This is a genomic window from Flavobacterium sp. 1 (genome assembly GCF_002797935.1).
Lineage (GTDB): Bacteria > Bacteroidota > Bacteroidia > Flavobacteriales > Flavobacteriaceae > Flavobacterium.
On record NZ_PGER01000001.1, the window covers coordinates 1326441 to 1557126 of the forward strand.

Here is a 230686-nt window from a genome sequence, read left to right on the forward strand (position 1 = left end):
AATCCACGGGTTTTGGGGAAATACGATAGTACTCGGAGTCTTCGGACAAAGAGATAGTGCGCCTAAGGGCTTCCAAGAAAAACCTCTAAACTTCAGGTAATTAGTACCCGTACCGCAAACCGACACAGGTAGTCGAGGAGAGAATCCTAAGGTGCTCGAGAGATTCATGGCTAAGGAATTAGGCAAAATAGACCCGTAACTTCGGGAGAAGGGTCGCCCCCAGTAATGGGGGCCGCAGTGAAGAGGTCCAGGCGACTGTTTATCAAAAACACAGGGCTCTGCAAAATCGTAAGATGAAGTATAGGGCCTGACACCTGCCCGGTGCTGGAAGGTTAAGAGGAGATGTTATCTTCGGAGAAGCATTGAATTGAAGCCCCAGTAAACGGCGGCCGTAACTATAACGGTCCTAAGGTAGCGAAATTCCTTGTCGGGTAAGTTCCGACCTGCACGAATGGTGTAACGATCTGGACACTGTCTCAGCCATGAGCTCGGTGAAATTGTAGTAACGGTGAAGATGCCGTTTACCCGCAGTGGGACGAAAAGACCCTGTGCACCTTTACTATAGCTTAGTATTGACCTTGGATAAATGATGTGTAGGATAGGTTGGAGACTTTGAAGCGGCGTCGCCAGGCGTTGTGGAGTCATTGTTGAAATACAACCCTTTGTTTATCTGAGGCCTAACCCCGCTTAAGCGGGGGACATTGCTTGGTGGGTAGTTTGACTGGGGTGGTCGCCTCCAAAAGAGTAACGGAGGCTTCTAAAGGTTCCCTCAGTACGCTTGGTAACCGTGCGTAGAGTGCAATGGCATAAGGGAGCTTGACTGAGAGACATACAGGTCGATCAGGTACGAAAGTAGAGCATAGTGATCCGGTGGTTCCGCATGGAAGGGCCATCGCTCAAAGGATAAAAGGTACGCCGGGGATAACAGGCTGATCTCCCCCAAGAGCTCATATCGACGGGGGGGTTTGGCACCTCGATGTCGGCTCGTCACATCCTGGGGCTGGAGAAGGTCCCAAGGGTTGGGCTGTTCGCCCATTAAAGTGGCACGCGAGCTGGGTTCAGAACGTCGTGAGACAGTTCGGTCTCTATCTACTGTGGGCGCAAGAAATTTGAGTGGATCTGATTCTAGTACGAGAGGACCGAATTGGACTAACCTCTAGTGTATCTGTTGTCCCGCCAGGGGCACCGCAGAGTAGCTACGTTGGGAAGGGATAAGCGCTGAAAGCATATAAGCGCGAAACCCACCACAAGATGAGATTTCTTTTAAGGATCGTGGGAGATGACCACGTTGATAGGCTATAGATGTAAAGGCAGTAATGTCATAGTCGAGTAGTACTAATAATCCGTAAGCTTATGTACGCCACCTCCCCCTTCCCCTCCAAAGGAGGGGGGACGGAACTTTCTAATACACTTTTTATATTCTTTATCTCAGTATGTTAAGATATTATTTTAATTATTAATGGTTAATGATCACACGAGGCGAAAGCCGAACTGAGCGTAGCTAATTATTAATTAAAAAGTTGTCCAAAGCAACTAACGGCCTTAAGGTGGTTATTGCGGCGGGGCTCACCTCTTCCCATCCCGAACAGAGTAGTTAAGCCCGCCTGCGCAGATGGTACTGCAGTTATGTGGGAGAGTATGTCGCTGCCTTTCTTTATTAAAACCCTGTTTCATACCGAAACAGGGTTTTTTGGTTTATACCATTGTTTTGTTTCTGATCTAAAAATGTATCTTTCTCGCTTCTCTAAACTAAAAAACTGGATCAAGAACAAAACCTGGGGAGGAAATGTTAAAATAAAATAAGAACTTTGTAATCTTATAATTTGAGATGACTCCTATTGACCTTTTAAAATTGATGCTGCCTGATTTTTTAGTAGACCACTTTGAAGTGGTTTCTACTACTAATACAGAAGAAATATTACACTTGTATTTTGAGGAAAAAATTAAGCCTCCACAAGAGTTTAATACATTTGAACTGGTATCAAAGGGCTTTTTGGATGAGATCACTATTCAGGATTTTCCTCTAAGAGGTAAGTTTGTGTATTTGCATATCAAAAGACGTCGCTGGACTAATAAAACCACAGGAGAAATTATTAAAAGAGATTGGAATTTAGTTGCCAAAGGAACCCGCATGACTCAAGAGTTTGCGGCTTTTTTAAAAGAAATTAATAGATAACAGCGCTACCGATTGTCATACCATTGGAGGTTTTTTCGGAGTAAACGGAAAGAAGCTCCAAAGACAATACAAAAAGCACTTGAGTTCCTTTAATACTTGGGATCCACGAGAACATGCACATCAATGGATTGTTTATCCTGAAAATATAGGTACTCATTTATCAATTGACGAAGTAGCTTTATCTCAGGGTGAACTTTATACTATTGTAACCAACAAGAAATTCAAAGGCAAAAAAGGTTCATTAGTTGCTATTGTTGCTGGAACCAAGGCTGATCAGGTTATAGAACACATCAGTAAGATTGATTATAAGAAGAGGAGCTGTGTCAAAGAGATAACACTTGACATGGCTAATTCCATGAAACTAATCTCTAAGAGATGCTTTCCAAAAGCAATACAAGTGACCGATAGGTTTCATGTTCAAAAATTAGCATTGGAAGCTTTACAAGAGATTAGAATCAAGCATCGATGGGAAGCTATGGATTTTGAGAATCAATTGATATTGCAGGCAAAAAGAGAGAATAAAACATATATCCCAGAGCTCTTGCCTAATGGAGATTCTCTAAAACAACTTTTGGCCAGAAGCAGGTATCTACTCTATAAATCTCGCGAAAAATGGACTGAAAATCAAAAAGAAAGGGCTCAAATGTTATTTGAATTATACCCCGATATAAAGACAGCATATAATCTAAATCAACAACTTCGAGGGATTTACAATAACAACAATGACAAACACATTGCCATGACCAAACTGGCGCATTGGTATAGAAATGTAGAGGAATCAGGCTTTAAAAACTTTAATATTCTGCTCAATACTATAACTTTTAACTACCAGTCAATTTTAAACTATTTTGACAATAGAAGCACAAATGCTTCTGCCGAATCTTTCAATGCAAAAATAAAAGCTTTTAGAAGTCAGTTTAGAGGAGTGAGAAATATAGATTTCTTCTTATTCAGATTATCCAATCTTTTAACATTTCCTCCCCAACTTTTGCTCCTGATCCAAAAAAATGCCTTATTTTTACACTAAAATAATTTAATAGCAAATAGAATGGATTGGATTACTGCCAAAGAATTTGAAGATATAACATATAAAAAATGTAATGGCGTTGCCAGAATAGCATTTAACAGACCAGATGTGCGAAATGCTTTCAGACCTAAGACCACTTCTGAATTATATCAGGCTTTTTATGATGCGCAGGAAGATACTTCAATAGGAGTTGTTTTGCTTTCTGCTGAAGGACCTTCATCTAAGGATGGCGTTTATTCTTTTTGTAGTGGTGGAGATCAAAATGCCCGTGGTCATCAAGGGTATGTTGGAGATGATGGACAACATCGTTTGAATATTCTTGAAGTGCAACGTTTGATTCGTTTTATGCCCAAAGTAGTTATTGCAGTAGTTCCAGGTTGGGCTGTTGGTGGTGGTCATAGTCTGCATGTAGTGTGCGATATGACTTTGGCGAGTAAAGAACATGCGATTTTTAAACAAACGGATGCGGATGTTACTAGTTTTGACGGTGGCTACGGTTCTGCATATCTTGCCAAAATGGTTGGACAGAAAAAAGCTCGTGAAATTTTCTTTTTAGGCCGTAATTATTCTGCACAAGATGCTTTTGAAATGGGCATGGTCAATGCGGTTATTCCTCATGCTGAGTTAGAGGATACTGCTTATCAATGGGCTCAAGAAGTTTTGGGCAAATCTCCTATGGCAATTAAAATGCTTAAATTTGCGATGAATCTTACCGATGATGGCATGGTTGGACAGCAGGTATTTGCTGGGGAAGCAACAAGGTTGGCTTACATGACAGAAGAAGCTAAAGAAGGGAGAAATGCTTTTCTTGAAAAGCGCAAACCAAATTTTGAAAAAAAATGGTTGCCATAAAAGAGTTTGAAGCTTTAAGAATTTGAATTGTTTAAAAGTTAAGGTTTTAAGTTTTAGAAATTATAACTGAAACAAAATTTATAAATGGAAGAATTTACAAACGAAACTATCGATACTACGCAACTTCCGAAATTTGAAGAAGTACAATTTTCTGTACTACATCCGGATTATTGGAAGGTAATATTGATAGGGTTGGCTATATTTTTTTTATTGATAGGTATTGGATTAGGTTTTGCTTTATATTTTAATGAAGATCTTTCTCCATTTATTACAGAACTAAGTATTGCTTATGTAGTTTTGTTGCTGTTAGTATTACTTTTTTCAAGAATAAGTTTTAGAAAAAAAGGGTTTGCATTTCGTACTCATGATGTTTTGTTCAGGCACGGAATAATCGCTACAAATACACTTGTAATTCCTTATAATAGAGTGCAGCATGTTGCGCTACATGAAGGATTAGTGTCAAGGTTTTTTGGTTTGGCCAAAATTGAAATTTTTACCGCTGGAGGCAGTTCCAGCGATATTCAGATTCCTGGAATAGCCAAAGAACAGGCCGAGAATATCAAGCAGCTTTTGATGGGGAAAATTCAAAAACAGTTATAATGGAAGCCGATTTTAATCAGCCTCAGAGACAATCCATTATTGGGATTCTTGTTGTGTTTTTGTATTCTCTTCAAGGATATGCCAAAGCATTATGGCCAATTTTAGTGATATGGATTTTTAAATTTAATGAAATCAATAAAGTTTATTTATTGGCAGGAATAATTGTAATTTTTGCTGTAGTTGGAATTATTTCCTATCTGAAATATTTGAATTTTACTTTTTATATAGACCAAGAGAATGATGAGTTTATTATAACTGAGGGTGTTTTTAATAAAACAAAAACAGCCATACAGCTTAATAAAATTCAACAAGTTAATATCAATCAATCATTAATTCAGAGATTGGCAGGTGTTTATGAATTAGCTGTTGATACAGCAGGCTCCAACAAAAAAGAAGGAAATATCAAAGCGATTTCCCATGATTTGGCATTGGATCTGAAATCGCGTTTATTGGTAAATGAAAACAAAATTCTAATAGAAGGTCTTGAAATTGATTCTTCAGCTGCTATTTTAAATGAAATAAGCACTGATGCAGAAATTCCGTTTATAAAAATCAGTTTTTTGAGCTTATTAAAAATTGGAATCACTTCAAATTATATAAAAAGCTTTTTCATAATACTGGCGTTTTTTATTACTCTTTTTGACCAAATCAAACAACTTACCGGTAGAGATGTTTTACATGATGAAAAAATTGAAGATTATGTAGATAAAAGCAATGTTCTAAAAACTTCTTTAATACTATTCATTATTTTCTTTTCAGTTGTAATCATTGTAAATTTAGTTAAAACAATTTTTAAGTATTTTGACTATAAAATTGCCAGACATAATAATTCTTTGTTGCTTTCTTATGGATTATTAAATACTAAAAGCACAATTTTAAAACCCGAAAAAGTTCAAATTACAAGTGTAACTCAGAATTTCTTTCAGAAGAAAATGAATGTTTTGGGGCTTAAAATTACACAAGCATCGGGAGGAGAAAAAGAAGATCATAAGTTAGCTATAGAAATTCCAGGTTGTAATGACTTTGAGAAAGAGGCAATTTTGAATCTGCTATTTCAAAAGATTCCTGAAAAAGGAGTAATGTTAAAACCTAATTTCAGAAAGCTTGGTTTTTCCGTTTTTCTAACAATCGGATTGCCTTTGTTGGGTTTTTATTTTGTGAGAGATTTAATAATAGAGCAATTACCTTTGGTTGATTACTTAGTATTGTTCTTTGTGGTATTTGTCGGGGTAATTCAGTTTTTTATATTTAAGAACAATAGGCTTTATATAAATGATGATTTTATCATTTTGCAAAATGGCGCTTGGGATATTACAAATAAAATTATCATACCCAGTAAAATTCAGGCCATTACAACTTCACAGCTTTTTTGGCACAAAAATATCAATATTGGTTCCTTAACTTTACATACCGCTGGGGGTAATATTAGTTTTCAATTAGGTAATTTTACAGCCATAAAACAATATGCCAATCTTTGGCTGTACGAAATGGAAACTTCGGATAGTAATTGGATGTAAAGGGAATAAGTTAGAAAATAGATATTAGAGAATTTAAGATGGAATAGATAAATTGTTTAAACATTTTTAAACATTTTTAAATCCTTAAAACAATTAAACAAGAAAAATGAAACACTGGATTGAAGCAGCAAGATTAAGAACATTACCATTGTCAGTTTCTGGAATTATTGTCGGCAGTATGTATGCTCAGGTAAATCCTACAGATAATGTACTCACGCCATCTGAGGTTTTCAATTGGGAAATATTTGCTTTTGCGATATTGACTACTTTGGGATTGCAGGTGCTTTCAAATTTTGCAAATGATTACGGAGACGGCATTAAAGGAACCGATAATGAAGATAGAGTAGGGCCAAAACGTGCCATTCAAAGCGGTGTGATAACGCCACAAGCAATGAAAAAAGCTTTGGTGATTACATCAGTGCTTACATTGTTTTCGGCAATATTTTTGATTTATGTTGCTTTTGGAGAAAGTAATCTTGTTTATTCTTTATTTTATTTAGTGTTAGGGATTTTGGCTATTGCTTCTGCAATTCGCTATACTGTTGGGAGTTCCGCCTATGGGTATCGCGGTTATGGAGATATTTTTGTTTTTGTTTTCTTCGGTTTGGTGAGTACTTTAGGAGTGAATTTTTTATACTCCAAACAATTGGATTTGGTGCTTATTTTGCCAGCTATCGCAATTGGATTATTGAGTGTTGGCGTTCTGAATCTGAACAATATGCGTGATCAAGCTTCGGATGCTAAATCCGGAAAGAATACTGTCGTGGTGAAAATGGGTGCTGAAGCGGCCAAAAAATACCATTATTTCCTAATTGTAACAGCAATGATTTCTGTTTTAGTTTTTGCAATATTAAGCGGTTTTCATTTCGATCAATACTTATTTTTATTGGCATACATTCCGCTAACGAAGCATTTAATAACAGTTTCCAAAAATCAAGATCCAAAATTACTTGATCCAGAATTGAAAAAAGTAGCATTGAGCACCTTTTTGCTTTCTGTTTTGTTATCAATTTGCATGATTTCATTGATTTCAGATATTATCGTGAATGTTTTCTTAGGGGGAAGATAAGGTAATTTCAAAAATCAATGGCAATAATTGGCAATGCTTTTTTAAATTTTAAATCTAAAATAAAATGAAAATAACATTCTACGGCCACAGCTCTTTGGGGATAGAAGTAAGCGGCAATCACATACTGGTGGATCCTTATATTTCGGCCAATCCAAATGCGTCACATATTGACATCAATACACTGAAAGCCGATTTTATACTGTTGACACACGCTCATGGAGACCATATTCTTGATGTGGAAGCCATTGCCAAACGAACCAATGCTGTAATTATTTCCAATTATGAGATAGCAACTTATTACGCTCAAAAAGGGTTTCAATCACATCCTATGAATCACGGAGGAAGCTGGGATTTTGATTTCGGAAAATTAAAATACGTAAACGCCATTCACTCGAGTTCTTTTCCTGACGGAAGCTATGGTGGGAATCCAGGAGGTTTTGTAATTGAGGGTGAACATAAAAACATATACATTGCGGGCGATACAGCACTAACAATGGATATGAAACTCATTCCGATGCGAACTAAGCTTGATTTGGCAATTTTACCTATCGGCGATAATTTCACAATGGACGTTGACGATGCGATTATTGCATCTGATTTTGTAGACTGTGATAAGATTCTAGGTTGTCATTACGATACCTTTGGATACATCGAGATTAATCACGAGGAAGCTATCAAGAAATTCTTCGACAAAGGAAAAGATTTGATGTTGCTTGAAATAGGAAGTTTTATCGAATTATAATTAGGAGCTATTTCCTGCTATCCGCTTGTATCTTTATTAAAGCGAAGAAAAATCGCTTTAATAAAGGATACCGCTTCTATCAGGGCTAGGGCATTCCGTTACTTAATATCTTTTATTTTAAAGAAAGACCAATATTTTCATAATGAAAAAAAAATATTTTCTATTATTTATTGCACTTCAATTTACCATCAACACTTTTTCGCAGCAAGACGGCTATTGGGACAAAGAGAGATCTACCACCAAAGAGATAAAGGTTTTTGCTAGAGACCGCATTGTCATCAAAATTGAAGATTTGCCTCTTGGAACCACCGAAATCGTTTATAGAATTACTCTTTTGGACGAAAATCAGCAATTGGCAAGCAGTTTGGTTTCTGTTTTAAAATCAATTCCCGATCCTACAGGAATTAGTCAAGGTTCTGCAGGCGCTGTTTTTGTTTTGTCAAAAATATCAGGGGATGATAAATGCACGTATGCCATTTTCCCCAAAGAAGATTTAGCGGAACAATATAAAGATTCAGGTAAAACTCTTGAATCCTGCCTGATTCAAGATGAGCCTGTCAGCAAGGATGCAAAACGACTTTCGGTCGATAAATCGAGTTGTTTGAGCAATGATGTAACGTCTTTATGGTTTGGTTTTGAAAGCAAAAACTGGATAATGAACCAAAAAATCATATTGGAAGTCGTGCCTTGGGTGGATAAAAAATTAAGCCGAGGATGGAGTATAGATAACAGAAAATCCATTATTGACCAATGCAAAACGTCTAATCTTGCTCAAAAAATGAGTAATTCGGATAATTTTTGTGTTTGCGTATCGGATAGAATCCAAGCCAAATACAAATTTCAGGAATTTCAAAAGCTTTTGCCAATGGAGCGTTCCAAAGTTTTTAAAGATGCTGGTGATATTTGTTTAAGCGAAACAAATGCATCTCCTGCCATTTCTGCTGATTTGCGTAAAGAAGCATCGCTTTTGATAAAAAACGGCAAATATGGGCTTGCAATTGAGAAATTAGCTATAATAATCAACAGTAGCAAAGCTACAATTCTAGATTATAACGCGATCGGGAGCTGTTATCTTTTAACAAAGCAATATGGAAAAGGCTTAAAGTACCTGCAGGAAGGAGAAAAACTCGATAATACCGAGCTTTTGATACAATTAAATTTGGCTCACGCGTATTTACTGAACGATAATTACAAAGAAGCCAAAAAAATCTACAAGAAGTATCAAAATCAAAACGTAACCGACAGTCTAAGCTGGGTTCAAAAAGCCGAACAGGATTTTAAGGATTTCCAAAAAGCCGGAATTCAGAATGAGGATTTTGAAAGAGTGTTGAAATTGATGAAAGAGTGGTGAAAAGTCTTGAAACCTCATAATTCAAAAGTCCAATAATCGATAAATCTAAATCATGTTCGCATCTTACCACAAATACATTCTAAATTTCAAACGTCCATCTGGAACTTCTCGAGGTGTAATGACCGAAAAAGAAACCTGGTTTATCGTTCTGGAACAAGACGGTAAAAAAGGAATAGGCGAGTGCGGGATTTTGAGAAGTTTGAGTATTGACGACCGCCCCGATTATGAGGAAAAATTAAAATGGACTTGCGATAATATCCATCTAGGTAAAGAGCAGCTTTGGGATGCATTATTAGAGTTTCCTTCGATACAGTTTGGAGTTGAAATGGCATTCCTGTCTTTGGCAAGTGAAACTCCTTTTTTGCTCTTTCCATCTAGTTTTACGAATGGTACAAAATCGATTGCAATTAATGGGTTGGTTTGGATGGGCGAAGAGGCTTTTATGAAGCAGCAAATCGAGGAGAAATTAGCCGATGGATTCCGATGCATAAAACTCAAAATTGGAGCCATAGATTTTGATGAAGAACTGCAGTTATTGCGTTTTATCAGGCAAAATTTTACTCTGGAACAAGTAGAAATAAGAGTCGATGCAAACGGTGCTTTTGATTCAAATGAAGCTTTATATAAATTAATTCAATTATCTGAATTTAAACTTCATAGCATTGAACAACCTATTCAAAAAAACAATACTGACAGTATGGCAGGGTTGTGTAAAGCTACTCCTTTTCCTATTGCTTTGGACGAAGAGCTGATCGGTGTTTTTACAGTTGCTGAAAAAGAAAAATTATTGCTTAAAATCAAGCCACAATACATCATTTTGAAGCCTAGTTTTGTTGGTGGATTTCGTGGAACTCAGGAGTGGATTTCCTTGGCTGAAAAGCATAATATTGGGTGGTGGATCACTTCTGCTTTAGAAAGTAATATTGGACTGAATGCAATCGCACAATGGACATTCACATTTAACAATCCGATGCCGCAGGGATTGGGAACCGGAGCATTATACACTAATAATTTTGATTGTCCTTTACAGGTTTCGCAAGGGCAATTATGGTATAGCAATGAGCTGGATTGGGCTTTGGATATTAATGATTTTAATTAAAAACGAAAATTGTTATATGCAGTTTTTTGCGAGAGTGATGGAAGTGGAGCTCTTTTTTTGAGAGTTTTTTTTGCCTATCAAAAAAAAGCGGGAATGGACAGCACGACCCGTAGTCTCGTCTTTTGGGACGAGACGGAGGGACTTACCCAGATTAAAATGTATCAGTTATTAGGCTAATCGAATTTTATCTAAAATAAAAAGGCTCAAAACAATTATAGTTTTGAGCCTTTTGCATGTTATAAAATAGAAAATTGTCTAATAAGGCAATACTCTTTCATTTTTTACTTCTTCTAAAAGTTCGGCTACAGCTAGATAAAAAGCACTGCTTCCGCAAACTACACCAATTGCTCCCGCAACTGGGGCTAAAGATTCGATGCCAGTGAATTTTTCGACAGCCAGAACAAAAAACAAAATAGTTAAGGACAAAAATACAAATTGCTGCACTTTGCTGCCTCCCCAAGTTCCCCACCACATAAAAGCGGTGAAAATCCCCCAAAGGATTAAATAACATCCGAAAAAGGGTGCTGGAGTCTTTCCTGCCATTTCAAATCCAGTATTTGGAAAAAGCCAAATGCCAACCAAAGTAAGCCAAAAGAAACCGTAAGATGTGAAAGCAGTTCCTGCAAATGTTTTTCCGTTTTTGAAAGATAGTATTCCTGCGATTATTTGGGCTAGACCGCCATAAAAAATTCCCATCGAAATAATTACGGCACTTACTGGGAAAAATCCCAAGTTGTGAATGTTTAGTAAAATTGTGGTCATTCCGAAACCCAAAAGGCCTAAAGGCGCAGGATTAGCTAATTTGTTTTCCATTTTTTTTTTTAGTTTTTTAATAGTTAGAAAAGTCTAATATAACGTTATAGTTCGTTATCAGTCGCTACAAAAATAGCATTTTATGGTATTAAATTTTCATTTGTGTAAAAAATACAAATATTTTTTTAGGCATCTAAATCCAAACCAAAAGTTGTTCGTAATAATTCAATATTTGGATTTATTTCCAAAAGGCGATTGTAGCGGTCTTGGTCAGTAAAGCTTCTTCTGATATCTATGCTTTCATTTACATTTACTTCGATAGTTATGTCGTGATTGTGTAAATGACCGCGCAAGTGTCCTAAAAGACCAATCATTTCTTTTTCAAAATCTAACTTGGAGCCTTCATTAGGCAGTTCAAAAGTAATTTTGGTATCGTTTAGTTTCGGGTCGTTAATCAACAATAAGGATTCCATTATTTTGTATCCCTTACTTCCAAGACGCTCTGCATATTTTGTCCATTGCAGAAGCATTTCTGTCTCTGAAAATGATTCAGTAGGAAGTATGGTATTGTCTTCTTTTACAAATCCCTTTAGGTTTTCTTCTAAAGCTTTTTTTGCTCGAATACTGGAAAGCGATAAAGCTGAAAATTTCGCTTCGTTACTTGGTGTTGCTGAAGTTACAGGGGGTTGAATTTGCGGTTTTTCGGCAATGATTTCAACTTGATTTGCAATTTCAGTATTTGAAACTATTTTTGCACCTTCTGGAGCAACTGGAATTTGATTTTTATCCTTTGAAATTTCTGCTATTGAATAATCTGCAGTTTTTTTAAAGTAAGTGGGCGGAATTATAAATTGCTCAACTTTTTTTTTTCTCCATCATAAGTGATAGAGGCTAGCTGCATCAAGCAAAGTTCGACAAGCAATCGCTGATTTTGACTGGCTTTGTATTTCAAATCGCAATCATTAGCAATGTCAATTCCTTTCAGCAGAAAGTCCTGACTGCATTTTTGAGCTTGAATTCCGTATAATTTTTGAGCTTGCTCGCCAACTTCCAACAAAACAAGGGTAGAAGGTGTTTTGCTTACCAATAAATCTCTAAAGTGACTGGCTAATCCAGAAACAAAATGATGAGCATCAAAACCTTTGGCTAGAATGTCATTGAAAGCAATTAATAAGTCCGGAATTTTATTTTCAAGAATTAAATCAGTAACATTTATATAGGTTTCGTAATCTAAAACGTTTAAATTTTCGGTAACAGCTTGACGTGTTAAGTTGTTTCCACAAAAAGAAACCACTCTGTCAAAAATTGACAGAGCATCACGCATGGCACCATCAGCTTTTTGAGCAATAATGTGAAGCGCATCGTCTTCAAAAGCAACGCCTTGGCTAGTAGCTACATCAGCAAGATGTTCTTTGGCGTCTTTTACGGTAATTCTTTTGAAATCAAATATTTGGCAACGCGATAATATAGTTGGTATAATTTTGTGTTTTTCTGTTGTTGCCAATATGAAAATGGCATGTTTTGGCGGTTCTTCCAATGTTTTCAAAAAAGCATTAAAAGCCGCAGAAGACAGCATGTGTACCTCGTCAATGATATATACTTTGTATTGTCCGGTTTGTGGAGGAATACGAACTTGATCAATTAAATTCCGAATATCATCAACTGAATTGTTCGAAGCTGCATCGAGTTCGAATACATTAAAAGCAAAATCTTCATTGGGATCATCATAGCCTGGCTGATTTATTTTTCGAGCCAAAATACGGGCACATGTTGTTTTTCCAACACCACGAGGTCCCGTGAATAAAAGCGCCGAAGCTAAGTGATTGCTTTCTATGGCATTAAGTAAAGTATTGGTAATCGCCTTTTGCCCCACAACATCTTTAAATGTCTGCGGACGATATTTACGGGCCGATACTACAAATTGTTCCATGATTTTCTTTATTCGAAAGCAAATATAGGACTTGAAAAATCAAAAAGCAAGTTCCAAAATTTTAATTTTTTCAGTTATTGATTTTTAATAAAAGATAAGGTAATTCGTTTTTTTTGTGATAACATTTGTGTATTTTCACACATCTTTTATTTCCAGACTTTATAAATCGGTTTTTATATGAATGTTTCCAAAAGAATTGCAATTGTTGGAGGTGGGCTGGCTGGACTTACAGCTGCAATACATTTGTCTAAAATAGGATTAAAAGTTATTTTATTTGAAAAGAACGAATATCCAAAGCATAAAGTCTGCGGAGAGTATATTTCCAACGAAATTTTGCCTTACTTAAATTGGCTTTCTGTAAATATATCCGAATTAAATCCCACTCAAATTTCAAAACTGGATTTCTCAACTGCTGATGGTAGAATAATTCATTGTGATTTGCCACTTGGCGGATTTGGCGTCAGCCGTTATGCTTTGGATGTTTTTCTTTATAAAAAAGCAATTCAAAATGGCTGTGAAATCATCCAGGATAGTGTAGATGATATTGTATATGAAAATGAGATTCATACAATTTCGACTTTAAAAAATGGGGTTTTCACTTCAGAAATTGTCATTGGGGCTTTTGGAAAACGATCCAATATCGATCAAAAACTAAAAAGAGAATTTATTCAAAAAAAATCACATTGGCTGGCTGTTAAAGCCCATTATTCTGGTGAATTTCCAAATGATACAGTGGGTCTACATAATTTTGGTGGAGGATACTGCGGGGTTTCAAAAGTGGAAAACAATGTAATAAATATATGTTATCTGGCCGGTTATGATTCTTTCAAAAAATATAAAAATACAGAAGAGTATCAAAATGAGATTGTAAGCAGAAATCCCCATTTAAAATTGATTTTTGATTCTAGTAAAATGCTTTTTGAAGCCCCGTTAACGATTAGTCAAGTGTCATTTTATAAAAAAACGCTTCTAGAAAATCATATTCTGATGATTGGAGATACTGCTGGCTTAATTCATCCTTTGTGCGGAAATGGTATGGCTATGGCGATTCATAGCGCCAAAATTGTTTCAGAATTGATAGCGAAATTTTATAACAATGAAATAAAATCCAGAGAGCAATTGGAAAAGAGATATTTATGGGAATGGAACCTTAACTTTAAAAAAAGGTTAAGAATGGGGCGTTTTTTAGCGTTTATATTACAAAAACAGAAGACTAGTGCTTTTTTGATGAAAATAATGATTAAATTCCCAAAGTTATTGCCAATTATAATAAAGAGCACTCACGGTCAGTTAATAGATGTTTGTTAATGATTAATAAAAGCTACTAGATGTTTATAAAAACCAGATATAGAACTGATGATCCAGAGATAATGGATGATTTTGATTTAAAAGGAGATGTTTTGAAAACATCGCTGGATAAGATTGCACAAATAAATCAGTTTTTAGGAGGGAATAAATTGACTTTAAAAGGTGTGGAGAAGCTGCTTAAAAAAGTTCCTAATTCAAATCTGATTAAAATAGTAGATGTTGGTTGCGGTAATGGAGATATGTTACGGAAATTAGCTGATTTTGGTTTTCGAAATAATTTAAATCTAGAATTGATCGGAGTTGATGCTAATGGTTTTACTGTAGATTATGCAATTGATTTATCAAGAAAATATTCTAATATCACTTATAGATACCAAGATATTTTCGATGAATCTTTTGATGAGATAAAATGTGACATACTGTTATGTACCTTAACATTACATCATTTTAAGAATGATGAAATTAATAAGTTGCTAACTTTTTTTTATGCGAATTCAAAACTTGGTTTTGTTATCAATGATTTACATCGAAGTTCTATAGCATATCATTTGTTTCAAGTAATTTGTTTTGTGTTTCGTCTAAATGAAATATCTCGGAAAGATGGATTGACATCTATTTTAAGAGGGTTTAAAAAATATGAATTGGTTGCGTTTTCAAAAAATTTAAAGTTTGAAAAATATAATATTCAGTGGAAATGGGCATTCCGGTATCAATGGATAATTGAGAAATAAAATAGATTCAGATTTTTAAATTTTAACCTAGTTATCAAAACAAAAATAAATGAGCGTAAAAATAAAATGTGTTACCAAGCAATTGCCGAAGTTTTCAAGAACTACGGAGGAGATTCTTCCTTTTTTGGATATTTGGTTAGGAGGTCAGGAAGAGCGTTTTATTCGGAAAGTTAAGAAGATTTTTGAGGGAGCCGGAGTCGATAAACGGTATTCGATAATGGATCCGATTTCGGTTTTTGAAAATACTTCGTTTGAAGAGAAAAATGATATTTATATCAGGGAAGTAATTGATTTGGGAGAAAAAGTCTTGGATAAAGCTTTGAAAAAAGCACAGTGGCTGCCAGAAGATTTGGATTATATTATCACTGTGAGCTGTACTGGGATTATGATTCCTTCTTTGGATGCTTATTTGATTAACAGTTTGAAACTGCGACAGGATATAGTACGGCTTCCTGTTACTGAAATGGGTTGTGCAGCAGGGATTTCGGGCATTATATATGCCAAGAATTTTCTCAAGGCGAATCCGGGTAAAAAAGCGGCGGTTATTGCAGTAGAAAGCCCGACGGCTACATTTCAATTGGATGATTTTTCAATGGCGAATATAGTGAGTGCGGCAATTTTTGGAGATGGAGCGTCTTGTGTTTTGCTTTCGTCGGTAGAGGAGGAGGATGGGCCGGAGATTTTGGCGGAAGAAATGTATCATTTTTATGATAAAATTCAGATGATGGGATTTAAGCTCACCAATTCGGGACTGCAGATGATTCTGGATATTGAGGTTCCTGAGACGATAAGTTCTCATTTTGGAGATATCATTCATCCTTTTTTAAAAAAGAATAATTTGGAGATAGCAGCGATTGATTATTTAATTTTTCATCCCGGAGGGAAAAAAATTGTGCAGATTGTAGAAGAGCTTTTTACAGGTTATGAAAAAAATATTGATGACACCAAAGAGGTTTTAAAACTTTACGGCAATATGTCGAGCGCGACCGTATTGTATGTTTTGGAGCGGTTTATGGATAAAAAACCTGAAAAAGGAACGATTGGCTTGATGCTGAGTTTTGGACCTGGATTTTCGGCTCAAAGAGTTTTGCTGCGGTTTTAGAATAATTTTAATCGAAAGATGGAAAAAACGGATATAATTTCAAAACTGCCTTATTCTAAACCATTCTTGTTTGTTGATAAAATCATCAGGATTGATGAAGACGGAGTGGAAGGTGAGTTTACTTTTGATGAGAATCTGGATTTTTACAAAGGTCATTTTAAAGAAAATCCAGTTACACCCGGAGTGATTCTGACGGAGGTTATGGCTCAGATTGGGTTAGTGTGTCTTGGAATTTTTTTATTAAATGAAAAAATAAGTTCAATATCGGTAATCGTCTTAACATCAGTTAGTATTGAATTTTTAAAACCTGTTTTTCCAAACGAAAAAGTAATCGTAATTTCAGAAAAAATCTATTTTAGATTTGGAAAATTAAAATGTAAAGTCAGTATGCAAAATGATAAAGGGGAAATAGTTTGCAGTGGAGTAATTGCTGGTATGATAGGTTGAAAATATAATTAAAATGAAAAATCGTGTTGTTATAACCGGCTTAGGTGTAGTTGCTCCAAATGGGGTGGGACTTGACGCGTTTCAGCATGCGGTAAAGAACGGAATTTCCGGAATAAGACATTTTGAGGAATTGGAAAGATTGAAATTTTCTTGTCAGATTGCCGGAATGCCAGATGTTTCGACTGAATTGGCATTGCAGTATTTTACAGAGCTGGAACTTAAGAATTTTAATTCTTCGGGTATTCTATATGGTGTTATTGCCGGAATTGATGCTTGGAAAGATGCCGGATTATCAATGGAGCGGTTTGATGAACCTGATTGGGACAGTGGCACTATTTTTGGTTCTGGAACTTCCGGAATCGATAAATTTCGGGAGAGCATTTATAAAATTGATGATTTTAAAGTTAGAAATTTAGGAAGCTCTTCTGTGATTCAAACAATGAATAGCGGCGTTAGTGCTTATTTAGGAGGGAAATTAGGATTGGGGAATTTGGTGACTTCAAATTCTTCGGCTTGTACGACTGGAACTGAAAGTATTATTACTGCTTATGACCGCATACAGTCGGGACAGGCTAAACGTATTTTGGCTGGAAGCACAAGTGATTCAGGACCTTATATTTGGGGAGGATTTGATGCGATGCGGGTGTGCACTTATAAACACAACAATTCTCCAGAAACAGGGTCTAGACCTATGTCAGCGAGTGCATCGGGATTTGTTCCAGCCAGTGGCGCCGGAGCTTTGGTTTTGGAAGACTTGGATACGGCTTTAGCACGTGGAGCGAGAATATATGCAGAAGTCTTAGGTGGAGCCTTAAATTCTGGAGGACAAAGAGGATTAGGAACATTAACAGCTCCAAACCCTACAGCTGTCCAAAGATGTATTCAAAATGCAATGTCAAATGCAGGAATTATGGGTCAGGATGTTGATGCGGTTAATGGTCATCTTACGGCAACTACGAAGGATGGTTTGGAAATTTTAAATTGGAGCATAGCTTTAAATCGAGAGGGAATTGATTTTCCTTATATAAATTCGTTGAAATCGACTGTAGGACACTGTTTATCAGGGGCTGGAAGTATTGAAAGCGTTGCTGCTGTTTTACAACTGTATCAAGGATTTGTTTTTCCAAATCGGAATTGTGAAGATCTGCATCCCGAAATTGAAACAATTATTGATTCTTCAAGAATTCCTTTAAAATTGATTGAAACCGATTTAAATATTATTTTAAAGGCCAGTTTTGGTTTTGGAGATGTAAATGGATGTGTTGTTTTTAAAAAAATAATATCTTAGTAGTTTAATATTAAATAGTTAACGTGATAAAAAGGATAACTTTATGGATAGAGAAGAAACATTAGAACAGTTAAAACATATTGTAAAACCGTATGTTCAAGATCAGGAAGCTTTAGATTCTCTGTCTGAAGAAACGGATTTTATAAATGATCTGAAAATAAATTCGGCTAATTTGGTTGATGTTATATTGGATATAGAGGAGAAATTTGATATCATGATTGATAACGAATCGATGAAACAAATGGTTAATGTAAAAGAAGCCATTGGTATTATTGAGGCAGAATTAATGAAAAGCTGAGTTTGATTTCAAAATTTCAAGCTGAATATGACGTAAGGTGTGTTCAAAATTGTTCTCGCAATTACCTTTGCTTTTTTTAAGAGCAAAAATAAAGTGGGGAGCAGGATTTTATGCTATTAAAAAAACTTGATGTTAATGTTCCTAAAAAATAAGCAAAGTATGATTGGGAATGATATAATTGACCTAGACTTGGCTCGAAAAGAGAGTAATTGGAAAAGAAAGGGTTTTCTGGAAAAAATATTTTCTTTGGAAGAGCAAGCAATGATTCATGGTGATCCCAATCCTGAGCTGGTGGTTTGGAATTTATGGAGCAGAAAAGAAGCGGCTTATAAAATTTATAATCGTCATACGGGAATTAGAGGTTATTTTCCGTGGTTATTACAGTGTTCTTACGATAATCAGAATTTGGGTAAGGTTGTTATTGAAGATTTTGTTTTTTATACCCAAACAGAAATAACACATGATTATATTTATTCTGTTGCAGTTTCTGATACGGATTTTTTTGATAAAATAAAACCTCTGGAAACAGCAGAAGATATAAAAAAGGATAATGGAATACCCTATATTCTGGATGCTTTCACTAATTCAATTCAACCAGTATCAAAAACCCATCATGGGCGTTTCCAAAAGATAATTTCGCTATAGAAATTAAGTAATTTCTAATCTTTTTTTTAGTTTTAAAAATAATAAGGCAATCGTATAAGCGTCTTCAGAAGGAGAATTACGGTGGTTTTTAGGCAGTTTGAAAATGTCGGACAGTTCGTTGAGTGAAAACTGCTTATCATTGATATCTACTAATTTTCTATACATGACATCAATGTCTAAGGCTTCATTTTTTAATCGGCCACAGCCGGATCTTGCTAAAGCGCTATTAATCATGTCAACATCAAAATCGACATGATGACCTATTAAAACAGCATTTCCAATATAGTCTATAAATGCCTGTATTGCTTCTGGCTCACTTAATTTTTTCATTTTGCTTTCCAGAATAAATTCATTTGAAAGCCCATTGTCATGAAAATATTTGTACTGCAGAAGAACAGCTTCAAAATTATCACCAATATAAATTCTATTGTTAACTATGGCAAATGAACCAATGGATAAGACAACATCTTTTTCAGGATTCAAACCAGAAGTTTCTGTTGTAAATACAACATACCGCTTGGGTTTTTGATCAAACTTAGAAAGATAAGTTTTCCAAAATTCTGGGTATTCTTTATTTATATTTTTTAGCCAATCGAGCATCATTATGAAAATTGCGTTAGTTTGAAATTACTTTTAATTAATTCTTCGAGTTCTTTCATTGGGGCTAAGGCATTCTTTAATTTTTCTTTGTCCAGTTTAGTTAATTCACTTAGATTGATATATTGTCCAGAGTTTTCATTTTTTAAGCCTTCATTTACTCTAAATTTTGATAAGGTTAAAAATGCTTCGGCACAATTTAGGTAAATATCTGAATTTTTGGAATCAATAATTGCTAACTGTTTAAAACGTAAGTAGGTGTTGTTTAATCCTTTTATTTTAAAATGCAGTGCAAACAATCTTGCTCCATCAATAAGCGGCATTAAAGCTCTGGTTTTTATGTCAAATTTATCTTTATTTGGTTCATCTTCTTCTACTGCAAATTTCTTAAAAAATGTAAGAGGTGAATTTTTCCTCAAAGCATCATTTCCGAGGAAATCAAAAAATAAAGTATTGTGTTCTAAATCTTTTAGAATGACATTTTCTATCGCTTCGAATATTTTTTTCTCGCCAAATACAAGTTCCTGATCAAAGAAAATACTGCTAAGATCATTACTGTTTTCACCTGGAGTATTCATCCAGCTGTCATATTGTTTAGTCCAGTCTGTTAGTGATTTACACCAAAGCATATTGCTTGCCATGTGGCCGTTTGGACATAATTCATAACCAACTTTTTCGAGTGTTGCAGTGGTCTTTTTACCTAATTTCAAAAAGTAATCTCTTATGTCCCTGTATTTGTCCGGAGCAACATCTTCAAAGATCAAAATGCTGTCTTGATCAGTAAGCAGTAACTGTTCTTTTCTTCCTTGACTCCCTATGCTTAACCACACAAAACGGGCAGGAGGAGAACCTAATTCTAAAATCGACAATTCGACTGCCCGCTTTAAAATAGCAAGATTTATCTCGCTTGTAATATTGTTTATGTTGGAAAGCGGAATATTTTTATGAATTGAATTCTGAATCAATTCAGTTAATCGCTCTCTAAGATTTTTTAGATCTTTACCATTCGAAGCTCTTTTGATTTCTTTAATTAAAACACCAGGATTATTGGCTTGTGCTATAATCAGATCGTGTTCTGAAATCATTCCTTTAACAACTGATTTGTCTGTTCCGTCTACAGTAACGCATAAATGGGTCACATTATTTTTTAGCATAACAAGCTGTGCTTCAGCTAGTGAGATATTCTCAACTACAGTTACTACAGGAGAAGACATGATAGCTTTCACGGTAACAGTTAATGGAAATATTCCTGTAGCAATTTTGGAACACATATCGGTATGGGTTACAATTCCAATAGGCAATTTGTTATCACAAATGACAGCACAAGTTGATAAATTTTCGGTCATTAAGAGCGCAACATCCTTAACCGCATCATTAATGGTAACTGTAAGCGGTGATCTGTTATAGGTTAAAGATTGGAAATACTGCATTTCCGACTTTTGATCTATATAGAATACATCATTAGCCAGTTTTTCTCTTAAGTTTTCTTTTTCTTTTGGGTGCCAGGTATTTGTGGCAAAACTTTCCAAAAGAAAGTTCAGCACATCTGGATTATTGGCAACAAATGGTCTGAATGCCGCAATAGGAATAGCATATACGATTGATTCTTCACGAGATTTAGCTGTCATCATGTAGTTATTTTTGGCAAAAAATGGTCTGAGGCCAAAAACATCACCAGCATGACATTTATTTAAAAGTGTTTCTTCAGCATCTGCGATTACTGATAAATTTATCGTTCCAGAAGCAACAACATAGAAACAATCGTGAAGTTTATCGTTTACTTGAAATAAAGTTTCGTTTTTTTCTAAATTTAAAACTCTAATATTTGTAGCAATAGCTGACAATTCCTGAAAAGTCAAGTTGTCAAAAGGCGGATATTCCTTTAAAAAATCAGCAATATTCTCTGCAATTGTATTCATAGTTTTTTTTGTAAAGTAATATCTGTAAAAATAGTAAAAAATAGAAGTAAAAGAAAGGTATGAATTTTAAATTTGATTTATCGATGCTATAGTTAATTTTTTCATAAATAGCAGTTTAATTGTTATATGTTAGATGTAAATATTTAATTTTAGTATTAAATAATTAAAAAAACGATGAAAAATTTTAAAAACACATTACTAGTTTTATTTTCTTTTTTTGCAGTATCATTTGCAAATGCGCAAGAGAAACCGAAAAGTCCGGCAGAAACAGTTACCGGTAAAATAAAGGGCGCTACAATAACCATTAATTATGGAAGTCCGTCTGTAAGAGGCAGAAAAATATGGGGGGAATTAGTTCCGTTCGATGCTGTTTGGCGTGCTGGAGCAAATGAAGCAACAACATTTGAAACCGACAAAGATCTGACTATTGAAGGATCAAAACTGCCAGCTGGAAAGTATTCTTTTTTTATAATTCCAAATGAAAAAGAAAGCACAATTATTTTTAACAAGGAAGCAAAACAATGGGGAGCTTACAAATATGATGAAAAAAAGGATCAGCTTCGTGTAAAAGTTAAACCTAAAACTGGTAGTTCCAGTGTAGAAAAATTAGTTTATACAATTAATTCAGATGATGTTGTTTTAAGCTGGGATAATTGGAATGTTGGTTTCAAAGTGAATTAATTTTAAAGAATTTAGAAAACAAACAATTTTTAAAATCATCGTCAATCATTGGCGATGATTTTTTTTGGATTATTTAGAAGTATTAAAGAGAGGTTAGTGCAGTTTTTTTATGTTTGATTTTATAAAATTGAATTTAAATGATTTAATATCTATTAATTGATTAAGGTTTATTAAAAATTCTATTTTACATAATATAAATTATAGTTCATATTATATACGCTTTAAAATCATTAAGTTCTTAGTTTTCAATTCTTTGTTATTCCTTTCTGTCATAGAACTTTCGTTTTGTAATGATATACACTTTATTCTAATACCTAATGTTTTGTCTAAATTAATGCTGGTTGTTGGGCTTTCGCCAATGCTGGCACCAACAATTGGCGGCTATGTGACGAGTTATTGGGGATGGCATATTGTGTTTTTGATATTAATGTGCATGGGGCTTTTTGTGCTGATTATTGCTCAATTTGGTCTGCCAAAAACTCATGAGCCGGATTTGTCAATTTCTCTGAGGCCCAAGCCAATTATCAATAATTTTGTATCGATTATCAAAGTGCCGCAATTTTACACCTATGCTTTTACAGGTTCAATCGCATTCTCAGGATTGTTTACTTATGTTGCTGCTTCTCCCATTTTATTCATGGACATTTTAAAAGTGGATGCCACAGTTTACGGATGGATTTTTGCTTTTATGTCTATGAGTTTTATTGGTTCGAGCCAATTGAATTCGCTTTTATTGAGAAGAAATACAGGAAGCGCATCAGCTTTAATGGGGGCTTTCCAGTTGGGAATGGGAGCTTTGGCTTCATTTGCCGTTGGTGTTTTTGTTAAAAATTCAATGGTTCCAATGGTTGCTATTATGACTTGCACCACGATTATTACTTTTATTATTTTAAATATTGGTAAAAGAAAAATAAAGGAAACTGTTGTGAATGATTATGGAGATGATGAAATTATGATGGGGCATTAAAATTTTATCAATATTTTTTCAGAACGAGCATAGTATTGATTCGCTTTACGGGGATGGATTACTTCGTCAGTTCGCTTTCGCTCGTGTGCAAATTCACGCTGTCGTTTTTTTTATTTTTTAATTACCTGCCTGTCAAACCCTTGTGTATTATCGGCAGACTTTTTTCAACGAAGTCCAGAAAATGAGTATCGAATTTTATAAAAATAAGAGCAATCATTGTACATTAGCAATCAGTTTATATCGAAGAATTTTAAGAAACACACATTATGAAACACTTTAAAAGCATCTTTTTATTTTTATGCATGACCCACTTTTTCTGTGTCAATGCCCAAGACAACGCACCTATTAAAGAATTTAATTTTGGTGCAAATGCTGATAAAAAATCTGGTACAGTCATAAATAAAGCTGTTGCGTATACTAAAGCTATTGGATACGGATTTGATTTACAATCCGATAAAAATGTAACATTTGATGAAAAATCAATATCAGCTAAGAGTCCGTTCTATTTTTCGATAAAGCTTCCAGAAGGGAATTATAGTGTGGAGGTCGTTTTGGGCGGCAGCAACAGCGGAATTACAACTGTAAAGACCGAGTCCAGAAGATTGATGCTGCGAGAAATTAAAACTGCTGCAAAAGAAACTAAAACAGCACGTTTTGTGGTGAATGTCAGAACCGCGAAATTTGATGTGAACAATACCATTAATCTTAAACCTGCTGAACTTAAGGGGTTGAATTGGGATGAGAAATTAACTTTGGAGTTTTTGGGAACATCAATTGTTCAAAGCATCAAAATTTATCCTATTTCAAAAATTAAAACGATTTATGTGGCTGGAGATTCTACCGTTATGGAACATGATTCGGAGCCCTGGGCATCTTGGCCACAGTTTTTTTCAAATTATTTGACGACAGATGTAGTGATGGCCAATTATGCTTGTTCAGGTTTGACGCTCCGTTCTTTTACATCTGGATATCGATTAGATAAAATTTTATACTTGATGGAACCAGGTGATTATCTTTTTATTGAGTTTGGCCACAATGACGAAAAAGCAACAGGAGAAGGAAAAGCAGCTTCGGGAGTATATACCGCATTACTGAAGGATTTGATTACCAAAACCAGAAATAAAGGAGGTTCTCCAATATTGATAACTCCAACACAAAGACGTTATTTTAATCCTAATGGGACTTTAAAGCCTACTCACGGCGAGTTTCCAGATGCAATGCGAAAAGTGGCTCAAGAGATGCAGGTTCCTTTGATAGATCTTACTAAAATGACAACTTCTTTGTATCAAAGCTGGGGTAATGAACTTTCAAAAAAAGCATTCGTTTATTATCCAGACAACACCTTCCCCGGACAAATAGGCGCTTTGGCTGATAATACCCACTTTAATAATTTTGGCGCCAATGAAGTGGCCAGATGCATAGTACAGAATGTTAAAAATACAGGTTTGGATCTTTTTAAAAATATAAAACCTGGAGTTCCTTATTATATTTTTAAAAGCCCAAGCAAACCAAGTGATTGGACTATGCCGATGAGCGCCCGAATTGAAGCGGCCAAACCCGACGGGGAATAAAAACTTAGATTTCTAAGCATATTGCAATGCCTCAAAATTATCTTATATTTTAAAAAAAAAAGCTACTATTACAAGTAGCTTTTTTTTTGTGGCATTAATAACTTTTATGAGATACAAAACGTTCGTCTTATGATTGCGGGCATGGATTACTTCGTCAGTTCGCTTTCGCTCGTGTGCAAATTCGCGCTATCGGGTGGTTGTTCCTCAAAATTATTTTGAAATAACTTTGAAAGCTATGTAAGGCGCTATTGCCAACCAAATCGGTATAAGAATCCAAATTTGGCCTTCAGTAAAATTATAAGCATGTAACAATTGTTTCCAAGAAATTCCACGCATAATTCCAAAACTAAACTCAAAAGCTAAAGTTAAGACTGACCAAACAATTCCTATTATTAATGCTAGCTTTGCCGTATTTGGAGGAAACCATTTTACGACTAAACAACTATAAATTCCAATGAGAATAATTAAGGAAAATGTTGAAATTTGGTGCGCAGCTAATTCACTTATGTATTTTTTATACCACAAATCTCTAGTAGCTCCATTTAAAATTGCAAGCAGAAGCATAGGAAACCAGCATAGTAAGTATTTTATCATTGTGAATTATGGTTTTAATTATATCTAATTTTCTGTTGCTACAGCGGATGTATGAGCGGGACGCTCGCAGTAGTCTTACAATCGCTTTGTTAATTCTGCTATTGTAGTATATAATCCAATTAACAGAATGAATAAAATGCCATACAATCTATAGTCTGTAAATAAATTGATGTTTTATTTATTTTTCAATTCTTCTTATAGTAACCAGCGTTGCAAACGCGACGAGCACCAGTTGAATCATAATTCCAAAGCTATTTTGATAAAATCTCCTGTTGATTTTCCAATAATTGCCATTCCAGCATCATGTGGATTTTCTAATTTATATCTTCCTTTAGCCGATCCGTTAAGAGCATAATCAAATCCTTCTATTGTAACAATGCACCAATGTTTTTCTCTACATTCAACAATTACTTCATCAACGTAAAATGGCCATTCTCCAGTAAAATCTGATTTGTGAATTTTTAACGATTTAAATTTAGAATTATATTTTCTATTGAAATCATCTATAAATGTTCTCTTATGAATTTTTTTCGGAGTTTGTTTAAATCTAGTTGTAATTTGTCTATAATCTTTATTGCCAAAATCCTTCTCATATAGTCTTCCAAAATCATAGAACGAAGAAACTGCCATTCCTTTTGCTTTATCTCCTAAGCAGTCAAAAATAAATTGTCTTGACAAGGCTGAAATGAATTTTTCAAAAGCAATAATTATAATTGAATTCAATTTGTCAAACACTTCATGATTTTGTTCTAAATCCATCAATTTATTCAACAATTTTTCGTCCTCAAATAAATATTTGTTTTCAAAATTTTCCCATAACTCTTTTGTGTTTAATGGAATATTTTTATTGTCAGTAATTAAATCAAAGTTATAGTATCGTGACTTTTTTCCAAATTCGGAGATTATAAAAAGTAGCTCTTTTAAATCATCATTCTCTTTAAGAAATTTAATGTCAGCTTTGTATTGCGATCTTTGAAAATCCACATAATAATTTTCTAAGATTTCTTTTAGCAAGGATTCTAAATTATGACCGAGATTTTTTATGTAATTATGGTTGGGATATTTGTCATGAATATTCTTGTAAGCAATACAAATATAAGATTTCATGAATCTTTCGAAACCTTGAGATAAAAGTTGAAATGGTAAAAAGTAGAAATCATTTACGGCATTTAAATTTTGTAATTCGCCTAAACCTAAAATTATTAGTTTACTCGATGTTTCAAGTTCCTCCAATAACGCAAAGTATTTTATAATTTCGGTATTGTCTTCCATTTAAGCTGTTTCTGTGACTTGTTGCCAATTAGTTAATATTTAAATAAAACAAACCTTCGTAAAGAAAATCTAATTGGATATTATAAGAAGGTTTGTTTTGCTTTGTATTTCTCAAATATATAGTTTTTTATCAGCAATTATAGCCTGAATGAAAAACTATTATGCATCGGCTTTCGTTCTCTTCTCTGGCCTGATAATCATCCTCAAAGATTGGTCTTTGGAGAAATAAGCAATCATCCAATGGTAAAAAGTATTGATTCTATTGCGGTAGGTTATCAAGGACATTAAGTGTACGAATAACCAAATCATCCAAGCAAAAAAGCCGTTGAAATGCATTTTTGGTTTTGGTAAATCGACTACGGCTTTGTTTTTTCCAATGATTGCCATTGAACCTCGGTCATTGTATTTAAAGGGTTTTAATGGTTTGTCTTGAACCATTAGTTTGAAGTTTTCTGCCAGATTCACTCCTTGCTGGATGGCCACTTGCGCCACTTGGGGATGACCTCCGGGGAAATCTACATCGTTGAGCTGGATGCTGGTATCGCCAATGGCGTAGATATTTTCGGTTCCGTTTACTTTGTTGAAAGCATCGGTAGCCATTCGCTTGCCGCGACCGTAACTTTCTGCAGGAATTCCTTCAAATTCTCTGGCTGAAACTCCCGCCGCCCAAATTAAGTTTTTGGTTTGGATGGTTTTGCCGTCGCCTAGAAAAACGGTGTCGTCTTTATAATCCACCACTCGGGAATTTAGTTTTACAACAACTCCAAGCTGTGTCACAGCTTGGAGGGTATCAGCTTGTGACTCCAAGCTCATAGGCGACAATAAGGCATCTCCTCCATCTACCAAATAAATATTGCTGGCGGAAGTTTGTAATTCGGGATATTCTTTGAGCAAAATATTTTTTCGCATTTCGGCAAACATTCCGGAAACTTCCACTCCTGTTGGACCTCCTCCAACAACCACAATAGTTAAATGCTTCCTGCGTTCATGAATGTCTTTGCAGATAGATGCTTTTTCCAGATTTTTCAATAAGGCATTGCGCATTTCGATGGCATCATTAAGTGTTTTCATCGGAATGGCATTTTCCTTGACATTTTCCATCCCAAAATAACTGGTTTCGGCTCCCGTTGCAAAAACCAAGCGGTCGTAATGCAATTCGCCGTTATTGAGTACGATTTTGTTTTCGGCAGGAATTACTTTTTGCAGTTCGCCCAAACGAAACTGCAGATTCTTTTTGCCTGCAAAAAATTTTCGAAAAGGATAACTGATGCTTGAAGGTTCTAAAAAGCCTGTGGCTACCTGATAAATGAGCGGCGGAAAGAAATTATAATTGTTTTTGTCTACAAGGGTTACTTCAATTCCTTTTTGATTCGTTAGTTCTTTGGCTAAATTAATTCCAGCGAAACCTCCGCCTATTATTACTATTTGCATATTGACTTTTTTATAGTTATTAGTGACTAGTAATTAGTGACTAGTTATTAGCCAGCATGAAATAAAGCTTTAAAAGCTAATCACTAATTACTACTCACTAATAACTTACTATTTATAAAAGTACAATATATATAAGGAGCAAAGTTTAGTTTTTGAATTTTTTAACAGGCTTTTCTGCTATTTCAGTTTTGTTTTGCAGCAAATAATTAGCCAGCAATTTTTCAATCAATTCATCTTTGGTCAGATGATGAAAAATGGTTTTTATTTTTGTCTTTAATTCGGCATCTACGTCGTGATTGGGTTTGGTTTTGAAGATTTGCTTCGCCCATAAAAGTGTGTTATTTTCTTCAATACTCGCCACAGACGGCTTTTTGTATTTGGAAAACTGAATCCCCAATTCTCTTTCGAAATCAGCGATTTCAGTTTCTTCTTCGGGTTGTAAAACAGTTAAAGATAATCCTTTGGCTCCTGCCCTAGCGGTTCTTCCGCTACGGTGAACATAAACTTCATACACATCTGGCAAATGATAATTGACTACATAAGAGATTTCTTTTACGTCAATTCCCCTTGCAGCCAAATCGGTTGCCACCAAAATATTGATGTGTCCTTCACGAAACTGCTCCATGATTCGGTCACGGATTCCTTGTGATAAACTTCCGTGCAAAGCTCCAGATGAAAATCTGTTGATTGCCAGGTTTTTGGCTAGTTTATTGACAGCGGCTTTGGTTTTACAAAATATAATACCGCGCTCACCATCTTTAGAATTCAGGAAATGCATTAAAACATCTAGTTTTTCTATAGGATCTACCACAATATAGTTGTGATCAATCCCTTGATTGCCGACAGTTTCCATGCTGGCGCTTACCGTCACTACATTTTTGTTTAGGTAATTCTGGATTAACTGCTTAATGGTTCCGGGCATGGTTGCCGAAAATAAAAAGGTTCTGTAAGTTTTGGGTAATTCGGTTATGATTTCGTCCAAAGCTTCTTTAAGGATAGAAACCATTTCGTCGGCTTCATCGAGAACTAGAAATTTAGTTTCTTTTAGGTTTATGGCTTTACGCTGCAGTAAATCGATTAAACGGCCTGGTGTTGCCACGACAATATGCGTTGGTGTTTTTAATTGTTCAATCTGCGGTTTTATTGGAATTCCTCCGCAAACGCTTGCAATTGAAACTTCAGGAAGATATTTAGCGAAGCTTTCCAAATTATTGAAAATCTGCTGCCCCAGTTCTCTTGTAGGTACTAGAATCACTGCTTGCACAGCTGAAATATTAGTATCAATTAATTGCAGTAACGGCAACCCAAAAGCAGCGGTTTTTCCCGTTCCTGTTTTGGCAAGTCCAACAATATCGGTACTGCTTGATAACAATAGCGGAATTGTTTTTTGCTGAATCTCGGTTGGGGTTACAATTCCCATTTCGGTAACCGCTTTTAGTATTCCTTTTGAAACTCCTAAATCTGAGAATTGTGTTGACATGCTTTTTTGTTTTTAATTGTAAAATGCTTTTGAATAGCAGAATGTTGTCATAGCTCCGATAGCAGTGGAAATCCTTTGTGGGCTGGGGTTCAGCCCACAAAGATTGTAACGGATAGCGGGAAATAGCTCCAAAAATATTGTTTTATTGGTCATGAAAAAGACGCATTGTAATGGTAGAGACGCATTGCAATGCGTCTCTACAGATGTGCGTTATGCAAAATTATTAATCGGCTTCGTTCATGATTTTCTCACGATATTTTTTCCCAATTAATAAGGTCATTTTTAGTTTATAATCGTCCATTAACCATTCTCTGTAGTTTTTACTGCATTGGCTAAGGCATTTTGAAAAACGTTTTACACGGTATTCAATATCTGCTTCCAATTCTTTTGAAAGCGCTTTGGCTTCCTGCAGTTCTTCGGTATTATCCACACACATAGCAGCGTGCTGGTCAATTGATTTATCTAAAACTACTTTGGATCTTAAGTTCTGAGCTATAGCAAGTTTGTGCTCTTCATCTACATCAAAAGTTACATCGGCAGTTTTGCTGAATCTTGCACGCAATTCCGGAGGCATTGTGTATTTGAAATGCAATTCGATTTCGCTGTCGTCTCTTAGATTTTCTAAGTAAAACTCAGGAGATTTAAAGATATGCTGCCAGTTTACGGGATCGCTCCAAAGACCGAAACGAGCGGCGTTATTACCTAAATCAATTACGGTAAATTCGTCTTTTTTAGGCAATTTTCTAGAACCACGGCCTATCATTTGGAAATAAAGCGTCAACGATTTTGTTGCTCTGTTCAAAATAATGGTTTCAACAGTTGGCTCATCAAAACCGGTTGTAAGGATTCCTACCGAAGTAAGAATAGCATCGGGTGTATGTTTAAACCAATGTAGAATCTCTTTTCGTTCTTCGGTACTGCTGGTGTTATCAAGGTGACGAATACCGTAACCTGCTTCTCTAAACGTTTCATAAACATATAAAGAAGTGTTGATGCCGTTGTTGAAAATCAAGGTTTTTTTGCCTAAAGATTTTTCGGTATAGGCATGCAGTAATTTTTCCTGCATGGCCATGTTAGTGTATAAATCATCAGAAGATTTTACGGTGTAATCGCCATTGATACCTACTTTTAACGATGTTAAACCAACATCATAACTATAAGTAATTGCTTTTGCCAAGAAACCATTTTCTATTAAGGAGTTGATGGTGTCTCCCACAATCAATTCATCATAGCTTTGGTGCATTGGCAGTTTTATATTCGAACTCAAAGGAGTAGCTGTAACTCCAAGGATGAATGCATTTTTGAACGATTTTAATAATTTTCTAAAGGAATTGTAATGCGCCTCATCGATAATTACCAGACCTATATTATCTAAATGTAATTTTTCGTCATTGATACGATTTTTCAAAGTTTCGACCATTGCAACAAAACAAGAATAATCATTTTGGTCCGGAAGTTCTTTTACTTTACTGTTGATGATTTTGTTTTTTACGTCAAAACCTTTTAACATTTTTGAAGTTTGTTTACACAACTCGATACGGTGTGTAAGCACCACCACTTTTTTGTTGTGCTGGGACAAATAACGGCGTACGATTTCAGAAAAAATAACAGTTTTTCCTCCACCAGTAGGCAATTGGTATAATAAATGATGTTGTGCCGGAGCATTATCTATACGCTCAAAAATGGCGTCAATGTCTCCTTGCTGGTAAGCGTAAAGTTCTTTTTTGGCTTCGATTTCAATTTCTAAACTTTCTTGATGCATTGTATGTTTTTCGATTTTTGCAAAAATACACCTAAAAAACAGTTATTAAGCCATATTTTTTTAAAAATTATCTTTGGAATTAAATTAAAATGATTTTTCAAACGGCCTTTTAATCTTCTAAAAGTGCGATACTTGTTTTGAAATCAGATAGATTCTGCCATTTTTGTTGTGAAATTTCTTCGCAAATTCCGATTAAACGAGTTTTAAATTCGCTCATAATTCCATTTGAAATGATGAAGTTTAGGGCTTGATCAAATGAATTAAACATGCTTTTGTAAAATAATTCTTGTTTTATAATATTCTCTGAAGCAAAAGTCTGAGCAATTTCGATGTTATAAAGCATTACATCGGCAATAACGAATGGGTCAACTCCTAATACTATAAAGTGTTTGATGTATTTTTGGGCAACAGAGCGTCTCATTTTTGGTTTTTTTCTTTTTCCTTTTGTCTGCATCGGGAAATATTCTTGTGAGATTTTGAGCTTACATTCCTGCAGTAAGTTTTCTTCTTTTGGATTAAAAACAAAATTGTAATACACTTTTACCGGAGGGAACTTTTCATACAATTCAAGAATCTGCTCTTCCAGCTGTTCTTTGGTAAGTTCATTTAGATATTTTTTTAAATCGCGCTTGCTCATTTTCAAAGTTTAATAATACAAAAGTAATTTACTTTTTAAACGAATACACCAATAATGATTGATATTGACTAATTTTGGGCTTTTAAATTAAAAAACAACTTCGAATGCTTAGAATTTTCAAAATTACCGCTATTTTAGAAGGTATCTCTTTTTTGGTTTTAATTATTAATATGGTGATTATCAAAACCAATAATCCTGAACTTTATCATACAATAGTACGTCCGTTTGGAATAGGACATGGTGTATTATTTATAGGTTATGTTTTATTGGCTATTTTGCTGAAGAATGCGCAAAAATGGAATTTCAAGGTTTTTGGAATTATTTTGGCAGCTTCGTTGATTCCGTTTGGTACTTTTTATGTGGAGAAAAAATATTTGTAAAATTTCTAGCAGTTAGTATTAGTGAACAGTGATTGGTTTTTTGATACTAACAGCTAATCACTTAAAAAATAAAACATGGATAAACTCATTCATATCATTTTTAGTTTTCTCTATCCTGTTTTCAGGGATTGGGGAATGAGCAGATCAGTATCGACGTACTTGAGTTTGTTTTTCAACACTATTTTGCTTTGTGTTTTGGCTTATTGGCTGTATGTGGTTTTTCGATTTGTATTGGTAACTATTTTGGCTATCGTTGCCCAAAGAACTAAAACTAAATTTGATGATTTATTAGTGAGTAACAAAACGGCCAAGTATATTGCTTATTTGGTGCCGCTGTTTTTTGTTTTTAGGTCGGTTCCGGTAATTTTGGATAAATTTGAATATTGGGAGAATGTTTTTGGAAAAACTGTTGCCACTTACATTGTTTTACTTATTTTATGGATTATTCGAACCATTTTTAATTCGGTAAGAGATTATTTAAAACTGATTCCGCGTTACAGCGACAAACCTATTGACAGCTTCATACAGGTTATTATGATTGTGCTGTGGATGCTTGGGATTACGTTTATAATTTCGAAGTTATTTGATATTGATCAAAAAGAGCTGCTGACAATACTTGGAGCGGTTTCGGCCGTAATTATATTAATTTTCAGAGATACGATTCTAGGTTTTGTAGCAAGCGTCCAAGTGGCGATAAACGACATGGTTCGTATTGGAGATTGGATTACAATGGATCGTTACGGTGCTGATGGCGATGTGATCGAAATTAATTTAGCCACAGTGAAAGTTCGAAATTTTGACAATACAACAACTACGATTCCAACGTATAGTTTGAGCTCCGACTCTTTTCAAAACTGGAGAGGAATGCTCAATTCTGACGGAAGACGCATCAAGAGACATATTATTATCAAAGCCAATAGCATTCGTTTTCTTGAAGATGAAGAGCTTAATAACTTGAAAAAAATAAATCTTATAAGCGCTTATATTGACTCCCGAAAGCTCGAAATTGACAACTATAATCGAGGAAATAAAATTGATAAAAGCTTGGCTATAAATGGTCGCAACCTCACTAACTTGGGATTGTTCAGAAAATATATTATCCAATACCTGCAGCAATATCCAGGTTTGAATAAAGATATGCTGATGCTTTGCCGGCAGCTGCAACCTACGCCTTATGGTGTTCCGCTGGAAGTTTATGCTTTTTCTAAAGACAAACGTTTTGAGAATTACGAATATATTATGGCCGATATATTTGACCATATTATTGCATCTGTTCCTTACTTTGACTTGGAATTTTTTGTAATGCCTTCAGAAAATGTTATTAAGCCTTATTAGCAGAATTAAAAATAAAAAATCACTAAATCCAAACGTATAGATTTAATGATTTTTTATTTTTTTAGATCTAAACATTCTTAGCAACTTAGAATCTCAGAAACTTAACATCTTTCTCCTAACCTATCCTATCTTTTACAAATTCAATCTCTGTTTTTCCGTGTGCTTTTGGTTTACCATCTTCGCCTAAATTTACCATTACGGTGCTGTCTATAGTGATGATAGTTTCTCTGGTCATCATGTTTCTGGCTTCGCATTTTAGTTCCAATGAAGTATGTCCAAATTTAACCACATCAATCCCAATTTCGATGATATCACCTTGTCTTGCCGAACTTCTGAAATTGATTTCCGACATGTGTTTGGTAACAATTCGTGGGTTTTCCAATTGTATAATCGAATACAAGGCTAATTCTTCGTCTAACCAAGCTAATAATTTACCTCCAAATAAGGAGCCGTTAGGGTTTAAATCTTCTGGTTTTACCCATTTTCTAGTGTGAAATCTCATGTTTTTTCATTTATTAATGCTAAAATAATACATTGCTAACAGTAATTTTTATATTTTTAAAGAAAAAAAGATGGATCAGAGAGATAAATTGATAAAAGAAATTCGTGGTGAATCATTGGGAAATATTAATATTCAATCCTCTTCAGAAGAGTTGTTTCAGAATGAGGTACTTAGACCTATTTTGAAATTGCAGAACGATTTGTTTATTGCCTCTTTTTTAAATTACATCAGCAAATACAAAAGAGATTTTTACACCAAAACGGTTGAAAATAAGCTGGCTATTATTGAAAATGCGATCCAAAAAGATATTAAATTCCGAAATGCTTTAAAAGGAATGATTATCGCACTGTTCACAACTGACGAATATGCACTTTACATTAAAAATTCATCTAGTTTAAATAAAAGGATGATGAATTTATTGATTGAAAGATTGAAAAGCCAAGTACAGCTCTTTGAAATAGAATAAAATTCAAAAGAAATATAAAAAAAACAGCCTCTCAACTATTAATTTGAGAGGCTGTCTTTTTTTAAATGTTTTTTGTTAGTCAATTTTATTGTTTAAAACGTAGAAGTTCTTATCCACCTCTACTTTTTCAATTTTAAAAGGACTGTTTAATTCAGTCCATTCTGATTTTGGGTTTAAGCTGACTTCAGTTTCGTTTACTAAAACTTTCAAAGGCATTTCAAAACCAGCAACAGTATTTGTCCATCGGTATTTTAAAGTGTTTTCCTGAAAAGAGTATTCTAATGTAGGAATTCGGGTATCTCTTAAATATTGATTAAAGAATGGGTTTAAATCCAAACCAGTCTGTTGGCTCAAGTAATCCTCAATCTGTTTAGTTGTTACTGTTTGGTGATAAAAAGTACTGTTCAAACCTCTCAATATAGTTCTCCATTTTGCATCGTCATTTACTAACTGGCGCAAAGTATGCAGCATATTGGAACCTTTGTAATACATGTCGCCAGAACCCTCGTTGTTTACATCATAATTGCCAATGATTGGTCTGTCATTTTGAATGTTTTTTCGAATTCCCCGCACATATTCGGCTCCAGCGTCTTTTCCATAGTAATACTCAAGAAAAAGACTTTCTGAATAACAGGTAAAACTTTCGTGAATCCACATGTCGGCAATATCTTTGTAGGTAATATTATTGGCAAACCATTCATGTCCTGATTCATGGATGATGATAAAATCGAATTTCAGTCCCCAGCCAGTTCCGCTTAAATCACGTCCTAAATAACCATTTTGATATCCATTTCCGTAAGTCACACAGCTTTGGTGTTCCATTCCCAAATAAGGAGTTTCCACTAGTTTATAGCTGTCCTCATAAAAGGGATATGGTCCAAACCAGTGTTCAAAAGCTTTCAGCATTTTGGGTACATCTTTGAATTGCGCTTTGGCTTTGGCCAAATTATCTTTCAGTACATAATAAGTGCAGTCCAAATCACCTTTTTCTCCTTTGTATTTCTCAGAAAAAGTGACATAATCTCCAATATTGATATTTACGCCATAATTATTGATTGGATTTTTTACAACCCAAGTATAGGTTTTGGTACCGTCTTTTAGTGTTTTTACATTTTCTAAACGTCCATTAGAGACATCGGTTAATTTTCCGGGAACATTCACGCTAATCTTCATTCCTTCCACTTCATCATACATGTGATCTTTGTTTGGCCACCAAACACTGGCGCCCAGTCCTTGGCAGGATGAAGCTATAAAATCATTCCCTTTTTTGTCTTTTTTCCAAGTCAATCCTCCATCCCATGGCGGTCTGACAGCAATTTTTGGCTTACCATGATAAAATATTTTTATCTCTTTTGTCGCTCCCGTATTTTGAGCAGAAGCCAATGTTATGAAAAAAACATTGCCATCTCTTTTGTATTTTAACTCCGTTCCATCTTGAGTAATTTTGGTAATTTCCATCGGTTGCTGCAAATCAATCTGCATTACAGTATAAGGTTTTAATACTTTATATTGAATAGTATTAGATCCAGTAATTGTGCTGTCTGCAGGATTTACTTTTACATCTAAAATATAGTATTTTAGATCCCACCAAGCTCTTTCTTTGGTAATGCTTCCGCGTAGAGTATCCTGATGTGTAAAAGCAGTTTCAGACTTATTCAGAAGTCCTTGTGCTTGAATTGCATTGGAAATTAAGAATGCAATCAATAACGATTTTAGGTATTTTTTCATCGATTTGAAAATTTTCAACCAAAACTACATACTTTTTTAAATATTTCACAGCATGAGTTTGTTAATAGTAACAATTTTATTTTGGCGTGTCCCCTGCGTAAAAACTTCGGGGTCGGGTTTTGCGTTCCCGCTTTTTTTTATTTGGTCTCTGTTTAAAAAAAACGAGACCAAATAAAAAAAGAGCTCCACTGCACCCCCTCACGCGAGACAATGGGAATCATTAGCCATGAATTTTGCATAATTTAGATTTTTAATTTGGATACTGTTTTAAATAAAATTACTTCGCTTCTTGTAAAGACTTGCTAAAAGTCCTTACAAGAAGCGAAGCAATAACAATTGTTATATCAAAATATAAAATTAGAGATGCTTTTTAGTCTATTTAATGTAATTGCAACAGAAAAAAGAATGCAAATTTTATTTCTGACGACTTTTTAAAACGTTGATTACATTATCCAATTTAAATCCTTTCGCTTGCAATAAAATTAGATAATGAAAAAGTAAATCGGCACTTTCGCTCAAGAATAAATCATCATTGTCATCTTTAGCTTCAATTACCACTTCTATTGCTTCCTCACCTACTTTTTGAGCAATTTTATTGATTCCTAATTTGAATAAAGAAGCTACATAACTCTTCTCTGAATCGGCATTTTCTCTACGAGTTGTAATCGTTTTTTCTAAATGCGAAATAAATCCATATTCTTGATTATTAGGTTCTTGCCAGCATGTATCTGAACCAGTGTGGCAAGTAGGCCCAACTGGCTTTGCCTGAATTAAAAGAGTATCGCCGTCACAATCATTTTTGACATCTATCAGATTTAAAAAGTTGCCGCTTTCTTCGCCTTTCGTCCAAAGTCTTTGTTTCGATCGGCTAAAAAAAGTTACTTTTTGCGTGTCTATAGTTTTCTGATAGGCTTCGGCATTCATGTAACCTAACATCAAAACATTTTTGGTTTCGCTATCTTGAATTATCGCAGGAATCAATCCGTGTGCGCTTTTTGAAAAATCTATGTTCATTTTTATAATTTAATGATTGAAAATTAAAAGATTGAAAGATTATCAAATTAGATTTTCTTTTCTCTTTTTTCTATGCTCTAAATTCTCACTTCTATATTGTTGTTTTTTAATTCTTTTTTCAATGTCTTGATTTCAATTTCTTTGAAATGAAATACGCTTGCTGCTAATGCTGCATCAGACTTTCCTTCTACAAATGTATCAACAAAATGCTGGATATTTCCAGCTCCGCCTGAAGCAATAATTGGAATATTCACTAATTCTGAAAGTTTAGCCAAAGCTTCATTCGCAAATCCGTTTTTGGTTCCGTCGTGATTCATCGAGGTAAAAAGGATTTCTCCAGCTCCTCTTTCTTCTACTTCTTGTGCCCAATCGAATAATCGAATCTCAGTAGGTACTTTTCCTCCAACCAAATGCACGATCCATTCTCCGTCAATTTGCTTAGCATCAATGGCGACAACAACACATTGACTTCCGAATTTTTGAGCCAAATCATTAATCAACTGCGGATTTTTTACTGCCGATGAATTGATAGAAACCTTATCAGCGCCATTTTGAAGTAAAACTTCTACATCTTCAACTGCCGAAATTCCGCCACCTACAGTAAATGGAATATTGATGGTTGCAGCCACTTTTCGAACCAAATCAACCAAAGTTCTTCTTCGCTCTTCGGTTGCTGAAATATCAAGGAAAACCAATTCATCAGCACCTTCATCCGAATAGATTTTGGCTAATTCCACAGGATCGCCGGCATCACGCAAATCTACGAAATTAACGCCTTTTACGGTTCTTCCGTTTTTAATGTCCAGACAGGGTATTATTCTTTTTGTTAACATTTTTTTGTTTTTATAAACCGTATTTATTGTAGAGAGGCACTGCAGTGCCTCTCTACAACGTTTTAATACGAAATGATATAATTTTCTAACTGTTTCAATGAAATTCGACCTTCATAAATAGCCTTCCCGATAATTGTTCCTTCACAACCCAGTTCAGCAAGTTTAGGCAATTCATCAAAGGTTGAAATCCCACCAGAGGCGATTAATTTGATTCCTTTGGCTTCTGATAAAATTTTGGCATACAAATCAAAACTTGGTCCTTCCAGCATTCCGTCTTTGGCAATATCAGTGCAAATTACGTATTTGATTCCTTTGTTTTGATAGTCTTGAATAAACGGAACCAAATCTTCATCAGAATCTTCCAACCATCCTGAAACAGCTACTTTTTCATTGTTAGCATCAGCACCAAGAATAATTTTATCCGAACCGTATTCAGCAATCCATTTCTCGAAAATCGTTCTGTTTTTTACGGCAATACTTCCGCCAGTAATTTGGTTTGCACCGCTTTCGAAAGCAATTTTCAAATCAGAGTCAGCTTTTAAACCGCCACCAAAATCAATTTTCAATTTAGTTTGCGAGGCAATTTGTTCCAATATTTTATAATTGACAATCTTGCTAGATTTTGCTCCATCCAAATCCACTAAATGCAAGTATTCGATTCCGTGGGCTTCGAATGATTTTGCTACTTCAATCGGATTTTCATTGTATATAATTTTGGTATTGTAATCGCCTTTGGATAAGCGGACACATTTTCCTTCTATGATGTCTATTGCAGGTATTATTCTCATTTATTTAAGTCTTAAAGTTTGAAAGTCTAAAGTTGTAATGCCTTGGAAGTTCAAGTTATATTTTTAAAAAATTTTCTAAAATTTTCTCTCCCACATCACCGCTTTTTTCTGGATGAAATTGAGTACCGTAGAAATTCTCATTTTCCAACGCCGATGAATACTCTAACTCATAATTTGTTGTAGCAATGGTTTCTTTGCAGATAGGTGCATAATAACTGTGAACCAAATACATATACTCATTCTCGGAAATTCCTTTAAATAAATCTGATTTTAGGTTGTAGACGTTATTCCATCCCATTTGTGGTACTTTTACTTTTGAAGTAAATTTTACAACATCCACATCAAAAATACCCAATCCCTTTGTATTTCCTTCCTCAGATGAATTACACATCAACTGCATACCCAAACAAATTCCGAATACGGGTTGCTTCAGTGTTGGAATCAAAGTGTCCAAACCGCTTTCTTTAAGCATTTTCATTGCATAACTAGCCTCTCCTACTCCTGGGAAAACAACTTTGTCAGCAGACTTTATTTCTTCCGGATCATTGCTCAAAACAGCTTTGAATCCCAATCTTTCGATGGCAAACATAATGCTTTGAATGTTTCCTGCTCCGTAATTTATGATTACTATTTTCATTTTCTTAATTAGTATAATGCGCTATCATTTTATTCACCAATCCTTTATCATCGAAAAACATAACTTCGATAGCCATTTTATCCATAATCGATTTATAATATAAAGCCACCGAATTAACACTGGATGTAACTTCTATAAGCTCAAAATGTAATTCTGGAAACTTAGTTAAAGCTTTATTCCAATACTCTTTAACCGATTCCTTTCCAACAAGTGAACCACTTTCAATTCCACCTGCCAATTTTATCATTGGTGTAGTAATTTCGATATCTTCGGAATAATGTTCCATTATGTTTTCCAAATCATGAGAATTCCATGATTCTATCCATTCTTTAGCAAATTTTTGAGCATCCATAATTAGTAATCTTAAAGCATTCCTTTTGTCGATGGCAAAATCATTTTTTCTGTATCGCGTTTTACTGCTACTTTTATTGCTTTCGCAAAAGCTTTAAAGATGGCTTCGATTTTGTGGTGTTCATTATCGCCTTCGGCTTTGATGTTGATATTTGCTTTTGCTCCATCCGAGAATGATTTGAAAAAGTGGAAAAACATCTCAGTAGGCATTTTGCCCACCATTTCACGCTTGAATTCGGTTTCCCAAATCAACCAGTTTCTTCCGCCAAAATCAATAGCTACTTGCGCTAAACAATCGTCCATCGGCAAACAAAAACCATAGCGCTCAATACCTAATTTATTTCCTAATGCTTTTGCATAAACTTCTCCAAGAGCAATAGCGGTATCTTCAATTGTGTGATGTTCATCTACTTCCAAATCACCTTTTACTTTAATTTCCAAGTCCATTTGTCCATGACGAGAAATTTGATCCAGCATGTGGTCAAAAAACGCTATTCCAGTATCAATTTTACTTTGTCCCGTTCCGTCTAGATTCAAATTGATGTAAATATCTGTTTCGTGAGTTTTTCTCGTAATTGAAGCCGTGCGTGCTTCTAATTTCAAGAACTCGTATATCTTTTTCCAATCGGTAGATTGTAACGCAATTGTAGCGTCTAGTTCTTCTCTTTTGGCACTGATTTCTTCACTTCCTGCACCATCAGTAATATTCATAAAAATGGCTTTAGCACCAAGGTTTTTAGCCAATTCTACATCGGTAAGTCTATCACCAAGAACAAAAGAGTTTGCCAAATCATAATTTGGATTGTCAATATACTTGGTCAGCATTCCCGTGCGGGGCTTGCGTGTTGGCGCATTGTCCTCAGGAAAAGAACGATCTACAAAAATATCGTCAAATAACACTCCTTCGTTTTCAAAAGCTCTTAAGATAAAGTTTTGTGTTGGCCAAAAAGTATCTTCGGGAAAGCTATCCGTTCCCAAACCATCTTGATTGGTTACCATCGCTAATTCGTAATCCAATTCGTTGGCGATTTTAGCCAAATATTGAAATGCTTTTGGGTAAAATTCTAATTTATCTAAACTGTCTAATTGGTATCCCTCTGGTTCTAAAACAATCGTTCCGTCACGATCTATAAAAAGTATTTTCTTCATTTTCTTAAGCTATTAATGCCTCAATTAATTTTTTATTTTCTTCTTCTGTTCCAATAGTCAAACGCAAAGTATTTTTGCAAAGTGCTTGAGTTGTTCTGTTACGAATCACAATTCCTTTAGCGATTAATTCATCATAACGTTTATTAGCATCATCTACTTTTATTAAAATAAAATTTGCTTCTGTTGGATAAATTTTTTCCACAAAAGATACTTTATTTAAAACTGAAAGTAGTTCGGTTCTTTGTGCTATAATTGAGGTAATTTCGTTAGCAATTTTCACGGTATCACTCAAACGTTCTAAAGCACGGAGCTGAGTTAATTCGTTTACATTATAAGGCGGTTTGATTTTGTTCAATACCGTAATTATTTCGGCAGATGCATAGCAAATACCTAAACGAATTCCTGCTAAACCATAGGCTTTGGATAATGTTTGCGTGATAATTAAATTTGGATATTGATCCAATTTTTGTAACCAGCCCTCTTTATCCGAAAAATCAATATAGGCTTCATCAATAACTACAAAGCCATTGAATTTTTCTAATAATGTTTGTACGCTTTCCTCTGAAAAAGAATTCCCGGTAGGGTTATTTGGTGAACACAAAAAGATGATTTTAGTATTGGCATCAACAGCTTCAAAAATTTTGTCTATTTGTGGCTGAAAATCATTTGAAAGCAATACTTCTCTGTTTTCAACGGCATTGATATTTGCCAAAACATTATACATTCCATAAGTTGGAGGTAATGAGATAATGTTATCAATCTTTGGCTCGCAAAAAGCTCTGAATAATAAATCTAAAACTTCATCACTTCCGTTTCCTAACAGAATTTGTTTTGGGTTTACATTTTTCATTTTCCCTAAAACCACTTTTACATTCCCTTGTTGCGGGTCTGGATAGCGGTTTACACCGTTTTGATATGGATTTTCATTGGCATCCAAAAAAATCATATCGGCTGTATCAAAATCTTCAAACTCGTCACGAGCCGAAGAATAAGGTTTTAATTTTTTGACGTTTTCACGTACTAGAGTATTTATATCGAATTTCATTTTTTTCATTTTTAGAGAAAAGAAACAAGATGCAAGAGGAAAGAATTCCTATCAAATCTTTATTTTTTACTTCTAGCCTCTTTTCTCTTGTTTCTTAGCTCTTTTCTCTATTCTAAACTATTCAATCTCAAAGTAACAGCATTTTTGTGGGCTTGCAATCCCTCGGCTTCAGCCATAAGCTCAATTGCTGGACCAATATTTTGAATACCTTTTGGGCTTATTTTTTGGAAAGTCATTGATTTAGAAAAACTATCCAAATTCACACCGCTGTAATTCTTAGCATATCCGTTTGTTGGCAATGTATGATTGGTTCCAGAAGCATAATCTCCAGCACTTTCGGGAGTATAATTGCCAATGAAAACCGAACCTGCATTTCCTATATTTCGAACATAAAAATCTTCGTCTTTGGTGCAAATAATAAAATGTTCCGGACCATATTCATCGATTAATTCTAGGGCAATGGCATCATTTTCTACAAAAATTAATTTTGAATTAGCAATAGCTTTCTCAGCAATGGCTTTTCGAGGTAAAACGTCCATTTGCGATTGGATTTCTTTCTCAACCTCATCAATTAATTCTTTTGAAGTCGAAACCAAAATCACCTGACTGTCAGTACCATGTTCTGCTTGAGATAATAAATCGGAGGCTACAAATGAAGGAACGGCTGTGTCATCAGCGACAATCAGCAATTCCGATGGACCAGCAGGCATATCGATGGCAACTCCAAATTGAGTAGCCAATTGTTTAGCAACGGTTACAAACTGATTTCCTGGACCGAATATCTTGTACACTTTTGGGATTAATTCTGTGCCAAATGTCATTCCGGCAATCGCTTGAATACCTCCTGCTTTCAATATCTTTGTTACACCACATAAATAAGCGGCATATAAAATTGCTGGATTTATATTTCCTTGTTTGTCTGGTGGCGAACACAATACAATTTCGTTACAGCCAGCCAGTTTTGCAGGTACGGCCAGCATTAACACCGTTGAAAATAAAGGAGCTGTTCCTCCTGGAATGTATAGACCTATTTTTTGGATTGGTCTTTTTTCCTGCCAGCAGTTAACGCCTTCGGTTGTTTCTACAGTGATTGGAGCTGTTTTTTGTGCAGCGTGGAATTTCTCAATATTTGATTTTGCCAGCTGAATGGCGTCTTTTAATTCTTTTGGAATTGTTGCGATGGCAGTCGCTATCTCAGTTTGGGAAACTTCTAATTCAGGAACTGAAACGCCATCAAAAAGAGAAGTATATTTTGCAACAGCAAAATCACCTTTAGACTGTACTTCTTTAAAAATTCCTTTTACAGTTGCTTCAATATCGTCAACTGTTTTGGTTGGTCTTTCTAAAATATCTGACCAAGTTTCTGGTTTTGGGTTGTATATTTTATTCATTTTAGCCCCCTAGCCCCCAAAGGGGGAATTGTTACAGGAGAGGTTGCCTGTATTTTATAAATTTTTCTATTCTTTATTTTTTAGACATCGAGAGAATCCCCCCTTCGGGGGTTAGGGGGCTTATAATACCATTTTTTCGATAGGACAAACTAATATTCCTTCGGCACCGGCATCTTTCAGTTTATCAATTACTTCCCAAAAAGTGTCTTTGTCAATTACGGAGTGCACGCTGCTCCATCCTTCTTGTGCCAATGGCAAAACGGTTAAGCTGCGCAATACAGGAAGAATCTTGCCAACAGCTTCGATTTTATCATTGGGAATGTTCATCAAAATATATTTCGATTTTCTGGCTCTTAGTACCGATTCGATTCTGAATTTTAAGGTATCAATTATTTTTTGGGATTCAGGGCTTACTTTTGGAGAAACCGCCAATACCGCTTCACTTTTAAAAATAACTTCAACTTCCTTCAAATTATTTTTGAATAAAGTACTTCCGCTGGATACGATATCTACAATTGCATCTGCCAAACCTATATTTGGCGCAATTTCTACCGAACCGGATATTTGGTGAATATCGACCGTTACTCCTTTAGAACTAAAAAAATCAATAACTGTATTGGGATAAGAAGTTGCAATTCGCATTCCTTCCAAATCCTGAACAGATTTGTAATCAAAAGTTTTTGGCACCGCTACTGACACTTTACATTTTGAAAACCCTAATTTTTGAATTACTTCAATTTTTTTTCCTTTTTCAACCAATAAATTATCTCCGACAATAGCAATGTCAACTACTCCGTCAATTAGGTACTGAGGAATATCCGAATTTCGTAAATACAAAACCTCTAAAGGGAAATTTGAAGCTTCTGCTTTTAATTGATCTATTCCATTATCGATTGAGATGCCAGCATCTTTTAGAATTTGGATGCTTTCTTCGTTTAAACGGCCAGATTTTTGAATTGCAATTTTAAGTGTACTCATTTTTAGTTTTTTAGTTTATTGTTTTGAATTAATGTTTGAGTACAAAGAATAGGTAATAAAAAACCCGCTTGATGTACTCAAACGGGTTTAGATTATTGTGATTTACACGCATAACATTAACACATCGCTTGAGAGCAATTATGAGAATGATGATGATGTAATTGAATTGATAACATAACTTTATAAAATTAGATAACTCTTTGTTTCTTTTGCAAAGATAGAGCATAAATTAATAATAATCCAATTTTTATTTTAACGTTTGAATAAGTATTTGTTAAATTAAAAATTTGAACTATTCATTGAATAAAAATTAAAACACCCAATTGATATTGCTTTTTACACAGTACCAAAGAGGTGTTTTAAACCAACTTTAAAATAATTACTACTAAACTGCGACTAACTTAAAACTGGTTCTAAAGAAGGTCCGGCTGCGACTAAGCGTTTTCCTTCTTCAGTATCAGTGTATTGTTCAAAATTTTTGATATAACGTGCAGATAAGTCTTTTGCTTTGCTTTCCCATTCTTCAACATCTTTATAAGTGTTTCTTGGGTCTAAAATTCCTTCGCTAACATTTGTTAATGCTGTTGGGATAGTTAGGTTTAAGAAAGGAACAGTTATTGTTTCTGCGGTATCGATCTCACTGTTGATAATTGCATCAATGATTGCTCTTGTGTTTTTAAGAGAAATTCTTTTCCCTGTTCCATTCCAACCTGTATTTACTAAGTATGCTTTTGCACCATGCTCTTTCATTTTTCCAATTAATGTTTTAGAATACATTGTTGGGTGTAATGTTAAGAAAGCTTCACCAAATGCTGGAGAGAATGATGGAAGAGGTTCAGTAATTCCTCTTTCAGTCCCAGCTAATTTAGAAGTATATCCGCATAAAAAGTGATATTGTGCTTGATCTTCATCTAAGATAGATACTGGAGGCAATACTCCAAATGCATCAGCAGAAAGATAAATGATTTTTTTAGCATGTCCAGCTTTAGATGGCAATACGATTTTGTTTATATGATAAATCGGATATGATACTCTTGAGTTTTCAGTGATTGAATGATCAGCGTAATCAATTTCTCCATATTCATCAACGATAACATTTTCTAATAATGCATCTCTTTTGATGGCTCTCCAAATGTCTGGTTCATTTTCTTCAGATAAATCAATTACTTTTGCATAACAGCCTCCTTCATAGTTGAATACTCCATTGTTGTCCCATCCGTGTTCGTCATCTCCAATTAAGTATCTTTTTGGATCTGCAGAAAGTGTAGTTTTTCCAGTTCCTGAAAGTCCGAAGAATACAGCAACATCTCCTTTTTCTCCAACGTTAGCAGAACAGTGCATAGAAGCCATTCCTTTTAGCGGCAAATAATAGTTCATCATAGAGAACATACCTTTTTTCATTTCGCCTCCGTACCAAGTTCCTCCAATAATCTGAATTTTTTCGGTAAGGTTAAACACTACAAAGTTTTCAGAGTTTAATCCTTGCTCTCTCCAATTTGGATTTACAGTTTTTGAACCGTTCATTACAATGAAATCTGGCTGTCCAAAGTTTTCCAACTCGTAATTTGAAGGTCTGATGAACATATTAGTCACAAAGTGTGCCTGCCAAGCTACTTCCATAACAAAACGTACTTTCAATCTTGTGTCAGCATTTGTTCCGCAAAAGGCATCAACTACATATAATTTTGGAGATGTAGAAAGCTGTTTTAGAACTAATCCTTTCAATTCATCGTAAATTCCTTGAGTTGTTGGAAAATTTACTTTATCATCCCAATAGATAGTATCTTTTGAAACTGAGTCTTTAACAATATATCTGTCTTTTGGAGAACGACCTGTAAAAACTCCTGTTTTTACGGCAACAGCACCAGTATCTGTTAAAGCACCTTTTTCGTATCCTTTTCTTTTATTAGAAACTTCAGCTTTGAACAATTCCTCATAAGAAGGGTTGTATACTACTTCATGGTATCCTGTGATTCCTAAATTGTGTAGTTCCTGAATAATTTTAATGTTTTTCATAATGTAAGTATTTTATTATAATTTGATGTGTTATTTTCTATACCAAAATTACTTCAGTTACTAACTAAAAAACCTGATTTTTATCATGTTTTGAAGAAAAATATGCGCAAACGTTTTCGGTTTTTTGGGTTGTTTTACAAAGAGATACGATTATCTTTATATAAATTTTTTGACGATAAATACGTTTTGGTTTTTTTGGAAAGAAAATAAATTTAAACCTGATTTTTGTCATATAAAATTACCAAAAAAAACAATTCATTTACGTTATATTTTCATTAAAAAAAGCAACAGTTATGTTTGAATGGTTTAACGTTTTGTTTACTCCGACGGATACGCCGGAAATGACACAGTCATTGATAGTATTGTTTATGGCTATTAGCATTGGTTTTTTTGCAGGTAAAATAAAAATTGGCAATGTTTCTCTGGGAGTTTCCGCTGTAATGTTTGTGGGGCTTTTTTTAGGACATTTGGGATTTACTATGGAAGCTGAATTGATCCAATTCGTGAGAGAGTTTGGTTTAATTCTGTTTGTTTATGGTATTGGTATTCAGGTTGGTCCAACTTTCTTTTCTTCTTTTAAAAAGGAAGGTCTCATTTTTAATGCTTTAGGGGTAGGAACCGTCTTTTTGGGTGGTATTATTACTTGGCTGCTTTATTTAGTTGCTAATGTAAAAGTCGAAAATGCCGTTGGGCTAATGTCTGGATCGGTTACAAATACTCCGGGGTTAGGTGCGGCAAAGTCAACTCTTATTGAAATTCAAAAGCATTTAAATCTTCCCGCTGATCATTTTTCAGATCCTGCTGTTGCTTATGCTATTACATATCCGATTGGCGTTTTTGGAATAATTATGATTATAATTTTGGCTAAAAACGTATTGAAAATTGATTTATCAAATGAAGTTGTACTTCTTAATAATAAGAATAAAGATTCGGAAAATAAAATTGTCCGTCAAAAATGCAGAGTTACTCATCCCGAAGTCATAGGAAAAACTATCCGTCAGGTATTTAGAGAGTTTGCTATCGATGGTGTTATTATTTCCAGACAAAAACAAAGCGGGACAAAAGTGGTATTTTCTCCTTCATTAGATTCTGTCCTAAAAGACAAAGATGTCTTGATGGTTGTAGCTAAACAAAAAAACATTAATAAATTTATTGATATTGTAGGGAAAGTATCGACTGATTTATTCATTGAGTCGGAAAATGATGTTACGGCTAGAGTGCTTAGCGTTACTAAAAAAACGGCTACGCATAAAACACTGGCGCAATTGGATTTATATAACCAATTTGGATTGAAAGTTACCCGTGTAGTCCGTTCGGGGTTAGAAATTTTGGCACAGCCCACATTAGAACTTTATTATGGTGACACTTTGATGATTGTCGGCAATAAAGAAGCTATTGAAGAAGCTGAAAAAATCATTGGGAATTCTAAGAAAATACTTTTAGAACCCGATTTTCTTTCTCTTTTCGGGGGATTGATTTTTGGAGTTGTTATTGGTTCTATTCCAATTATGATACCTTCATTGCCAGTTCCTTTAAAATTAGGACTAGCTGCAGGTCCGCTTTTGGCAGCCTTATTTATTAGCCGTTATGGAGGTGTTGGAGTAATTCATTCCTATATTAATAATGGAGCGATTCATTTCATGAAGGATTTTGGTATTTGTTTATTTTTTGCAGCTGTTGGGATTAAAGCTGGACATGGTTTCTATGAAAATTTTGTAGCAAATGATGGCTGGATGTGGATTTATTATGGTTGCTATATTACGTTTATACCTCTGACAATCTTAGTTTTAGTGAGCAGATTTGTATTTAAGCTTAATTTTTATCAAATGGTGGGAATCATGAGCGGTTCCTATACAGATCCTGCAGCTTTAGCTTTCAGTACAAAATATTTAGATTCGGATATTCCTAATCAATCTTATGCTACGGTTTATCCTTTAGTAACTATAAGTAGAATTTTAGTCGCACAATTACTGATATTGCTCTTGGCAAGCTGATGTGTTATAGGTTTGCTTTAATTGAAAAGAGGTTGTCTATTGAATTTAGACAGCCTCTTTTCTTATGAAAACGGGATCTCGCCCGAATGTTTTTTATTGTTTTTAGTTAATATTCTAAAAGAGCTTTTAATTCTTTTTCGAATCGGCCTTTCGGCAAATATTGATCTTCGAGAGCTTTTGTAAACGGAATCGGAGAATCCAGACTGGCTACACGTTTTACAGGAGCATCCAAATATTCGAAACAATTTTCCATAATCAATGCCGAAATATCGCTTGCAATACCGCCAAACATAGAATCTTCCTGATAAATAATCACTTTTCCCGTCTTTTTAACGGAGGCAAATATAGTTTCAGTATCCAATGGTTGTAAGGTTCTTAAATCCAGTATATCGGCTTTTATATCAGTGTTTTTATCTAATGTTTCCAAAGCCCAATGTATTGCTGCGCCAAAAGATATAATGGTAACATCATTGCCTTCTCTGAGCAAAGCGGCTTTACCTAATGGAATGGTATAATATTGGGTTGGGACGTCCTGCGACAAACTTCGGTACAATTGTTTGTGTTCAAAGAAAAGCACGGGATTTGGATCATTGATGGAAGCATTCAGCAAACCTTTCGCATCGAATGGAAATGCAGGATAAACAACTTTTAAACCTGGAGTTTTGGTGAACCATGCTTCATTGGTTTGGGAATGAAAAGGTCCGGCTTGAGTGCCGCCACCGCAAGGCATTCTAACTACTACATCGGCTTTTTCTAACCAGCGGTAATGTGATTTGGCTAATAAATTCACTATTGGATTAAATCCTGTAGAAACAAAATCGGCAAACTGCATTTCTACAATAGCTTTGTATCCGTTAATAGACAATCCCATCGCGGTAGAAACGACAGCACTTTCGCAAATGGGTGTATTCCGAACGCGTTCTTTGCCAAATTGAGCGACAAAGCCATCCGTTATCTTGAAAGCGCCTCCATATTCGGCAATATCCTGCCCCATTATAACTGACTTTTCATGCCGTTCCATCGATTGGCGCAGACTGCTTGAAATAGCATCTATAAAGCGGATATTCTCAACTTCTGCATTCGGATGAAACTCTTCATGAACATAGGGTTTGTAAACATCATTTAGTTCTTCTTCATAAGTAGGCTCTACTTCTGGTTCAGCATTTGCTAAAGCCCAGCTTTCATCAATGTCTTTTTTTATTTCTTGCTGGACTTCCGTATCATATTCTGCAGTTAAAATGCCGTTTTGGTATAAATAGCTTCTATAATTGTCTACGGGGTCTTTGGAGGCCCATAAATTCATTAATTCCTGCGGAACATATTTAGTACCGCTCGCCTCTTCATGACCTCGCATTCGGAATGTTTTGAATTCTAATAAAATTGGACGGGGGTTTTCAATCATTGATGCTTTTAATTCGGTTAGCAGATTAAAAATTTCTAAAATATTATTCCCGTCAACAATATGACTTTCGATGCCGTAACCAATTCCTTTGTCAGCCAGATTTTCGCAGCGGTACTGCTCGTTTGTTGGTGTGGATAATCCGTATCCGTTATTTTCAATGATAAACAGAACAGGCAGATCCCAAACCGACGCAATGTTCAAAGCTTCGTGAAAATCACCTTCACTTGTTGCTCCTTCACCGGTAAAAACCGCGGTTACTTTTCCGTTTTTCTGTAATTTATTGGCCAATGCTATTCCATCGGCAACACCGAGCTGAGGTCCCAGATGTGAAATCATTCCAATAATTTTATACTCTTGTGTCCCAAAGTGAAAACTTCGGTCTCTTCCTTTGGTGAAACCATTGGCTTTGCCCTGCCATTGTGAAAAAAGACGCTGCAATGGTATGTCTCTTCCGGTAAACACACCTAGGTTGCGATGCATTGGCAGGATATATTCATCAGTATCCAAAATGGCGGTTACTCCTACAGCGATAGCTTCCTGTCCAATTCCAGAAAACCATTTGGACACTTTTCCCTGTCGGATTAGAATTAGCATTTTTTCTTCGACCAATCGGGGTTTCAGAATTTTTTTATAGAGATTTAATAAGGTATCGTTCGAGAGATTTTTTCGGTCAAAGTTCATTTTTTTGGGGTATTTATAGTGTATTTCAAATATAGATAAATATAACAGTATGACGGCTAAATGTTGTATTTATTATAAATTTGAATAAATTTTAAAAAGAGTTAATTATTTTATTCTATATATTTGTGGTTACGAAGTTTTAGGCTTCTAAAGTATTAAATACAGACATAATATGCAAAACATTCCTAGTGTTGACTTGCGTGATTTCCTTTCGGGCGACCCGAAACGTAAACAAAAATTTGTAAATGAAATCGGAAGTGCATTCGAAGATATAGGCTTCGTAGCACTCAAAGGGCATTTTTTAAATGATCAATTAGTTGATGAATTGTATGGCGAAATCAGGAATTTTTTTTCGTTGCCATTAGAAACAAAACACAGCTATGAAATTCCTGGAATTGGCGGACAGAGAGGTTATGTTTCTTTTGGAAAAGAGCATGCCAAAGGACGAAAAGAAGGTGATTTAAAAGAGTTTTGGCATTTTGGACAATATGTAGACAAAGATTCCAAATATGCTTCTGAATACCCTGAAAATGTTGCCGTAAAAGAATTGCCCCGTTTTAATGCTGTAGGTAAAGAAACCTACCAAATGCTTGAAAAAACTGGAGTTTATGTATTAAGAGCTTTGGCATTGCACCTTGGATTGGATGAATTCTATTTTGACGAATATGCCAAAGACGGAAATTCAATTCTAAGACCTATTCACTACCCTCCTATTACATCCGAACCTGAAAATGCTATCCGTGCAGCAGCACATGGCGACATCAACCTTATTACTCTATTGATGGGTGCTCAAGGCAAAGGATTACAGGTGCAAAACCATAATGGTGATTGGATTGATGCTGTTGCAGAGCCAGATGAATTGGTAATAAATGTTGGCGATATGTTATCGCGTCATACCAATAACAAACTAAAATCCACGATTCATCAAGTGGTAAATCCACCGAGAGAATTATGGGGAACGTCACGTTATTCTATTCCGTTTTTTATGCATCCGGTAAGTGATATGAAATTGGATTGTTTAGAGAACTGCATTGATGCCGAAAATCCTAAGAAATTCGAGGATATTACTGCTGGAGACTATTTATATGAGCGCCTAGTTGATTTAGGTTTAATAAAAAAATAAGTTCCAAATTTTAAAATCCAAATTCCAAAGCTTTGCGTTTGGGATTTGGATTTTGTTTTTTATATAATTTGAAAAAAAATGGATTTACAAGACCAATTAAAGAATCTTTTCCCAGATCACGAAATGTCTCCCGAAGAGACAGTTGAAAACGAACCGCATGAACTGTATGTTCAAAAAGAACCTATGATCTGCAAATTCGAAAAAAGAAAAGGAAAAGCCACCACTATAATCGAAGGTTACGAAGGAACTGATGAGGATTTTAAAATCTTAGCCAAAGAAATCAAAACCAAATTAAGCGTTGGCGGTACTTTCAAAGATGATTCGATTATTATTCAAGGTGATTATCGCGATAAAATAATGGCTATTTTGAAAGAAAAAGGATTTAAGGTAAAACGCGTTGGAGGATAGGAAAAGTTTGTAGTTTAAAAAGGTTTAAAAGTTTAAATCAGTTTTAAGCCTAAACTTTCTAAAACGTTTAATCCCTCAAATTTTTAAATTCTTAAAAACTTTTTTAAAATGGCTATACAACAATCTGAATTAATACTCAATCTTGACGGGAGCGTGTATCATCTAAACTTGAAACCCGAACACATTGCTCACGATATTATTTTTGTGGGGGATCAAGATCGGGTGTCAAAAATTACCAAACATTTTGATTCCATCGAGTTTACTACTCAAAAAAGAGAGTTCAAAACTCAAACGGGAACTTTTAAAGGCAAACGCTTAACCGTGATGTCCACTGGAATTGGTCCAGATAATATTGATATTGTCATCAATGAATTGGACGCGCTTGTCAATATCGATTTGGAAACCAGAAAACCAAAAGAAAAGCTAACTTCATTAAACATCATCCGAATTGGAACTTCGGGTTCTTTGCATGCTGATATTCCTGTAGACAGTTTTGTGATGTCGCAATTTGGCTTAGGGCTCGACAATATGCTCCGCTCCTATTTGGTTGATGCTGTTTCGAATGTTGAAATGGAAAACGCATTTATTGAACACACCAATTGGGATTTGAAAAAAGGGACGCCTGTTGTTGTTCCGTGTTCTCCTATTTTAGAAAAAAGAATAGAAAGTGACAAAATGCACAAAGGAATTACCGCAACTGCAGGTGGTTTTTACGGGCCGCAAGGACGTGTTTTGCGTTTGAACATTCAAGATCCAGCATTAAATTCAAAAATGGATAATTTTGTTTTTGAAGGAAACCGAATTACCAACCTCGAAATGGAAACTTCAGCGATTTATGGACTTTCGGCTCTTTTAGGACATCAAGCTTTGTCGCTGAATGCTATTATTGCCAATCGTGCTAACGGAACTTTCAGCAGTGATCCTTACAAAGCGGTGGATGAGTTGATTGAATATACGTTGGAGAAATTAGCAGAGAAATAAACATTAATTAGCTCTTTAGCAGATATAGCTTGGAAACGAAACCTATGAAGCAACTCATACCAAAAGATAAATTTGATATTGAAACAGCTGAGAAGTTGAATGAATATTCGATTAATGAAATACGGCTAATAGTTCCTGTTTTATTAGAATGGATGCAAGATGGAAACTGGCCGGTTTTCTATCCTATTAGATTATATTTTGAAAAACACGTTAAAGATATTCAGAATGAAATTTTAGATATTTTTAAAACTAATGATAATCTTTGGAAATATTGGATACTATTAAATCTTGGACAAGGGATTGATGACAATCGTTTAATATCCGAAATCAAAAGAATTGGATTAAATCCTACCAATTTAGAAAAAGTTGAAGAATTAGATGAAATTGCAAAAGAATTGATAGAGAAAAAAGGCTGGTAAACTGCTATAATTGATTTTAGGAAATCGACTTAATTTTGATTATTGATTTTTTTTTAAAATAATGATGAAAAACAAAACCTCTTCCCTTAGCCCCGATTGCAGTGAAAATCCTTATAAGCTGGGGTTCGGCTTATAAGATTGTAACGGAAAGCGGGACGATATTCACAAAAAAACCTAATCTTTCTGCTCCAAAAAATAATCGGAATTAGATTAATGTTTTGCAACAAAATTAGATTCTAAGATGTTTTTAAATAGTAAAATTCTTTTTTTTTAAAGCTATATTTGCATTTTGAAAAACACAACAATGAAAATAATTCTTACCGGCGCAACTGGAGTTTTGGGATCGCATATTATGTATGACATTCTGGAACTTTTTATCAAGCAAAACAATGGCGGAAAACTTTTTGTAATTGCCAGAAACAAAGGAAAAGTTGGTGCATTAGACCGTATCAACGAGCTTTTGACCAGTGATTATACGCCACAGATTTTGAGAAAAAGCGGTTTAGAAAAACTACATCAATATATCGAAATCATAGATTCAGATTTAGCGAATCTTCAGGACACTTTTTCCGAAAAAATAAAAGGAGCTTACTTTATCCATTCTGCGGGTTACGTTAATTTATCTACTGATGTGAACCTAAAAGAAAGAATTTTTGACGAAAATGCCAAGATAACTAAATCGCTTTTCAAGATTTTTCATCCTTTTATCAAGAAATTCATTTACATAGGAACTGCATTTTCGTCAGGAATCAGAAGAGGATTGATTGATAATGATTTCCATAATTTGGATTTTGCTCCAGAACATCGCAATGCGTATGAGGATGCCAAATTCCATTCTGAGAATTTCATTGCTCAGGAATGTAAAGCTTTGGGCTTGCCTTTTCAAATCTTGAGACCAAGCGTAATTGGTGGCAAAATGCTGGGAACCGAAAGCCCTTATTTTATTCCAAAATATATGGTTTTTTATCTTTTGGCTAAGTTTTTTCACTTTACCTCACAGCGAAAAGGAGAACAGGAAAACGTTCGCTTTATCATTAACGAGGAAACAGGTTTGAATATTATTCCGGTAGATTATGTGGCTAGAGTAATTGTAAACACTTTCGAGCGTGATGATATCGAACAATTGAACATTGTAAACAATAAAAGCTTCAATATTGTAAAAGGCCTGCAGCTGATTATGAAAGAAGTGGGTTATACCAATTTTACTTTAATCAAAAATCCGCTGGATTTCAAATATAAAAACACCATCGAAAAGTTATATTATGAGAGCATCGGTAAGCATTTAAAACCTTATTTTATTACCAATCCAAACGAATACGACACCACTTTGCTGAATTCGATTCTTGAAATTCCAAAATTGGACAGTGAAGCGTTTACCAATATGATTCGCTATGCTATTTTGAATGATTTTAAGGATATCAATGTGTAAATAAGTTGCTGAGATACTAAGTTTCTGAGTTGCTAAGACTAAAAAAACTTAGAAACTTAGCTGTTAAGAGTCTTAGAAACTCTTAAAAAAAAAGTACTTTTACAAAAAGCAATTCAAGCCCCAGCTTTAGGGTATTATGATACAACTTAACAAAGAGAATTTTTATCTGGTGAGGTCCAAGTTTCAGTTGAAAAAACCTTGGGATAGATTTGTTATCTTTTTTTTAAGTATCTTAATTACTATTCCTTCATTTATAGTATTTCACCAAAACTTGATTGACCCAGGGTGGTATTTTAATCTGGATAGAATTCTGCTTTTTATCTTCGTTTTTGCTGTAGTTTTTTGCTTTTTGTACGCATTGAGGACTATAATGATAATTTGCCTGTCACTCTATATTTTGGTACTCATTTATGGAAGCTTATTTGGCAGTTTTACCTTTAATTCTGTTTTTGAGGATTACAATTCGATGCTGTATTCAATGAACAACAATCCATTTCCGCAGGATATTATTGTTGCCAAATTACTGCCATTCCCAAATAAGGATGAGATTTTAAGAGCAATAGAATTCAAGAATTCGAAGGTTCGCAACTTTGCCATAATGACTACGACCAAGAATTTTAAAGGTGTTAGAGGTTATCCCGATTATCGAAATTTAATTCAGTGTTTTGCTGTTTTCAAGGAAATCAATAGTCGTTGGCATTATGTAAACGACCCAAAAAACGGAGATTATATCGCCTCAGCCCATGAATCTTTACTCTATTTTTCGGGAGATTGCGATGACCATTCCATTTTGATGGCGGCCAGCATAAAATCCATTGGAGGTACTCCCAGACTGATTCATACCAAAGGCCATATCTATCCCGAAATTTTAATAGGAAATAAAAGTGATCTTGAAAAAGTGAACTATCTCATCAAAAATGTATTATTTGCAGAAGAAAGCCATAAAAAACAGCTCAACTATCACATTGATGAACACGGTCAAGTCTGGTTAAATCTAGATTATACAGCCAAATATCCGGGAGGCCCTTTTATGTCTGAAGAAATATTGGGAGCCTTGACTTTGGAATAGATAAATTTACAACCAATTGATCTTATCTAAATTATTTTTGATCAAATACAAATTCGCCTGGCTAAAATGTTTATTACCAAACCATTTTCCTTGGTTCGCACTCATAGGCGAAGGATGCCCCGATTCTAAAACCAAATGTTTTTCTCTTTCAATTTTTGCACCTTTTTTTTGCGCAAAACTTCCCCATAACATAAAAACCACATTTTCTTTTTCATCCGAAATTTTTTGAATAACAGCGTCGGTAAAAGTTCCCCATTTTAAATGTTTATGACTATTTGGTGTGTCAATTTTAACAGAAAGTGAAGCATTCAAAAGCAACACCCCTTGCTTTGCCCAACGCTCTAAATTTCCTGTTGTGGGCATAAAAATCGAATCTAAATCATCATTCAATTCTCTAAAAATATTACGTAGCGAAGGAGGAATTTTCACTGAATCATTTACCGAAAAAGACAAACCATTAGCTTCTCCAGCGCCATGATAAGGATCTTGACCAATAATTACCACTTTTGTATTCTCAAAAGAGCAATTATTGAAAGCCGAAAAAATCAATTCTTTTGGAGGAAAACAAATATGATTTTTATATTCTTCGTCAACAGCTTTCATCAATTCATCAAAATATGGTTTCTGAATTTCATCAGATAAAACTGATTGCCAGGAAGGAATTAAGTTGAGGTTCATATTCAAAAGTTATTTCACAAAGATAAACGAAGATTTTAAAGAGATTCGCAAAATGATTAAAACAAAATAACTATTAATGAAATCAAATTTACTTGATTTTACTCTCATAATCTCTGCAAAATAAGGTTATGTTTCTTTCTTAAATAACCTTATTTTTGTAGCGTAAAATCAATTTAATAAATGATCTCCATTACCGAAAAAACATTACAAGACCTGCAATTTCCTACAGTTCTCGAAACGATTTCCGAAATTTGCAATACCGACATAGGAAAACAAAAAGCTTTAGAAATAACTCCTTTTAGAGACAAAGAGACTTTGATGAGCGCATTATTGCAAACGTCTGAGTATGTTTCGTCTTTTCAAAATAATAATGCAATTCCCAATCACGGTTTTGATGCCATAACATACGAAATAAAATTTCTGGCTATCGAAGACAGTTTTTTGGAAGTCGGCAGTTTTAGAAAAATTGCGACGATTTCAGAAACGACAAATGTACTGTTAGCGTTTTTAAATAAATTCAATGATTATTATCCAAACCTTTGTGCCAAAAGCTCCGGTATTCAGCTTACCAAAGAAATTATTACGCTTGTAGATGCTGTAGCCGATAAATATGGAGAAATAAAGGATAATGCTTCTCCCCGATTGCAGGAAATACGCCGTGAAATGAATTTGGTTCGCGGTAAAGTAAATCAAAGTTTTGCTTCAGCTTTAACACAATATAATAGTTTGGGCTATTTGGATGATATCAAAGAGAGTTTTGTTCAAAACCGTCGTGTTTTGGCCGTATTGGCTATGTACCGCCGTAAAGTGAAAGGTTCGATTCTCGGAAGTTCCAAGACAGGAAGTATTGCTTATATAGAACCCGAAAATACTCTCAAATATTCTCGTGAACTCAGTAATTTGGAATATGAGGAAAAAGAAGAAATCACTAAAATTCTAAAACAATTATCTAATGCTGTTCGACCGTTTTTGCCATTGCTGATTCAGTATCAGGATTTCTTGAGCGATATTGATGTGATTGCGAGTAAAGCAAAATATGCCAATAAAATAAACGGAATCTTGCCAACGATTACTGAGGAGCGCCGTCTTTATTTCAGAGATGCCTATCACCCGATTTTGTATTTGAATAACAAACAAAAAAAGGAAATTACGCATCCGCAAACTATAGAATTAAGTCAGGAAAATAGGATAATTGTTATTTCTGGACCTAATGCCGGAGGTAAAACCATTTCGATGAAAACTGTTGGTTTACTGCAATTGATGTTACAATCGGGTATGCTGATTCCTGTACACGAACGCAGTGAAACGTTTCTGTTTGATAGAATATTGACAGATATTGGAGACAATCAATCTATTGAAAATCATCTAAGTACTTATAGTTACCGCTTAAAGAACATGAATTACTTTTTGAAGAAGTGCAATAAAAAAACGATGTTCTTAATTGATGAATTTGGTACAGGTTCCGATCCTGAATTGGGTGGCGCTTTGGCAGAAATATTCTTGGAAGAGTTTTATCATAGAGAAGCTTTTGGGTTGATTACAACTCATTATTCAAACCTTAAGATTTTAGCGAACGAACTACCTTATGCAACCAACGCAAACATGATGTTTGATGAAAAATCATTAGAACCAATGTATAAACTGGCTTTGGGGCAAGCGGGAAGTTCTTTCACATTTGAAGTTGCCTTAAAAAATGGAATTCCATTTAGTTTAATCAATCGTGCTAAAAAGAAAATTGAGGTAGGAAAAGTACGTTTTGATAAAACCATTGCCACACTTCAAAAAGAGCGTTCTAAGCTTGAGAAAACTTCATTAAATCTAAAAGAAGAAGAAACTCGAGCACGTGAGGAAGGCAAGAAAATGGAAAACATCAATGTCAAAATCAAACAAAAACTCGAAAGCTATCAAGAATTATACGACAGCAACCAGAAGACAATTTACATTGGCCAAAAAATTGAAGACATTGCCGAGAAATATTTCAATAATAAAAACAAAAAAGACCTGATTGGCGAATTTTTGAAAATCATCGAAATAGAAAATTCGAAACGCAAAAAAGCAACTCCGAAAGAGGCTAAAGCAATAGTAGAAAAGAAAAAAGAAATTATCAAAGAAGTTGAAATTAAAGTCGAGGAAATCCGAATTGAAAAGAAAGAAAAGAAACTAAAACCTGTTGTTGAAAAACCAAAAGTTACCTTGAAAGTTGGTGACCGAGTGAGAATGCTGGACGGAAAATCTGTTGGAAGCATTGATAAGATTGAGAAAAACAAAGCTGTGGTCAATTATGGACTATTTACTTCGAAGGTAAGTTTGGATGAATTAGAATTTGTAGAAGCTGGAAAAAAATGATTTTGAATAAATAACAATGATTTAAAAATTAACTGTAAGATATTTAGTAATTTAGCATTGAAGTTATTTAAATATCGTTCAAATGAGAAATTTAAAAATAATTACTTTTCTGCTTATAGCAATCAGCACTACGCAGATTAAAGCTCAAACTGAAGATTTAGAAGCAACAGCTATTCAGGCAAAGCATTTATATACTCAATTATGTGCAAAGGAGAAAAATCCGCTGTATGTTGTAAACGGAATTGTTTTCAATAATTCGGTGAGTTCACTTGCTGACATCAAACCAGAAGATATTGAAAAGATTGATGTTCTGAAAGATGTTGCTGCAAAAGAAAAATATGGAGACAAAGGAACAGATGGTGTAATAGTTATTACGCTTAGAAAGTCTGCAAAAAACAGATATAAGAAACTTTTAAAAGACATTGCTAAAGATAGTGCTGAAGATATAAATCATTATGACTTAATAATTTCAGGGGTTATTTCAGACATTGAAAATAAACACATTTCAAATGTAATAATTTCAAATCTTACCAAAAGAGAAGCTTACTACTCTGATTCATTGGGTAGTTACAAAATAAATGTTGGTAAAAATGATTTTATAAATTTCTCAAAAAAAGGATTTAGATCTTTAACAGTTAAAGCAACGCATCAGACTATTCCAAATATAGTTTTAAAAAAACGGACTCTTAACGAAATTATCATTGAAAAACCAGTTATTTACCTATATCCAACTAAAAAAACAGATATAACTTTTTCTCTTGATTTTAATGGTAAATTATTAACTACGTTCCCTAAATATGAATCAAATTGGGAGGTTACTGCTTATCCTGATGGCCGTATTTTTGAAAAAAAAACAAAACGATTTTATAATTCTCTATTTTGGGATGGAAATCAAAAATTCTCAGACAATCATTATCAATATAAATCAGGTTTCGTAGTTTCCAAAAATGATTTGACTGTTTTTTTGATTGAAAAACTTGAAATTATGGGTTTAAATAATTTGGAAATCAATGAATTTGTTCAATATTGGCTTCCTGTTCTGGAGAAAAATGAAACAAATTTCATTCATTTTTATGTGAATTCGGATTATGATGTTATTTCAAAAAATATTGTTTTTCCAAAACCAGATACTTCAATTCGAATTTTTATGGATTTTTACGGTCTGGATGAAAAAATTAAAATTCAGGAACAAAAATTAGTAAAACAGGAACGAAAAGGATTTACTCTTGTAGAATGGGGAGGCTCAGATGTTACTGCGCCAGTAAATGAATTAAAAAGTTTAAAACTGTAATTTAAAGATTCTCGAGAAACCAAAAAAATGCAAAACCTCCCATACAATAAAAAAATAATTCTCTTTGACGGAGTTTGCAATCTCTGTAATTCGGCGGTGCAGTTTGTGATTCAGCATGACGGGAAAGATGTGTTCCGATTCGTGGCCTTACAATCTGAACTGGGACAGCAAATCCTTAAGCATATTGGTGTAAATCCAGCAAATATTGACAGTATTGTTTTGTATGAACCAGGAGTCGCTTATTATTACAAATCTTCTGCAGTTATTCAAATCGCACGAAGTCTTGGCAGTTTTTGGTATTTTGGAACTGTTTTTAGGATTATTCCAACAGGTATCCGCAACTTACTTTATGATTATATTGCTAAAAACAGATATAAATGGTATGGCAAAAAAGAAAGCTGTATGATACCTACTCCCGAGTTGAAAATAAAATTTTTGGAATAATTCGATTTCATGATAAATGTCATTTCTTTAGCAGGATTGCTGTTGTAAATTTGACTAATCTTAAAAGTTAATTTTTATTAGGAGTTGTTTATAAAAACCGCCCTTTCATAGTTGTTTTCGAGTTGGTAATTATTGGTTTAAACGAGAACTGGTTTTGTATGAATTCTGATAAAAAGAGATGATTAGTTTTTTTTGTCTAAAAAGAAAAAGGATGTCTTTCTGTGAGCATCCTTTTTTTGTTTTATATTTAAACCAAAATTTTGTAATGAAACCAAATGCCTAGCCCTGATAGCAGTGAAAATCCTTTTTGTTTTTTCTTTAAAAACAAAAAGATTACTTCACATAAATTATATTTTTAGTGGAGTTCAGTGAACTTCGTTTGCAACGGATAGCAGGAAAAAGCTCCTGAATAATCGCAAAAAAAAGCCTCAAATTACAATAGAATTTGAGGCTTTCCTGTTAAAAAAATTAATTATTATCTAATCAATTTTCTGTATTTCAAACGTTTTGGAGTTAAATCACCGCCTAAACGTTTCTTCTTGTTTTCTTCGTATTCAGTAAAACCTCCTTCGAAATAATATACTTCAGAATCCCCTTCGAAAGCTAGAATGTGTGTACAAATTCTGTCAAGGAACCATCTGTCGTGCGAAATCACAACGGCACAACCAGCGAAATTCTCTAAACCTTCCTCTAATGCTCGAAGCGTGTTCACGTCCAAATCATTGGTTGGCTCATCCAGCAATAATACATTTCCTTCTTCTTTCAACGTCATTGCCAAGTGCAAACGGTTACGCTCTCCACCAGAAAGCATTGAGACTTTCTTGTTTTGCTCACCGCCACCAAAATTAAAACGTGATAAGTAAGCTCTTGAATTTACTTGTTTTCCGCCCATCATGATTAGCTCCTGACCATCGGCAAAGTTTTCCCAGATTGATTTATTAGGGTCGATATTGGAATGTGCTTGATCTACATAAGCGATTTTTACGGTTTCACCAACTGAAAATTCACCACTGTCAGTTTTTTGTTCACCCATTATCATTTTGAAAATAGTTGATTTACCAGCACCGTTAGGTCCAATAATTCCAACAATTCCAGCCTGTGGCAAAGTAAAATTCAAATTGTCATACAATAATTTGTCTCCAAAAGCTTTGGCTACATTTTTGGCTTCAATAACATTTGTTCCTAATCTTGGACCATTTGGAATATAGATTTCCAAGTTTTCGTCCAATTGTTTTTGATCTTCGTTTAATAATTTGTCGTAATTCTGCAAACGTGCTTTTTGTTTGGTTTGACGGCCTTTCGCACCTTGACGAACCCAGTCCAGCTCGCGTTCTAAGTTTTTACGACGTTTAGAAGCTACTTTTTCTTCCAATGCCATTCTGCTTGATTTTTGCTCTAACCAAGAAGAGTAATTTCCTTTCCATGGAATACCTTCTCCTCTATCCAATTCCAAAATCCAGCCTGCAACATTATCCAAGAAATACCTGTCGTGCGTTACAGCGATAACTGTTCCTGCGTATTGCGCTAAGTGCTGCTCTAACCAAAGTACCGATTCGGCATCTAAATGGTTGGTAGGCTCATCCAAAAGCAATATATCTGGCTGTTGCAATAACAAACGACATAAAGCTACACGACGGCGCTCCCCTCCTGAAAGGTTTTTGATTGGCGTATCTGCATCCGGCGTACGCAAAGCATCCATAGCGATTTCTAGTTTGGTATCGATTTCCCATGCACCAAGAGCATCAATTTTATCCTGCAAAGCAGCCTGACGATCCATTAGCTTATCCATTTTATCTGCATCTTCGTAGTTTTCCGGAAGACCAAATAAATCGTTGATTTTATTGTATTCTTCAAGAACTGCCATCGTTTCGGCAGCACCTTCACGAACAATTTCGATAACGGTTTTAGAATCATCAAGAATTGGTTCTTGTTCTAAATAACCAACTGTGTAGCCTGGCTGAAAAACAACATCGCCTTGATAGTTTTTGTCAACTCCTGCAATAATCTTCAAAAGTGATGATTTTCCTGAACCATTTAGACCTAAAATACCAATTTTAGCTCCGTAAAAGAAACTTAAATAAATGTTCTTAAGCACTGGTTTATCTGCTCCTTGATAGGTTTTACTCAATTTTTGCATTGAGAAAATTACCTTTTTATCGTCTGACATGTTTAAATGTTTTAATTTATATGTGATTAATTATTGGTTTTGAATGCAAATTACAATCTGCCCTTTAGAGAACTAAATACCCAAGCGATGGCAAAAAATCCAATTCCAACTGCGGCAAATCCCCAGCCCGCTACGTCGTCGTATCGAAAAGCACCTAATCCTATCAATAATAATCCCATTAGAACCATTATTAAAGTTGCCCACCCTAAAATAGTATTTTTATTCATTCCCATAATTGCAGTATTTGTTTTTGAGAGGTGCAAATATCGGTATTTTTTAGGATACTTTTTAATTAAAATAGTTATTCCTGATACAAAATAACGCCACTTCTGGCAGGAATTGTTATAGATTGATTTTTAATGGTTTCAATTCCTTTTTGGTTTATAATTTCTCCATTGCAAACCATTTTCCATGTTCCGTCAAGGGGCTTGCTTTATTTCTTTTTGATCTCCGTTAAAATAGACCTGTATGTTTTTATTTTTGTATTTTGTGTCATGGCAAAATTTGCTGTGTGGAGAAAACCAATTATGAAATGTTTTTTTTAGTATAGCCAAACATCTTGTAATTCTTTAATTGAATATCTTATAAAGCATTTCTCTTAACAAGTCGGCTTGTGACAAACTATTTGCTCCCACACCTTTACTTTTCACATCGGTATCTCGTAATGAAGCAACAATCTGGCTGACTTTTTTCATTGGATAATTTTTGATTGCCACGTCATAATCCTTTAGGAAAAATGGATTTACGCCTAAAACAGAAGCCACATTTTTAGGATTTTTATCTTTCAATCCGTGGTATTTCAATAATTGGATAAAAAAACCAAAAACCAAACCAGTTGTCATTACTATTGGATTGTCTTTGGGGTTTTGGGCAAAATTCTCGGCAATTTTGTAAGCTTTCAATTGGTTGCGCTCACCAATCGCTTTTCGCAATTCGAAGACGTTGTAATCTTTACTGAACCCGATATTTTCTTCAATATCTTTAGCAGAAATCATACTTCTTGCAGGCAATATGATTTGCAGTTTTTCGAGTTCATTATTGATTTTACTCAAATCTGTTCCTAAAAACTCGACCAGCATAGCCGAAGCTTTAGGTTCAATAGTATATTTTTTCCCGGCTAACACACGCTTAATCCAATCACCTACCTGATTTTCATACAGTTTTTTGCTTTCATAAACGATACCGTTTTTGGCAAGGAGTTTGGTAACTTTCTTTCTTTTATCTAGAGTTTTGTATTTATAACAAAAAACCAAAACGGTTGAAGGCATCGGGTTCTCGGCATAACTTTCAATTTTGTCAATTGTTCTGGATAATTCCTGAGCTTCTTTGATAATAACCACTTGACGGTCGGCCATCATAGGGTAGCGTTTGGCGGTCGAAACAACATCTTCTATGCTGACATCTCTTCCGTATAAAACCGTCTGATTAAAACCTTTCTCCTCTTCGGATAAAACATTTGTTTCTATATATTCGGATAATTTGTCAATATAATATGGTTCTTCTCCCATCAAAAAATAAATGGGTTTGATGTTTCCAGCCTTTATATCATTAACAATCTTTATAACTTCGTCCATTTTTTATTTAAAGTTTCTGGTTTAAAGTTTCAGGTTTCAGGTTTTCATTTCAATAACTTGAAACTTTAAACTTGAAACCTAAAACTATTTTATATTTTTGCCTCATGCAAAAACTCAACTTTCCTAATTATAGTTTTCGTTTCAAAAATAGCGAAAATAAAGTGTCTATTTTCGACGAAATTAGGAAAAAATTCATCATTCTCACGCCCGAAGAATGGGTTCGTCAACACGTGGTTCGGTTTTTATTGGAGGAAAAAAAATATCCAAAATCATTAATCAACGTCGAAAAAGTTTTAATGGTCAACGGATTGCGTAAACGCTATGATGTTGTAGTTTTTAATCCCAATGGCACTATTTTCATATTAATTGAATGCAAAGCGTCCGAAGTTAAGATAGCTCAAGCTACTTTTGATCAAATAGCGCGATACAATATGACTCTCGAAGCTGAATTTTTGATGGTCACCAATGGACTAAATCATTATTTTTGTCTAATGGATTTCGAAAACGAGAAATATGAGTTTTTGAAAGAACTTCCCAATTATGTTGAGACAAAAAAGAATATAGAGAATAGAATATAGAAAAAGATTTTTGAGTATTAATTTCGAATTCATAAAACATAAATAAACTTCCTTGGAAAAAATAGCTGTAGTCATATTGAATTGGAATGGAGTAAAACTTTTAGAACAGTTTTTACCTTCTGTAATTCAATATTCTCCCGAAGCAACCGTCTATGTTGCCGATAATGCCTCAACAGATGAATCAATAGCATTCGTTAGAAAAAATTTCTCCTCTGTAAAAATTGTACAAAACAAAATCAATCAAGGGTTTGCGGGAGGTTATAACGATGCTTTGCAATATATAGATGCAGAAATCTATGCTCTTGTAAATTCGGATATTGAAGTGACCCAAAATTGGTTGAAGCCCATATTAGAAACTTTTGAGGCCGAATTCAAAACAGTAATTATACAGCCTAAAATACTAGACTTCAAACGAAAAGACTACTTCGAGTATGCTGGCGCAGGTGGTGGATTTATTGATAAATTCGGGTATCCTTTTTGCCGTGGGCGCATTTTTGATACTTTGGAAAAAGACAATAACCAGTACAATGATAATGCGGAAATATTTTGGGCCTCTGGCGCTTGTTTTTTTATTAGGTCTGTTGTTTATAAAGAACTGAATGGTTTTGATGAAGATTTTTTTGCTCATCAGGAAGAAATTGATTTATGCTGGAGAGCTATCAACAAAGGGTATGCTATTAAATACAACTCAGAATCAATAGTTTATCATGTTGGAGGAGCTACTTTGCAACAAGCTAACCCTCAAAAAACGTATCTTAATTTTCGCAATTCCTTATTGATGTTAACAAAAAATTTGCCACAAAAAAAACTCTTTCAGGTGCTTTTCATTCGAATGATCTTGGATGGCGTTGCAGGTGTTAAATTTATATTTACAAGTCAATTTGCTCATTGTTGGGCAATTATACGCGCACATTTTTCTTTTTATAAGCTGTTTTTTAAAAATTATAAAAAGAGAGAAAAAAATCAGACCGAAATATACTTTAAAACCAAAAGCATCGTTTATGGATATTATGTTAAGGGTGGCACAGTTTTTGCTGACTTTATTTAACAATAATTTACATTTAAAATTAACATTTAAAAACTAACTTTGTAAAACACGTTTAATTAAACTTGAGATCTATGAAAAAAATAATGATTACACTATCTGCTTTAGCACTCCTTACTTCTTGTGTGTCTAAAAAAGAATATGCAGCTTTGGAAGCTAAAAACAAGGAAACACAAGATTTGTTAAATACCTGTACTGTAAAATTAAATTCTTGCCTAGAAGAAAAAGCGGGTCTTAAAGCAACAGTGGATGGTTTAAAAGAAACAAATCAGCATTTGATTTCTACTTCAAAAGACATGACAATTTTGTCAACTAAAGGTGCTGAAAATATTGAAAAAGCTTTAGAGTCTATCAAAGAAAAAGATTTAAAAATAAGCAGAATGCAAGATGCTTTAACTAAAAAGGACAGCGTTACTCTTGCAGTTGTTACCAGTTTGAAATCTGTAGTAGGATTGGATGATAAGGATATCGAAATTAATGTTGATAAAGGGGTAGTTTTTATCTCTATTTCTGATAAAATGTTATTCAAAAGCGGCAGTTATGAAGTTAGCGACAAGGCAAAAGGAGTTTTGGCTAAAGTTGCTAAAGTCGTAAATGACAAACCTGATTTTGAATGTATGGTTGAAGGTCACACCGATACTGATGTTTTAAAAGGAAATTCATGTTTAATTGATAACTGGGATTTGAGCGTAAAACGTTCTACGGCTATTATCCGTATTTTATCTAATGATTTAGCAGTTAATCCAGCACAATTGATTGCTGCAGGTAGAAGTTCTTACGTTCCTTTGGTTCCAAATGATTCTCCAGAAAATAAATCTAAAAACAGAAGAACTCGTATCTATGTAATGCCAAAAATTGATCAGTTTTATGATATGGTTGAAAAAGAAATGAAAAAACAACCAGGAGCAGCAACGACTGCACCAGTTCAAAAATAAGGCATAATTATAATTCATAAAAAACGCTTCGAGATTTTCGAAGCGTTTTTTTTTATGGAATAAACTTTTTTAAAATTATAATGCAACAATATCTTTTACCTAATTCTGAGTTTTTTTATTTATACCACTCTAGAAAATATTTTAATTTTAACCGGCTAATTTTAAAATCTAAATTTTCAATTGAAAATTCGGTTTCAATTGTTCCTTTTTTTACACCCAAGATATACTTTTTATTAATAATCAATTTTCTGCTTATTCTAAAAAACTGTTTTGGATCTAATTCTTTTTGCAATTTCTCTAAAGAAGAATCAATTGGAAATTGTCTATTTTGATTACTCATCATAAAGGTGGCATTGTTTTCGCTAAAAAAACATATAAGCTCCTCAGTTTGAATTTTTCTGATAGTTGTTCCAATACTTACCAAAAACGAATTCCTATAATCAGGTCGAGTATGTAATTTTATATTTTTTAAATGATTATTGTTATGAAAAACAGATTGAAACATGCTTAATTTTGAAATTAACTTTTCCAGTTTTTTTTCATCAATGGGTTTTAACAAATAGTCTAAGCTATTATATTCAAAAGCCTTTAATGCAAATTCATCAAAAGCCGTTGTGAAAATTATTTTGGATGTTATTTCAACTTCTTCAAAAATTTTAAAACATAAATTATCTCTCAATTTAATGTCCATAAAAATTAAATCAGGATGATTGTTTAATTTAAGCCATTCCACAGCATTTTTAACAGAATGTAAAATAGTAAAAACAGTAAAGCCATTCTTATTCAATAATTGCTCTAAACGCCTTGAAGCAGGAATTTCGTCTTCTATAATTAAAGTAGTCATTATGATTCGAGTTCTAAAATTGGAATTGTAACTTTAAAATGCGCTTTGGTTTCAGTAATTTGAATATAATTATTTGTCAATAACAAATACCTTTTTTTAATATTATTCAGTCCAAAATTAGAAGAACTTTCGACCTCTTTTTTATTGACTGTGTTTTGAATAACTAAAGAATTCAGTTCGATAAAAATTTCAATAGCAAGCGGGTTTTCATCCTCTAAATTATTGTGTTTAAAAATATTATCGATCAATTCTTGTAAACAACTCGACAAGATATATTGATTTTCTAAAATTGCTGTGGGCAAAGTAAAAGCAAAACCGTTTTCGAATTTAGCTTTATAAATAGCCAAATATTCGGCTATAAAATCCAATTCTCCTTGTAAAGAAACAAAATCTTCCGTTTGATTTTTTAGATAATGACGATATACATTGGATAAATGAATACCAAAATCGACTGCTTTTTTTGGGTCTAATTCGATAAATGAAACTAAAACATTTAAGTTATTAAATAAAAAATGAGGGTTAATTTGGTTTTTCAATTGTAAATATTCAGCTTCTTTTTTAGAAAAATCCGAGGTTAATTTCTTAATTTTTAAAGTTCTTTTTGATCTTCCAATTGGAATTAATACAATCATTAAACAAGGGAAGAAAGTAATATATTCAAGTACATATTCAGTAATAAAAACTCTAAAATAGTCTTTAGGATAACCTAAAAGCTTAATTGCCCAAAATGTTACTATTGTTGTAATTAGCATTGGAAAAAGAATGCTTTTTCTAAAAAATAAAATTTTATTAAGTCCAAACGAGATGAAAAAGGCTAGGCTCACGGCTAAAATTGCATATAAAACACAATCAATAATAAATTGCTTTGCAGTAACTTCTAATTTTTTATGAAATTGCAATGTCGCAAGAGCAAATATCACTAATAGAAACACACAAACACCTATAATTGAAAAGAAGAATAATTTTAAATAATAAATTGGTTTTTCATTCAATCTAATAATTGGAATTGAGTCAAATTTATTATGGATGTTTAAAGCAATTGCTATAAACAAAAAATTATTCATAGCAGTAGCAGTAACAAACGATATTTCATATTCTATTTTCCCAGTTACAAAGTATAACAATAAAAAACTAAAGGAATAAGAGATTACAAAAACCAATCCATAGCTTAAAAAAAATGTTTTTTCAATTCCTGCTTTCTTTATGTCAAATTTTTTATATGCTACTATTTTTTCATAAACATGAACATAGGCCAGCGCTGGAAAAATAAATTGCATAATAGCTAAAAATCCAAATACATCCAAAGTAAACCGATTAAAAAAAGGTTTCCCAGTCAATAAAACGAAAACTCCAACGACTAGAAATGAGGAAATAGATAGAAAAATAAATTTTTGAAATGCTTTCATAAGATGTTTTTATAAATTCATTTCAAAGATGCAATGGTTTTTAAATGTATGAAAAAGTAAAATAGTGAATGGTTTAAATTAAATGGTGAACGGTAAATATTATAAAATATCCAAATCTCCTTTACCTTCTCTCACTACAATTGGTTCATCTCCCGATAAATCGATAATAGTTGATCCAATATTATCGCCATAACCTCCATCAATAACCATATCAACCAAATTTTGCCATTTTTCGAAAATGAGTTCAGGGTCAGTGGTGTATTCTATTACTTCGTCTTCATCATGAATTGAGGTTGAAACAATAGGATTTCCTAATTGGCGTACAATTTCTAGGGCAATTGAATTGTCCGGAATACGAATACCAACAGTTGTTTTCTTTTTAAATTCTTTTGGCAGATTATTATTTCCCGGAAGAATAAAAGTATAAGGACCTGGTAAGGCTCTTTTAAGTATTTTGAAGGTCGTAGTATCGATTTGCTTTACATAATCGGATAAGTTGCTTAAATCGTGGCAGATAAACGAAAAATTAGCTTTTTCCAGCTTTACACCTTTTATTTTGGCAATTTTTTCAAGAGCTCGGGAATTGGTAATATCACAGCCCAATCCATAAACAGTATCGGTTGGATAAATCACCAAACCTCCGTCTTTTAAAACTTTGACGACTTTAGCAATTGCGGCTTCGTTGGGTTTGTCTTCGTATATTTTTATGAATTGTGCCATTTTTTTTTAAGTTTTAAAAAGTTTAAAGTTATATCGAGAGAAAACTTTAAACCTGAAACATTTTCTTACCCTATAATATCCAATTTTGCAAAACGTAATAATAATTTTTTTAAACCGCCAACTTCAAACTTGATTTCTGCTTTTTTATCTGGGCCAACACCTTCAAGATTGATGACTTGCCCTTTTCCAAAGCGTTCGTGCATAACTACATTTCCAGCGACTAATGTATTATCAAATAAATTAGCATTTCCAGCAGAAGGATTACTTCCTGAGACTGGCTTCAGCTTCCTCACATTGACATCGGATTTCGGTTGGTTATCTGTAACATGTTTTGGAGGCGTACTTCCTATCGGTTTTGCCAGTCGTAATTTGGATTTATCTACATCACCAAAAATATCGCCATCAATCATTGGCTTGAAACGGTAATTGCTTTCGGCTGGCGTAAGGTATTCCAAATATTGTCCGTCGATTTCTTCAATAAAACGGGAAGGTTCACTATCTGTCAGTTTTCCCCAGCGGTAACGTGATTGCGCATACGTCAAATACGCTTGATGCTCTGCACGTGTCAAAGCTACGTAAAATAAACGGCGTTCTTCTTCCAGTTCGCTTCGCGTACTCATACTCATTGCGCTAGGAAACAAATCTTCTTCCATTCCTACCACAAATACGTGTGGAAATTCAAGACCTTTGGCTAAATGTATCGTCATCAAAGCCACACGATCTTCATCACTGGTGTCTTTGTCTAGATCGGTTGCTAGAGCAACATCTTCCATAAATTCAGATAAAGCGCCACGAGCGCCATCTACTTCTTTTTGGCCTTCGATGAAATCTTTGACTCCATTCAATAATTGCTCTATATTTTCTATTCGTGCCATTCCCTCGGGAGTCGCATCTTTTTTTAATTCTTGAATCAGCCCCGTTTTTTTTGCTACATGTTCTACAACATAAAAAGCATCCTGATTCTCATTAATCACTTGGAAACTCTGAATCATAGTAACAAAATCCAATAGTTTTTGTTTGGTTCCCGAATTCAGCTTCAAGTCAATTCGCTCAATATTTTGCATTACTTCAAAAATCGAGCGTTTGTAATGATTGGCAGCAATAGTAAGCTTCTCGATAGTTGTATTTCCAATTCCTCGCGCCGGATAATTGATAACACGGACCAAAGCTTCCTCATCTTTAGGGTTTATAACCAACCGTAAATAACACAGCGCATCTTTCACCTCTTTTCTTTGGTAAAAAGACAAACCACCATAAATACGGTATGGAATATCTCTTTTTCGCAACGCATCTTCCATGGCTTTGGATTGTGCATTAGTACGGTACAAAATGGCAAAGGCACCATTGTGCAGCTGATTATTCATTTTTTGTTCCCAAATGGTAGCGGCTACAAAACGTCCTTCTTCATTATCGGTAATACTGCGGTTTACTTTTATTTTAGGTCCAAATTCATTGGCTGTCCAAACGACCTTGTCCAGTTTCACCTTGTTTTTATCAATAATGGTATTAGCTGCTTCTACAATATTTTTTGTCGAGCGGTAATTTTGTTCCAGTCTAAAGGTTTTTACACCTTCATAATCTTTCTGAAAATTCAAAATGTTATTGATATTTGCACCGCGAAAAGCATAAATACTCTGTGCATCATCCCCTACCACACAAATATTCTGAAATTTATCCGACAAGGCTCTAACGATCAAATACTGCGAATGGTTGGTATCCTGGTACTCATCCACCAAAAGATAGCGAAAACGGTTTTGGTATTTCGCCAAAACCTCAGGGAAACGAGTCAACAACTCATTAGTTTTCAATAATAAATCATCAAAATCCATCGCACCCGACTTGAAACAGCGGTCTACATAATTCTGATAAATCTCGCCCATTCTCGGCTTTTTGCTCATTGCATCGGCCTCCTGCAAATCGGGATCGTTAAAATAGGCTTTTACGGTAATCAAGCTGTTCTTAAAATTCGAAATTCTGCTCAAAACCTGCTTCGGTTTGTATATATCTCGATCCAATTGCATTTCTTTGATAATTCCCGAAATAGCACGCAAAGAATCCTGTGAATCATAAATCGTAAAGTTTGAAGGATAGCCCAAATGCTCCGCTTCCGAACGCAAAATTCGCGCAAATACAGAGTGAAAAGTTCCCATCCACAAATTCTTGGCTTCGCTGGCGCCAACAATATCCGAGATACGTTTCTTCATCTCACGTGCCGCTTTATTGGTAAAAGTAAGCGACAAAATATTGAATGGATCAACACCTTGGTGCATCAAATAAGCAATCCTGATAGTAAGCACACGAGTTTTTCCGGAGCCTGCACCCGCAATAATAATCATGGGGCCATCCTTTTGTAATACAGGTTCGCGTTGTGCCTCGTTAAGCTGTTCGATATATTTTTGCATAGAAAAATGTACTGTTTGTCGCAAAATTAAGAATTTAAGAATGAATAAACGAGTCTTAATACAATTCTGCTAACTAAAATCAGCAATCAGCAGTTTAAAATGATTTGGGCGTGACCACAATAGTAAAAGGGGCTGGATTAGCAGTATCTTCATTCGTCCCTTTTACTATTGCGGTCGGGTCATCCGTGCTACTTTGGTAGCTTACTTCTGAGTTGTAAATCTATTTTAGGATTAAGTGTAAATATGTAAACTTTTTTCAGGACGAGACAGTACCCCTCACGCAAGCCCAATGAGCGGAGCATTTTCTTCGTACCCGCGCTCTCGTATTTGTAATTATAAATACCAAAACCAACAATCCCGGTTCCCCACATTTTGGGTTCAAATCCGGACAGTTCATTCAACAGATCGATTATCGACGCATAGTCTTCGCTTCTTTTTGAATCTTCTACGGCAGACAAGAAATCGGCAACACTATTATCGGTTTCTTTACTTTTATTTTTTGCCATACCGTTTTTTAAGTACTAATAGCTGTATTTTATTAGGACAATTGACTGTTAAAATAAGAAATTAATTGGTATTGATCAGGCAATTTATTCGTATATTAGCAAAGGCTATTTCCATAATTATTAACTAAAATATGTATTACTATGAAAAATCTTGGTCTGTTTTGTTTACTGTTGGCTTGTATTGGACTCGAAAGCTGTAAAAAAGAGCAAAGTTCAGATAAAGCCAAAGCTGAAAAACTGATTAGCACAGCATGTTATAAAGCACTATATGAAAGTGATACAATTGATTTGAAAATCAATATTTTAAAGAGTGGAAAAACAACTGGAGATATGGTGATGAAAATTGCCGATATGCCTGTAAAAAAAGGAAAAATAATAGGAAAATTTCACGGAGACACTTTATTTGTTGACTACACTTTTATTCAGGGAACGTATGAAAAGAAAGTGTTTAAAAACCCAATGGCTATGCTAAAGAAAGGGAACGAACTCATCCTAGGCAGCGGAAAAATAGAAACCTATTTGGGACGTTCTTATTTTGCTAAAGACACACCCATAGATTTTGAAAAAGTGAAATATAAATTTACAACTGTTGACTGCGAAGGAAAATAACGAATTAATAAAGGTTATAATTTAAACACGAATTTCACTAATTGTTTGCGGAATTATTACATGGCAACAATTAGTGAAATTCGTGTTTGCTTTTTTAGATTTTTTCAAAAGGGCTAAAATACATATACCAATTCCATTCCCAGTTTTTACCCTCATCGTCAGAAAATGCCTGACTCCAAATGGGATTCTCGTTATCTCTAGCGTCCCAACGAAATACAACAACTATATCCTTTCCTTTAAAAGTGTCTTTTGTGAAAAAATGCGCAATGTTATTTTCAAATGAACCCACAACACCCGGTTGTAATATTACTTCGTTTGAGTCAGCCCAATAAATAGTCCAAAGGTTTGTTTTTGGATTAAAAAGTCTTAAAGTCATTCCCTCAAATGGCTCGCTATCAAATGTGGCAAGATAATTGTCAATATTTCCAATACCATTCAGTATGTAATACATTTCCTGGGTAGATTCAAACTCAATCCATTCCTTACAATTGTCCAATCTGGATTTTAGTTTACGGTTTTTTAGTTTCCATTTTCCTTGAAAAAAATCAAAATCATTTTTGGATGAAGTTGGAGAAGCTACAATTACTAAATTCCCACTTTCATCAAAATTTACTTTTGGGACTTCGATTGAGTCGTTGTTTGGTGTCATTTAGTTTTTGTTTTTCGAATTTCTGTATAAATCTAGTATGTTTAATAAACAATTATGATGCTAATCTTTTTGTTGGGAACGAATCAATCACGTTTAATATATTTGCTCCAATTCGATACTTGTGCGAGTTCCCTCTCTTGCAAGCAACGCATTTAAGCAAGCGATGATAAGCTTTCATATTTTATTGTTAGTTGTTCAAATAAATAATCTGTAAAATCTTTTGATTTTGCAATATTGATTAAATTGCTATTTTGATTTATATATAAATATTGATCAATGTGTAAACAGAGAAGTTCTATCGATTGATTGAATAAATCAATATTTACATTATCTAAATTAATATTTGAAATTTCTTCAAAATTTATGTTTCTTTTATTATATAATTCTTTGACAATTAGACAACTTAAATGTAATTTGAAATTAGAAGTTTTAGTTCTGATTACAGGATTTTCATATTTCAACCAAAAATTATGAGCTTTTTGATTTATTAAGCAACAGTTTAAGTAACCTCTAAAATTTTTATTAGAATCAAAAATTTTATTATATGTATTTTCTGTTTTCAATAAAGATGTCGGTCTTGATCTTGCAGTATGTGGATCATCAAAAACGATTGCCCCAATAGCTTGTGCAGTAAGTTGAATACTAAATATTTTTGTAGACGGTTTTCCTAAATTTTTATAATAATTTTTTCTTCTATCATAATAATATCCTTCATTTAAAAAGAACAATTCCAAGTTTCTTTGAATTGGTTCTGTTGCTCTTAAAAGAGTTGGAGAAACAGGATTTTGGCTATTTGTTGAAGCAATAATATTATCTGTAGTTTCCTTATTGCTATTAATTATAACTTTGACTAAAACAGAGCGATTATCATTTTGATCTTCATTATGATTATTAAAAATCGAATATGATGTTTGAAGTCCATTAACAATTTGAATATTCTCAATTGATAATTTTTTACCAACTTCTTTCGGTTCTTCTGCAATAATTGTAATACCGTTGTTTAACCACCAAAAATCTTCCTCAGTTTTATTTTCAATAGTGTTTTTTATTTTTCTGTTAACATCAACTAAGCCTTGAAAATGCCTAATATTACTCTCAAAGAGATCATCTCTAATATCACCATTTTCAGCTTTTAAAAACTGCTTGTAGTTTGCAAGTTTAACTGTACCTATATATCCAATACCGTAATTATCAAATTCAGTTGTAAGTGGTCTGTCTTTGAATTCTATAGATAATCTGTTGGATTTTTGTTTTTGATATAATTCTAAAAGTTCTTTGCTACTATATTTAAAAAATCTAATATCAGAAGTAGATAAACATCCACTTGATAAATCTAAAAGTTGATCAACTTTTTGATTAAAAATATCATTTACAATTATTTCAGAAGCATTAGTTGTGTAAATATAATCTAAACATATTGAACCTCCACTTATTGCAGTTTTTTTCCAAACTTCTATAAGTAAAAGTGTTTGTTCAACTAAATCTGAATTAAATCTACTTAATAATGCTGTTTCAGTCTTTTCAAGATCTAATAGAATTGGAATAGTTGTTATTAATTTATCAATAGGCCCTTCTTTAAAAGAATTTTCTTTTTTACACTGAGTGATTATAAAACGTGAATTAGTTTTATTTGAGAAATTGAAGTTTTCAAGATCGTCAATGTTTTCTACAAATTCTTCATCAATAAAGACCATCATAGAATCTATTCCACCATCATTTCCCCTATCTACAATTGAACTTATAATATTTTCATACGTTATGTTTCTGTCTTTATGAATTTGTGTTAGAGAGAAAATTTCAAAAATCTCACTATCTGTAAATTCAAGTTCATTTGTTTCTTTAAATGTTTTTATACAACCTTCTAAAATAATTTTGTTATTGCTCATAGTTTTTATTTAGTAGATAATTTGATTTTTAATTGTAGAGATCTAAATGCTCTAAAGTTATATAAATGGTTGATCTTTTTATTTAAATATTGCTAAAAATATGAAAAAATACTTATATAAAAGTTCGATTTTATCATTACTAATTTTAAAACATCAAAATTTCTTCCATTTCTCTAAACTCGTTATGTCCGCGTAAAGGATAGAAGCAATCCGCCATAGCGGAGCGGATAGCCTGACCGCCACTAGGGAAAAGGGCGTATGAGCGGCACTATTGGTTAGCCCTTTTTTCTAGTGGGGGTTACGCCTAAATAATCTTTAGAAAAGTGTGGAAGTAAATGATTTGGCTGTATTATTTGAAAAATACATCGTAGGCAAAACGCATCAATGTACCGATAACGACTACCAAAAAGAAGATTCGGATGAATTTGTTTCCTCGATTGATGGCAAGTTTGGCGCCTATCCATCCTCCTATTGCGTTGCTGGCGGCCATGGGTAAGGCGATAGCCCAAATGATTTTACCTTTGAGCATGAATAGACAAATGGAACCAAAATTGGTAGCAAGATTAACCATTTTGGCATTGGCAGAGGCATGCAAAAAGTCAAATCCCATTAAGGCGATGAAAGCAACAACCAAGAAGCTTCCCGTGCCTGGACCTATGAATCCGTCGTAAAAACCTACTACAAAACTGATAATTAAAGCATTAAGAATTTGGGTTCTTGGTGATATGATTTTTTCTTGATGCTGTCCGAAATTTTTCTTGGCATAAGTGTAAATGGCTAATAATGATAGTACTACAAGTAATAAAGGTTTCATGAAATCATTACTCACATAGGTTAATAATGTTGATCCCAAAAATGCGGAAGGAAAGGCCAATAGCATCATGATACTCAATATCTTCCAATTAATATTAACTTTTTTCATGTATTGATAGGCCGCAAAAGATGTACCGCTAAAGGCAGGTATTTTTAAGGAACCAATCACCGTGGATACTGGGAGATTTGGCAGTAATATGAGTCCTGCAGGTGTTTGTATGAGTCCGCCGCCACCAACTATGGCATCGATAAATCCTGCAACAAAGGCGGCTAAACAAAGTAATACTATGATATAGGTTTCCATAAAGCAAAAATACCATTCCACTTTTTATTATTGCTAAAAATTTGCCATTGATTTAGTTTCAAAAACATTATTTTTGCTTTTTTTAAAACGAAAACAAAATGGATTTATCAAAAATGATTGAATTACTGAGCTATACCCTACCTGCCATTATCACTGGGATGGTTGCTTATTACTTTTTTAATTTACACACTAAAAACGAGGAAGGAAGACGTCGTTATTTATTGAGCAAAGAGGCTCAAAAAAATGCTCTTCCCCTGCGTTTACAGGCATACGAGCGTATGACGTTATTTTTGGAACGCATTGGTCTTGCTAATTTATTGACTAGAATTTCTCCTATTTCGACAAATAAAAATGATTATGCAAATTTTGTTATTGCACAAATCGACCAAGAATTTGAGCATAATTTGGCACAACAAATTTATATGACCGATGAATGCTGGACAATCATAACGACTGCGAAAAATGCAACTATCCAAATGATTCGTAAAGGGGCTATGAGTGAAGCTGTTGGTAATGCAGATCAATTAAGAGAAGCGCTGCTAAATGATTTGCTTGATAGACAAACTCCTAGTAATGCCGCTTTGGGTTATATTAAAAAAGAAGTAAGCCAGATGTGGTAATTTTTTTTGGTTGAGTTTCTAAGATTTTGAGAGGCTAAGTTTCTGCGTTTTCTATGGTTCTTTGGTAAAAATCTGAGAGTCTTAGAAACTTAGAATCTTAGCCTCTTACTCTTTGAGTAATCTATCCAACTGGAATTGTTCTTTTTCGTTCAAAGAAGGCAGGAAATTTTGAAAAGTACTTCTGATTTCAGGGTTTTTTAATAATAACCGAATATTTTCTCTTCCAAATTTAGAAAATTGCCACATATGGTGCGTGGTTGCATTAACCAAATTTTTTAAAATGGCTTCGTTGATGATGTTGAAATTCAATAAGTATTCTAAGGCGTTTTGTCTTGTTGTGGCTTCAAATTTAGGAGAGGAATAGTCTATTAATTCTTGAATGTAGGTTTCTTTATTACCAGCATAGTCTGGAGTGGAAACGGCCAATGACAGCCATAAAATCCGTAAATTGAAATCGTTGAATCCTATCCAGTCTTTTGTTTTTGTTAAATAATCATTTCTTTTATTTGGAAAATTATTCCATAAATTATACAGTGCCAGCTCTTGCGTTTGATAGGATTTGTCATCAAGCAAGGTTTCATATTCGTTCCTGAATTCTTCGGGTATTTTTTGAAGTGTGCTTGCTACTGCTTGGCGAACCTGAATATTTTTTGTTTTCATCGCCAAGTAGAGTAATTGCTTTTTATCTTCAAATTTCTCTTTAAAAAGTTGGCCAACTATAGTTTCTTTCACGCTGTGGTACACATCAGACTGTAATGTTTTTTCGAAAAAATCATACTTTTCGGTTAACGGTTTATTTCTAAGTTTAGCTATTTCTAGCTGCACTTTCATAGCGTTATTTTTAGCCAGCAACTCATTTGCAATGTTACTGCTAAAGTCAGGTGATTCAAGCCATGTTTTACTGAAATTTACCAAATCATAATTGGATATTTTTTTGATTTCATCAAAGAAATTTTGAGTAGTGACGTTTTGATAAGAATATTTCAAGAGGTAATTCTTAACGGCTTTTTTAAAGGCTTCCTCTCCTATTCCTTCTCGTAAAACATGTAATGCCCAAGCTCCTTTTTGGTAAAATGACAACGAACTTGCTTTTGCATTAAGCACTGGAATAGTATCAGTTTTTGAAGCTTGCCTGAGCTGTAATGACGATTCGTATAATTTGGAATAAAAATAATCATCACCATAAATTGACCTTTCTGCCAACAAAGCATAATAGGTTGCAAATCCTTCTTGGAGCCAATGATCTTTTCCGCTTTGAGCTGTGACTAAATCGCCAAACCATTGGTGTGCCAGTTCATGAGCATTGACATTGGTATAACTTCTATCTTCAAAACCAATGCTATCAACAACATAACGGTTGGCAAATAATGTTGAACTCGTATTTTCCATACCAGCATATAAAAATTCAGAAACTGGAATTTGACGATAGATTTTCCAAGGATACTTCACTCCTATTTCTTTTTCCAAATAATCAAATATTTCTTTGGAATAACTGTAGGTTGGTTTTCGTTTGCTGATATCTTTTGGATCTAAATACAATTCTAATGGAATTCTTGATTTTGCTTTTAGGGTACTTTTTTCAAATTTACCAATAGCTATCATCAATAAATAAGAACTCATTGGTTTTTCCATTTGATATTTCCAATGCGTACTGCTCTTAGTTTCTTCTTTGCTTTTTAATACTCCGTTTGATATGACTTTATAGTTAGAATCAAAAGCAATTTCTATATTGAAAATTACTTTTTCATTAACATCGTCAAAACTCGGAAACCAATGACTGGTGTATTTTCCCTGGCCTTGTGTCCAAATCTGTAAATTATTTGTGGCTTCTGAGCCTACAAAATACAGAGTTTGTTTGGGTTTTGCTTCGTATGAAAATTGAATCGAATTTTTTCCTTTTTGGAACGGATAAATCAAGAGCAATTCCTTTCCATTGGTGGTAAATGGAATCTTTTTGCCTTTCAATTCCACACCGCTAAATGTCATATTTTGCGCATCAATCTTGACAGTGTCTATGGGTTTTAATACTTCAAAAGTATATGTAACATCGCCACTAACATTTTTATTACTTGGATCAATGGTAATATGACTATTAACAGTTTTAAAATCAACTGATTGGGTTTGTTGTGCGAATGTAAATGCGGATAGAAATAGGAAAAGGTATTTCATTCTAGTATGAATTTATGGAATCAGTATCCCAATTTTTTGGATTGTTTTTGATGTAATAATATATTTTGTCGAAAGAATTGTAATTCTGAACAATATGGTCGTGATAATTGGATTGCCAAATAGAATCAGATTCATTGTTTTCTAATAACGGATTTATTTGTTTGGTGGTTATCGATTTGAATACGGCAACAAATGATGAAATGGAATTTGGTTTTCTGGATAATATGTTTGGTTTTATTGCATCCTGTAGAGACGCACTGCAGTGCGTCTCTACGTTATCGTCGTTGATTGATGATATTTCGTTCGATTTAATATGCGAAAGATATGCATCATGTGATATAAACAAATTCTTTAATTCAATATCGGTATCATCTGGAAGAATCGTTTTGGTCGAATAATTCGATTTTGGAAATTGGTGTAGAGATGCACTGCAGTGCGTCTCTACACTGTGCTTCTCTACGTTGTTTGTTGATGAATTATCGTTTGACAGTTCCAATATTTCAATCAGTAAATGAATATGATTGGGCATAATGACCCAATTGTGAAAAAACCATCTATCCCGTATTTGAATTGATTTTAATAGTTCGGTTTCAATAATTTTGCCTTTATCGTTTAAATGCATCTTTTTGTTTTCAATATCGCCAAAAATGCATTTTCTGTTTTGTGTGGCTAACGTAATAAAATAAATGGCTTTGCTGGAATAATCCCAATTTTTTAATCTGTTAGATTCCGTTCGGTATTTATTTTTGAATAAAGCCATAGATAATTGTTATATATTCAAAGTTACAAAGGATTTACCAACAAATCGTACTAAATTTGTTTGACAATGTAGAGACGCATCCCGTAGAGACGCACTGCAGTGCGTCTCTACGGTTAACAAAATAAATAAAAAAAAACCATTGAAAAAGAAAGCCCTATTTAATTGGAGCAGCGGAAAAGATTCTGCTTTAGCATTATACAAAACACTGCAAAATGACGAATTTGAAATTTGCTGTTTGTTAACCAGTGTAAACCAACAGTTTAAACGTATTTCAATGCATGGAGTTCGGGTAGAATTATTGGAACAACAAGCCAAGAGCATTGGTTTGCCACTCGAAATCATGCAGATTCCCGAAATGCCAACGATGGAAGTGTATGAAGCAGTTATGCAGACAACGCTTTCTGAATTAAAAGAGCAGGGCGTTACACATTCTATTTTTGGAGATATTTTTCTGGAAGATTTGCGAAAATACAGGGAAGATAAATTGGCAGAAATAGGTTTTGAAGGGGTTTTTCCGCTTTGGAAAGTGCCTACTCCCGATTTGATTCAGGAGTTTATTGCACTAGGATTCAAGACTATTGTGGTTTGTGTTAATGAACGTTTTTTGGACAAAAGTTTTGTCGGTCGTGTGATTGATCAGGCCTTCATCAATGATTTACCCGAAAATGTAGATGTCTGTGGCGAAAACGGGGAATTCCACACTTTTACTTTTGACGGGCCTATTTTCAGCAAACCTATTTCATTCGAAATTGGTGAAATTGTTTATCGAAAATATGAAAAACCAAAAGAGCAAAATTCATCAGATACCGCTTGTGACACATCAGCATCGGATGCTTTTGACTACGGATTTTGGTATTGTGATTTAGTTTCAACATCGTTTTAAAGCATCTCAACTTATGGTGAAACAATATTTGGGATGATTTAAATAATATGACTGTCCGCAAAGAGTACCATGTATTTTTTTTTTGCCACAGATTAAAAAGATTCTCACAGATTTCATTACACTTTTTTAAAAAATCTGTGTAAATCTTTTTAATCTGTGGCTAATTCTATCTGTTTGGTATTAGTTACGGATAGTCTATTAAATAAAAAGAGAACAATAAAACAATAACGTTCTAGAGTTCTAGAGTTCTCTTTTCGGATTGTTTCATAATTGAAAATTAACCAAATATTCAAATTATAAACAAAATACTGAGATAGTCATTATGGATTAGTATATCTCAATTTTTTGATAGTCTAATCCTGGACCATCACAGTTTTGCCATGTACTGGACAAAGTATTTTTAGCAGAAAAATAAAGCTCTTCTTTTTGATTACCATAACAGCTTCCAATAATCTCACTATTCTTTGGATATGTCAATTCTAAAACCATTCCGTCTTGATTATTTTTAGCAATGTATGTACCAGAAGCAGTTGTCTGAATAGTATTTCGAGTTCTGAACTTTGTAAATGTTCCTTTATCACCGAATACATAGAATTCTTGCCATTCCATTGCAGTTCCAGTGGTTTGTGAATTGAATATGCTTCCAGACATTTTGACTAATGTCCATTTTCCATGATAATCGGCTGTTGTTGTATTTTCTTTATTGTCTTTAGTACAAGAAGAAAAAACAGAAAGAAAAATAACAATTATAGCAAGATTTTTCATCTTTAAGTTTTATAGTTACTTAGATAAGATGGTATAAATTGCGGAAGGTTGCGTCAGGTTGTAATTGTTTTTTGAAAAAGAAATTTATCTTTCTCCATACATTTTTAGCAACTGTGTTACTGTATTCCAATTTCGAATGGTTGCTGTTACATTTAGCTTTTTCTCGATGTATTTCTGGTCAAATCGTGTTTTACCAGCCCCAACGGCATATTTAATATAGATTCTGCTTTCGTCGATATGAGCCTCATCGGGTTTTACCTGACTCATTTTTAAATCATTGATACTGTCACTTTTCAAGGTTGTAGAAACAAAAGCCACATACAGTTTTTTGATATCAAAATCCTTCTCTTTCAAAAAAGCATTGTTTTTGAAACAATTTTCCAAATCGGTTTTGCCAATGACAACAATAGGAACTTCATGTCCAAAAGCCTTGAATATTTCCTGTTTTATTTTGAAACCAACTGCTGGCGCATTTTCCTCATCGGTATCTACAAAGACATTTCCAGATTGTATATAAGTCACGACATTTTGAAAACCAATATTTTCTAAAGCGGTTTTCAAGGCTTCCATTTTTATCATATTGTGGCCAGAAACATTGATGCCACGAAGAAGTGCGAGATGAGTTGTCATTTGTTTTTTAATTTAAAATGAGAAAAAAATGTATAATAATTATTCACCTAAAAGTTCTCGAAAATTTATCTTTATTCTCCTCTGGATAGGATGAATCAATTTGGGAATTTGCTTGTAAGCAATTTTAGCTTTATCCAATTGCTCTTGTTCTGGTATTTCACCCTTATCAATTAGTGAAAAGCTTTCATCATAAGACTTAAATGTTTTTGCTGAAGCAATAAAAAAGCTAGTCATAAGTTTTTCTATATCATCAGAAAAATATATAGCATTAGATTTAAAATAATGACTTAGTTTGTTATGTGATTCACGGAATGCATTGCGTAATTCTTTTTCGAAGACAATTGAATTTATTCCTTGAGGTATCTCTTTAGAAGGGTTAATGTATTTTTTTAACAACCCTAAATTTAAATTTATATGTTCATAAGTTTGAGCTAATACTTCAAGTCTTTTTTCGTGTAACTTTGTAAACTTAAAATTTTCTTTTGTCTTTAATGAATTAAGTTCAGTTTGAAAATTAGCAATTTCAATAGAATGTTCTTTTTTCACTTCTTCAAGTTTTTTGTCAAAGGAATTTTTAACACTACCTTTTACTTTTTCATTGAGCCAAAGCGTAATTAATGTAGGTATTAAACTACAAACAAGAGCTATGATAATATTGACAAGAATATCCATGAGTTGTCATTTTTTATAAAATTTTGTTTTGCTAAGATAAAGTGAATTATAAGAATTTCCTAAATAAACCCATTTTCAAATTTCCAAACAAAAAACTATCTTCGCTTTCTTAAAAAGAGAGAAAAGAAAATAGAACAAAGAGCATAGACTCCAAAAATCTAAATTCTGCAACCTAAATTCTGCACACGAGCCCATGGGGCGAACTGGCGAAGCAATCTAAAATCGAAATGTCCAATAATCTCCTAGAAACTCCCATTGAATATCTTAAAGGCGTTGGTCCCGCTCGGGGCGCGTTGCTACGTAAGGAATTGGGGATTTTTAAATACGGGGATTTGGTTAATTTTTTTCCGAATCGATACATTGACCGCACTCGTTATTATAAAATTAATGAATTGCAAAACAATATTGCCGAAGTACAGATTATCGGTAAAATCATCAATATCAAAACGGTAGAATTTGGTCGTAACCAAAAGCGATTAGTAGCAACATTTGTTGACGATACGGGACAAATGGATCTCAACTGGTTTCAAGGACACAAATGGATTAAAGAAAGTTTAAAGATCAATGAAGTTTGTGTTATTTTTGGAAAATGTGCACAATACGGCAGCCAATACAGTATGGCACATCCCGAAATTGAGTTATTGAGTGAACACGAAAAAAGCCTGCGTTCGGCGATGCAGCCTGTTTATCCTTCGACAGAAACCTTAGCCAATCGTGGCATAACGAATCGCGTGGTGAACAAAATGATGCAACAGCTTTTTCTGGAAACGCAGGCATTGTTCAGTGAAACTTTGCCTTCTTATTTGACCACCGAGCTCAAGCTAATTCCTAAAAACGCTACTTTATTCAATATTCATTTTCCTAAAAGTGCCGAGATTTTGGCGAAAGCCCAATTCCGATTAAAATTTGAGGAATTGTTCTTTATTCAGTTGCAATTGATAACGAAGAATTTGATTCAGAAACATAAAATTAAAGGACATCCTTTTTCTAAAGTGGGAGAGTTTTTTAATGAATTTTATCAAAATCATCTTCCTTTTGAATTAACAAATGCTCAGAAAAGAGTGATCAAGGAAATTCGAACCGATATGGGAAGCAATGCTCAAATGAACCGATTGCTTCAAGGTGATGTGGGTTCTGGAAAAACCATAGTCGCTTTTATGAGCATGCTGTTGGCAATGGATAATGGTTTTCAGGCCTGTTTAATGGCTCCGACAGAGATTTTGGCTAATCAGCATTTTATAGGATTGTCGGAATTGGCAAAATTTTTAAACATAAATATAAAAATACTCACAGGTTCTACTAAAATTGCTACCCGTAGAATCATACACGAAGAATTGGAAAACGGAACTTTGCAGATACTCATTGGTACACATGCCTTATTAGAAGACAAAGTAAAATTCCAAAATTTAGGATTGGCAGTTATTGATGAACAGCATCGTTTTGGAGTCGAGCAACGTTCTAAATTGTGGAAAAAAAATACGATTCCTCCTCATATTTTAGTGATGACGGCCACTCCTATTCCCAGAACTTTGGCGATGAGTTTGTATGGAGACCTTGATATTTCCGTAATTGACGAATTGCCTCCTGGGAGAAAGCCCATCCAAACTGTACATCGTTTTGACAGCAATCGTCTAAAAGTATGGAAATTCATTCGGGACGAAATTGCGCTGGGACGCCAAATCTATATTGTTTATCCGCTGATTCAAGAATCGGAAAAAATGGATTACAAGGATTTAATGGATGGTTACGAAAGTATTTCTCGGGATTTTCCACTGCCGCAATATTCGGTTTCAATACTTCACGGAAAAATGAAACCCACCGAAAAAGATTCTGAAATGAAACGTTTCTCCGAAGGCAAAACCAATATTATGGTCGCTACAACCGTTATTGAAGTCGGCGTGAATGTGCCCAATGCCAGTGTTATGATTATTGAAAGTGCCGAACGTTTTGGATTGTCACAATTGCATCAGTTGCGGGGTCGCGTAGGCCGTGGCGCCGACCAAAGCTATTGCATTTTAATGACCTCCTTTAAATTATCAAGCGACAGCAAAACCCGTATGGAAACGATGGTAAGCACCAATGATGGTTTCGAAATTGCCGAAGTCGATTTGAAACTTCGTGGTCCTGGCGATTTGATGGGAACACAGCAAAGTGGTGTTTTGAATCTTCAGATTGCCGATATTGTACGCGATAGGGATATCTTGCTTTTGGCACGAAACTATGCCATAAAAATTCTCAAAGATGACGCTCCTATGCAGAAACCTGAAAATGCTATACTGAAAGCAGTCTTTATCGAATTGACCAAAAAGAAAAATATTTGGAATTATATCAGCTGATTTTGAAATAATAATTGACCTTTATTTTTCTCTGGACAAACGCATGAGTTAAAAAACAACCGCAGATTCGCAGATTAATTAGTTGTAAAGTTAAATTTCCTAATTTCACTGAATTTAATTTGCATTAATTCTACGAAAAGTGATTAATTTATGTTATAAAATAAAAAAAATCTGCGAATCTGCGGTAAAAATAAAATTGCTTTTAAACCTTTTTATAAAGTTCAAGTCAAACTATTTAGTCATTATCAATTTTCAATTCTTGTATATACAAGTGTTAAATAAAGAGTAATGCCTTTTGTATTCGTACTAAAAGCTTAATTTTGTTTCTCACTAAAAAAAATGCACTAAAAATACATTCCAAAGACCTATTTATCCACAGTTTTATGAAAATAAAAAACCTTATTTACGCTTTACTAATTATCCTGTTTGGTAGTTTTATAGCTTATCGAATTATCTCAAATAAAAATAAAAATGCCGAATCTAAAGATAAAGGCGGTAAAGATTCTCCAACAATTGTAATTGGACAAGTAGTAAAAACAGCCACTTTTGATAATAATTTATCTTTATCGGGTTCTATTGAAGCCAATGAGCAAGTTGAAATTCATAGTGAAGTTTCAGGAATTGTAGAAGGCATTTATTTTAATGAGGGTTCTATGGTAAAAAAAGGACAGATCTTATTCAAAGTAAATGATATTGAACTGAAAGCACAATTGCAGCAAACTGCAACCAAAGAAGGTTTAGCTGCAGAAAATGCCAGAAGAGCCAAATTATTGCTGGAAAAAGAAGCAATCAGCCAAGAAGAATATGATATTTCAAGAGCCGATTATAAATCAGCTCAGGCACAAACGCAATTAATAAGAGCCCAAATTTCAAAAACGGCTGTCAAAGCTCCTTTTTCAGGAAAAATTGGATTGCGTTCTATTTCTCCGGGAACTTATATTACACCTACAATCTTAGTAGCAAAATTGGTAAATACAGGAAAATTAAAAATTACATTTTCTATACCAGAAAAATATGCTTCTCAAGTAACGTCTGGCTCGACTATAGATTTTAGCGTTTCGGGATCTACTAAATCCTACACTGCAAAAATATATGCAATTGAACCAGAAGTCGAAGTAGCGACTCGTACCTTACAAGTTCGTGCGATTGCAGATAATATAGATGGTAATCTTTTTCCGGGAACTTTTGCCGATATAAAATTGCCTTTAGCCATTATTAAAGACGCTATTGTTGTTCCTTCGGAAGCAATTGTTCCTGTTCAAAATGGCAAAAAAGTTTTTATTTCTGATATGGGCAAAGCCAAAGAAGTAATGGTAGAAGCCACTACTAGAACAGATGCTTCTATTTTGATTCTTTCAGGTTTGAAGGCTGGAGATACTTTGATAACAAGTGGAGTTATGTCTTTAAAAAATGATGCCCCAGTAAAAGTTAAAGTAAAGTTATAAGTTAAGAATTATAAATTATAAGTTTTAAATCCATACTCATTCTGAACTTATAATCAGTAACTCATAATTCATAACTCATAATTTATAATTAAAATACAAATGAGTTTATCAACAACAAGCATAAGAAGACCTGTTTTAACAATAGTACTAAATCTTCTAATCATATTATTCGGTTTTATCGGGTACAGTTTTTTGGGCGTTAGAGAATTTCCCTCAATTGATCCAGCACAGGTTTCTATTAGAACGAATTATACAGGAGCCAATTCTGATATTATAGAATCACAAATCACGGAGCCTCTTGAAAAAGCAGTAAATGCTATCGATGGAATTCGAAATATTACCTCTTCCAGCAATCAGGGAAGCAGTAATATTACAATCGAATTTAATCTGGATAAAGATCTTGAAAGCGCAGCAAATGATGTTCGTGACAAAGTTTCACAAGCTATCCGCAGTTTACCTCAAGACATCGATGCACCGCCGGTAGTCTCTAAGGCTGATGCCGATAGTGAATCTATTATTTCGATGACTGTTCAAAGTGATACTAGAAGCTCATTAGAACTAAGCGATTATGCAGAAAATGTCATTTCACAGCGTTTAGAAACCATTCCTGGTGTGAGTGGCGTTCAAATTTGGGGACAAAAGAGATACGCAATGCGTTTATGGATTGATCCTTCAAAACTGTCCGCTTATGGCTGTACAGTTGCCGAAGTCCGCGCGGCTTTAAATGCACAAAATGTTGAATTGCCTTCTGGAAAATTGACAGGTAATAACACTGAACTTACCGTAAAAACGATTGGAAATTTATCAAAACCCGAAGAATTCAACAATATTATTATTCGTACTGATGGTGATAAAATTGTTCGTTTTAGCGATGTGGGTAATGCAAGTTTGGGACCTGAGAATATAGAAACGCAGCTGTCACAATCTGGATTGCCAATGATTGGTTTGGCTATTGTTCCAATGCCTGGTGCTAATTATTTGGATATTTCAAAAGAATTTTACAAAAAATATGCCGCTTTAAAAAAGGATTTACCAAAGGATATCAAACTTAATATTGCTTTAGACAATACTATTTTTGTAAAAAAATCAGTACTTGAAGTGGCTGAAACTTTAGGGATTTCTATTCTTTTAGTAATCATTATTATTTATTTATTTTTTAGAGACTGGGCAATTGCGTTCAGACCTTTAATTGATATTCCTGTTTCCTTAATTGCTACTTTTTTCATCATGTGGCTTTTTGGATTTTCGATTAATGTATTAACGCTTTTAGCAATTGTTCTGGCAACCGGTTTGGTTGTTGATGATGGTATTGTTGTTACCGAAAACATCTTCAAAAAAGTTGAAGAAGGAATGTCGCCAATTGAAGCTGCAATCAAAGGATCAAACGAAATTTTTTATGCTGTGATCTCGATTTCGGTTACTTTGGCCGCAGTATTTTTACCAGTAATATTTTTAGAAGGTTTTGTAGGTCGCCTCTTTCGGGAGTTTGGTGTGGTAATTGGAGCCGCAGTATTAATTTCGGCTTTCGTGTCCTTGACTTTAACACCGATGCTGAATGCCTATTTAATGAAAGGCGGCGAACAGAAAAAATCAAAATTTTATATTAAAACTGAACCATTTTTTGAAAAGCTAAATAGTGGCTACGCTGATTCTTTAAAACGTTTCATGGACAAAAAATGGATTAGTTTTCCAATTCTAATCATATGTTTTGCCTTGATTTATTTATTCTTTACCATTCTTCCAAAAGAAACAGCTCCTTATGACGACCGGAGTGCTGTAACAATGCGTATGACAACCCCTGAAGGTTCATCCTATGAATATACGGATCGTTTTATGCAGGAAATTTCAAAATTAGTTGATGATTCTATTCCGGAGAAAAAAGTGAGTTTGGTTATTACAGCACCGGGTTTTGGTTCTTCGGCAACTAATACTGGTTTTATTAGGCTTTCATTAAAAGGACCTGACGAAAGAAAAAAATCTCAAAAAGACATTGCTGATCAACTCTCCAAATGGATAAAAAAATATCCTGATGCTAAAACAGCAGTGCTCCAACAAGCTACAATTGCGGTAAACAGACGTGGCGGCTTGCCTATTCAGTATATTATTCAAGCCCCAAATTTTGAAAAGCTTCGTGAAAAAATTCCGTTGTTTATGGATGAAGTTGGCAAAAGCGATGTGTTTTCAACCACGGATGTGAATTTAAAATTTAATAAACCGGAAATAAACGTAAGCATTGATCGTGCAAAAGCCGAAAGTCTTGGAATTTCTATTATGGATATTGCTCAAACCCTTCAGCTTTCGTTGAGTGGCCAGCGTTTTGGTTATTTTATTAAAAACGGAAAACAATACCAAGTTATAGGGCAATTTGATCAAAAAGACCGTTCAAAACCATTGGATTTAACTTCAATGTTTGTAAAAAATAATAAAGGTGAATTAATTCAAATGGACAATGTTGTCAATGTAGAAGAACAGAGTAATCCGCCACAATTATTTCATAATAATCGATATATGTCGGCAACGGTTTCAGCAGGTTTGGCACCAGGCAAAAGCATCAGCGATGGTATTGATGTGATGAACGAAATTAAAGCCAAAGTGCTTGATGATTCATTTACCACCGATTTAGGAGGAGAATCACGAGATTTTGTAGAAAGCAGCTCGAATACTTCTTTCGCTTTTGGACTCGCTTTATTATTAATTTTCTTGATTCTTGCGGGACAATTTGAAAGCTTTATAGATCCATTTATTATCATTTTGACTGTACCAATGGCGGTTGCAGGGGCTTTATTCTCCCTTTGGCTATTCAATCAGACTTGGAATATTTTTAGCCAAATTGGAACCGTAATGCTTATTGGTTTGGTAACCAAAAATGGAATTTTGATAGTCGAATTTGCTAATCAATTGCGAGAACAGGGAAAACCAAAATTAGAAGCTATTTTAGAAGCTTCGGAAGCGAGATTGCGTCCAATTTTAATGACTAGTTTAGCTATTGCTCTAGGGGCGTTGCCAATCGCAATGTCGCTGGGCGCCGCTTCTACAAGCAGAATTGGAATGGGAGTTGTAATCGTAGGAGGAACAATTTTCTCATTGGCATTGACCCTTTTTGTAATTCCAGCTATTTATTTAATGTGGTCTAAGGCTAGAAAACATTATCCTGAATTTGATCATATTGAAGAATATGAAAGAGACAGCAAATCGTAGATTCTTATTTTTGAAACAAATAGTTAAAGTTGTGAATGTTTTTAAAAATTAATTTACAGCCAATAATTTATCACATGAAAACTAAAAACATATTAAAAAGTCTAGTTTTATTTTTGTTATGCATCGCAAAAACGAGTGCACAAGAAGTGCTAACTCTTGAGGACGCGATAAAAATAGCTTTAGAAAACAATTTTGAAATTAAAATTGCCAAAAACAATTTAAAAATAAATGAAACCAACGTAGCCATTGGAAACGCTGGAATGCTGCCTAGTGCAACAGCTTCTGTTGTGGATGATAACAGTATTAAAAATTCTTCTCAAACCCGCCAAGACGGCACTACGACCTCGTTGGATAATGCCAAAAATAATAGTTTAAATTATGGTGTCTCTTTGAATTGGACGATTTTTGACGGAATGAGAATGTTCGCCAAATATGATCAATTAAAGGAATTGCAAAATATGGGCGATGCGCAACTAAAATGGACTATCATTAATAAAGTCAGCAGCGTAAATTCGGTTTATTATGATTTGATACAAGAACAGCAAAAATTATCTGATTTGGATTCCACCATTGTTATTTCCCAAAAAAGGCTTGAGTTTACCAAAAACCGCTATACGATTGGAAAAAATTCTAAGCTCGATGTTTTAAATGCGCAAGTAGATTTAAATACCGATCTTGGAAATTTGGTTAAAGAAAAACAAGCTTATTCTAATGCAAAAACGCTTTTGAACCAAATTTTGGCTCGGGATCTGAAAACAGATTTTGTAGTTTCGGATAAAATTAATGTAGACCGAAAATTGCAGCTGGACGCTTTAATGGCATTAGCAGAAAAACAAAATCCTGAATTGGAAATGCAGATAATCAATAAAAAAGTAGCCGAATTAGAATTGAAACAAATCAAAGGAGACCGCTACCCTACTATTAAGCTTAATACGGGTTACAATTTCAGTGATTCGCATTCGAGTCTTGGTTTTACTTCTGAATCTTCTGCACATGGTTTAAATTATGGTTTTTCTGCCTCTTTGAATTTGTTTGATGGAGATGCACAAAACAGAAATGAAAAAATTGCCAAAATGCAGATTGACAACTCAAAATTAGCAATAGATCAGCAGTTGATTCAATTGAGAAGTAATTTGATAGTCGCTTATCAGGTGTATTTGACTAATTTAGATTTGATTGATCTGGAAGTAAACAATACGGCTATTTCAAAGCAAAATCTTGAGATTACTGGCGAAAAATTCAAAATTGGAACTATTACTTCTGTAGAATTTAGAGCTGCACAATTAAATTATATCAATTCTAGAATCCGCTTAAGCGACGCACAATTTCAAGCCAAATTATCCGAAATAACATTGAGAGAATTAGCTGGTAATCTTAATTTTTAATTATTTTTGGAACTAAAAAAACAGAATGATATCATATAATCCCAAAATTTGGTTCGCGTACATTTTTCGTTTTCATAAATCAGATTCTTTTAAAGAGCTATTCCCTATCCTGTTTATAATTGCTGCTTATTCTGGAATTATTGCTTATTTGGAAATGGAATATTTCAAATTAGACGAAAACAGTCATGTCAGAAATCTTTCTGTTATTCATACCACATTAGGTTTTGTAATCTCTTTATTATTGGCATATCGAATCAATTCTGCTTATGATCGTTGGTGGGAAGGACGCAAATTATGGGGCGCTTTAGTAAATAATAGCCGTAATCTTGCCATCAAACTTTCGGTTATATTGAAAGATGAAAAGGATTTGGCTTATTTCCGAAAATTAATTCCTAGTTACGCTTCAATGTTAAACAAGCATTTGAAAGACGAAGAAACGAGCATGCAATTGTTTGAGGATGTCGATTTAGCCTTAGATCACCACAAACACAGACCCAATCAAATTGCTAAAATGCTGTTCCAAAAAATTAATGATTTGTATATTTCTCATAAAATAACCGGAGATCAATTAATTATTTTAAATAATGAAATACAATCATTTACTGATATTTGCGGTGCTTGCGAGCGTATCAAAAACACGCCAATCCCCTATTCATACAGTACTTTTATTAAAAAATTCATTTTTATCTTTGTCTTGACCTTGCCGTATGCATATTCTTTCACTTTGGGATATTATGTAATTCCTGTGGTGTCTTTTATTTTTTATGTATTGGCAAGTATCGAAATAATTTCTGAAGAAATTGAAGAACCATTTGGTTACGATGACAACGACTTACCAATAACAAAAATCACTCAAAACATAAAAAGGCATATAGAGGAAATTTTATAATAGAAAACCTAAGTCCAATTAATTTTTAGGAGCAGAAACATTAGGCGTTATTAGCTGGCATTAGTCCCGCTATTCGTTGCAATCTTGTGAGCCGAACCCCGACTCACAAGGATTTTCACTGCTACCGGGGCTTAAGGGAATTATATTGCTACTTTGCTATCATTCACATTATAATCAAGCTCAGATTTTAAAATAAAATTTCTTAGCATAGTTTTAAATTTTGCAACAAACTAACTTTGACCCTCAAGAAACATTGATTATATTTGCATTCTTGAAAAAAACGTAAAATGAAATCGCCATGATTCAAAAATGTAAATTGTAATTTAGATGGCGATACCATGTTCCAATAAAAAACAAATAAAAGCTTAGCATGAAAATATCTTATAACTGGTTAAAACAGTTCATTAAAATAGATTGGAAATCAGAGGAAACATCAGCACTACTTACCGATTTAGGACTTGAAGTGGAAATCGTTGAAAAATACCAATCCATAAAAGGAGGATTAGAAGGTATTGTTGTGGGACATGTATTAACTTGTGTACAGCATCCTGATGCCGATCGTTTAAAAATTACTACTGTCGATCTTGGAGACGGTACTCCAATACAAATTGTTTGCGGTGCCAGTAATGTTGACGCAGGACAAAAAGTGCCAGTAGCAACCATTGGAACTGTTTTATATGATAAAGAAGGAAATTCATTTACCATAAAAAAAGGAAAGATTCGCGGACAGGAAAGCCACGGAATGATTTGCGCCGAAGATGAATTAGGTTTAGGTGAAGGTCATGACGGAATTATGGTTTTAGACGAATCAATTCCAGCGGGAACATTAGGCGCTACTGTTTTTAAAATAGAAAATGACGAAGTTTTTGAGATTGGCTTAACGCCAAATCGTGCCGATGCAATGAGTCATTTAGGTACTGCACGTGATTTAAGAGCTGGTTTGATTCAAACTGGAATTAATGTTGAATTGATTACTCCATCAGTTAGTAATTTTAGAGTTGATAAAAGAACTTTAAAAATAGATGTTGACGTAAAAGATATTCAGCTTGCTCCGAGATATTGCGGTGTTACTATTTCAGGTCTTACCGTAAAGGAATCACCAGAATGGCTAAAAAACAGATTAAAAGCCATTGGAATCAATCCAAAAAATAATATTGTAGACGTTACCAATTATGTATTGCATGATTTAGGTCAGCCACTACACGCTTTTGACGCAACTAAAATTAATGGAAAGATTCTTGTGCAGACACTTCCTGCTGGAACTAAGTTTACCACTTTAGATGATATCGAAAGAACTTTGCACGAAGAAGATTTAATGATTTGTGACGAAAAAGGGCCCTTATGTATTGCGGGAGTTTTTGGAGGAAAAAAATCAGGAGTAACAGAGACTACCACTTCAATTTTCTTAGAAAGCGCTTATTTTAATCCGGTAAGCATTCGTAAATCTGCCAAAAGACATCAATTGAATACCGATGCTTCTTTTAGATTTGAAAGAGGAATTGACCCAACAATTACTGAATATGCTCTAAAAAGAGCTGCTTTATTGATACAAGAAGTAGCAGGTGGTGAAATCACATCCGATATTGTAGATATTTATCAAAAGAAAATTGAAGATTTTGCTGTGTTTTTGAATTTTAATAATGTTTCCAGAATTATTGGTCAGGAATTGCCAAAAGATACTATCAAGCAAATTTTAGCTTCTTTGGAAATTAAAGTTAATAGTGTTTCTGATGCTGGTTTGGGATTAACAATTCCTGCTTATCGTGTCGATGTACAAAGAGAAATTGATGTTATCGAGGAAATTTTGAGAGTATATGGATATAATAATATTCTATTCTCCAAAAAACTGAATGCGACAGTGTCTAATTCGCCAAGAAACGAAGATTATAAAGTACAAAATACCATTGCAAGCCAATTGAATTCTCAAGGATTTAATGAAATGATGGCCAATTCATTGACTACTGTTTCCTATGTACAGCTTTCGGAAACCTTAAAAGAAGATTATAATGTAACGATGTTAAATCCGCTGAGCAGTGATTTAGCGACAATGCGCCAGTCATTATTATTCTCTGGATTGGAAGCAATATCATATAATATTAATCGCAAGAATGCGGATTTAAAATTATTTGAATTCGGGAAATCGTATCATAAATTTCTTTCCGGATACGAGGAAATTAAGCATTTAACATTATTCCAAACAGGAAATAGAAACCAAGAAAGCTGGACAAATGCTCAAAAACCTTCTGATTTCTTTTTGTTTAAAGGATATGTTGAGGCTATACTTTCGAGATTGGGAATTTCTAATGCTAAAAGTGTAGCAGTTTCTTCAGATGTATTCTCTGAAGGGATTGCATTTGGATTAGGAAGTGATACTTTAGTTGAATTTGGTGTTGTTAAGAAATCAATTCTTAAGCATTTCGGAATTAAACAGGAAGTTTTATATGCTGATTTTAATTGGGCGACAGTTTTAAAACTAATGTCAAGCAAAATTAAATATACTGAAATACCTAAATATCCTGAAGTTCGTAGAGATTTGGCTTTATTAGTTGATCAAGATGTAACTTATGACACTATTTATACGATTGCGAGAGAAACTGAAAAATCTTTACTAAAAAATGTAAATTTATTTGATGTGTATGAAGGTCAAAATTTATCAGAAGGCAAAAAATCGTATGCATTGAGTTTTATAATTCAAGATACTACCAAAACACTCGAAGATGCTCAGATAGATAAAATCATGAATAAGCTTCAAAAGAATTTTGAAACCGAACTTGGAGCAAGTTTGAGATAAATTAGCTGAAACATATAAGTTTTTTAAAATATATTAAAAAGTCAAACTCCCAATTCTTAAATTTAAGAATTGGGAGTTTTTTTATTCTCTTATTTTATTGTGTGTATTAATTAATAAAAAAAGTATTAAATTTATATGAATTAAAAGAAATTTAAATTATTTTCTCATCCTTATAAACATTAAATTATGGAAATAAATAGGAGAATAAAAAGTAAAAAATTAAATACAAGAGTTGATTTAACCGCTATGGTCAGCGTTTCTTTTTTGCTGATTATATTTTTTATGCTTGTTGGCGAATTATCAAAACCAAAAATAATGGCTTTAAGCATGCCTGATAATGGAGATATATCATGTGGGCCAATTATTTGCTTTAGAGAAAATCGTATCTATACGATTTTGCTAGATGATAATAATAAAATTATAACCTATTTCGGTTTATTGGATTTTCCTCTTCAAAAGCCAAAGGAATTTAAATATGGTAAAGAAGGAATACGCAAAGAATTATTTTACATTAATAAAAAAGTACATCAATATTATGCCAATATAGGAAAACCTAAGGTTGGTGTAACAGTAATTATTAAGCCTAGTAAGCAATCTAATTATGGTAATTTGGTTGATATTCTTGATGAAATGGAAATAGCAAATATTGATTCTTATTCAATTGTTGATTATCGTACTCCAAAAGAAACAACGTTACTTGCTGAGAAATAATGATTAATTTTTTATGCATTTCTATTTCAGGACTAGACAATTGCTTGATAAAAAAATCCTAATTCATACGAATTAGGATTTTTTTGTTTTTAATCAATGTTTTTATAAATTTTTAATCACAAACTCACTTCTTCTGTTTAATTCGTGCTGTTCTTCGTCACACGAATTATCAGGAATGCATTTTACAATTGGAACTGATTCTCCATATCCTTTGGCTTGTATTCTATTTTTAGAAATTCCTTGTTCCAAAATATAGTCTCTTGTTGCATCGGCTCTATTTTGAGAAAGAGTAGTATTGAATTTTACAGTACCGCGATTATCAGTGTGTGAACCGATTTCTACAACCATTTCTGGATATTTTTTCATTAATTCAACAACACGATTTAGAATTTTTTTAGATTCTTTTCGGATGTACCACATGTTGTAATCAAAATAAATTGGATCCGTTTTAATGATTAATCGGTCCTTATCTTTAACAACATCTTTTTCGGCAACGACTATAGCTGCGGTTCTTTCTTTTTTCTTTGCTTCAGCTAATTCTTTTTGTTTTTTATCTGCTTCTAGTTTGTCTTTTTTCAATTGTTGGATTGCAGCTAAATCTGCCAATCTTTTTGCTTCAAGAGTGTTAGCATCAGCTATTTTTTGTTTTTCTAAAACAATTGCATCAGCTTCTCTTTTTTGCTCCAGTGCGACTAATTCAGCAACTTTTAATTGTTGTGCAGCTAATTCTTCTTCCTTTTTAATTGTTTCTTGAGATCTAATTTCCATTGAGCCATCATTGGTTTTGTTTCTCTCTTTGGAAATAGTTAGTGATTTTGAATTTTCAGTATAATTTTCTTTGGTTACAAATAAAGAATACTTGGATTCACATGCGATAGAAAAATTAAATTTTCCATCGGTAGCAGTTATAGCTTTATCAATGTCTTGATTGTCACTATTTCTTAATATGATTTTAGCATTTTCTAAGACAAGATGCGAATCTACATCAGTTATTATACCAGCAATATATTGTTTGCAGTCTTCAATAAGCAATTCTTTGGTTTCTTTAAAAGAATAAATATCATCTTTCCCTTTTCCTCCTGGTCTATCCGAAGAAAAATAGCCTTCTTTGGAATCTGAGTCAATATAATAAGCAAAATCGTCATAACCAGAATTTACAGGAAGTCCAACATTCGACGCTTTAGAATAGGAATTATTGTGAATATCGGATACAAAAATATCCAAAGCTCCATATCCTTCTAGCCCATTCGAAGAAAAATACAATTGATTGTCTTTCGAAACAAATGGAAACTGCTCTCTTTTGGCTGTATTTATATTTTCTCCTAAATTAGTTGGAACGCCATAAGTTAAACCGTCGACAGAAACACTAAAAATGTCAAAAGATCCCATTGTTCCTGGCATATCAGAAGCAAAATATAATGTTTTTTCGTCTGGACTTAAAGCAGGATGTTCTACTGAATATCCAGGACTATTGAATGGCAATGACACAACATTTGTCCATTTATCATTGATTAATTCTGCTCTGAAAATCTGAATGTTTGATATTTTGTTTGCATCCTTTCCTCTTTTACCATTATTATAATTGTTTCGAGTAAAATACATCGTTTTGCCGTCTTTTGTAAAAACAGCATTAGATTCATGCATAGGCGATTTCAATTCTTTTGAAAAATAGTTCACAATAGAATCCTTTGAATTTATATTTTTCAATGGAATGTTAACTAAATTCAAATAGCCTTCATTGTTCCATTTATAGGTTTTATCAAATAGATTGGGTTTCTTTTTTACAGCTGCAAATACTAAATTATCACCAAAAATTACTCCCCCAAATTCGGAATTTGGTGTATTCAAAGCTAAATTTACAATTTCAAATCTTTCTCCAATTGCAGTAACATTGCTTAAAATTTTGATATCCTTGTCTAATTTTTCGATGGCAGCATTATTATTTGTAGCTTGATAATAATTTCTCAAAACAGTATTAGCTTCAGTATATTTTCCTCTGGATTTTAATGTTTGTGCATATCTAAAATGAAAATCTTCATTAAGCTCTGTACTTTCACTTCGGTATAAAATAGAATATTGCGCTTGAGCTTTGTCGTATTGATTGGTATAGTAATAACAATCTCCCAAATTTTGAATTACAGCTTTACTTTGGTCTTTGATGCTGATTTTTTCATACAAGGGAATAGCTTCACTATAATACGTTTTGTCAAACAAACGATTTGCTCTTTGCAAATCCTGTTGTTGGGCTTGTACAAATTGGATAGTAAATACAATTAGAATTATATATATTCTTTTCATCTTTTTGCTTTTAGAAAAACCTAGGCGATTTATTATATCCTTTACCTAATAAATTCAAATTATACAATAGTACTATTTCATGTGAGCCCGAATTAAACTGACTAAGATTTGAAATAGTATAATCATAAGAATAACCAATTCTAAAATTAGGAGTTACATTTATATTCATTAATACACTTACTGCATCGCCAATTCGATAAGCTGCTCCAAGTTCGAACTTTTCATTATACAATACATTCGCAGTTAAATCTATAGAGACAGGCGCTCCTTCTAAAAATATTGCCATTGCTGCTGGTTTTAATTTAAATGTGTCATTGATATCAAAAACATAGCCCCCTGTTAAATAGCCATGAACTCTATGAGTTCCAAAAGAATTAATTTGATTGTTAGACGATCCAACATGTTCAGCAGTAAGAATATTTGGAACAGATAGTCCTACATAATAATTATCTGTAAAGTAATAAACTCCTGCTCCAATATTAGGCATGGTTTGATTTGTGTTTTCTGCAAATGCTAAATCTGTAGAAACATCCCCGCTATTTAATTGAAAACCATTAAAATTTGTACTTATTGACGAGAATCCTGCTTTAACTCCAAAGGAAAGTTTTTGTGTTTCATTCAACTGAAGAATATAGGCAAGATCAGCAAATAAATTGATTTCTTTTTTGGCACCATCTCCGATATCATCTGAAATTAAAGATAAACCTGTTTCAATTTTATCATTGATAGGTGTATGTGCAAATAAGGTCATCGTTTTTGGAGTTCCTTTAATTCCAGCCCATTGATAACGATACAAACTCCCTAAATTTAGGATTGCTGGTGTGTCTGTTGCATAAGCAGGATTTATTACACTCATATTGTACATGTACTGTGTGAAATGAGGGTCTTGCTGAGCGCTTGCCTTTAGTATGGAAAGGAAAAAAAACACAAAAAGTATTAATTTCTTCATTAGAATAAATTTAATAGTAAAAAAAGAATTATCGGTTTAAATAAAGTTGACCTTGTCTTGGAGAAAAGTTGTCTTTATTGTAATTGATAATATAAAAATACACTCCAGTAGCAGCATCACCATTTATAAAGCTTGTATTTGAATTTTTTCCATCCCAATCGGGTTTATTGATATTTCCTTTGAACATGATATTTCCATATCTATTAAATATTTCTAAGCTGAAATTTGGAAACAGATATTCGATATCCAATATTTTAAATGTATCGTTAACGCCATCTCCATTTGGTGAAAAACCATCAGGAATCGTTAAGCCGTCTGGTGGTACGTTACAGGAGATTAATGTAACAGTAGTCTGCAATGGTTCTGAAACGCATTTAGTAATTGGATTATAATCGATTCCATAGTAAGTAGTTCCTTCAGTAAGCAATTCAGTATTAGCATGGGCAGTTCCATTTACAGGTGCATTATACCAAGTTAAATCTCCGGTATAAATGGTATTGCTGGATAAATTTTTAATGGTTGGTTTATCTGCTCCGCAAAAATTTTCTCCATCAGTTTTTAGCGTTGGTACTGGCACACTGTTTATTGTGATACTTACTATTGTCGCATTTGATTCACATCCTGTGGTGAGATTTACCTCTCTCAAATAGTAATTTCCAGTTACCAAAAGCGTGTTAGACAGCAATGGTGTTGTACTGCCGGCAGAATCATACCATCTATATTGTGTTCCGTTTGGTTTCAAATTGGCTGCTGTTGGTGCATTTTCTTTACAAAATCCTTGATTACTAGCAACTGGATTATTTGGAATTGGTAAAATAGCAAAATTTTGGGGACTAGGAACTATTACAGCCGAACAAGAAGTAACCAGATTGACTATCCCGTTTATGATTAATGAATTAGCTCCCGTAGTAGTAAGACCTGATCCGGGTATTGTAAAACTGGTGATACCTCCAATTACAGTTAATGGATCGGTTTGTGAATTAATGGTATTAGCTCCTGATACTACATAACTTAATGTGATACTAGACAAAGTTCCTAATCCAGAAACAGTAACATTAAGTGGCTGATTGGGACAGCCATCTTTAACAATCACAACCATATTAGAGGTATTTGGCGGACCGTTTACTGTGAAATTAGTTTTTTGATCCATGAATATTGGGCAGCCATTTACAGTATTAGTAATGTTTGTCAAGTTAAAAGTGGTTGATCCAACTTTGGGTATATCAGTTGCCGGAATTACAAAACTGACTTTTCCGTTTACAACAGTTAATGGAAGAGTTTTTAAGTTAACTATATTAGCTCCCAATAACTGATAATTAATATTGATTGTAGTTAAAGACCCTAAACCTGATAACTCTACGTTTGTCTCCTGTCCTTGACAAATATCTTTAATAGTTGTCACCATGTTAGTAATATCAGGTAAAGGTTTTGTTATAAAGGATTGACTTATATTTGCGGTGTTTGTACAACCAGTAGCAGGATTGGTAATATTTGTTATTAAGACTGTCGTTGATCCTGCATTTGTAGTCAAGGTTGCTGGAATAACAAATGTAAAAATGCCACCACCAATTAGGGTAAGTACAGCTGATTTTCCAGTACTATTATTAGCTCCATTTAAATTGTAAAGAATATTATAATTACCATTAATAAGGTTTGAACTGCCTCCTAATAAAACTCTTACAGTATAGGATTGACAAGTTTGTCCAATGGATAATCTGGCACTGTCAATTAGAGGAGTAGTGTTAATAGTTATCGGAATCATTTTTAAGGCTGATTCACAAAGAGTTGTTGGATTTACTTCTTTAACATAATAATTTCCGGTATGTAAAAGAGCTGTGCTTGCCAATGGAACAGTGCTTGTTGCAGAATCAAACCATTGATATTGATTTCCTTGTGGGGTTAAATTTGCAACAGTTGCATTATCTGCGCTACAGAAAGGTCCACCCGAAGCCACCGGTGCATTTGGAAGTGGATTAACTGTAAAAATAATTGGTTTATTTATTGCAAATGTACAGCCTGTTATAGTATTGGTTACATTCGTTATGTTCAAAGTGGTTAATCCTATATTTGGAATATCACTGGCTGGAAGTGAAAATTTAACTTGGCCGGAGGTAACGCTCAAGGGAACAACTTTGGAACCAACATTATTGCTTCCTGTAAGGTTATAAGTTACGTTAATGGAAGTTAATACTCCTAAATTAGTTAAAGTTACTTCAGTTGGTTGAGCTACACAGGCATCTTTAACAGTAATCCCTAAATTAGCTAGATCAAGAGAGGGATTCACAATAAAATCTTTTCTAAGGGTTGATGTATTAGAACAGCCAGTAACAGAATTAGTGATTTTAGTAATTGCAATTGTTGTGGTTCCAGCTTTTGGAATATAAGCTGATTGAACAATAAATTTAGCCGACCCGCCAATTATATTCATTGTTGCAGGTATTCCGTTTAGAACATTACTCCCGCTTAAATTGTAAATAATGTCATAGCTTCCATCAGAAAGATTTGAAGTACCAGAAAACCAGATTATAGCATCCGAACCTTGGCAAACAGGAACAATAGTAAGAGTGGCACTATTAATCTTTGGGCTTGGATAAATGTGCAATATATCTTGAATTGTTCCAATAATGCTTGAACAAAAAACTGGACTCGAGATCAAAGTAACATTGGTTACATTTATTGTATAATCTTTAACTTGTGAAAAATAGGACGTAGGAATTGGGAATGTTAAAACACCATTAGAAAAAATTTGAGTGGTAGTAAAGATACCGACACCTGATATTGAATAGTCAACTCTATATGTCCCATTTGCAATTGCTTTTGTCCCTTGTGTTAAAATTCCTGTATAAATTGTAGTTGTTAAATCATTTTCACAAACAGGATCAGGATTTACCGTTAGTGTTGCTCCAGTAAAATCTAACTGTTCACCAATTGCAATAATTACATTGGCAGACTGATCGCTGCAAACCCGATCATCTTTTGGGGGTTTTACAGTATACGTAAAACTGTAATATCCAGGACCTTTTGTGTTGAATATATTTTGGATGTCAATTGTAGAGTCAGTACTGTTGCTTAGCTCAGATGTTCCCGATTCTGACCAAGTTCCTCCAATATCTTCTCCGCTCAATTGATTATATAAATTTATATTTGTATACGCACTAAGCTGGTTGGAACACAGTTGTAAATTACTGGGTGTGCCTGGCTCTGGAGTACGATAAATGGATACTGCAATTTGAGACGATACTTTAGGGCAGCTGCCAATAGCATTTATAGTGTATTTGTATGAATATGTGTTGTAAGGAAGCGGAACAGAAGCATTCAAATCACCAGTTACAGTATTTAACCCTCCAGTATAATCAAGCCCTTCCCAAGTTCCTCCGCTTTGTGGAGCTAAAACAGGTGCACCTTTAAAAACTTGAAATAAACTATACGAATGGTCTGAACTGCAGATAGAATTATTTGGTCCCGGAATTCCAGCATATCCGCCAATAGTAACTTCTATCATAGCCGTATTAGTAATACAGCCAACAACTCCATTTACGGTATAGGTATAATGATAGACGCCGCTTTCAAATACTTTTTGGGCATTTAAAATACCTGTTGCTAAATTTAGCCCGCCAGAATTATCATCATCACTCCAGGTACCTCCTGCTGTATGTGACCCTAATAGTACATTCAAATCAATTGTTTGACTGCTAATATTAGTTATGTCACTGCTGCATAAGGTGAGGCTGTTGTTATTCCCGGCACATTGAGCATACATGTCCGTTGAAAAGACAGAAAAAAACAAAACAATTAAACAAGCAGGTAATGCAAATTTGGAGGAGAAAGATAATTTTCGAACCATAAATTGTATTTAGTTTTATCAAAAATAAACATTTTTCGAATTGAAAATACAGTTTTATTCTTTTTAATTTATTAAAAATGCGCTAGATATGAAAAAATGATATTTTAACAAAAAAAGTCCCGATTAAATCGGGACTTCTATATTCAGAAAATCGAAGAATTATTTTTTCTCTGATTTTTCCATTTTAGCTTTCAATGCGGCTAATACATCATTGTTATCTCCCAAAGTTGCAGCTGGTGCATTTGTAGTAGATGCAGATGAAGTATTTTCGGTTGCAGCTTTCACGTTTTTCTCTTCTTCTTCACGGAAGATAGCAGTGTGAGAAGCAACTACTCTTTTGAATTCTTTGTTGAATTCAATTACTTTGAAATCAGCAGAATCTCCTTTTTTCAATTTCTTACCATCTTCTTTTTCAAGGTGACGAGTAGGAATGAAGGCAACGATATCTTCACCGAATTCTACAGTAGCTCCTTTGTCAACGATTTCAGAAATTTCACCATTGTGGATAGTTCCTACAGCGAAAGAATCTTCGTATTGATCCCAAGGATTAGCAGTAGTTTGTTTGTGACCTAAAGATAATTTACGTCCATCAACATCTAATTCTAATACAACTACGTCTAATTTCTCACCAACATTTACAAATTCAGATGGGTGTTTGATTTTCTTAGTCCAAGAAAGGTCTGAGATATAAATCAATCCATCAATTCCTTCTTCCAATTCTACGAAAATTCCAAAGTTTGTAAAGTTTCTAACGATACCAGAATGTTTAGAACCTACTGGGTATTTAGCAGTGATATCAGTCCAAGGATCTTGAGTCAATTGTTTGATGCCTAATGACATTTTACGGTCATCTCTATCTAATGTTAAGATAACTGCCTCAACAACATCTCCAACTTTTACGAAATCTTGAGCAGAACGTAAATGAGTTGACCATGACATTTCAGAAACGTGGATTAAACCTTCAACACCTTCAGCAACTTCGATAAATGCACCGTAATCAGCGATTACAACTACTTTACCGTTTACTTTATCACCAATTTTCAAATCAGCATTTAAAGCATCCCATGGGTGAGCGTTTAATTGTTTCAATCCTAATTGAATTCTTGTTTTCTCATCATCGAAATCAAGGATTACAACGTTTAATTTTTGGTCTAATTCAAGAACTTCACTTGGGTGGTTGATTCTGCTCCAAGAAAGGTCAGTAATATGAATTAATCCGTCAACACCACCTAAGTCAATGAACACACCATAAGAAGTAATGTTTTTAACAACACCTTCTAATACTTGTCCTTTTTGTAATTGACCGATGATTTCTTTTTTCTGTACTTCAATATCCGCTTCAATAAGCGCTTTATGAGAAACAACAACGTTTTTGAATTCGTGGTTGATTTTTACCACTTTGAATTCCATCATTTTGTTTACATATACATCGTAGTCTCTAATTGGCTTAACGTCAATTTGAGATCCTGGTAAGAAAGCTTCAATTCCGAAAACGTCAACAATCATACCACCTTTAGTTCTGCATTTAACAAAACCATTAACGATTTCTCCTGTTTCGTTAGCCGAAATAACTCTATCCCAAGATTTGATAGTACGTGCTTTTCTGTGAGATAATACCAATTGACCAGTTTTGTCCTCACGGATGTCAATTAATACTTCTACTTTGTCACCTACTTTTAATGCTGGGTTGTAACGGAATTCGTTCAATGAAATAACACCTTCCGATTTTGCGTTGATATCAACGATAACGTCTCTATCTGTGATTCTTACAACTACTCCTTCAACTACTTCTTCTTGGTCAGTTGCAATAAAAGTTTTTGATACTAGTTCTTCGAATTCCAATAAGTTTTTCTCATCTACTGCATCGATACCTTCTTCGAAGTTATGCCAGTTAAAATTTGCTAAAAACTCTTCTTGTGATTTTAATTGTTCAGACATGCTGATAAAAAATTTGTATTCTGTTTTTCTTGAGTTTCTCCATGCGAAAGAAAAATACAGAAGTTGTTTTACTTAAATTGTTGATACCTAAAGGAAACTCTTATCCGTCAAAAGGTGTGCAAAATTAATTCTTTTATTTAATATGACAAAATATTTATGACACGATATTGACATAAAACGTTAAACGGGCAAAAAAATGGTTAAGGAGCGAATGATTAGGCGTATTTGTTGATATTGTTCCCGCTATCCGTTGCAATCTTTTATGTTTTTAAAGGAAAAACATAAAAGGATTTTCACTTCTATCCGGGCTAGCTAGGTTTTATAGTTACTGTTTGGAAACAACAGAAAAAAACTCTAAAAATCAAAATGTTAAACTGGGTATTATTCTAAAATTACTTTTTTAATTACACTTTTATTCTCATTAGCAATTTTCACAAAATAAACACCAGCAGCTTTATCTTTTAAATCGACTACAGTGTTTCCAGAAGCAGTTTTTTGTTCTAAAATGACGCCTCCTAGTGGAGAAATTACTGAAATAATCGATGCTTCTGGCGAGAAAATAGTAAAACTGCCCTTACTGGGATTTGGATATACCAAAACTGCATCCGAATTAATAGTAAAGTCAGAATTCGCCAAAGTTACAGTTGGAGGCAAATAAAAGTTACCTGTCAAAGCCAATAAATATAACGTTTTCAGGGTATGATTAAAATAACTATTAGGCTCGTTCAAGTTTTTTAAATCGATATAAGAAGCATCTAAATGCGCTTGATTATCACCTCCCATTGCGGCGCAGGCAAATGCCCCCACAAAAGTAGCATTATGCCACTGCCCCTTTAAGCTCCCATCTTGATTGTAGCCATCTTTAATATTAGCAGAACCTCCCAAATTTACCCTAACAAAATCTGATGATTTTTTTGCATAGATTTTGGCATCTGCTGTTCCATACCATAAATAATCAACAGCAATACGCCATGGTGTTCTCGCGGCATCATAAGTATATGCTTTTCCCTGATTGGCATAACCATTGGCTTCATTCGAATAATCGCCCGAAGCCACGCACCAATCAGATACTAATCCGTAAACCGCATTGTTTTTGCTCAAATTATTATTGATGACGGTATAAGCTTTTGTGGCAACTGAATTCCAAAAAGCAGCATCATTAGTAAGACTTCCAAAAGCTCTATAATAAGCAGGTGCAAAATAAGACGGATTAGTTATCGAACTTCCTCCGAAGGCATCACCGGGTTTTAGTACAAAAGTATTAACTTCAACTTCATGAGTCTTGATTGCAGCAATTAATGTCCCGGCATCTTTTCTATAGTTTATTGTACCAGTGCTTCCCCATTGATAATCGGCTACAATTAATGCAAAAGCTACATCCAATTCGGCATCGGTAGCGCCATTTTGTCCAATAGCCTCAAAACAGCCATTAATTTTCCAATTCATAACACCGTTACCATTTACATTACCTTTATAATATAGCCAAAATCCATCAAAAAGGGTCTTTTCTCCCATGTAAGCCGAAAGCAACATTCCGTAACCAATTCCTTCTGAAACAGTTTGAGAACGATCATCAAATTTTACACGATAACGGCCATTAGTACATTGTTCTACAAAATTATTTTTCCAGGTAGCATAGCTGTCTAAAACGTCTTGACTATTCTTTGTGGTAGCCATTAATCCATTTACGTATGTTTTATTAGCAGGAAATGGTTGGATTTGAGAAAATGCTAATGTACTGGATGCTAAAAAAATGAATAAGAATATTTTTTTCATTATATATATGATTTGGGTTTTTCAAAAGTAAGATTTTTTTTAAATATAAAAATCATAAATTGCAATAATATACTACATAAAGTTATTTTTACTCTTGAGACATAACTTTCCTGCCGTATTTATATTTGACCATTTTTTATCAATATTAAAAAGTGAAAACATAAAATTCGATACCAAATTTTTTAGGGAATGACTCTACCAAACCAATATGCCTAGTAACTATTACTAGCTTTAAAACATTTGATAAAAAAAATCCCAGCAAAAACTGCTAGGATTGATTTGCTTTTTTAAGGCAATATTTTTTATTGAAGAATATTTTCTTAATGACTCAAATTCTCCACTTCATTTGGATTATGTTCATGTTTGAACAAAATTGCAAACGCTACAGCTACAATCAAAGAATATATTGCAAAAGCCAGCCAAATCATATGCCAGTCTTTCATCATGATTACGTTTTGCAACAAACCATCGGCTGAAATTGAATTTCCTTGATCTTTTATAAATTCCAACATCTTTGGATTTGCAACGTCTGTCTGCAGAAAAGAAGATAATTCGGCTGTGTTGGTAAATGACCTCGTAAAAAAACGGTCAATCGCCCATCCCGAAGTAAAACTCCCTAATATCGCTCCTACTCCATTAGTCATCATCATAAACATTCCTTGAGCCGAAGAACGGTTTTTGGCATCTGTATGCGTTTCTACAAACAAAGATCCAGAAATATTAAAGAAATCAAAAGCCATTCCGTACACAATACAGGACAAAATAATCATCCATAGCCCTTGAACAGGATCCCCAAATGCAAAAAGACCAAAACGCAATACCCAAGCCAGCATACTAATCAGCATCACCTGTTTAATTCCAAAACGCTTCAAGAAAAATGGAATAGCAAGTATAAATAAAGTCTCTGAAATTTGAGAAATTGACATAATAATAGTAGAATATTTCACCACAAAAGAATCGGCATATTTTGGAAAATGTTTAAATTCATCCAAAAATACGTCACCATAGGCATTTGTTAATTGCAAAGCACCTCCCAAAAACATGGAAAAAATAAAGAATAAAGCCATTTTATAATTGGCAAATAATTTGAAAGAACCTAATCCTAATGTTTCCATCAAAGAAGCGTCTTCTTTAATTAATCGTTGTGGTTTACATTTAGGCAATGTAAAGGAGTATATTCCCAATACAATAGCTGCAATTCCAGCAATATAAAATTGATAAGCGGTGGCTTTGTTTCCAGTTAAATTGGTAATCCACATCGCAGCAATGAAACCTATTGTACCAAATACACGAATTGGAGGAAAACTTTTCACTACGTCCAAACCGTTTGTTTTTAAGGCATTATATGAAATCGAATTACTCAAAGCTATCGTTGGCATATAAAAACACATTGCCAAAAGCATAATGTATATAAAGGTATCAGGTGTAGTAACTTCAGGAATATAAAATAAAACTGCTCCGTATGAAATTTGTAGAATACCGTATAGTTTTTCAGCGTTAATCCATCTGTCGGCAATAATACCGGCAATAGTTGGCATAAAAAGTGAAGCAATTCCCATGGTTCCAAAAACCAAACCAAATTGAGTTCCTTCCCAGTTTTTGGTGCCAAACCAATAATTCGCAATTGTAATTAACCATGCTCCCCAAACAAAAAATTGAAGAAAACTCATTATTATCAATCTGTTTTTAACTCCCATAAGATGATTTGTGTTTTTTATTTGTAGATTTTTGAGACGCGTAAATCTACCATTAAAATTGATATTACCAAAAAAATTATATAGTATTAATAACCTCATTTACTAACTCTAAAACAGCATCAAATTGCTCCTTACGATCCAAATAAGAGTTGTCTATTTCTATAGCATCAGCTGCCATTACCAATGGTGAATCATCTCTGTGAGTGTCAACATAATCACGTTCAACAACATTTTTCAAAACCTCTTCATAGGAAACCGAATCTCCTTTTGCCTGCAGTTCGTCAAAACGTCTTTGTGCACGGGTATCGGCTCCTGCGGTCATAAATATTTTAAGTTCAGCATTAGGAAAAACAACAGTTCCAATGTCTCTGCCGTCCATGACGATTCCTTTTTCTTTACCCATTTCCTGTTGCTGTTCAACTAATTTGGAACGCACTTCTGAAATCGCTGCTATCGCGCTGACAAAACTGGAAACTTCCAAAGTTCGAATTTCGGTCTCTACATTGACATCGTTCAAATACATTTCTGCAAAACCCAATTCGGAATTGAATTTAAAACTTAATTTTATAGTAGGTAAGCTGTTTACCAATTTGTCTTTATCCAAAAATTCGATTCCAATGCAATTATTTTGCATGGCAAATAAAGTTACTGCACGGTACATAGCGCCAGTATCTACATATACATATCCCAAATGTTTAGCAAGCTGTTTGGCTAATGTGCTTTTTCCCGTGGATGAAAATCCGTCTATTGCTATGGTTATTTTTTTCATTTTAAATAAGTTGTAATTCTATATTCTTTACTCAATTATTTTTCTTCTTTTTCTAAAATTATTCTCCAAAATTAATTATCAACCCAAACAAGCTGGTATTTCCAGGCAAAGTATATTTGGAATACGAATAATTAAATTTCAGTTTGTTTAGTTTTAGCCCAAAACCAAATGACAATCCAGAGAAATTGCGCTGATCTTGAATCTGCAGTTCAGAAGATCTTCTAAAGTTATATCCCAATCTAATATTAAAGGCTTTCTTTGGGAAAAGTTCTGCACCAAAAATCATGTGCCGTAACGCATTGTTAAAAAAGGATACTTTTTCTTCTGTTAAAGTGCCATCAATTGAAGTTTCAGAATTTACAGGATTAGAAAAAGCTAAATTCCATTGCTGCAAATTTTCAATAGTTAAGTGCCAGCGTAACGGGACATGCTCTAGTTCTTGAGAAACTCCTGCGATAATTTCAAAAGGTAGATTTTCTCTTGTGCCGTCATATGTTGTAAATTGTGTTCCAATATTCATTAAGGTTAAAGCCCAATTGACATCATTCTTTTCATCAATATACACCATTCCTAAATCTACTGCGGCTCCAAAAGAATTGTAGCTCTCTAATGTGGACTGAATAAGTTTTGCATTAGCGCCTAAGTGAATATCGGTATAGGGAATATTATAGGCATAGCCCAACGAAAGGGCTATTTCGCTGCCAGTAAATGAACTTGTAGGCAAGCCATTTTCATCATAACCATCAAATTTTCCGTAATTGATATAATTGATTCCTGCCTGAAATGTTTGTAAATGCTGATCGTAAGTATAAGCATAAGAAGCAGTTCCGTATGTTACTTCTTGGTAGTAATTTCCGTAATTTAATGACAAACGATTATCCATTTCATCATTGATTGATGCAGGATTGAAAAGTGCCTGATTGACATCTTCATCATAAATAGTAATCGTTTTTCCTCCTAATGCAGCCTGTCTTGGCGAAGTAATCAAATTTAAAAACTCATAAGTGTGCTTCCCTCCTATTTGTCCGTAAGATACAGAACAAATTAAAAGAGAATAGTAAAATATAAGTTTTTGGGACATATAATAATCAAAAGCAGGTTTGAAATTCCAAGCTTCAAACTTACAAAAATAACAGCTAATAAATGGATATAAAACAAAATCTGAAACATAAATTAATGAGGCTAAATTCTAAAAAAATAAATTCCAAATTTCAATGACTCCGATTTAATTCGGTATTGAAATTTGGAATTTGAAGAATCGAATGATTTAGGCTTATTTCAAATCTTTTGCGTTTTTAACTTTGTCTTTTGTTATGGCCAATTCTAAAACTTCGCTCATTTCTTTTACATAATGAAACGTAAGTCCTTCTAAATATTCGGCTTTGATTTCATCAATATCGCTTTTGTTTTCATGACATAAGATGATTTCTTTGATATTTGCTCTTTTTGCAGCTAATATTTTTTCTTTTATACCGCCAACAGGCAATACTTTTCCTCTCAAAGTAATTTCTCCTGTCATGGCTAAATTTTTCTTTACTCTTTTTTGTGAAAGCAAAGAAACTAACGATGTCAGCATAGCAATACCTGCACTTGGTCCATCTTTTGGAGTTGCTCCTTCTGGTACGTGAAGATGAATATTGTATTTAGTTAATATTTCAGGGTTTAATCCCAATAATTCGGCATTGGCTTTAATATATTCTAAAGCAATAGTTGCCGATTCTTTCATTACCGTTCCTAAATTTCCGGTAATAGTCATTGAGCCTTTACCTGGAGAAAGCAGTGATTCAATGAAAAGAATATCTCCACCAACACTAGTCCAAGCAAGTCCGGTTACAACACCAGCTACTTCATTGTTTTCGTATTTATCTCTTTCTAGTCTTGGAACACCTAAAACCTTAATAATATCTTCGTCAGTAACTTTTTTATTGTAATCCTCCTCCATCGCTACCGATTTGGCAGCATTACGAACGATTTGAGCAATTTTGTTTTCCAATCCGCGCACTCCAGATTCGCGAGTGTAGCCTTCCACAATTTTTTCTAATTGTTTTTTGCCAATAGTCAAATCTTTAGCTTTCAGTCCATGGGCAGTCAATTGTTTAGAGAACAAATGTTTTCTTGCAATTTCAACTTTTTCTTCAATAGTGTACCCAGACATTTTTATAACTTCCATACGGTCAATCAATGCAGGTTGAATCGCTGCCATATTATTAGAAGTTGCTATGAACATTACTTTGGATAAATCATAACCCATTTCGAGGAAATTATCATAAAAAGCGCTGTTTTGCTCTGGATCTAAAACTTCCAATAAGGCAGAAGAAGGATCTCCGCTATTACTGGAAGATAATTTATCAATTTCATCCAAAACAAATACAGGATTTGATGTTCCAGCTTTCTTTAAACTCTGAATGATGCGTCCCGGCATGGCGCCAATATATGTTTTTCTGTGTCCGCGAATTTCCGCTTCATCTCGCAAACCGCCTAATGAAATGCGCACATATTCTCTTCCCAATGCTTCTGCTACAGATCTTCCGATGGATGTTTTCCCAACACCTGGAGGTCCTGTTAAACAAATAATTGGTGACTTCATGTCATTTCTTAATTTAAGTACGGCTAAGTGTTCAATCATTCTTTTTTTGACGTCCTCTAAACCAAAATGATCTTTGTCTAATATTTTTTGAGCATGTTTTAAGTCAAAATTATCTTTAGAATAATCACCCCAAGGCAAATCTAAAAATAGCTCTAAATAATTTCTTTGAATTCCAAAATCAGGAGCTTGCGGATTCATTCTACGCATTTTAGACAATTCTTTTTCGAAATGTGTCTGCGTTTTTTCATCCCATTTTTTGGATTTGGCTTTCAGGCTCATTTCGTCCATTTCTTCCTCCTGTGAAACACCTCCCAATTCTTCCTGAATGGTTTTCATCTGCTGATGCAGGAAATATTCTCTTTGCTGCTGGTCTAAATCAAAACGGACTTTTGACTGAATGTCGTTTTTCAATTCTAATTTTTGCAGCTCTACATTCATATAGCGAAGTGTTTCCAGAGCACGTTCCTTTAATCCGTTAACAGATAACAGTTCCTGTTTCTCTTTGACAGATAAATTCATGTTGGAAGAAACAAAATTGATCAGGAATGAAGGGCTTCCAATATTTTTGATAGCAAAAGTTGCTTCTGAAGGAATATTTGGGCTTTCGCTGATAATTTTAACAGCCAATTCTTTTACTGAATCAATAATGGCACTGAATTCAGAATCTTTCTTTGTTGGTCTTTTTTCAGGAACTTCTTTTATTTTTGCTTTCAAATATGGCTGTTCCGATACGACTTCGCTAATTTCAAAACGCTTTTTCCCTTGAAGAATAACCGTTACATTTCCGTCGGGCATTTTTAAAACACGAAGAATACGCGCTACAGTACCAATTTTATTGATATCATCAAACGTAGGATCTTCATCATCTTCATTGATTTGAGCCACTACCCCGATTACTTTTCCAGCGGCATTGGCATCATTAATCAATTTTATCGATTTATCTCTCCCTGCCGAAATTGGAATTACAACTCCTGGAAATAAAACAGTATTGCGTAAAGGTAAAATTGGCAATGAATCCGGCAGTTCTTCATTATTCATTTCTTCCTCATCTTCAGGAGTCAATAATGGAATCAATTCGGCTTCTGAATCAAATTCTTGAAGTGACAGATTGTCAATAGTAAGTATTTTATGATTTGACATAGTAGTATTTAAGTCTTTTTGTCATTAATTTTTTAGATAGGAACGCAAATATAAGGTATCATAACAATATTTTAAGCTAATATCGATACATAAATACATTAAAATATTCGAGCCTTAATAAGGCAATCATTGTGCCAAAATGAAACTGGATCCTATTTTATTTAAATAATTTCCATTTAAAACAAAACAAAAAAATCCGCACTATGGCGGATTTTAAAATTAAAATTTAATCCAATTAATAGGATATACTGAAAGCTCCTTCAGTTGCATTATGCGTATCTTTAACCAAAAGAGAAGTGTATTTTGAAGTAAAGGTACCTTTAATTATTTTCTTTGATGTATCATGACTAGTTATAGTTACAGATCCTGCACCTGTGAAAGTACCATTTGCTGTCATATCTTTATTGTATAGAAATGAATAATCCAAGCCATAAGCTTCAACGGCATAAGTTCCAGCTTTAACGGTGCTTGGCAAAAATAACCCAATAGTTTCTACACTTCCTTTTCTTGCAGAAATTGCTATTTTATTATTTTGTAAAATCGCAAATATATTAGTCGGAACAAAAGCCACTCCATCTAGTTTAGCCGAAAATGTATTTGAACTTGGTGTTGGTGTAGGATTTGGAGTAGGATTTGGGTTTACATCAGATGTAAAAGAGATGTTTGTAAATACTCCTTTGGTGAATATTTTCGCTTCTCCTTTGCCTTTATTAGCCATAAAATCAACTCCGGTAAATTGAAAAGTTCCTGATATTTTTTTTGTAGTATTATCTATTGATGAAATTGTCAAACTTCCTGTGTCGGTATAATCCAAACTAGCGTCAACTTCCTCTTTAGGTGCACATATAAAAGAATTTGATCCTCCTGCCGGAGTGTAAACCAAACCTAAAGTATCATCAAAATTATTAAAACTTTTCCAAGTATAAGTTCCAACTTTGTTTGTAGGCAAAGTAATTTGAATAAAATCTCCATTTGGGGCTCTGAGTCCCGTTATTGAAATATAATTATCATTTACTATTGCTTGAACAGTAGTTGAAATAAAAGTTTTTCCATCAAAATCAACTTTTAAAGTGCCATCTTTTTCAACATCGGCAACATCATCAATTTTTTCATCTTTACTACAGGAATTTAGGACAAAAACCGAAGCAAGAATTGCCAGAAACAAAATACTAATTTTTTTCATGTAACTTATTTTTTGTAATTAAGCGGCAAATTTATTACAATTATTCTGTTGAATAAAATTTGATTTTACTTATAATTTTCCTATTAAAAAACATAAAGTTTGCAATAATTTTCTATAGCATTAAAGTTTAGTTATTTATAAAAACAAACTATTTTTATAAAACTGTAACAAATCAAAAACTTTCATGTCTTTACTATAAATCATTACTATTTAATTGGATCAGAAGAGTCAAAATATCGAAGAATTAATTTCGCTTTGCAAAGAAAATAATCAGAAAGCACAATTTGAAATTTATAATCGCTATTGCAAGGCGATGTATAATGTGGCCTATAGAATTGTGAAAGATGAGCATTTTGCCGAAGACGTCATGCAGGAGGGCTTTTTGAAAGCATTTACTAAGATAAATGATTTTAAACAAGAAGTTGCTTTTGGCGCTTGGCTAAAACGGATTGTAGTAAATTACAGTATTGATTTTTACAAAAAGAATAATCAATTTAAAACAGAAGATTTTGAAAAAACACTTTACAAACTAGAAGAAAACGATATTGATAGGGAAGAAAAATTAGATTTTAATGATTTAAAAGTAAAACAGATTTTAGAAACAATTCAGTCCTTGAAATACAATTACAGCATGGTCTTGACTCTATTTTATATAGAAGGCTATGATCAGGAAGAAATAAGCGAAATTCTTAAAATTAGTTACGCTAACTGCAGAACAACTTTGAGCAGAGCTAAAGAAAGTTTAAGAAAAAAATTAAATGAGATATGAAAAATGAAAATGAGAAATTAGATCAATTATTTGAAAATCTAGAGAATCAGTGGGATATCCAAGAATTAGACAATGAACACTTAGACAGGTTTTCAAAGAAAATGGTTCTTAAAAAGAAAAAAATAAATTACAGTTTTATCTATGCTATTGCTGCTTCAGTAGTTGTTATGCTCGGCGTGTCATTGTTTTATACCAATAATGAAAAACCAAAAGAATTAAAATTTGCTTCTAAAGAAACAAAACAGACAGATTCTATTTTTACTGTATTGATTAAAAATGAATTGGAAAAAATCCATGAAAAAAAATCACCTGAAAATGAAAAAATCATCAATGATGCCTTAAAACAGATGAAATCGCTTGATAGCGATTATGCAAAAATTATGCATGAATTGGAAGTTAACGGTGAAAGCAAACCTATTATTTATGCAATGATCAGCAATCTGCAAACCCGAATTTCATTTTTGCAAAGTGTTTTGCAGCGTATTGAAGAATCTGAAAAACTTAAAAACTTAAACGATGAAAAAACAATTTAAAATATTCTTAATTCTTTTTTTAATTCCTTTTTTGGGATTTTCAAATGATGATTTTAGCTATTCAAAACAAAAAAGCATTAGTAAAGCATATTTAGTGAATAGTGATGCAGGTATTAATATTGACAACTCTTATGGTAATATTTTTGTAACTACCTGGAATGAAGACAAGATCGAAATCGAGGTGCTTATTAAGGTTAGCGGCGACAGCGAAAAATGGGTTAATCAAAAACTGGATGCTATTGATGTCAATTTTATAGCGTTGAAAAGTATGGTCACTGCTAAGACGGTATTTAAAAATAGCATTTCAAGAAACAATGGAAGAAATAACAGCTTTGAAATCAACTATACTATAAAAATCCCCAAAAACGGAAGTGTAACACTCAATAACAAGTACGGAAACATTAGTGCAACTGATTTGTTTTCTGCTACTGATATTAATTGCAAATACGGTAAAATTAATTTAGCAAATCTGAATGGGAACAGTAATAAAATTCAAACTGGTTATTGTTTAAAATCAACAATTGATTTTTTAAAAAATGGCACTATAACTTCAAAATATTCAGGATTGAAAATTGAACGCGCTGCTAAAATTGATTTGATTTCTGATTATTCTGAAATAGAAATTGGAGAAGGTGGTGATGTAAAATACAATAGCAAATACGGAAGTGTCAAAATTGATAAAGTAAATTCACTGGAGGCAAATGGCAATTATTTAACGATTGACATTGGTTCTGTTTTCAATCAATTAAAATTAAATACTAAATACAGTAACGTTTCTATTCAAGCTATTCAGCCTAAAGCTAACAACATTGCTATTGCAGCTGGCTATTCAGGAGTCGACATAGGTTTTCATTCCAATTATGTTTTTGATTTTAATGTGACTGTAAAGTATGCTGATTTCAAATATGACAATGAGTTGAATGTTAATTCCAAAGAAGAAACCAACTATACAAAAACTGTCAGTGGGTTTTACAAGAAAAAAGGTGAAAATAAAATTACTATTACTTCCGACTATGGAAATGTAAAATTATACAAAAACGATGTTCAAAAATAGTTTCAATCACAAAATCAATTAATAATTTTAAATCAATTAAAAATGAAAAAATCACTTCAATTAATCATTTTAGGAGCTTTGTTTGTTACTGTAATGGGGCATGCTCAATCGAACAGAATTAAAGGGAATGGAAAAATAGTTACTGAAAAAAGAACTACTGTTGGCTATGATGAGATCAATGTGTCTGGCTTTTTTGATGTAGTCTTGGTTTCTGGAAAAGAAGGCGGAATAACTATTAAAGGAGAAGAAAATTTATTGCCTTACATCAAGGTCGAAGTAAAAGATAATATTTTAAAAATTTATACTGAGAAAAATATAAATATCAGTACCAAAGAAAGTATTGTTCTGACAGTGCCTTTTGAGCAAATTAGTGCTGTTTCTCTCTCTGGTTCAGGGGATGTGAAGTCTAAAAATACTATTGTTGCCAAAAATTTAAAAGCTAAATTATCTGGTTCAGGAGATTTGACTTTGGATGTTAAAGCTACAGATTTTGAAGCTCACCTTAGCGGTTCTGGGGATGTTGTTATTAGTGGCAATACAGATAATTTTACTTCCAAAACATCAGGTTCTGGTGATGTAGATGCGGTTAATCTTACTGCAAAAAAAGCTGATGTCAGTATTTCAGGCTCAGGAGATATGAAAGTAAACTGCATCGAGAGTTTGTATGCCAGGGTTTCAGGTTCCGGAGATATTCAATATAAAGGCAATCCTCAATCAAAAGATACCAAAGTCAGCGGTTCTGGTGAAATTTCAAAAATATAATTGATTTATATGGTAGTATCCCATAAAGTGTGTAAGTAAAAAAAGTATGAGGGTTTGTGCAAACGCTCATACTTTTTTTACTTAATTTTAATATTTACACATTTTATGAAAAAGGAAGATTTATTATCCGATGAATTTTTGAAGCAATTCAAAACAGGCGAAGACCTTTATGGCTTTTTAGCCCAACTACAAAAACGAGGAATAGAGAAAATGCTCGAAGGCGAATTAGATGCTCATTTAGGGTATGAAAAGCACGAGAAAACTACTAAACCCAATGCTCGTAATGGTTTCTCTAACAAGAAAATAAAAACCTCATTTGGAGAATCCGAGATTCAAGTTCCAAGAGATCGAGACGCTTCATTTAACCCACTAATTGTTCCCAAAAGGCAAAGTATGCTTGATGGTTTAGAGAACGTAATTATCTCTCTCTATGCCAAAGGAATGAGCAATAGTGACATTGAAGAACAAATTAGAGAAGTCTATAACTTTGAGGTTTCTACCAGTACCATCTCCAGAATTACCGATACTGTTTCGAGTGATATTATTGCTTGGCAAAATAGGCCTTTAGAATCTGTTTATTTAATAGTTTGGATGGGCGGCATTGTTTTTAAAGTTCGTGAAAACTCAAAAATAATCAACAAAACCATCTATTTAGCCGTTGGTCTGAACCGAGAAGGTAAGAAAGAAGTACTGGGAATGTGGCTAGGAAAAAATGAAAGTGCTAGTTTTTGGCTTGGAGTTCTAACCGATTTAAAAGCTAGAGGTGTTCAAGATATACTAATTACTGCTACTGACAACCTAAATGGTTTTACGCAAACCATCAAAAATGTATTCCCAGAATCACAAACCCAAATCTGTGTAGTACACCAAATCAGGAACTCGGCACGTTATGTGGTTTGGAAGGATAAAAAAGATTTTTCAGCAGATATGAAGCTTATTTACAACGCTCCAACTAAAGAAGCGGCCAAAGCATCCTTGGAAGATTTTTCTAAAAAATGGAATCATAAATATCCCTATGCGATTAAATCCTGGAAAGAAAATTGGGAGGAACTTACCGTATTTTTTGACTTTCCTGTAGAAATCAGAAAAATAATTTACACCACAAATTTAATCGAAAATCTCAATGGCAAAATCAGAAAATATACCAAAAACAAATTATCATTCCCAACAGATGAAGCTGTTTTAAAATCTGTATATTTGGCTTTGAGAGAAGCAACCAAAAAATGGTCAATGCCAATCCAAAACTGGGGATTAATCCTCAACCAGTTCTTAACTATATTTGAAAAAAGGGTTCAACTTTAATTAAAAAGTCAAACCCCTATAGTTTTTAACTTACACACTTTTTAGGATAGTGTCATTTATATTGAATGAAGTATTTTTAAAATAAAAAGAGGCTAATTAGTATATAACTACTAGATAGCCTCTTTTTGTTTTTTTAACGAATATCTGTTTTATCGATCTCATTTTATACTCTATACTACTCCCATTTGTATCAACAGCTTTTGAGGTACTCATAAAAAAGAACAGAAATCAAAACTATTTTGCTGTTATGAATGCCTAAAAACTACAGCCTGTCTCCTAATTTTATTATCTAATATGGAAAAAATCAGCATTCGTACGATTTTGTCCCAGAGAAGCTATGATTCCAAAAGTTAAACCAATTTGACTACTAGAAAATGAGCCTGGATTTGGATAAGTTGTATTTTGCCCATTGTAATAAACATCTTGTGCCATTACGCTTTTGTAAGTTAGATCAGCAAAAAATGAAACTTTATCATTAAATGCCCATACTGGCTTAATTCCGAAAACTATAGCTCCAATGTAATCATGGTCTTTATATTTGCTTGATATTGCACCAGCATTTAAACCTCCATGTAGTAACATTGTAAAATTATCAGATTCTCCAGATAAATTAAGAGCTTTACCAACATTATAAACTAATTCTAAACCAGCCAATTTTTGTTCGCTTTTTTGATTGAAGTCATTTTTGAAAAGATCATAATTTAAACTTCCCATTACTCCAACACTTTCGTTGAACATGTAGCGCAAAGCTCCTTGAAAATGTATTAATGAAATGGTTCCGTTACTGTTTCCAGTAGGAGAAAATTGAGATAATGGAAATCCTGCTCCTATTCCGCTTTCAAGGAATAATCTGTCGTAATTAAATGATTGTCCTTGAGCCATAGCGGTCATTAGCAGAAATGCAAAAACGATTTTTTTCATAGTTGGTTAAATTTTTTTATAATAGTAAAATGGGTTTGTTAAAAAATATCTTATGAATAAACGTAAATCTGGTCTGAAAATTGTAAAAAATAAAACCTTAGTTTTCTTGCTTGATCATTTAAGAGAAAAAGAACTAAAATTTATTTAACTAAATTACCGTAATTATTTCCCTAAATTGCCGTAATTATTTTCAATATTATAAAGCTAATTTTGTGCAAATATAATTGACTGTTATTTAATTATTGTAAATAAAAACTGATGTGATAGTGATTTCTATCAAATTAATTAATAATGCATTGATTAACAATTACTTATTTTTTTATTTTTTTTAAAATTAATTAAGCTCAAAAAAATGATTATAAATGTACTTTTGAATTTTATCAATCGTCTATTGTTAGTAAAAGAGTAATTGATTTTGGAAAAAAACACAATGTGCAAACTTACTTTGCAAAATGGCATTCAATTTTTACTTGTGAAAAGCTAAATGAAGACGTGAAAGATAGGGGACATGAATTTTATAGGATTCGAATTTTGTAATATTGTAATTTTGGCAAATACAGTTATATCCAAGTATGTTTTTAAACTTTTATCGTTTTAAAAACATACTTGGATCAATACAAATAACTATCTATTTTGATACAGCGTCACTTTTGGGTACTCTATTCAAAAGTAATACACCTATTATGAAGAATACAGCTAAAAACACAATGGCTAGTCTTGGACTCCCAGTAATTTGATCAATGATACCATAAACACACATTCCAATTACAATTCCAATTTTTTCGGTAACATCATAAAAGCTGAAAAAGGAAGCAGTATCTTCTGTTTCTGGCAAAAGTTTAGAATAGGTAGAACGGGACAATGCCTGAATTCCACCCATTACAAGCCCTACAAGTGCTGCCATGATGTAAAACTCATTAGGAGTGCGTATGAAATAAGCAGCAGAACAAAGTACAACCCAAAAACAATTGATTACAATAAGAGTTGGTATATTCCCAAATTTTGCAGAAGCTTTAGAAGTAAGTACCGCACCAACTACTGCAATAATCTGGATTAATAAAATACAAGTTATTAGTCCTTTTTGGCTTTGACTTGGTGATTCCCAGGCGATTTCTTGAGAACCAAAATAAGTAGCAATAAGCATCACTGTTTGAACAGCCATGCTGTAAACAAAAAAACTTATTAAATATCTTTTTAAGGAAATGTTAGCTTCTAATAATTTCCAAACTTTTTTTAATTCATTGAAGCCATTAAAGACAACGGCTTTGGTTACTTTTCTATCGGCATTTTTATTTCCTTTTGGTAAAAAATAATAAGTATATTGACTGAAAAGTATCCACCAAATTCCAACCATTACAAAAGAATATTTCATTGCTTTCATTGCAGCTTCACCTTTACTGCCACCCATAATACCAAAACTATCAGGAAACATTACCATTCCAAGATTTAGAATTAATAAAATTACGCTGCCAATATACCCGAGAGAATAGCCTTTGGCACTTACTGCATCCTGCTGTTCTGGATATGCAATGTCGGGCAAATAGGAATTGTAAAAAACCAAACTCCCCCAAAAACCAATTAATCCAAAAAAGTAAAAAAATAATCCAACATAAATATTTTCCAAACTAAACCAATTTAAGCCAATACAGGAACATGCTCCTAAATAGCAAAAAAATTTCATAAAGGATTTTTTATTTCCAACATAATCGGCTATTCCTGATAATAGCGGAGAAAAAATAGCGACCATCAAGAAAGCTCCAGCAGTTACAAAACTAATTAAAGCGGAATTTTTAAAGTTGATTCCAAACACGGTCAAGTAATGATTTCTTTCTGAAAATAATGCTTCGTAAAAAATTGGAAATATAGCCGATGAAATTACTAGAGGATAAACTGAATTTGCCCAATCGTAAAATGCCCATGCGTTCAATAATTTTTTGCTTCCTTTTGCTAAATCTACCATATTTGTCTTTTTTATTCTGCGAATTTATTTATTTTTTAATTGGAATAACAAAAATTGAACTATTAACAGCATTAATTTTTTAATGCTAAATCATTATTATTTTGTACTCAGCTCTTTTGTGATTTATAATTTAGTATTGTCTGTTTTAAAAACAACAGCACTCAAAGGGGGAAGTGTTAAAATTGCAGAGTATTCTTTTCCATCATACGGATTGCTTTCAACGGACAAATTTTTACTGTTTTTCACTCCGCTTCCACCAAAATCAGTGTCATCACTATTGAATATTTCAACTAATTTCCCTGATTTTGGTATACCTATTTGATAATTTTCTCTTACTACTTGAGTAAAATTGAGAACAACAATTAAATCATCTTTTGGATTGTTTCCTTTTCTAATAAAAGACATCACTGCATTTTCATGATCTGAATAATTAATCCATTCAAAACCTTCTGAACTAAATTGTTTTTCATATAAAGCTGGTTCCGTTTTATATAATTCATTTAGCTTTGTAATGGTTAATTTTATACCGTTATGAAAAGGATACTGCAATAAATGCCAATCCAAGCTGTTTTGAAAATTCCATTCACTGCTTTGACCAAATTCGGATCCCATAAATAATAATTTAGTCCCCGGATGCGTAAACATGTAACCGTAAAGCAATCGTAGATTAGCGAATTTTTGCCATTCATCTCCAGGCATTCTTCCCGCTATTGACCTTTTTCCATATACCACTTCATCATGTGAAAGCGGCAACATGAAATTTTCGGTGTAAGTGTAAGTCATTGAGAATGTCAAATCATTTTGATGGTATTTTCTATAGACTGTTTCTTTTTGAAAATATTCTAAAGTATCGTGCATCCAGCCCATCATCCATTTCATTCCAAAACCTAATCCTCCGGCAAATGTAGGTCTGGAAACCATTGGAAAAGAAGTGCTTTCTTCGGCAATTGTTTGTACGCCTTCATAATTGCTATAAACCGCTTCATTGAAATCTTTTAAAAAGCTGATTGTATCCAAGTTTTCCCTTCCGCCATAAATATTAGGCTCCCACTCCCCTTCTTCTCTGGAATAATCCAAGTAAAGCATGGAAGCAACAGCATCTACTCTAAGACCATCAATATGATAATGCTGTAGCCAAAACAAAGCGTTACTTATTAAAAAGGAACGAACTTCATTTCGCCCATAATTAAAAACTAAACTTTTCCAGTCTGGATGATATCCTTTTCTGCGGTCTGGATGTTCAAACAAATTAGAACCGTCAAAAAATCCCAATCCATGGGCATCCTCTGGAAAATGTGAAGGAACCCAATCCAGAATTACTCCAATGCCTGCCTGATGTAATTTATCCACCAATACCATAAAATCCTGAGGATTTCCAAAACGGGAAGTTGGTGCAAAATAGCCTACCAATTGATATCCCCATGATGGATCATAGGGATATTCCATAATCGGCATAAATTCAACATGCGTGAAACCAGTTTCTTTTACATATTTTACCAGATCTTCGGCATATTCCAGATAAGTTAAAAATCGGTTTTCTTCTCCATATCTTTTCCATGAACCTAAATGAACTTCATAAACCGAATATGGTTTATCTAAATCATTATGTTCTTTGCGGGTTTCCATCCATTTTTTGTCATTCCACATGTAATCAAGATTCCAAATTACAGAAGCTGTATGTGGCGGTTTTTCACAATAAAAAGCAAATGGATCCGCTTTTTCGGTAATAATCCCGCCGTTATTCGACTGTATTTTGTATTTATAGGTAGTTCCTTGTTCGATTCCGGGAATAAATCCTTCCCAAATCCCAGATGAATCCCAGCGCACCTGTAATGGATGTTCTCCTTGAATCCAATAATTAAAGTCCCCAATTACCGAAACCGTTCTTGCCGATGGAGCCCATACGGCAAAATAAACACCTTTTACGCCATCAACTTCAATAAGATGCGCTCCTAATTTTTCATAAAGTCTATAGTGTTTTCCTGCTTTGAATAAATCAATGTCGAAATCTGTAAAAAGCGAATAGGTTTGTATTTTGTTCATTTTTGTATTTTATTTTTCTTGTGAAATTGCAATCAAGTAATTTATGAACCTTTTATTTGTTGATTTTAAATAGATGAAATGGCAATTCTGGAGGAAGTTCTACATAATTCCATTCATAATTCCATGAATAAGAATTTCCAGTAATCAAATCGGTAATCTGAATGTTATGCGTTCCGATTTTATCAACAGGCAGTCTGACCATTGCTTTGTTTGTATGATGTGAATCCAGGCTAACGATCATCAAAGTTTCATCCTGTTTTTCATCATCAAATTTATAATAGGCTATTACTTGGTCATTATTGGTGTCGCAAAAAACGATATTATTGGTTTGCTGTAAAGATAAATGCTCTTTTCTAAGGAAATTGATACGAGCGATAAGAGTAATCAATTTATTTTGAATACTCCAGTCCCATGTGTAACATTGGTATTTTTCAGAATGCAAATATTCTTCTTTATCGGGAGCCATCGGCGTACTGACCATGTATTCAAAAACGGGGCCATAAATCCCAACATTGGAACTTAAGGTTGCTGCCAAAAAGTATTTCTGCAGATGAACAGACTCATTACCATGCTGTAAAGCAAATGGATTAATATCTGGCGTATTAGGCCAAAAATTAGGTCTATAAAATTCTTTCTGTTCAGTTTGCGTCAATTCCTCAACATATTCGGTTAATTCTTGTTTGGAATTTCTCCAGGTAAAATATGAATAAGATTGGCTGAAACCTTGTTTTGCCAACTCATTCATGATTTTGGGACGAGTAAATGCTTCTGCCAAAAATAATACGTCTGGGTGTTTTTTCTTTATTTCAGCGATTAGCCAGCCCCAAAAATAAAAGGGTTTGGTATGCGGATTATCAACTCTGAAAATTTGAACATCGCATTCCTCAATCCAAAATAGAGCTACATCCAAGAGTTCTTTCCATAAATTTTTCCAGTCCGAACTTTCAAAATATATAGGCTGAATGTCTTGGTATTTTTTTGGAGGATTTTCGGCGTATTGAACAGTTCCGTCGGGTCTCCATTTGAACCATTGCGGAAAATCTTTCACGTAAGGATGATCCGGAGCTGCCTGCAGGGCATAATCCATTGCGATTTCGATTCCTAAATCTTTGGCTTTTTGAACCAATTCCTTGAAATCTTCAATCGATCCTAGTTCAGGATGGGTTGATTTGTGTCCGCCGTGATGAGAACCAATTCCCCAAGGAGAGCCCACATCTCCATATTCGGCATTGGTAGCATTATTTTTCCCTTTTCTGTTGACTTCTCCAATTGGGTGAATCGGAGGAAAATAGAGCGTATCAAATCCCATTTCAGCTACTCTAGGAAGCAGTCTTTCGCAATCTTTAAAAGTACCGTGCTTTCCATCTTCTTCTGATGCCGAACGAGGAAAAAATTCATACCAAGTACTAAACAATGCCTTTTTTCGATCTACATATATTTCTAAATCAATCGATTTATTTTCTAAAAATCGGATAGGATATTTTTTGAAAATTTGGATAAGTTCTTCCGATTTTGTTTCTCTAACTGCATTATCGTATTCGGATTCTGTAGTGAAATAATAAACTAATCGATTAAGGTACTCATTATCGGAAGCATCAACTAAATTGAGAATTGCACGAACATATTCAGCACCTTCCAGCAGTTCGGATTTTACATACTGATTATCATTGATTTTTCGCTCAGTACCGTGTTGCCAGTTCAAGGCATAATCTACCCATCCTTCAACAAAATAGGTGTATTTCCCTTGTTTATCCACTTGGAATTCTGCAAACCATTCATCATTTTGGGTCGGTGTCATTCGAACTTCCTGCCAATTTTTATCATTCTCATGCTTGAATTTTACGCAGCATTCTACAACATCATGTCCATCTGAAAAAACTTCAGCTGTTACAAAAACTTTTTGACCAACAATCCTTTTAATTGTGAAGCTCCCGCTATTGAGTTGCGGTAAAACATTTTCTATAATTATTCGGGTTTGATTTTGCATAGTATTAGTTAAATTGAATATGAAATTTAGTAAATATTAAGGGTTTATAGAAACTAATTTTAAGAAATGCAAATAATCTATTAATTTGATTCATTCCTCTTTTATTTGTTATGAATAACAAATGAAATTACTGAATTAAGCAACTTTTTTTGCATTATTACTGAAAGAAAATAATCGATTTTAAAAAAAACTGTATTCATTTTGCGTCAAAACTCAAGGATTTATTTTTTTAGTAAAATAATCAAATTAATTTTAAAATTTTGGATTGACTCTTAAAATAATTGAAGTTTTATATAAAGCTAATAACTTATAATTGCTAATTACACCAAATTGAAAGCGCAATGAATTGAACTGTCTATTTGGTGTAATTAGTTTCTTAGATATGAAATTTTAAAATATTTGATTTATTTGATAGTAAAATTATTTGGAATTATGGCTCCTTTTCGAATCACTACAATTCCTTCTTTTACGCAATATAATTCATTTACGGTATCCTTTAAGTGCTTGCCTCCTTTTACATATACGTCATTACCAATCCTGCAGTTTTTATCGACAATTGCATTATGAATAAAGCATCCTTCACCGATACCAATTAAAGGAATTTTGTTTTCAATGTTTTCCCTAATATCTTCAATGCTTTGATATAAATCATTTCCCATTACGTAGCTGTGCTGAATTACAGTACCCTCTCCTATTCGAGAGCGGTTTCCTATAATTGATTTAGTAATTTCTTTGGCATGAATAATGCAGCCTTCTGAAATTAAAGATCTTTCAACTAGCGTGTTATGAAATTTAGATGGTGACAGCAATCGTGGTCTGGTATAGATTTTATTGTCATTATCGAACAGATTAAATTGAGGAATATCATCTGTTAATCCAATGTTTGCCTCAAAAAATGAGTCAATATTTCCAATATCAGTCCAATAACCTTCATATTGATAACTTAGCAGTTTTTTATTTCCAACGGCTTGCGGAATGATTTCTTTTCCAAAATCTTTGGTTTCTGTGTCAGACATCAATTCAATTAATAGTTTTCTATTAAAAATATAAATACCCATTGAAGCCAGATAGTGTTTTCCTTGACTTTTCATCTCATCGCTTACTTCTGATTTCCAATCAGGCAATAATTCTTTTGCAGGTTTTTCTATAAAAGATTCAATACAGCTTTCAGAATTGGTTTTTAATATTCCAAACTCAGGAGCATCTTTGTCATTTACAGGTAATGTTGCGATAGAAATGTCGGCTTCGGACTCAATATGAGCTTCAAGCATTTCATTAAAATCCATCTGATATAATTGATCCCCAGACAGAATTAAAGCATAATCAAAATCATGATTTAAAAAGTGCGGCATACATTGCCTTACTGCATCTGCAGTTCCCTGAAACCAAGTTGGATTATCAGGTGTCTGTTCAGCAGCCAAAATATCAACAAAAGAATGACTGAAAATGCTAAAATTATAAGTGTTTTTAATATGTGCATTCAAAGAAGCTGAATTGAATTGAGTCAATACAAACATTTTATAAATATCAGAATTGATGCAATTTGAAATTGGAATATCTACTAATCTATATTTTCCTCCAATCGGTACAGCGGGTTTTGATCTTTTGGCAGTTAGAGGAAATAATCTCGAACCTTGACCTCCTCCTAAAATAATAGCGATAACATTTTTCTTTTTAGTTTTCATGTCTTTTAGCAATAATTAAATTATATAATTCTATATATTCTTGGCTCACGTGTTCCCAAGAATGGTCTGTGTTCATTCCTTTAATTCTAATTTGGCCGTAGGCTTCTTTATCTAAATATAAACCGACAGCTCTATGTATAGCATCACAAATGTCTTCTACAGATGCCTGATCATGGCAAATGCCATTTCCATTATCTTCAAAATCAGTAATAATATCTTTCAATCCTCCAGTTCTTCGTACTATTGGAACTGTTCCATAACGCATTGCATACATTTGGTTTAAACCGCAAGGCTCTATGCGTGATGGGATTAAAATAAAATCAGATCCTGCATACGTTTTATGAGCTAATTCCTCATCATAACCAATGTGAACATGATAATTTCCCTTGTATACCTCAAGTAATTGTTTAAGCTGATTTTCTATCTCAATATCTCCATATCCTAAAATTAAAAAATTAATTTCGTCTTTATATGCTGTCAAAACCGATGATATAACCTTTGGTAATAAATCGGCTCCTTTTTCATCATATAATCTTCCAATAAAACTAAAAAGCGGTTTTGCGGGGTTCATGTTAAAAAGCGAACACAGCTTCTCTTTGTTTTTTTGTTTTCCTTCATTAATTGTATTAACTGAATAATTTTTTTCTAGCATCGGATCGCTATTTGGATCCCAAACATCTAAATCAATTCCGTTAAGAATCCCTCTTGATTTGTGCTTCACTCGCTGAAATAAAGTTTCAAGACCATTAGCAGAATAATTAATTTCATTAAGATAACTAGTTGATACCGTAGTAATTTCATCAACACATTTTACAGCTGCGACTAATGAATTAATACAATTATTCCATTCTAATTCTTTTATGTTAATCAAATCAAATTCAGGCAGATAATACAATTTGTTAAATGTAAATATCCCTTGATATATACCATTGTGAATGGTTATAATTGTGGGTATATCTTTTAATTTTTCATATTTCGGGCAATACTTTTTCATAAAAGGAATTAACCCTGTATGATGATCATGACAATGAATAATATCTGGCATCACGTTTAATCCGCAAATCCAGTCTAATACCGCAATCTGAAAGGACAAAAAACGTTCTGTATCATCTCTATAGTTATAAATATTTGACCGGTCAAAAAGCTCTGGTATTTCAATTAAATAAAGCTCAAATCCCAGTTTATCTGATGTTTCTTTGAGTACGCTATAAGGAAAATTGAAATGACCTAATTTTAATTTTCCCGAATGAATACATTCAAAATTATTCTCTAATCTAAATGCTGTTTGATAACATGGAATAGCTACGCTAACATTATTTCCTGCATTGTTTTGATATTTTGGCAATGAACCAATTACATCTGCCAGTCCCCCCACTTTTGCCGCTGGGTAACATTCTGCACCCACGTGAAGTATTTCCATTCTTTAATTATTTAAATTTCTTAAGATGTAATTTTTTTTCAGATGTATCAATGAAGACACAAAATTTAAAAAATTGTAAATTTTATTGCAAAAAACTAAATTATATTAACATTAAATTTATAGTACTTTTGTGTTTTTTAAATTTAGTTAAAAAAAATTAATATATAAAGACTTCTAAAAATTTTATCAATATGACAAAAAATGCATCAAAACATACTAAACCTTTAAAAATTCCAAAAATTATAATACTATCCAGTAAGGTTATTTCGTTTCTGTCAACAAAATGGGCTGTTGTCTTTGCATCTAAATTGTTTATTACCCCAATAAAACATAAGATTCCAAAACGAGAAAGTGAAATGGATGTAAAAAGCATACAGCAAATGATTACAATTCCGGCAATAGACAGAAAAGTTAATGTTTATGAATATGGCAAAAGTGATACTGACAAAAAAGTGCTATTAGTTCACGGCTGGTCAGGAAGGGGAACGCAATTGTATAAAATTGCCGATGAATTAATTAAATTAGGATATGCAACCGTAAGTTTTGATGCACCTGCACATGGTAAATCTCCAGGAAATAAGACTATTATGGTTGATTTTATTGCTTCTATTATTGAAATTGATAAACAATTTGGACCTTTTGAAGCTGTCATTGGTCATTCTCTAGGAGGAATGTCAGTAATGAATGCTATAAAGCAAGGTTTGATGGCAGATAAAGCTGTTATTATTGGAAGCGGCGATGTGGTGCAGGATATTACTGATGATTTTATTGCCAAATTGGGTTTAAAACCAATCATTAGTAAACAATTATGTGAGCGTTTTGAACAAAAATACGGAGGAAAAATGAATGATTACAGTGCTTATAAAGCAGCAGAAACAACTTTAATTCCAACTTTGGTTATTCATGACAAAAATGACCCTGAAGTACCAGTGAAATCAGGAATTAACATTCATAAACATCTTAAAAACGGAGAATTAATGCTGACTGAGAAATTAGGTCACAGAAAGATACTTGCAGATCACCAAGTGATTGAAAAAATAATTAATTTTATTAAAAAATAATAATCATGAATTATCCTATTGCAAAATCAGAGAAAGAATGGGAAGACGAATTAGGCGCGGAGCGTTATCGAATTCTTCGCCAGAAAGGAACAGAATATCCTCATACAGGAAAATATAATCTGCATTTTGAAAATGGACTTTATTGTTGTGGCGGTTGTGGCACTCCTCTGTTTGAAAGCAATTCTAAGTTTGATGCACATTGCGGCTGGCCATCATTTGATGAATCAATACCAGGAAAAGTAGAATACATACCGGATGCAACACATGGAATGACACGAACTGAAATTGTTTGTGCCAATTGTGGAGGTCATTTGGGGCATGTTTTTGAAGACGGTCCAACAAAAACGGGACAACGCTATTGTGTTAATTCTTTATCTGTTGATTTTAAAGAAAAATAATTTTTTTCTTATCCCATAAAAAAAACTTCGCAATGCCTGCGAAGCTTTTTTGTTATTATTTAAGAATGTATTAAAAAGCTACATTCCATCTTGGCAGTTTTCCAGTTTCATCCAAAAAATTTTGTAAAACCTGTCCTTCAACACTAGTTGGAATTGATTTTACACCATCATTAAAAGTTTCAAACCATAAAACTTCTATAGTGTCAATACCTTCTTTTTTCATTTGTGCTGGCCAAGAGTATTTTCTTCCTGTTTTTGCAAATTGCTGGCCATTTACAATTTTATCATAAAGACCTCCGTTTTTACTTTTTAGAGTTCCGTCGTTTTGAACTGTTCCTGTAGAACCAACCATGATTAATTCTTTAGTATCATTTGCAACAGCGTAAACAACAAAAACACCGCTTCCTGTTTCTGAAGCGTTACAAACTGTTTCTAAATTATCCTCTTGCGTAAACGTAAAATTTCCTTTTGCAGTAAACTTTTCTAATTCTTTGTACATATTTTCTATAATTAAAAAAATGCCTCACAAAATCGTGAGGCATTTTGGTATTTTATTTTTAAAATACTGAATATTAACCCAATACTTCTTTTACTTTTTTACCAATTTCAGCTGGAGAGTCAACAACGTGAATTCCGTTTTCTCTCATGATTTGTTTTTTAGCTTCAGCTGTATCGTCAGATCCTCCAACAATTGCACCTGCATGTCCCATTGTACGTCCTGCTGGAGCTGTAACTCCTGCGATGAAACCTACAACTGGCTTACGGTTACCATCAGCTTTGATCCATTTAGCAGCATCAGCTTCTAATTGACCTCCAATTTCACCAATCATGATGATAATTTCAGTTTCTGGGTCGTTCATTAATAATTCAACAGCTTCTTTAGTAGTTGTTCCAATGATTGGATCTCCACCAATTCCGATAGCAGTTGTGATTCCTAAACCTTGTTTTACAACTTGATCAGCAGCTTCGTAAGTTAAAGTTCCAGATTTTGAAACAATTCCAACAGTTCCTTTTTTGAAAACGAAACCTGGCATAATTCCAACTTTAGCCTCACCTGGAGTAATAACGCCTGGACAGTTTGGCCCAATTAATCTGGCATTTCTTTCTTTAACATAGCTATTAGCTTTAATCATATCAGCAACAGGAATTCCTTCTGTAATTGCAATGATTACTTTTATTCCAGCATCTGCAGCTTCCATAATAGCATCTGCAGCAAAAGCTGGTGGTACAAAAATAATTGTAGTATCAGCTCCAGCCTGCAAAACTGCATCTTTTACTGTGTTGAAAACGGGAAGGTCTAAATGTGTAGTTCCTCCTTTTCCTGGAGTAACACCACCAACAACATTTGTACCGTATTCAATCATCTGAGTAGCGTGGAATGTTCCTTCGCTGCCTGTAAATCCTTGAACAATTATTTTTGAATCTTTATTAACTAAAACACTCATGATATATTTTTTATGTAGTTTTTAAAATTGTTTGGCAAAAGTAAGTCTTTTGCAATTATTTTGTACTTTTTTATAATAAAAATAATTACGAAACTTGACTCATTTGATATCCTCTGTATAATTTATTATCTTTTATTTCCCATATAATCATAATATGAGCCAAAAACATTTCTTCTCTTGGATTTTCTATTGTTTTTACATAATGTGAAAAACGGACAGAAACCATATTCCCTTCTTCTACAATATGACTGATTCTTACCTTAGTTCGTACATAAGCTCTGCTGATATCATTAGTCAAATTTATTAGTGCTTCATAATCCATTTGAATAAATCCTTTGCTGCTATTCCAATCCAAAATACACTCAGGATGCAGATATTCTTTCATTATCGCAGTGTTAATGAAGGCATCTGATTTATAAAAACTTTTTACAATTTCTTTAGCAGACATAATTATTTCAATTTATTTAAAATTTCAGGAATCTTCTTAATGTTTGCTAATTGCTTTAATTTTTCTCTTGATTCTTGAATTGGCGTACCGAAATAACTTTTTCCGCCTTCTATTGATTTGGTTACACCTGTTTGCCCCATAATAATGGCATTGGCACCTATAGTAATACCGCTTGTAGTACCAACCTGTCCCCAAATTGTAACTTCATCTTCAATAATAACGCAGCCAGCAATACCAGTTTGGGAAGCGATTAAGCATTTTTTACCAATAATTGTATCGTGACCAACATGCACTTGATTATCAATTTTTGTACCTTCGCCAATAGTTGTATCTCCCGTAACTCCTTTGTCAATGGTGCAGAGAGCTCCAATTCCAACATTGTCTTTTATTACAACTCTGCCTCCTGACAGTAATTGATCATAACCTTCGGGTCTTTTTTTGTAATAAAAAGCATCAGCACCAAGAACAGAACCTGAATGTATAATCACATTATTACCTATAATAGTATGGTCATAAATGGTGACATTAGCATGTATCAGACAATTTTCGCCAATAACTACATTGTTTCCAATGAAAGCATTTGGCTGAATAATTGTTCCTTTTCCAATTTTGGAAGAAGGAGAAACTGTAATAGCTGCCTGCTCAAAAGGTTTAAAATGCTTTGTTAAAACATTGAAATCTCTAAAAGGATCGGTAGAAATCAACAACGCTTTACCATTTGGACATTCTACTTTTTTATTTATTAAAACAATCGTAGCTGCAGAATTTAATGCTTTGTCATAATATTTTGGATGATCTACAAAAACGATATCACCAGATTCCACAACATGAATTTCATTCATGCCATGAACAGGAAACAAAGCATCGCCAACAAACTCACATTCAAGCAAATTTGCAATATGCTGCAGAGAATAAACTTTTGGGAATTTCATAATTTAATATTCTGTATATAAAAAATCCGGATTTAGTTTAAACAACTGAATCCGGATTTTGGAAAAACTATGCTTTAACACGTTCCATATAAGAACCTGATGTAGTATCAATTTTAATTTTATCTCCCTCATTAATAAATAAAGGGACATTTACAGTAGCTCCAGTTTCAACGGTAGCAGATTTAGTTGCATTTGTAGCTGTGTTGCCTTTTATGCCTGGTTCGGCATAAGTGACTTCAAGGATTACAGATGCTGGCATATCTACAGAAAGAGGCAAGTCTGTCTCAGTGTTGATACTTACCATTACATTTTCACCTTCTTTTAATAAATCTGGTGAGTCAAGAATGTTTTTATTTAAAGAAATTTGTTCGAAAGTCTCTACATTCATAAAGTGGAATAAATCACCTTCAGGGTATAAAAATTGAAATTTGTGATTTTCAACTCTTACTTCTTCAATTTTATGTCCTGCAGAAAATGTATTGTCTAAAACTTTGCCATTACTCAAACTTCTTAATTTTGTTCTCACAAATGCAGGTCCTTTACCTGGTTTCACATGAAGAAATTCAATGATTTTGTAAATGTCATTGTTATATTTGATGCACAATCCGTTTTTAATATCTGATGTAGATGCCATTTTTTTGTTTATTTGTTGATTCGCTTATTTGTTGATTCGCTTATTCATTCCATCGGTTAAACGATTTAATAAATATACGGTTAACCTATTTTTTTTAATAATTTCCTGTGTATCCTTTCATAACCCCACGTGAAGAATTTCGAATAAAGTCTAATATTTCATCACGCTCTGTTGTTGCTTCCATTTCAGCTTCAATAATACCAATCGCTTGAGTTGTATTATAATTTTTTTGATAAAGAATTCGGTATATATCCTGAATTTCTCTGATTTTTTCTGTCGAAAACCCTCTTCGTCTCAGACCAATAGAATTGATGCCCACATAAGATAAAGGTTCCTTTGCCGCTTTAGTATATGGAGGAACGTCTTTTCTCAGCAAAGAACCGCCAGAAATCATTGCATGATCTCCAACGCTTATAAACTGATGTACGGCTGATAACCCGCCAATGACTGCATAATTACCAATAGTCACGTGACCACCTAGTAAAACACCATTTACAATGATCGCGTTATCTCCTACATGACAATCGTGAGCGATATGGGCAGCAGCCATAATCAGGCAATTATTTCCGATAGTGGTTTGCCCTGAAGCTATAGTTCCTCTATTAATAGTAACACATTCTCTAATTGTACAGTTATCTCCAATGATAGCAAGCGAATCTTCTCCGCCAAATTTTAAATCTTGGGGTACAGCTGCAATTACTGCTCCTGGAAAAATGTTACAATTTTTGCCAATTCGAGCACCTTCCATTATAGTAACATTAGAACCTATCCAAGTTCCATCTCCGATAATAACATTATTATGTATTGTTGTAAAAGGTTCAATTACAACATTTTTGGCGATTTTTGCACCTGGATGAACGTATGCTAACGGTTGATTCATATATTTTGTTTAATCGTTTAACTGTTAAATTGATTAATCGTTTACCCGATAATCAAATCAACAAAAAATTATTGTTTTCTGGCAATCTGTGCCATTAATTCAGCTTGCGCAACTAATCGTCCATTTGCATACGCATTTGCCTGCATGTGACAAATACCCCTGCGTATTGGAGTTATTAAATCACATTTAAAAATAAGCGTGTCTCCAGGCAATACTTTCTGCTTGAACTTCACATTGTCAATCTTCATGAAAAAAGTCAAATAATTTTCAGGGTCTGGAACTGTGCTTAAAACTAAGATTCCGCCTGTTTGAGCCATTGCTTCAACAATCAGAACTCCAGGCATTACGGGAGCATTAGGAAAATGCCCAACGAAGAAATTTTCATTCATTGTCACGTTTTTCATTCCTACTACATGGCTGTCAGACATTTCAATAATTCTGTCAATCAACAAAAATGGAGGTCTATGCGGTAACATAGCCATAATTTTATGGATATCCATTAATGGTTCTTGATTCAAATCATAAGTAGGAACATAATTTCTTTGTTCGTTTTTGATGATTTTTGACATTTTTTTTGCAAACTGAGTATTTACAAAATGACCTGGTTTATTGGCAATAATTTTTCCTTGAATTTTAGTTCCGATTAGTGCCAAATCACCAATTACATCTAATAATTTATGTCTTGCAGCCTCATTTGGATAATGCAAAGTAAGATTATCCAAAATTCCATTTGGCTTTACAGTAATTTCATCTTTGCCAAAAGCTTTTTTCAAGCTTTCCATTGTAGATTCAGAAATATCTTTGTCTACATATACAATAGCATTATTTAAATCTCCTCCTTTAATTAATCCATTTTCCAACAATGCTTCTAATTCATGCAAAAAACTAAATGTTCTTGCATTAGAAATTTCATTTTTGAAATCATTGATCGTTTTTAAGGTAGCATTTTGAGTACCTAATATTTTTGTACCAAAATCAACCATGGTTGTAACACTGTAATGATCGCTTGGCATTACCATGATTTCACTTCCAGAAGCTTCATCAGTAAAAGAAATTACTTCTTTTACTACATATATATTACGGTTTAATTCTTGCTCTATAATTCCTGCTTCTTCAATTGCTTCCATGAAAAATTTTGAAGAGCCGTCCATAATTGGAAGTTCAGAAGCATCTAGTTCGATAATAATGTTATCCAAATCAGAACCCATCAAGGCTGCCAAAACATGCTCAGGTGTTTGGATTTTGACACCCAATTTTTCTAAATTAGTACCACGTTGTGTATTAACTACATAATTAGCATCAGCTTCAATAACAGGATGGCCTTCAAGATCTACACGAACAAATGTAAATCCATTGTTAACCGGAGCAGGCTTGAAAGTCATTTTTACTTCTTTTCCAGTATGCAGTCCAACTCCTGTTAACGAAATTTCTGTTTTGATGGTCTTCTGTTTAACCATTGTTTCCATTTTTTTGGTTTAATATTTGTTTTTTTAACTCTTCTATTTCTCTCACCAGTTTTGGTAAATTCTTAAAATGAACATACGATTTACTAAAATCAGAATATCCAAAAGTTGGACTTCCCTGCAGTACTTCGTTGTCTTTTATATTGCGTCCAACTCCAGATTGAGCCTGAATACGGACATTATTTCCTATTGTTAAATGGCCTACAACCCCTACTTGTCCTCCAATCATGCAGTTATATCCTATTTTTGTTGAACCCGCTATTCCCGATTGAGCTGCAATAACTGTATTGTTTCCGATTTCAACATTATGAGCAATTTGAACTTGATTGTCAAGCTTTACTCCTGCTCTGATAATTGTAGATCCTAATGTTGCTCTGTCAATAGTAGAATTGGCACCAATATCTACATTATCTTCAATAATTACATTTCCAATCTGCGGGATTTTATCATAAGTTCCGTCTTCATTTGGGGCATAACCAAAACCATCTGCACCAATAATTGCTCCTGAATGAATGGTGCAATTATTACCAATTACTGTTTCGGAATAAATTTTGGCACCAGCAAAAATAATCACATTATTTCCAATAGAAACATTGTCACCAATAAAACTTCCTGGATATATTTTTACATTATCCCCTACTGTTACATTGTCACTTATATAACTAAAACTTCCCAAATATAGATTTTCGCCGTAAACAGCACTTTCCGAAATAAAAGAAGGATTTTCAATACCGTTTTTATTCAATTTTACCTGATTATAAAATTCAAGTAATTTTGAAAATGCCTTATAGGCATCATTTACTTTTATAAGTGTTGTGTTTATTGGGGTTTCAGGAACAAAAGTATCATTAACAATTGTAATTGAGGCTTTTGTCGTATATATAAAATTTGTATATTTAGGATTCGATAAAAAAGTAAGCGACCCTTCGGTTCCCTCTTCAATTTTAGATAAGCGACATACTTCAATATTGGGATTACCAACAATCTCTCCTTCTAATATTCCTGCTATTTGTTCAGCTGTAAATTTCATCTTATTGTATTGTATTTTTAAAAAGTATAAGATGGAACATACTAAAAGTTAGTTCTCACGATATATAATAAAAATAGATTGGCTTAATTCATGGCGACAAAAATATAAAAAATAGGTTTTAAATGTTAATTTAAAAGCAGTTGTTTTGGAAAACAAATATAATACTTGGTTACCAACCTTGATAACGACTTCAAATTCAGCTGGTCAGAGGCTTCTACAACATCTTCAATAGTGGCATCTTTATTTAATATTCGTATGGGTTCAGCTATTTTGCTGTAGGCCTGGCTTTTTATTTTTCCTTTGAAAATGAAATAATTGGTTTCTGCCAAAGAAATTTTATTTTGAACAGAAAAACGTTCCTTTTGTATTTGCAGTTCTTCTAAAGAAACCTTGTCATTGGTTAATTTTATCTTTAATAAGTCTCTGTTAATAATCATTTTACTTAACGAGGAAAGAATAAAATCATCATGATCTTCCCAAGTTTTTAAAGCACTAATAATGTCAAAATCATCGAGCTTAGTAAATAGTTTTACTGTTTTTTGGTCGAAAGTTTCTAAGGTCACTTTATTTTGCATAAAAAACAATAGTGATTTACTGCAAGGCAGAACAATTCCTCTTTCGGTCAATTCTTTGGCTCGTTTTAGCGTTTTGGTCAAAATTAGCTCGGCTACCAAACTTGTTTTATGTAAATATACTTGCCAATACATCAATCGTCTTGACATCAAAAACTTTTCGACTGAGTAAATTCCTTTTTCTTCAATGACCAATACATCATCAACTACATTCATCATCTGAATCAATCTTTCAGAATTAACATTCCCTTCGGAAACTCCAGAATAAAAACTGTCTCTCTTTAAGTAGTCCATACGATCCATATCAAGCTGGCTAGAAATCAATTGCAGCATGAATTTCCGATCATATTCTCCTTTAAAAACTTGAATAGCCAGACTCAATTGACCATTAAATTCAATATTGAGCTGATTCATTAATAATAACGAAATTTCTTCATGATGTACATCTTCCACAATACTGCTTTCCATTGCGTGAGAAAATGGACCATGTCCTATATCGTGCAACAATATAGCAATGTATAAGGCGTTTTCTTCTGTCGGGCTGATTTTTACTTCTTTAAAACGCAATACATCAACTGCCTTTTGCATTAGGTGCATGCATCCTAAAGCATGATGGAAACGGGTATGATTAGCTCCTGGGTACACTAAATAGGACAATCCCATTTGCGAAATACGTCTTAAACGTTGAAAATAAGGATGCTGAACTAAATCGTATATTAAAGCGTTAGGAATGGTAATGAACCCATAAATGGGATCATTAAATATTTTAAGTTTGTTTATTTGGGACACTATTAAGTATTTTTTAAGGAAAACAAATATAGTTAAAATAGTATATATCAGTTTGTACAGAATTTGTAATAATGAGCAATCGTTAAGATCTTATTTTTCTATTTTAAAATAATTTGGGCGTGCCATCGTAAATTAAGAACTTTTGGAAAATTATAAAGAACTGCGTTCAATATATTTAAATTCATTTTTAATTATTTCTTTTTTATTTGACAATATCAAATCAGCAGCAAGCACTCCCATAGCTCTAAAGTTAGTACTAATAACTGTAATATCAAGTAATGATTTAAGCGGGGTTTCATTGTAAGAAACTACCCCTACATCCTTTCCTAGTACAAGGTTTTTGGATTTGGTTTGCTGGACTAAATCGACCAAATCTGATTCCTCAATTACTATATAAGCATCTTTGCTTTCAAAGTTTAAACAGTTATTAATATCGTCTATTACCTCAAAATTAAAATTATAAGAAATACAGAATGCCTTAAAGCCGGTAATAATAAGCCGTGGATATGGAAACACAGCATTATTTGGATAAATCAAAATGATTTTTTCATACTTTTTAAGCTTCTCTAATGCTTGTTCCAATGCATGGAAAATATCATTTTTAAAATCTTGGCATACTGCACCATAACTTCCGGTAATTCCCTCTTTTACGGTATCCAGTAAAATAAGTTTGTCTTTGGGCATATTTTGAAGAGCCTCGAAAGCTTTATCTGTATAGCTGACATGAGTATTGCTTTCGTTTTTAAAATGAGGCATAATTACGTAGTAATCAAACATGCCTAAGCTTTTTTTCAAAGCATCTATAAAAAGATTTTCATCACAATAATAAAAAGATACCGAAATATTCCCTTTGCCGCCTATTGTATCCACAAAAGCATTACAAATTTCCATCTTGTAAGAACTTGGCTTGTTAATCAGGAAAAAAATAGTAAGCTTGTCTGAAGAACTGTTTCTATTGATAAAATTGCCAACTCCCTTAACGGAAATAATTAGATTTTTGGTTCGCAAATATTTATAGGCTTTTTGAATTGTATCTCTTGATAGGGAGCTTACCTGACTTAATTCATTAATGGAAGGTATTTGTTGTCCTGCTTCTAGTATTCCTGAATTTATATCATTTATGAAACATTCGGCTACCTGCATATATTTAGGTGTGCTCGAATGTGTGCTGACAATTAATTTTAATTTTTGTTGTTGCATGATACTTATGATGTTAACAGCGATGTAATGTTTTAAACAAGAGGATATTAAAGTTTTTTTTATACTTTAAAAACTGTTTTGAGTATAATTCGTAGCATTGAGTTTATAATCATTTTAAAATATACTTAATTTATAGAAAATTGATTCAAAAATAATAAAAATCTAGACTCAGAATGTTTTCCTGATCTAATATATCATTAAACATTTTTTTTCAATATAGAGCAAAAAAAAACTTCTCAATAAATTTGAGAAGTTTTGTGGGCGATGAGGGGTTCGAACCCCCGACCCCCTCGGTGTAAACGAGGTGCTCTGAACCAGCTGAGCTAATCGCCCTATTGCGATTGCAAATATACAACTAGAACTCGTAATTGCAAGCAAAATTCAAAAAAATCTAAGAAAAAATAATTGGTTTTTCTTTAATTACTCATAAACAGTGTTTTATTTAAAAAATGAATATCGATATTTTTTTTGTTACGAACTTCTTATAGCCTTACATTTGCGTCATAAAACAAAAACAATGGCGCGATTCCAAGAAAATGATTTACCTAAATCAAAAATTACTGCAAGTTCACTGCAAAAAGCAATCCTGATTTTTAAATATGCAGATAATCACAAATGGAAATTTTATTTGGGATTGGTTTTCTTACTCCTTACTAGTGTTACTGCCCTAGCCTTTCCTAAATTTATGGGAATGCTCGTGGATTGTGTTAATAAAAAGGATGCACATTTAGCCAATCAAATTGCATTGGGATTGGGTTTGGTGTTATTATTGCAATCATTATTCTCTTTTTTCAGGCTTTCATTATTTGTCAATTTTACAGAAAATACATTGGCAAATGTTCGTTTGGCTCTTTATACCAACTTGGTTAAATTACCAATGTCTTTTTTTTCTCAAAAGCGTGTAGGTGAATTGAATAGCCGAATCACTAATGATATTACTCAAATTCAAGATACGTTGACCACTACAATTGCAGAGTTTTTAAGGCAGTTTATATTAATTATCGGGAGTTTTGCCATGCTGGCCAGCATCAATATTAAATTGACGATTATGATGGTTTCGGTGGTACCGTTTGTTGGTGTTGCAGCTGTTATTTTTGGTCGGTTTATTCGAAAATATTCGAAAAAAGTGCAGGATCAAGTGGCCGAAAGCCAAGTCGTTGTTGAAGAAACGATGCAGGGAATCAGTATTGTTAAGGCTTTCGCTAATGAATGGTACGAAATTGCACGTTATAAAGAAAGAATTAAAGAAGTTGTTAAAATGGGTATTAAGGGTGGACAGTTTAGAGGCTTTTTTGCGTCCTTTATTATCATCTGTTTATTCGGAACGATTGTGGCTGTTGTTTGGTACGGTGTACAATTGAGCATTGCTGGCGAAATCACGGTTGGACAATTATTTACCTTTATATTGTATTCCAGTTATGTAGGAGCATCTTCAGGCGGTATTGCCGAATTATATGCACAAATGCAAAAAGCAATTGGTGCGACCGAAAGAGTTTTTGAACTATTGGATGAAACACCTGAAAAAATTAATTCAAATGTGCATATCCCTTCTATAAATAAGATTAAAGGAGATGTTACTTTTAAGAATGTTACTTTTAGTTATCCGTCCAGAAAAGAAGTTCAGGTTTTGAAAGGTATTAATTTTTCTGCCAATTTTGGTCAAAAAATAGCTCTTGTTGGGCCAAGCGGAATGGGGAAATCGACCATTGCTTCTTTATTACTGCGCTTTTATGATATCGAAAGCGGCGAAATTTTAATTGATGGAAAAAATATTTATGATTTTGACCTAGAAAATCTGCGCGGTAATATGAGTATTGTTCCGCAAGATGTGATTCTGTTTGGCGGAACCATTAAAGAAAACATTGCTTACGGTAAACCTAATGCTACCGATGAAGAAATTATTATGGCTGCTAAGCAAGCCAACGCTTATGTCTTTATTGAAAGTTTCCCCGAGAAATTCGAAACAATTGTTGGAGAAAGAGGAATTAAACTTTCGGGAGGACAAAGACAGCGAATTGCCATTGCGCGCGCATTATTAAAAAATCCTTCGATATTAATTTTGGACGAAGCGACTTCATCTTTAGACAGTGAAAGCGAAAAATTGGTTCAGGAAGCATTAGAAATTTTAATGGAAGGAAGAACCAGTATTATTATTGCTCACCGTCTTTCCACGATTCGTTCTGCCGATCAGATTTTGGTGCTCGATAACGGAAAAATTAGCGAACAGGGAACGCATCAGGAGTTAATTAATTTAGAAAATGGACTGTATAAAAACTTGAGTAATTTACAGTTTAGTAATTCTTAATTTCCAAATTTAATGCCAATAAAAAAATCCATTTGTTTTTAGCAAATGGATTTTTTTATAAAATAGATACAGTTTTCGGAATTCTAAATATCTGAAAACAACTGGTGGAATTCTATTTCCCTTTTCTTCTGTTGCGTTCTGCTTTAATCATAGAAAGCTCACGGCTGGTTTGTCCTGCAACCGAAGTGTTTTCTTCGGCACGGCGAATTAAGTATGGCATAACATCTTTAACAGGTCCAAAAGGCAGGTATTTGGCAATATTATAGCCATTGGAAGCCAAATTGTAGCTAATATTATCACTCATTCCATATAATTGGCCAAACCAAATTCTGTTATCGTTAGAAGGAATTCCTTTTACTTTCATTAATTCCATTAGTTTATAGGTACTTTCTTCATTGTGCGTTCCTGCAAAAATCGACATAGTATCTAAATGTTCTATCATGTATAGGACAGCTGCGTCATAATTTACATCAGAGGCTTCTTTGGAAGCGCATATTGGTGTTGGATATCCTTTTTCTTCGGCGCGAAGATTTTCTTTTTCCATATAAGCGCCGCGAACTAATTTCATTCCAATATAAAATCCTTCTGCTTTGGCTTGTTCATGCAATTGTTTCAAATAATCCAAACGATCCCAGCGGTACATTTGAAGTGTGTTGAAAACAATTACTTTTTCTTTATTGTATTTGCGCATCATTTCAGTAACCAAATCATCAGCGGCTTCTTGCATCCAGCTTTCTTCAGCATCAATCAATAATGCCACATTTTTTTTATGAGCTTCACCGCACACTTGATCAAAACGTGCTGCTACCCTATCCCATTCAGATTGTTCTTCAGAAGTTAGTGCTTGTTTTTCTCCAATTTTCTCATATAAATCCAATCGGCCTAAACCTGTAGGTTTAAATACTGCAAAAGGAATTGCTTTGCGTTCTTTGGCAAACTCAATGGTTTTTAAAGTCATTTCCAATGCCGCATCAAATTGGTTTTCTTCTTCTTTTCCTTCTACAGAATAATCCAAAACTGACGAAACTCCTTTGGTAAACATTTTATCTACAACCGATAAACAGTCATCTTCGTTTATGCCTCCGCAAAAATGGTCAAAAACTGTCGCTCGAATTAAACTTTCAACAGGAAGATTTGCCTTTATGGCAAAATTGGTAACTGCTGTTCCAATACGTACTAAGGGCTGGCTATTGATTAATTTGAAAAGAAAATAAGCTCTGTCGAGCTCAGTATCACTTTTTAGAGCAAACGCAATTTGTGTGTTATTGAAAATATTATCCATTTTTTGTTATATTTTTTCTGCAAATATAAAGAGAGTAAGTCATTATTATTAGCAAAATTTACCTTATTTTGCGCTTTTAATTAAAATAAAATGATGCAATCTATTCAAGCCAATAATTATCCAGTTCATTTCAATGAAACTGCTTATGAAAGACTAAACCAACACCTAAAAGAGAACAAATATTCTAATCTTTTTATCATTGTAGATAGTAATACGAATGAATATTGCCTGCCTAAATTACTCCCGTTATTAGAAACCGATTTGACGATAGAAATCATAGAATTTGAAGCAGGAGAAGTCAATAAAAACATAGAAACTTGTATTGAAATTTGGAATGTCTTGACAGAACTTGGAGCTGACAGGAAAACGCTGATTATTAATATTGGTGGTGGTGTTGTAACTGATTTAGGCGGTTTTGTGGCTTCTACTTTTAAAAGGGGTGTTGATTTTATTCATATCCCTACCACTTTATTATCGATGGTTGATGCTTCTGTTGGTGGAAAAAACGGTGTTGATTTAGGAAATTTGAAGAATCAGATTGGTGTAATCAATACTCCAAAAATGGTTTTGATTGATACAGCCTATCTTGAAACGGTTCCTCAAAATGAAATGCGTTCTGGTCTTGCAGAAATGCTGAAACACGGTTTAATTTTTGATAAAACATACTGGGAATCATTTTTGGATATTAAAGCAATTGATTTTGACCAGTTAGATTCTTTAATACATCGTTCTGTTGAAATTAAGAATATTATCGTAATGCAGGATCCTACTGAAAAAAATATCAGAAAGTCACTAAATTTTGGGCATACACTGGGACATGCTATCGAAAGTTATTTTTTAGAAAATCAAAACAAAACTACATTACTGCATGGAGAAGCAATTGCTGTAGGAATGGTGCTGGAGAGTTATATATCATTGCATAAAAATTTGATTACCGAAGAGGAATACAATGAAATAAAATCTACTCTAAAGACAATATATGATGACGTAGTTTTTGAAGAAAATGATATTGATCCGATACTTGAATTACTAATTCATGACAAGAAAAATGAGTATGGAATGATACAATTTGCATTAATTGAAGGCATCGGAAAAATTAAAATTAATCAATCTGTTGATAACGAATTAATTCTAAACGCTTTTCAGGATTATAAATCTTAGCTATTTTTTAATAAAAAGGATTGCTTTGCGTTTATATTATTTTTTACATTTGCCACAATGAATAATAATCAAAATACTAAAAATTTTTCTACTAAAAGAAACAGAAACAATAGAGCTTTTTTGAGCATATTGAAACGTTTCTATGGTATAAAAGGAAATTTTAGTTTTGATGTATTTCAATATTTTAAGGCAGATTATGATGAACTTCAGATTATCTATGCCAACATTAGAGTTTGATGCTATATTAATTCTATTTTTTAAATATAATTAATTCATAAAATTCTAAAACAAATGAATACAAAATATTCTGACTTAATAAATCAAACGTATTACTTTCCGCAAGAAGAATTCAAATTAAACAAAGACAACCTTCAGTTTCATAATATCGATTTAATGAAGTTGGTAGAAACGTATGGTACTCCTTTGAAATTCACGTATTTACCACAAATTTCCAATAACATTAGTAAAGCCAAAAGCTGGTTTCGTAAATCGATGGAAAAAAATAAATACGAGGCAAAATATTTTTATTGTTATTGCACAAAAAGCTCTCATTTTGAATATGTTATGAATGAAGCTTTCAAGAACAACATTCATATTGAAACATCTTCTGCTTTTGATATTAATATTGTTGAAAATTTATTAGAGAAAGGAAAAATTAACAAAAGCACTTATATCATTTGCAATGGTTTCAAAAGAGACCAATACATTGAAAATATTGCCCGCTTAGTTAATAATGGGCATAAGAATACCATTCCAATTATTGATAACTATGAGGAATTAGATTTACTTCAAGGACAGATCAATGGCAAATTTAAAATCGGAATAAGAATTGCAGCTGAAGAGGAGCCAAAATTTGAATTTTATACCTCTCGATTGGGAATTGGATACAAAAACATTGTTCCATTCTATAAAAAAGAGATAAAAGAGAATAAAAATTTGGAGCTCAAAATGTTGCACTTTTTTATTAATACTGGAATCAATGACAATGCTTATTATTGGAATGAGCTGGTAAAATGTATCAAGGTATATGTGGCTTTGAAAAAAGAATGCCCTACCCTTGATGGCTTAAATATTGGTGGTGGTTTTCCAATCAAAAATTCTTTGGCTTTCGAATACGATTACCAGTATATGATTGACGAAATTATCAATCAGATTAAAATTGCCTGTGATGAAGCTGAAGTTGATGTTCCAAATATTTTTACTGAATTTGGTTCGTTTACAGTTGGAGAAAGTGGTGGTGCCATCTATCAGGTATTGTATCAAAAACAGCAAAATGACAGAGAGAAATGGAATATGATTGATTCCTCTTTCATTACAACTTTACCGGATACTTGGGCAATAAACAAGCGTTTTATTATGTTGGCCATTAACAGATGGAATGAAACCTACGAAAGAGTTTTATTAGGCGGAATGACTTGTGATAGTGATGATTATTACAACTCTGAACAAAATATGAATGCCATTTATCTTCCAAAATACAATAAGGAAAAACCATTGTATCTAGGGTTTTTCAATACAGGAGCTTATCAAGAAACTATTGGTGGTTTTGGAGGATTACAACACTGTTTGATACCACAGCCAAAGCACATTTTGATTGATCGTGATGAGAATGGAATATTGGCAACCGAAGTATTTTCGGAACAGCAAACAGCTGAGGATGTACTAAAAATATTGGGTTATAATAAATAATAAAATATTAGGTTATAATGAATAAAAATTGGGATCTAGGGAATATAATATTTATAAATTCCTTTTATTTGTGATATCCAAATCTCTAGTAACCTTTTTAACATAAAAACAAAAAAGAAAAAAAAGAATATGAGTAAAGGACCAATCAGTCAGTTTATTGAAAAGCATTATCTGCATTTCAATTCTGCATCTTTAGTTGACGCTGCAAAAGCTTATGAGCAGCAATTAGCCAATGGTGCAAAAATGATGGTAAGTATGGCTGGTGCAATGAGTACCGCTGAAATTGGAAAGATTTTTGCCGAAATAATTCGTCAGGATAAAGTTCAGATTATTTCTTGTACAGGAGCTAATCTTGAAGAAGATATTATGAATTTGGTAGCACATTCTCACTACGAAAGAGTTCCAAACTATCGTGATTTAACTCCTCAGGATGAATGGGATTTGTTAGAAAGAGGATTGAACAGAGTTACAGATACTTGTATTCCGGAACATGAAGCTTTTCGTCGTCTTCAAAAACACATTTACAAAATTTGGAAAGAAGCTGATGACAAAGGAGAAAGATATTTTCCTCATGAATTCATGTACAAAATGTTGCTTTCTGGTGTCTTAGAAGAATATTATGAAATAGATTTGAAAGACAGCTGGATGTATGCAGCTGCTGAGAAAAATTTGCCTATTATTGTGCCGGGATGGGAAGACAGCACAATGGGAAATATTTTCGCATCATACGTTATCAAGGGGGATTTGAAAGCATCGACGATGAAATCAGGTATTGAATATATGGTTTTCTTATCTGATTGGTATCCAAAAAACAGTACTAATGGTGTTGGTTTCTTTCAAATTGGTGGAGGTATCGCAGGAGATTTCCCAATTTGTGTAGTGCCAATGCTGTACCAGGATATGGAAATGCATGATATTCCATTTTGGAGTTATTTCTGTCAAATTTCAGATTCTACAACCAGTTACGGATCTTATTCTGGAGCGGTTCCTAATGAAAAGATTACTTGGGGTAAATTAGATATTACTACTCCGAAGTTCATTATCGAATCAGATGCTACGATTGTAGCTCCATTAATTTTTGCCTATTTGTTAGATTTATAATAATTATTTATGAAAAGAATAATAGTTGATTACGCCAAATTGACCAACGAAATTTTGAATCTTTTGGTCGAAAAATTTCCTGATGGTTATGATGATTCAGACATCATTAGATTTAGAAATGCCAAAAATGAATTAATTGAAGCTGTAGAAGTTAAAACTGAAGATACTATTTATTTAGTAAAAGTAAGTACTAAGCTTGCTGACAGAATTGGAAATTACGATGAAGATGATGAAATTGATGATGATGTTGTTGAACCAATCAGCGGTTTAGAATTAGACGTTGAAGATGCAGACGACGACGATGATGACGATGAAGACGACAATGATAAACCAGATTTAGACGGTGATGACGATGATGAAGATTCTGATAGTAAAGACATCGCAGATGATGACGATGATGAAGACGATGAAGATTAATTTTTAATTAACTAAAAATATAGAAAAGGAACTCCAATTTGAGTTCCTTTTTTTATTATATTTATTTTTCAAATATTATATGAGCCAAAATGACAACAGCAATTCTACACGCCAAACTTAAAGAAAATTTTGGGTTTGAAAAATTCAGACCTAATCAAGAAGAAATTATTAATTGCATACTTTCTGGAAAAGATACTTTGGCAATTATGCCAACTGGAGGGGGAAAATCAATATGTTTTCAACTTCCTGCTTTAGTCTTTCCAGGAATCACAATTGTTATTTCACCATTAATTGCCCTGATGAAAGATCAGGTGGACAGTTTGAAAGCAAACGGAATTGACGCCTGTTTTATTAACAGCAGCCAATCATCTGATGAGCAGCAATTTCATATTCAAAATTTGAAAGACAATAAAGTCAAACTTGTTTATGTTGCACCAGAAAGTTTATCGTTTTTAGAAAATGCATTTAGTCAGATAGTTGTGAGCTTAATTGCTATTGACGAAGCACATTGTATTTCTGCATGGGGACATGATTTTCGACCTGCATACACCAATTTGGGATATCTTAAAAACCGCTTCGCCTCTACTCCAATCTTGGCATTGACGGCAACAGCTGATAAAGCTACGCGCACTGATATTTCTGAGCAGTTAAATTTAATTAGTCCAGAAATCTTTGTTTCTTCTTTTGATAGGAAAAATTTAAGTTTGGAAGTGAGACCGGCTTTGGATCGTGTTAAGCAAATTATAGAGTTTATAAAAAATAAGCCAAATGAATCAGGCATTGTCTATTGCCTAAGCCGAAAAACTACGGAAGAGCTTACCGAAAAATTGCAAAAAACAGGAATTAAAGCCAAAGCCTATCATGCGGGTTTGGATAGTAAAATACGATCTAAAACTCAAGACGAATTTATCAGCGATGATTGTCAGGTGGTTTGTGCGACGATTGCTTTTGGAATGGGAATTGATAAATCAAATGTTCGTTGGGTAATTCATTATAATTTACCAAAAAATATTGAAGGTTATTATCAGGAAATCGGAAGAGCAGGCCGTGACGGATTACCGTCTGAAACCGTTTTATTCGAAAGTTATGGTGATATGATTCAGTTGCAAAAATTTGCTTCCGAAGGTTTGAATGCTGATGTTCAATTGGCAAAATTGGAAAGAATGAAACAATACGCGGATGCATTGAGTTGCCGCAGAAAAATATTACTTTCTTATTTTGGTGAATTGGTAACTGAAAATTGTGGCAATTGTGATATTTGTAAAAATCCTCCCGCTTTTTTTGACGGAACAATAATTGCACAAAAAGCTTTATCAGCTGTGATTCGTTTGCAGGAATCAGAAGCCCTTCCTGTTATTGTAGATTTTTTAAGAGGTTCTAAAAATGCTTCTATCTACGACAAAGGTTATCAAAATTTAAAAACCTACGCAGTTGGTGCAGATATTTCGTGGTATGACTGGAATCAATACTTAATCCAATTAATAAATTTGGGCTATTGCGAAATTGCTTTCCATCAGCAGAATAAAATAAAATTAACTCCTTTTGCAAAAAAAGTATTATTTGAAGGAGAAAAAGTGCAGTTGACAACAGTTCAAAAAATGAATGCAAAAGCAGTTGAGCCTAAAATAGCTAAAATAAAATCGGCTGGGAATTCTCTTTTTGAAGTTCTTAGAAAACTGCGTTCTGAAATTGCCAAAGAAGAAGAAGTTCCAGCCTACATTATTTTTAATGATGCCACTTTGAAACAGTTCGAAATTCAGCGGCCAATGAGTGATTCCGAATTTCTGGCAATTGATGGAGTTGGAAAAGCAAAGCTTGAAAAATATGGTGATGCATTCATAAAAGCAATTATTGAATTTCATAAAAGCAAACCGGTAAGAGTAAAAAAAGAAAATACTACTTACAAAGAAACTTTAGAACTGTTTCAAAATGGAATGACCGTTGAAGAAATTGCGCTACAGAGAAAACTATTAGTTCCAACAATAATTTCACATTTAGCAAAATTATACAGTGACGGTTATCCAATAGATTTAGGCATTTTTATAAACGAAGAAGAAATTGCAAAAATTGCAGAAGCAAAAATTAAACTGGAAGCTCCAAACGCTTTGAAACCTTATTTTGATTTTTTTGAAGAACAGCTTCCTTATGATAAAATCAGAATTGGTTTGGCTATACTCGAAAAAGAAAATACAGTACTTTAATTTTATGAGAATACATTCATTTTTACATTTTGTAAATTCAGAAACTGAAATATTAATTTTGGGAACTATGCCTGGAGCTATGTCTTTGGAAAAACAAGAATATTATGCCCATCCAAGAAATCATTTTTGGAAAATAATCTGTACACTTTTTGAGGCATTGCCAATTCCTGTAAATTTTGAAGATAAAATTAAAATTCTTGGAGAAAATAAAATTGGGATTTGGGATGTCTTAGAAAATTGTGAAAGAAAAGGAAGTCTAGATATTCATATAAAAAAACACAAAGAAAATGATTTTGAATTTTTGGTTAAAAAATTTCCTGGTATAACCAAGATTATTTTTAATGGAAAACAGAGTCATGCTTTTTTTATAAAGAGATTTGGACAAATAGAAGGTATCACTTATTTTGTGATGCCTTCAACCAGTCCTGCAAATACTATGTCTTTTGAGAATAAGTTAAAAATTTGGTCGAGCTGTTTTCAATAAAAAAATTAACTTTTATAAATATCTTTCTGCAAAAACTTTTTGATGATGTTTAAGATGACCTAGAATTAAAAAGCCTAAAGCTCTTACCGAAACTTCATGACCTGATGCAGTTCCAATTCTTCTTAATTGTTCATCAGAAAAACTTTTGAACATCAATAAATTGGAATGTCTCACCGCAGAAAACTCAGTTAATAAATCTTGAATGCTTCTGCTTTTCGCATCTGTATTGTCGACATAATCATTTTCTTCAAAACCAGGTAAAGGTGTTTTGTCGTTTCTGGAAATTCTAAGCGCACGGTAGCTAAAAATTCTTTCGGCATCAATAATGTGCTGAATGATTTCTTTGATAGTCCATTTGCCTTCAGCATAACTGTAATCAAATTTGTCCAAGGGAATATTTTGAACAAATTTGATAAAGTCGTGCAAACTAATTTCTAATTCTTCAAATAATTCAACATTTTCTAATGCTTGTATATATGTAGCATTAAATTTAGAATATTCATTTACTGGCAATTGATTGGAATTCATAATGACAATTTTTTAGAAATTTAGAATTTAATTTTTGTATCAGTTTTTTAAGCAGAATTTCTACTTGCATTGGTATTGCCAAAAAGAGAACGGGTCACAATTTTTTCATACACTTTTATCAAGTTCAAATCTGGGTTTTCGGCTTTATTAAGTTCACTGATTTTTAGTAAAGCATATTGTTGTATTGTCAACAATGGTAATACAATACGTTCTCTCATTTGAATAGAAGCTATACCATCCGGGTAATTTTCCATCAATTCAGCATGTCCTGCAATTTTTAATAATAATCTTTTTGTTTCCAAAAATTCATCATAAATAATCTGCCAAAAAGCACCAAATTCAGGATCCTTGCTCATGTATGCAGTTAATGGGAAAAATGATTTTGCCAATGACATCATACTGTTTTCAAGCAAGGTTCTGAAAAATAATGAATCATTATATAAATTTTGAACTTTATCCCATTGGTTATTATTTTCGAAATGTTTTAAAGCAGTACCTACTCCAAAAAATCCTGGAACATTTTGTTTTAATTGACTCCAAGAACCCACAAATGGAATTGCTCTCAAATCAGCAAAATCAAGACTTTCTGATTTGCTTCTTTTGGAAGGACGGCTTCCAATATTCGTTTTTGCATAATATTTTAGAGTACTCATCTGTTCCAAATATGGAATAAATTTGGGATGGTTTTTGAAACTCAAATATTTATCATACCCTAATTCAGCCATTTGATCCAAAATCGCTTTTTCATCTGCACTTAGCTGATTTTGACCTTGATTGAATACTTGATTAGCCACACCAGCACTCAAAAGGTTTTCCAAATTATAGCGGCATGAATCCAATGTTCCAAAATTTGAACTGATGGTTTGTCCCTGAATTGTAATTTGGATTTCATTATTTTCAATATTCGGACCTAATGAAGCATAAAATTTATGGGTTTTTCCTCCGCCACGTGCTGGAGGTCCGCCACGCCCATCAAAAAATATAACATGAATTCCATATTTTCTGGACATTTCAGTCAAAGCTTCTTTTGCTTTATATATGCTCCAGTTTGCCATTAAATAGCCACCGTCTTTTGTTCCGTCAGAAAAACCTAGCATTATTGTCTGTTTGTTATTTCTGTTTTGCAAATGCTGAACATATTCAGGATTTGTGTATAATGTTTCCATCACTAAATGTGCATTATGCAAATCATCTACTGATTCAAAAAGCGGAATAATATCTACGGTAGCATTTTCCCAATTGCATAATTTAAATAAGGCAAAAGTTTCCATAACATTAAGTGCGCTTTCGTTATTACTTATGATATAACGGTTGGCTCCAAATTCTCCATTGTTTTCTTGAATTGTTTTGATACATTGAATGGATTCAATAGTAGATCTTGTCATTTCATTTTCAAAATCAGCTGCATCTAAATTACCTTTCAGAGTTGACAATACTTCTAATTTTTTTTCCTCAGTTAATTGGAAATAATCAGCAGGGAAAACATTTTCTTTTGATTTTGAGTAATAATCCACAATATCATAAAAAACAGTTTGATGAATTTTACTGTTTTGTCTGATATCTAAAGTAGCAAAATGGAAACCAAATAAATTTATGCGAATAAGCAAGGCATCTATCTGATCAACATATAGTGACTGATGCTGCTCAATTATTATGGTTTTTATTTTATTTAACTGCAGTTTAAATTCATCAAGTGTAATAAAAATATCTCCTTTTGAATAAAAAACAGAACGGTATAATTTTTGCTCAAGCTCCATTACCAGTGAATCTACAACTGGAAAAGTTAACTTTCTTTTTAAATTTCTTATTTCAAAATAATAACATTTTAAAATTGAAGTTCTCAAACGCTCAGCAACTTTCAGTGTGATTTCTGTAGTAACAAATGGGTTACCGTCACGGTCACCGCCTGGCCAGAAACCAAGTTTAATTAATGGATTTTTTATAGACTCACCTTCAAAAACATTTTTTTGCAGATAATGAACCATCTCTCCAGAAGTGTTATAAAAAACATTTTCCAGATACCAAATTAAACTAACAGCTTCATCATAAGGATTCGGTTTTTCATTTTGAATAAAAGGTGTTTTTCCTAATTGAGCTAATAATTGTTTTATTTCTAATAGATTGTTCTTTCTAAGAGCTTCTGTCAAATCATTAATAATTCCTAAAACAGAACCAGGATAAAATTGAGTTGGGTGAGCTGTTAAAACAGTACGAACATTAAAATTTTCTAAGAAATTAATTAATTCCTCTTTATTGCCTCTGACGTCAGATTTCTCTTTAATATCACGAAGAGAACCTCTCCCTTCCATATTGTTTACCACAGGAAAAGCAGCATCTTCAATGGCATCAAATAAAACAATCTGACGCTCAATATATTGTATAAAGTGAAACATTAGATTAATTTTATCTTTTTCAGAATCACTATGCATGTATTTATCTGAAAAAAAGTCGAATATTTCTGTAGGAGTTTTTTGCTTTTTGAAGCCGGAATCGCATAGTTCTGTAAAAATAGGCAACAAAACACCAGTATTATCGACAGAATCAAAAGGCAATGTTATAAAAACGCTATTGTAAATATGATATTTAGATAAAACATTTTCGTTAAAACGCTCTATTTTAGGTAACGTATACATAATTAAACTATTAGTTGGTTGATTAATCTAACATAAAAAAACCCCAAGATTACGCTTGAGGTTATATTTATATATAGCATTCAAGATTTTTTACATTTCTTTGAAAATGGTATGCATCAAACGCTTTTTATCATTTATGCTTTCCTCAAGAGAAATCATAGTTTCTGTTCTATAAACACCCTCGATATCATCAATCATAAAAATAACATCTTTTGCATGCTTAGTGTCTTTTGCTCTTATCTTGCAAAAAATATTGAATTTGCCAGTAGTTACAGAAGCTACAGTTACAAATGGAATTTCATTAATACGCTCTAAAACAAATTTAGTTTGAGAAGTATTATTAAGAAACACACCTACATAAGCAATAAATGAATATCCTAATTTATCATAATCAAGGACTAAAGAAGACCCCATTATGATACCAGCATCTTCCATTTTTTTAACTCTAACATGCACCGTTCCAGCTGAAATCAATAATTTTTTAGCAATGTCAGTAAACGGAACTCTTGTGTTGTCTATCAACATATCTAAAATCTGGTGATCTACTTCATCTAAACGAAACTTACTCATAATTCTTTTATTATACGGTTATTTGCTACTAAAAAAGTTAAAATTATAAATAAAAATTAAATAAACAGCGAAAAAATCAATTTTTTAATTTTCCATTAACGAAAAAAACTTTTTCATCAAAATTAAAATCTGCTTTTTGATTTTCATTGGGTCTGTTATTTTGTCCGTCTCTATATAATGCTTGTTTGGCATCATACTCATAATGACCACAATACCCTTTTAAATCGCCTGCTTGAACTATGTAAGCATTAAAATTTATTCTATTGTCAATTAACTCTTCCTTATATTGAGCCACAAAATTCGTGATTATTTCATTACCATCATAATTTATTTTGACATTTTTATACATAAAATCAAAAAAAACAACATTATTCTGAGGAATGTTTAAATATTTATCATTTCTATTACCAACTATATCGTTTTCGTTAAGAATAATAAAACTCGACAGTAAAGATATAAACACGAATTTTCTTGTTTTTTCTCTCTCATAATCATCTGGATAGTGACCTGCTTCAAATAATATTGTTGGAACACCTAGATACTGAAAAGTATCTCCAATGCAGTTAATATTGAAAGAGTCATCAAATCGGCCTACCTGTCCTGGAATATAATTCTGCAAAACTTCATTAATGCCTGCAATCAGGTTAATAGCTTTTAATCTGGACTCATTTACCTCTCTTTCTTCATTATAAGAAGGTGCCAAAAAAGAAACAGTTGCGGGTTTTCCTGTATCGGCAACACCAAAAATAGTACGCTGATCATGCAGATTAAAACAATAATCAGGTTTAAAATTCTCAAAAACAGATCGGAGTATTTTGCTTTCTGGCTGTGTAAGATCCTGTGAATCCCTATTTAAATCTATATTATTAGCATTTGCACGGGTATATAATTTTGCTCCATCAGGATTTAGCATTGGAATACAATAAAAAGTAAAGCTTTCTAAAAGTTCTTTAGCTAAATCTGATCCGCTAATAAGAAGATTTATGAAATCGAATAGTGCTTTGGTCGTTGTACTTTCGTTTCCGTGCATTTGCGACCAGAGATAAATTTTGGTTTTGCCATTGCCATTTTGATAACTGTAAATGGGTTTTCCCAAAACGGATTCACCAATTATTTTCACATCTTTTTTAAGAGTTCGCTGTTTAATAATGGCTCAATATTATCTAATGTGATATAACGGCCCTGAATAGTTTTTTCTTTGTTTTGATTGAATAGTTCTTCTAAATTCATGTCTCAATATTTGATTTACAAAAGTAAACATCTTTATTTTTACATTTGTAAACAATGATTTTTAAAAATTTATTAAAATTGTAAACCCTCTTTTAAAAGTTAAGTATACAAAAGTATATTTAAGATGAATCTTAAATAATAACTTTAATTTCAGTTATTAAATACTATAAAATTAGACAGTTAAATATATTTACTTGTATTTATTGATTAATATTATAAATCTTAAATTTAGGTTTTAACATTGTAAATTAGGCTATCACATACCTTTTGATTACATTTGTAAATACATCAATTTGAAATACAATTTACAATGGTAAACATAGATGATTTCATAAAAAGATTGGAGATTATACTTGAGTATTATAATCTAAATGCCTCTTCATTTGCAGATAAAATTGGTGTACAGCGTTCCAGCATGTCACATCTGCTTTCTGGAAGAAACAAGCCGAGCTTGGATTTTATCCTTAAAATTATTGATATTTTTCCTGATGTGGATTTGTATTGGATACTAAATGGCACTGGAGTTTTTCCAAAAAATTCTGAAATAATCGAAAATCTAAATCAAAATATTACAGTTTCAAGTTTAGACACTCCTACTCCAATTGATTTATTTTCTCAAATTCAGGTTCCATTAGAATCAAATATCGCTCTTCCAAAATCTAAACAGATTGAAGCTTCTGCCGAAAATGAAAAAAATGATGAAATAGAAAAAATTGTTTTTTTTTATAAAAATGGAAGTTTCAAAATCTATTCACCGAATCAATTTGAATCTTGAATTCATTCAGAGAAAATCACGAGTTATTCTAACACAGATTTATAAGTTTTAATTTTCAATCTTTGAAATCAAATTAGGTTTTTCTAAAAAAATAAATTTAGATTTAGAAAAATAAATCTGTAACTCGAGCGATAACAAAATAGGCGAAGCAATCTGCTTTTTTTGAATATAAAATCTAAAATTACAATTTATGAGAATTGAATATTTCGAGCAAAGACTCAGAAAAAATATTTTACACGATTCTCAGCGAGTTTAATTTTAAGTGACTTTATATCCGTTTTCGGGGATTTTCCCTTTGGCATCAACAAAATGTTTATTCAAAATAATTAAATCTGATTCAATATCGCCTGTTGGATAAAATGCTTTACCAAAATTCACTACTTTCTTTTCAAAATTTATCGATACAGGAATGATGGGTACGTTTGCTTTTAAGGCTATGTAATAAAAACCGGTTTTGAGCTGATCTACTTTTTTTCGCGTTCCTTCTGGAGAGAGTCCCAATCTGAATGTTTCTTTAGAATTAAATATACTGACAATAGATTCTACTTTGTTCAGTCCTCCTGTTCTATCTAGAGGAGCACCTCCCAAAGATTTAAAAAAAAATCCAAATGGAAAACGAAATAATTCTTTTTTTCCAACCCAATTGATATCCATGCCTACTGCACCTCTGCAAATAATGGCCACATAAAAATCATGCCAGCTTGTATGCGGCAATACCATCAACACACTTTTTTTAATTTGTTCATCGAAGCTACCTTCTATTTTCCAGCCCATTAGATTTTCGAAAATCCATTTATAGATTTGTCTCTTCATTTGTTATCAATTTTGCACAAATTAAATAATTAATATCTTATTTTTGATAAAAACCAAAAATTAATGCTTCGCAAATTATTAAGTTATATTATACCCATTAAAATTTATAAAACTAATTCTGCACTAAGTAAAACTATTGAAGTTACATGGGCCAATGGCGAGTTAGTACTGGATTCAGAAAACACTAATTATTCTTATGGCAGTCTGCAGCGCATCTTAAGGAAAGGATTAAAACATTTTGGTTTTAAGAAAATCGCAAAAATGAATAATATTTTGGTACTTGGAGTTGCAGGTGGCAGCGTGATTAAAACATTGGTAGATGAAATTCATTTTGAAGGTCAAATCACCGGCGTTGATATTGATCCGGATATTATTAAAATTGCAAATGAATATTTTAAATTAGACGAAATAAAAAATTTAAATATCATAATTGATGATGCTTTTGAATTTGTATTGAAAACAAAAGACCGTTATGATTTGATTATTGTTGACATTTTTCAGGATACGAAAATGCCAAATTTTCTATTTGAAAAATTCTTTATTAATAGAATTTGCTTTTTGCTAAAAACTAAAGGAATCATTCTTTTTAACACAATGTGTCTGACTCCTGGAGATAATGTAAGAAATCATAATTTTATTAAAGACTTCAATGATGAGGGGTATAAAATACAGTCAATCCCGAGAGTTGAACTCCATAATGAATTGATTATTATTGAAAAACTGAATTGAAAAATGCTTCTTTAATCTAAATCAAAGAAGCATTTTTCGAGCTTTTTCTAAATCTTCAGGAGTATCAATTCCGATACCAACATGTGTGGTTTCTACCATTTTGATGCGCTTTCCAAATTCCAGATAACGCAATTGCTCCAGTTTTTCGGAGGCTTCTAATGATTTCATGGGTAAACTATAAAAATCCAATAACGCCTGTTTTCTAAAAGCATAAATTCCGATGTGCTGCATATAACGAACACCAACATTTTTTTCTCTTGGATACGGAATCACAGAACGGGAAAAATACAATGCAAATCCGTTTTGATCAACGACAACTTTAACATTATTTGGATTATTGATTTCATCTTCATTTTTTATCTCTCTCATCAAGGAAGCCAGATCAACTTGTTTTGAAGCATCATTTTTAAAAATTTCAATGACTTTTGCCAAAGGCTCAGCATCAATAAACGGTTCATCTCCTTGTACATTGATAACAATATCAACATCTAGATTTTCAACCGCTTCGGCAATGCGGTCACTCCCCGATTCGTGTTCTTTGATGCTTCGAATAGCTTTTCCGCCGTTTGAAACAATTTCATCATAAATTAATTCTGAATCGGTAACCACAAAAACATCATCAAATAATTGAGTATTTATGGCTGCTTCATAGGTTCTTAAAATAACCGTTTTACCTCCTAAATTCTGCATCAGTTTTGCAGGAAATCTTGTGGATGCGTAACGGGCTGGAATGACTGCTATTATTTTCATTATTATATTTTTTATTTACAGAAATCTGTATTTTAATTCAATAAATCAATTCCTTTATTAAAAATAAATTTCACACTTTCTTTTATTATTAACTTACTACTTTCAGATAAAAATTCTTTTATAAAAACAGGACCTTGCTTTGAAATTTTTGCCCAAACAAATGATAATTTTTTAATTACCCATTTTTTTGGTCTTTTCGTTAAGTTTTCTCTTAACTCAATTACCTCATTTAGGATTTCTTCTAATTCAACTTTATTAGTAGCAGTTAAATGTCTTTCTATATTAATTTCTATGTTTTCTAAATGCTCATCAAGTAATAAAATTTGCTTAATATTAAATGGTTTTATTCCAGCATCTTCATCTATAATTTCAAATTCGGAATAATATTCTGAGGCGAATGCTTCAATTATTGGATCGTCAAAAATTGAATTTACCTTTTCATAACCTTCAAGTATATCTAACCATTTTTTAAACTCGTTTCCAATTTGATCAGCAAGTACAGATCCTCTATTTACACTTTTTGTAAAATCATTTGCAGGTTTACGATTTACTAGCAAGGTAAACTTAGGGTAGGTGGTAAAACTTTCTATTAAAAAATAAAAATCTGAATTTTTATCTTTATCGATTATTTTAATTATATACTCATCTTGAAGAATTATTTCAAACAAAGAAGAATTTTCTTTTAGTAAAGGCTCTAATGCTTTTAAAATTTGTAATGGAATTTTTTTCTTCATAATTTTCTAAAATATTTTTTCTGCTTTTGTATTACTTTAACAAATATAAACTTTTCACACAAAACCAATCTACCTAATCTTCACCGAAGTCATACTCAAAGAACCTGCAACTAATTTGTCATTAAACAAACTTAATTCCTCTGATTTTCCTTTTAATCCCAAAGTATAAATCAAGGGCAAATAATGATCTGGCGTTGGAATCGCTAGTTGGAAAGCTTTGCTCTGTTTTTCAAAATCTATAAGCGGTTGAAAATTGCCGTCTAGTAAATAATCATTTATAACAGTTCTTGCCTCTATTGCCCAATCGAAACCATAATTATCTTTGTCAAAATTATGAAAATCGACCAATCTCAAATTATGGACAATATTTCCGCTGCCAACAATCAAGATTCCTTTGGTTCGTAATGCACTTAGTTTTTGTGCCAATTCAAAATGGTATTGACCTGATTTCGTGTAATCGATACTCATCTGAATTACAGGAATATCAGCATCGGGATATAAATGTTTAATTACACTCCAAGCTCCGTGATCCAAACCCCAATGGTGGTCTAATTCAACAGCCGTTGGCGATAATAATTCTTGTGTTGCGGTGGCTAATTCGGGACTTCCTTTTGCAGGATACTGCACTTGGAATAATTCCTGCGGAAAACCTCCAAAATCATGAATTGTTCTTGGCAGTTCCATCGCGGTAACTTTGGTTCCGCTGGTAAACCAATGTGCCGAAATACATAAAATAGCATTTGGTTTGGGTAATGTTTTGGCCAAATTTCGAAAACCTGTTACAAACTGATTTTCTTCAATAGCATTCATTGGGCTTCCGTGTCCCAAGAATAAGACAGGCATTTTTTCGGTATTCGAAAAAGTACTTGAAATAGTATGTAAATCGTTTAATGTGTTCATTTTCTTTGTTTTTTTTACCGCAGATTCGCAGATTTTTTATAAATCTATAGCTACTATGTATTATTCATTAAGATCTGCGAATCTGCGGTTAAATTTTTAATCATTCCACAAAACTTTCATCTTTAAATCCTATCAAATATAACTTATTTTTGGCACGTGTCATAGCGGTGTACAGCCATCGGATATAATCTCTATCAATACCATTTGGCAAATACGGTTGTTCTATAAAGACAGTATTCCACTGTCCTCCCTGAGATTTATGGCAAGTAATAGCATACGAGAATTTAACCTGCAGTGCGTTGAAATATTCGTTCTCCTTTACTTTTTGGAACTTTTTATATTTAGTGGTTTCGCTCTCATAATCTTTCATCACTTCTTGATACAAACGATTTGATTCTTCGAAAGTTAAAGACGGTGATTCACTTTTTATGGTATCCATCAGAAGAACAGTTTCAAAAGGTTTCTGATTTGGATAATCGATCATTCGGATTTTTACTTTTGCAAATTTAAAACCGTACAATTCTTTTATGCCAAACATTTCCAAAATTTCGATAATATCACCATTGGCAATAAAACCAGCTTCATCCGAATCTTTAAGCCAAAAATAATTATTCTTTACCACCATCAGGAAATCGCCTGTTGATAATTCACTTTCTTTGTCGAGGATTTTTGTTCGAATTTGCTCATTGTATTGATTCGCTCTTTTATTGGAACGAACAATAAAAGCAGTGTCTTCAATACTAAAATTACTGTAAGCCGAGTGAATTGCATCCTGAATGTCGTAACCGTCAACCAAACGGACAATGTCTTTGAATTTTCGAACATTAAATTTGAATTCGGCTATAAAAGTATCTTTCAATAATTCCCTCAATTCGGTTGCATTGTGCAAAATACCTGAATTTTCTTCCTGACGCATTACTTCGTCAAGCTCAATATATTCGACTTCTTTGTTGTAATTTATGCTAAGCGTATGAATGTCCAAAGCCGGGCTTATATCCAAATTTACCGGCGGTAACTGAGCCGTATCACCCAACAGAATCATTTTGCAATTGGTTCCCGAATATACATACGAAATCAAATCATCGAGCAAAGAACCATTTTCATACAATTTGGAATCCGAATTAGTGTCCGAAATCATAGAAGCTTCATCGACTATGAAAATCGTATTTTTATGCTTGTTTTGCTGTAAAGTAAACGAAACGCCTCCACCGGAATTCTTCTTCGGAAAATAGATTTTTTTATGAATTGTAAAAGCTGGTTTGTTCGAATAATTGGCAATTACTTTGGCGGCGCGCCCTGTTGGAGCCAGCAAAACATACTTTTTGTTAATCTCTAATAAACTGTTTACAATGGTCGAAATAACAGTGGTTTTTCCGGTTCCTGCATATCCTTTCAGCACAAAAATGGTCTCATTATGAGTGTCGGTCAAAAAAATAGCTATTTTTTGAAAAAATATATCCTGATTGTATGTTGGCTGAAAAGGAAATTTTCTCTGTAAATGGCTGTAAAATAAGGAGGAATTCATTGGGAATATTTAGATTGCAAAGTAAGGCAATTTCAATGGCAATATCAAAAATCAATGTCAATAACAATTACAATATCAATTGCAAAATTCAATTTTATATTTACTTCCTTTTTTTCTATTGCTATTGCAATTGATTTTTGATATTGCCATTGCCTTTTAAATTCGTAAGTTTGCATTGTCGCAAAAAAATACTATGAACATCAATATAACTGATAAAAAATACAAAAAACTTTCCATTCAGGTTTCACTGACGGGGCTGTCTTTTTGTTGTTTTGACACGCTTCATAACAGGATTGTATCACTGAATGAAATTTATTTTGACACTTTTCATAAATCAACGAAGATTGAAGAATTGTTTTCGAGTGCATTTAGAAATTACCCGGAACTGAATGACCGTTACGATGAAATTCAGGTGATTCATAATAACAATCTTTCGACATTTGTACCCACTGCCCTATTTGACGAAAATTTTCTGGGCAGTTATTTACAGTACAACACCAAGGTTTTTGAAACCGATTTTTTTGCATTTGATGAAATTACGAATTATCAAATGAATACGGTTTATATTCCGTATGTGAATATCAATAACTTTTTTATAGACCAATTTGGTTCTTTTGATTACAGACACGCCAACAGTATATTGGTTTCAAAGCTTTTGGATGCATCCAAAAATAATGATAATAAGAAAATGATCGTACATTTTAATCCTGGTCATTTTGAAATTATTGTAATTCAGAATCAAAAACTGCTTTTATTCAATTCATTCGAATATAAAACTCCCGAGGATTTTATTTACTACCTGCTTTTTACGGCCGAACAGTTAAATATGAATCCAGAAAGTTTTAAACTTGAATTATTAGGAGCCATTTCGGAGGAAGATGATTTTTATAAAATTGCTTTCAAATACATTCGAAATGTGTCCTTTCTTGATGTTGCCGATTTACAAAAAAACAACAGCTTTTCAGAAAGACAAAATCTGCAGCATTTTATACTTTTTAACTCATGAGAATCATATCAGGAAAATACAAAGGAAGACGCATTTTTCCACCAAAAGGGCTCCCCGTTCGGCCTACAACCGACATGAGTAAAGAAGCATTATTCAATGTCTTAAACAATCATTTTAGTTTTGAAGGCCTAAAAATATTGGATTTATTCTCTGGAACCGGTAATATCAGTTTTGAGTTTGCTTCACGCGGAAGTACGCCAATTACCTCAGTTGACGGCGATTTTGGCTGTATAAAATTCATCAAACAAGTGGCATCGGAATATGATTTTAATATAGCGGCCACTAAAAGTGATGTTTTCTCTTTTTTGGAAAAAAGCAAAACAACTTATGATATTATTTTTGCAGATCCTCCTTATGGCTTAGACCAAAAAATTTTTGAGAAAATTGTATTATTAATTTTCGAAAAAGGATTACTGAATGAAGATGGTATGATGGTTATTGAGCATTCGAAATACACCAAACTGGATCACATGATTAATTTTTCTTTTCAAAAAAGTTACGGCGGTTCAATTTTTAGTTTCTTCGAATTGAATAAAGGAAATGAAGAAGAAGTAGATGATGAATCGAGTCGAAAAGACACGGAAGAAGATGAAGGTTAGTATACTACCAAACGATTTTATATAAAATAAAGCCCTTGCTATTGCAGGGGCTCTGGTATTTTAGTAGGTCTTGGTTTTTTAGCCTTTTTAAAAGAAAAATAATAGTTACAGCCTGCTCCAAGTACATTATTTGTATTAATTCTACTAGCTCCACTATGACTTAATTGATTCAAAGCCTTACCCATATCAACATTTTGATAATAGATATTCAAACATAAAGAATCCGTATTATCATTAGAAACACTAATATCAAGACCAACACCAATCCCTAATGAATGTTGCCAATCGGTAATTGTTTCTTTGGTGGTAGTCTTTACATCGTTAGTGTTTAATGAAGTATATTTGCCAACAGCAGTAACTTTAGAAAATGAATATTTCGGCAAAATCACTAGATAGGTATCATTCTGTCCGTTATTATTGATACAAATTTTTGGAGAAAAACTAATATTATAAGCAGAAGCCGACCTCCAAAAAGAATTTGTTATACTGCCTAAATCATTACGTTGCACTGCTTCTTCAATAGTTCCAAATAGAATATTGAGATCTATTTCGGGTTTGATATAATTTTTAACCTTAAATTCAGCACCACAACTAACACCTGCAAAAAAAGATCCTTTAAAATCACTGTGCAAATAACCAGATATTCCTCCAAAGCCCCTAACGTTTTGTGCATTACCATTTAAAGAAATAGTAAGCAGTAAAAATAGAAATATTTTTTTCATTACTTACTATTTACCTATTAACCAACCTAATGTGAAATTTACCACTGGAACTATTTCACTGTTATTTTTGTCAATGTTATAACCAACTCCCCCATTTAGATTTAGATTGAAATTATGCTTATAAGTTCTCTGAAATCCCCAAACAGGAGCAATTGTAAATGAAGCAACCGTTGGCGAAACTGATTTGTTGGAGTTAATAGATTCAAAATTATAAATTGCATTCAAACCAAAAAAATTACCTGAATTACCGAATATTCTTTTTCCATTAGCAGTTCTTTTTTCTAAGTTATAATAATGACGAAACTGCTCATTAACAGTTGGATAATAAGACCAAGTTGAGCCACTAAAACCGCTTTTACTATAGCCTAGACCAAAACTAAATTCAGAATATAGCGTGTTTTTATTGCTAAAGCCGTGCTCGTACACTACACCGGGTAATATTAAATTTATCTTGAATTGATTTTTTTCGACAGATGGAATATCTTGTGCAATAATTTTCATTAAAGGTGTGAAAAATAAAAAAAGAACAAACGAATGCAGTAATTTCATGAAAGCTAGTACTAATAATTAATTTGAATTCAAATGTAATACAATTATTATATTTGAAAAGTATTTGTAGTCATTTAGTATTTTTTTTTTGACATAAATGAGCAATATGAACTTTTATATAATCCTATTGGAATTATCATCAATGTTTTTTTTCTTTAAACTCAGTCGATTTTATTTTACCAAATGAACATTTAACAGGTATTGAAAATTCGTGTGCATCAACCAAGTATCTGGTTGTTGAACTAATAACCTGAGTTCGATTATTCAATAATTTGTTATTTATTGGATATCCTGCAAGGTTTTTTCAACCTTGTAGGTATGAATACTAATGATAAGATACCTACAAGGTCAAAAAAAAGACCTTGCAGGAACATTAACTGATATAATTTATTTGTAAGCAAGTTTTATGCTGTATTAATCGAACTCAGGTTAATATTGTTTATCGTAAAACTTTCTTCATAAATCGTATTTCTAAAAATATAATTATAACTTAAGGTATAATTCTTTTATACCCATAAAAATCAAATGATAAAAAGAGAACAAATTTTGAAGACAATTTGGGGTAATGATGATTTTTTTTAGGAAGAAGTATGGATGTCTATATCAGTAAAATTCGGAAGTATTTCAAAAATGATTCTCGAATAAGCATTGAAAGTGTTCAGAATATTGGATTGGAATTTAAAATAGATAACTAAATTAGTTTTATTTCGACAATTTGTTTAATATCATTTGATAAACTGGAGTTGAAACACCATACTTTATTCCTTCTTTGACAACAAATTCGGTTAGCGAAACTACTTCTGTTTTATGATTGGCTAAAAAATCCCGATGCATAGAAGAAGTAACACCTTGAGGTGATTTTTCTAATTTTATAATAGTCTCTTCAACAATATTGTCTGTAATTTTTAACCCTTTTGCAGAAGCGACCAAAGTAATTTCATTAAGTAAGGAAACATAAACTTGTTTACTCTCAGAATTTGATAAAATTTGACCAATATTTTGATTCAAATAAGAGGTAACTGATGCTAAAGTCGAAATAAAAATGAATTTTTCCCAAACAGTCTCTTCAATATTCACAACATGATAACTTTCGATTTTGGCTCTTTCGAAAATAGATTGAAGTGCTGTTACTTTAGAATCAGAAATTGATCTAGATCCAAAAAACAGTTTTTCATAAGGTCCTATTTTTTTGACAATTCCTGGTGAAACAATCATTGAAACGATATAAACACAACCTTGTAAAACGATATTTTGTGGAAATAATTTATAAATTCGCTCTGTAGCATCAACTCCGTTATAAAGTGGAAGAATAACCGTATTTGGTGTGATACATTTTCTATAGGATTCAAAACTAGTTTCAATATCATAGGTTTTTGTAGCACATATCAGGTAATCGAGTGTTCCTATTAATTCAGGATCGTCAGAAACTAAATTTGGGAAAACAATAGTTTCTCCATCATCGGATAGAATTTTCAAACCTGATTCGGAAATGTTTTTTTGAGTTTCTCCACGAGCAATAAAGATAATTTTTACGGTACTTGATTTAAAATAGGCTTGCGCCAATAATGCTCCAAAATAACCACCTACTCCACCTAAACCTAAAATTCCTATTCTTGTTTTCATTATTTTATATATTAGTTATCAAGGTCCCTTTTGGGTTTTTCGTAGTTGTAATAACAATTAATCCCAAAATTAAGGCACAATTCGTTCCATTTCCCATCACAAACAAAAAAAGGGAGTGTTATTTTAAAAAGCAAAAGGGACTGAGATGAAGATATAAAAAGAAAAATTTCTCGTATTTTTTTAATAAAATAGTAAAAAAAATGAAAAATTTTAAAAAAAAAGCAGACCTATAAGCCGGATTCTGTTCTCGTTATTGCTAACGATACCTTATCATTTATCTAGATCCAGCATTACTGCTGGACTCAAGCTATCTACCCTTCAGCAACGGACGAGAAGCCCTTAAATGCTGATATACTTGATATTTCACCGCATAGAGTTTACCTGGTTTCACTACAGCATTACCTGTACATACTTTCTGTTGCACTTGTCCTAATCTCGTCCGTAAAGACGAGACCGACGGGTGTTACCCGCTATGCTTCTCTATGGTGTCCGGACTTTCCTCCCTCCCGTCCATAAAGACGAGACGACGATAAGGCGGTCTGCATTGCAAATCTACAACATTAATCAAGGTTTATCAAGATTAGGTTTTTTACTTTAACAAGTAATTTGCAACTTGCTACAAATAAAATAGTTATCTTTATTTGTGAATTTTAATTTTGTCAATTATGAAACCAACCTATCATTATACGACCGTTTTGGAAGCTTTAGAGGATTTAAAAGAAAAAGGGTTTGATCATGATTTTAATCTTCATACAGAAGCTATTAAGGCAAATCCGAATGACTACGCAGTGCATCATGTTTATCGCTATGAAGGAGACTCGGATCCAGATGAAGAATCTGTTGTTTATGGCATAATTTCCATTTCAGGAAAAAAAGGAGTTTTTGTGTCTGGTTTTTCGGCAAATTCAGATTATGAAGCGTCACAAATTTTAGAAAAGTTATACATAGAAAGTAACAAGCAATAATTCTATTGTTACTTATAATTCAGGTGAACTTTAAAATAATTCGGTTCAATGTCCTTGTCAGATATAATAATGCAACGGATTCATCAAGAAGGTTCAATATCGTTTCGGGATTTTATGGAGATGGCTTTGTATTATCCTGACTTGGGATATTACGCTTCTTTTCCAAGTAAAATTGGGGCTGATGGAGATTTTTATACTAGCGTTTATCTTTCGGATGCTTTTGGAGCGATGATAGCCCGCCAAATAGAAGAAATGTGGCAAAATTTAGATCGAAACCCTATAAAAATTATTGAATATGGAGCAGGAACAGGTTTATTGTGCCATGATATTTTGGATTATTTAAAAGATAATAATCCTAATCTATATGATGTTTTATCCTATTGCATTATCGAAAAAAGTCCCAGTATGCAAGAAAGAGAAAAAATGCTTTTGAGGGAAAAAGTGACATGGTACGACTCCATTAAAGAAATTCCGCAAATAAATGGCTGTATTTTGTCCAATGAATTGGTTGATAATTTTTCGGTGCACCAAGTGGTTATGGAAGAGCAGTTAATGGAGGTTTTTGTTGATTATTCAGGTGGTTTCATCGAAGTTTTGAAGCCTGCAAATAAGGAACTCATTGATTATTTTGCCAATTTGAATGTAGAATTGCCAAAGGGATTCCGTACAGAAATAAATCTGGAAGCTCGATTCTGGATTGAAGAAATCGCAAAATCCCTGAATAAAGGTTATGTAATCACCATTGACTACGGAGACATTTCCCCGGAATTATATGATAAACATAGAAGTTCCGGCACGCTATTGTGTTATTACAAACACCACAAAAACGACAATCCGTACCAATTTATAGGAGAACAAGATATTACGACTCACGTAAATTTTTCGGATTTAATAAATTGGGGAAATATAAATGGTCTCAATTGCAGTGGAATGACAAATCAAGCTTCATTCCTATTGTCTCTTGGGTTTAAAGAATATCAAAACAAAAGATTAATGAATGTCAAGGGAAATGCATCAATAGCCATGTCAGAATCAAACATAAACTATAGGCTTTTAATGGATATGGGATTTAAATTTAAAGTATTAATTCAAGAGAAGAATGTTCCAAAATATCCACTTTCGGGCCTAAAGACAGTTTAGTTTATGTATTTTCTTCCAAATTATTGTGATTGTCTCCACCAATGCTGTAATGGCTGTTTTCCTCATCTTCGTTTCCTGTGCTTTCGAATTCATCATCGATCTCCGAACCTGGTATGTCCAAATCGCCACCGGACATATCTTCATCAAATTCCTTTTGGTTTAGCTCACTGATTTTGTTGATTTCGACGAGAGCTTTCTTTTTCGAAATGTCTTCAGGGTCGATGTCACTTTCTTTATGGAATTTTCTATAAATATCTTCTTCCGAAGGATACAAAAGAGAATCCGGTAATTTGTTTTTGCCTTCCTTTTTGTGTTCTACACCATTTGTTCTTAACAATTTTTCTATCTCTTTCATGATATCTCCATTTTACTGATTTTCAATGTACTAATTTACGCTTTTTAGCTAAATATAGAAATCAATCTGTTTGTTTTTTTAGCTGACTTCCCATTTAATAAGATAGAAATAGCTAACTTTAAACTACTTTTTTGAGATAAAATAAAAATTTTACTATGGAAAAAGGTAATTTCATCAAAATTGAAGCGATCCAAATAGCCGAAGCTTTTAATATAAAAAAATTAAGGGCTGAATTTGGTGTTGAACCCCACTCGAGTTCACCGTCGGAAATATTTTACACGCTGACGAATAAAAAAAGATATCTCTATATATTTGACTATGGTGTGGTTGTATTTGCAAATTTTACAGCACCTAAGAAAAATGAATTCATTGATTTTGTAAAAAATTATACTTCTACAATTGTTGATTTGGAATTACTTGAAGAATACAGAATAGAAATTGACGAAAACATCGCAAAAGTGATTATCAAAAATGATTATGTTACTGTGCCTTATGTGGATCCTTCTGTTTTGAAAATCGTAATGTTGAATATCGCACAATCTGTTGCTTTGGATTATTATGAGGCGCTGACAGATGATCTTATCACTTCTTCCAAAAAATACATACAGGAATTGGAACATCGAGGAAAACTGAGCATTTCAAAGAAAAATCTGCTCAAATACATCGGAAAAGTATTGAACGTTAAGAACAGTATTGTTGACAATCTCTATATTCTCGATGACCCGAATTTAGTTTGGGACAATGAAGAGCTCCATTTGCTAAACCGACACCTAAAAGCAAATTTTGATATTAATCCACGTTTTAAGGATCTTGATTATAGATTGGATATCGTAGAGGATAATCTTAGGCTTTTTACCGACGTACTGAATGTTCGCGAAAGTTCCCGATTAGAATGGATTGTGATTATATTGATCTTTTTGGAGATTATGATTGCATTGCTTTTCCATTAATCACTCTTCAGCCAACCTGTAATGCTCATTCTAGTACTTTGGGTAACCAGAACTTCATGAACAAGCTCATCGCTTTTAAAAAAAACCGTTTTGCCTTGAGTAGGGTTTATTTTTTGATTGTTATCCAATTGATGAATCAGAAGTTCTCCTCCATCACTCTCTTGCCACTCACTGTTTAAATAGCTAATCATGGAATATTTTCGGCTCGGGTTATTCTTGAATTGGTCAAGATGTTTCACATAGAAATCACCTTTTTCGTAAAGGGAATAATGGAATTCATAACCTGTAATTCCGGCGTAACAACTTTCATTTAAATAGAGAATAAAAGCTTCTATTTGCACAAAAAACTCATTCTCAAAATCATTATTGTTCTTTTTGTCCAACCAATAAATGGAATCGCTTCGGATGGCACCATCGTATGATAACTTCTCTGAATTGCCAATACCTGCTGTGGCTAATTGGCTGTTTTTATTTAATGCAGATAAATTCTGCTTCAAGTTATTAGCCAAAGTTTCACTTAAAAAATGTTCCGATATACCTACTTTATTTTCAATATAAGTTGCAATCAAAGCTTCAAAACTATTTTCCATATCCAATTTTGATGGACTGAAAATAGCGCCAACGGGGCAAGGTAGACTATTAAAAACAGGAACGGTCACAAAATAAAATAAATAAAAATTTTCTGATTGATATGGGACGTATATTTTGAATGTTCGCCAACTCTAAAATCTTATGACTTTGTGTTTTTTTTTGAAAGTTTTTGAAAAGCGTGAAACATGTCAAAAGTGTTTAGAATTTTTTCGTGATGTTTTTAGAATTAGAAAAGTTTCTAGAGTTAAAAAAACTATACAATTACATTTTTATATATAAGCAATGATACTGAATCTTTAAGGGTTTCACGGTAAAAGTCGGGAGACTTTTATATGATTTACAATTTTAAAAAACATTTAAATAAAAGCGCAAAGTCATGATACTTTACGGGGCGGGGCGTTTTGGTTTTGAGGCACCTCATTATCAAGAAACCATTTCAAATCTAAAAAGCTATATTTTAGAGCGTTGTCGTGATAACAAAATTTGGCTTGAAATCATTCCGAGGAACTATAAAAACGCATTCCACAAAAAATTGTTTTTTCTTCTATTGTTCTCCTCTTTATCATCACCATAATCGAACCATTCTTTCGTTTTTTCTTCAATTTCTTTCTTTAGACCCAATAAATCATAGGTTTTTTTAGCTGTGATGGGTTTTAATTCGGAGGCTTTAGTCATCGACAAATCTACTTTGGTGGCTACAAATGAGGTGTATAATCTAGGAATTGAAAGCCCCAAAATCAAACCTGACAATCCGTGAATAGAACAAGGACCTCCAGAAATGGTGATCTCATCGGTATAAAAAGCAAATACATAAACGTCGTCCATTATTTTGCCTACTGCTTTTCGGCAATTATAACCTGCTATTTCTCTGTTTTCGTTAGTGATTTTCCATTCAATATTTTGGATGCTGTCGGCTATCACAAAATTAGTACCTACTATTTGTTTTTGCATCATCATTTTTTTGGCTCCAAAATCAAAATACCAAGTGTTTTCTTCATCTTGATCTTTGTAGTATTTAGGAATTTTTGTTTTTGAACTCCATCGATCAAATTTGAAGATGCTTTTGTTGTCTGCAAAAGTATAGGTGTAATACGATATTTTTAGGTCAGAAAGGTTGTCTTTCATCATCTCATCCCAACTATCATTGCTCATTGTTTTTTTCAAATTCGTATTTACTTCATATTCAACTACCGCTTTTTCTATAAATTGCTGTGCTATTGCTGTAGTTGTAAAAATTAGTGTTGTAAGAATAAAAAGTATTGATTTCATATGTTGCTATTTTTTATGGTCATTTTCGGAACAGTTCCTGATTTATTTTTTTGCTGTTTCGCCTTTGTTTTTAAAATTCCAGGTAAATCCTATCATAGCATATCTTTTGAGTCTGTCATTTTGTTCCTCTGTAATTGAGTTTTCATAAACAGATCTTCGGATACCAATATTTTGATTCAAAATATCTCGCACCATTATGTAAGCCGTAAATTCATCATTTTTGAAAGTGCGTTCTAGTCTTGCATTCCACAATTGATTGGTAAGATTGGTTTGAAAATCAACCGTTTTTTGCCTAGACATAAAATTATAATCAGTAGATAGTTTCCATTTTTCTCTGAAATAAACCCCAATATCCAATCCTAAATCATTGGTGTTAAATGATTTTATTTTATCGTTTTGAGATGTCGTATTTCTGTTATTTGAAAAATTATTACTCAAACTAAGGTCATATTTTTTTGCTTTAGATTTATTTAAATAAACGGAAAATCCTGAGTTTAAAGTTTTAGAATCGTTGGTGCTATTATTAATGCTATTTACAGATTTATTGTAGTTTAGATTTGGATTAAGATTAACCTGTAAATCAAGTTTCTTCAGCTTAAAACCATATCCTACATACAAATTGACAGAATAATTACCATTCGTATTTATAGGTTTGGTAATTGTTTGCGCACTTTCTGGATCTATAACTCTGCTATAAGAAATCAAATTAGAAGTTGTTCTAAACGAGAAACTTTGATAAAATTGGGTTTCTGTCAAAATGCTATAAGTGCTGTTAAATAGACCTATATTATTGGTAAAAGATTGCTTTAAATCTGGATTTCCTAATGTTTGATTAAAAAAGTCTTGATTGTTTCTCAAAGGCTGTAATTGGTCGATAGTCGGCTGTCTTGTTTCTCCTTGATAATTGATGCGTAAATTACTGTTGCTTTTGTACTTATAAGAGAAATTCGCAGACGGAAAAAAATTGGTGTAACTGCGTTTGTATTCTTTGTTTAAAGTTTGATCTTCTAAATCAAACGAGGTAAATCCAAAACCACTTCCGAAGTTATAATTAATTTTTTTGGAATTATAACTCAATCTAATGCTGGGCTTGTTAGTTATTATGGTCTGGTTGAACTGGTTTGACAAAGAATTTACAATCACATCATACTTGCCTGTAAGGTTCGAATAATCATACGTCAAATAGTCATTTTCTCCTGTGTTGAGCGATACTTGATAGGCAAATTGCAAGGCAAATTTCTTAGCAATTGGTTCAGAATAAGTAAGGTTTACAGTAACATTTTGGGTTGACTTATCCCCTATTTTGTTTTGATTCACATCCTCTTTTTTATCAAAATCACCATTAATATAACTTTCGTTAGAAGACTTCAAAAAATTATTTGAATTGGTATTCAAAGTGTTCCAACTACTGTTTGCTGAAAATGTACGACGGGCTTTGGCAAATTTATGTTTGTATAAAATACTTGCCAATAAAGCAGTTTTGTCAGAATCTGTAGTGAATGTTTTTTCTTGTTTGTTTTTCAATAATCCACCATCACCAGTAGTACTTCCATTTGTATATTCATCACTTTCGGTAGCATAAAAATTGGTTTTAGCAGTAATTCGTAAACTGTTTAAAGAATCTAATTTTACATCGTAAATAGCATTCAATTTAAAATTACTCCTGTTGACATTGCTTACTTTAGAAGTGTTTTCATTCAATTGGGTTTCTCCTACTTGGGTTTGTGTTTTTCTACTATTGTTGTTCGTATAAATTTGATTATTATATTTTGGTGTTAAATTCAATGTTTGTTTATCCTTCCACTTGTTACTGTACTGTAATCCCGCATTGGTATTTTTAACAAATCCATTTTGAGTATCAACATTAGGTTCTTCATCATTATTACCACCAGTCCATTCATAATTTACATTTCCATCGTCATCCATACTCATACTAAAGCTGTCATCCCGACTACCATATTTATCGCTATCTTGCCAACTAAGTCCATCTTGACCTGTATTACCATTCAATAAAAATGCCGATATTTTTCTTTTGCCTTTAAAACTGCTAAACATAAGATTGCTATTGTATCTGGAATCGGAACCTGCAAGTGGCTCACCGGCACCATCAATCTTACCAAAATACCCTTTCTTTTTGTCTTCTTTTAATTTTAGATTAATGGTTTTTTTGGTTTCGCCATCATCAATTCCTGTAAACTCGGCTTGGTCACTTTTCTTGTCAAAAACTTGGACTTCTTTTACGGCATCTGCTCGCAAATTCTTCACAGCCATTCCAGGATCATCTCCAAAAAATTCTTCGCCATCGACCAATACTTTTTGTACCGTTTCGCCCATAGCTTTTATAGCACCATTTTTATCTACTTGTATTCCAGGGAGTTTTTTTAGTAATTCTTCTACGTTAGCATTTGCACCAACAACAAAATCACTGGCTCTGTAACTTGTCGTATCTCCTTTGATTCTAATAGAACCCGTTTTTATTATTACTTCTCTTAGCGCATTAATTTTGCTTACCAAATCTATTGTTCCTAAGTTTTTTACAGTTTCACTTACGGTTATATCATCTAAATAATCGGCATATTGTCTATGGGAAGTCATCACAATATAATTTCCGGCTTTTACATTTTTAAGGTCAAAGTTTCCCTTTTTATCCGATCGGGTAAACTTATATAAAATAGAATCTTTGGGTGTTAGTAAGGCAACAACCGAATTGTATACTGGAGTTTTTTCTTTACTATCAATCAAAACACCCGAAACATTTGTTTTTTGAGCAAAAACAGAAAAAGAAAATAAGAACAATATTGCAAAGGTTATGGTAATTTTAATCATAAATAGTTTTAATTGTAATTAGCATTTCAAAATTTTCAACAAGCCGTTTAAACTAAAATTACGATAGTCTTTCACTTAAAATTTACCTTGTGTATAAAATATATGAACTAAAACGAAAGTAGTAGTATTTCTATTAATTTTTAAAAATTATAATGTTAAATTAACCATAAATATATTCGTGCAAAAAATAAAAATCCTTGCGGGAAAAATACATTACAAATTTTTCATTTACAGTAAATTACAAGCTTTACAATAGATTTTGGAGAAATGGTTCGCATTGCATCTTCATATCCCCCGCTAGTTTGAGCGGGTCAATAGAGCGAGCGCAATGTCATTAAGTTAAGCGATTTTAGAATGAAGATTACCGATTTATGGTTTCAGATTTTTGTGTTGAAGATAGAAAATCGTCGATTTTACGGGTTTTGTACATCTGAAATAAATCCCGATAGCTATCAGATATCGTACCACTTTAGCCACTCCTTGCTGCTCTCCCCTCTTTGAAATTAGAGTGAATTTAATACATTCCTAGAGAAAATAAAATTTGTAGTTTTTACAGCAATAATTGAGAGGACATAATGGAATACTCGATACAATAGCGATGACGAAGAAGTACGCAGCTTGAATTTCATTTATTACTATGTATCTGAATTAAAGCAATTTACTTTATATTTATAATTAATAAATCGAAACAAACCTTAGAATGTATACCAAAACTAAGTTGGCTTTACGAAGGTTTGTATCGCATATATGCAAGTTAGCGATTATTGCTCCGTTGAAAAGACCAGTTTACATTAATAAGAAAGAAAAAATTGAATCTAATCTTCTCCTAACCTATCGACGAAAATCGAAAGGAATAAATTGCGGATTTTCGAGGTCGAGTTTCAAGATGGAATTAGAAAGTCGATTTTTTTTTTTGCGGACTTTTTTCGCCGATTTTTTTTGAGGTTTAAGAGGAATTTTATTCTCCTGACTTTTGGATTGCTTGAAAGTGTTTTCGGGACGGATTTTGAAAGTGGATAAACTTCCGCAATTGGAATGGATTATTGGAATCGATAATCAGAGGTGCTTAACGAGCGTTTCGCAACATTCGCTAACACACGCTACAAGTTATTTGAGTATTAGGCTTAATTTGAAATTGGATTTGTATTTGGAAGATTTACTTCGTCTATTCGCTATCGCTCGAGTGGCAAATCCGAATAATGGGCTTAATTTAGTTCCAAACTGTTTGTAGTGCGAGAACGTCAGGCTGTGAAAAAAACTCTTCAAATTTAGAAAGTATTCGGAGGGCTACCAAAGAAAAAACTCAAATATGAGATTCTCAGGAGGCAGATTTTAGTTTTTTCACAGACTGACGTTAGACTTATAGATTTTTTGACTTTTAAAAAAAATTGTGTAAATACATGAAATTGATTTTACTCTAAATGGCTCAAAATAAGCTATAATTTACTGATATAACTGCCAAATATATCCTTGAACTGATATCCTTCGGAAATGCGGTCTTTACTAAGTTTTTTGTATTCGACCAATCCCCACAAAATGAATTCTTTCATAAAATAACGATCTCGTTTTTCTAATTGAGGCTGGTATTTTTCTATTAATTTGTCAAGAGGAGTAATACTGTCCAAAATAGTTTTGTACTCTTCATCGGTACAGTCATCTAATAATTCAAAACCACTTTCTGTAAAAAACCAATCTAAAGTATCACTGTAAGGTGTTTTTTGTCCCTGTTTTTCTAATTTCTCAATTTTCGGAAAATAGGCAGGTAAAAAGGTATGTATTGCATCACTTATCAATCGCTGAGCTACAATAGCGGCTCCCTCCTGCTCTCCTTCATAAACCAATTCAACTTTGCCGGTTATGGACGGAATAATTCCCATAAAGTCGGATAAACGCAAAGATGTATGGTCGGCTCCGCATAGTAAAGCACGACGCTCGGCAGTACTCATTAAATTTTCATAGGCCGTAATGCTCAATCGGGCACTTACCCCGCTTTTATTGTCTATGAATTCACTTTCGCGGGCTTCAAAACTGATTTGTTCCAATAAATCTCTGGCCAGAGATGGAATATAAACCGAGTCGCTTTGAGCTTCATCAAGTTTTGCTTCCTGCGTTGTAATTGTTCTGGCGATTTTTATATCTTGAGGATAATGCGTAAGGATTTGTGAACCAATTCTATCCTTCAGAGGTGTTACAATGCTTCCTCTGTTGGTGTAATCTTCGGGATTGGCGGTAAAGATAAACTGCATATCGAGTGGCATCCGCAATTTGAATCCGCGAATTTGTATATCTCCTTCCTGCAGTATGTTAAATAGCGCTACTTGTATTCGGGCTTGCAAATCAGGTAATTCGTTAATCACAAAAATACAGCGGTTGGCACGCGGAATCATTCCGAAATGAATTACACGGTCATCGGCATACGATAATTTTAGATTTGCAGCTTTTATCGGATCGACATCACCAATTAAATCAGCAACGGTTACATCTGGAGTAGCTAGTTTTTCGAAGAAACGTTCGCTTCGGTGAAGCCACGAAATGGGAGTTGCATCTCCTTTTTCGGCAATTAAATCTTTGGCAAAACGGGATAATGGATGAAAAGGATCGTCATTAATTTCAGAACCCGTCACAAACGGAATGTATTCGTCCAATAATTCAATCATTTTTCTAGCCAATCTCGTTTTGGCCTGCCCGCGAAGCCCCAATAAATTGATATTGTGACGGGACAAAATGGCTCTTTCCAGTTCTGGGATTACAGTATTTTCAAAACCATGAACGCCCTCAAATGTTGGCTGTCCTGATTTTATTTTTTCTCTCAAATTATGTCGTAATTCATCTTTGATGTTCTTGCTTAAGTATCCAGATTGCTTTAATTGACCGAATGTATGTATGTTGTTCATTAATTTTAGTTTTTGATTTATTTTTATTGGTATTGAAATTGCCATTTCTATTGAAAACTATTTAATCCGTTTCTTTCTATTGGTTTCATAATCTTCAAAAATCATTTCGCCTAAACCTTTCAATCCGGTGTAGAACGCTTTTCCCTGATTGGCTTCGGTAAACTTATTTACAAATTTTTGCAGATAAGGATCGTTAGCGATCATAAAAGTAGTTATTGGAATGTGCAATTTTCGAGCTTGCTGTGCCTGGGTATAACATTTATCGACGATGTATTGATCGAGGCCGTTACTATTCATATAATAAGTGCCGTCTTTTTCTCTTACACAACTCGGTTTACCGTCGGTAATCATAAAAATCTGCTTGTTGGTATTACGTTTTCTGCGCAATAAATCCATAGCCAATTGCAGACCAGCAACGGTATTGGTGTGAAATGGCCCGACCTTTAGATAAGGCAAATCTCTAATGGAAATCGGCCACGCATCATCTCCGAAAACAAGAATATCCAAAGTGTCTTTTGGATAACGAGTAGTAATTAATTCAGCCAAAGCCATAGCGACTTTCTTGGCGGGCGTTATTCGGTCTTCGCCATACAGAATCATACTGTGGCTGATGTCAATCATCAAAACGGTGCTCATTTGGGATTTGTACTGGGTTTCTTCGACTACCAAATCATTTTCGGTCAGCATAAAATCGGCAACGCCGTTATTGATTTGTGCATTTCGCAGACTTTCGGTCAGCGAAATGCGTTCCAAACCGTCTCCAAAATGAAACTCCCTGAATTCTCCCGTATGTTCGTCACCATTGCCAACGTGCTTCGTTTTGTGATTACCACTCCCCGACTTTTTAATGTTTCCAAAAATGTTATCCAAAGCCTGCTGGCGTATGGCTCGCTCTGTTTTGGCAGTAATTCCAATGCCAGAAGTTCCGTCATCTTTGACTTCTTCTCTGATGTATCCTTTTTTCTTTAAGTCCTCAATAAAATCATCGATGGTATAGGATGGTTCAGTCAGTTTGTATTCTTTGTCCAATTCGCGCAGCCAACTGATAGCTTCATCAAAATCTCCCGAAGTATGCGTGATAAGTTCTTTGAAAATGCCAAAAAGTTTATCAAATGGAGATTGAAACGGAGCTTCGTAGCTTTTAAAATAGAATCCCTTTTTTATAGTAGTGTTCATAAATATAAAAATACATCATTTTTGAACGACCCCGCCTCAAACATTATATAATTTTACGTTAAAAGTCCTTTATAATTAGTGATTAGTTAAAATTTGTTACATTGAAAAAAAATCAAAAAGCTAACTGCTAATAACTTTTACCAATCGCCATAACATCAATTAATAGTTTAAAAAAGCTAATCTACTTTTTTGAAAACCAATACTTCACCTGATGGATTGGTAAGTATCAACTGTAAATTTTCAACTTTATAATTGGTTATGCCTTGCAATGCTTTTAGGAATTCGTTTTCTTTATTATTGGGACCGCAAACCATTCGAGTTGTGATGGTTTTGGTAAATCGGAGTAATCCTCTTTCAAAGAAAATAGTTCCGTTCATTCTGTTACAGCCTGTAAATCCTATAAATTCATTAGTAGAATAGTTTATTTCAAGGTTTGGCAATTCTTTGGTAAAATCTTCATGACTCACTTTTTTCCCCTTTAATTGTTCCAAAACCCAAATATCGTGCAAGCGAAAATCAGTAATATAGTTTCCGCAACCGTTTAAAAATGTGGAGTTTTTATCTTTTACAATTTCAATCCGTACAGAATAAGAAGATTTATCGCCAGACATGGTACTGATGCATTCCTGTTGCATAATTTGGATAATCATTGAGACGGATTTATCCGTAACTCGATACATTTTTACATTGGTATCCATGGCCTGAAGTGGCTCGACGTGATTGCCTGTCAATGATTCAAAACCGCGTATTGAAGAGGTGAATTCAATGGTTTCCTCCGATATTTTTAAGTTCCAATCCGGTTCGTTACCATTTCCTCTGAAATAAATCCCTTTCTCCAAATTCTCCATTTGCTGTTTGTAGGCAAAAGTGGGTTCGAATTTCACGGTTTCTTTCGGGGCTGTTACAGTGCTTTTACAGCTAACTATAAACAAAACAATTGATAAGAATTGAATCCATTTCTTCATAATTTGTAATATGAATTTAGAATCGTGAATTATTTAAACTTCCCATCCACATAAAACCAACTTCCGTTTTCTTGTTTAAAAGTAGAAAACTCATGATGCACTTGGCTCGCATTATCAGCATCGATGTAATGCGCTTTGAACTCCACTGTATTTTCTGTAGCTGAAATAATTTCGAGTTTTTGCCATGTATTGGCGGTAGCCCAATGCAAAATTTCTTCTTTCGAATAATATTTCCTTTCTGAACTATGCGTTGTTGCCAATAAATAATCAGCCTGATGCGTGGCATAAGCCGTGTATCTCGATTTCATCAATGCCAAAGCCGTTGGCGCTTTTTGAACGCCACTAATATGAAGACTGCAACAGGTGTCAAAAGATTTATAGGAACCGCAATAACAATTTTTGGACATCACAAATAAATCAATTAAGTTGTGCTTTAAGCAAGACAATTTTTTGTTGCAATTGATTTAGCAGCACTTGAAATTTACTAATCTCAACAAGCTCCTCATCATCATCTGAATGATCCAAAAGTTCGTCTAATTCTTCACTAACTTCGGCTAACTTATTATTAGCATCCTTGGCATTTTTGCTCGCAATCAAATCAATTATTTCCTGAACGCCATTTTTTAATTCTTCAAATTTATTTTTGTCTATCATGGCCTGATTTAATTATTATCCGAAGATTTACTTTCGTTAAACTTTTTAGTAATCTGCTTTAATTTCTCCTTTCGGTCGATAACAGCTTGTTTTGCCTTGTCTTGTGCTTTGTGCAGTTTATCGTTGTGTTTTTTGATATTTCTTTCGTTGTTTCGGCTCATTGTATTTTAATTTTATTTGCTCCTTTCTTTATTAAAATCTGAATCTTGTTTTCAATTCGTTACAAAAAAGAAGGCTGGCAAAGTTCGGTTTTATTATTGAGATGAATGTTATTTTATTTGGATAAACTATTTCTTCGGGTGCTTAGTGTTAAAAAATAAAACAAGTATTTTTTACTTCAATAATTTAGAAATGGTATCTTTAAGGATTTATAAATTTAGTTTTTTTATCCCAAAAACACTTTTTTTAAACCTTACAGTATAATATTCAATGGAGTACAAAAGGAAATGGCCTAATTATGTTCGATGGTTTTCGGCAAAACCTAAAACTACAGGATTTTTAATCTTTCTAATCCTTAGTTTTTGCGTTGGCCTTTCAATCTTTCAGCGTTATCAGGTTATCAAAATAAACGAGCGCCGAGAAATGGGCGTAATTCTTGAGAATTTGCATCAAAATATTGAGCAGTGCCTAAAAAACTGTTACACAACTACCCTTACACTAGCATTAACTATCAATGACAATGGGACTCCTGATAATTTTGACTCCATAAGCTCAAAACTTTTGGTTTCTAATAATTACATTAGCGCAATCCAGCTGGTGCCAAATGGAGTTATAAAGTATATTTATCCTTTAGAAGAAAATAAATCAGCTTTAAATCTTAACATTTTTAAAACTCCAAGCGTTAGAAAAGAGGCATTAAAATCTTTAGAGAATAAAAAAATGTATTTTGCCGGCCCTTTGGTTTTGAAGCAGGGTGGCATTGGTATTGTTGGCAGATTGCCAGTTTATAAAAAAAATAAATTTTGGGGATTTTCAGCAGTCGTAATTAAATTTAAAGATTTATTAAAAGTTTCAGGAATCAATTCAATTGATACTAATAAATATTACTTTCAGTTTTCAAAAATAAATCCTAACACCCAAAAAGAAGAATTTTTTCTTCCTAAGAAGAAAGACATTAATAAAGGAGAACAGATTTCAACAAAGATTCTGGATGGAAACTGGAAATTATATCTGATTGCAAAAAAACAGAATCATCATTACTCTGTTCTTTATCTGCCCTCAATTTTAGGTTTTATTCTGGCAGTACTGCTAGGTTCTTTTATCACTGTCTTATTATACAAACCCAGACAATTACAGCAATTAGTCAATATTCAGGCCTCAAAACTGCAGAATAGCGAAACTAAATTTAGAACTATTTTTGATCAGGCTCCATTAGGAATAGCTCTTGTAGATGATGAAACAGGAAATTTTTTGGAAATCAACAGAAAATTTTGTGAATTAATGGGGTATTCTGAACAAGAAATGAAAACTAAAAATTATCAGTCTATCACACATCCTAAAGATTCACTAAAAACAGAATTAAATGTAAATGAACTTAAAGAGGAAAAAATTAATAATTATACTGCAAAAAAAAGATATATAACTAAGTCCAATGTAACTATCTGGGTGAATTTAATTGTTTCGTCTCTTTCCAGAACAACTAATAACCGAAAAACAAACATTGCAATTGTAGAAGATATCACCTTGAAAAAACAAATTTTGGAGGATCTTAAAAAAAGCGAAAAACAATTTAAAAACCTCTTTAATAATTCCCCCATTCCTATGTGGGAAGTTGATTTATCCTTAATTAAAAATTATCTCACGGATCTAAATCTGGTTGGTAAAAAAGCGGCTAATGTTGAAAAATATTTTAATGAGAATCCAGACGTGGTACTAAAATGTTTTAATTTAGTCAAGATTATAGCAGTAAATTATAAATGCCTGCAGCTTCTTCATATAAACACAGTACAGGAATTAAATTTAGGTCAAGTACTTGATACAGAAACTATAAATGATTTCATGAAACAGCTAATTGCAGTTACACAAAATAACAACCAATTAGCTTACGATACCAAAATTAAGAACAGTTTAGGAGAATCAATCGATATTCATTTTAGATGGAATGCAATAAGGGAGTATGAAAAAACAATGGAACGCATGATTATTTCCACTGAAGATATTACTTTTCGAAAAAAAAATGAAAAAGTAATTCTTAACTCCCAGAAAAAAATTGAGGCTCTTATTAATACCATAGACGGAATTGTTTGGGAATGCGATATAAAAACCTTTAGATTTACTTTTGTAAGTAAAAAAGTTGAACAAATTTTAGGTTTTACCTCAGAGGAATGGCTAAGCGATCCAGACTTTTGGAAAGATCATATTTATCCCGATGACAGAAACTGGGCGCTGGAATATTGTACTAAAAAAACAAATGAGCTTTTAAATCACGATTTTGAGTACAGAATGATCTGCAAGAACGGAACACTTATATGGCTTCGTGATATGGTTAATATTGTTTTTGAAAACGGAAAACCAACGAGCCTGCATGGAATCATGATTGATATAACAAAATCCAAAAACATAGAAGATGATTTGAATAACTCATTCAATTTGGTATCGAGGCAAAATGAAAGGCTATTAAATTTTTCCTATATAATCTCACATAATTTAAGATCTCACACCAGTAATATAGCTTCAATCGTTACTTTGCTTCAAGCATCTGAAACACAAGAGGAAAAAGAGCAAATGATGCAATTATTGATTTCTGTTTCCGGCTTACTAAACGAAACAATGCTGCACTTAAATGAAGTAATTAATATACGTACCAATGTAAGCTTAGTAACCCTGTCATTGAACCTAAAAGAGTACATTGAGAATGTGATGAAAGTATTCTCCCAGCAAATCATTTCAAAAGAAGTAACAATCTTCAATCAAATTCATGATGACTTGATAATCAATTATAATCCGGCCTATTTGGAAAGTATACTTTATAATATGATTTCAAATGCAATCCGTTATGGTCATCCAGAACGAAAAATTATTATATTTTTAAAGTGGATAACAGAAAACGATAAAAATTACCTAGAAATATCGGATAACGGTATTGGAATTGATTTGGTGAAAAACAGCAATAAAGTTTTTGGTATGTATAAAACTTTCAGTAACGACCCAACTTCAAAAGGAGTTGGATTATTCATAACAAAAAATCAAATAGAAGCAATGGGTGGCTCTATAACTGTAGAAAGTAACCCCAATGCAGGAACAACATTTAAAATTGAAATCTTATGAGCCTAAAAACAATATGGGTAATAGATGATGACCCGATTTATCAAATCATCGTTAATAAAATAATCCAAAAATCCGAGTTATTTTCAAGTGTTTCCAGTTTTACAAATGGAAAGGATGCCATAGATACATTAAAAAAAACATTAAAAACTAATGAAATGCCTCCCAATATAATCCTCTTGGATATTAATATGCCCATTATGGACGGTTGGGAATTTATGGAAGAAATGGTACTGCTAAAATCTCAAATCAATGACTCTATACAAATATATATTGTAAGTTCGTCTATTGCATTAGAAGACAAAAGCAAAGCAAAAAACTATTCCGAAATTATTGCTTATTTATCAAAACCAGTCAATGCCAATGACTTGATATTAATAGCTGCAAATTATTAAATGATATGTCTTTTTATTTCCTCCAATGTTTTATTGGTAAAAATTAGCTCTTCTATAATTTCTTTGCGCAGTTCATCAATATCTTCATAATCAAAATACTTAGCCCACGAAATCAATTCAAATAAATTTCGAATCTGCTTGATTCTTTTTGCGGTAGCAAAACTCGTTCTCAATATAGCTTTCGAATCGTAATTTGGATTGTTTCGGTGCTGGTAATTCACTGTTTTTTTTTCGTAATTGGCTTCCAGGTAATACAATTCCTCTTCAGCATTATCTGGATAAAACTCATTCCATGAAGCAAAACCTATTTTAAATTTAGACACAGTCTCTGGTTCCATCGGCTCCAGCCGCCATTTGCTGTTGGCCAACCTCCCCCAATGATTGGACAAACGGTACATTCCCTCTTTGGTATAAAAATACTTGCTGCCGGACTGGCTGTCATACTGCACAGGCATTCCTTCAATTCGGCTAGGTAAAACCTCCTGAAAAACACAAAATGTATTTTTAAATGATCTTGGACTCGGGCGAAATATTTTTTCCATAAAAACAAAAGTAATAACAAACTATAATATCTGCCAAATCTATTCCCTATTACAAATCATTATGGGGTGTCCCCGTTGAGAAAAGCGGCTAACATATAGTACCGCTTACAAAGCCGTTTTCCTCAACGGGGTCAGGCTGTCCGCACTACTTCGGTAGCTTGCTCCAAACGAAGTTTACTGAACTCCTATGAAAATAAATATATGGTGAAGTAATCCCTCACCCATCCGCAATCCTATTTTTCGGTTAACAGCAATTATACCTTTCCCGAAAAGACTTTCAACACCAAATCTCACGTCAATTCCCAATTAATTAGCTAACTTTGCCACAGAATTATTTTAAATTAAACAGATTATGACCAAAACAGGAGAACAAAAAATGTTGCAAAAAGGCGTTTTTACAGGAATAATGGAGCAAGATGAAAACAAAAATTTTTTTTGTGGGGAATATCTTTTAGATTATAAAATGGCTCAAAAACACAGCCTCGGCGATTGGATTACCATAAAAAGCGTTATTGAAAACCCAAGCGATATCAGTTATAATAAATATCCAAAAAAATCTAAAAACTTTGATAAGGCAAACAATAAGCCTCAACAATAGACTCTTATACACATAATAAACATTTTTAAAAATCAAAAAAGTACTTTTTTTGATTTTTTTTTTTGTCTAAATGGAAAAGTTAAAAAAAAGTGTACCTTTGCAAAAAATTGTCAATTTTCAACCGCTTTAATTTGGTTTAATAGTAAAAGACAAGTAGTTACCTTATTTATGAAAAAAATAGTTGAATACCGCAAACTACTAAATGTAGAAAAAACAGTAGAGCTTAAAGAATTGAAAACCATCTATCGCAATGCGATGAAAGACGCGCATCCTGATAAATTTCAAGGTGATGATGCTGGTTTAAAAGAAGCCGAAGAAAATAGCAAGAAAATAATTGAAGCTTATCACTTCTTGGTAAGCATCAATGCAGAGACAATTAAACAGCTTTTACCTGAATATACGGAGACAATCTCTACAGTAGCCATTACAGACTATAAATTTGTTGAAGGAAGATTGATTATCAATTTCTCTAACGGAAGCGTTTACGAATACATTAGTGTCCCTAAAGCTATTTATATAAAAATGGTTAACGCAGATTCACCGGGACGTTACGCAAAAAGACACATTCTTAATGCATATCCTTGGAGAAAAACAACGAACCAAGAATAAGTTTTAAAATAAAATTTAAGAGCACTCCTAATAAGAGTGCTTTTTTTATGGCTTAAATTGTAAAAAATTGATACTAAGGAAACAAAATCCAAAATCTGCTTTAATTAACATTTCTTTAACAAGTTTATTAATATATTTGTGTACCCAAATTATTAAAAAACTTACAAATGAAAGACCAAACCACCTTGTATCAAAGGCAATATAACAATGCCTTAAGAACAATAGAAAGACTTAGAAACCGTCAAGCTGAAATTGATTTCAAATTAAAATCAAATCCTATTTGTACCCACTTACACAAAGATTTAAGAATGGTAAATCTAGATATTACGATTACTCTCAATGAAATCGAGCATCTGGAATCACATCTTTTTGAATATAATTCCTAAAAAATATTAACCATTAAAACAAAATTGCCAGTTATGAAAAAATACCTAAAGCTCTTTTAGCGGTAATTATGGCTGATAACTATTGTAAAAAAATCATAAACTGCATCTTTAGAGGTTTTTAAACAGCCTAAAAGAGTGAAAAATTATAACATAAATTTAGGGACTAAAGTTATTGTTAATTTATAAATTTAAATACTTTTGTAACCTTAAAAACAATTAACTAATAAAAATGAAAAAAATTATTTTATTTCTTGCCGCTACAGCTTTACTTACTTCTTGTAGCAAAGACAAATACACAATTTCAGGAACTGCAGCTGGATTTGAAAATGGAAAAACAGTTATCCTAGAAACTCAAGATGAGAAAGGAATGGGATTAATTGCTGTAGATACAGTAAAAATAGAAAACGGAAAATTTGAAATCAAAGGAAAAGTAACTGAACCATCTTTTCATACATTACAAATTGAAGGAGCGCAAGGTAAAATTCCATTTATCTTAGAAAACGGTGATATTACAGTTCTAGTAAACAAAGATACTATTCAAAAATCTAAAATTTCTGGTACTTACAACAATGACGAGTACGTGAAATTCAATGAAGAGATTACTAAAATCCAAAAACCTTTAATGGACTTTCAAACGGCTAATATGCAAAAAATGCAAATGGCTCAACAAACTAAAGATACAGCAACTATCAATGGTTTAATGAAAGAATACACAAAAATTCAAACTGAAATTGGTGCTACTTCAAAATCTAAATATGTTGATTACGCAAATGCACATCCAAAAGCTTTTATCAGCGTATTAATTATTGAGGGAATGAGCAATGACCCAACAGTAGATTCTAAAAAAATAGAAACTATGTACAACAGCCTTGATGAGTCTTTGAAAAACTCTAAACACGGTAAAGCTGTAAAAACAAAAATCGCAGCATTAAAGCTTCCTTCTGTTGGTGCTTCTGCAGCTTCTGGTGTTCCAGCGGCAGCTCCGGCTAAATGAAGAACAGATTTTTCTGCTCCTAATGCGCATGGCAAAACAATCAGCCTTAAAGAAAGTTTAGGAAAAGTGACAATTGTTGATTTTTGGGCATCATGGTGTGGTCCATGCCGAAGAGAAAATCCAAATGTAGTTGCTATTTATAATGAACTGCATTCAAAAGGTCTTAATATAATTGGTGTTTCTTTAGATGAAGATCCAGTAAAATGGAAAGAAGCTATTGCAAAAGACAAATTAGTCTGGACACAGGTTTCGAATCTAAAAGGCTGGGAAGATCCAATCGCAAAGCAATACAAAGTGGAATCAATTCCAGCAACTTTCATTCTTGATCAATCAGGAAATGTAGCTGCACAAGATTTAAGAGGCGATGAACTTAAAGCAAAAATCATAGAGTTACTGGGGAAATAACCCTTTTTAGTATTCAAAAATAAAAAATCTCCCTAGTGGAGATTTTTTATTTTATTCAATACCAATACATTAAAAATAATACTAAAATAAAGTGCAAAAAAAGTTTGTAAAACTAAAAACTGTCTCTATATTTGCACCTGGATAACGCAATAAGCGTTACCAAATAAGGCCTGGGGAGATACTCAAGCGGCCAACGAGGGCAGACTGTAAATCTGCTGTGTGAACTTCGCAGGTTCGAATCCTGCTCTCCCCACCAAAAGGGTAAAAGAAGTAAAAAGGCAGCTTTTTCAATCTTTTCAAAAACCCATAAAAAACGTGGTAAAACCTGCAAATCCAAGGATTCGTAGGTTTTTTGCTTTTAAGGCGGTTTTCAATCTTTATAAAAACGGGATCAGTAGCAAAAGTTGGGGATTATGCAAAAAGATTGGATAATCTGAATAAGAAGAAATCTATATTTCTCACTCCTCTAAACTGACTTCTAAAAGCTTTTATTTTTGCATTGAAAGATTCGGCAGAAGCATTTGTGCTTCTATTGTCAAAATAGTTTAAAATTGACTGGTAGTTAAAAGTTATAGTATTGAGCAGAATATTAAAGTTTTTAAAGCCTGATTCCTCTACATTTCTATACCAATGCGCCAGTTTGGTCATGGCAATGTGTTTGTCATTGTTGTTATTGTAAATCCCTCGAAGTTGTTGATTTAGATTATATGCTGTCTTTATATCGGGGTATAATTCAAATAACATTTGAGCCCTTTCTTTTTGATTTTCAGTCCATTTTTCGCGAGATTTATAGAGTAGATACCTGCTTCTGGCCAAAAGTTGTTTTAGAGAATCTCCATTAGGCAAGAGCTCTGGGATATATGTTTTATTCTCTCTTTTTGCCTGCAATATCAATTGATTCTCAAAATCCATAGCTTCCCATCGATGCTTGATTCTAATCTCTTGTAAAGCTTCCAATGCTAATTTTTGAACATGAAACCTATCGGTCACTTGTATTGCTTTTGGAAAGCATCTCTTAGAGATTAGTTTCATGGAATTAGCCATGTCAAGTGTTATCTCTTTGACACAGCTCCTCTTCTTATAATCAATCTTACTGATGTGTTCTATAACCTGATCAGCCTTGGTTCCAGCAACAATAGCAACTAATGAACCTTTTTTGCCTTTGAATTTCTTGTTGGTTACAATAGTATAAAGTTCACCCTGAGATAAAGCTACTTCGTCAATTGATAAATGAGTACCTATATTTTCAGGATAAACAATCCATTGATGTGCATGTTCTCGTGGATCCCAAGTATTAAAGGAACTCAAGTGCTTTTTGTATTGTCTTTGGAGCTTCTTTCCGTTCACTCCGAAAAAACCTCCAATGGTATGACAATCGGTAGCGCTGTTATCTATTAATTTCTTTTAAAAAAGCCGCAAACTCTTGAGTCATGCGGGTTCCTTTGGCAACTAAATTCCAATCTCTTTTAATAATTTCTCCTGTGGTTTTATTAGTCCAGCGACGTCTTTTGATATGCAAATACACAAACTTACCTCTTAGAGGAAAATCCTGAATAGTGATCTCATCCAAAAAGCCCTTTGATACCAGTTCAAATGTATTAAACTCTTGTGGAGGCTTAATTTTTTCCTCAAAATACAAGTGTAATATTTCTTCTGTATTAGTAGTAGAAACCACTTCAAAGTGGTCTACTAAAAAATCAGGCAGCATCAATTTTAAAAGGTCAATAGGAGTCATCTCAAATTATAAGATTACAAAGCTCTTATTTTATTGTAACATTTCCTCCCAAGGTTTTGTTCTTGATCCTAAAAACGCCCAAAATTTCTATGGCAGAATCGTGGCACTTTTGTCTGGCAAGAAAAACTGCCACAGAATTTGAACTAAACCCTTATAAATACAGGGGTTAAGGAGGTTAACGACTTGTTTTTTTGATGCTATAATTCTACATTTATTAATCTAAAAAGTTGAATTATGTTAGAGAGCAGTTTTGGGTTAGTTTTCTTTATGAAAATAACCAGTAATGACAGAAAAATTAGAACCGTGTACTTTAAGATTACCGTAGACGGCATTCCAAAAGAAACATCCACCAAACGAAAATGGGACAGCACCCGCTGGGATCAGAAAACCGAAAGAGCGATCGGCAGTAAAGAAGATGCAAGATCACTTAATTTTTTTTGGATTCACTGACCCTAAAAATCAATGAATAACGGATTCTTGGCAGAGGAAGCAGGTTTTAGCGGTACACGCGCTTTGCCAATGCATTTTTAGCAAAAATGGATATGCCCCTTAATTTATGGAAGAACTAAGAAAAAAGCAATCTTAATTGTATCAGCTCTTTACAAAAAACAGATTGACTTTTTCCACCAGATAAAATTAAATCTTCGCCCAATTATAGCAATTTTAACAACAAATCATCCCTGCCCTACCCATAAACTTCTATTTTTGCAGGCTAATTTAATACGAAAATATCATGAAAGATTTAGTAGCAAAAATCAATGCCGAATTCGAAACATTCAAGACAGAGTCTGAATCACTTATAGAGAAAGGTGTTAAAGCAGCCGGACCAAGAGCGCGTAAATCAACTTTAGAACTGGAAAAACTTTTAAAAGAGTTCAGAAAAGTTTCTGTTGAAGAGTCAAAAAAATAAGATTTCAATTTATAGCCCTTTGGAATTTTTCAAAGGGCTATTCTATTGTTCTCTACACCCTCCTGTAAGGCTCTTCCCATAACTACTAGAAGTAAAGCGGAACTCACATAGATTGCTAATTTTTTTTTACTGTTTCATCAATGACGGCTTAATTTTGGAAAGATAGTGCAGTGCTTCGGTTACTGCCTGTTCCGGTTTTTTAGGATTAAATCCCAGTTCTGTTCTCGCTTTTGAAATATCAAAATTTTGTTGCAGCCCTGAAAACATTGCAATATCTTTTCTGGTTAATACAGGAGCCTTTCCATTTAGTTTGGCACTGAATTCCATCATACCTGCAATAACAAAGAGAATGGGTTGCGGAACTGAACGCGGAACGTTCAGTTGTAATTCAGGATACAGCTTATTAGCCAATTTGGTCGTATCTGTAATGGTCATGCACTGTTCATTAGCCAAAATATATCGTTCCCCATTGCGGCCTTTTGCTGCTGCCAGATAACAACCTTCTGCTACATCTTTAACATCTATCCAATTCAAGGTAATCTTAGTATCGACGGGAATTTCTTTGTTCAAGATTAATTTCAAAATGCCATAAGAAACATTTAAAGGAAGAAATGCTTCTTTACCGATCATTGCTGCCGGCATAACAACTACCAACTCTATTCCTAATTGTTTTGCCAATTCAAAAGCTAATTTTTCGCCATCGTTCTTAGAATTGTAATACATATCCCGTCTATCAGGATTATAACCGTAACTTTCTTTTGTAGGCAATTGAGAATAATTTAATGCCGCAATAGAACTCACATAAACAATTCTTTTAACACCGGCTTCAGCTGCAGCTTCAATCGTATTGCGAGTTCCTTGAACATTTATATCGTAAATTTCCCTTTTAGGATCCTTTGCCCAGAGTTTGAAAGCCGCTCCTACTGCATAAAAAGTTTCAACTCCCTGCAAAGCCTTTACATATGAAGCCTTGTCGGTGATATCCGCTTGTATTAGTTCGCAATCTAAGTCGGCAAAAGGCACTTTGTTTTCACTGTTTCGGACAGCCGCCCTCACAGGAATTCCTTTTTTTATAAGAAATCGAACTAAATTATTCCCTAAATGTCCATTAGCTCCAGATACCAATGCTAAATTTTTCTGTATCATCATTTTTTTTATTTATTTGATGACGCAAAGTTCATTAAAGGCCATTGGTTTGCACTTGACATTTGTTAGTTAATCATTTTTTTTCGTATCCTACTCAGGCTTTCGGGTTTCATTCCAAGAAAGGAAGCGATTTGAGCTATCGGTACGTGGTGAAGTATATCAGGTTGTTCCGTTATGAGTTTATGATATCGTTGAGCAGCAGATAAAGCCGCCAACTCTCTTGATCGCTTCTCATTGTAGCTAATGGATTGCTGAAAGACCATAATGCTAAAATCTTTGATTGCAGGGCTTTCGTCTGTTAAGCTGTCCAAATCATCTTTTGTAATTCTCAATAACTCACAGGCTGTTATGCATTCCACTTTTTCATTAGATTTTTGCTGGCTTATAAAATTGGAATAAGAGGTAAAAAATCCCGGCGGGCAATTAATATGCGTTGTCACTTCGTCACCCGATTCATTGTAATGGTACAAGCGCAGATAGCCTGAAACGATATAATATAAGTATTTTGGAACTTTCTCTTCCTCTTCAATCACACTGTTTTTGGGAAATGATACCGCTTCAAAATATCTTTTGCAAAGCTCTGTGTCGTTATCTGTTAATTTAATTTTAGCTGAAATAAAATATAGGAGTTTTGATATCATATTGCAATCTTTCTAAGTAATCTAGACGGCTATAAAGGTATATATATTGAATAAACTATGCTTTGTAAAAATTACAGGCATAAACTATAAATGATCTTCAGTGCTTATGCCATAAAGATTAACAGTCAGTACTCTTTCAAAGAAAATAAAGCCACCACTCCAAAACCCGTAAATCGACTTTGGAATTGGAAAAACTTTTAAAAGAGCTTAGAAAAGTTTCTGTTGAAGAATCAAAAAAATTAAGAGTTTGATTTATAGCCCTTTGGAATTTCTTAAGGTTTTTTTTTCATTTTCTTCGGTCTATAAAATAAAGCTCAATCTTTAGTGTTTACATAAAAGTCCTTTTCTTTTATTTTTCTTTGGCAACAATCAGTTTGAGAGAATTGATATAATCGGTATCAAATTCTATAACTCTTATTTTATCGAGTTTAAAACTCATTTCGCCATCAAATTCTCCTTCGGTTCCCATAAAATCTATTACCAGTTCTTCCTCATTCAGTTCCATGAGTTTACCGAGATAAACAGCTTTATCTGATTTTTTTGCAATCTGAAAAATCTCATATTTGTCTGCCAGAAAATTTATAATTGAAGACAAATCTTTAAGCGGAATTATTTCCTCCGCACTTGTTTTTAAACCTTTAAGCTTAATTACTCTTTCTGTAAATTCATGATCCTTGTCTTGAATAATGGACTTTACATTCTTGTTTTTTAATATTGTATAACCATCAATTATGAAGTCAACAGGATTGTTTTTTAGTAAAATCCAATCTTCCGTCCAATCAATAAGAAAACCGCTAAAGATATCTTTTTTGTCTTCAAATTCTATTGAAATTAATTGTCGTAAGTATTTTTCCATTATGTTTTTTATCAGTTTTTAGTTTCACTTTGCCTCTACTATCAGTTTATATATAAATCTCAAAACGAACCTTATATTGACCAATTATAATATAAATCTATGATTCATCTACTTTTTTTACCCAATTGAGTCAGTTTCCAATTCGGCAACGGGTAGTTGCCAAATTGAGAAATTAGAATATTCAATATAAAAAGAAACCATCGCTCTTATATTTCTTTCGGAAAATCCTTTTACTTCAGAGAGTTCGTTTCTTAAATCGATTGCTACCTTCGGGATAATGCCTTTTTCTCAACCTTTTTGCTGTTGCTGATAATGAATCATTCGACCAATATCCCAATAGGTTGCTAACAATTCGGCATTGGTGGCAAGATTGACTTTTAGCTGTCCTTGGCGAACTCTATTTTTTATGTTAGTTAGTAATCCTTTGTATATTTCTATTTCGTTGTTCATTTTCTATACAGTTTAAAATCTTGAAATGAGTTCAAGGCAGTGTAATGATTTACTTTAGTTGTTAATTCTCCCATAATAGTGGAGAATTAAATAACACACTTTTTTGCAGCATCTCGAACCGATGTTCCCTAATTTAAATTAATACCAGAATTTTAGCACTTAAATTATCCTTTTCTATTTCCAATGCCAAAATAGCAACAGTGATTTTTCTATATTTCACAATGGCTTGTTTTTATAAAAATATGTATTAAAACTGATTTCGTTGTCAAACGCTAAAAATTAAAAGCCGATTTTCACTAAGAAAATCGGCTTTTTTTGCTAAATATAAATAAAAGAATATGATATTCGACTTTTAAAATTAAATAATTTCTCTCCGAAGTCTGCTTTTGCATTATATTTTAGAGAACCGAAAAATGGGTTTGGGCCAATCCAATAGTACCAAAAAATAATATCCTTAAAAATAAGAAAAAGTGATAGTTGAAAAGCCAAGGTTTCTATTATAAAATCGAAACCTTAACTTTTCAGCCTGATCACTTTATGGGATAGTGAAAAACTATTTATTAATAGTGTTTTTTTTCTCAATTTTCATATAATCCCTAATTACATCTTCAGAAATCTTGGGATTCGCGCCTTCTTTTCCGGCGACTAAAGCCCCAATTGCACAAGCATAGTTCAATGACTTTTGAGGTGACTTCCCTTTTAGCAGTCTTACTATTAGTGAAGCCAAAAAAGAATCCCCTGCACCAACTGTATCTACAACTTTAATAAAATAACCGCTGTTATAGTAAAACTTTTTATCATAGTACAAAACTGCACCAAATGCCCCTTTAGTAACACATACTTGTTTTGTATTTGTTTTATCAGCAATGAATTTAATATTCTGCTCAAAAGAATTATAAGGGGAATCCAATTTTCTGCTTATTTCAAACAATTCTTCATCGTTAAGCTTGATAAAATCTGCTTTCATCATAAGCTCAATTAAGACGTCAGTTGTATAATAAGGAGCTCTTAAATTAGCATCAAAAACTTTATATTTTGCTTCATCTAATAAAGCATTCAAAGTTGATCTGGATTCTTCATCTCTGCAGATTAAGCTTCCAAAAATAAAAACATCCGAATCAGAAACTTTTTTCTTAATATCTTCATTCAGTGTTATTTTATCCCATGCAGAAGGATATAAAATATCATAGGATGCATTCCCTTTTTCATTAATCATCACATTAACTACTCCAGTTTTATACTCTTCACTAGTTTGAATTATATCGGTATCAACTCCTTTTTCAGATAAAAAAGAAACAATTTCTTCCCCATCGGCATCGGAACCTACTTTACTGATAATCGCTGATTCTGCACCAAACGATTTCATTCTAAGTGCTACATTTAATGGTGCTCCGCCTATTTTCTTATGAGTTGGAAAGACATCCCAAAGCACCTCTCCGTAGGCCACCGCCTTAAGGTTTTTTTCGCTGTTCATTTTTCAATTATTTTGTATTAATGTTATTCGGGCTGTGTAACCTGAAGATTTGTAAACACTGCATTTTGTCCTTCAGACAACAGTCCCCATTTATTTTTATCTCTGCCGTAAATACGGTTTGTTAATGCAATCTTACCGTTTATGTAAAGAACTGCTGTGCTTCCTTCTGTAATTATTTCAACATCATATTTCACATTTGCTTGAAACTGAAAAGGAATTCTTGCCGTTTCCTGAGAAGCTGAATTATACCCCGCAATTTTACTTTGAGCAATATCAAAAACAATTTTGTAATAACTTCCTGTATCATTCGTATGAAAAACAAATCCAGCTGTTCCATTTGTTTTCCCTAATGTAACTTCCGCTTTTATTTTTGCTTTTTTTCCAATAGGCTTAAATGTTATCATGGCTTTTTCTGCTGCACTTGACAAAGTATATGTTCCATTATTTGCATTTGCATTTCCTGATGTTGCATCCACTTCTGTACTGACAGTCTTTTTAGAAAACAAATCTTTTACTGACTGCAGTGCCTGAGTGCCCAAAGTTCCATCAGCATTTTGTACTAACTGATGGGTAACCATATTCCCTGCCCAATCTTTATTCCCTGAATCATTTTCAGGCGTTTTTCTGGCATTCCAGCCAAAAACATATCTATTATTTCCGTCTGAAGCTGTTTTTCCGGCATAAAAATATTCACCGTCAATCATATCATTTTTTGGCGTCAGCCAAGGCCCGTTAATTGATGTTGCCATTCGGTAATGCGTTCCTTTATTGCCGCTCCAGTTTTCTGAAAACATCAAATACCAATAATTTCCCATTTTAAAAATATCAGCACATTCCATCATTAAATAATTTTCTTCAGGGGTTGTGGTGTAAATTGGAGCTTGAACATCCCACTTCCCAGACGCTGGGTCGGCACTTGTGAAATGCAGTAAAACCGCTTTTCTACCAGGTTCCGTCTGCGTGCTTACTAACATCGAATATTTCTTTAATTCATCGTTATAAAACACATGCGGATCTCTAAAATCAAAGTTATAATACCCAGCTGGTGCTGTTAATTTGAAAGAAGGTACTTTTGTCCAATTTTCCAAATCTGAACTAGTAGCGCACAAAACGCTTTCTCTCGCATTTGACTGCAAAAAAGCCGGAGTTCCATTGTGACCAGTGTAATAAAAGTAATAAAGATTACCCACTTTTACAACTGACCCTGTGCCAGTGGCAAAATCAGGATCAGTAGCTTTTCCGAATGGGATCATTTGTCCTTCATAGGTAAAATGAGCCAAATCGGTACTTAAATATTTATGGATATCATGAAAACCCTTGCCCGCAGGTTTATTCTGGGCATCATGAAGGAAATAGATATGGAATTTTCCGTTGTCAAAAAAAGGCATAATATCTCCTGTATAACCTGCGCTGTAATACGGGTCGGTTCCGCCCATCCATTGAGAGGGCGGTGCGGGGTAAATACTTGTCATTTCTGACTCACCTCCTGAGATTGAACCTCCAATATAAGTTTCTTCCTCGCTGCACGAAACTGCCGAAAAGAAAATGGAAGCCAATACTATTATGTTTCTATATTTCATTTTTATTGTTTTCAAATTAAATTAATTTTCAGCTAAATAATTGATGCTGTTTTGCGTCAAAAGTCTGATATTGCCAATAAACTCATTGGCCTGACTTGGCACCCCGCTGCTATTAGCCTCGTTATACCAATCATAAGCTCCCATCGAAATCACGACTGCATTTTTATCGGTTCCTGTATTCGGGAACTCAGCAATAGTAACTCTTCCGTTAAGAGCATTATCCCAGGCTTCACTGGCTAAGTTTGTTCCGCCAGTTTGATTTTTCCAGCCTTCTCCGTTTACGTAGCCTCCCCATTCCGGTAAAAACCACCAGGCAGTGTGATTTAATCTAAAAGTACCGCTTTGCAGTAAATTAGCTTTTCCAGATTCGTAAGTCACCAAACCTGCAAAGATTGGGTGATTCTCATGTCCTACGAATGACATTCCCCATGAATTTCCATCTACAAATCCGTTAGGAGGAAAATCTCCAAAAACATTATTAGGTCCTTTTCCAGAAGGAACAATTCCTAAAGCATCTACATATTGTGAAGCAAATGAAGTTAACAATAGATTCCCTCCATTAGTTCTAAAGCTTTTCAGTGCTGCTGTTACCGCAGGATTGTATGCTGCAGCAGGCAAGTTAGTCGCCGAATCAAAATGCCACCAAATCACATCGATATCACTCAAATCGGCACCCTTTAAAACAGCATCAAATGATATGTATTTAGCTCCTGTGAAATTTTCAAACAGCCAGTTTGAAGCTGTAATTTCATCCATATTTGTTATTTCAGCTCTAGTTGCAGCTGTTCCTAAAAAGGCAACTACTAAACCTTTTACCGGTACACCAACATTAGCAGTATAATTAACGCTTTTTCCATTTGATGTTACCACAAAAGTTACCGGGTTTGTAAAATTAACCGTTGCTCCTGAAGCCGGCGAAATAGAAACTCCATCCGTTAATTCGATTACGGGTTTCAGTGCTGTTAAATTAGTATTTTCGGGCAGAGTCATCGTTATCGTTTTGCTGACATCATTAATTACTGCAGCTATTCCATTAATTTTAAAACTCTTAATTGGACTCAAAACGGTTACGGTTACGGTATAATCTTTAAACAGATTACCATTTATTACCCTAAATTTTACTGGATTTGTAAAATTGGCAGGCGCTGATAAATTAAGATTTGAAGTTGCATCTGCTTCCAAAATAACTTCTGGAATTACATCTGTAATATCAGATCCGTAAGGCATCGTAACGGTAATCTTTCCTGTTTTCTGGTCGATTTCTCCTGCTGTTCCCTTTAGCTTAAAAGAAATAACATTAGAAGGTGAATTGACATCAAAACCCCCATTTTCGAAACTGTCTTCACATGCTGTTACTATGAAAAGCAATGCCAGTATCAAAGACGCCTGCATCCAGATTTTATATATAAATTTTCTCATATTGATGTTTTTAAATGGATTAGTATCCTAAATTTTGTTTGTATAATCCCTGACTGAAATTAATCTGTTTTAACGGAATCGGGCAATACTCTTCTTTATGTGCATCAAAAAAGGCATCTTGATAATAGCTGCGTTTTGTTTTTTCCTTATCAAAAAACGCATTCATAACTTGATCGGTTACACCCCAGCGAACAAGATCAAAAAAGCGGTTTCCTTCCATAGCCAATTCTAAACGGCGTTCCCAGCGCAATGCTTTTCGGGCAAAATCTTTAGTCCAGCTGCAGTTAACTCCGTCAACATAAGTATTGATTTTAAAGTTCTTCACATACGGAAGCCTTCCTGTACTTTGAGACGCTCTCTCTCTAATCTGATTGATTAACGGTAAAGCTTCGGCTTGTCTTCCTAATTCAATCAAAGCTTCAGCACGCATCAAAATCACATCAGCATAACGAATTTGTATTCTGTTTTTTGAATTTCCGTAAAATGGATCAATATTCACAACACAGCTGCAGCTTGGTGCCACATTTTCCTTTAAAGAAGCAAAATAGCCATAAGTTCCCGGAGATCTTACCCATGCTTCAACATATAAAAATTCAGGATCGTATTTGTATGGCAGACCTGGCATTGCAACCGTATGGTACAATCTAGGGTCAACCGTATTGGCATCTATATTTTTATAATCAAAATCCTGATTATTATAAGTGTCAAATTGAGGCAAACCATCAGCACCTGTTTTAAAGGCATTTACTAAGTTTTGACTTGGCTTATGAAAATCACAGCATCCCAACCCTTGAGGAGTAGAAAGAACATCCGAAAAATTTAACCTCCCGTATAAAGTTCCGTCGTTATCTGAAAATTGAATAGAAAAAATGGATTCAGAACCGTTTTCAAAAGTCCCAGGTAAAAAGTTATTAGCAAAATCAGGCTCCAAAGTGGCTTTTCCAATTACTTTATCTGTAGCTGCAATTACTTCTTGAAGATGCTGCGTATTGATTCCTGTAACAGCATAGGTTTCGTCCTGTGTATAAGCCTGATACAAACGGGTTTTGGCTAAGTAAGCATAAGCGGCTTTTTGGGTGGCACGCCCAACTTGTGGCTGTGTTTCCGGCAGATCATTGGCTGCAGCCTGAAAATCTGCTGCAATTTTATTCCAAAGTTCTTCGTTCGGAAGTGCTTTGTTTGAAATCGTTTTATAATCCTCTACAGGAATATCTTCTGTAATGTATGGCACATTTCGGAACATAATTTTCAGCATAAAATAAAAATGTCCTCTTAAAAAACGCATTTCTGCAATACGTGTTTTTTTCAGCGGATAATCCACTTCCGAAATTTGCTCCAAAGCCTTCAAAGCTTTATTAGCTCTGGAAACTCCCACATAACTGATGTACCAAAAAGAATCTAATTCACCAAAATCAGGTCTGATATTATTGGATACTTCAAAAAAGTGAAAATCCTGAATGTCATTAGTACCGCTGCCGCCTTTATAGGCATCATCAGAACGGACATTTCCAAAAGGCCACAAACTGTAAGGGGAATCATAATGATCATTCCCCAATTGTGCGTAGGCAGCATTCATAAATCCTTCTACCGATTCTGGTGTAACAATATCATCCTCAGATAATACGCCGCGCGGGTTAGTTTCCAAAAAATCAGAACAGGAAGAGATGATTCCCATCACTAAAAACCCTGCTATATATATTATTTTTTTCATGTTTTTTCGATTTAATCTTTTATTATAATGTAAAATTAAGCCCAGCTGTAAAAGTCGTTGGCTGCGGATATCCAAATCCTGCATTTTCAGGATCTACGCCAGTGAAATTTTTAGCATCAAAAATTAATAAATTTTGGCCGCTGATGTAAAGTCTAAAGCTTTCGATACTCATCTTTTTCAATACATCTTTTGGCAGACTGTATCCCACTTGCAGCACACGAAGTTTAAGATAGTTTCCGTTTTCTACATAATAAGTAGAAAATCTTGATTCAGCATTTCTGTCTACTGTTGTCAAAGCCGGAATGGTTGAATTTGAATTATCCACAGACCAGGCATTCAGCAAACGGGTTCCTTTGTTAGACCCAACATCATCAACACTCCAAAAATCAGTTTGATATTTTGTGTTATTAATTACATCAACATCACTAGCTCCTTCCCAGAAAGTGCTGAAATCGAAGTTTTTATAAGATAAGTTCAAGTTAAATCCGTATAGCAGACCTGCATTTGGATTCCCTATCCAAGTTCGGTCTTTGTCAGTAATAGTTCCATCACCATTTAAATCTTTGTAGCGGATTCTTCCAAGACCTTTACCATCCTGATTGGCCGAGTTATCCACTTCGTCCTGACTTTTAAACAATCCGTCAGTAACATAACCGTACATAGAGTTAATCGGACGGCCTAAAATATTATCATCGCCACCATTTCCTCCATAATTATTTCTAACTTCATCCGGTAATGCTGTAATCTTGTTTTTGTTTGACGAAACATTAGCAGAAATATCATATTTCAAACCAAATGAAGTTTCATCGCGGTATCCTAAAGTAACTTCCCATCCCTCATTCTCCATTGAAGCTCCATTTACCCAGCGGTTTCCGCCTTCGCCAATTACTCCTAAATAAGGTGGTAAAACCAAAATATCTTCCGTTTTTTTGATGTAATAATCAACAGATCCGCTTAATTTTTGTTTGAATAATCCAAAATCTAAACCGATGTTTGTCTGAGTAGTTGTCTCCCATTTTAAATCATCGTTTCCTGATTGTGTTGCGATAAAACCTGACGGAAGCAAACCGTTTCCGTTTCCTGCAATATCATAAGCAGTTCCAAAAGATGTTGCCCATGTTGGGCTTCCGCCTGCATAACTAGCCAAATAAAGGCTATAAACAGCAGTATTGCTTATTTCTTGATTTCCAGTTTGTCCCCAGCCTGCTCTAAGTTTTAAATCAGAAAAAACAGGAGCATTATTTTTGATAAAATCTTCATTACTGATTCTCCATCCCGCTGAAACCGCAGGAAAAGTTCCGTATTGATTGTTTTTACCAAAACGTGAAGAACCATCTCGACGGATTGTAGCCGAAAGCAAATAACGGTTATCAAACTCATAATCTGCTTTTCCAAAATAAGAAAGCAATGAATATAATGTCGATGTGCCGCTGGTAAACGATTCACCAGTTCCGGCATCAGGATACATATAATCTGGCGTTTCGATCAAAAAGTCATTTTTGCGCAAAGTAGTGTTATCAAAAACATCTTTGTACATCTCTGTTCCTGCCATCAGATTCAAATTGCTTTTTCCAATTTTCCAATTATAAATTGCAGTATTGCTCCATGTCCATTTATCGCTCACCGATTGGTCAATTGTAACCGATGTCTGATTGTTTTGCAAATAACCGGATTGATAGCTTCTTTGCAGCGTGCGTTTTTTATAAGAACCGTAATCGATACCAAAACTGCTCTTGATATGCAGATTTTTGATAATCTCTAAATCTGCATACATATTCCCGAAAAGACGCAGATAATCATATTTATTGTCTTTATTATATTCTAATAGACGAACTGGATTTTGTCTGTCATTCATTCCTCCTACCGGGCCTCCCCATCCTTTTCCGTCAACAGTATGCACTGGAATAATTGGCAGAGCGCGAAGTGCAGGATCTAAAACACCTGGATCTGTAACTTCATTGGTACGATTCAGACTAAAGTTCTCGCCTATTACCAATTTTCCGTCAAAATATTTATAAGAACCGTTCATTCTGGCAGAAATTCTTTCGAAATCTGTTGTTTTTACAACACCTTCATTATCATAATAGCCCAAAGAGAAAACATAATTTCCCTTATCCGAAGCATTGGAAACTGATAAATCATAAGAACTTGCTATTCCTGTCTGTGAAATTTCATCATACCAGTCAGTGTTTGATGATTTCATTGTCTGATTAGCATCTAAATATTCAGGAACCAACACTTTGTTCAATTGCGGCTTATTATTATTAACCGACCAATCAAATTGGTAGCGCAGGTTATTGTTATTTGGATCCAATCCGTCGTTAATATTTGCCTGCCATAAAGCCTGGCCAAATTGATTAGCATTCATCACTTCGAGTTTTCTGGCATAATCAGAAATTGAAGTATAAGTACTGAAATTGATTCTCATTTTGCCTTCTTTCCCTTTTTTGGTTGTAATGATAATCACCCCGTTTGAAGCTCGGGAACCATAAATACTGGCTGAAGAAGCATCTTTCAAAACCTGAATCGTTTCAATATCATTTGGATTCAGTTCATGCATTCCGGATTTAGTCGGCATTCCGTCAATCACATAAAGAGGGTCTGTGTTGTTTAAAGTACCAACACCGCGAATCACCACTTTTGTGTTTGATCCGCTGGGAGAACCATCAGAAGAAATTTTCACCCCTGCAACGCGTCCCTGCAAAGCTTTAATAGGATTCGGTTCGGGCTGCTTCATGACATCTTTCATATTTACAATAGAAACAGCTCCAGTAATATCGGTTTTCTTTTGTTTTGAATATCCTGTTACAACAACTTCATTAAGCTGATTGTTATTTACTCTTAAACTAATGTTCAGTATTTTTTGTCCATTGAGCGTAATCGTTTGCGGAGCAAATCCGATAAATGAAACAACAATTACAGCATCTGATTTTACTTCAGGCAATGAAAATTTTCCATCAAAATCTGTTGATGCACTGGTGCTTGTTCCAGAAATAGTCACAGTCGCTCCTGGAAGAGGCAATCCGTCTTCTGACGAAATCACCGTCCCTTTAATTCCCCCATCCTGTGCTGTCATTATCAGCATCGGAAAGAAGAAAATTAGAAAATAAATAATTTTACTTTTCATGGTTTGTGGTTTTGGTTTTAGTTTATATTTAATTGGTTAATTACGAGATTGCTCAATTCAATTTCTTGGTTTGAAGAAACTGAAAGAGAAGTAAATGGCTGATTTGAGAAAAAGATTTCGGTAATTACTTTTTCGCCATTGTTATAAAAAAGTTCAATTGATGTTTTGTCCAAAACAATTTTAAAAGCAGCATCTTTCTGCTCTCCTTCTAAAGCTGCTTTGGTAACTGTTGAAGCAAATTTTTCAGAGAAATCAGTCTTTCCAGATTTGGAACGATCTGCAAATAAATAATGATCTGAATTATTGATTCCGAAAGTCAAGGATTCTCCAAGTGTATTAGAAAGGATAAAAGTGTAAGTGTCCTGTTTCAGATTTTTTAAATCAAAATTGACAATTGCTTTAGTCAAATCTATCTTTCCAGCCGTTACAAAGTCTAGTTTTCCTTTTCCTTTTAATGATTTTTCTTTAATGGTTTTAGAAATATATTTATCGATTTCTTTTACGGGATTGCTTATCAAGCTGTATGCACTTCCTTTTTTTACTAATTTAATTTCGCGCGCAATAGTAGTGCTTCCTCTCCAAATAAATGTGGGCACTTGCTGTGCGTAATCCCAATTGGACATCCATCCGATGAATAATTTTCTTCCGTCAGAATTTGGAACATTATTCCAAGTCACACCAGCATAATTATCTTTTCCATAATCCAGCCAAACCGCTTTTTCTTGTTCTGTTCTTTTTGCAAAATTAGAGTCTAAAGTAAAAGTGGTGCCGTCAAAATCCCCAATGAAATATTGAGTTCCTGAACCTCCGTTTGCACCGCCTGGATTCAAACTCTGAATTAAAACCCATTTGATTTCATTCGTTCCTTCCACTTTCATCTGAAAAAAATCAGGACATTCCCAAACTCCGCCATGAGCGCCAATATTCTTTCCAAAATCCGACAAATATTCCCAGTTTTTAAGATTCTTGGATTTATAAAGCTGCACTCGGTCTTGTGCTGCAAGAACCATTATCCATTGTTTATGCATTCCATCCCAACTCATTTTAGGATCACGAAAATCACGAATTCCAGGGTTTTTTATGACAGGATTTCCTTCCTCAAATTTCTGCCATGTAAAACCGTTATCGTTCGAATACGCAATATCCTGCTGTTCAAAATCAATCTTGTTGTCTTTTTCCTTTGCCATATCATGCAAAGTATAAATCGCCACAATCGGAGTCATTTTTCCAGTTCCTAAACCTGATGTATTATTTATATCTACTGTTGCACTTCCTGAAAAAATATATTTGTCTTTATCCGGATAAATTGCAATAGGCTGTTCTTCCCATTTAATTAAATCTATGCTAATGGCGTGTCCCCAATGCATTGGTCCCCATTTATTTCCATCAGGATAATATTGATAAAGCAAATGATACTGTCCGTCAGCATAGAACATTCCATTGGGATCGTTCATCCAGCCTTTTTTTGGCGTATAGTGAAAATTTGGGCGGTACAATTGTTCCTCAACAGAAGCTGATACCGAAACAGCAGTTGTTTGTGCAGCAGCCGAATAGGGCTTACAGCTTCCAATGGAGAGCAGTACTGCACTACAAAATGCCAGCGGTAGATGTTTCTTTGATTTCATTTTTTTTGGTATTTTTTTTAGTTAGATTTTCACTTAATACTTCCAGAGAAATTCCTTTGGTTTCCGGCATCATAAAGATTACAAACAGCAACTGAAGCACCATCATCAAAGTAAAAATTAAGAAGACAACTTCAGGGCCGATTTCTGAAAACAGCATCGGGATTAAAGATGGAATAATCGCTGCCAGAACCCAGTGCACTGAACTTCCAAAAGCTTGTCCTGAAGCACGAATGTGATTTGGAAAAATTTCTGAGATGAAAACCCATATAACGGCTCCCTGACCAATAGCATGCGAAGCAATGAATAAGAAAAGGAAAATAGGTACTGATAACCCTCCCCAATTGTAATAAAAAGAAGCAGAGACTAATCCCAACGAAATAATATATCCGACAGAACCAATGTACATTAACAACTTTCTTCCTAATTTGTCAATTAATGCCACACCGATTAAAGTAAATATAAGATTTGTAATCCCGATTCCAATACTGCTCAATAAAGCTGTATTTTGTCCTAAACCTGCTTCTTCAAAAATTCTTGGTGCATAATATAAAAACGCATTAATTCCCGAAAACTGATTAAAAAATGCAATAAAAAAAGCCAGCATTAATGGGAAACGGTATTTTTTCATGAAAATATTTTCATGTTTGGTAACACCATTTTCTCTCGAATCATCCATTATGTCTTTGAGGTCTGCAGACGGATCAATTTTAAACAACACTTTGCGTGCCTCCTCATCCCGATTTTTAGATATTAACCATCTCGGACTTTCCGGAATCGTAAGTATAAAAAGAATATAGATAATCGATGGAATAGCCTGGACTCCAATCATCCAGCGCCAAGCATTTTCTCCTATATCTTTTAAAAAGTAATTGGATATAAAGGCAATTAGGATTCCCAGTACAATATTAAACTGGTACAAAGCTACTAATCGTCCACGTTTGTCTGCTGGAGCAATTTCAGAAACATAAGCCGGAGCAGCAATGGTTGATGCACCAACACCTAAACCTCCTATAAATCTGAAAAATGCAAAAACATAAGGATCATCTGCAAAAGAAGCACCTATGGCCGAAACAAAATATAAAATTCCGATCCACAACAGTGTTTTTTTGCGTCCTATTTTATTAGTTGGAATTCCTCCAAAAATAGCACCTACAACTGTTCCCCATAGTGCCATTGCCATAACAACAGATCCATGAAAAGCATCAGATGATTGCCAAAGAAGCTGTAATTGTTTATCAGCTCCAGAAATAACTACGGTATCAAAACCGAAAAGAAAACCTGCCAGTGCAGCAGTAACAGACCAAAGTAATATCTTGTTCATTGTAGATGTATTAAAAACTTATTGCTAAGATATCCGCAAAAAAAACAACTTATTTTTAATGATGTTACAATTTAATTGTTCAATTACTGAGAGTCTGACAATTATAACTCAAAGCCTTTATCTACAAGGGATTACAGAAATTAAAAAATATTTACGAAAACCTTGTAGTTTCGATTTTGTTACATAAGGTTTAAAATTGATACCTGATTTGCATCAATTTTAAACCAATATCAATTTGAAAATTTATATTCCTTTGGTGAAATTCCAAATTTATTCTTAAAAGCTGTAGAAAAGTAGTTTGGAGAAGAGAATCCAAGTGAGTATGCAATTTCAGAAATATTCATATCATTTGACTTTAAAAGCTCTGCAGCTTTCTCCAATTTTACATTATTAATATGATCACTGATATTAATTCCGATAATCGCTTTTACCTTTCGATATAACTGAACTCTGGAAACACTTAGTTTATCGGCTAAATCTTCAACAGAGAATTTAGGATCATCAACATTCAATTTAATGATATCGTTCATTTTGGTAATGAAAGATTGCTCCTGATTGCCAAATTTTGATTCAGGTTCAATGCGGTAAATATTATTAGTATAGTAATAACGAAGTTTTTCCCTGTTGAAAAGCAAACCGGAGATAGATTGTTTTAAAATCGAAAGGCTAAAAGGTTTCGTAAGATATTGATCCACACCACTCTGTAATCCTTTTAAAACAGATTCCTTGTTGCTTTGTGCCGTTAGAATAATAATTGGAATGTGTGAAGTACGCAGATCTTTCTTCAGTTCTTTGCTAATTTCATAGCCATCTTTATCAACTAAATTAATGTCGCAAATGATGATATCCGGAATAATTTCCATTGCTTTTTCAATAGCATCGCTTCCGTCTGAGGTATGAACTACATATTCGTTAGCTAATTTAGCTTTCAGAAATGTAACCAAATCGATGTTATCTTCAATAACCAAAAGAGAATATTTTTCTGATTCAGAAATTACATGTACCTGTCTACTATCAGATTCTATATCTAAATTATCAGTTATCAAATTCGGAGCAATGCTTATGTTTTCGGCTCTATTTATGATTTCAGACGGCTGCAGATGACTGTTCCCTTTTAATAAAGTAATCACAAACTCACTTCCCTGCTTGGATTTTAATTCAATAGTCCCTTTATGCAAGAGCACGAATTCTTTTGACAAATGAAGTCCGATTCCTGAACTGTTTTTATTATTATTTGAAGCTCTGAAAAATGGATTAAAAACATTAGACAATTCATCTTCAGGGATTCCAATTCCAGAATCCTTAAAACTTATTTTAACTGTTTTACCCTGATTTTCAATAATGAAAATATTTATTTTTCCATTGTCAGGTGTAAATTTAAAGGCGTTGGAAAGCAAATTAAAATAAACTTTATCCATTAATCCTCTGTCAATAAATAACTCCAGATTTTTATTTTTACAAGTAAGCTGAAAATCAATATTCCTGCGGGCAGCTTCACCTTTAAAGTTTCTCATTACTTCGTTTGTAAAATCATAAATTTTGGTATTTGAGGCTCTTAAGGTAAATTTTCGCTCTTCAATTTTCCTAAAATCCAGCAACTGATTTATTAATCGTAACAATCTGTTAGAATTTTTATGGATCAGTTTTATTTCTTCAATAAGAACAGTTCCTTTAATTTTTTCATTTTCAATTAAAGATTCCACATAACTCATAATCAAAGTTATAGGAGTTTTAAATTCGTGCGAAAGTCCGGTAAAAAAATTCAATTTGGCCTCATTGCTTCTCTCGGCAATTTTAGCCATTTCCTGAATTTCATGATTCTGGTCAATTACTGTCTGATTGATTCTTTCAAGCTGTTTTTTCTTTCTTGAAATAGAAATAGTCGAATAAATACTGTAAATAGTCAAACTCAAAATAATCACTAAGAAAAAACTCAACAGCCGAACCAGGTTGTTCTGCGAGGCATATTCTCTTTCCTGTACTTTTATTGCTCCTTGTTGTGACTCAATAACCACTTGCTGCTGATCGACCTTATCCATTTGATTTTCGATAATTTCTGCATTATTCTGGTCGATAATAATGGTATTCAGGATGTTATTTTTGGAAATTGGTTCTTTATTATACATTTTCAACGCCAGTTTCAATGCTTCATTTCCTCCGGTTGGATATAAAATGGTTGCGTCTAAAACCCCGTTTTTTACTAATTCGATACCACCATTAACGGTATTTAATCCATCAACACCAATAAATTTAATTTTCTTTTCTAGTCCTACTGTTTTGGCAGTTTCCCAAGCACTCAATGCCATGCGGTCGTTATGAGCAAAAATGTATTCAACGTCAGGATTTTGTAAAAGAATTGTTTTCAAAGGTGCTTTGACCGACTCCCCTTCCCAATCGCCATGAATGGTATTTCTGACTTTAAAACGCTTGTTTTCATTAATGATCTGGTCAAAACCAAGACTGCGCTCATATGCCGGCGATGAGCCATTTGCTCCGGTAATTTCAATAATTTTACCGGAACCTTTACTGTGCGAAATAATATATCGGGAGGCAATTCTGCCAATTTCAATATTATCGGCTCCAAGATAGGCGGTGTAGTTTTCGCCATCAATTTTTCTGTCTACCACAAGAACCGGGATTCCTGCTTTTAATGATTTTTCGACAACTGCCGTCAAGGGTTTTGATTGAATCGGAGATACAATTATAATATCGGCTTTGTTCGCTATAAACCTTTCGATATCCTCTATTTGTTTCTCGATATTATTGTTGGCATCGCTAATTTTTAAATCGACTCCAGGCCGTAAAGAAGCTTCAATTTTCATGGAATTGTTCATCTGTTTACGCCAGTCATCAGTTGTCATAGCTTGAGAAAAACCAACTTCGATTTTGTCTCCTTGTTTTTCTTTACAGGAAACCAAACTTAATGATGCTAAAAAAAGCAGCAAAATATATTTTACAAATTGATACATGAAATTATGAGTTTATGTAAATAAAAATGAATTCTTAAAAATACCTTCTCGAACCAGCAACTTGTCTAAATAATTAGGAAGGATTATTTTGTAATGACAAGTAAGAAGGAAATATGTGATTTAAAAAGTAAAATTAAGCTTTTATTTTATGTATCCAAACGTGGAAATGAATTATCTGTAAACCCGTTGTGGGGGTAAATTGTTTGATTTTTAAAAAGCTTGTTTATGACATAACTCTTAATAAAGGATCAACATCTGTATTAATAGTAGAAAGAGGCAATGATCGTATTGTAACTGTCTTTATTTTATTTGTATTTCCAGATATGATATTTATTGCCTTACTTAACAAAACTTCTGATGGGTTACCCAACGGAAATACTTCAGGTTGTAGAAGTTCATTAGCATTGACAGTTGGATTTATCCCTTTAGAATAACTACCTCCATATCTTGCATTGAACAATTTATAGATTGAAAGATATAATATCCAGCCTTTGCGTCCCGCAATTCGATCATCCTCTATTGGAAAACCTGTGGTGATGACATTTAAGGTTTGAGGTTATTGATAATAAGTTCAGAGGATGATGCTGTTCGATTTCCACACAATACATATACTCTGTTAATTGAAGAGTGTGCATTCTGTAAAGCATCAAAGCTTATTTGAGATTCATTGCTTTCTAATGCCTGCCTGAAGGACTGATCTACATTTCCTCCATTGCTATTCCCTTCAAATTTTATAAATAGGTCACTGGATCGAATGTTTGGAGCTAACACAATACTATGCCATTGTTGATGCGATATCTCTTTCTCCTCTACAATAAACACTTCAATTCTGCCATTATCAGGAGTAAACTTAAAACTGTTAGACAATAAATTATAATATTTTGATCTATATATAATACCTCTAAGCCTTTATTATTTGTAGAAAAATAAAATTTTATATTTCTCCTTAAAGCCTCTCTTTCAAACTCTTTAACTATTTTTTTTTAAAAAATTATAAAGATTTATTTTTACTTGTTTTATAGTAAAATTTTTACTTTTTATTTTTCTAAAATCGAGTAATTGATTTATTAAACGAAGTAATCTTTTTAGAATTATTATACATTAAATCTAAATCTTTTTTTACAGCATTATTTTTATTTTGAAATTCATGGGAAAGTCATGTGAAAAAATTAATTTTAGCTTCATTACTGATTTTTAATTTATTTGCGTATAATTCGATTTCATCTTTTTGGTTTCCAATTTTAATGTTTGTTTTTTCTAATTCTTTCTTTTTACTGCGCAGTTTTATACCCGAATAAATACTAAACGCAGCCAGACCTAAGATTAATAAACTAAAATTAAGTTTCCTTTTCCAACCTTTTATTATAATTATCAATAAGTAAAGAAGCTCCATTTGCAGATGATAATTCTTCTAAACTTGTTTCACAAAGAGCATCTATTCTGCACATTTGATCTAGATTTGATTGTAACTTTCCGCGAGTTTTATCAAAAATAGAAATATTTTCAATTGCATTTTTAATTATTTTAATTAATTGTTTAAAGTCTCCTTGAGATAATTTATTGTCTAATAAATAATTTTCTAACCTTGCTCCTTGCCTATATTTAGGATACTCTTCAAGTCCCATAAATATTAACATCCATGATTTATTGTAATGTCCAATAGTTTTTACAATTCCTATATAATCTGCAATTAACTCATCGTGCAGGTTATTTGATGCTACCCCGAATTTTTTAAGAGTGTATAGATGTGTACATTCGTGTTCTTCTCTTATCGAAATGGAATAGGATAACCATAAACTTTTATTCAAACCCAATTGCTTTGCCGCTACATTACTATAGGGTTTTGTGCTTAGAATAATTAATTTATCTTTATATAAGCTCTTATTTGGCAAAACATTACAAGAAAACTCTTTGACCCAATTTTCAGAAGTGTTAGTTGTTAACCAATCGTTTTTTAAAATCATTAATCTCTCCCAGTTATTGATTCCATTGATTAATACTGCACCCATAGATTGCGGAACATGTTTGGGGTTGTTTTTATATAATAGTGATTGTATAATTGTTGTGAAGTCTTCTTTATTTGGGACCGTTACTATTGGTATTTTACCTGCAATACTTTTATGAATTTTAAAAGCTATATTTTTAGGATCGCTTAGCTTTAGTGAAAAAGGTAAATTTATATTTTCTGTTTTTCCCCTTAAAACTATATTTTTATAAAATTCTGTTTTTTCGATGCCAATTTCTATTGGAAAATTTAATTGAAGATAGCATTTTTTTAATTCATTAAATAATAATTTATCCGCAGTAATTTTTTTTGCAAAATCTTCCCAGTATTTAATACCTATTTCATTTTCGAAAGGTGGTATTGTTTTTTTTGATTTAAAATTATTTGATAAGTAGGTTTTGAGTTCCTCAGAAAGATCAATATTAATGAGATGTTCTTCTTTTTTTAAAGGAGATGATTGATTTACCATTGTTAGGCAATTTGACGTTTAGCAAGTTCTGTAAACAAACCTTCCATTTGAATTAGCTCATCATAAGTTCCTGATTCTTTGATTTCTCCTTTTTCCAAAACAAAAATACGGTCAGCATTTTTTATAGTACTCAACCTATGTGCAATAACTATGCGGGTAGCTTGAAGTTTATCTAAACTTTCTGCAACAATATTTTGAGTTTTATTATCAAGAGCGCTTGTTGCCTCATCCATAAATAATAATCTGGGTTTATGAACAATTGCTCTGGCAATCATTAATCTTTGTCTTTGACCTCCTGAAAATGTACCTGCTCCTTCACTAATAAATGTATGCATTTCCATTGGCATATTCTTTATGTCATCTTCCATACCAGCCATACGTGCTGCGGCCCAAGCATCTTCTAATGTTAATTCTGAATTACCAACAATATTTTGATAAATACTACCTGACATAAGCGTTCCATTTTGCAACACTACACCTATTTGTCGCCTTGTAAGTTCCTTATTCATTGCGTCAAATGTATTACCATCATAGAATATAGAACCTAACTCAGGGTGTTCAAAGCCTAAAAGAAGTCTCATAATTGTTGATTTCCCAGAGCCAGACGCGCCTACAAACGCAACCATTTCACCCGGTTTTATTTTAAATGTAACATTTTTTAAAATTAGCGGCTGATCTTCATAATATCTAAAAGATATAGAATTCAGTTCAATTTCACCCATTAATTCTCCTGGATCAATGCTTTCTTCAATCGATTCTGGTTTTTCTTCTAAAATTGGCCTTACTCTTTCGTACAAAGGAATAACGCTAAGTGAAGAAATAAATGCCATACTTAATCTTAAACTATCATTTAAAAATTTATTAAAGGAAATGATAAAAGCCATAAATGATCCTACAGATAACATTCCAGAATTTTGAGAATTTAAAACTGTATAATATATAAATGAAAAAAATAATATACTTGTAAAAAGAGGATAAGAGCTATTAAAAACTTCTACAAAGTTTTGATAACTCCCCGAACTAAATCCTAATTTTTTTAATTTTGAAAACTTATCACCCCATAAAGAAAAAATTCTTTTTTCACCTCCGGTTATTCTTATTTTACTAATTCCAGATAAAAATTCGAAAAGGAAACCTTGAATTTCTCCTTCGTATTTAGACACCTCTCGATCATACTTCAATTTTAGCCAGCCCATTAAAACCATAAAAGCAATAGCAATTAAAACAAGTCCAACTCCTACCCATGCTAAACTCGAATCATAATAAAAGAGAAGTAATAAATTAACAAATGAGAATGCCCCACTAAGTACTACCGTCATAAGTGTATTAGAAAGGATTTGTCTAATTGAATTAATACTTAAAACTCTATTTGTGAGATCACCAGCAGTATATTTTTTATAAAAAGTTACAGGTAAGCGAAGTATATAATCCATCACTCCGGCTTGTAGGTTAATACTTGATTTTGACTCTACTCTCATTTGTAGGACTCCTTGAGTAAGTTGCAGTCCGGCAGATACCAAACCTATAATTATCATAATCGTAAAGATTTCTAAATGTATGGATTTATCTGCAGTTGGTATTACATCATCATATATCATCCCAGATAATACAGGAATTAATAAACCAATTAGACTTCCGACTAAAGAAGCAATTAATAATAGTTTCGCGTCTTTTTTCACACCATTCATAGCGAAACTTAATACTTTTTTTATGGAATCCATTTTTATATCAAATCCAGAAAAAAACATATAACCTATAGGATTTAAAGATTCGGCTATTTCATTATTAACAACAGTTTCAGTTCCTTTTGAAAGATTTTTGATTATGTAAGTTGTAGAATTTTGCTGTATAAGAGCAACAGGCTCATCAGACTCTTTTATAAATGCTAATAAATGCCCATTTTCATCTTTCCACCACACATCTCTCAAAATAATTTTTCGTATTCTTACTTTAGAACTTTGAGCAATAGCATATAGCAGATTGTTTGCGTTATGTATATCTGACTCAAAATGTTTTGGCTCTTCACATTTAAAGCCAGCATGTTCTCCAATTAATTGACATGTTAAATACAGTATGTTTTGCTTTTTATTATTCGTGCGATGTAATTTTTTTTTACTACCCGTAACTATAGATTTTATTTTTTCTAAAGTGTTTTTTAATTCTTCTTCCTGATGAATTAATTTATCATTTAGGTTATTGTTTTCGAACAAACTATTGATCTCAATATTTTTGCAAAGCTGATTGTAAAAATAAGCTTGTAATTTTTCTAAGGAAATTAAAAAATTAATTTCATCTTCTAAAACTTCTCTGGTACTTATCAATTTTAATTCAGAAAATTCAGACATTGATTTAACCCATAACTTATTACAAACAGGAATTGGAAATTTAAGGGTATCGTCAGAGTTAATTGTTTCCTGTTCTGAGAAAACGGAAAGTTGTCCATGAATTAAACTTACCCAATTTATTCCCTGAGAAGGGTATGCTATAGTGTTTTGATTTAAAATAAAATCATTATAGTTCTCTAACGTGCTGTAAGATTTTGGAGCATTACTTGAATTAATTTTAAATGAAGTTTTTAATATCCATTTATCAATCATACCTTTTAGAAAGAAATGATCTATAGTAATGAGTTCGTGTTTATTTATAGATAGTAAATTAGCTTCGTTAGAAAAAACAATTAAACGAATATCATCCTTACAGTCAGGAGATAGTAAACTAAATAATAAGTCCCCTTTTTTTGCAGAGTAAAGATATTTTAACGCGCATAAATATTCTCCTTTTTCATCAACTCTAACATAAAACACATTAACTTCACCAGAAACCACCATCCAAAATTTGTCTGAACTATTTAGTATCAATGGTTCTTCAACTCCTATACCTATTTTATCTTTCGTTGACATATTTTAATTTTTATTTTGTTTCAATCAATTTTGCATAAACACCATTTAGTTTTAATAATTCTTTATGAGAGCCTCGTTCTACGATTTTGCCAAACTCCATTACTATTATCTCGTCACAGTCCATTATAGTGCTTAATCTATGGGCAACAATTAAACAAGTACATCCTCTTTTCTTAATATTATCCATCACAATTTTTTCTGTGGTAGAATCTAATGCGCTGGTAGCCTCGTCCATAATTAAAATTGTAGGGTTGCAGACTAAAGCTCTGGCAATTTCAATTCGCTGGCGCTGTCCTCCACTAAAATTCGAACCGCCTTCTAATACAGAGCTTTCATATCCATCATTTCTAGCTGCAATAACATCATGAATGTCAGCATCTCTTGCTGAATTTATAATGTTTTTTTCAGGAATCATGGTGTCCCAAAAAGAAATATTTTCTTTAATAGTACCATTAAACACCAGGACTTCCTGGTCTATTACCGCTAATGATTCTGTAATGATATGTCTGGGTATACCTGCTCTATTTTTATTATCAAGTAAGATATCTCCTTCCCATGGATCATAAAGTCCCGAAGCTATCCTTGCAACGGTTGACTTTCCGCTCCCAGAACCTCCAACTAATGCCACTCTGCTTCCGGGTCTTAATTTTAAATTAAAGTTTTCTATTAATGCAGGCATGGTCCGACTGTATCCAAAAGTCACATTCTTCATTTCGAAGTATCCAATCAATTTGTTATTAATAAATTGATTCTTTGTCTTTTGGATATTTTCATCTTCATTGTCTATAAATTGTTTGTCAATTTCATAGTTCATTACATCATCAATGCGTGCCATATCGCTTTCTGTTTCGTGCAGCATGGCTCCTACTGATACAAGTTGGTTTACCGGAGTAATAAAATTATTCATTAAAAAAGTAAAAGCAACTAAAGTTCCTAAAGTCATTTCTCCTTCCATTATCCTTAATGCACCAATTCCTAATATTAAAGTATTTGTTAAAGATGAAATTAGATTTGGAAGTATATTAAGCCTTATTGTCAACCATCCAAATTCTTGTTGAGCATTCATTACTTTAGCCAAATATCCTATCCAATTAGTAAAAAAATCATTTTCTCTACCAGAGGATTTTAATGTTTCAATCATACTAATTCCCGAGGTTGTAGTACCTAATAACTTTCCCATTTCATTACTTAATCTTCGACTTCCGTCTTTTCTAGCTGTTGAAACATACCTTAAGGCGACAACATTTAGTGCTGCCATAAAAACACCAATTAAAGTCAGGGTAACATCATAGGAGAACATTAAAATTGCATAAAAAATCACAACAATAACATTTAATGCAGCGTTGGCTAAATCCCCACTTAACAGTTTTGCTACTTTATCATTTAATGAGACTCGATTACCTATTTCGCCACTGTATCTTTGAGTAAAAAAAGCAATTGGTAAATGAAAAACATGCCAAAGAAATTTACTGGAAGTTACCAATGCAAGTTTTGTTTCTAATTTAAGTAAAAAGTATTGCTGGAGATAAACTAAAGAAGCATTAACAATTAGAACTACACCCATAATTAGTAAAAGAGGCATTACAAAACCTGAGAAATTATTAATTAAATATTTATCTATAAATATTTTAAGGAATGAAGGAATTACTAAACCAGGAATTACTAAAAACAAGCTTGCTATAACAATGTAGATAACACTTAACTTAGAATTAGCAATTCTTGAAATCAAAGATGATTTTAATCCTTTTTTATGATTTCCTTTTTCAAATTCTGTTGAAGGACTAAAGGTTAAAACCACACCTGTATAAGAATCGTCAAATTCATTATGACTCACATAATACCTCCCTTGTGCCGGGTCACTAAGGTAGACTCTCTTTTTTGTAAAACCCTCCAGAACTAAAAAATGGTTAAAATTCCAGAAGATAATCGATGGAGTTTCTAATTGCATTAGTTTTTCAATAGATTTAGCATATCCTTTTGCTTCTAATCCATACTCTTTAGCAGCTTTTAAGATATTAGTAGCTTTCAATCCATCTCGTGATACCCCACAAGCTATTCTCAATTTTTCTAATGGAACAAACTTGCCAAAATGTCCTAAAATAATACTTAAAGCTGCAGCACCACATTCAACGCTTTCCATCTGTAAAACAGTCGGCACTTTGACAGGTTTAGCTTGTTTTTTTATAAGTAAGTTTGTGTTATTTTTCATTTGATAGATCAATATAGGTCAAAAAATTTCTTAAATGCAGGAACAACTAGTGTTACAGGAGGCTCTTGTTTGATCGTAATTTTACCTAAACAAGATGTGCCTTCTTTCAGAAAAATATCGGGACCTTTAGCAGAAGTCCATTTATAACCACTATACGATACAGGGTCCTTTTCAAAATCGACGTAAACCTCAAACAAAGGACCACCTACTAAAAGTTGCTTTGTAAGTTGATCATTTTTAACTGAGGTTAGCATTCCTTGCTGGGTTATCGGGAAATCAGATACATACGTTACTTTCCCTTTTATAAAACCATATTCTTCAGGCTGCACGGTCGAAGGTACAATTAGAGCTTCCATTCCTTTTTTAATTTTTTTACCATCTTTGGAAGGGATATAAAGAATTCCTCTTAGTTGTGATTGTTTTGTGTTAAGTGTATTTTTAAGTTTAAATAATGGAGATCCAGCTGATACTACAATTCCGGCATCGGTTAAAACTTCAACTACTTCTCCGTCATAAGGGCTTTTTACATTTCTTTGATTGTCATATTTTTCAGTTAAAAACTGAAGATTTCTTGCAGCTTCTGCAATTCTTTGTCTTTGTAATGTAACTTTCTGTTGTATATCAAATCCCAAATTATTTTGTTGACTGGATGTTTCTACGATTTGTCCTTTTAATCTTTCGATTGTGTTTTTTGCAGCCTCTATCTGTTGTTTTGTATTTGCAACTTGAGATTTAGTTATTAAACTTTTATCAAGAAGTATATTCTCTGATTCCAATTGATTATTCAGAAATGCGATTTTCTTTTTTTCTGATTCGATTTCGCCTGTAATACTTACACGTGATTGACTAATTATTTGACCTTGTAATTGAGCGCCTTGATTTCCGTAAGACGTTAGCTTTTCCATTTCAAATTTTCTGTCTGACAATACCACTTTTGCATCTTCTATTTGTTGAAATAGTTCTGGTTGTCGTATTGTAGCTATAATATCTCCTTTTTTAACGTTATTACCTATGGCTATTTTTAACTCTACTAATTGTCCTTGTGCAGTAGCAACTACTTCATGAACGTCTCCACCTAATACAACTCCAACTACATCTAACTTTGTTTTTACGGTACCCATAAATGACCACATTAAGGCTGTAAAAATTGCCACTATAATTGTAATTAGAGCTATCCAGGCTTTTGTCCCGGTAACCTTAATCAACTGATCCAATTTTTCTGGAGTAGAAAGTTTCTCTAATGCCGATTTTCTAAAAAAAGATGCTGACATAATTTATATATTTTAATTTTCTGTGTTAGGAATAGTATAAAATGCATTTTGAGTAATTTTAAACCCAAGGTTCTCTTTAGAAATAAGAGTCCCGGTTTCATGTCTAAGAATTAGTATTGCATTTGAAAATTGTTGCTGTGCGTTTAAATTCTGTAATTCTGAAGAAGTAAGTCTTTCTTGAAATATCATTAAATTTAAAAGAGTTGTCAAACCTGCCTGAAACTTTATCTGTTCATTATTATATGCATTTAGACAAAAACTAAAAGCTTCTTCTGATTTTTTAACAATTAGAGCATTATTAATCAGGTTATTAATAGCTATATCAATATTCAATTCAATATTTCTATGAGTGTTTTCATTTATTGTGGATTGATTTTGCAAAGCGATTTTACTTATTGAATAATTCCCTTTTGCCAGATTGTTATTCAGTGGAAAAGAAAATGTTAGTTTAGCTCCACCTCCTAAATCCTGACCTTGATGGTTAATAAGAGAAGACCATGATTTTTCAACACCATTTCCAACACTTGCACTTCCATAAAAAGCAAATGCTGATAAATTTAATTGAGGCTTTAGATTGTTTGTTGCTACCAAGTATTGAAGCTCTATTGCTTTATATTCTTCTTCAATTGCCTTTACATCAGCTCTATTATCCTTAGCAATTTTAATAAGTGCATCTTTATTAATAGTACCATCATACCCAGATTCTAAAATAGTTGGAAAGTCATTAATAGGAATATCCAATCTTTGACTCTCCTCATCGATTAAACCTATAACCCGTCCTAAATTTAATCGTGTATTATATAGATCTTGTTTTGCAGCAGCGGTTAACCTTTCCTGATTGCTTAAATCGGCATTGACTTGAGCTAAATCACTTTCTGGTTTTTTATCAGCTTTTACAAGTTCAATAGTCATATTTAATACCTCTCTTACCCTATTTTCATTTTGAATATAAATTGCCAGACTCTTATACGAAGTATAGTAATTCCAATAGGCAATACCAATTTGTTCAATTTCATAAGAATTGGTAAATTCAGAATCATATTTACTTTTATTAATATAAAAAACAGAAGCTTTTTCTAACGCTGTAGTTATCTTTGCTCCCCTTCCTCTTAAAAGAGGTTGAGTTAATTGAAGATTAACAGTGCTAAAATGATTACCATAAAAAGGGCCAACAAACTCATTAAAATTGTTATATGGATAATTACTATCGTTATAATTATAATTTAAACTTACATCTGCTATTTGTCCGGAACGTAATTTTTTTTGTAAGCTTGTTGAAACATCTAATGAATTATTTCTTAAAGCTTTATCGACGTATTTATTTCTTGGATCAGCAGTAAAAAGATTGTATTTATCATTTTTATATGCAATTTCAGAATTTAAGTTAAAATCAAAAATACTTTTTTGAATTTGGAAATTAGCTTCGGCATTATCGATAGAGTAATTAGCAATTTTAATATTTGGATTTTTATTAAATGCGATACTTGAAACCTCTATTAAATCGCACTTAATTTTAGACTGACTATATAAAATAGTACTACTAATCAATAAAATGCAAAACAAAAAGTAATTCCTCATATTTGAGCCTTAATAATTAACACTTAACTTAACTTCGGAAAATTTATTTAATATTTGACCGAAACGCGCACCTGCCTGAGAAACCACATCTAATACTTTTGTATCAATTAAATCCTCTTCTTCAGGAATCCCATATCCCAAACGATCTGTTGTTTTTCTTAACCTATTAGAAAGAAACAATGCTAGTGAGTAATAAAAATTAGCTTTAAAATCTGAATTTGAAGAAAGTCTTGCTTCTATTGCGTTTCGAGATATTTTATAAATTACGGATGTTTTTTTTGAAATAACAGAAACTGAAGGAGGTCTGGATTCTAAGAAAGACATTTCACCTACAACTTCTCCTGCTCCAAGAAGAGCAACTTCCTGTCCGTCAATTCCATCTGAATAAATAGACAATTGACCTGATAGTAAAATGTATAAATTATCTACATAATTTCCTTTCTGGATCAGTGTTTCTCCAGTTTTTAATTCTATTTTTTGGCCATTCTGGATCATCCATTCCAGGTCTCTGTCATCTAATTGGCCTAAGAAAAAAAGCACTCGTTTCATAATATATATTTTTAAGGTTATGGTTATTTAATTATGCTTTATTTTAAAAAAATCATTAAAGAATTTTATAGACTTTGATAATCAGTAATAACTTTATAGTGCATATCAACCGTACATTAATACAGCCAAAATTATTCTCGTTTAATTCAATATCTTTTTAAAGTAGGTTTAAAGGAATTCTATATAAAATTCTGCATTTGGTGAATACTTTTTATCAGACTCTTTTAGGCTAATGAGTTTATTAATGCTTTGGGTGATATATCATATTGATTACTGAACAATTTTGAAAAATAATGGGAATCATTATATCCAACAGAATAAGAAACTTGAGAAATGGAATCTTGAATATAATTATCGATTAGCTGCTTTGCTTTATGCAACCTTAATATGCGTATGTATTTATTAGGAGTTAAGTAAACTAAATTTGCAATTTTTCTATGAAGCTGTCTTTCACTTACAGCCATTTTACACGATAAATAATACAAATCAAGATCATCCTTAGAAATGGAATTATAAATTTCTTTTTCTAAGTTTATTAACCAATTTTGGTCGTTTTTTGTAACTTTTTCTGGAGTGATCTTATTGGAGCATAAATGCTGAACATTCTTATTTGATTCATAAATATCAAAAATATCAGGTCGGCTTTGTATTGTTAAGCTTACTGATTTAGATTTAATTTCATTTAATATTTCCTCTATAAGATCATTAATTTCATTACTACTAGAAAAAATAATTTCATTTTTAACCTCGTTTCCAGATGTGCTAGGTGTACTAGCTGTAATAATAGAATCTAATGGACTTTTTATATGTAAGAATAGATGATTTAAAATATCTGGTGAAGACCAATCTATTGCAGTTTTCTTTGCTGTTGTATTCATGATTTGTAATGATAATTAATTCTATTGATTACTAATTTTCAAAAATCGAGTACTAATATTTTTTTAAGCAAATTCAAAGCCATTTGATTTTTATTTTCAAATATCTTAAAAACAGACTCTTACAAACAATCGATACGCTTTTATTACTTTATAATCATTCTGTTTTATTAGCTTTTCTAAACTCCAAAATTTTAATTATAAATAATTCTGAAGTAATTTGATATGTCAAAGCTACTGTAAGAGTTTTATGCGGTTTTACACTTAAAGTGTAAAAAAAGTTAAAATTAGTAGGTATTCAGCACCTTGTAAGTGAGTGAATCTAAATACATTATACAACGATTTTTTTTTAATCTTGAAAAGAGGAACGAATACAAATATTTGATAAGTATATACCCAAAATATAAATCGTGTAGGCACATCAAAAAAGTAATATAATATGAGCTCTTATGATGAACAACATCTAAAAGAGAAATACTAAATTTTGAATGTTTTTTTTAAATATGTAGGAAAATGATTTTGGAGAAACAAAGGATAGTCGCAAAAGGATTTGCATGATAATCTGGAGACGCTGTAAACAACAATAAAATTTTATCTGAAACCAGTGTAAATAACAAAATCCAGGCTCATTTGTAATTTAATTAGCATCAGTCTTGTGGAAAATAGAAAAAAAGTTTTTTATAAAAATAAAAGAAGTCGATATTTAGATAAAGGAGCGTATCCAACTCTCTCTATATCATTTGTAATAATCTACACTCACGCAAAATGTCTTCGTCATTGCCTTTATCAATTCCTAAAATATCTTTTATTTTACTTTTGCGTTTTTTAACAGTGTCTTCCGAAACTTTTATAGTGTTTGCAATGGTTTTTATTTGACATCCTTTAGAAATAAGTGTTATGATTTGGCGGTCAACACTATCAAAATGACCTTCGGCTAACAAGCGTTCAGTTTTTGCCTTTTTAGCAGTTTTACTAAAATAGCTTTCACCAGTCATGATTTTTTCATAAGCTAACAACAATTCTTCATCGTCGAAATCAGTTTTGACCATAATTCCGTTGACATGAGTTTTTTGATAAATATTGTACAAAATAACACTTTCAAAATGCGAAGTAATAATTAATGTTTTTGCACCAGGAATATATTTGTGAACTAAAAGTGCTAAATCACCACCATTAAAAATGTCCTTTTCAGGGAAAGATGGTAAACTATAATCTAGCATTACCAAATCAAAAGGAATTGGTTTGGTTTCATTTGAAATACAATCATAAGCAGCCTTACAATTGTTTGCAGAATAAAACTCTAACTCATGCCCTAACTTATTGTGAGAGAGAATGGTTTGATATCCAGTAATCATTGAAGAATGATCTTCAACTATTAGTATTTTTTTTGTCATTGGTGTTTAAAACTCAAAACTATTGAATTCTATTGGAATTGACAAATTTATTTTTGTACCTATATTTTGTTTCGATTCTATAGAGAATTGTCCCTTAAGTTCCATTGCGCGATGATTCATGTTTTTTAATCCAATTCCTTTTTTTGCTTGCGTTAAATCAAAACCTTTACCATTGTCGGCAATTTGAATACTTATACCTGTTTCACTTTTAGCAATTGCAATTGTTATTATATAAGCATCGGCATATTTATTGATGTTTTGTAATGCTTCTTGAAAAACTCTGTAAAGATTCATTTTTACATTTATATCGACCAACGACCAGTCTATCCTTGGATCAATTGCTATATTTATTTTAGTTATTGGATTATTGTTTAATTCCGTGAATAATGCTTTTATCGTTGTTTCAAAATCATCAGATCCTGAAAAAACATTCGTATTCAGTTCGTGTGTCAAATTGCGGATTTCTTCTTCAATATTTTTCATCTCAGCAATATGTTCCAAATATTTTTTTATTGATTCTGGTGATTGACTATATTTTATTTCGTACAAATTCATACGTATTGCCGACAATTTTCCAATTATCCCGTCGTGCAGGTCTCTAGAGATTCGTTGTTTTTCGATAAGTTTGCCTTCTTCCATTTTTTGCTGATTTGAAAGCATCAAATTATAAATTTGCGAATCGTTTAAAGCTTGTTCTTGTTTGCGAAACAATTTTTCAAGTTTGATGTTATTGTTTTTGCGATATAAAATAATTAGCAATAATAATAATACCAAGGCACTCATGATAGCGTATAAAATGAATTGTTTTGAGATTTCATTCTTTTTATTCTCAGCTATTATTTTTTCCTGGATTATTTGGTCGGTTTCAAATTCTATTCGGGCATATTTATTACGAGAAGTACGTTCTACATCTTGAAGACTATCTTTAAGATATATGTATTTATTTGTATAATAGAATTCGTTTTGAGGACTTGCGAGGGTTAATAATTTAAGGATTGTGAGTTCGTCTTCAAAAAGATTATTTTTACGTGCCTGTAGTAGCGCTTCTTTCAAATAGTAATTAGCTATTGAATAGTTTTTTTGATTTAAATAATATTCTCCTAAATAAGTTTTGGAGGTAATCTGAACAGGAATATTATTTATTCTGTCACCAATTTTCAAGGTTTCTTCAAATTGTTTTAATGACGATTTGTTACCCAGTTTAAATTTAGAATAAGCAAGTTTATTGGTAAGATAACAATAAATTGGAGGGTCAACTTTTTTGAAATTTGCTATAGCTAACCCTTGTTTTGCAAATGCGATAGCTTTTTCATATTCTTGCGTTTTTACATATATATTAGCAATATGATTGTAGGGCTGGCATTTATAAGATAAATAATTTGAATTTGATTTTAATTTTTCAGAAATTTCAATAGCTTTGTTGTAATAATCTACAGCTTTTTCGTAATTATCCAGACCTACTAGTGTACTTCCTAAAGTGAGATAACAATTGTAAATCAGCAGATTGTTTTTTTTTTCAATGCCATATTTTAATGCTTCAATCGCCAATTTTTCAGCCCCTACATAGTCATTTTTAAAAGATAATATTTCTGCTTTCCATATCTTTACATTACCTAATAAATTCTCATTTTTTTCTTTTAAAAGGACCTTTTCTGATTTTGTAAAGTAATAATAAGCCGAATCATATTTTGTTTCTTTATTATAAACAATTGCAATACTGTAGCTTGCATTTTGAATACCTTCGTTATCATTTAATAAAATTGATTTTTGATACAGCTTTTGCAGTAAGTGTATACATTTTTCACTCTCGCCAAGTTGAAAAAATGAATCCGCCAATTCAAAATAATAATCAGATGACATCACTAAAGTGTCATTTTTTTGAATAATTTCAGAAGCTAATAACGCCTTTTCTAACCTTTCTTCTTTAGTTATGTTTTTGTATGTCGAAGTTGAAATCAACGAATCTAAATTATTAGCGTTTGAAGTGTAAGAATTTTGATTTTTACGCTCGCATCCAATAAAAAAAATACTAAAAATAAATATTGTTGTAAATAGTTTCAATCGTTTTTAATTAAAATAAGTGTAAAAGTACATTTTTTTTAACTTTTTAATATACTTGAAAAATAATACTAAAAAAATTAAAAAGGTTATTTTTTTGGTGGGATTATGCTACCAGAATTATTTGGGTCAACATCAGCTTGAACTTCGGCTTGAGCTTTAGGTTTGTCAGTTTCAATTTCGTCTGCAGTACAAGAGTTTAAAGTGGCTAGCAGTGATATAATCGCGATAATATAATAAAAATGTTTCATGGTGTTTTTGGTTTTGTTAGAAAATATTTGTTTTAGCAACAGCTTCATAATAGTCGTTGCATTATTAAAAAAATGCTTTTCAGGAATTCCTCGTATTTGTAATATTACATAACAAATCTATGGCTATTCTAAAATTTAGCTTTAGACTAAAAGTGTAAAAAATGTTAAAATACCTACTTTTTATTGTATTCCTCTTTTGAAAATAGTTTAGCTATTTATGGAAACAATATCCTTTTACGAAAACGTAGCCTTGACTTGATAAATCACCAATAAAAATGGGATCATTTAATCACTATCATTAGTAATAAGAAAAGTTTAGCTTTTTATTCATCTAATAGTGTAGTAGTAGTAGTAGTAGTAGTAGTAGTAGTAGTAGTAGTAGTAGTAGTAGTAATATATTACAAGTTTTTTTCGCAATATTCTTAAGAAAGTATGACCAAAATAAATAAAAAATAAGGTTTTAAAATGCTAAAGGAGAACGATGACAATAACAAAACTGCTCTAGAAGTACATATGCAGTTTTTGTATGAGCTACGTAATCCCTAAAAGCTTCAAAACATGGCTTTACGTTTTTTTTTTGTTCTTAAAAACGTTAAACATTAAAACTCTTCTAGCTCTTTTCGCAAAGGCTTTTAAATTTTTTTTGATTGCTTAAAGAAGTTTCGACTCGGGCTTTTACTATACGTGAAATTGCAAAAGAAATATTTGTTTCGCCGGATGCTGTAAAATTTCACAGAAGAAAACTTTTTGAAAAATTAGAAGTAAATAATATTTCAGAAGCTATTGTTTTGCAACCAGCAATAAGCTGATTTAGAAATAGCTTCTTTTATCGGTGTTATTTTAACCTTAAATGGCAACTAACGAATCCGTTTGAAAATTATTTTTTTAGTTTCATTTGCTTGAATGATTAGATATTTTTTATTTATTTCATATTTTCCTTTCAGTAATGTTACCATTTGTGATTCTACGGGTTCATCAAACGTACTGGGCTGAACAATAAATTGCGTTCCCAAGATTTTTGCAAAGGCATACGAAAGAATCATTGTTGCCATTTAATAGCGACAAAACGTGTATAAGTAGTAATGTTTTTTTTCAATTCCATAAAATTAATTTTTCAATCTTTTGCTTCTTTTTAATTAAAGTTTAACCGAATCCGTAATCAGCATTATTTGATTCTCAAAATCTTCTATGCTTGCATTTTTAACTTTATTGTGTATATTTTCTATAGCACTGCATTTTATTAAATCCATGCTTTTTTTATTGGGTAAATTGATACGGTTATCTAAAGCCTTAATATAAAATACAGGAATATCATCTCGTAACATTTGTTCTCGCTCCGCATCTAATATGGGGCCGCCATTATCAAAAGCTATGTATGCTTTTGCTAACATCTCCAGTTTTATTCCATACTTGATGGAATCAGCCAAATATTCCTGCTTATTTAGAAATTTTAAAATCTTAGCGTACACTTTTGTGTGGCGGTTGACAAAACGAATTTTGGAACTATAAAAATTAGTAATGGGAGAATATTCAGACTGCAGATGTTTTTTGTTTTTCAAAATTAAATTGTACAACTTTTGAAACCCTGTCTTAAACTCTTTTTCATATTCTGCAAGATTTACAACTGAATCGTTCAAAAAAGGCTTATTTAATTTGTACAGTTTTTTCGTCTCCATTTCAGAAATCACTTTCATGGAATCTTTATTCACATCTTGAATTTTTGAAATTGGGAAATCAGACTCTAACATTTTTGAAGAACCAAATCCGTACATATAATAGGGCAAATTTAAATGTCTTGTCGGGAGCAGTGATGCCTCAAAAATTGATCTAAAAATAGCACTCTGTGATTCTTGATTTTCTCCGTTGAGCTGTTTTAATTCCGGGCTCAGAATAGTTTCATGATCTATTAAAACGGGACAGTTCCCTGAAGCAATTATATTTTCGCAGTGAAAATCTTTAGCATTCAAAAAATAAGTTACTCCCAATAAAATACCGGCTCTTTCATAGTACAGTTTTACATCTTCAATATTGTTACAAGGCGAATTTTCAATAAATTCTAACCAGCCATGATTCCCTTTATCCAAGACCTTAAAGGTTTTTAAGTTTTCTTCCATGTTCTCATTTACCCAGTTTAGAAACTCATTATAGGAATTTGTTATACTTAAATTGGTAGGTTTGTAAACTAATTTATGAGAATTTTCAAACTCAAGAATGATAGTCGATTCTCCATTGTGCTGATCACCTGAACTTAAATGAAGTTTTGTAAGCTGATCAAACTTTTTATCTAAAAGTAGTTTTAAATCAGGTTTGTCATTTTCAAATCTTTTAAAAACAGTAGTTATAAAAACAATATAATCTGATGTTTTTTTAGAAAGTTTGCGGGCAAGCATTGGATACTTTAAAAATAAATCCTGAAATTTATCTGATAAAGTACCGAAAACAAATTTCTTATAATAGAAATCCTCTGCTAAATCGTGGGCTGAATTTTCTGTTTTTATTTCATTAAATTCATGAAACAAAACTAAATCCGATAAATTATAAAGATCTTCGTATAATTTTATGCCTAATTGATCTATAACATCATTATTCGGTATTGGTATATTTTCTTCGGTCAAATTTTGAGTCAACTTTTTAAAAAAGCAATCCAAAAACGGTAAAAAAAGATGATAAAATGCCTTTTGAGAATGATTATGATCAGACATAGATTTTTTCACATCTGTCTCGTTTAAAACATCTTCTAATACAAATATCCAATCTGGAAAATTAATATTTTCTTCGATAGCAATTATACTTGAAATCATTTTAGAAATGTCTTCGCTAGCCAGATTATTTGTAGTGCAGTATTTTTTAAAAATTTCCTCTGAACCGTCGTTAGCTATTGTTTTTTTCCAATAATCTAGATAATCCAAATCTCCATTTTTTTCAAAAGAACATTGATATTGCTTACTAATATTTAATATTTCGAAAGGAGTCAGCGATTTGAAGTATATGCTTTCTGATAATGGAGAACGCTTCATATATAATGATTTAAAAGATGTATAAAAAGTCTATGTGCTAAAAAAAAAATAGGTATTGTTAATTTATTTATAGAGAACTATAATAGATTAACAATACCTAAAGGAGTTGTTTATTAGATGAGATTATCTAAAAATGATGTGGAATTAGTTCCCCCATCCAATACAGATTCCTGTCCAAAGAATCTCTAAATTGAATTGTCCACCTGCAACAGCTTCCAATTCAGCGTCTGTTAATTCCATATTTTCAGGATTAGCAGGAATGTTGATATAAACAGCAGAATAATCTGTTTGATCTGTTACAATTAGTTTTTTACCTTTTAAATCTAATGGTTTACCAGATAATTTTTCAATAGCCTGAACCGGGTTACTTACTAACTCTTGTTTGAAAGTTTCATCTTCCCAAGCTTTTTTGATAATTGTTTTTAAGTTTTTTTCTGCGTTTTCTCTTTCTTGATTTGTCATGATCTTATGTTTTAAAGTTGTTTTAAAAAAATATAATATTTTTGATTATTTTTAGTTTGATGACTGAATCAGGAATTAATTTCCCCATCCAATACAGATTCCTGTCCAAAGAATTTCTAAATTGAATTGTCCACCTGCAACAGCTTCCAATTCAGCGTCTGTTAATTCCATATTTTCAGGATTAGCAGGAATGTTGATATAAACTGCAGAATAATCTGTTTGATCTGTTACTATTAGTTTTTTACCTTTTAAATCTAATGGTTTACCAGATAATTTTTCAATAGCCTGAACCGGGTTACTTACTAACTCTTGTTTGAAAGTTTCATCTTCCCAAGCTTTTTTGATAATTGTTTTTAAGTTTTTTTCTGCGTTTTCTCTTTCTTGATTTGTCATGATTTTATTATTTTAAGGTTAATATTTAATAATTAATTATTTATATTTTTATGTAATCTTTTAATGTTGGAAAAAGGCTGTTTACTAAATCCGACCATACGGTTTGTCCGCCCGCTATTATTTCCAATTGACTTTCAGTCAGTTCAACATCTTCAATATTGGGCTCCGAAGGAATATTTACAAATACCTTAGATTTATCCGTCTGATCATTAATTACCAGTGTCTTTCCCTCCGGCAGAACAATTTTAGCTCCTGTCAGATTTTCTATTGCTTTCATAGGATCCGCAATCAAGCTTTTTCTAAAATTAGCATCTTCCCAGGCTTTTGAAATTATTAATCGCAAAACTTCTTCTTTATTTTTCCTTTGCTCCATGATTCAATCTATTTCTTTATTGATGTGAAATTAGTCGATCTTTTTGTGACAAAATTGCCAAATAAACCGGCAAAAAACATTTTAATTGTAATCTTTAAAATCATCAATCACGAAGTTTATTTTGCTTTTGCGTCTTAAACCGTCCTCGTTATTAATGTAAATTTAGCGAGTCTGTTTATGATAAAATTGCCAAATAAACTGACAAAAAACATTTTAATTGTAATCTTTAAAATCATAAATAGTGAAGGTTATTTTGCTTTTGCATCTTGAACCGTTCTCGTTATTAATGTAAATTTAGCGAGTCTGTTTATGATGAAATTGCCAAATAAACTGACAAAATATAATTTAGTAATAAGCATTATTTGGTTAGTTATTTGGAATATGAGAATTCTTTTCCACAAAATACATCTTGAGTTCTCCCTTTCCCTTTGCTTGAATACTTCCTCTATATTCAAAACTAAAGCATTCTTCATTTTTTATGAGATTATAAAGCGATTCACTGATGTTAACTTTACCTACAATTCCGTTGCTTTCAATCCTGCTAGCGGTATTTACAGTGTCACCCCATACATCATATTGAAATTTCTTTATTCCTACAATACCTGCTACAATAGGCCCTGCATGAATACCTAATCGCATCTCAAAAGCAGGATTATTATTCGCTTCGTTGTTAATTTTTCTTTTAGCCATAAAATCCTGCATTTCTAATCCTGCTAATACAATATTTGTTAAAGATTCTTTATCTGGTTTTGGGATGCCTCCGGCAGCCATATAAGAATCTCCAATTGTTTTAATTTTCTCAATATTGTATTTTTCAGTGATCAAATCAAAAGCTTTGAAACAGGCATTTATTTCTTCTACTAAATTTTGAGGAGACATTTTCTCAGCGGTTTGAGTAAAGGATTTAAAATCTGAAAAAAGTATAGAAACTAAATTAAAGTTTCGGGCACTAACAAAACCTTTTTGTTTTAGTTCTTGTGCTATTTCTTCTGGCAATATATTTAGTAATAGTTCATCAGAGAGGTCCTTTTCTATTTTTAAAGCTTTTTTAGATTTTCGTGTGTAGTTTAATCTATTCCATAATCCTAAAGTAATAAGAACAATAAAACACAAAGAGATAATAATAATATTTCGTTGCGTTTCCTTTTTTTGAACTTCTTCTTTATGTTTGATTTCAACAGCGTGTTCCTTCTTTACATGAGATATACTATCTAGTAATTGTTGACGTTGAAACTCCATATTCATCATTTTATTAGAAGTTTCTTCAGATTTTAAGCTGTCTTTGAAATTAATTGATTTTTCATAAAAATGAAGAGCTAATTTATCGTTTTTAATAAACTTATATGCATTATAAAGACAATCACAGGCATCTTTTTTAACTGATATAGCGCCTATTTTTTCAGCAGTATTATATCCTTTTAGGCATTTTGTAATTGCTTGTTTGTTTTTATTTAATTTATTTAATATTTTCCCAAGGGCAACTTCTGTGATACTTATATATTGCAAACTATTAATTTCGGTTGAATATTTTAGAGAAAGATTATAGTAATATAATGCTCGCTCAAAATTTGATTGTTTAAAAAACAATTCTCCTAAACTAGATAATACTTCAATTTTTAATTGTTTATCATTTATTTTATCTGCAATAACTAGTGCTTGATTAAGATTCTTCTGAGCTTTTGGGTAATTAGCCAATTTTATATAGACTATCGCAGAAGCATTTAAGTTTTGAGAGATGGCTTTTACATCAGTACTGTTTTTATAAATTAAATAAGATTTATCATAGTATTTCAATGCATTTGAGTAATCTTCCACTTGCGAATAAATTCCGCCAATATTTTGTGAAGTTGCTGCAGTCATTTTAGTATCGTTTAGTTCTTCTTGAACAACAATAGCCTGTTTGTAATAGTTTAAAGCATTTAGATAATTTCCTAAATAATAATAAACCCCTCCTATATTATTTAATATCGAAGAAATTCCTTTTTTATATTTTGTTTTTTTATATTCTTCGTTACTTTTCTTAAAAAAGAATAAAGCATTTGAATAATCTCCTTGATAATAATATGTTACTGCTTTATAACTATAACAATCACCTACTTTTCGACTTTTACCCAAAGAGTTATAAATCCTTAAACTTTTATCGAAGTACAATAATGATTGTGAATAATCTCCTGCATCCTGACTTTTCATACCTAAATTAAGAATGGAATCTGCCATCTTAATGTTCTTGTTTGTCACGATCACTTTTTGTTCAATGTTTGGTTGTCCAAAAAACGGTATTCCATTAAATAATAAAAAGATAGAGAAAACAATATTTATGACTCTTCTCATGAACATGTACGTTTTAATATTTATTAAAACGTACATGTTCAAAATATAGAATAGGTACGTTTTTTAATTTTTAAAATTGCCAATAAGTTAATTTTTATTAAAAAATATCCCCAGAAAAATTGTTAGGCTTAATAATTATAGGTGGGGTTATATCTCCATCTCCACCAGCAACTATATCAAGTTGTTCTTCATTCAATTCTACATCGTCCATATTGAGTTCAGCAGGAATATTGATAAAAATTGTCGACGAATCTGTTTGATCAACAAATGCAATATTTTTACCTTCGGGTAGATGAATTGGATGTCCTAAAAAGCTTTCTATCGTTGTGACGGGTCTAGTTATTAAATTGCTTTTAAAAGTTGGATCTTCCCATGCTTTTTTAACAATTGCATCTAGA

The 230686-nt window shown here is 33.1% G+C and carries 198 protein-coding genes, 2 tRNA genes, 2 rRNA genes, 1 other RNA gene and 4 pseudogenes (2 of these 207 only partly in view); 81 read left to right on the forward strand and 126 right to left on the reverse strand.

Features of this window, described 5'->3' with window-relative positions:
• The 11 genes from CLU83_RS05340 to CLU83_RS05390 form a co-directional block, all read left to right on the forward strand.
• Positions 1 to 1359: ribosomal RNA gene (locus CLU83_RS05340) — 23S ribosomal RNA — on the forward strand; it begins 1525 nt to the left of the window's first position.
• A gap of 184 nt (positions 1360 to 1543) precedes the next feature.
• Positions 1544 to 1653 (forward strand): 5S ribosomal RNA (gene rrf / locus CLU83_RS05345).
• A gap of 175 nt (positions 1654 to 1828) precedes the next feature.
• Entirely contained in the window at positions 1829 to 2176 is a 348-nt protein-coding gene (locus CLU83_RS05350) for a transposase (protein ID WP_100429739.1), read from the forward strand.
• 22 nt (positions 2177 to 2198) lie between these two features.
• Positions 2199 to 3203: a transposase gene (locus CLU83_RS05355; RefSeq protein WP_198512342.1), complete on the forward strand. Its 1005-nt coding sequence runs from the start codon at positions 2199 to 2201 to the stop codon at positions 3201 to 3203.
• Positions 3204 to 3224: 21 nt separating this feature from the next.
• Positions 3225 to 4055, forward strand: coding sequence for a 1,4-dihydroxy-2-naphthoyl-CoA synthase (locus tag CLU83_RS05360; protein WP_100430657.1), 831 nt, complete (start codon positions 3225 to 3227; stop codon positions 4053 to 4055).
• An 84-nt stretch (positions 4056 to 4139) separates the two neighbouring features.
• On the forward strand, positions 4140 to 4655 hold the full coding sequence (locus CLU83_RS05365) for a PH domain-containing protein (RefSeq protein WP_100430658.1): 516 nt from the start codon (positions 4140 to 4142) through the stop codon (positions 4653 to 4655).
• Positions 4655 to 6172: a PH domain-containing protein gene (locus CLU83_RS05370; protein ID WP_100430659.1), complete on the forward strand. Its 1518-nt coding sequence runs from the start codon at positions 4655 to 4657 to the stop codon at positions 6170 to 6172. Before CLU83_RS05365 ends, CLU83_RS05370 begins: the two co-directional genes overlap by 1 nt.
• Positions 6173 to 6278: 106 nt before the next feature.
• The gene (menA, locus tag CLU83_RS05375) at positions 6279 to 7241 is read left to right on the forward strand and encodes a 1,4-dihydroxy-2-naphthoate octaprenyltransferase (RefSeq protein WP_100430660.1); all 963 of its coding nucleotides are present in this window, start codon (positions 6279 to 6281) and stop codon (positions 7239 to 7241) included.
• Positions 7242 to 7305: 64 nt separating this feature from the next.
• Positions 7306 to 7983 (forward strand): metal-dependent hydrolase, encoded by a 678-nt coding sequence (locus tag CLU83_RS05380; RefSeq protein WP_100430661.1) that lies wholly within the window; start codon positions 7306 to 7308, stop codon positions 7981 to 7983.
• A gap of 142 nt (positions 7984 to 8125) precedes the next feature.
• A complete protein-coding gene (locus CLU83_RS05385) occupies positions 8126 to 9334 on the forward strand; it encodes a M48 family metallopeptidase (RefSeq protein ID WP_100430662.1) in 1209 nt (402 codons plus the stop codon).
• 52 nt (positions 9335 to 9386) lie between these two features.
• A complete protein-coding gene (locus CLU83_RS05390) occupies positions 9387 to 10433 on the forward strand; it encodes an o-succinylbenzoate synthase (protein ID WP_100430663.1) in 1047 nt (348 codons plus the stop codon).
• 255 nt (positions 10434 to 10688) lie between these two features.
• Here the strand turns inward: CLU83_RS05390 and CLU83_RS05395 are convergent, their stop codons facing one another.
• From CLU83_RS05395 to dnaX, 3 genes are all read right to left on the reverse strand, one after another.
• Positions 10689 to 11246 carry a GPR1/FUN34/YaaH family transporter gene (locus tag CLU83_RS05395; protein WP_100430664.1) on the reverse strand — a complete coding sequence of 186 codons (558 nt, stop codon included), beginning with the start codon at positions 11244 to 11246 and terminating at the stop codon, positions 10689 to 10691.
• Positions 11247 to 11371: 125 nt separating this feature from the next.
• Complete coding sequence (locus CLU83_RS05400) at positions 11372 to 11659, reverse strand: DNA polymerase III (protein WP_232726989.1); 288 nt, start codon at positions 11657 to 11659, stop codon at positions 11372 to 11374.
• A gap of 371 nt (positions 11660 to 12030) precedes the next feature.
• Entirely contained in the window at positions 12031 to 13116 is a 1086-nt protein-coding gene (gene dnaX, locus CLU83_RS05405) for a DNA polymerase III subunit gamma/tau (RefSeq protein ID WP_100430666.1), read from the reverse strand.
• A 177-nt stretch (positions 13117 to 13293) separates the two neighbouring features.
• Here dnaX and CLU83_RS05410 point away from each other — a divergent pair, with 177 nt between their 5' ends.
• The 7 genes from CLU83_RS05410 to CLU83_RS05440 all read left to right on the forward strand — a co-directional run bounded on the left by CLU83_RS05410 (position 13294) and on the right by CLU83_RS05440 (position 18935).
• Positions 13294 to 14424 carry an NAD(P)/FAD-dependent oxidoreductase gene (locus tag CLU83_RS05410; RefSeq protein WP_100430667.1) on the forward strand — a complete coding sequence of 377 codons (1131 nt, stop codon included), beginning with the start codon at positions 13294 to 13296 and terminating at the stop codon, positions 14422 to 14424.
• A 20-nt stretch (positions 14425 to 14444) separates the two neighbouring features.
• Complete coding sequence (locus tag CLU83_RS05415; protein ID WP_100430668.1) at positions 14445 to 15155, forward strand: methyltransferase domain-containing protein; 711 nt, start codon at positions 14445 to 14447, stop codon at positions 15153 to 15155.
• Between the two features lie 49 nt (positions 15156 to 15204).
• Positions 15205 to 16257 carry a type III polyketide synthase gene (locus tag CLU83_RS05420; RefSeq protein WP_100430669.1) on the forward strand — a complete coding sequence of 351 codons (1053 nt, stop codon included), beginning with the start codon at positions 15205 to 15207 and terminating at the stop codon, positions 16255 to 16257.
• A gap of 18 nt (positions 16258 to 16275) precedes the next feature.
• Complete coding sequence (locus CLU83_RS05425) at positions 16276 to 16704, forward strand: 3-hydroxyacyl-ACP dehydratase FabZ family protein (protein ID WP_100430670.1); 429 nt, start codon at positions 16276 to 16278, stop codon at positions 16702 to 16704.
• 13 nt (positions 16705 to 16717) lie between these two features.
• Complete coding sequence (locus tag CLU83_RS05430; RefSeq protein ID WP_100430671.1) at positions 16718 to 17992, forward strand: beta-ketoacyl synthase; 1275 nt, start codon at positions 16718 to 16720, stop codon at positions 17990 to 17992.
• A gap of 43 nt (positions 17993 to 18035) precedes the next feature.
• Positions 18036 to 18290 carry an acyl carrier protein gene (locus CLU83_RS05435; RefSeq protein ID WP_100430672.1) on the forward strand — a complete coding sequence of 85 codons (255 nt, stop codon included), beginning with the start codon at positions 18036 to 18038 and terminating at the stop codon, positions 18288 to 18290.
• Positions 18291 to 18425: 135 nt separating this feature from the next.
• Positions 18426 to 18935: a 4'-phosphopantetheinyl transferase superfamily protein gene (locus CLU83_RS05440; protein ID WP_232726990.1), complete on the forward strand. Its 510-nt coding sequence runs from the start codon at positions 18426 to 18428 to the stop codon at positions 18933 to 18935.
• A gap of 3 nt (positions 18936 to 18938) precedes the next feature.
• Here CLU83_RS05440 and CLU83_RS05445 read toward each other — a convergent pair whose 3' ends face one another.
• Complete coding sequence (locus CLU83_RS05445; protein WP_369828752.1) at positions 18939 to 19538, reverse strand: exonuclease domain-containing protein; 600 nt, start codon at positions 19536 to 19538, stop codon at positions 18939 to 18941.
• Positions 19538 to 21451 carry a DUF294 nucleotidyltransferase-like domain-containing protein gene (locus tag CLU83_RS05450; RefSeq protein WP_100430673.1) on the reverse strand — a complete coding sequence of 638 codons (1914 nt, stop codon included), beginning with the start codon at positions 21449 to 21451 and terminating at the stop codon, positions 19538 to 19540. Before CLU83_RS05450 ends, CLU83_RS05445 begins: the two co-directional genes overlap by 1 nt.
• 174 nt (positions 21452 to 21625) lie before the next feature.
• Between CLU83_RS05450 and CLU83_RS05455 the strand changes: the two genes are divergently transcribed.
• The 3 genes and pseudogenes from CLU83_RS05455 (at position 21626) to CLU83_RS05465 (ending at position 24670) form a co-directional block, all read left to right on the forward strand.
• A complete protein-coding gene (locus CLU83_RS05455) occupies positions 21626 to 22132 on the forward strand; it encodes a DUF2911 domain-containing protein (protein ID WP_100430674.1) in 507 nt (168 codons plus the stop codon).
• A 310-nt stretch (positions 22133 to 22442) separates the two neighbouring features.
• Positions 22443 to 23099: pseudogene (locus CLU83_RS05460) on the forward strand (MFS transporter); the annotation flags it as partial.
• Between the two features lie 266 nt (positions 23100 to 23365).
• On the forward strand, positions 23366 to 24670 hold the full coding sequence (locus CLU83_RS05465) for a rhamnogalacturonan acetylesterase (RefSeq protein WP_100430676.1): 1305 nt from the start codon (positions 23366 to 23368) through the stop codon (positions 24668 to 24670).
• 210 nt (positions 24671 to 24880) lie between these two features.
• Here the strand turns inward: CLU83_RS05465 and CLU83_RS05470 are convergent, their stop codons facing one another.
• From CLU83_RS05470 to CLU83_RS05495, 6 genes are all read right to left on the reverse strand, one after another.
• Positions 24881 to 25264 (reverse strand): hypothetical protein, encoded by a 384-nt coding sequence (locus tag CLU83_RS05470; RefSeq protein WP_100430677.1) that lies wholly within the window; start codon positions 25262 to 25264, stop codon positions 24881 to 24883.
• Between the two features lie 237 nt (positions 25265 to 25501).
• Positions 25502 to 26536 (reverse strand): hypothetical protein, encoded by a 1035-nt coding sequence (locus CLU83_RS05475; protein ID WP_100430678.1) that lies wholly within the window; start codon positions 26534 to 26536, stop codon positions 25502 to 25504.
• A 159-nt stretch (positions 26537 to 26695) separates the two neighbouring features.
• Positions 26696 to 27967 (reverse strand): NAD(P)/FAD-dependent oxidoreductase, encoded by a 1272-nt coding sequence (locus CLU83_RS05480; RefSeq protein WP_100430679.1) that lies wholly within the window; start codon positions 27965 to 27967, stop codon positions 26696 to 26698.
• Between the two features lie 145 nt (positions 27968 to 28112).
• Complete coding sequence (locus CLU83_RS05485) at positions 28113 to 29447, reverse strand: DEAD/DEAH box helicase (RefSeq protein WP_100430680.1); 1335 nt, start codon at positions 29445 to 29447, stop codon at positions 28113 to 28115.
• 223 nt (positions 29448 to 29670) lie between these two features.
• Positions 29671 to 31209 (reverse strand): DEAD/DEAH box helicase, encoded by a 1539-nt coding sequence (locus CLU83_RS05490; RefSeq protein ID WP_100430681.1) that lies wholly within the window; start codon positions 31207 to 31209, stop codon positions 29671 to 29673.
• 109 nt (positions 31210 to 31318) lie between these two features.
• Positions 31319 to 31846 (reverse strand): DUF6155 family protein, encoded by a 528-nt coding sequence (locus CLU83_RS05495; protein ID WP_100430682.1) that lies wholly within the window; start codon positions 31844 to 31846, stop codon positions 31319 to 31321.
• A 104-nt stretch (positions 31847 to 31950) separates the two neighbouring features.
• On the opposite strand from CLU83_RS05495, the gene CLU83_RS05500 reads away from it, so the two are divergent.
• On the forward strand, positions 31951 to 32226 hold the full coding sequence (locus CLU83_RS05500; RefSeq protein ID WP_100430683.1) for a DUF3817 domain-containing protein: 276 nt from the start codon (positions 31951 to 31953) through the stop codon (positions 32224 to 32226).
• A gap of 75 nt (positions 32227 to 32301) precedes the next feature.
• Positions 32302 to 33561 (forward strand): mechanosensitive ion channel family protein, encoded by a 1260-nt coding sequence (locus tag CLU83_RS05505; protein ID WP_100430684.1) that lies wholly within the window; start codon positions 32302 to 32304, stop codon positions 33559 to 33561.
• 115 nt (positions 33562 to 33676) lie between these two features.
• Here CLU83_RS05505 and CLU83_RS05510 read toward each other — a convergent pair whose 3' ends face one another.
• Positions 33677 to 34063, reverse strand: a complete 387-nt coding sequence (locus tag CLU83_RS05510) for an acyl-CoA thioesterase (RefSeq protein WP_077370601.1) — start codon at positions 34061 to 34063, stop codon at positions 33677 to 33679.
• Between the two features lie 70 nt (positions 34064 to 34133).
• On the opposite strand from CLU83_RS05510, the gene CLU83_RS05515 reads away from it, so the two are divergent.
• The gene (locus CLU83_RS05515; protein WP_100430685.1) at positions 34134 to 34529 is read left to right on the forward strand and encodes a glyoxalase; all 396 of its coding nucleotides are present in this window, start codon (positions 34134 to 34136) and stop codon (positions 34527 to 34529) included.
• 75 nt (positions 34530 to 34604) lie between these two features.
• Here CLU83_RS05515 and CLU83_RS05520 read toward each other — a convergent pair whose 3' ends face one another.
• From CLU83_RS05520 to pckA, 11 genes are all read right to left on the reverse strand, one after another.
• Positions 34605 to 36257 (reverse strand): M1 family metallopeptidase, encoded by a 1653-nt coding sequence (locus tag CLU83_RS05520; protein WP_100430686.1) that lies wholly within the window; start codon positions 36255 to 36257, stop codon positions 34605 to 34607.
• A 414-nt stretch (positions 36258 to 36671) separates the two neighbouring features.
• On the reverse strand, positions 36672 to 37271 hold the full coding sequence (hisIE, locus tag CLU83_RS05525; protein WP_100430687.1) for a bifunctional phosphoribosyl-AMP cyclohydrolase/phosphoribosyl-ATP diphosphatase HisIE: 600 nt from the start codon (positions 37269 to 37271) through the stop codon (positions 36672 to 36674).
• A gap of 77 nt (positions 37272 to 37348) precedes the next feature.
• Positions 37349 to 38104, reverse strand: a complete 756-nt coding sequence (hisF, locus tag CLU83_RS05530) for an imidazole glycerol phosphate synthase subunit HisF (protein WP_100430688.1) — start codon at positions 38102 to 38104, stop codon at positions 37349 to 37351.
• A gap of 62 nt (positions 38105 to 38166) precedes the next feature.
• On the reverse strand, positions 38167 to 38892 hold the full coding sequence (gene hisA / locus CLU83_RS05535; protein ID WP_100430689.1) for a 1-(5-phosphoribosyl)-5-[(5-phosphoribosylamino)methylideneamino]imidazole-4-carboxamide isomerase: 726 nt from the start codon (positions 38890 to 38892) through the stop codon (positions 38167 to 38169).
• A 55-nt stretch (positions 38893 to 38947) separates the two neighbouring features.
• Complete coding sequence (gene hisH / locus CLU83_RS05540) at positions 38948 to 39529, reverse strand: imidazole glycerol phosphate synthase subunit HisH (RefSeq protein WP_100430690.1); 582 nt, start codon at positions 39527 to 39529, stop codon at positions 38948 to 38950.
• 4 nt (positions 39530 to 39533) lie between these two features.
• A complete protein-coding gene (locus CLU83_RS05545; protein ID WP_198512254.1) occupies positions 39534 to 39881 on the reverse strand; it encodes a nuclear transport factor 2 family protein in 348 nt (115 codons plus the stop codon).
• Positions 39882 to 39892: 11 nt separating this feature from the next.
• Positions 39893 to 41029, reverse strand: coding sequence for a bifunctional histidinol-phosphatase/imidazoleglycerol-phosphate dehydratase HisB (gene hisB / locus CLU83_RS05550; RefSeq protein ID WP_100430692.1), 1137 nt, complete (start codon positions 41027 to 41029; stop codon positions 39893 to 39895).
• A 4-nt stretch (positions 41030 to 41033) separates the two neighbouring features.
• On the reverse strand, positions 41034 to 42074 hold the full coding sequence (gene hisC, locus CLU83_RS05555) for a histidinol-phosphate transaminase (RefSeq protein WP_100433628.1): 1041 nt from the start codon (positions 42072 to 42074) through the stop codon (positions 41034 to 41036).
• 107 nt (positions 42075 to 42181) lie between these two features.
• The gene (hisD, locus tag CLU83_RS05560; protein WP_100430693.1) at positions 42182 to 43465 is read right to left on the reverse strand and encodes a histidinol dehydrogenase; all 1284 of its coding nucleotides are present in this window, start codon (positions 43463 to 43465) and stop codon (positions 42182 to 42184) included.
• Positions 43466 to 43585: 120 nt separating this feature from the next.
• Positions 43586 to 44443, reverse strand: coding sequence for an ATP phosphoribosyltransferase (gene hisG / locus CLU83_RS05565; RefSeq protein ID WP_100430694.1), 858 nt, complete (start codon positions 44441 to 44443; stop codon positions 43586 to 43588).
• 396 nt (positions 44444 to 44839) lie between these two features.
• The gene (gene pckA / locus CLU83_RS05570) at positions 44840 to 46459 is read right to left on the reverse strand and encodes a phosphoenolpyruvate carboxykinase (ATP) (RefSeq protein WP_100430695.1); all 1620 of its coding nucleotides are present in this window, start codon (positions 46457 to 46459) and stop codon (positions 44840 to 44842) included.
• Positions 46460 to 46752: 293 nt separating this feature from the next.
• On the opposite strand from pckA, the gene CLU83_RS05575 reads away from it, so the two are divergent.
• Positions 46753 to 48453 (forward strand): putative transporter, encoded by a 1701-nt coding sequence (locus CLU83_RS05575; RefSeq protein WP_100430696.1) that lies wholly within the window; start codon positions 46753 to 46755, stop codon positions 48451 to 48453.
• A 106-nt stretch (positions 48454 to 48559) separates the two neighbouring features.
• On the opposite strand, the gene CLU83_RS05580 is transcribed toward CLU83_RS05575, so the two are convergent.
• Complete coding sequence (locus CLU83_RS05580) at positions 48560 to 50536, reverse strand: thiamine pyrophosphate-dependent enzyme (protein ID WP_100430697.1); 1977 nt, start codon at positions 50534 to 50536, stop codon at positions 48560 to 48562.
• A gap of 172 nt (positions 50537 to 50708) precedes the next feature.
• Here CLU83_RS05580 and CLU83_RS05585 point away from each other — a divergent pair, with 172 nt between their 5' ends.
• The 6 genes from CLU83_RS05585 (at position 50709) to CLU83_RS05610 (ending at position 55965) form a co-directional block, all read left to right on the forward strand.
• Entirely contained in the window at positions 50709 to 51659 is a 951-nt protein-coding gene (locus CLU83_RS05585; RefSeq protein WP_100430698.1) for an isopenicillin N synthase family oxygenase, read from the forward strand.
• Between the two features lie 78 nt (positions 51660 to 51737).
• Positions 51738 to 52067, forward strand: a complete 330-nt coding sequence (locus CLU83_RS05590; protein WP_100430699.1) for a translation initiation factor — start codon at positions 51738 to 51740, stop codon at positions 52065 to 52067.
• Between the two features lie 108 nt (positions 52068 to 52175).
• Positions 52176 to 53048, forward strand: coding sequence for a nucleoside phosphorylase (locus CLU83_RS05595; protein ID WP_100430700.1), 873 nt, complete (start codon positions 52176 to 52178; stop codon positions 53046 to 53048).
• A 44-nt stretch (positions 53049 to 53092) separates the two neighbouring features.
• Complete coding sequence (locus tag CLU83_RS05600; RefSeq protein ID WP_100430701.1) at positions 53093 to 53467, forward strand: DUF5071 domain-containing protein; 375 nt, start codon at positions 53093 to 53095, stop codon at positions 53465 to 53467.
• Positions 53468 to 53771: 304 nt separating this feature from the next.
• Positions 53772 to 54896 carry an SDR family oxidoreductase gene (locus CLU83_RS05605; protein WP_100430702.1) on the forward strand — a complete coding sequence of 375 codons (1125 nt, stop codon included), beginning with the start codon at positions 53772 to 53774 and terminating at the stop codon, positions 54894 to 54896.
• 136 nt (positions 54897 to 55032) lie between these two features.
• On the forward strand, positions 55033 to 55965 hold the full coding sequence (locus CLU83_RS05610) for a transglutaminase (protein WP_100430703.1): 933 nt from the start codon (positions 55033 to 55035) through the stop codon (positions 55963 to 55965).
• Between the two features lie 6 nt (positions 55966 to 55971).
• Here the strand turns inward: CLU83_RS05610 and ung are convergent, their stop codons facing one another.
• Positions 55972 to 56643: a uracil-DNA glycosylase gene (gene ung / locus CLU83_RS05615; protein ID WP_100430704.1), complete on the reverse strand. Its 672-nt coding sequence runs from the start codon at positions 56641 to 56643 to the stop codon at positions 55972 to 55974.
• A gap of 180 nt (positions 56644 to 56823) precedes the next feature.
• Here ung and CLU83_RS05620 point away from each other — a divergent pair, with 180 nt between their 5' ends.
• From CLU83_RS05620 to CLU83_RS05630, 3 genes are all read left to right on the forward strand, one after another.
• Positions 56824 to 58989 (forward strand): DNA mismatch repair protein MutS, encoded by a 2166-nt coding sequence (locus CLU83_RS05620; RefSeq protein ID WP_100430705.1) that lies wholly within the window; start codon positions 56824 to 56826, stop codon positions 58987 to 58989.
• A gap of 82 nt (positions 58990 to 59071) precedes the next feature.
• A complete protein-coding gene (locus tag CLU83_RS05625) occupies positions 59072 to 60280 on the forward strand; it encodes a TonB-dependent receptor (RefSeq protein WP_100430706.1) in 1209 nt (402 codons plus the stop codon).
• Positions 60281 to 60307: 27 nt separating this feature from the next.
• Positions 60308 to 60724, forward strand: coding sequence for a thiol-disulfide oxidoreductase DCC family protein (locus tag CLU83_RS05630; protein WP_100430707.1), 417 nt, complete (start codon positions 60308 to 60310; stop codon positions 60722 to 60724).
• Between the two features lie 475 nt (positions 60725 to 61199).
• On the opposite strand, the gene ettA is transcribed toward CLU83_RS05630, so the two are convergent.
• The 3 genes from ettA to holA all read right to left on the reverse strand — a co-directional run bounded on the left by ettA (position 61200) and on the right by holA (position 64465).
• A complete protein-coding gene (gene ettA, locus CLU83_RS05635; RefSeq protein WP_100430708.1) occupies positions 61200 to 62891 on the reverse strand; it encodes an energy-dependent translational throttle protein EttA in 1692 nt (563 codons plus the stop codon).
• 50 nt (positions 62892 to 62941) lie between these two features.
• The gene (locus CLU83_RS05640; RefSeq protein WP_100430709.1) at positions 62942 to 63124 is read right to left on the reverse strand and encodes a CAL67264 family membrane protein; all 183 of its coding nucleotides are present in this window, start codon (positions 63122 to 63124) and stop codon (positions 62942 to 62944) included.
• 336 nt (positions 63125 to 63460) lie between these two features.
• Positions 63461 to 64465: a DNA polymerase III subunit delta gene (gene holA, locus CLU83_RS05645; RefSeq protein WP_100430710.1), complete on the reverse strand. Its 1005-nt coding sequence runs from the start codon at positions 64463 to 64465 to the stop codon at positions 63461 to 63463.
• A gap of 104 nt (positions 64466 to 64569) precedes the next feature.
• Here holA and CLU83_RS05650 point away from each other — a divergent pair, with 104 nt between their 5' ends.
• The 3 genes from CLU83_RS05650 (at position 64570) to CLU83_RS05660 (ending at position 67023) form a co-directional block, all read left to right on the forward strand.
• Entirely contained in the window at positions 64570 to 65043 is a 474-nt protein-coding gene (locus CLU83_RS05650; RefSeq protein ID WP_100430711.1) for a type I restriction enzyme HsdR N-terminal domain-containing protein, read from the forward strand.
• Between the two features lie 52 nt (positions 65044 to 65095).
• Positions 65096 to 66091, forward strand: a complete 996-nt coding sequence (locus CLU83_RS05655) for a glycosyltransferase family 2 protein (RefSeq protein WP_100430712.1) — start codon at positions 65096 to 65098, stop codon at positions 66089 to 66091.
• A 71-nt stretch (positions 66092 to 66162) separates the two neighbouring features.
• A complete protein-coding gene (locus CLU83_RS05660) occupies positions 66163 to 67023 on the forward strand; it encodes an OmpA family protein (RefSeq protein WP_100430713.1) in 861 nt (286 codons plus the stop codon).
• Positions 67024 to 67138: 115 nt separating this feature from the next.
• Here the strand turns inward: CLU83_RS05660 and CLU83_RS05665 are convergent, their stop codons facing one another.
• The 5 genes from CLU83_RS05665 to CLU83_RS05685 form a co-directional block, all read right to left on the reverse strand.
• Positions 67139 to 67867, reverse strand: a complete 729-nt coding sequence (locus tag CLU83_RS05665; protein ID WP_100430714.1) for a LytTR family DNA-binding domain-containing protein — start codon at positions 67865 to 67867, stop codon at positions 67139 to 67141.
• The gene (locus CLU83_RS05670) at positions 67867 to 69273 is read right to left on the reverse strand and encodes a sensor histidine kinase (protein WP_100430715.1); all 1407 of its coding nucleotides are present in this window, start codon (positions 69271 to 69273) and stop codon (positions 67867 to 67869) included. Before CLU83_RS05670 ends, CLU83_RS05665 begins: the two co-directional genes overlap by 1 nt.
• 99 nt (positions 69274 to 69372) lie before the next feature.
• Complete coding sequence (locus CLU83_RS05675; RefSeq protein ID WP_100430716.1) at positions 69373 to 69993, reverse strand: L-threonylcarbamoyladenylate synthase; 621 nt, start codon at positions 69991 to 69993, stop codon at positions 69373 to 69375.
• Between the two features lie 65 nt (positions 69994 to 70058).
• Complete coding sequence (locus tag CLU83_RS05680) at positions 70059 to 72395, reverse strand: ATP-dependent helicase (RefSeq protein ID WP_100430717.1); 2337 nt, start codon at positions 72393 to 72395, stop codon at positions 70059 to 70061.
• Between the two features lie 188 nt (positions 72396 to 72583).
• On the reverse strand, positions 72584 to 72901 hold the full coding sequence (locus CLU83_RS05685; protein WP_100430718.1) for a hypothetical protein: 318 nt from the start codon (positions 72899 to 72901) through the stop codon (positions 72584 to 72586).
• Positions 72902 to 73042: 141 nt separating this feature from the next.
• On the opposite strand from CLU83_RS05685, the gene CLU83_RS05690 reads away from it, so the two are divergent.
• Entirely contained in the window at positions 73043 to 73510 is a 468-nt protein-coding gene (locus CLU83_RS05690; RefSeq protein WP_100430719.1) for a hypothetical protein, read from the forward strand.
• 94 nt (positions 73511 to 73604) lie between these two features.
• Here the strand turns inward: CLU83_RS05690 and CLU83_RS05695 are convergent, their stop codons facing one another.
• The 3 genes from CLU83_RS05695 to CLU83_RS05705 form a co-directional block, all read right to left on the reverse strand.
• A complete protein-coding gene (locus CLU83_RS05695) occupies positions 73605 to 74159 on the reverse strand; it encodes a hypothetical protein (RefSeq protein ID WP_100430720.1) in 555 nt (184 codons plus the stop codon).
• A 152-nt stretch (positions 74160 to 74311) separates the two neighbouring features.
• Positions 74312 to 76045 carry an AIPR family protein gene (locus tag CLU83_RS05700; protein WP_100430721.1) on the reverse strand — a complete coding sequence of 578 codons (1734 nt, stop codon included), beginning with the start codon at positions 76043 to 76045 and terminating at the stop codon, positions 74312 to 74314.
• A gap of 349 nt (positions 76046 to 76394) precedes the next feature.
• A complete protein-coding gene (locus tag CLU83_RS05705; RefSeq protein ID WP_100430722.1) occupies positions 76395 to 77162 on the reverse strand; it encodes a TSUP family transporter in 768 nt (255 codons plus the stop codon).
• 98 nt (positions 77163 to 77260) lie between these two features.
• Between CLU83_RS05705 and CLU83_RS05710 the strand changes: the two genes are divergently transcribed.
• A complete protein-coding gene (locus tag CLU83_RS05710) occupies positions 77261 to 77782 on the forward strand; it encodes a hypothetical protein (protein ID WP_100430723.1) in 522 nt (173 codons plus the stop codon).
• Between the two features lie 105 nt (positions 77783 to 77887).
• On the opposite strand, the gene CLU83_RS05715 is transcribed toward CLU83_RS05710, so the two are convergent.
• Both CLU83_RS05715 and CLU83_RS05720 read right to left on the reverse strand, forming a co-directional pair.
• A complete protein-coding gene (locus CLU83_RS05715) occupies positions 77888 to 79951 on the reverse strand; it encodes a M1 family metallopeptidase (protein WP_100430724.1) in 2064 nt (687 codons plus the stop codon).
• Between the two features lies 1 nt (position 79952).
• Positions 79953 to 80711 carry a transposase gene (locus CLU83_RS05720; protein WP_100430725.1) on the reverse strand — a complete coding sequence of 253 codons (759 nt, stop codon included), beginning with the start codon at positions 80709 to 80711 and terminating at the stop codon, positions 79953 to 79955.
• A 139-nt stretch (positions 80712 to 80850) separates the two neighbouring features.
• Between CLU83_RS05720 and CLU83_RS05725 the strand changes: the two genes are divergently transcribed.
• Positions 80851 to 81594 (forward strand): diphthine--ammonia ligase, encoded by a 744-nt coding sequence (locus CLU83_RS05725; RefSeq protein ID WP_100430726.1) that lies wholly within the window; start codon positions 80851 to 80853, stop codon positions 81592 to 81594.
• A 327-nt stretch (positions 81595 to 81921) separates the two neighbouring features.
• Here the strand turns inward: CLU83_RS05725 and CLU83_RS05730 are convergent, their stop codons facing one another.
• The 3 genes from CLU83_RS05730 to CLU83_RS05740 form a co-directional block, all read right to left on the reverse strand.
• Positions 81922 to 82359, reverse strand: coding sequence for a hypothetical protein (locus CLU83_RS05730; protein WP_100430727.1), 438 nt, complete (start codon positions 82357 to 82359; stop codon positions 81922 to 81924).
• 84 nt (positions 82360 to 82443) lie between these two features.
• On the reverse strand, positions 82444 to 82989 hold the full coding sequence (locus CLU83_RS05735) for a DUF1697 domain-containing protein (RefSeq protein ID WP_100430728.1): 546 nt from the start codon (positions 82987 to 82989) through the stop codon (positions 82444 to 82446).
• 39 nt (positions 82990 to 83028) lie between these two features.
• Entirely contained in the window at positions 83029 to 83661 is a 633-nt protein-coding gene (locus CLU83_RS05740) for a hypothetical protein (protein ID WP_100430729.1), read from the reverse strand.
• Between the two features lie 227 nt (positions 83662 to 83888).
• Between CLU83_RS05740 and recG the strand changes: the two genes are divergently transcribed.
• The 7 genes from recG to CLU83_RS05775 all read left to right on the forward strand — a co-directional run bounded on the left by recG (position 83889) and on the right by CLU83_RS05775 (position 96416).
• Complete coding sequence (recG, locus tag CLU83_RS05745) at positions 83889 to 85997, forward strand: ATP-dependent DNA helicase RecG (protein WP_100430730.1); 2109 nt, start codon at positions 83889 to 83891, stop codon at positions 85995 to 85997.
• A gap of 383 nt (positions 85998 to 86380) precedes the next feature.
• The gene (locus CLU83_RS05750) at positions 86381 to 87442 is read left to right on the forward strand and encodes an efflux RND transporter periplasmic adaptor subunit (protein WP_100433629.1); all 1062 of its coding nucleotides are present in this window, start codon (positions 86381 to 86383) and stop codon (positions 87440 to 87442) included.
• A 99-nt stretch (positions 87443 to 87541) separates the two neighbouring features.
• Positions 87542 to 90640, forward strand: a complete 3099-nt coding sequence (locus tag CLU83_RS05755) for an efflux RND transporter permease subunit (RefSeq protein ID WP_100430731.1) — start codon at positions 87542 to 87544, stop codon at positions 90638 to 90640.
• 74 nt (positions 90641 to 90714) lie between these two features.
• A complete protein-coding gene (locus tag CLU83_RS05760; protein ID WP_100433630.1) occupies positions 90715 to 92025 on the forward strand; it encodes a TolC family protein in 1311 nt (436 codons plus the stop codon).
• Positions 92026 to 92050: 25 nt separating this feature from the next.
• On the forward strand, positions 92051 to 92914 hold the full coding sequence (locus CLU83_RS05765) for a bestrophin family protein (RefSeq protein ID WP_100430732.1): 864 nt from the start codon (positions 92051 to 92053) through the stop codon (positions 92912 to 92914).
• A gap of 370 nt (positions 92915 to 93284) precedes the next feature.
• Positions 93285 to 95705: a phenylalanine--tRNA ligase subunit beta gene (pheT, locus tag CLU83_RS05770; protein WP_100430733.1), complete on the forward strand. Its 2421-nt coding sequence runs from the start codon at positions 93285 to 93287 to the stop codon at positions 95703 to 95705.
• Positions 95706 to 95891: 186 nt separating this feature from the next.
• Complete coding sequence (locus tag CLU83_RS05775) at positions 95892 to 96416, forward strand: ExbD/TolR family protein (RefSeq protein WP_369828753.1); 525 nt, start codon at positions 95892 to 95894, stop codon at positions 96414 to 96416.
• 102 nt (positions 96417 to 96518) lie between these two features.
• Here the strand turns inward: CLU83_RS05775 and CLU83_RS05780 are convergent, their stop codons facing one another.
• The 10 genes from CLU83_RS05780 to CLU83_RS05825 form a co-directional block, all read right to left on the reverse strand.
• Positions 96519 to 98714, reverse strand: a complete 2196-nt coding sequence (locus CLU83_RS05780; RefSeq protein ID WP_100430735.1) for an OmpA family protein — start codon at positions 98712 to 98714, stop codon at positions 96519 to 96521.
• A gap of 10 nt (positions 98715 to 98724) precedes the next feature.
• Positions 98725 to 99663 carry a type IX secretion system membrane protein PorP/SprF gene (locus CLU83_RS05785; protein ID WP_100430736.1) on the reverse strand — a complete coding sequence of 313 codons (939 nt, stop codon included), beginning with the start codon at positions 99661 to 99663 and terminating at the stop codon, positions 98725 to 98727.
• Positions 99664 to 99691: 28 nt separating this feature from the next.
• Positions 99692 to 103507 (reverse strand): gliding motility-associated C-terminal domain-containing protein, encoded by a 3816-nt coding sequence (locus CLU83_RS05790; protein WP_100430737.1) that lies wholly within the window; start codon positions 103505 to 103507, stop codon positions 99692 to 99694.
• Positions 103508 to 103666: 159 nt separating this feature from the next.
• Complete coding sequence (rpsA, locus tag CLU83_RS05795) at positions 103667 to 105445, reverse strand: 30S ribosomal protein S1 (RefSeq protein WP_100430738.1); 1779 nt, start codon at positions 105443 to 105445, stop codon at positions 103667 to 103669.
• A gap of 381 nt (positions 105446 to 105826) precedes the next feature.
• Positions 105827 to 107221, reverse strand: coding sequence for a glycosyl hydrolase family 8 (locus CLU83_RS05800; protein WP_100430739.1), 1395 nt, complete (start codon positions 107219 to 107221; stop codon positions 105827 to 105829).
• Positions 107222 to 107541: 320 nt separating this feature from the next.
• Positions 107542 to 108918, reverse strand: a complete 1377-nt coding sequence (locus CLU83_RS05805) for a nucleoside permease (RefSeq protein WP_100433631.1) — start codon at positions 108916 to 108918, stop codon at positions 107542 to 107544.
• 76 nt (positions 108919 to 108994) lie between these two features.
• Complete coding sequence (cmk, locus tag CLU83_RS05810) at positions 108995 to 109687, reverse strand: (d)CMP kinase (protein WP_100430740.1); 693 nt, start codon at positions 109685 to 109687, stop codon at positions 108995 to 108997.
• Positions 109688 to 109745: 58 nt separating this feature from the next.
• Positions 109746 to 110768, reverse strand: a complete 1023-nt coding sequence (gene porQ, locus CLU83_RS05815; RefSeq protein WP_100430741.1) for a type IX secretion system protein PorQ — start codon at positions 110766 to 110768, stop codon at positions 109746 to 109748.
• Between the two features lie 192 nt (positions 110769 to 110960).
• Complete coding sequence (gene lon, locus CLU83_RS05820) at positions 110961 to 113414, reverse strand: endopeptidase La (RefSeq protein WP_100430742.1); 2454 nt, start codon at positions 113412 to 113414, stop codon at positions 110961 to 110963.
• A gap of 235 nt (positions 113415 to 113649) precedes the next feature.
• On the reverse strand, positions 113650 to 114597 hold the full coding sequence (locus CLU83_RS05825) for a DUF6252 family protein (protein ID WP_100430743.1): 948 nt from the start codon (positions 114595 to 114597) through the stop codon (positions 113650 to 113652).
• 214 nt (positions 114598 to 114811) lie between these two features.
• Here CLU83_RS05825 and CLU83_RS05830 point away from each other — a divergent pair, with 214 nt between their 5' ends.
• The 5 genes from CLU83_RS05830 (at position 114812) to CLU83_RS05850 (ending at position 119017) form a co-directional block, all read left to right on the forward strand.
• On the forward strand, positions 114812 to 115366 hold the full coding sequence (locus CLU83_RS05830; RefSeq protein WP_100430744.1) for an RNA polymerase sigma factor: 555 nt from the start codon (positions 114812 to 114814) through the stop codon (positions 115364 to 115366).
• Positions 115363 to 115899: an anti-sigma factor gene (locus CLU83_RS05835; protein WP_100430745.1), complete on the forward strand. Its 537-nt coding sequence runs from the start codon at positions 115363 to 115365 to the stop codon at positions 115897 to 115899. The genes CLU83_RS05830 and CLU83_RS05835 overlap by 4 nt, the downstream gene beginning before the upstream one ends.
• Positions 115883 to 116953, forward strand: a complete 1071-nt coding sequence (locus CLU83_RS05840) for a hypothetical protein (RefSeq protein WP_100430746.1) — start codon at positions 115883 to 115885, stop codon at positions 116951 to 116953. Before CLU83_RS05835 ends, CLU83_RS05840 begins: the two co-directional genes overlap by 17 nt.
• A 42-nt stretch (positions 116954 to 116995) precedes the next feature.
• Entirely contained in the window at positions 116996 to 117715 is a 720-nt protein-coding gene (locus CLU83_RS05845) for a head GIN domain-containing protein (RefSeq protein ID WP_100430747.1), read from the forward strand.
• A gap of 105 nt (positions 117716 to 117820) precedes the next feature.
• A complete protein-coding gene (locus CLU83_RS05850) occupies positions 117821 to 119017 on the forward strand; it encodes an IS256 family transposase (protein ID WP_100430748.1) in 1197 nt (398 codons plus the stop codon).
• A 285-nt stretch (positions 119018 to 119302) separates the two neighbouring features.
• Here the strand turns inward: CLU83_RS05850 and CLU83_RS05855 are convergent, their stop codons facing one another.
• The 6 genes from CLU83_RS05855 to CLU83_RS05880 all read right to left on the reverse strand — a co-directional run bounded on the left by CLU83_RS05855 (position 119303) and on the right by CLU83_RS05880 (position 129033).
• Positions 119303 to 119938 carry a hypothetical protein gene (locus CLU83_RS05855; protein WP_100430749.1) on the reverse strand — a complete coding sequence of 212 codons (636 nt, stop codon included), beginning with the start codon at positions 119936 to 119938 and terminating at the stop codon, positions 119303 to 119305.
• A 628-nt stretch (positions 119939 to 120566) separates the two neighbouring features.
• Positions 120567 to 121898: an MFS transporter gene (locus CLU83_RS05860; protein ID WP_100430750.1), complete on the reverse strand. Its 1332-nt coding sequence runs from the start codon at positions 121896 to 121898 to the stop codon at positions 120567 to 120569.
• 123 nt (positions 121899 to 122021) lie between these two features.
• Entirely contained in the window at positions 122022 to 123941 is a 1920-nt protein-coding gene (gene glgB / locus CLU83_RS05865; RefSeq protein ID WP_100430751.1) for a 1,4-alpha-glucan branching protein GlgB, read from the reverse strand.
• Positions 123942 to 123993: 52 nt separating this feature from the next.
• Positions 123994 to 125928, reverse strand: a complete 1935-nt coding sequence (locus CLU83_RS05870) for an alpha-1,4-glucan--maltose-1-phosphate maltosyltransferase (protein WP_100430752.1) — start codon at positions 125926 to 125928, stop codon at positions 123994 to 123996.
• A 404-nt stretch (positions 125929 to 126332) separates the two neighbouring features.
• Entirely contained in the window at positions 126333 to 127613 is a 1281-nt protein-coding gene (locus CLU83_RS05875) for a glucose-1-phosphate adenylyltransferase (protein ID WP_100430753.1), read from the reverse strand.
• A complete protein-coding gene (locus CLU83_RS05880) occupies positions 127603 to 129033 on the reverse strand; it encodes a glycogen synthase (RefSeq protein ID WP_100430754.1) in 1431 nt (476 codons plus the stop codon). The genes CLU83_RS05875 and CLU83_RS05880 overlap by 11 nt, the downstream gene beginning before the upstream one ends.
• Positions 129034 to 129224: 191 nt before the next feature.
• Between CLU83_RS05880 and CLU83_RS05885 the strand changes: the two genes are divergently transcribed.
• Together CLU83_RS05885 and msrB are read left to right on the forward strand one after the other, a co-directional pair.
• Entirely contained in the window at positions 129225 to 130094 is an 870-nt protein-coding gene (locus CLU83_RS05885; protein WP_100430755.1) for an alpha/beta hydrolase, read from the forward strand.
• Between the two features lie 5 nt (positions 130095 to 130099).
• Positions 130100 to 130492, forward strand: coding sequence for a peptide-methionine (R)-S-oxide reductase MsrB (gene msrB, locus CLU83_RS05890; RefSeq protein ID WP_100430756.1), 393 nt, complete (start codon positions 130100 to 130102; stop codon positions 130490 to 130492).
• 70 nt (positions 130493 to 130562) lie between these two features.
• Here the strand turns inward: msrB and CLU83_RS05895 are convergent, their stop codons facing one another.
• The 11 genes from CLU83_RS05895 to CLU83_RS05945 all read right to left on the reverse strand — a co-directional run bounded on the left by CLU83_RS05895 (position 130563) and on the right by CLU83_RS05945 (position 140218).
• Positions 130563 to 130991, reverse strand: coding sequence for a hypothetical protein (locus CLU83_RS05895; RefSeq protein ID WP_100430757.1), 429 nt, complete (start codon positions 130989 to 130991; stop codon positions 130563 to 130565).
• Positions 130992 to 131064: 73 nt separating this feature from the next.
• Positions 131065 to 131937 carry a succinate--CoA ligase subunit alpha gene (gene sucD / locus CLU83_RS05900; protein WP_100430758.1) on the reverse strand — a complete coding sequence of 291 codons (873 nt, stop codon included), beginning with the start codon at positions 131935 to 131937 and terminating at the stop codon, positions 131065 to 131067.
• An 85-nt stretch (positions 131938 to 132022) separates the two neighbouring features.
• Positions 132023 to 132385 carry a hypothetical protein gene (locus tag CLU83_RS05905; RefSeq protein WP_100430759.1) on the reverse strand — a complete coding sequence of 121 codons (363 nt, stop codon included), beginning with the start codon at positions 132383 to 132385 and terminating at the stop codon, positions 132023 to 132025.
• Positions 132386 to 132387: 2 nt separating this feature from the next.
• Positions 132388 to 133317 (reverse strand): UDP-3-O-(3-hydroxymyristoyl)glucosamine N-acyltransferase, encoded by a 930-nt coding sequence (locus tag CLU83_RS05910; RefSeq protein ID WP_100430760.1) that lies wholly within the window; start codon positions 133315 to 133317, stop codon positions 132388 to 132390.
• Positions 133318 to 133384: 67 nt separating this feature from the next.
• Positions 133385 to 133951, reverse strand: coding sequence for an elongation factor P (gene efp / locus CLU83_RS05915; protein WP_100430761.1), 567 nt, complete (start codon positions 133949 to 133951; stop codon positions 133385 to 133387).
• A 94-nt stretch (positions 133952 to 134045) separates the two neighbouring features.
• On the reverse strand, positions 134046 to 134831 hold the full coding sequence (lpxA, locus tag CLU83_RS05920; RefSeq protein WP_100430762.1) for an acyl-ACP--UDP-N-acetylglucosamine O-acyltransferase: 786 nt from the start codon (positions 134829 to 134831) through the stop codon (positions 134046 to 134048).
• A 68-nt stretch (positions 134832 to 134899) separates the two neighbouring features.
• Positions 134900 to 136288 carry a bifunctional UDP-3-O-[3-hydroxymyristoyl] N-acetylglucosamine deacetylase/3-hydroxyacyl-ACP dehydratase gene (locus tag CLU83_RS05925; RefSeq protein ID WP_100433632.1) on the reverse strand — a complete coding sequence of 463 codons (1389 nt, stop codon included), beginning with the start codon at positions 136286 to 136288 and terminating at the stop codon, positions 134900 to 134902.
• Positions 136281 to 137324, reverse strand: a complete 1044-nt coding sequence (gene lpxD, locus CLU83_RS05930) for a UDP-3-O-(3-hydroxymyristoyl)glucosamine N-acyltransferase (RefSeq protein ID WP_100430763.1) — start codon at positions 137322 to 137324, stop codon at positions 136281 to 136283. The genes CLU83_RS05925 and lpxD overlap by 8 nt, the downstream gene beginning before the upstream one ends.
• 125 nt (positions 137325 to 137449) lie before the next feature.
• Positions 137450 to 138685: an HD domain-containing protein gene (locus CLU83_RS05935; protein ID WP_100430764.1), complete on the reverse strand. Its 1236-nt coding sequence runs from the start codon at positions 138683 to 138685 to the stop codon at positions 137450 to 137452.
• 150 nt (positions 138686 to 138835) lie between these two features.
• Positions 138836 to 139885 carry a GntR family transcriptional regulator gene (locus CLU83_RS05940; protein ID WP_100430765.1) on the reverse strand — a complete coding sequence of 350 codons (1050 nt, stop codon included), beginning with the start codon at positions 139883 to 139885 and terminating at the stop codon, positions 138836 to 138838.
• A gap of 258 nt (positions 139886 to 140143) precedes the next feature.
• Positions 140144 to 140218, reverse strand: a tRNA-Val gene (locus CLU83_RS05945).
• Positions 140219 to 140402: 184 nt separating this feature from the next.
• Between CLU83_RS05945 and CLU83_RS05950 the strand changes: the two genes are divergently transcribed.
• Positions 140403 to 142190, forward strand: coding sequence for an ABC transporter ATP-binding protein (locus CLU83_RS05950; RefSeq protein WP_100430766.1), 1788 nt, complete (start codon positions 140403 to 140405; stop codon positions 142188 to 142190).
• Positions 142191 to 142302: 112 nt separating this feature from the next.
• On the opposite strand, the gene CLU83_RS05955 is transcribed toward CLU83_RS05950, so the two are convergent.
• Entirely contained in the window at positions 142303 to 143472 is a 1170-nt protein-coding gene (locus tag CLU83_RS05955) for a proline dehydrogenase family protein (protein WP_100430767.1), read from the reverse strand.
• Between the two features lie 93 nt (positions 143473 to 143565).
• On the opposite strand from CLU83_RS05955, the gene aroB reads away from it, so the two are divergent.
• The 7 genes from aroB (at position 143566) to CLU83_RS05990 (ending at position 150525) form a co-directional block, all read left to right on the forward strand.
• Positions 143566 to 144633 carry a 3-dehydroquinate synthase gene (aroB, locus tag CLU83_RS05960; RefSeq protein WP_100433633.1) on the forward strand — a complete coding sequence of 356 codons (1068 nt, stop codon included), beginning with the start codon at positions 143566 to 143568 and terminating at the stop codon, positions 144631 to 144633.
• A 57-nt stretch (positions 144634 to 144690) separates the two neighbouring features.
• Entirely contained in the window at positions 144691 to 144870 is a 180-nt protein-coding gene (locus CLU83_RS05965; RefSeq protein WP_100430768.1) for a hypothetical protein, read from the forward strand.
• A gap of 54 nt (positions 144871 to 144924) precedes the next feature.
• The gene (locus CLU83_RS05970) at positions 144925 to 146322 is read left to right on the forward strand and encodes an arginine decarboxylase (protein ID WP_100430769.1); all 1398 of its coding nucleotides are present in this window, start codon (positions 144925 to 144927) and stop codon (positions 146320 to 146322) included.
• Between the two features lie 129 nt (positions 146323 to 146451).
• Positions 146452 to 147423 carry a deoxyhypusine synthase family protein gene (locus tag CLU83_RS05975; protein ID WP_100430770.1) on the forward strand — a complete coding sequence of 324 codons (972 nt, stop codon included), beginning with the start codon at positions 146452 to 146454 and terminating at the stop codon, positions 147421 to 147423.
• A 9-nt stretch (positions 147424 to 147432) separates the two neighbouring features.
• On the forward strand, positions 147433 to 147840 hold the full coding sequence (locus CLU83_RS05980) for a DNA primase (RefSeq protein WP_100430771.1): 408 nt from the start codon (positions 147433 to 147435) through the stop codon (positions 147838 to 147840).
• An 89-nt stretch (positions 147841 to 147929) separates the two neighbouring features.
• Positions 147930 to 150041 (forward strand): DNA helicase RecQ, encoded by a 2112-nt coding sequence (gene recQ, locus CLU83_RS05985; protein WP_100430772.1) that lies wholly within the window; start codon positions 147930 to 147932, stop codon positions 150039 to 150041.
• A 4-nt stretch (positions 150042 to 150045) separates the two neighbouring features.
• Positions 150046 to 150525 (forward strand): DNA-deoxyinosine glycosylase, encoded by a 480-nt coding sequence (locus tag CLU83_RS05990; RefSeq protein ID WP_100433634.1) that lies wholly within the window; start codon positions 150046 to 150048, stop codon positions 150523 to 150525.
• Between the two features lie 12 nt (positions 150526 to 150537).
• Here CLU83_RS05990 and CLU83_RS05995 read toward each other — a convergent pair whose 3' ends face one another.
• From CLU83_RS05995 to CLU83_RS06010, 4 genes and pseudogenes are all read right to left on the reverse strand, one after another.
• Positions 150538 to 151053, reverse strand: a complete 516-nt coding sequence (locus CLU83_RS05995; protein WP_100430773.1) for a DinB family protein — start codon at positions 151051 to 151053, stop codon at positions 150538 to 150540.
• 47 nt (positions 151054 to 151100) lie between these two features.
• Positions 151101 to 153686 carry a phosphoenolpyruvate carboxylase gene (locus tag CLU83_RS06000; RefSeq protein ID WP_100430774.1) on the reverse strand — a complete coding sequence of 862 codons (2586 nt, stop codon included), beginning with the start codon at positions 153684 to 153686 and terminating at the stop codon, positions 151101 to 151103.
• A 90-nt stretch (positions 153687 to 153776) separates the two neighbouring features.
• Positions 153777 to 154256, reverse strand: coding sequence for an Lrp/AsnC family transcriptional regulator (locus tag CLU83_RS06005; RefSeq protein ID WP_024981770.1), 480 nt, complete (start codon positions 154254 to 154256; stop codon positions 153777 to 153779).
• Between the two features lie 76 nt (positions 154257 to 154332).
• Positions 154333 to 155486, reverse strand: a pseudogene (locus tag CLU83_RS06010) (M14 metallopeptidase family protein).
• A 310-nt stretch (positions 155487 to 155796) separates the two neighbouring features.
• Here CLU83_RS06010 and CLU83_RS06015 point away from each other — a divergent pair.
• Positions 155797 to 156261 carry a helix-turn-helix transcriptional regulator gene (locus CLU83_RS06015; RefSeq protein ID WP_100430775.1) on the forward strand — a complete coding sequence of 155 codons (465 nt, stop codon included), beginning with the start codon at positions 155797 to 155799 and terminating at the stop codon, positions 156259 to 156261.
• A 258-nt stretch (positions 156262 to 156519) separates the two neighbouring features.
• On the opposite strand, the gene CLU83_RS06020 is transcribed toward CLU83_RS06015, so the two are convergent.
• A complete protein-coding gene (locus CLU83_RS06020; RefSeq protein WP_100430776.1) occupies positions 156520 to 157074 on the reverse strand; it encodes a 1-acyl-sn-glycerol-3-phosphate acyltransferase in 555 nt (184 codons plus the stop codon).
• 63 nt (positions 157075 to 157137) lie between these two features.
• On the opposite strand from CLU83_RS06020, the gene CLU83_RS06025 reads away from it, so the two are divergent.
• Positions 157138 to 157803 carry a spermidine synthase gene (locus CLU83_RS06025; RefSeq protein WP_100430777.1) on the forward strand — a complete coding sequence of 222 codons (666 nt, stop codon included), beginning with the start codon at positions 157138 to 157140 and terminating at the stop codon, positions 157801 to 157803.
• A 21-nt stretch (positions 157804 to 157824) separates the two neighbouring features.
• Here the strand turns inward: CLU83_RS06025 and kdsB are convergent, their stop codons facing one another.
• The 4 genes from kdsB to CLU83_RS06045 form a co-directional block, all read right to left on the reverse strand.
• Positions 157825 to 158553: a 3-deoxy-manno-octulosonate cytidylyltransferase gene (gene kdsB, locus CLU83_RS06030; protein WP_100430778.1), complete on the reverse strand. Its 729-nt coding sequence runs from the start codon at positions 158551 to 158553 to the stop codon at positions 157825 to 157827.
• Between the two features lie 32 nt (positions 158554 to 158585).
• Positions 158586 to 159287, reverse strand: a complete 702-nt coding sequence (locus CLU83_RS06035; RefSeq protein WP_100430779.1) for a hypothetical protein — start codon at positions 159285 to 159287, stop codon at positions 158586 to 158588.
• Positions 159288 to 159356: 69 nt separating this feature from the next.
• Positions 159357 to 160187 carry a 4,5-DOPA dioxygenase extradiol gene (ygiD, locus tag CLU83_RS06040; protein ID WP_100430780.1) on the reverse strand — a complete coding sequence of 277 codons (831 nt, stop codon included), beginning with the start codon at positions 160185 to 160187 and terminating at the stop codon, positions 159357 to 159359.
• A gap of 100 nt (positions 160188 to 160287) precedes the next feature.
• On the reverse strand, positions 160288 to 161712 hold the full coding sequence (locus tag CLU83_RS06045; RefSeq protein ID WP_100430781.1) for an ATP-dependent RecD-like DNA helicase: 1425 nt from the start codon (positions 161710 to 161712) through the stop codon (positions 160288 to 160290).
• Between the two features lie 193 nt (positions 161713 to 161905).
• On the opposite strand from CLU83_RS06045, the gene CLU83_RS06050 reads away from it, so the two are divergent.
• Together CLU83_RS06050 and CLU83_RS06055 are read left to right on the forward strand one after the other, a co-directional pair.
• Positions 161906 to 162718 carry a DUF3822 family protein gene (locus CLU83_RS06050; RefSeq protein ID WP_100430782.1) on the forward strand — a complete coding sequence of 271 codons (813 nt, stop codon included), beginning with the start codon at positions 161906 to 161908 and terminating at the stop codon, positions 162716 to 162718.
• Complete coding sequence (locus CLU83_RS06055; protein ID WP_100430783.1) at positions 162715 to 163317, forward strand: RsmD family RNA methyltransferase; 603 nt, start codon at positions 162715 to 162717, stop codon at positions 163315 to 163317. Before CLU83_RS06050 ends, CLU83_RS06055 begins: the two co-directional genes overlap by 4 nt.
• Before the next feature lie 38 nt (positions 163318 to 163355).
• On the opposite strand, the gene CLU83_RS06060 is transcribed toward CLU83_RS06055, so the two are convergent.
• From CLU83_RS06060 to rnpB, 4 genes are all read right to left on the reverse strand, one after another.
• Positions 163356 to 164039 carry a hypothetical protein gene (locus CLU83_RS06060; RefSeq protein WP_100430784.1) on the reverse strand — a complete coding sequence of 228 codons (684 nt, stop codon included), beginning with the start codon at positions 164037 to 164039 and terminating at the stop codon, positions 163356 to 163358.
• Positions 164040 to 164045: 6 nt separating this feature from the next.
• Positions 164046 to 164540 (reverse strand): hypothetical protein, encoded by a 495-nt coding sequence (locus tag CLU83_RS06065; RefSeq protein ID WP_232726991.1) that lies wholly within the window; start codon positions 164538 to 164540, stop codon positions 164046 to 164048.
• 750 nt (positions 164541 to 165290) lie between these two features.
• Positions 165291 to 166211: a ketopantoate reductase family protein gene (locus CLU83_RS06070; protein WP_100430786.1), complete on the reverse strand. Its 921-nt coding sequence runs from the start codon at positions 166209 to 166211 to the stop codon at positions 165291 to 165293.
• Between the two features lie 214 nt (positions 166212 to 166425).
• An RNA gene (gene rnpB, locus CLU83_RS06075) (RNase P RNA component class A) lies at positions 166426 to 166757 on the reverse strand.
• Positions 166758 to 166876: 119 nt separating this feature from the next.
• Here rnpB and CLU83_RS06080 point away from each other — a divergent pair.
• Together CLU83_RS06080 and CLU83_RS06085 are read left to right on the forward strand one after the other, a co-directional pair.
• Positions 166877 to 167176, forward strand: a complete 300-nt coding sequence (locus tag CLU83_RS06080) for a hypothetical protein (protein ID WP_100430787.1) — start codon at positions 166877 to 166879, stop codon at positions 167174 to 167176.
• A 48-nt stretch (positions 167177 to 167224) separates the two neighbouring features.
• Positions 167225 to 168316 (forward strand): class I SAM-dependent methyltransferase, encoded by a 1092-nt coding sequence (locus CLU83_RS06085; protein WP_100430788.1) that lies wholly within the window; start codon positions 167225 to 167227, stop codon positions 168314 to 168316.
• A gap of 1 nt (position 168317) precedes the next feature.
• On the opposite strand, the gene CLU83_RS06090 is transcribed toward CLU83_RS06085, so the two are convergent.
• Entirely contained in the window at positions 168318 to 168671 is a 354-nt protein-coding gene (locus CLU83_RS06090) for a hypothetical protein (RefSeq protein ID WP_100430789.1), read from the reverse strand.
• A 155-nt stretch (positions 168672 to 168826) separates the two neighbouring features.
• On the opposite strand from CLU83_RS06090, the gene CLU83_RS06095 reads away from it, so the two are divergent.
• Positions 168827 to 169621, forward strand: a complete 795-nt coding sequence (locus CLU83_RS06095; protein ID WP_100430790.1) for an RMD1 family protein — start codon at positions 168827 to 168829, stop codon at positions 169619 to 169621.
• Here CLU83_RS06095 and CLU83_RS06100 read toward each other — a convergent pair.
• The 9 genes from CLU83_RS06100 to CLU83_RS22245 all read right to left on the reverse strand — a co-directional run bounded on the left by CLU83_RS06100 (position 169618) and on the right by CLU83_RS22245 (position 180157).
• The gene (locus CLU83_RS06100; protein ID WP_100430791.1) at positions 169618 to 170211 is read right to left on the reverse strand and encodes a 2OG-Fe(II) oxygenase family protein; all 594 of its coding nucleotides are present in this window, start codon (positions 170209 to 170211) and stop codon (positions 169618 to 169620) included. The genes CLU83_RS06095 and CLU83_RS06100 overlap by 4 nt on opposite strands.
• A gap of 508 nt (positions 170212 to 170719) precedes the next feature.
• Positions 170720 to 171481, reverse strand: coding sequence for a GLPGLI family protein (locus tag CLU83_RS06110; RefSeq protein WP_100430793.1), 762 nt, complete (start codon positions 171479 to 171481; stop codon positions 170720 to 170722).
• Positions 171482 to 171523: 42 nt separating this feature from the next.
• Positions 171524 to 174307 carry an outer membrane beta-barrel family protein gene (locus CLU83_RS06115; protein WP_100430794.1) on the reverse strand — a complete coding sequence of 928 codons (2784 nt, stop codon included), beginning with the start codon at positions 174305 to 174307 and terminating at the stop codon, positions 171524 to 171526.
• Positions 174308 to 175743: 1436 nt separating this feature from the next.
• On the reverse strand, positions 175744 to 177201 hold the full coding sequence (locus CLU83_RS06120; RefSeq protein ID WP_100433635.1) for an AAA family ATPase: 1458 nt from the start codon (positions 177199 to 177201) through the stop codon (positions 175744 to 175746).
• 57 nt (positions 177202 to 177258) lie between these two features.
• The gene (locus CLU83_RS06125; protein ID WP_100430795.1) at positions 177259 to 178377 is read right to left on the reverse strand and encodes a VWA domain-containing protein; all 1119 of its coding nucleotides are present in this window, start codon (positions 178375 to 178377) and stop codon (positions 177259 to 177261) included.
• A 176-nt stretch (positions 178378 to 178553) separates the two neighbouring features.
• The gene (locus CLU83_RS06130; RefSeq protein ID WP_100430796.1) at positions 178554 to 179342 is read right to left on the reverse strand and encodes an META domain-containing protein; all 789 of its coding nucleotides are present in this window, start codon (positions 179340 to 179342) and stop codon (positions 178554 to 178556) included.
• Between the two features lie 29 nt (positions 179343 to 179371).
• Entirely contained in the window at positions 179372 to 179749 is a 378-nt protein-coding gene (locus CLU83_RS06135) for a YchJ family protein (protein ID WP_100430797.1), read from the reverse strand.
• 10 nt (positions 179750 to 179759) lie between these two features.
• Positions 179760 to 179996 carry a hypothetical protein gene (locus CLU83_RS06140; RefSeq protein WP_198512255.1) on the reverse strand — a complete coding sequence of 79 codons (237 nt, stop codon included), beginning with the start codon at positions 179994 to 179996 and terminating at the stop codon, positions 179760 to 179762.
• A gap of 8 nt (positions 179997 to 180004) precedes the next feature.
• Entirely contained in the window at positions 180005 to 180157 is a 153-nt protein-coding gene (locus CLU83_RS22245) for a hypothetical protein (RefSeq protein ID WP_198512256.1), read from the reverse strand.
• A 421-nt stretch (positions 180158 to 180578) separates the two neighbouring features.
• Between CLU83_RS22245 and CLU83_RS06145 the strand changes: the two genes are divergently transcribed.
• A complete protein-coding gene (locus CLU83_RS06145; RefSeq protein WP_198512257.1) occupies positions 180579 to 183263 on the forward strand; it encodes a PAS domain S-box protein in 2685 nt (894 codons plus the stop codon).
• On the forward strand, positions 183260 to 183655 hold the full coding sequence (locus tag CLU83_RS06150) for a response regulator (RefSeq protein WP_100430799.1): 396 nt from the start codon (positions 183260 to 183262) through the stop codon (positions 183653 to 183655). The genes CLU83_RS06145 and CLU83_RS06150 overlap by 4 nt, the downstream gene beginning before the upstream one ends.
• Here CLU83_RS06150 and CLU83_RS06155 read toward each other — a convergent pair.
• A complete protein-coding gene (locus tag CLU83_RS06155) occupies positions 183652 to 184197 on the reverse strand; it encodes a hypothetical protein (RefSeq protein WP_100430800.1) in 546 nt (181 codons plus the stop codon). The two genes, CLU83_RS06150 and CLU83_RS06155, sit on opposite strands and share 4 nt — an antisense overlap.
• 352 nt (positions 184198 to 184549) lie before the next feature.
• Between CLU83_RS06155 and CLU83_RS06160 the strand changes: the two genes are divergently transcribed.
• The 6 genes and pseudogenes from CLU83_RS06160 to CLU83_RS06185 all read left to right on the forward strand — a co-directional run bounded on the left by CLU83_RS06160 (position 184550) and on the right by CLU83_RS06185 (position 187445).
• Positions 184550 to 184795 carry a hypothetical protein gene (locus CLU83_RS06160; protein WP_100430801.1) on the forward strand — a complete coding sequence of 82 codons (246 nt, stop codon included), beginning with the start codon at positions 184550 to 184552 and terminating at the stop codon, positions 184793 to 184795.
• A gap of 168 nt (positions 184796 to 184963) precedes the next feature.
• Positions 184964 to 185404, forward strand: a complete 441-nt coding sequence (locus tag CLU83_RS06165) for a KTSC domain-containing protein (RefSeq protein WP_100430802.1) — start codon at positions 184964 to 184966, stop codon at positions 185402 to 185404.
• 167 nt (positions 185405 to 185571) lie between these two features.
• Positions 185572 to 185790: a hypothetical protein gene (locus tag CLU83_RS06170; protein ID WP_100430803.1), complete on the forward strand. Its 219-nt coding sequence runs from the start codon at positions 185572 to 185574 to the stop codon at positions 185788 to 185790.
• A gap of 229 nt (positions 185791 to 186019) precedes the next feature.
• A complete protein-coding gene (locus CLU83_RS06175; protein WP_100430804.1) occupies positions 186020 to 186784 on the forward strand; it encodes a DUF4369 domain-containing protein in 765 nt (254 codons plus the stop codon).
• An 18-nt stretch (positions 186785 to 186802) separates the two neighbouring features.
• Positions 186803 to 187189: pseudogene (locus CLU83_RS06180) on the forward strand (TlpA family protein disulfide reductase); the annotation flags it as partial.
• A gap of 172 nt (positions 187190 to 187361) precedes the next feature.
• Positions 187362 to 187445 (forward strand) — tRNA-Tyr (locus CLU83_RS06185).
• A gap of 155 nt (positions 187446 to 187600) precedes the next feature.
• Here CLU83_RS06185 and CLU83_RS06195 read toward each other — a convergent pair.
• Both CLU83_RS06195 and CLU83_RS06200 read right to left on the reverse strand, forming a co-directional pair.
• A complete protein-coding gene (locus CLU83_RS06195) occupies positions 187601 to 188554 on the reverse strand; it encodes a transposase (protein ID WP_198512334.1) in 954 nt (317 codons plus the stop codon).
• A 22-nt stretch (positions 188555 to 188576) separates the two neighbouring features.
• Positions 188577 to 188924, reverse strand: coding sequence for a transposase (locus CLU83_RS06200; protein WP_100429739.1), 348 nt, complete (start codon positions 188922 to 188924; stop codon positions 188577 to 188579).
• Positions 188925 to 189158: 234 nt separating this feature from the next.
• Here CLU83_RS06200 and CLU83_RS06205 point away from each other — a divergent pair, with 234 nt between their 5' ends.
• Entirely contained in the window at positions 189159 to 189374 is a 216-nt protein-coding gene (locus CLU83_RS06205; RefSeq protein ID WP_198512258.1) for a hypothetical protein, read from the forward strand.
• 283 nt (positions 189375 to 189657) lie between these two features.
• Entirely contained in the window at positions 189658 to 189834 is a 177-nt protein-coding gene (locus tag CLU83_RS06210; protein WP_077375025.1) for a histone H1, read from the forward strand.
• 126 nt (positions 189835 to 189960) lie between these two features.
• Here CLU83_RS06210 and CLU83_RS06215 read toward each other — a convergent pair whose 3' ends face one another.
• Both CLU83_RS06215 and CLU83_RS06220 read right to left on the reverse strand, forming a co-directional pair.
• Positions 189961 to 190983: an NAD-dependent epimerase/dehydratase family protein gene (locus CLU83_RS06215; RefSeq protein ID WP_232726993.1), complete on the reverse strand. Its 1023-nt coding sequence runs from the start codon at positions 190981 to 190983 to the stop codon at positions 189961 to 189963.
• A 62-nt stretch (positions 190984 to 191045) separates the two neighbouring features.
• The gene (locus tag CLU83_RS06220) at positions 191046 to 191621 is read right to left on the reverse strand and encodes a Crp/Fnr family transcriptional regulator (RefSeq protein ID WP_100430807.1); all 576 of its coding nucleotides are present in this window, start codon (positions 191619 to 191621) and stop codon (positions 191046 to 191048) included.
• 158 nt (positions 191622 to 191779) lie between these two features.
• On the opposite strand from CLU83_RS06220, the pseudogene CLU83_RS22790 reads away from it, so the two are divergent.
• Positions 191780 to 191872, forward strand: a pseudogene (locus CLU83_RS22790) (histone H1); the annotation flags it as partial.
• A 98-nt stretch (positions 191873 to 191970) separates the two neighbouring features.
• On the opposite strand, the gene CLU83_RS06230 reads toward CLU83_RS22790, so the two are convergent.
• From CLU83_RS06230 to CLU83_RS06330, 22 genes are all read right to left on the reverse strand, one after another.
• On the reverse strand, positions 191971 to 192477 hold the full coding sequence (locus CLU83_RS06230; RefSeq protein ID WP_100430808.1) for a hypothetical protein: 507 nt from the start codon (positions 192475 to 192477) through the stop codon (positions 191971 to 191973).
• A 117-nt stretch (positions 192478 to 192594) separates the two neighbouring features.
• Positions 192595 to 192756 (reverse strand): DUF1016 N-terminal domain-containing protein, encoded by a 162-nt coding sequence (locus CLU83_RS22795; protein WP_157802169.1) that lies wholly within the window; start codon positions 192754 to 192756, stop codon positions 192595 to 192597.
• Positions 192757 to 192765: 9 nt separating this feature from the next.
• On the reverse strand, positions 192766 to 192927 hold the full coding sequence (locus CLU83_RS22025) for a DUF1016 family protein (protein ID WP_157802012.1): 162 nt from the start codon (positions 192925 to 192927) through the stop codon (positions 192766 to 192768).
• A 553-nt stretch (positions 192928 to 193480) separates the two neighbouring features.
• Positions 193481 to 194401, reverse strand: coding sequence for a carbohydrate kinase family protein (locus CLU83_RS06235; protein WP_100430809.1), 921 nt, complete (start codon positions 194399 to 194401; stop codon positions 193481 to 193483).
• A 23-nt stretch (positions 194402 to 194424) separates the two neighbouring features.
• Positions 194425 to 195981, reverse strand: a complete 1557-nt coding sequence (locus CLU83_RS06240) for a glycoside hydrolase family 32 protein (protein ID WP_100430810.1) — start codon at positions 195979 to 195981, stop codon at positions 194425 to 194427.
• Positions 195982 to 196002: 21 nt separating this feature from the next.
• Entirely contained in the window at positions 196003 to 197400 is a 1398-nt protein-coding gene (locus CLU83_RS06245) for a DUF4960 domain-containing protein (protein WP_100430811.1), read from the reverse strand.
• Between the two features lie 19 nt (positions 197401 to 197419).
• Positions 197420 to 199111, reverse strand: a complete 1692-nt coding sequence (locus CLU83_RS06250; protein WP_100430812.1) for a RagB/SusD family nutrient uptake outer membrane protein — start codon at positions 199109 to 199111, stop codon at positions 197420 to 197422.
• Between the two features lie 22 nt (positions 199112 to 199133).
• A complete protein-coding gene (locus tag CLU83_RS06255) occupies positions 199134 to 202238 on the reverse strand; it encodes a TonB-dependent receptor (RefSeq protein WP_100430813.1) in 3105 nt (1034 codons plus the stop codon).
• A gap of 17 nt (positions 202239 to 202255) precedes the next feature.
• Entirely contained in the window at positions 202256 to 203863 is a 1608-nt protein-coding gene (locus CLU83_RS06260; protein WP_100430814.1) for a glycoside hydrolase family 32 protein, read from the reverse strand.
• On the reverse strand, positions 203826 to 205184 hold the full coding sequence (locus CLU83_RS06265) for a sugar porter family MFS transporter (protein WP_100430815.1): 1359 nt from the start codon (positions 205182 to 205184) through the stop codon (positions 203826 to 203828). Before CLU83_RS06265 ends, CLU83_RS06260 begins: the two co-directional genes overlap by 38 nt.
• A 230-nt stretch (positions 205185 to 205414) precedes the next feature.
• Positions 205415 to 208153 carry a substrate-binding domain-containing protein gene (locus tag CLU83_RS06270; protein ID WP_100430816.1) on the reverse strand — a complete coding sequence of 913 codons (2739 nt, stop codon included), beginning with the start codon at positions 208151 to 208153 and terminating at the stop codon, positions 205415 to 205417.
• A 543-nt stretch (positions 208154 to 208696) separates the two neighbouring features.
• Entirely contained in the window at positions 208697 to 209020 is a 324-nt protein-coding gene (locus CLU83_RS22250; protein WP_198512259.1) for a hypothetical protein, read from the reverse strand.
• Between the two features lie 470 nt (positions 209021 to 209490).
• A complete protein-coding gene (locus tag CLU83_RS06285) occupies positions 209491 to 210627 on the reverse strand; it encodes a hypothetical protein (protein ID WP_100430818.1) in 1137 nt (378 codons plus the stop codon).
• A 2-nt stretch (positions 210628 to 210629) separates the two neighbouring features.
• On the reverse strand, positions 210630 to 213527 hold the full coding sequence (locus CLU83_RS06290; RefSeq protein WP_100430819.1) for an NHLP bacteriocin export ABC transporter permease/ATPase subunit: 2898 nt from the start codon (positions 213525 to 213527) through the stop codon (positions 210630 to 210632).
• Between the two features lie 10 nt (positions 213528 to 213537).
• Entirely contained in the window at positions 213538 to 215736 is a 2199-nt protein-coding gene (locus CLU83_RS06295) for an NHLP family bacteriocin export ABC transporter peptidase/permease/ATPase subunit (RefSeq protein WP_100430820.1), read from the reverse strand.
• A gap of 8 nt (positions 215737 to 215744) precedes the next feature.
• Entirely contained in the window at positions 215745 to 217007 is a 1263-nt protein-coding gene (locus CLU83_RS06300; protein WP_100430821.1) for an NHLP bacteriocin system secretion protein, read from the reverse strand.
• Between the two features lie 12 nt (positions 217008 to 217019).
• Entirely contained in the window at positions 217020 to 218585 is a 1566-nt protein-coding gene (locus CLU83_RS06305) for a TolC family protein (protein ID WP_100430822.1), read from the reverse strand.
• Between the two features lie 9 nt (positions 218586 to 218594).
• A complete protein-coding gene (locus CLU83_RS06310) occupies positions 218595 to 219134 on the reverse strand; it encodes a cyclic nucleotide-binding domain-containing protein (RefSeq protein WP_100430823.1) in 540 nt (179 codons plus the stop codon).
• 224 nt (positions 219135 to 219358) lie between these two features.
• Complete coding sequence (locus tag CLU83_RS06315; RefSeq protein ID WP_100430824.1) at positions 219359 to 220012, reverse strand: helix-turn-helix transcriptional regulator; 654 nt, start codon at positions 220010 to 220012, stop codon at positions 219359 to 219361.
• A gap of 728 nt (positions 220013 to 220740) precedes the next feature.
• Entirely contained in the window at positions 220741 to 221403 is a 663-nt protein-coding gene (locus CLU83_RS06320) for a response regulator transcription factor (protein WP_100430825.1), read from the reverse strand.
• A 6-nt stretch (positions 221404 to 221409) separates the two neighbouring features.
• Complete coding sequence (locus CLU83_RS06325; RefSeq protein WP_100430826.1) at positions 221410 to 223464, reverse strand: tetratricopeptide repeat-containing sensor histidine kinase; 2055 nt, start codon at positions 223462 to 223464, stop codon at positions 221410 to 221412.
• 86 nt (positions 223465 to 223550) lie between these two features.
• On the reverse strand, positions 223551 to 223712 hold the full coding sequence (locus CLU83_RS06330; protein ID WP_157802014.1) for a hypothetical protein: 162 nt from the start codon (positions 223710 to 223712) through the stop codon (positions 223551 to 223553).
• 647 nt (positions 223713 to 224359) lie between these two features.
• Between CLU83_RS06330 and CLU83_RS06335 the strand changes: the two genes are divergently transcribed.
• Positions 224360 to 224521 (forward strand): LuxR C-terminal-related transcriptional regulator, encoded by a 162-nt coding sequence (locus tag CLU83_RS06335; protein WP_100430828.1) that lies wholly within the window; start codon positions 224360 to 224362, stop codon positions 224519 to 224521.
• Positions 224522 to 224569: 48 nt separating this feature from the next.
• Here the strand turns inward: CLU83_RS06335 and CLU83_RS06340 are convergent, their stop codons facing one another.
• The 7 genes from CLU83_RS06340 to CLU83_RS06370 all read right to left on the reverse strand — a co-directional run.
• Positions 224570 to 224764 carry a hypothetical protein gene (locus tag CLU83_RS06340; protein ID WP_100430829.1) on the reverse strand — a complete coding sequence of 65 codons (195 nt, stop codon included), beginning with the start codon at positions 224762 to 224764 and terminating at the stop codon, positions 224570 to 224572.
• 84 nt (positions 224765 to 224848) lie between these two features.
• Positions 224849 to 226729, reverse strand: coding sequence for a type 2 lanthipeptide synthetase LanM (gene lanM / locus CLU83_RS06345; protein ID WP_100430830.1), 1881 nt, complete (start codon positions 226727 to 226729; stop codon positions 224849 to 224851).
• Positions 226730 to 226873: 144 nt separating this feature from the next.
• Positions 226874 to 227191, reverse strand: a complete 318-nt coding sequence (locus CLU83_RS06350) for an NHLP leader peptide family RiPP precursor (protein WP_100430831.1) — start codon at positions 227189 to 227191, stop codon at positions 226874 to 226876.
• Between the two features lie 75 nt (positions 227192 to 227266).
• Complete coding sequence (locus CLU83_RS06355) at positions 227267 to 227584, reverse strand: NHLP leader peptide family RiPP precursor (RefSeq protein WP_100430831.1); 318 nt, start codon at positions 227582 to 227584, stop codon at positions 227267 to 227269.
• Between the two features lie 40 nt (positions 227585 to 227624).
• Entirely contained in the window at positions 227625 to 227957 is a 333-nt protein-coding gene (locus CLU83_RS06360; protein WP_100430832.1) for an NHLP leader peptide family RiPP precursor, read from the reverse strand.
• 366 nt (positions 227958 to 228323) lie between these two features.
• The gene (locus CLU83_RS06365) at positions 228324 to 230288 is read right to left on the reverse strand and encodes an adenylate/guanylate cyclase domain-containing protein (RefSeq protein ID WP_198512260.1); all 1965 of its coding nucleotides are present in this window, start codon (positions 230286 to 230288) and stop codon (positions 228324 to 228326) included.
• Between the two features lie 97 nt (positions 230289 to 230385).
• A protein-coding gene (locus CLU83_RS06370; RefSeq protein WP_100430834.1) for a TOMM propeptide domain-containing protein crosses the window boundary here: on the reverse strand, positions 230386 to 230686 show its 3' portion. The gene runs 26 nt beyond the window's last position; 301 of the gene's 327 nt are visible here — the last part of the coding sequence; the start codon falls outside the window, past its right edge; the stop codon is at positions 230386 to 230388.

What these genes read in the sequence shown, in the direction of transcription:
- CLU83_RS06310 (WP_100430823.1), bottom strand. Translation starts at nt 219,134, where the DNA reads ATGAAACGAGTGCTTTTTTTCTTAGGCCAATTAGATGACAGAGACCTG.
- msrB (WP_100430756.1), top strand. Translation starts at nt 130,100, where the DNA reads ATGAATTATCCTATTGCAAAATCAGAGAAAGAATGGGAAGACGAATTA.
- CLU83_RS06340 (WP_100430829.1), bottom strand. Translation starts at nt 224,764, where the DNA reads ATGGCAACAATGATTCTTTCGTATGCCTTTGCAAAAATCTTGGGAACG.
- CLU83_RS05585 (WP_100430698.1), top strand. Translation starts at nt 50,709, where the DNA reads ATGCAAAACATTCCTAGTGTTGACTTGCGTGATTTCCTTTCGGGCGAC.
- CLU83_RS06070 (WP_100430786.1), bottom strand. Translation starts at nt 166,211, where the DNA reads ATGAAAACAAGAATAGGAATTTTAGGTTTAGGTGGAGTAGGTGGTTAT.
- CLU83_RS05680 (WP_100430717.1), bottom strand. Translation starts at nt 72,395, where the DNA reads ATGCAAAAATATATCGAACAGCTTAACGAGGCACAACGCGAACCTGTA.
- CLU83_RS06090 (WP_100430789.1), bottom strand. Translation starts at nt 168,671, where the DNA reads ATGAAAGAGATAGAAAAATTGTTAAGAACAAATGGTGTAGAACACAAA.
- aroB (WP_100433633.1), top strand. Translation starts at nt 143,566, where the DNA reads ATGCAATCTATTCAAGCCAATAATTATCCAGTTCATTTCAATGAAACT.
- hisD (WP_100430693.1), bottom strand. Translation starts at nt 43,465, where the DNA reads ATGAATAAAATATACAACCCAAAACCAGAAACTTGGTCAGATATTTTA.
- CLU83_RS22025 (WP_157802012.1), bottom strand. Translation starts at nt 192,927, where the DNA reads ATGAACAACGAAATAGAAATATACAAAGGATTACTAACTAACATAAAA.
- CLU83_RS05735 (WP_100430728.1), bottom strand. Translation starts at nt 82,989, where the DNA reads ATGACAACTCATCTCGCACTTCTTCGTGGCATCAATGTTTCTGGCCAC.
- CLU83_RS06240 (WP_100430810.1), bottom strand. Translation starts at nt 195,981, where the DNA reads ATGAAATATAGAAACATAATAGTATTGGCTTCCATTTTCTTTTCGGCA.
- CLU83_RS05365 (WP_100430658.1), top strand. Translation starts at nt 4,140, where the DNA reads ATGGAAGAATTTACAAACGAAACTATCGATACTACGCAACTTCCGAAA.
- CLU83_RS05610 (WP_100430703.1), top strand. Translation starts at nt 55,033, where the DNA reads ATGATACAACTTAACAAAGAGAATTTTTATCTGGTGAGGTCCAAGTTT.
- CLU83_RS05665 (WP_100430714.1), bottom strand. Translation starts at nt 67,867, where the DNA reads ATGACTACTTTAATTATAGAAGACGAAATTCCTGCTTCAAGGCGTTTA.
- CLU83_RS05400 (WP_232726989.1), bottom strand. Translation starts at nt 11,659, where the DNA reads ATGGAATCCTTATTGTTGATTAACGACCCGAAACTAAACGATACCAAA.
- CLU83_RS05580 (WP_100430697.1), bottom strand. Translation starts at nt 50,536, where the DNA reads ATGAACTTTGACCGAAAAAATCTCTCGAACGATACCTTATTAAATCTC.
- CLU83_RS06140 (WP_198512255.1), bottom strand. Translation starts at nt 179,996, where the DNA reads ATGATAGACAAAAATAAATTTGAAGAATTAAAAAATGGCGTTCAGGAA.
- CLU83_RS05390 (WP_100430663.1), top strand. Translation starts at nt 9,387, where the DNA reads ATGTTCGCATCTTACCACAAATACATTCTAAATTTCAAACGTCCATCT.
- CLU83_RS05720 (WP_100430725.1), bottom strand. Translation starts at nt 80,711, where the DNA reads ATGGCTTTATTCAAAAATAAATACCGAACGGAATCTAACAGATTAAAA.
- CLU83_RS06005 (WP_024981770.1), bottom strand. Translation starts at nt 154,256, where the DNA reads ATGAGTAAGTTTCGTTTAGATGAAGTAGATCACCAGATTTTAGATATG.
- CLU83_RS05510 (WP_077370601.1), bottom strand. Translation starts at nt 34,063, where the DNA reads ATGAGATTTCACACTAGAAAATGGGTAAAACCAGAAGATTTAAACCCT.
- CLU83_RS06165 (WP_100430802.1), top strand. Translation starts at nt 184,964, where the DNA reads ATGAAAAAAATAGTTGAATACCGCAAACTACTAAATGTAGAAAAAACA.
- CLU83_RS06245 (WP_100430811.1), bottom strand. Translation starts at nt 197,400, where the DNA reads ATGAGAAAATTTATATATAAAATCTGGATGCAGGCGTCTTTGATACTG.
- CLU83_RS05350 (WP_100429739.1), top strand. Translation starts at nt 1,829, where the DNA reads ATGACTCCTATTGACCTTTTAAAATTGATGCTGCCTGATTTTTTAGTA.
- kdsB (WP_100430778.1), bottom strand. Translation starts at nt 158,553, where the DNA reads ATGAAAATAATAGCAGTCATTCCAGCCCGTTACGCATCCACAAGATTT.
- CLU83_RS05765 (WP_100430732.1), top strand. Translation starts at nt 92,051, where the DNA reads ATGATATCATATAATCCCAAAATTTGGTTCGCGTACATTTTTCGTTTT.
- CLU83_RS05700 (WP_100430721.1), bottom strand. Translation starts at nt 76,045, where the DNA reads ATGAGCAATAACAAAATTATTTTAGAAGGTTGTATAAAAACATTTAAA.
- CLU83_RS05660 (WP_100430713.1), top strand. Translation starts at nt 66,163, where the DNA reads ATGAAAAAAATAATGATTACACTATCTGCTTTAGCACTCCTTACTTCT.
- CLU83_RS06300 (WP_100430821.1), bottom strand. Translation starts at nt 217,007, where the DNA reads ATGTCAGCATCTTTTTTTAGAAAATCGGCATTAGAGAAACTTTCTACT.
- CLU83_RS05870 (WP_100430752.1), bottom strand. Translation starts at nt 125,928, where the DNA reads ATGCAAAATCAAACCCGAATAATTATAGAAAATGTTTTACCGCAACTC.
- CLU83_RS06150 (WP_100430799.1), top strand. Translation starts at nt 183,260, where the DNA reads ATGAGCCTAAAAACAATATGGGTAATAGATGATGACCCGATTTATCAA.
- CLU83_RS05470 (WP_100430677.1), bottom strand. Translation starts at nt 25,264, where the DNA reads ATGATAAAATACTTACTATGCTGGTTTCCTATGCTTCTGCTTGCAATT.
- CLU83_RS05640 (WP_100430709.1), bottom strand. Translation starts at nt 63,124, where the DNA reads ATGGGAATGAATAAAAATACTATTTTAGGGTGGGCAACTTTAATAATG.
- CLU83_RS05650 (WP_100430711.1), top strand. Translation starts at nt 64,570, where the DNA reads ATGCAAAAACTCAACTTTCCTAATTATAGTTTTCGTTTCAAAAATAGC.
- CLU83_RS05675 (WP_100430716.1), bottom strand. Translation starts at nt 69,993, where the DNA reads ATGGCACAATTCATAAAAATATACGAAGACAAACCCAACGAAGCCGCA.
- CLU83_RS06260 (WP_100430814.1), bottom strand. Translation starts at nt 203,863, where the DNA reads ATGAAATCAAAGAAACATCTACCGCTGGCATTTTGTAGTGCAGTACTG.
- CLU83_RS05600 (WP_100430701.1), top strand. Translation starts at nt 53,093, where the DNA reads ATGAAGCAACTCATACCAAAAGATAAATTTGATATTGAAACAGCTGAG.
- CLU83_RS06080 (WP_100430787.1), top strand. Translation starts at nt 166,877, where the DNA reads ATGAAACCAACCTATCATTATACGACCGTTTTGGAAGCTTTAGAGGAT.
- CLU83_RS05905 (WP_100430759.1), bottom strand. Translation starts at nt 132,385, where the DNA reads ATGTCTGCTAAAGAAATTGTAAAAAGTTTTTATAAATCAGATGCCTTC.
- CLU83_RS05495 (WP_100430682.1), bottom strand. Translation starts at nt 31,846, where the DNA reads ATGAGCAAGCGCGATTTAAAAAAATATCTAAATGAACTTACCAAAGAA.
- CLU83_RS05625 (WP_100430706.1), top strand. Translation starts at nt 59,072, where the DNA reads ATGAGAAATTTAAAAATAATTACTTTTCTGCTTATAGCAATCAGCACT.
- CLU83_RS06220 (WP_100430807.1), bottom strand. Translation starts at nt 191,621, where the DNA reads ATGATATCAAAACTCCTATATTTTATTTCAGCTAAAATTAAATTAACA.
- CLU83_RS06125 (WP_100430795.1), bottom strand. Translation starts at nt 178,377, where the DNA reads ATGAACACTACTATAAAAAAGGGATTCTATTTTAAAAGCTACGAAGCT.
- CLU83_RS05825 (WP_100430743.1), bottom strand. Translation starts at nt 114,597, where the DNA reads ATGAAAAAAATTAGTATTTTGTTTCTGGCAATTCTTGCTTCGGTTTTT.
- CLU83_RS06135 (WP_100430797.1), bottom strand. Translation starts at nt 179,749, where the DNA reads ATGTCCAAAAATTGTTATTGCGGTTCCTATAAATCTTTTGACACCTGT.
- CLU83_RS06000 (WP_100430774.1), bottom strand. Translation starts at nt 153,686, where the DNA reads ATGTATACGTTACCTAAAATAGAGCGTTTTAACGAAAATGTTTTATCT.
- CLU83_RS06315 (WP_100430824.1), bottom strand. Translation starts at nt 220,012, where the DNA reads ATGAATACAACAGCAAAGAAAACTGCAATAGATTGGTCTTCACCAGAT.
- CLU83_RS05710 (WP_100430723.1), top strand. Translation starts at nt 77,261, where the DNA reads ATGGATTTATCAAAAATGATTGAATTACTGAGCTATACCCTACCTGCC.
- CLU83_RS05715 (WP_100430724.1), bottom strand. Translation starts at nt 79,951, where the DNA reads ATGAAATACCTTTTCCTATTTCTATCCGCATTTACATTCGCACAACAA.
- recQ (WP_100430772.1), top strand. Translation starts at nt 147,930, where the DNA reads ATGACAACAGCAATTCTACACGCCAAACTTAAAGAAAATTTTGGGTTT.
- CLU83_RS05370 (WP_100430659.1), top strand. Translation starts at nt 4,655, where the DNA reads ATGGAAGCCGATTTTAATCAGCCTCAGAGACAATCCATTATTGGGATT.
- CLU83_RS06230 (WP_100430808.1), bottom strand. Translation starts at nt 192,477, where the DNA reads ATGGAAAAATACTTACGACAATTAATTTCAATAGAATTTGAAGACAAA.
- CLU83_RS05670 (WP_100430715.1), bottom strand. Translation starts at nt 69,273, where the DNA reads ATGAAAGCATTTCAAAAATTTATTTTTCTATCTATTTCCTCATTTCTA.
- CLU83_RS05490 (WP_100430681.1), bottom strand. Translation starts at nt 31,209, where the DNA reads ATGCATCAAGAAAGTTTAGAAATTGAAATCGAAGCCAAAAAAGAACTT.
- CLU83_RS05760 (WP_100433630.1), top strand. Translation starts at nt 90,715, where the DNA reads ATGAAAACTAAAAACATATTAAAAAGTCTAGTTTTATTTTTGTTATGC.
- CLU83_RS05995 (WP_100430773.1), bottom strand. Translation starts at nt 151,053, where the DNA reads ATGAATTCCAATCAATTGCCAGTAAATGAATATTCTAAATTTAATGCT.
- CLU83_RS05925 (WP_100433632.1), bottom strand. Translation starts at nt 136,288, where the DNA reads ATGGTTAAACAGAAGACCATCAAAACAGAAATTTCGTTAACAGGAGTT.
- CLU83_RS06235 (WP_100430809.1), bottom strand. Translation starts at nt 194,401, where the DNA reads ATGAACAGCGAAAAAAACCTTAAGGCGGTGGCCTACGGAGAGGTGCTT.
- CLU83_RS06265 (WP_100430815.1), bottom strand. Translation starts at nt 205,184, where the DNA reads ATGAACAAGATATTACTTTGGTCTGTTACTGCTGCACTGGCAGGTTTT.
- CLU83_RS06095 (WP_100430790.1), top strand. Translation starts at nt 168,827, where the DNA reads ATGGAAAAAGGTAATTTCATCAAAATTGAAGCGATCCAAATAGCCGAA.
- CLU83_RS06305 (WP_100430822.1), bottom strand. Translation starts at nt 218,585, where the DNA reads ATGAGGAATTACTTTTTGTTTTGCATTTTATTGATTAGTAGTACTATT.
- hisB (WP_100430692.1), bottom strand. Translation starts at nt 41,029, where the DNA reads ATGAAGAAAATACTTTTTATAGATCGTGACGGAACGATTGTTTTAGAA.
- holA (WP_100430710.1), bottom strand. Translation starts at nt 64,465, where the DNA reads ATGGACGAAGTTATAAAGATTGTTAATGATATAAAGGCTGGAAACATC.
- CLU83_RS05790 (WP_100430737.1), bottom strand. Translation starts at nt 103,507, where the DNA reads ATGGTTCGAAAATTATCTTTCTCCTCCAAATTTGCATTACCTGCTTGT.
- CLU83_RS06050 (WP_100430782.1), top strand. Translation starts at nt 161,906, where the DNA reads ATGAACATCAATATAACTGATAAAAAATACAAAAAACTTTCCATTCAG.
- pckA (WP_100430695.1), bottom strand. Translation starts at nt 46,459, where the DNA reads ATGAAAAACATTAAAATTATTCAGGAACTACACAATTTAGGAATCACA.
- CLU83_RS05545 (WP_198512254.1), bottom strand. Translation starts at nt 39,881, where the DNA reads ATGGATGCTCAAAAATTTGCTAAAGAATGGATAGAATCATGGAATTCT.
- CLU83_RS05690 (WP_100430719.1), top strand. Translation starts at nt 73,043, where the DNA reads ATGAAAAATCTTGGTCTGTTTTGTTTACTGTTGGCTTGTATTGGACTC.
- CLU83_RS05860 (WP_100430750.1), bottom strand. Translation starts at nt 121,898, where the DNA reads ATGGTAGATTTAGCAAAAGGAAGCAAAAAATTATTGAACGCATGGGCA.
- CLU83_RS06110 (WP_100430793.1), bottom strand. Translation starts at nt 171,481, where the DNA reads ATGAAATCAATACTTTTTATTCTTACAACACTAATTTTTACAACTACA.
- lon (WP_100430742.1), bottom strand. Translation starts at nt 113,414, where the DNA reads ATGTCAAATCATAAAATACTTACTATTGACAATCTGTCACTTCAAGAA.
- CLU83_RS05410 (WP_100430667.1), top strand. Translation starts at nt 13,294, where the DNA reads ATGAATGTTTCCAAAAGAATTGCAATTGTTGGAGGTGGGCTGGCTGGA.
- CLU83_RS06320 (WP_100430825.1), bottom strand. Translation starts at nt 221,403, where the DNA reads ATGACAAAAAAAATACTAATAGTTGAAGATCATTCTTCAATGATTACT.
- CLU83_RS05395 (WP_100430664.1), bottom strand. Translation starts at nt 11,246, where the DNA reads ATGGAAAACAAATTAGCTAATCCTGCGCCTTTAGGCCTTTTGGGTTTC.
- CLU83_RS22245 (WP_198512256.1), bottom strand. Translation starts at nt 180,157, where the DNA reads ATGAGCCGAAACAACGAAAGAAATATCAAAAAACACAACGATAAACTG.
- CLU83_RS05380 (WP_100430661.1), top strand. Translation starts at nt 7,306, where the DNA reads ATGAAAATAACATTCTACGGCCACAGCTCTTTGGGGATAGAAGTAAGC.
- CLU83_RS05425 (WP_100430670.1), top strand. Translation starts at nt 16,276, where the DNA reads ATGGAAAAAACGGATATAATTTCAAAACTGCCTTATTCTAAACCATTC.
- CLU83_RS06020 (WP_100430776.1), bottom strand. Translation starts at nt 157,074, where the DNA reads ATGAAGAGACAAATCTATAAATGGATTTTCGAAAATCTAATGGGCTGG.
- CLU83_RS05480 (WP_100430679.1), bottom strand. Translation starts at nt 27,967, where the DNA reads ATGCAAATAGTAATAATAGGCGGAGGTTTCGCTGGAATTAATTTAGCC.
- CLU83_RS05605 (WP_100430702.1), top strand. Translation starts at nt 53,772, where the DNA reads ATGAAAATAATTCTTACCGGCGCAACTGGAGTTTTGGGATCGCATATT.
- CLU83_RS05880 (WP_100430754.1), bottom strand. Translation starts at nt 129,033, where the DNA reads ATGGAAATACTTCACGTGGGTGCAGAATGTTACCCAGCGGCAAAAGTG.
- CLU83_RS05435 (WP_100430672.1), top strand. Translation starts at nt 18,036, where the DNA reads ATGGATAGAGAAGAAACATTAGAACAGTTAAAACATATTGTAAAACCG.
- CLU83_RS05835 (WP_100430745.1), top strand. Translation starts at nt 115,363, where the DNA reads ATGAAAAATGAAAATGAGAAATTAGATCAATTATTTGAAAATCTAGAG.
- recG (WP_100430730.1), top strand. Translation starts at nt 83,889, where the DNA reads ATGTCCAATAATCTCCTAGAAACTCCCATTGAATATCTTAAAGGCGTT.
- lpxA (WP_100430762.1), bottom strand. Translation starts at nt 134,831, where the DNA reads ATGAATCAACCGTTAGCATACGTTCATCCAGGTGCAAAAATCGCCAAA.
- CLU83_RS05730 (WP_100430727.1), bottom strand. Translation starts at nt 82,359, where the DNA reads ATGAAAAATCTTGCTATAATTGTTATTTTTCTTTCTGTTTTTTCTTCT.
- CLU83_RS06290 (WP_100430819.1), bottom strand. Translation starts at nt 213,527, where the DNA reads ATGTCAACGAAAGATAAAATAGGTATAGGAGTTGAAGAACCATTGATA.
- CLU83_RS05940 (WP_100430765.1), bottom strand. Translation starts at nt 139,885, where the DNA reads ATGCAACAACAAAAATTAAAATTAATTGTCAGCACACATTCGAGCACA.
- CLU83_RS06210 (WP_077375025.1), top strand. Translation starts at nt 189,658, where the DNA reads ATGAAAGATTTAGTAGCAAAAATCAATGCCGAATTCGAAACATTCAAG.
- CLU83_RS05575 (WP_100430696.1), top strand. Translation starts at nt 46,753, where the DNA reads ATGTTTGAATGGTTTAACGTTTTGTTTACTCCGACGGATACGCCGGAA.
- CLU83_RS06355 (WP_100430831.1), bottom strand. Translation starts at nt 227,584, where the DNA reads ATGACAAATCAAGAAAGAGAAAACGCAGAAAAAAACTTAAAAACAATT.
- CLU83_RS05755 (WP_100430731.1), top strand. Translation starts at nt 87,542, where the DNA reads ATGAGTTTATCAACAACAAGCATAAGAAGACCTGTTTTAACAATAGTA.
- hisIE (WP_100430687.1), bottom strand. Translation starts at nt 37,271, where the DNA reads ATGAACATAGATTTTTCAAAAAGCGCACACGGATTGATTCCTGCGATA.
- CLU83_RS06365 (WP_198512260.1), bottom strand. Translation starts at nt 230,288, where the DNA reads ATGAGAAGAGTCATAAATATTGTTTTCTCTATCTTTTTATTATTTAAT.
- CLU83_RS05955 (WP_100430767.1), bottom strand. Translation starts at nt 143,472, where the DNA reads ATGGATAATATTTTCAATAACACACAAATTGCGTTTGCTCTAAAAAGT.
- CLU83_RS06250 (WP_100430812.1), bottom strand. Translation starts at nt 199,111, where the DNA reads ATGAAAAAAATAATATATATAGCAGGGTTTTTAGTGATGGGAATCATC.
- CLU83_RS06215 (WP_232726993.1), bottom strand. Translation starts at nt 190,983, where the DNA reads ATGATGATACAGAAAAATTTAGCATTGGTATCTGGAGCTAATGGACAT.
- CLU83_RS05965 (WP_100430768.1), top strand. Translation starts at nt 144,691, where the DNA reads ATGAATAATAATCAAAATACTAAAAATTTTTCTACTAAAAGAAACAGA.
- CLU83_RS05980 (WP_100430771.1), top strand. Translation starts at nt 147,433, where the DNA reads ATGAAAAGAATAATAGTTGATTACGCCAAATTGACCAACGAAATTTTG.
- CLU83_RS05590 (WP_100430699.1), top strand. Translation starts at nt 51,738, where the DNA reads ATGGATTTACAAGACCAATTAAAGAATCTTTTCCCAGATCACGAAATG.
- CLU83_RS06120 (WP_100433635.1), bottom strand. Translation starts at nt 177,201, where the DNA reads ATGAACAACATACATACATTCGGTCAATTAAAGCAATCTGGATACTTA.
- CLU83_RS05430 (WP_100430671.1), top strand. Translation starts at nt 16,718, where the DNA reads ATGAAAAATCGTGTTGTTATAACCGGCTTAGGTGTAGTTGCTCCAAAT.
- CLU83_RS06060 (WP_100430784.1), bottom strand. Translation starts at nt 164,039, where the DNA reads ATGAAAAAAATATTTCTATTTTTACTGCTTACTATTTCTTTAAATGGT.
- hisA (WP_100430689.1), bottom strand. Translation starts at nt 38,892, where the DNA reads ATGAGAATAATACCTGCAATAGACATCATAGAAGGAAAATGTGTCCGC.
- lpxD (WP_100430763.1), bottom strand. Translation starts at nt 137,324, where the DNA reads ATGAAATTTACAGCTGAACAAATAGCAGGAATATTAGAAGGAGAGATT.
- CLU83_RS05950 (WP_100430766.1), top strand. Translation starts at nt 140,403, where the DNA reads ATGGCGCGATTCCAAGAAAATGATTTACCTAAATCAAAAATTACTGCA.
- CLU83_RS06285 (WP_100430818.1), bottom strand. Translation starts at nt 210,627, where the DNA reads ATGGTAAATCAATCATCTCCTTTAAAAAAAGAAGAACATCTCATTAAT.
- CLU83_RS06255 (WP_100430813.1), bottom strand. Translation starts at nt 202,238, where the DNA reads ATGAAAAGTAAAATTATTTATTTTCTAATTTTCTTCTTTCCGATGCTG.
- CLU83_RS05910 (WP_100430760.1), bottom strand. Translation starts at nt 133,317, where the DNA reads ATGAAATTCCCAAAAGTTTATTCTCTGCAGCATATTGCAAATTTGCTT.
- CLU83_RS06205 (WP_198512258.1), top strand. Translation starts at nt 189,159, where the DNA reads ATGTTAGAGAGCAGTTTTGGGTTAGTTTTCTTTATGAAAATAACCAGT.
- CLU83_RS06145 (WP_198512257.1), top strand. Translation starts at nt 180,579, where the DNA reads ATGGGCGTAATTCTTGAGAATTTGCATCAAAATATTGAGCAGTGCCTA.
- CLU83_RS05970 (WP_100430769.1), top strand. Translation starts at nt 144,925, where the DNA reads ATGAATACAAAATATTCTGACTTAATAAATCAAACGTATTACTTTCCG.
- CLU83_RS05475 (WP_100430678.1), bottom strand. Translation starts at nt 26,536, where the DNA reads ATGGAAGACAATACCGAAATTATAAAATACTTTGCGTTATTGGAGGAA.
- hisC (WP_100433628.1), bottom strand. Translation starts at nt 42,074, where the DNA reads ATGAAATTCGATATAAATACTCTAGTACGTGAAAACGTCAAAAAATTA.
- hisF (WP_100430688.1), bottom strand. Translation starts at nt 38,104, where the DNA reads ATGTTAACAAAAAGAATAATACCCTGTCTGGACATTAAAAACGGAAGA.
- glgB (WP_100430751.1), bottom strand. Translation starts at nt 123,941, where the DNA reads ATGAACAAAATACAAACCTATTCGCTTTTTACAGATTTCGACATTGAT.
- sucD (WP_100430758.1), bottom strand. Translation starts at nt 131,937, where the DNA reads ATGAGTGTTTTAGTTAATAAAGATTCAAAAATAATTGTTCAAGGATTT.
- CLU83_RS05485 (WP_100430680.1), bottom strand. Translation starts at nt 29,447, where the DNA reads ATGTCAACACAATTCTCAGATTTAGGAGTTTCAAAAGGAATACTAAAA.
- CLU83_RS06160 (WP_100430801.1), top strand. Translation starts at nt 184,550, where the DNA reads ATGACCAAAACAGGAGAACAAAAAATGTTGCAAAAAGGCGTTTTTACA.
- menA (WP_100430660.1), top strand. Translation starts at nt 6,279, where the DNA reads ATGAAACACTGGATTGAAGCAGCAAGATTAAGAACATTACCATTGTCA.
- CLU83_RS05785 (WP_100430736.1), bottom strand. Translation starts at nt 99,663, where the DNA reads ATGAAGAAATTAATACTTTTTGTGTTTTTTTTCCTTTCCATACTAAAG.
- CLU83_RS06055 (WP_100430783.1), top strand. Translation starts at nt 162,715, where the DNA reads ATGAGAATCATATCAGGAAAATACAAAGGAAGACGCATTTTTCCACCA.
- CLU83_RS05740 (WP_100430729.1), bottom strand. Translation starts at nt 83,661, where the DNA reads ATGGATATTCTTGTCAATATTATCATAGCTCTTGTTTGTAGTTTAATA.
- efp (WP_100430761.1), bottom strand. Translation starts at nt 133,951, where the DNA reads ATGGCATCTACATCAGATATTAAAAACGGATTGTGCATCAAATATAAC.
- CLU83_RS05440 (WP_232726990.1), top strand. Translation starts at nt 18,426, where the DNA reads ATGTTCCTAAAAAATAAGCAAAGTATGATTGGGAATGATATAATTGAC.
- hisH (WP_100430690.1), bottom strand. Translation starts at nt 39,529, where the DNA reads ATGAAAATAGTAATCATAAATTACGGAGCAGGAAACATTCAAAGCATT.
- ung (WP_100430704.1), bottom strand. Translation starts at nt 56,643, where the DNA reads ATGAACCTCAACTTAATTCCTTCCTGGCAATCAGTTTTATCTGATGAA.
- CLU83_RS05840 (WP_100430746.1), top strand. Translation starts at nt 115,883, where the DNA reads ATGAAAAAACAATTTAAAATATTCTTAATTCTTTTTTTAATTCCTTTT.
- CLU83_RS05780 (WP_100430735.1), bottom strand. Translation starts at nt 98,714, where the DNA reads ATGAAAAGAATATATATAATTCTAATTGTATTTACTATCCAATTTGTA.
- CLU83_RS06175 (WP_100430804.1), top strand. Translation starts at nt 186,020, where the DNA reads ATGAAAAAAATTATTTTATTTCTTGCCGCTACAGCTTTACTTACTTCT.
- CLU83_RS06025 (WP_100430777.1), top strand. Translation starts at nt 157,138, where the DNA reads ATGCTTCGCAAATTATTAAGTTATATTATACCCATTAAAATTTATAAA.
- CLU83_RS06085 (WP_100430788.1), top strand. Translation starts at nt 167,225, where the DNA reads ATGTCCTTGTCAGATATAATAATGCAACGGATTCATCAAGAAGGTTCA.
- CLU83_RS05620 (WP_100430705.1), top strand. Translation starts at nt 56,824, where the DNA reads ATGATCTCCATTACCGAAAAAACATTACAAGACCTGCAATTTCCTACA.
- CLU83_RS06035 (WP_100430779.1), bottom strand. Translation starts at nt 159,287, where the DNA reads ATGAAGAAAAAAATTCCATTACAAATTTTAAAAGCATTAGAGCCTTTA.
- porQ (WP_100430741.1), bottom strand. Translation starts at nt 110,768, where the DNA reads ATGTCCCAAAAACTTATATTTTACTATTCTCTTTTAATTTGTTCTGTA.
- CLU83_RS06015 (WP_100430775.1), top strand. Translation starts at nt 155,797, where the DNA reads ATGGTAAACATAGATGATTTCATAAAAAGATTGGAGATTATACTTGAG.
- CLU83_RS05705 (WP_100430722.1), bottom strand. Translation starts at nt 77,162, where the DNA reads ATGGAAACCTATATCATAGTATTACTTTGTTTAGCCGCCTTTGTTGCA.
- CLU83_RS05695 (WP_100430720.1), bottom strand. Translation starts at nt 74,159, where the DNA reads ATGACACCAAACAACGACTCAATCGAAGTCCCAAAAGTAAATTTTGAT.
- rpsA (WP_100430738.1), bottom strand. Translation starts at nt 105,445, where the DNA reads ATGTCTGAACAATTAAAATCACAAGAAGAGTTTTTAGCAAATTTTAAC.
- CLU83_RS05685 (WP_100430718.1), bottom strand. Translation starts at nt 72,901, where the DNA reads ATGGCAAAAAATAAAAGTAAAGAAACCGATAATAGTGTTGCCGATTTC.
- CLU83_RS06350 (WP_100430831.1), bottom strand. Translation starts at nt 227,191, where the DNA reads ATGACAAATCAAGAAAGAGAAAACGCAGAAAAAAACTTAAAAACAATT.
- CLU83_RS06360 (WP_100430832.1), bottom strand. Translation starts at nt 227,957, where the DNA reads ATGGAGCAAAGGAAAAATAAAGAAGAAGTTTTGCGATTAATAATTTCA.
- CLU83_RS05850 (WP_100430748.1), top strand. Translation starts at nt 117,821, where the DNA reads ATGAAAAAGGAAGATTTATTATCCGATGAATTTTTGAAGCAATTCAAA.
- lanM (WP_100430830.1), bottom strand. Translation starts at nt 226,729, where the DNA reads ATGAAGCGTTCTCCATTATCAGAAAGCATATACTTCAAATCGCTGACT.
- CLU83_RS05450 (WP_100430673.1), bottom strand. Translation starts at nt 21,451, where the DNA reads ATGAATACAATTGCAGAGAATATTGCTGATTTTTTAAAGGAATATCCG.
- CLU83_RS05855 (WP_100430749.1), bottom strand. Translation starts at nt 119,938, where the DNA reads ATGAAAAAAATCGTTTTTGCATTTCTGCTAATGACCGCTATGGCTCAA.
- CLU83_RS06155 (WP_100430800.1), bottom strand. Translation starts at nt 184,197, where the DNA reads ATGGAAAAAATATTTCGCCCGAGTCCAAGATCATTTAAAAATACATTT.
- CLU83_RS06065 (WP_232726991.1), bottom strand. Translation starts at nt 164,540, where the DNA reads ATGAAAATTATTGCACAAGATATTCCATCTGTCGAAAAAAATCAATTC.
- CLU83_RS05775 (WP_369828753.1), top strand. Translation starts at nt 95,892, where the DNA reads ATGGAAATAAATAGGAGAATAAAAAGTAAAAAATTAAATACAAGAGTT.
- hisG (WP_100430694.1), bottom strand. Translation starts at nt 44,443, where the DNA reads ATGAGTACACTTAAAATTGCAATTCAAAAATCTGGCCGTTTAAACGAA.
- CLU83_RS05750 (WP_100433629.1), top strand. Translation starts at nt 86,381, where the DNA reads ATGAAAATAAAAAACCTTATTTACGCTTTACTAATTATCCTGTTTGGT.
- CLU83_RS06115 (WP_100430794.1), bottom strand. Translation starts at nt 174,307, where the DNA reads ATGATTAAAATTACCATAACCTTTGCAATATTGTTCTTATTTTCTTTT.
- CLU83_RS05455 (WP_100430674.1), top strand. Translation starts at nt 21,626, where the DNA reads ATGAAAAATTTTAAAAACACATTACTAGTTTTATTTTCTTTTTTTGCA.
- ygiD (WP_100430780.1), bottom strand. Translation starts at nt 160,187, where the DNA reads ATGAACACATTAAACGATTTACATACTATTTCAAGTACTTTTTCGAAT.
- CLU83_RS06100 (WP_100430791.1), bottom strand. Translation starts at nt 170,211, where the DNA reads ATGGAAAATAGTTTTGAAGCTTTGATTGCAACTTATATTGAAAATAAA.
- CLU83_RS05520 (WP_100430686.1), bottom strand. Translation starts at nt 36,257, where the DNA reads ATGAAAAAATACCTAAAATCGTTATTGATTGCATTCTTAATTTCCAAT.
- ettA (WP_100430708.1), bottom strand. Translation starts at nt 62,891, where the DNA reads ATGTCAGACGATAAAAAGGTAATTTTCTCAATGCAAAAATTGAGTAAA.
- CLU83_RS05975 (WP_100430770.1), top strand. Translation starts at nt 146,452, where the DNA reads ATGAGTAAAGGACCAATCAGTCAGTTTATTGAAAAGCATTATCTGCAT.
- CLU83_RS06045 (WP_100430781.1), bottom strand. Translation starts at nt 161,712, where the DNA reads ATGAATTCCTCCTTATTTTACAGCCATTTACAGAGAAAATTTCCTTTT.
- CLU83_RS05505 (WP_100430684.1), top strand. Translation starts at nt 32,302, where the DNA reads ATGGATAAACTCATTCATATCATTTTTAGTTTTCTCTATCCTGTTTTC.
- CLU83_RS05990 (WP_100433634.1), top strand. Translation starts at nt 150,046, where the DNA reads ATGAGAATACATTCATTTTTACATTTTGTAAATTCAGAAACTGAAATA.
- pheT (WP_100430733.1), top strand. Translation starts at nt 93,285, where the DNA reads ATGAAAATATCTTATAACTGGTTAAAACAGTTCATTAAAATAGATTGG.
- CLU83_RS05420 (WP_100430669.1), top strand. Translation starts at nt 15,205, where the DNA reads ATGAGCGTAAAAATAAAATGTGTTACCAAGCAATTGCCGAAGTTTTCA.
- CLU83_RS05875 (WP_100430753.1), bottom strand. Translation starts at nt 127,613, where the DNA reads ATGAAAACTAAAAAGAAAAATGTTATCGCTATTATTTTAGGAGGAGGT.
- CLU83_RS05885 (WP_100430755.1), top strand. Translation starts at nt 129,225, where the DNA reads ATGACAAAAAATGCATCAAAACATACTAAACCTTTAAAAATTCCAAAA.
- cmk (WP_100430740.1), bottom strand. Translation starts at nt 109,687, where the DNA reads ATGAAAAAAATAACCATAGCAATAGACGGATTTTCATCCACGGGAAAA.
- CLU83_RS05445 (WP_369828752.1), bottom strand. Translation starts at nt 19,538, where the DNA reads ATGATGCTCGATTGGCTAAAAAATATAAATAAAGAATACCCAGAATTT.
- CLU83_RS05500 (WP_100430683.1), top strand. Translation starts at nt 31,951, where the DNA reads ATGCTTAGAATTTTCAAAATTACCGCTATTTTAGAAGGTATCTCTTTT.
- CLU83_RS05805 (WP_100433631.1), bottom strand. Translation starts at nt 108,918, where the DNA reads ATGGGAGTTAAAAACAGATTGATAATAATGAGTTTTCTTCAATTTTTT.
- CLU83_RS05630 (WP_100430707.1), top strand. Translation starts at nt 60,308, where the DNA reads ATGCAAAACCTCCCATACAATAAAAAAATAATTCTCTTTGACGGAGTT.
- CLU83_RS06170 (WP_100430803.1), top strand. Translation starts at nt 185,572, where the DNA reads ATGAAAGACCAAACCACCTTGTATCAAAGGCAATATAACAATGCCTTA.
- CLU83_RS06295 (WP_100430820.1), bottom strand. Translation starts at nt 215,736, where the DNA reads ATGAAAAATAACACAAACTTACTTATAAAAAAACAAGCTAAACCTGTC.
- CLU83_RS05595 (WP_100430700.1), top strand. Translation starts at nt 52,176, where the DNA reads ATGGCTATACAACAATCTGAATTAATACTCAATCTTGACGGGAGCGTG.
- CLU83_RS05360 (WP_100430657.1), top strand. Translation starts at nt 3,225, where the DNA reads ATGGATTGGATTACTGCCAAAGAATTTGAAGATATAACATATAAAAAA.
- CLU83_RS05800 (WP_100430739.1), bottom strand. Translation starts at nt 107,221, where the DNA reads ATGAAAAAAATATTCTTATTCATTTTTTTAGCATCCAGTACATTAGCA.
- CLU83_RS05895 (WP_100430757.1), bottom strand. Translation starts at nt 130,991, where the DNA reads ATGTACAAAGAATTAGAAAAGTTTACTGCAAAAGGAAATTTTACGTTT.
- CLU83_RS05385 (WP_100430662.1), top strand. Translation starts at nt 8,126, where the DNA reads ATGAAAAAAAAATATTTTCTATTATTTATTGCACTTCAATTTACCATC.
- CLU83_RS05515 (WP_100430685.1), top strand. Translation starts at nt 34,134, where the DNA reads ATGGATCAGAGAGATAAATTGATAAAAGAAATTCGTGGTGAATCATTG.
- dnaX (WP_100430666.1), bottom strand. Translation starts at nt 13,116, where the DNA reads ATGGAACAATTTGTAGTATCGGCCCGTAAATATCGTCCGCAGACATTT.
- CLU83_RS06130 (WP_100430796.1), bottom strand. Translation starts at nt 179,342, where the DNA reads ATGAAGAAATGGATTCAATTCTTATCAATTGTTTTGTTTATAGTTAGC.
- CLU83_RS05465 (WP_100430676.1), top strand. Translation starts at nt 23,366, where the DNA reads ATGAAACACTTTAAAAGCATCTTTTTATTTTTATGCATGACCCACTTT.
- CLU83_RS06200 (WP_100429739.1), bottom strand. Translation starts at nt 188,924, where the DNA reads ATGACTCCTATTGACCTTTTAAAATTGATGCTGCCTGATTTTTTAGTA.
- CLU83_RS05415 (WP_100430668.1), top strand. Translation starts at nt 14,445, where the DNA reads ATGTTTATAAAAACCAGATATAGAACTGATGATCCAGAGATAATGGAT.
- CLU83_RS05845 (WP_100430747.1), top strand. Translation starts at nt 116,996, where the DNA reads ATGAAAAAATCACTTCAATTAATCATTTTAGGAGCTTTGTTTGTTACT.
- CLU83_RS06270 (WP_100430816.1), bottom strand. Translation starts at nt 208,153, where the DNA reads ATGTATCAATTTGTAAAATATATTTTGCTGCTTTTTTTAGCATCATTA.
- CLU83_RS06330 (WP_157802014.1), bottom strand. Translation starts at nt 223,712, where the DNA reads ATGAAACATTTTTATTATATTATCGCGATTATATCACTGCTAGCCACT.